This is a genomic window from Streptomyces sp. x-80, from assembly GCF_046549095.1.
Lineage (GTDB): Bacteria > Actinomycetota > Actinomycetes > Streptomycetales > Streptomycetaceae > Streptomyces > Streptomyces celluloflavus.
The window spans coordinates 223,904-454,589 of record NZ_JAJPWM010000007.1 but is presented as its reverse complement, the minus strand read 5'-3'; the positions used below and the strand labels follow the sequence as shown (position 1 = coordinate 454,589).

Here is a 230,686-nt window from a genome sequence, read left to right as displayed (position 1 = left end):
TGTTGGGCGGTTTCGGCGAGCGCGGTGAGGCGGGCGCCGGGAATGAGGCGCCCTGCTTCGAGGAGCGCGAGCAGTCCGTCCTCGGTGAGCGGGGTGGGCCGGGCGGAGCCGGCGGTCAGGGGAGTGGTGTCCAGGCGACCGGTCCGGGCGTGGAGGCGAACCCGCAGGGGGATGCCGTGCGGGCTGGTGGCGACCGCGAGCAGGGGGAACATGGGCTGCTGTTCCTGCCGGGCCCAGCCCTGGAGGGCGGGGAGCAGGCCGCCGGGGACCTGGGCGAGGGCGCCGGTGAGGATGTGGCGTACCGGGGATCGGGTGAGGCTGGTGAGCGTCAGCTCGGGCAGGGTAGGGACGACGGCGCGGTGCAGGGTGTCGGCGGCCTGCCACAGGGCCTCGCCCACCGTGAGGCGGTCACCGGTGCGGGTGCAGCGGGCGGTGAAGTCGTCGCGCAGGTGGGCCAGGACGGTGCGTTCCCGGCGGGTCGGGGCAGGGTGGTCCAGCGCCGTATCGTAGAGGCCGCGGATGGCCTGGACCGAGACGGTGTCCGAGGCGGGCAGCCACCATGGGGCGAAGGCCAGATGCTCCGGGCCGGCGAGCTGGAGGACGTGGAGACGGCCGTCGTGGATGCGGGGCAGACGGAGGGTGGTGCCACCCCGGCGGCGTGGGGTCTCGTTGAGGATGCCGTGTCCGTGGCCGAGCACGGCATGGTGCCGGTGGTGGTGGATGGGCATCCGGGCGGAAGGGTTGACCGTGGGGTGCCAGGCGTCCGTGTGGTCGAGAGGCATCAGGACTGCACCGCCCGGGTTCCGGCCGACTGCCAGGGCCGGCCGGCGGGTTCGGTGAGGCGGCGTGCGTAGTGGCCGAGGTTGGCGGCGAGTTCGGCGTCCCGCTGCTCGGCGCTGCCGGAGCGGGGCGGGTGTGCGCGGTGGAAGACGCCGGTGGACAGCACGGGGATGACGTAGGAGCCGCGGGCGATGGCCTTGGCGGCGAAGCACACGTCCTCGGGGCCCCAGCCGGTGAACTCCGGTGGGAAGCCGAGGGAGCGGGCGGTCGTGGCGGGCAGTGCCAGGTTGTTGCCCTTGACCATGAAGGGGAGGTCCACCGGGCCCAGGAGCCGGCCGTGGCCGAAGGTGCGGAAGCCGAGGGTCTGGTCGAGCGGCCGGACGGTGACCGGGGCCTGAACCGGGTGCAGGCCGAGGCGGCCGGGGACGTAGCGGGCGGTGGTCCGGGAATCCCGGCTGCCGTCCGGGGACCGCCCGGGAACCGGCAGATGGGCGGGGATCTGCTCACGGAGGGAAACGGTGATCAGGTTGGGGGCGAGGAGATGGCGGGCGATGTGCTGGTTGAGGTAGTCGGGGGCAAGGTGGGTGTCGGCGTCGCAGAAGACGATCAGTCCGTGGCGGGTGCGGGCCAAGCCGTGGTTGCGGGCGCCTCCGCAGTGCAGCCGGGTGTCGCTGCGGACCAGTCTGATCTGCGGCGGAAGGCCGGCCGGCAGGCGTAGCGGCGGGGTGCCGGAGTCGTCGACGACGATCGCCTCCCAGGGAGTGTCGGCGGTCAGCCGGGCGGTGGCGGCGGTGAGCGCGGAGAGCACGTCGGGCAGGACGTCGTGGACGTCGCGGGCCGGGATCACCACGCTGATGCCGGCCCGCCACGGGAGAGGCCGGGTGCGGAAGGCGTCCATCGGGCCGAGCCCCAGGGCGTGCGCGGCGTGGTCGAGCGCTCCGTAGTGGTTGCTGCGGGCCGCGAGTGCCTCGGCGGTTGTGGGTGGCGTGGAGTGGAACGGGCGGATGTCGGGCCAGCCGAGCCAGCCGGTCACCGTCCACGGATCGGCGACCTCGGCCTCCAGCAAGGTGGCGAACACCCGGGACCTGCCGCGCTCGGAGAGCAGTAGCCGGGCTGGGCCTACGGCCGCAGGGGTTCGGGCCAGGAGGGCGATAAGGGCCCGTGCCGGAGCGGGTTGCCAGCGGCCACCCCGGTGGACCCAGCCGGGACGACCGGGGGCGGCGAGCCGCACCCGCCGCGTGGCCAGGGGAACCTCGACCACCACCTCAAGGGGCGTGTACCCGGCCTGGGCCCATGAACCGGCCAGGGCTCCGGGCTCAACTTCAGCACGGTGGGGCTTCCTTGCCGCCTGCGGCCGTGTCATGACACACGCTCCGCACGGGTCGCCGCCACGGACTCGGACAGGTCCGGCAGGTCGTGCCCCATCCGGTCCCGCTTGGTGCGCAGATAGCCGAGACTGTGGATGGTGGGGGCGACGAGAAGCGGTACCCGCTCGGACACCTCGACGCCCAGCGCGGTGAGCGCGGCTGTCTTGTCAGGATTGTTGGACAGCAGCCGTACGGACCGGACACCGAGGTCGTTCAGGATCTGCGCGGCCACCCGGTAATCACGGGCATCGGCCGGAAGACCCATCGAGGAGTTCGCGTCGACGGTGTCGAACCCGGCGTCCTGCAAGGCGTACGCCCGCAGCTTCGCGAGCAGTCCGATCCCTCGTCCTTCGTGGCCGCGGAGGTAGAGGATGACCCCGGTGCCTACGGCGGCGATCTCGGCCATGGCGGTATCGAGTTGCGGCCCGCAGTCGCAGCGCAGGGAACCGAGAGCCTCGCCGGTCAGACATTCGGAATGCACCCGGACCAGCACTTGGTCGGCGTCGCGGACCCGCCCCAGAGTCAGCGCGAGGTGTTCGCCGCCCTCAAGGACGCTCCGGTACCCCCAGGCGGTGAACGTGCCGTGGGCCGTGGGGATGCTCGCCTGCGCGGCACACCCGATACTGCCGCTGACATCGGCAGAACCGCCCGGCGACGGCTGCTTCGCCTCCTCGGGATGCGCCTCCCGCCGGGCCTGCTCCCGTACCGCCATCAGGATCAGCCCCATGGTGTTCTGGCCGTGCCCGGCACAGACACCCCAGAACTCGTCACCCCACTCGTTGCCCTCGACCAGCTCAGCGCCGCCGGTGCCGAGGAGTAACGCACGCAGATGCGGATCACGGAACTTCTCCTCCACCAGGGCCCGCACCACCGAGACCTTGGACTCCTCCCAATCGGCGCGGTCCGCGTACCGACGGCCGAGCCGCTTGGCCTCGTCCGGGTCCACGGTTCCCGCGATCCGCGCGCGGATCGCGGTGTCGAGAGTCTTGGCGGCCTGATAGGCGTGCTCGACGGTGGGATAGCGCCGCTGGTCGAGATGGACTTCGGCGGGCGAGTAGTTCGACAGGAACTCCCATCGGCCGGCGAACCGGTCGATCACACGCGGTACGACGGACTCCGCCTGAGTGACCGGAATGGCGGGCTGAGCAGAGGGGTTCACGGGCTTCTCCTCGTCGTCGGGGATCGGGAGGTGCGTGGTGCCGTTGCGCTGGCCGTCCAGTAGGCCGAAGGCGGCCCAGCAGCGTTTGCCGGTCTCCGTGGGGTCGGCACCGTGCCGGTCGGAGAGGGCGTCGACCAGCAGCAGTCCGCGCCCGCACTCGGCGTCGTCCGCCGGTACGGAGCGAGCCGGCAACGCCGCTGCGCGGTCGTGTACTTCGACCACCAGGTCCCGGCCCGTCCAGGTGGCGACGGCCTCGGCCGGTCCCGGTCCGCCATGACGGACCGCGTTGGCCAGGAGCTCTCCCACGACGAGCTCGATGCCGGACAGCGTCTCCTCCTCCAGTGGCAGGGCCCAGGAGCGGACCTGTGCCAGGAGGCGGTGCCGCGCCTCGCAGGCCGAAGCGGGCGTGGAGACGACGGAGAGCGTGAACCGGTGGTGCGCTGCCATGGGAGGACTCCTTCGCCAGCCAGTCGGCCGGGATCTGCGCGGCCCTCGGCATCCGGGCGGATGGATGGGCTGTCCGGCACTCGCCAAGCGTCGGGGCGTCGGAGTAACTGCGGTATGACCAGCGGGTGTTACCGAGGTGGGAATGGACTCGCCCCCGGCTTCGTGCGAGGCTTGATCGTGCCTGAGACCGCATCGGAAGTTGGCCCCATGGACGCCACCACCCCCGGCCTGCTCGACCACGGCGTCCTCGAACGCGAGGACCTCCGCCGAGCCCTGGCGGAGCACGACTTCGCAGCCGCCTTCGCCCTGATCAAGAAGTACGGCGGCCTGTCCCAGAACCGCATCGCCTCGGCCTGTCACCTCACACCGGGCAAGGTCTCCACGATCATCGGCGGTCGGCAGCAGGTCACCAGCTTCGACGTCATCCGCCGGATCTCCGACGGACTGCGCATTCCCGGGCACCTCCTCGGTCTCGCGCCGCGTCCCTGGGAAACCCGGCAGTCGGAGCAAGGCCCGTCATGGCGGCCGACGGACCGGCGGTCGACGACCGAAGAGGTCCCCTGGCAGCCGGATGCCACCGTGGCCCTGGCCGCCGATCTGACGAGGAGCGATCTCGTGATGGACCGACGCGCGGTCACCCGCGCCCTCGCCGGAACCGCGATCTCCGGTGCCTCCCTGCTCGATCCTCTGGAGGGATGGCTTCGGCCCGCGGCATCGGCCACGCCGCCGCGCCGACGCGGACGCCTCGGCGTCCGCGAGGTCGACGAATTGGATGCCACTGCCCGTGCCTTCCGGGCATGGGATCACCGCTACGGCGGCGGTCTGCGCCGCAAGGCCGTCCTGGGCCAGCTGAGCGAGGTCGCCGCTCACCTTGACGAGCACCAGGCACCCACGGTGGAAGAGCGCCTCTACCAGGTCATGGCCCAGCTCGCGGGCACCGCTGCCACCATGGCCTGGGACTCCGGGCTGCAACAACGGGCCCAGGAGTACTACTTGCTGGCCTTGCGGGCCTGCCACGCCGGAGGGGACAAGATCTTCGGCGCCAACGTCCTGGCGGGCATGGCACGACAGATGCTCTACCGCGACAAACCACACGACGCCCTCGAACTCGTCCGGCTTGCCCAGGAGGGCTCACGCGGCGTCGCGGGCCCGCGGGTCCGCGCCATGCTGCACACCCGCGAGGCGTGGGCACTGTCCGCCATGGGCCGCACCGCCGCCTTCCAGCGCGCCACCGCCCAGGCCGCGGAGTCTCTCGCGGCGGCGGAGCCGGGGCATGAGCCGTACTGGATCGCCTACTTCGACGAGGCCGAGCTGGCAGGCGTCACCGGCGGCCGGCTCCTCGACCTCGCACGCCGGAGCCCTGAGCAGCACGCGGACACGGCGGCGGCCGAGATCCGGCAGGCCCTGTCCACGCGTGGCCCCGAGGCCGGTCGAAGTCACGCCCTGGACCGCATCGGCCTGGCCGAATGCCACTTCCTCCGCGGCGATCTGACCGGCGCGGTGAACGAAGTCCATCACGCGGTCGACGCGGCCCGCTCCACACGGTCCAGCCGCGTCCGCAGCCAGCTCAGCGCGCTGTACCCGTACACCGTGGGACACAGTGCGTCCAGGCCGGTCCGCGAGGCCCGCGATAAGATCCGCGACTTGCTGTCGAACTGACACCGGAGGGGAGAGCCCGTGACCACCATCGCGGTGACCGGACACATGGACCTGACCGAGGACAGCGTTCCGCTGGTCCGCCAGGCCCTGGAGCAGCTGCTCCAGCAGCGCGCCGACGACACGCTCGTCGGCGTCTCCTGCATTGCCAGGGGCTCCGACTCCCTGTTCGCCGAGGCGGTCCTGGCCGCCGGCGGTCGCCTGGTCGTTCTCATCCCGTCACGCGACTACCGCCAGAAGAAGGTCAAACCTGATCACGCTCCCCTCTTCGACCGGCTGGTCGAGGCCGCGGGTGAGGTCCTCGTCATGGACCACGAGACGGCGAACCGGCAGGCGTACGAGACGGCCAACGCCGCGCTCCTGGAGCGGGCTGACCGTCTCGTCGCTGTATGGAACGGGGAGCCGCCCACCGGCAAGGGCGGCACCGCCGACGTGGTCACCGAGGCCCGGGGCGCCGGAATTCCCGTGGATGTGGTGTGGCCCGTCGGTACGGCCCGCGCCGGCTGACCGTCGTGTTCTCGGACAGAGTCACCGCGGTGGTCACCGTCGGCGCGGTGGGGCCGCTTCGTTCCGGAGGACCACCGCAGGAGCAGGAGCCCACTTCGGCTTCACGCGCCGTGACGGCACGGTGATGTACCCGAGGTGATGCAGCCTCCAGACCAGGGTGTCGCCGACTGATTCGGCGCTGTCGAGTTCGCGTTGCCCGGTGGCTTTGGCCAGCAGGGCCGTGGTGTCGTGGCCGGCGCGTTCGGCTTGGTCGAGGACCGCTGCCAGTCGGCCCCAGCCGGGCTCTGCCAGCAGCCGGTCCGCGAGGTGCGGCAGGACGGTACGGATCGTGATGGTGTGCCGCTGCCGGTTCGCTGAGGGAAGACGCTCGCCCTGAGCGCGCAGTGCCGCGAGCGGGGCGGCCGCGGTGGCCTCATAGGCGGCACGCAGGTGGAGAGCGGCGCGCTGGGCCGCTTCGGCCTGCTGGGCGCGGCCTCGGGCGGTGTGCCAGTGCGCGGCGGCGACGGCGGCCAGCATCATCAGGTCGAGGAGGAGGGCGGTGCCGGCGCCGTCGACGCTGCTGGCAGGGCCGGAGTGGATGATCTGGCGGGCCGTGCGCCGCAGGGCGTACATCTGCTCGTTCTCGGCGCGGATACGGGACTGTGCGGCGCGTTCGAAGTGGCGTGCCGCCTCTTGCAGCTCGCTCCGCGCAGCGCCGTGTGTGGTCTGGGCGAGGGCGCCGATGACCTCACCGACTCCGATCAGGTGCGCCGCTGCCGTGCGGTCGTTGCCGGACTCCATGGCGGTGAGGGCCGAATCGGTAGCCTGGACGGCGCCGTAGCGGGCGCGTAGCGGAGCCGAAGCGCCACTGCGGTCCAGAGCCGTGGGCTGCGCTGGTATCTCTGCGTCGGCGGGAGCGGTGAACCGCTTCCGGATGCGGGGCAGGGACAGGTCGGGAGCGAGCTTGGAGCCGGAGTACCAGACCGGCTCACCGGTCTCGTTGTGATCGCCGTCGAGCGCGACGGCGTAGCCGAGAACATCCCCGGAAGGCGCGACGCGTTTCTTCACGAGGACGTCCTCGGCGGTGAGCCGGTCGAAGAACTCCGTCTCGTCGGCGGCGCCGGCCAGAGCACGGTGCACGTGCTCGCGCAGCAGCTCACGTGAGGCTGCCTTCTGGCCGAGACGCTCTGCCTTGTGGCGTTCGGCACTGGTGGGGCGTTTGGCGGCGGTGCCGTCGCCAGGGGTGATGCGGTGCAGGTCGTAGTCGGCTTCGATACGGCGGGCCTCTGCTTGGGCGCGTTTGCCGGAGCGGTGGTGGTCGGGGCGGCGGCCGTCTTCGCGTACGAGGGTGGCGATGATGTGGATGTGGTCGTCGGCGTGGCGGACGGCGGCCCAGCGGCAGCCGGCTCCGTCGCCGGGGTCGATGCCGGTGGCGGCGACGATGCGGCGGGCGATGTCGGCCCACTGTTCGTCGGTCAGTACCGGATCGTCGGGTGCGGCCCGTACCGAGCAGTGCCACACGTGCTGCTCGGGGCGCCGGTCCGCGGCCAGGAGGCGGAGGGGCTGGTCGAGGAGCTGCTGGAGGTCTCTCTTGGTGGCGGAGGCATCGCGGCCGGGGTCGGGTGCCATGCCATCGAAGGAGGCGACGAGGTGGGGATCGAGGTGTTCTTCGTGGGTGCCGGGGCCATAGAGGTAGGCGAGCAGACCGAGGGTCTTGCCGCCCTGCTTGTGGATGCGGGGGATCAAGCAGCCTCGCCCTCGGTGAGACGGATGACGCGCTCGGCGGCCGTCTGCGCTGTCCGGGCCGCACGCCGGATGTCGGTGATCGCCTCGTTGAGGTGGAGTGGTTCGCCGCCGGAGTTGAGGATCTTGGCGACCTGGTTGAGGTTGTTGCCGGCATAGCCGAGCTGGCGGCGGGCGGTGAACAGCTCGGTGAGCACATCGCGTTGGTCGGCGATGGCGGCGGCGGTGCGGGACTGGTCGCGGGCGGCGGCCAGAGCGGAGTGGGCGAGGAACCCGGCCATGCTCATACCGGAGGTATCGGCGCCCTTCTGGATGATCGCGCGCTCACGGTCGTTGAGGCGGACACTCAGCGCGGGGCGCTGTTTCTTGTCGCGCAGGCGTGCTCGTGCTCGGGGCTTGGCCTTGCCGTGGGCCTTGTCCGGCTGCGGTCCGCCCTCGGCCGCAGCCTCACCGTCCGGCACCCCCTGGTGCCGGACCGGTCCCGCCACCTCAGGGGCGGAGCCGGGTTCGAGTGCTCCCCCTGTGGGGGAGTGTCCGAACCTCCAACTTGCTCCGCCTGGGGCGGGGGTGGCGGTTTCCGCGTTGGGGTCGGTGGGGGTTCTGGGGTGCGGTTGGTGCATGGGGGTCCCTCTGGGGCGGTGGGTTGTGAGTGTGCGGTGGTTGTGTGCAGGCGGTCCCCTCCGGACTGGGGCGGGGCGCGGTCGTGTCCTGGTCCGGGGTGGGGACGGGGACCGGTCCCCGCGACTCATTGCATTTGGGGACCGCGCTTCGGGCGGTTGATTTCCTCGTCCCTCTAGAACGGGAAGTGGCGGTGCCGCGATGGTCCCCATCCTCGGTTTGTGTCTCCGGCTCCTGGTTTCGGGGACCGGGCTTGGGGGACCGTGCGAGGGGTGGCCTGCGTCCTTGCTGGGACCGGCCGCGGCATTCGCTGCGTCCGATGGGGACGGTCCCCGAGCTGACTGGGGGACCGGTCCCAACTTGACGGGGATGGTCCCCGCTTCTCGGCGGGACCGGTCCCCGACGGTGTGTCAGGGGGACGGTCCCCGGTGGGGACGGTGAGCGGGACCGGTCCCCTGGTGCATCCCCCGTCCCCGCTCGGTCCCGTGTGCCGGTGGCGCACGGGACCGAGCAGTCGGGGGGCCGGTGCCTTGTGCGGTGGGGACCGGTCCCGGGGACCGCTCAGGTTTGGGTGCGGTGACGCCTGCGGTCGGGGCCGGTGAGGATGACGCGTTGGGTCATTTCGGCGAGGCGGGAGGCGATGCGGTCGCCGAGGGCGGTGCGGAGGTCGGCGGTGGGGAGGTTGGTGGTGATCAGGGTGGGGCGCAGGTGCTCGTACCGGTGGTTGATGAGCCGGTAGGTGAGTTCCTCGGTCCATTCGCTGGTCTTGGCCGCGCCGAGGTCGTCCAGGAGCAGCAGGGGGCAGCGTGCCAGGGCCTGGAGGTCGCGTTCGGCGTCGTGGCCGGAGCGGGGGCGCAGGCGGGCGTACAGGTCGGCGGCGGTGACGGCTTCCCAGCGCAGCCGGACTCCGGCGGCGAGGAGGGTGCGGATGGCGCCGTACGCCTGGTGGGTCTTACCGGTGCCGGTGGGACCGGCGATCAGCAGAGACGGGCCCTCGGCGATGCCCGGTGCGCCACTGGGGCCGGGGCGTCCGGCGGCGGCTATCACCTCGGTCCAGGCGGTGACCTGCGGGTGGTCAGCCAGAGCGCTGCGATACCGAGCGGGGATACGGGCGTCGGCCAGCTCCAGCGCGGTGACCGGCTCGCTCGGCGGCTCTTGCGCGGTGGCTGCGTCGGGGTCGATGCCGCGAGCGGTGAGGATGGCGCCGAGCCGCTCGGCGAGCGGGCCGACACGGTGCGGGGCGTGGGTGAGGGTGGTGGTCACAGGTCACCCCCGTAGGCGGCGGCGACGTCGGTCGGATTGGTCCACGACCGGTGGGCGGTGCCGGATGCGGTCGGGGCGGCGTTCATGATCTCGTGGACGAGGCTGGGCAGGGTGCTGGGGTGCAGCCCCCTGGCCCGGTGACGGGCAAGACCGGCACGTATATGGTCGGGGCCGATGCCCTCGCCGAGGAGCTTCTTGACTTCGCTGCCGAGGTGCCCGAGCACGCTCGCAGGCGGCCGGTGGGCGCAGGCGGCGGCGTACTCGCCTATGAGGTCCTTCGCCGAGACGGTCGCCTGGGGCGCGGGGGCGCTCGCGCCGCCCAACGGAGTAGATCCTAGATCCCTGATCCTAGGTCCTAGATCCGGACCGTGAGCACTCACCGCGGGCTCCGTGCCGCCTCCCTGCGTCGGCGTTGAGGGCTCACTGAATCGGCCCTGACCTTCGGTTTCGTCACTCACTGTGCCCTCACTGAGTCCTCCGTGAGCAGGTGCGGAGGGCACCGTGAGTGTGCGCTGCGTCTGCGGTGAGGGCTCACGCGGAACACCGTGATCGTGGTGCGGGCAGACGGGGTGCCGCACCCCGCTGGGCCGGTTGACCTTCTGGTGCTGGGCGAAGGTGACGATATGCAGGTACCGCTTGCCGTCGGCGCCTTCGTAACGGCAGATCAGCTCGGCGGCGTGGAGCTGGGTGAGGTCGTCCTCGACGCCCATGGGTCCGTGCTCGGGGCGCAGGGACCACAGCAGACCGGCGATGACGGCGGCCTGATCGCGGAACCGGCCGTGGTCGTCGGCCTGGGTCAGCAGGCCGAAGAACGTCCGCTCGGCGGACAGGGACACCGCTGCGAGGGACTCGGAGTGGAATGCCTCGGGCTTGATGGTGCGGATACGGGCGATGTCGATCGACCACCTTCGTCGCGAATCGGGGCCAGGGAAATTCGGCGGGCCGGGGTGCGTGGACAAGACAGCCACACCCAGGGCGCGAAAGTCCAGAGTTGGTTCTGAAACTCCGTACAACTTCCGGCCCGGTCGGAAAACGGTAGACCCTGATCCCCGGTTGCTGAAATCACCCTCGCAAACTCCAGGCGACGGTGCATCGCTCACAGCAGACAGGAAAGGATTCCCATCGCCGGGGAACGCAAGCTACAACACATCCATGCCACCACGCCCCCTTGAAATCGGCCCCGCGGGAAAGGCCGTCGCCCGCGCCATCGTGCGCACCCGCACCGCCCGCGGCTACTCCCAGCGCCAGCTCGCCGCCCGCGTCACCGCCCTCGGCCGACCCATGACCGTCACCGCTCTCTCCCGCATCGAACGCACAGCCCGGCGCTGCGACATCGACGACTTCGTCGCCATCGCCACCGCACTCGGAACCTCCCCGCACACCCTCCTCACCACCTCTCCCAGAGACCGGGGCCAGACGGAGCGGGCGGAACATAGCCGACGATCACCGGTTAGCAAAACCGGCGATTCTCCGGACCATTGAATTTCTCGGCACGCCCGTCGTGCCGTAGCCGGCAATCCGCTCATTCCATGCGAGGAAATTCTTGACCCGATCACCGATAAGACCTTCCCGAAACCCCCTCTACGGCGAGGGGGTGGGACGCCGATGAACGGCTCCACCCGCTCGCGCGACAAACTGACCGTGGACGAACTCTGCGCCGAGCTTCAGGTATCCCGGTCGACTTTCTATGACTGGCGCCAGAAAGGCCGGGCGCCCCGGTGCGTAAAACTCCCGAACGGTAGCCTGCGCATCCGCCGTAGTGACCTGGAGAACTGGCTCACCGGCTGCGAGGGCGGCGCGTGACGAACCGGTCTTTCAAGGTCCGTTTCTACAAGACGGAGGTCTACAAGGGAAAGCGCGGCACCACCTACACCGTGCGCTGGTCGGTGAACGGGCGGAAGCAAGGCGAGACGTTCAAGACCAGCGCCTCGGCCGACTCCTTCCGCGCCGTGCTCCTCGTCGCTGCCAACAACGGAGAACCGTTCAACCAGGACACCGGAAGGCCGGCATCGCACGCGGCGCCGGCGGCCGAGGTCACCTGGTACGACTTCGCCCTGCGCTACGTCGATATGAAGTGGTCGCGCATCTCGGCCAACAACCGCATCAGCACAGCCAAGACCCTGACCAAGGCCACGCTCGCGCTCCTGCGCGCCGAACCGACCCAGTACGACCCCGTCGAGGTCCGCAAGGCCCTGCGCGAATACGCCTTCAACAAGAACCGCCGGGACGAGGCACCCTCCGAGCTGCGCGCCATCCTCGCCTGGATCCGGCGCAACTCGCTGCCGATGAGCGCCTGGGAGGACACCAAGCACGTCGACGCCGTACTCCACGCTCTCGACACCCGACTCGACGGCACACCCGCCGCCGCAAGCTCCGCCAAACGCTATCGCCGCGTCCTGAACGTCGTCCTGCGCTACGCCATCCGCCAGAACGTCCTGACGGACAACCCGCTGCCCAAGGGACGGGACGAGAACACCGCCCCGAAAACCTCCGGCGCTGTCGACAAGCGTTCCCTCCTCAACCCCGGACAGGTAGCTGTCCTGCTCGCCTGGATCGCCGCCCGCCCACGCACCGGCCACCGGCTCACGGCGTTCTTCGCGACGCTCTACTACGCCGGACTCCGACCCGAGGAAGCGGTCGCACTCCGCGTCGAGGACGCCGTCCTCCCCTCCACCGGTTGGGGTGAACTCCGGGTGCACACCGCAGCGCCCGAGGTCGGCAAGCATTGGACGGACGACGGCGAGATCCACGAAACCCGGGATCTGAAGGGGCGGGCGTCAGGGGACACCCGCCCCGTGCCGGTGCATCCCGCCCTCGCGTCGATCCTCCACACCCTCGTCACCCAGGACCAGCTGACCGCGGGATCCCTTCTCTTCCCCGGCGAGAAGGGCGGCCTGCTTGCCGGCTCCGTCTACCGACGAGCCTGGGACAAGGCCCGCAAGGCGGTCCTGACGGAGCGCGAGTACCGCTCGCCCGTCGGCAAGCGGGTGTACGACCTCCGCCACACGTGCCTGACGACCTGGCTCAACCACGGCATCCCGCCGGCGCAGGTCGCCGAATGGGCAGGCAACAGTGTCCCCGTCTTGCTCTCCACCTACGCGCGCTGCATCACCGGGCAGATCGTTGAACTACAGCAGCGCATCGAGGGGCCCCAGAAACTCCCGGGCGTGCCACTGGCATCAGGCCCCGGCGGCTTGCTCTCTCCGCCTCTTCCCAGGGCGCCGGGCCGCGCCCGCTGATTGCGACGGCGACAAGCGCCACACGGTAGGGCCCCTCTGCCCATGCCCGTATGCCGAGCGGGCGAGGAGACAAGGGAGGCAGCTGAGGCGTGCTCCCGATCCAAGGTTTGGTGGCGTGAGTGGGCCGCCTCGGTCCTCGGAAGCCGGGCGCCCCACGCCACCGGGCACACCAAAACTTCGGGAAGTTTTCGGGAAGAACAGCCGCCGAAACCCGCCCCGGACCGGCTCCAGCCGGACGAATCCGCCGCCTCAAAGCTCGTCGTCCGGCAGCGCACCGCCAGCACCAAACCGCCCCTGGCCAGCAAAAAGACCCTCCCAGCGGGAGGGTCTGACCTGGCGCCCCCGGCAGGACTCGAACCTGCGGCCAAGTGCTTAGAAGAGACACGGCCGCACCAGGTGGTACAGGCCGCTGACCTGCCGCTTCGCCCCCTTCCGGAGCATGGCTGACGATCTTTTCTCGCGTATTCACCGGAGGCTGCCATTCCGGCAGCCCATGAAACACGATTCCGTGAGGCCGCCGCCGCGACGCCGGGTGGTCTCCTGACTGGAGGCAGCATGGCCCTCTCCCACTACCCTGGTATGCACCACCTGAGAACGGAGAGTGCTCCACGGATGGGCCCGAAGACGACGAAGGCTTACGAGAAGATCCGCGCTCGGATCACCTCGGGCGAGTACGCCCCCGGCGAGAAGATCCCCTCGGAGCGGACGCTCGAACAGGATGAAGAGCTGGACATCCGCCGTACCGCACTTCGGCAAGTGTTGGCCCGACTCGTGTCGGAGGGCGCCTTGGAGGTCTACGGCCGGAGTTCGTACCGGGTGACGGGGGGCGTGAGCGTCGAGGCGCCGGCCGGGCTGGAGCCTTGGCGAATCCACGGTGAGCGCGACCTCTACGACAACCGATGGGTCAAACTCCAGCTCTGGGACGTGGAGCCACCCGGCGTAGAGCGCTTCGAGCATCACGTGGTGAAACTTCAGCACGTCGCGATCACCGCGGTTCTGGACGGCCAGGACCGAGTACTCATGATGTACCGATACCGTTTCGTCCCGCAGCAGTGGGGATGGGAACTCCCGGGTGGCATCGTGGACAAGGGCGAAGACCCGGCGGACACGGCGCTGCGGGAAGTCGTGGAAGAGACCGGGTGGCGGCCGAAGTCAGTAGAGCACGTCGTCACCTATCAGCCCATGGTCGGCATGGTCGACTCGCCCCACGAGATCTTCGTAGGACACGGGGCTGAGCAAGTTGGTCCGCCGACAGACCTCGAAGAAGCCGGCCATATCGAGTGGGTACCCCTGTCCGACGTCCCAGGGCTCATGGCGCGAGGTCAGTTGATGGGTTCCGGCACCCTCGTCGCCCTGCTGCACATCCTGGCGAACCGCGGCAAGCGAGGGACTACAACCGCACGCTAAGCAGGTCGACGCGACGGCGCTGCCGCACCGACCCGGTGCGGCTCGCCAGCAGCCGTGCCTGCCTCAAGTGGGTGGCCGCGTCGTCGTACTCGGCACGGGCAAGGTGGGCTTGCGCAAGGTCGGTGTGGAGTCCGGCCTGTGCACGGACGAAGGTCGGGTCGACCACGTCCAACGCTCCGTACAAGCTGGTAACCGCGGCGTCGTCGCCCAGTAGGCCAAGGATGTTGCCGCGCCACCTGGCGAGATGGCCGCCGTTCAGGAAGATGCTCAGCATGTCCGGGTCGCGGTCCTCAGGGCCCGGCGGGATGATCGCCACAGCCGCGTCGAGAGCGCGTCGGCAGTCGTCCGGCAGTCCGGCGTGGGCACACAATTCGGCTTCTGCCGCGTACAGCCACGCCCGGAGCCGGGGTGAGCCGCCCTCACCAAGAGTGCGTTGAGCATCGCGCACCAGGTCGAGACCGAGCGCCGGTCGGCCCGCCTCGCACAGCACGTACGCCTGCTCGCCCATCGCGTGGGCAAGGTACATCGGATCCTCAGCGTCGCGCGCCGCGCGCTTCGCTGTTTCGTAGTGGCGCCACGCCCTTTCGACCGCCCCCACGTCAATCGCCTGCCACGCAGCAAGGGTCGACGCCCCAGCGAGCGCAAGAGCCACGGGCCGGCGCGCGCTCGGGAGGACAGCGAAGTTCAGCGCATCTTCGAGGCGTCCGAGATGCCCGGTCATCTGGTCGACAAGTCCGGACGCACCCAACTGCCGGTCCATGGTGCGTAGCAGTTCGGTCTGGTCGTTGAACGTCTTCACCATGGACGCGCCGACGCTGCTGGCCGAGTCGATCCGGCTGAGCAGTTCGTCGTACCCGTCGGCCACCGGCGGCGCCGCGGTTGTCAGGCCGCCTCTCAACTCCGCGTCCGTGACGCCGAGGAGCTGCCGCAGGATCGCCGCGTAGCGGTCCGAGAGGACTCGCTTCCTGTTCTCCCACTCAGAGACGTACACCCGCAGGCTCGCGGTCGATGCGACATCGGTGACGTGCCGTCGGGCGTACTGCTCGATCTCGCGAACCAATCGTTCCTGAGACCAGCCGCGCGCCGAGCGCGCATTCCGAAGTCCTGTCACAGGCCACCGCCCGGCTATAGGTCCACTCACTGACCTAGCCAGGATGCCTCACATCGCCGCAGGTCAACAGGGGTTAACAGAGCCGGAGTTAAGCCCTGTTGGCTACCGGCTCCCCCACCTCAACCGGTCTTCTGGAGATGCACCGCAGCGGGCAACCGTCACTCGAATCGGCGAAGACCCTTGACTCTGGTGCGCACCAGATGCCAACCTTCTGGTGCGCACCAGACGAAGGAGTCGCCTCCGGATCGCGGTGCGCAGGACACACCCGCGAGTCCCGTGAAGACGGGAGCCCCGATTTGGGGTTACCGCGCTCGCTGGGGAGTGGCCGGTGCTTGAGAACTGAACAGAGATGCGAATCGATGGGGTGAGAGTCCCTGTCCCCGTAACGGCCCGGGTGATGGCCGCTGGTGGCCACTTCGTGGCAGGCGAACCTGTCCTGCCCCGCGTGCCAGCCCTGGAGAACGGTCGTGGGGATCAGCCCTTCATAACTGGAGGTCAACCCTTGATTGCCACCTGGTACGCGCCGCCCTGCTGGCGTCAGAGCAGTGACGATGACGCGCCCGATTCAGGCTCGGGACCGCCCGCCGTGGCAACGGCGGGCGGTGAAGCCTGCGCCCCTCCGCAGCTCCCGGATACGTCCGGGGCGCTGCGGCCGGTTGCCTCTCCCCGCCCGTCCGGTCTTTGGCCGTACGGGCGGGGCGGGGGGAGCCGCGAGGGCTTCACCCATCGTCGAGAGGACGATTCATGAACCGCCTGACCAGGGCCGCTGAGGAGAACCGCCGGGCCGCTGATGTTGCGCGTGCTCACGGACGTGAGGAGCGCGCGAGGCAGCTGGAAGACCGGGCCGACGAGCTGGAGTCCGGCCGCGTCCGGGACCTCACGGACGACGTGAGCGGCCTGATCAGCTCCCTGTTCCGCCGCTGACGATTGCCTGATCCGCCCGCCGCACTCGCCGGCGGGCGGTGAAGGGGAGTCTTCAGCGGCTCCGCACACGAAACGGCCCCGACCGGTGCTGGAACACCGGCCGGGGCCTGGACGCCTCACCTACGAAGGAGGAGGGCGATCCTGCATGGATCGTATCGAGAGCCCCGGCCGGCCGGGACGCGCCGGCCTGACCGACGCCGAGCGGGCCGAGCTGGCCCGCAAGGAGGCCGAGGCCACCAAGCGCAGCGAGGACAACGCCCGCGCCAAGCGCGGCTGACGACGCACGACGACACCGGGACGGCGCCTGAAGGCCGCCGTCCCGCACTTCGCCACTTCCTGACAGGAGTTCCGTTCGCATGTCCACTGCTGCTGCTGCCGTCTTCGCCGCTACCTTCGTCGCCCTGTACGTCGGTCACTCGGTCGGTGACCACTGGGTTCAGACGTCCGCCCAGTCGGCCACCAAGGGCCAGTCCGGTTGGGCCGGCCGGGCGGCCGATGCCCGCCACGTCGCCACCCTGACCGCCACCAAGCTCGCCCTTCTCCTGCCCGCCGCCGCGCTGTTGGGGCTGCACCTGTCGGTGCTGGGGCTGGTGGCCGGGATGGGGGTGGATGCCCTCACACACTGGTGGGCGGACCGCCGCAGCACCCTCGCGCGGCTCGCCAAGATCACCGGCAAGAGCGAGTTCTACAGCTTGGGCACCGCCGCTCACCCCGCCCACCCCGTCACCGCCGACGGCAAGCCGGCGGCGACCCTTGGGACGGGCGCCTACGCCCTTGACCAGAGCTGGCACCACCTGTGGCTCTTCGTCGCTGCACTCCTGATCGCGGCCGTCTGACGGTCCTGCGTGCTGCTGCGTCCGCCCGTCGGCCGCAGCGGTGCGCAGGACCGGACAGACCGGCCCTGCCTCAAGAGGAGATTCGCGATGGAGCGCACGTTCACGTCCCCGTCCACCGGCCCGGTTGTCCTGGGGCTGGCGCTGCCGATGGGCAGCATCCGGGTGCAGGTTCGCGACAACGTCACCACCGCCCGCATCGTGCTGCGGACGGACGACGCGTCCGGTCCGGCCGCCGACGCCCTCACCCGGGCCCGCAGCGGCCAGGACGGTCAGGCCATCACGGTGGAGGTCCCGGAGATCCCCGGCGACGTGATGATGCAGAGCATCCGCGGCACCCGGGTCACACAGTCCATGGGCACCGTCCATGGCTCCGTCACCGGCCTCACCATCATCAACGGCCGCGTCGTCTCCGGCGGCGGAACCGGCACCATCACCACGGTCAGCCCGATCGAGGCCACCGTCCTGCTGCCGGCCCGATCCTCCCTCGCCGTGGTCACCCGGTCCGCCGACACCGTCATCAGCGGTGGCCTGGACGGGATGGAGTTCCGCTCCGTCTCCGGAAACCTGCACCTCGTCAACGCCCGCCGCCTGAAGGCGATCACCACCTCCGGTGACGTGCTGGTCGGCTCTGTGACCGACCGTCTCAGCGCCCGGTCCGTTTCCGGTGATCTCACGGTGGACATGTACGCCGGCTCGGCCGCCGAGCTGGAGACCACCTCCGGTGACATCGACGTCCTGGCCAGCAGCCGGGCCTCCAACACCCTGTACGCCCGGACCATCTCCGGCGACATCCGAGTGGGCGGAAACCACGCCCTGCGGGTGAACGCCCACAGCCGCAGCGGCAACGTCCGCACCCGCTGACCTCCCTTTCCCCCCTTCAAGACGGCGCGGCCCCGGTGGTGACACACCGGGGCCGCTGAGGGCCGTCCCTTCGAGAGGACCACAACCCATGAAGATTCTCTCCCTGCATCTGCTCGCCGCGCTAGCACAGGCCGAGCAGACCCGCGGCCCGTCGGCTGCGGAGATGATCGCGATTGAGCGCGAAATGCCCGTCATCACAGCGGAGGTTGAGCTGCTGGACGCGCAGATCATGATTCTCGACCGCGTCCCCACGGATCTGGACGCGCAGCGCATCCGCCGGGCCCGCCGGCGTCTGCTGGCCGCCCGCCGCGACCTGGCCAACCAGCCCCCCACCCCCACCCCCACCGCTTTCGAGATGTTGGAGGTGGGGGCGTGAGCAAGGGAAATCTGGCCGCTCAGGCGCCGCTGCTGGCGTGCCTGGCCGACCTTGCGGTCAGCCACCCCGACCTGCCCGGCGCTTACTTCGTCTCCAGCAAGGTGGTCCCGAACGAGTTGACCGTGCAGCTCAAGAGCCCCCGCGAGGTGGAGGCGTGGCGTGAGGCGCTGGGCGTCCCCGTCGAGGAGATCTTCGTGGATTGGCTCGGCGGGCGGCCCTCGGTGGAGTTCGAGGCCACCGTCCACGGGGTGGACTTCCACGTGTACGCCGCGTACGAGGCCGCCACGGCGGAAGTGGCGGGTGCGTCATGACCCTCGCGCTGCGCTCCGCCGCCCGCCGCCTGCGCCTGCTGGCCGCCTTGGTCGGTGTGGCGTGGCTGGCCGCCTTCTCCCCGCCGGCCGGGACCGGCGTCACTGTGCTGGTTGTCCTGCACCACCCGGGATCGGGAGGTGCGCGATGACGGCGACCTTCTACGAGGAGCAGCGCGCGGACCGGGCGGCCAAGGGCGAGGAGAAGCGCCTGACCGCCCAGCACAGCGACCGCCTGCGGGCCGACCGGCAGCGGGAGGCGGACGATCGGAAAGGTCGGCTGCGGGAGCAGGCGCGGACCGATCGGCAGGCCGACCGGCAAGAGCGGCAGCAGCGGCGCCGGGAGCGGGCGGAGCGGCGGCGGGAGGTGCTGACACCGGCGGAGATCTACCGCCGCGGCACCCTCACCGTCGTCACCGCCTCCGGCCTCGCGTCGCTGCCCGCGCAGGTCCTGCACTTCGTCAGTATCAGCCCGCTGCTGCTGCCCCTCCCGCTCGCGTTGGAGGGGCTGGCGTGGGTGATGGCGGCGGGCGTCGCCTACGCCGACGCCCGCCACTTGCCCGGCTGGGTCCGGTGGCTTCTCCGAGCCCTGATCGCCGCGGCCGCTGGATTCGCCGCCTTCATCAACTACGGCTACGGCCTCACCCTCACCCACACCGGGCTGAGCCCGCAGGACGCGCGGACGGTCGGATTGGGTCTGGCCGCGGTCACGCTGCTGGGCCCGGTCGCCTTCGAGATCCGCCAGTGGGTATCGACCCTGGGCGCGGCGATCGAGGGCGCCGACGCCGATCGACGTGAGCACTCCCGACACCGCCGTCGCCACCACCGATCGGTGGTGCGAATCGCCGATCGGCTCATCTCCGCCGCACCGGCCGGGGACCTCGATCGGCAGGCCGCTTTCGAGCGCGCGTGGTCGATCGTGCACGGCTGCCCCGATCCAGGCATGACCCCCAAGCTCCACAAGCGCGCCGCCAAGTCCGCCCAGGACATGCATAAGGCCCGCGCCGAGCAACCCGACCAGCCCCCGCCGGAGACGACCCGCGAGGAGTCCGACAGCGGCGCGGAACGGTCTATGGCTGATCTCGAAGAATCGGCCCCCGCCCAGCCCGACCGATCGAGCGTCCTGGAGGCCGTTCCGGAGCCGATCCCGGTGCGGTCGAAGGTCGATCTGACCAAGCGGACCGACACCCCGCCCACACTCGTCGAGTCGATCCGATCGGCCCCGATCGAACCGGTACTGACGGCCGCGGCGGAGACGCCCCGGCCGCGGCGGGTGACGGGCAAGGTCCCGACCGTGGCCCGATCGGCCCAGCCTCGACGGACCCCCGAGGAGCTGCTCGCCGAGGCCCGATCGGTCACGGTCGATTGGCCGATCGGGGACCTGACCGCTGAGGCCATCCGTCGGGAGGTCCGCTGCGCGCCGGCCAAGGCGCGCGAACTGCGGGACACCCTGCGGGCCGAGCGGGCTGAGCAGGCCGGCCAGGCGTCGTACGAGGGGTCGGCGGCATGAGCGGGCCGCGGATCGGTTCGCTGTGCACCGGCTACGGCGGCCTCGACATGGCCGCCCAAGGCGTGTTCGGCGGGGAGCTGGCCTGGGTCGCCGACAACGACCCGGGCGCGTCCCGCATCCTCGCCCACCACCACCCCCGGGTCCCGAACCTCGGCGACCTCACCGCCGTCGACTGGCAGGACATGGAGCCGGTCGACATCGTGTGCGGCGGCTACCCCTGCCAGCCGTTCAGCACCGCCGGCAAACGGAAGGGAACCGAAGATGCCCGGCACATCTGGCCCCATATCGCCGCCGCCCTTCGCGCACTACGACCCGCACTCGCGGTCTTTGAGAACGTCGCAGGGCACCTTTCCCTGGGATTCGACACCGTCCTCGCCGACCTTGCCGCCGACGGGTTCGATGCGCAGTGGTGCACTCTTCGCGCGTCCGACATCGGCGCCGCCCACCAGCGCAACCGTCTCTTCCTCCTCGCCTGGCCTGCCGACTCCGGCGGCCAGGGACTGGCGCGGCGGTGGGCAGAGTGGACAGCTCCCCACGGCCGTCGCCTCGCTGCTGCCCACACCCTCGACCTCGGAAGCGAGGGGGGCCGGGCACGCGGCGCAGGGCGGGATGAACCTGCGGCACACCATCTCGCTGCTGCCGACTCCCAGGGCGACGGACGGGACGAAGGGCGGGCCGAATCAGCGCGGCAGCAAGGGGGATCTGACGCTCCCCTCGGCGGCGCACCGGATTGGGGCCCCTACAGTGCCGCGATCGACCGGTGGACGCAGATCACCGGCCGCCCCGCCCCCCGGCCAACTGACCATATGGGGCGACTGAGCCCGGCCCTGGTGGAGTGGCTGATGGGCCTGCCCGAAGGCCACGTCACCGCCGTGCCCGGCCTGTCCCGCACCGCCCAGCTCAAAGCCCTCGGCAACGGCGTCGTCCCCCAGCAAGCAGCCCATGCCCTCGGCCTGCTGCTGGCCGCCGCCACTGAAACCGCCCAGGAACGAGGGCGTGCGGCATGAGGTCCACGCCGATCACCGCCGTCAGCCTCTTCCGTGCCGTCATGACGGCCGCGGAGTGGCGGTGTCAGTGCACCGGGGCGTGCGGCCAGACGCACGCCAAGTCGGACGGGCGGTGCCCGCGCGAGCACGACGGCTACGTGGGCAAGAACAGCGGCCCCGTCCGCCTGACGGCCGCGCCCCCCGACCCGCTCACCAGCGACCTCCAAGCCGCCACCCTGCCCGCCGCGGAGCTGCGGGCCTGGTGCCCCACCTGCCTCACCACCGCCCGCACCCGCGCCCACAAGACACGGGGCGCCAACACGCCCAGCCCTGAAGGGCTGTTCGACCTGTAACTACGGATCCGAACGAAGGAGACATCGTCATGTCCCGCTACCTGGAAGAAGCCGCCAACCTGCTGCGGAAGTCCGCCGCGGCGAACGATCGGGACCGCTGGCCCGACCACGGCAAGCGTGTCCAGATCGCCCGGGAGTTCGCCATGCTCGCCGCGATCGACAAGGGCCTCCTGCCCGCCGACATCGTCCAGGACGTGCTCCGCGCCGTCGCCGACCGCAACGCCTGACGGCCCCGCGTGCCGCCCCGGCCACCTGTGGCGGGGGCGGTGCACAGGACCGGACAGTCCGGCCCGGCACCCAGTAGGAGGAGCAGTGAGCGCCACCATGAGCAACGAGCCTGAGCCTGAGCGGCCGTTCTACACGGCCGATGTGGTGTGCATCCGTGACGGCCACGTTCTGACGATCCGCCGCGGGTGGCCGCCCCACAAGGGTGCCCTTGCCCTTCCCGGCGGACACGTCGACCCGGGCGAGACGTCGCGCGCCGCCGCCGCGCGGGAGCTGGCCGAGGAGACCGGCGTCCAGGTCTCGGAGGAAGACCTGGCACTCCTCGGCGTGTGGGACACCCCCGACCGAGACCCTCGCGGCCGCTACATCACCGTCGCCTACACCGTCACCGTCCCGGCCGGCACCCACGCCCAGGCCGGGGACGACGCCGCCGCCGTGGAGTGGACCCCGCTCGACCACCCCGGCCCCCTGGCGTTCGACCACGCCGAGATCCTCGCCGCCGCGCAAGAGCACTGATGGCCCTGCGTGCCGCCCCGGCCACCTGTGGCGGGGGCGGTGCACAGGGCCGGCCAGTCCCGGCCGGCAGAGAGGGGAGTTACCGATGTTCCAGGCAGGCGACGAGGTACGGATTACCTCCTGCGAGGACGACCCCCGGGCCGCCGGACGGATGGGCCGGATCGTGGACGAGGTTCCGCCCGGCCCGCGCACCGCCGGCCGGTGGACCGTCCACGGCGTGGGCTTCCTGATCGGCTCCGTCCTGTGCCACACCCACGAACTCCGCGCCACCGGCAACCGCCGCTGACCGAGAGGCTGCCATGACCACCCCGCGCCGCTACCAGTTCGACAACCACCTGCCCGCCCAGCGGCAGGACCCTCCCCTGCCCCTCTACCAGCCCCAACCGATCCCCGGCCCGGCCGCCTACGACGACGGCCGGCCGATCGTCGTCCAGCACATCCATCAGGCTCCGCCGGATCGCACCGTCCAGCGCGTCGCGCTCGGCGCCGGCGTCGGTGGTGGCGCTGTGGCCGCGGGCGTGTACTTCGGTCCGCTGCTGGTGGCCGCCGTCTCCTCCATGGCCATCTCCCTCGGCGTCCTCGCCCTGGCGGTCACCGTCCTGGTGTGGGGCACGGTGACCGTCGTGCGGTCGGTCGGCGGACCCGACGGCAAGGCCGCCGCCCAGACCCTCGCCAAGGCCCGCCGCCGGCACTGACGGCTGCCCGATCCGCCCGACAACGTGCGGGCGGTGAGGGGAGCCGGGACAGCCCCGGCGCCGGAGAGGCACCCATGGCACAGACCCCGCCCCTGACCGTCGGCGAGAAGGCCCGCATCGCCGGGCTGACCGCCCGCATGTGCAAGCGCCACCTGGCCGGCGAAAACGTCGACCAGAGCGACCTGGAACGCCGCATCGACCGGATCCTCGACGGCGCCCGCAAGCGCGCCGAGACGACCCAGAAGAAGTAGCTCTGCCCCGGAGCAGCCGCTTCAGCCTGGCAGCGACCGGCTGCTCCGGGCCCGCACCTCACTGACGAGAGCAGGAGAGCCAGCATGACGGATACCACCCCCACTCTGACGAAACTGCACGCCGTACCGGCCCCCGACGAGACTCCGGCCGCCCTGGCGCCGGCCGATATCCCCGACGACGAGGAGACGCCTGCCGCGCCCCGGCTGGTCGACAACCCGGCGCTGGCGAAGCCTGGAGTCACCAGCGAGAAGCGCAAGCCGATCCTCGCCGGATGGCTCACCAACCGGCGGGACTTCGCCGCCACCACCCGCCACGCCGCCGCCAACGCCGGGTACGCCGCCCGCTACCACGGTGTCCGCGTCCCGGTCTACGCCGCGCGGCTGGCGTCCATGTCGCCGCGTGGGGCCTGCCGGTTCGTGGCCACCACCGGCCGGTGGGTCTGGGACCGCGAGGCCGCCCCCCTGCGGGCCGTCGCCGTCAAAAACGCGGACGTCGAGGAGTACATGCGCCTCTCGCGGCTGCGGTCCGGGCGGGTGCGGCTGCGGGGCCTGGTGGCCCTGATTGCCGCGGTGTTCGGCCTGGGGTTCGCCCTGTGGCTGTACGTCATGGCACCGGGCCTGCTGTACGCGTTCGGCGCCGGCGGGGTACTGCTGCTCGGCATGGCAGGCCAGCAACCCGACGCACCCGTCGTCGGACCCGCCGTCCTCAAGACCGAAGTGCAAAAGCTCACCGGCGCCATCGTGCTACGCGGCATGGACGCCATCGGCAACACCAAGATCACCGCTGCCATCAAGAAGGGCGGCGACATGAACGGCATGCGTTTCACCAGCGAAATCGTCCGCGACGGCCCCGGATACCGCGCCGACCTCGACCTGCCCTACGGCGTCACGCCCGAGGACATCATGGAGGCCCGCAAGCCGCTCGCCTCCGGCCTGCGCCGCAAGGTCGGCTGCGTATGGCCCGCCCCCGACCCCACCGAGCACGAAGGACGCCTGGTGCTGTGGGTCGGCGACAAGCCCATGAACGAGACCACCAAACCCGCCTGGCCACTGCTGAAGACCGGAACGGTGGACCTGTTCCGCCCGGTGGTGTTCGGCAACGACCAGCGCATGCGCGACGTGTCCGTGACCCTGATGTTCGCGTCCGTCGTCGTCGGCTCCATCCCCCGCATGGGCAAGACATTCCTCATGCGGCTCTTCCTCCTGATCGCCGCCCTCGACCCCCGGGCCGAGATCCACGCGTTCGACTTCAAGGGCACCGGCGACTTCGGCGCCCTGGAGCCCGTCTGCCACCGCTACCGCGCCGGAGAGGAATCCGAGGACATCACCTATGTCCTGGACGCCCTACGGGAGTTGAAGGACGAACTGCGGCGCCGGGCGAAAGTCATCAAGTCCCTGCCCCGCAGCCGCTGCCCCGAGTCGAAGGTCACCCCGGAACTCGCCGGGGACAAGAAGCTCGGGCTGCACCCGATCGTCGCCGGGTTCGACGAGTGCCAGGTGCCCTTCGAGCACGAGGAACACGGCAAGGAGATCGAGGCGATCTGCACCGACCTCGTCAAACGCGGCCCGGCGCTGGGCATCGTGGCCCTGTTCGGCACGCAGCGCCCCGACGCGAAGTCCCTGCCCACCGGCATCAGCGCCAACGCCGTCCTGCGGTTCTGCCTGAAGGTGATGGGGCAGCCCGCCAATGACATGGTGCTGGGCACCAGCATGTACAAGGCCGGCTACCGCGCCACGATGTTCTCCCGCTCCGACCGCGGCATCTGCTGGATGGCCGGTGAAGGCGACGACCCCCGCATCGTCGCCTCGGCGTTCGTGGACGCCGTCGCCGCCGAGCAGATCGCCGCCCGCGCCCGCCAGGCCCGCGAGGAATACGGCAACATCACCGGCCACGCCCTCGGCAAGGGCCCCGAGAAGAGCAACACCAGCGACATCCTCGCCGACGTCCTCGACGTCCTCGCGCCGACGGAGAAGGCCGTGTGGTGCGAGCGGATCGCCGCCCGCCTGACCGCCGCCCACCCCGACACCTACGCCGGGTGGAAAGCGGAGAACGTCACCGCCGCCCTCAGGCCGCACGGCATCAAGACCGGGCAGGTCTGGGGCACCACCGACGGCGAAGGCAAAAACCGCCGCGGCATCGACCGCGCCGACATCACCACCGCCATCACACACCGTAACGCGGAACGGGCCGCGGCCTGACCCAGCAGCGCCGCTAGACCTAGCACCCTCCGCTGCTAGGTCTAGCACCCCCGCTAGCACCCCAAACCGCCTGTGATCAGGCAACTAGCGCCTAGCGCCTGACCTGCGCCAACCCCCGAAAACCCTCCTGACAGGGAGATGACCCCTGCATGCTCACTGCTAGCGCCCTCATCGCGGCCGCCATCGCCGGTTACGCACTGTTGTGCATGGTGCGGCCGTTCGCCGTCTGCCGCCGCTGCTCCGGCACCGGCCTGCGCAACACCGCCAAGAAGGACATGAAGCTCTGCCGCCGCTGCCACGGCACCCGCTACCGCCTGCGCCTCGGCCGCCGCCTGCACCACCACGCCCGCCGCCTCCACGCCGACGGCACCACACCCACCCCCGCCACAGACAAGGAAGCCCCGCCATGGCAGTAACCCTCTCCCTCGTCCTGATACTCGGCCTGCTCCTGGCCCTGCTCATCCGCTACAAGTCCCTCGGCGCCGGCGCCGCGGCCGTGGCCGTCCTCTTCGGCTTCTACCTCGCCTCCACCGACGCCCGCCACACCATCAACGACCTCACCACCGCCCTCACCCGGGTCATCACCAACCACTAGTGAGCGAAAGCGAGGGCGGCCCGCTCTCGACAAAGTCCGGGCCGCCCTCATCCACCAGCACCCATTCAGAGAACTGGAGACCCCCAGCATGACCCAACCCACCCCCGTCCGGCGAGTAGCACTCGCCTTGGCCGCGCGTGAGATGCCGGCGCTGCCCCTGCGGGCGGGCAAGGTCCCGTTCGGCAACTGCCGTGTGTGCAAGGGGAACGCGTGCGGTGGCCGTCCGAACATGAAGAACGCCGGGCCCTGCGAGTGCCCGCGGCCGTGCCACGCCTGGGCCGCTGCCACCACCGACCCCAGCATCCTCACCTCGCCGGCATGGACTTCCGCGTGGCGTGAGGCGGCAGCCGTCGCCTACCACCCCGGCGGGGCCGGGCTGACCGTCGTCGACCTCGACAACCCCGACGCTGTCACCTGGGCCCGCCAGACGCTCCCCGCCACCCGCACCGTGCCGACAACGCGCGGCGAGCACTGGATCTACCGGGGTGCGATGCAGTCCGCGAACGCTGTGCGGCCTGACGTCGACATCAAGAGCCTGATGTCCTACGCCCGCTGGCTCGGTCCCGGAACCGGCACCATGACCGCCCTGCCCGACGCCGTACGTGCCCTGCCCGCGCAGAAGCCCTCCACGGCTCGGCCAGCCCGGCCGGTTGTCACCGTGCCCGCGCTCGCCGGCGGCGGGGAATGCCGCCATCGCACGCCCGCCTACCTGGAGCGCGGCATCGCCATGGCTGAGCAGCGCATCACCGAGGCCCGTAGCGCAGTTCACGCGACCGTGTACCGGACGTTCCTCGCTGTGCTGTCCACGCACGGCCGGTGCGGCTGCCTCACCGATGCCCACGTGGCGCGGTTGTTCGCCGCCGCGCACGCCCGGGGCGAGTCGCCCCGGCACTGCACCGACGCATGGTCCAACGCCCGCGCTGCGCTGGGGATGTGAGTCATGTCCGAGGATGAGAAGACACCGGCCCGTGAGGTCATCACCGAGTACGCGCAGGCGCACTTCCGGTACTTCCGCACCACCGAGGGCACCGTCTACGCCCAGCGGATCGGCCACCCCGTGGCCCGCCCGATCCGCTCCCAGGGAACGGCCGGCAGCCACCGGCAGGAACTCATGGTCGATCTCTTCAACGACGGGGTCGGCGTCTTCAACGGGACCTCGCTCAAGGAGGCGCTGGACTTGATCGAAGCGCTCGCACTGAGTCGGGACGTGCAGCCCACCCACATCCGTGTCGCCCCCGGGTACGACGGGGCGACGTGGCTGGACCTGGGCCGCGACGACGGGCAGTCCGTCCGCATCCACCCCAACGGCTGGACCATCGCCGTTCCCGACCCGCGTGAGGTGTGCTGGCGGCGCACCCAGCTCACCGGCGAACTCCCGATGCCTGTCCGGGACACCGAGGGCAAGGGCATCGACAGCCTGTTGCGGCTGACGAACTTCGCCAACGCCGAAACCGAGGCGCTGGCCCTGGCCTGGATTATCGGCTGTCTGGAGCCGGGTGTCCCGGTCCCGGCCCCGTTCCTCACCGGCCCCCAGGGCGCGGGGAAGTCGACGGCCGGCCGGATGCTGCTGCGGGTCGTAGAGGGCATGACCGGAGACCTACGCCGGGCCCCGAAGGACGAAGAGAGCCTGATCACCGCCGTGGCCGCCGGGTGGATCACCGCCCTGGACAATCTGAGTCACCTGCCCCCGGACCTCTCCGATCTCATGTGCTGCGTGGTGACCGGAGCCGAGAGCATCAAGCGGGCCCTGTTCAGCGACGGGGACGTCTACCGATCCCGCTACCGCCGCCCCCTCCTGCTCACCGGCATCGACGTCGGCGTCATCCGCCCCGACCTCGCCGAACGCCTCCTCACCCTGCGCCTGGAACGCCCCACGGTCCGGCGCACCGAGGCGGAGTTGTGGGCGGAGTACGAACCCGCGCTTCCCTTCATCCTGGGGTCTGTGCTGGACCTGGCCGTGAAGGTGCGGGCGACACGGGCGGACATCCCCGCTGATCTGCGGATGGCGGACTTTGCGCACCTGTGCGCGCAGGTCGACGCCGCCACCGGCTTCGGCACGCTCCCCGCCTACCGCAACAGCCTGGACGAACTGAACGACGACGTCATCGAAGGTGACCTCCTCGCACAGACCGTCCTCAAGCACGCCGCCACCCTCGACCCCGGCACCAAAACGCGGATGACGTCCTCGGAATGGCTGCACCGCCTCACCGACCTCTACACGGGCGACGACTACCGTCCCCTGCCTAAAGGGTGGCCCACGACCGGCAAGGTCCTCTCGGACCGCCTCAAGCGGCTTCAGCCCACCCTTGCCGCCCGGGGCGTCCTCATCGACTGGGGCCGCACCAAGGAAGGCCGGTACATCGAAATGACCCGACGACCGGCCCTGCCGCCCCACGAACAACAGTCATTCTGACCCGCACCGGCGACCGGCACGGACAAGCAAGAGGAGCACCCCCGGCCAGTGGCGGCGGGTGCTCCTCTTGCTGTTCGGCGGAACGCCGCCCGAGGGTCGCGCCGCGAAGCGGCTCCCCATTCACGCCCTGAGCCGCACCACACCACAACAGACACCCCTCTCTTTTTTCTTAAGAAAGAGAAAGCTGCGTCACCCGCGTCACTGCGGTGCCCGAAACCGCCCCTGAGCTGCGGCGATCAGGGTGACGCAGGACGGCTTCGTCTGCGTCACCCCGCGTCACCTGCGTCACCCCGCACCACCCCATGACGCACGTCTGCGTCACCGATGACGCACCCCAAACCCTCTGCGTCATCACGTAACCGCAGGTCAGCAGCCATGAGTGACGCGGATGACGTGGTGACGCAGAAAACACAGCCTCGGACACACGCAGCACATGGCTTCACCCTCACCCAACGCGAACCGCATCCGTCTGAGCCGCAACTCAGCGCGATGCCAATCCAACTCAACAGTGAGCCCGAGTCACTCCGCGAAGGAGGCACCACCGTGCCAAGCCCGAAGATGCTCACCGTCCCCGAGCTGTGCGAGGAGCTCGACATCACCCGCTCCACCTTCTACGACTGGCGCCAGAAGCAGCGGGCCCCCCGCTGCATCAAGCTGCCGAACGGCGGCATCCGCGTGCGCCGGGTCGACCTTGAGATCTGGCTGAACGAGCACGAGGACGCTGCTTGATGGACACGACGTACGACGTGAAGTTCTGGAAGACCTCCGTGTACGAGGGGAAGAAGAAAACCACGTACACGGTCCGCTGGGAGCTGGAGGGCAAGGAGTGGCGAAAGCCATTCGGAACCGTCACTCTCGCGGACTCCTTCCGCTCGGGGCTGGTGTCCGCCGCCAGGAAGGGGGAGGCGTTCAGCCTCTCCACCGGCCGGCCGGTCTCGCACATGTCCCGGGCGGCCAGCGTGTCTTGGTACGACTTCGCGACCCAGTTTGTTGACCAGCTCTGGGAGCGGACGTCCGGGAACAACCGGAAGACCGTGGCGAAGGCGCTCACGCCCGTCACCATCGCCCTGCTTCGGGCTCAGCCGACGGCGTTCAAGGGGGTCGACGTGCGCCGGGCCCTCCGTGAGTACGCCTTCAACACCCTCCGGCGGGACCAGGCCCCGCCGGAGGTCGCCGTGATCCTGCGCTGGGTGCAGCGGAATTCGCTTGCCATGGCCGTGTGGGAGGACGAGAACACCGTGGAGACGGCGCTCCGCGCAGCCGGGACGAAGCTGGACGGCACGCCCGTGGCCGCCAGCTCGGTTCGACGGACCAAGCGCGTCTTGAACGTGCTCTTCGAGCACGCCATCAAGAGGAAGGTTCTTAAGGAGAACCCGCTGCCGAAGGGCAAGGGCGCCACGGTGTCTAAGACCTCCTCCGCCGTCGACAAGCGGTCGTTGCTCAACAAGGAGCAGGCCACCAAGTTGCTCGGCTGCGTCTACGCGCGGCCGAGGGGCGGTCGGCGGCTGCACACCTTCTTCGCCACGATGTACTACGCCGGCGCCCGGCCCGAGGAAGTCGTGGCGATCGATGTCGGGGACGTACGCCTGCCCGACGCGGACGCCGCCGACCAGTGGGGCGAGCTGCTGCTCCACACCGCCCACCCCGAGGTCGGCAAGCAGTGGACGAACACAGGGGAAGTGCGCGAGAAGCGCGGACTCAAGGGGCGGGCCGCCGACGACACCCGCACGGTGCCCTGCCGACCCGGCTTGACAAGGGTCCTCCGCGCACACATCGAAAAGGAAGCGCTCAAGCCTGGCGATCTGCTGATACAGGGAGAGAAAGGAGGAGACCTGGCCGGGTCCGTGATCAGGCGGGCGTGGCGGCGGGCGCGGAAGGAAATGCTCACCTCCTACGAATTCGGGACCCCCCTCGGTCGCCGTGTGTACGACCTCCGGCACACCTGCCTGACCAACTGGCTCAACGCCGGCATTCCGGCTGCGACCGTGGCCGAGTGGGCGGGCAACAGCGTCCCCGTGCTGCTGGCCACGTACGCGCGCTGCATCGACGGACAGCTCGACGATCTGAAGCACAGGATCGAGCAGGCGGGGGAGCTGCCGGACCCGGCCGCGGCAGGGGCGTGAAAACTTCTCCGCGTATTCTCCGCCGCCACCCGCAGAAACCCGGTTCCAGCCGGACACCGTCGGACGTGCCCCACCCCGTCGAGGGGCGCGTCCGGCCCCTGCGCCGGTTAGTGGAAACCTGGCTTGACCAGCAAAAAGACCCTCCCGGTGGGAGGGTCTGACCTGGCGCCCCCGGCAGGACTCGAACCTGCGGCCAAGTGCTTAGAAGGCACCTGCTCTATCCACTGAGCTACGGGGGCCGGGTGGTGGACGTGGATCACGGACCGCGGACAAGGATAGGGGTCCGGGTGCCTCGTCCCGGTTGCTTCACCTCCGTGGCACGTTGTGGAGGTTCCGTGAAGCGGTCCTGATAATCGCAGGCGGGTGCGAATCACGCACCGCTTTTGGTGACTCACGCGGCGGGTGTTGTGTACTCGTTATGCCTGCGTCCCACATGTCGCGAACGTCCCATGTGTCACTGATCCCGATCTGTAGGGGTTCTTGCGGCGCGCACGAAGGGCTATACGCTTCAAAAACCCAACGAAATTGGGCATTCTGCACATGTGGCGACCTTGGACGTACGACCCCGGCTCATCGACGCGCTGTCCGTTCTGCGCGACCGCGTCGACGCCGCACGCTTTCCGCTGCCACTTCGGGGCGCCGCCCGCGCCCGGCTCAGCCGGGCCGAGCTGCTCGCCCAGCTCGACGACTATGTGATTCCCCGCCTGCGCTCCCCTCAGGCCCCGCTGCTGGCAGTCATCGGCGGATCCACCGGGGCGGGCAAGTCCACGCTGGTCAATTCGCTCGTGGGCCGGCGGGTCTCGGAGGCGGGCGTGCTCCGCCCCACGACGCGTACGCCGGTACTCGTCTGCCACCCCGACGACCGTCACTGGTTCGCCGGAACCCGCGTGCTCCCGCAGCTCACCCGGGTGTGGGTACCGGAACAGGACGGCGGCACCGGCCACGACGGCACCCATCCGGCGAACGGTTCGCCGTACGGCGGCGACCGGCCGTACGAGGGCGAGCGCGGCGGCGCGTACGACTGCGACTGCGAGCACGGATACGAGTACGGCGACGCCTACGCGTACGAGTACGGCCGTGATTCCCGGGGCTACGGCGCGTACGGCCGCGAGGGCGCCGGCGAGCCGGGGCTGCCGACGCTGCGGATCGAGACGGACGCCGCGCTGCCCAGCGGGCTGGCCCTCCTGGACGCCCCGGACATCGACTCCCTCGTCGCCCGCAACCGGGAACTGGCCGCCGAGCTGATCTGCGCGGCGGACGTATGGGTGCTGGTCACCACCGCCGCCCGGTACGCGGACGCGGTGCCCTGGCACCTGCTGCGCACGGCGAAGGAGTACGACGTCACCCTGGTGACCGTGCTGGACCGGGTGCCGCACCAGATCGCCCCCGACATCTCCGGCCGGTACGCCGAACTCCTCCAGCGCGCCGGCCTCGGCCATGTGCCGCGGTTCACCATCCCCGAACTGCCCGAATCGGCCGGCGGTGGCAGCGGACTGCTGCCCGCCACCGCCGTCGCGGCGCTGCGCGCCTGGCTGGAACGGCACGCCCAGGACCCCGTCGCCCGTACCGCCGCCGCGGACCGTACCGCGGCCGGCGTCATCGCCTCGCTGCGCAGCCGGCTGCCCGCGCTGGCCGGAGCGGCCGCGGCCCAGCACGCCGCGGCGCTGCGGCTGGCCGGCCGGGTCGAGGAGGCGTACGAGGAGGCCGCCGGCCGGGTACGGCGGGAGGTCGAGGCGGGCGAGGCGCTGTCCGGTGACGCGCGCGCCTACTGGCACCACTACGAACCCGGCGGCAGACCGGACGAGCTCCTGGACGCGCTGACCCATGGGCTGACGTCCCTGCTGGCCTGCGCCGTCGAGGCGGCCGACGCGCACGCCGCCGGCGCCTGGCGGGATGACCCGGCGGCGGCGGACGTCTCCCTGACGGCGGCGGGCGCCACGGGCGCGGCCGGGCGGCTCGGCGTGATCGTCCGGCGCTGGCGGCGCTGCCTGGAGGAACTGGCCGAGGAGGAGACGCGCGAGGCACGCGGCGGACGGGCCGGGGAGCGCGCGGGATCCGTCGAACCGGAGGAGACGGCGGCGCTGCTGGCCGCCGTGCTGCTCGGTGGGCGGCGGGCGCGCACGGCGGGCGAGACCCTCGCCGACCTGCTGGGCGCCCAGTGCGCGCTGCGGCTGTGCGACCGCGGCGACAGGCTGCTGGTCACCTGTCTGGAGCGTGCGCTGGACGGCGAGCGTGAGCGACGGCTGGCACCACTGGACCAGCTGACCGTGCCACCGGATCAGCAGGCCGAGTTGATCGCCGCACTCTCCCTGTTGCAGAAGGAGAAGGAGAAGGAGAAGGAGAAGGAGAAGGAGAAGGAGAAGGAGAAGGAGAAGGAGAAGGAGAAGGAGAAGGAGGGGGAGAGGGAGAAGCGGGAGCAGGAGCAGGGGCGGGAACGGCAGTACGGAAAGGGGCAGCAGAGCCAGCAGAGCCAGCAGAGCCAACAGGGACAGCAGGGACAGCAGGGACAGCAGGGACAGCAGGAACAGACGGAGAAGTGGCAGCGGGCGGAGATGGAGAAGGAGAAGGTGTCGCGGTGAGCGCTGCTATGGGGTACACGGACGCCGAGGCCGGCGCGGACCCGCCCATGGACCACGGTGGCCGTGCGTACCCCGTGGGGGACGCGGAGAACGGCCGGAACGCGAAGGAACCGAGGGACTCGAAGGGCTTGGCGGACGCGAAGAGCTTGGAGGACATGGTGCAGAGCCTGGGTTCGGAGGGCGGTCAGAGCCCGGTGGCGGGGGCGGCGGACGGGCGGCCCGGGGCCTGGGACGACGGGGTGATCGCGCGGCGGGCGCGGACGGGGGAGTTCCCGCGGCCGGCGGCGCGGCAGCGGGGCATGTCGTCACTCCTGGAGGCGGAACTGGAGGAGGCGGCCCGTTGGCTGGACCCCCTGGGAGCGGAGCCCCAGGGAACGGGCGCCCGGCGAGGGGACGCCCGGCGAGGGGGCGCCCAGGGGAGCGGGGCGGGCTTCGAGCCAGGGTGGCGGGGGGAGCGGCGGGCGACGGGGGAGACGGGCGGAGCCGGGGCGGTGGGGGAGGACGACGACGCAGCTCGGAGCACAGCTGCGGGTGGGGCTGGGACGTACGGGGCGCCGGCGGACGGGGGCCGGTGCGATGTGGGCGACGCGTTGTTGCCGCGGCTGGACGCGTTGCGCGAGCTGATCGAACTCTCCCGGACCCGGCTGGACGGCCGGACGCTGGCCGAGGCGGGCCGGGTGCTGGACGCGGCGGTCGAGCGGCACCGGCTGTCGGGTGAGTTCACCGTCGTCGCCATCGCCGGTGCGACCGGCAGCGGTAAGTCGTCGCTGTTCAACGCGTTGGCGGGGGCGAACCGTTCGTCGGTGGGGGTGCGCCGGCCGACCACCTGCGAACCGGTGGCCTGCGTCTGGCCGGGCGACCGGCCGGGTGACGGACCGGGCGCGGAGGGGCTGCTGAACCGGCTGGACGTGCCGCTGCGCCGTCGCCACCTCCCGGTGGACGCCGCCCCCGAACTGCGCGGGCTCCTTCTGCTCGACCTGCCCGACCACGACTCGGCGGCCACCGGGAACCGCGAGCAGGTGGACCGGATGCTGGCCCTGGTGGATGCCGTGATCTGGGTCGTGGACCCGGAGAAGTACGCGGACGCGGTGCTCCATGAGCGCTATCTGCGGCCGCTGGCGGGCCATGCCGAGGTCACGTTCGTGGTGCTCAACCAGGTGGACCGGCTGCCGGGCGAGGCCGCGGACCAGGTGGTGGACGATCTGCGCCGGCTGCTCGACGAGGACGGGCTGGCGCTGGGCGAGCACGGCGAGCCCGGGGCGACGGTGCTCGCGCTGTCCGCCGCCACCGGCAAGGGCGTCGGGGAACTGCGGGAGGCGCTCGGCCAGTTCGTCGCGGAACGGGGTGCGGCGGACCGGCGGCTGGCGGCCGATGTGGACGCGGCGACCGAACGGTTGCGGTCGGCGTATGTGGCGGCGCGCCGGGTCGGGCTGACGGAAGAGGCCCGCGCGGAGTTCGACGACCGGCTGGCCGAGGCGGTGGGCGCGGTGGCCACCGGGCGCGCGGCGGAACGTGACTGGCTGCGGCAGACGGCCTGGGTCTGCGGCTCATCGTGGACCCGGCTCAGCGGCGGACGGACGGGACGGTGGGCGTGGGAGGGCCCGGCCCGGGGCGCGCGGAAGCGCGGCGGGCGGCCGAACGGCGGGCGTACGGGCATCGGACGTACGGGTCTCGGGCGTACGGCCGGTGGGACTGCCGGCGTCGGGTACGAGGCGACGGGGGTGCCCGGCCGGGCGGCGGCGCGGCCGGTGGTGGAGCAGGCGGTGCGGACCGTGGCGGGCGAAGCGGCGTGCGGACTGCCGGAGCCCTGGGCCCAGGCGGTGCGCGAGGCGGCGGAACGGGGTGCGGAGGGGTTGCCCGAGGCGCTGGACAAGGTGGCGGCGGACGCCGAGACGTCCCTGCGGGGCGGGCCGGCGGTGAAGCCGCGCTGGTGGACGGTGGCCGCCGCGTTGCAGGGGCTGCTGTTCGTGCTCCAAGTGGCCGGTGTGCTGTGGCTGCTGGGCGTGGTCACGGGGGTGACGGACGCGACGGGGTGGCTCGCCGCGCTGCTGCCCGCGGTCATCGGCTCGGCGGGCGGCCCGGCGCTGGCGTGGCTGTGCCGGGTGGGGGCCCGCGGTCCGGCCCGGCGATACGGGCAGGAGGCGGAGCGGCGGCTGCGGGGCACGGCGGCGGGGTGCGGCCGGGCCCGGGTCCTGAAGCCGGTCGCCGCCGAACTGGAGCGCTACCAGGAGGTGCGAGAACGGTACGCGGTGGCGTCGGGCGCGTAACGGGACGGCGGCGGGGCGGGCGCGACGGATGTGACGGGGACGTCGGAGGTGACGGGGACATCGGAGATGACGGGGACCTCGTCACGCCGGTGGCGGACGCCCCGTCACGGGGTTGACCGGCTGCCGGTGACCGCCCGCCCGCGACGGGGTGCCCGGGACGGCCCGCCCGCGACGGGGTGTCCGGGACCGGGTGCCCGTGACGGGGCGACTGTGCCCTGGTGCCGGTGAGGGGGGCAGCGGTACGCCCGGCGGAGGGGGCTGCGGGGCGCTGCGGGACGGGTCCGCCCGGGTGGCGGAGTTGTCCACAGTCGGCCCGTCGTCCACAGCCGGCCGCGGCATTCGCGCACGCCGTGCAGCATGGGATCAACGCACGGCGATCAGCACACAGTGATCAGCACACGGCGATCAGCACACGTCGGTCCGCACACGTCGATCCGCGCACAGCGATCAGCGCATGCGATCACAGTGCGGCGACAACGTATGGCGACAGCGCATGGCGACAGCACACAGCGAGCAACGCGCAGCGAGCGATCAACGCGCGGCGACAGCGAACGGGGGCGGTTTCGGTGAACGAGACGATGGTGACGTTGGTGGGGAACGCCGCGACGGCGGTGGAGCACCGGCTGACGACGGCGGGTGTGCCGGTGGCGAGGTTCCGGCTGGCGGCGACCTCCCGGCGCTGGGACAAGGCGCGGGAGTGCTGGAGCGACGGGGAGACGAGTTTCTACACGGTCCGCTCCTGGCGCGCGCTCGCGGACAACGTCGCCGCGTCGGTCGCGGTCGGGGAACCTCTGGTGGTCCAGGGCAGGTTGAGGCTGCGGGAGGGGGAGCAGCCGCCGGAGCGGGGCGGGCAGCGCTGGTTCTCGGCGGAGATCGACGCGGTGGCGATCGGCCACGATCTCGCACGGGGCACCGCCGCGTTCCGCAGGGTGGTGCGGGCCCGTACGGATCCGCTGCCGCCGCAGCGGGGTTCGTCCGAACCGGCTCCGAACGCCGGGAAATCGGAGCAGGCGGATACCGCGAATTTCGTTGAATCAACAACTGCGGGGGAAGGGCCTATCGAGTCCAAAGCGCCGGCCATGGATGAAGCGAGGACTGCGCCCATCGCAACAACTATGACCGACGCAACAACTGCGACCGGTACGACAGCCATGCTCGAAGTGACAACCGCGCCCGACGCGACAACTTCAACGGAAGAAAGAACTGCTGCCGGAGTGTGAACTGCCGCGCATGAACCGCGGCTGGAGCGACAACGGCGTACGGGGCGACAGCGGCGGTGGAACGGCGGCAACAAGCGCCCTGGAAGCGGCAGTCGGCGCGGCCGGGGCAACAGCGGCGGCCGGGTCGCCAATTGCGAAAGCCGCACCCTGTGCCGCCGGTCACCGAGGTCGGGCGCCACTGCCCAGGAGGGGGCGAGGGCGATTCGCCTGAGAAGGTGTCAGTGCCCTGAAAAGTCCCGGAGATTTGTCGATAATGCCAGGTCAGCGGGGGCGTGCGTGGTAACGATTGCGATTCGGATCGCTTGCTGGACGTCATTCCTGGGGAACGGGTTGCGCCCGCTCCATAGGATCCGACAAGTGCTCACGGGGGCTGAACTATTCGGCTGTTGAGTTCTTTGCGATCTTTCCGGCGAGGCACCCTCCCCAATCGACGCTTCGCCTATGAGGAGAAATTCATGCTTTCGATGAAGAGGCGGGGCGCAGCCCGCCTTGCCGCTGTGGCCATGGCCTCGGGCCTGGTCGCGGCGGGTGCGATAGCCACCGCGGGGACCGCCGCGGCGGACGACGTCACACCCTCGCGCGGGGGTGCCATCGCCACGCTCGGTGGTCTGAAGACCTTCGACCAGGCGATCGTGCACGGCAACGGGCACGACCAGCGCATCGGTGCCGGTCTCTTCGAGATGTCGGTCGACAACGGCGGCACGCTTCAGACGTACTGCATCGACATCCACAACCCGACGCAGCGCCAGGCGAAGTACCAGGAAGTGCCCTGGAAGGAGTCCTCGCTCCACAACAACGCGGACGCGGGCAAGATCCGCTGGATCCTCCAGAACTCCTACCCCCAGGTGAACGACCTCGCCGCGCTCGCGGCCAAGGCCGGGTCCGGGACCCTGAGCGAGAAGACCGCCGCGGCCGCCACCCAGGTCGCGATCTGGCGCTTCTCCGACCACGTCAAGGTGGACGCGGTCGACCCGGCGGCCGAGAAGCTCGCCGACTACCTGGAGAAGAACGCGCAGAGCGTCGCCGAGCCCAAGGCGTCGCTGACCCTGGACCCGCCGGCCGTCTCCGGCAAGTCCGGCAACAAGCTCGGCCCGGTCACCGTCCACACCAACGCCGACAACGTCACGGTCGCCCCGGCGGCCAACGCGCCGGCCGGCGTCAAGATCGTCGGCAAGGACGGCAAGCCCGTCACCGGTGCCGCCGACGGTGCCCAGCTGTTCTTCGACGTGCCCGCGGGCGCGGCCGACGGCAGCGCCTCGCTCACCGCCCAGGCCGCCACCAAGGTCCCGGTCGGCCGTGCCTTCACCGGTATCGGTGAGCACGCCAAGAGCCAGACCCAGATCCTGGCCGGCTCCAGCGAGTCCACGGTCTCCGCGACCGCCACCGCCTCCTGGAAGAAGGAGGGTGCCATCCCGGCGATCACCGCCGAGAAGAACTGCACCAAGGGCGGTGTGGACGTCACGACCTCCAACAAGGGCGACCAGGCGTTCCACTTCCAGCTCTCCGGCAAGAACTACACGGTCGCGCCGGGCGCCTCGCAGACCGTGACCGTGCCGGTGGGCGAGGACCAGCCGTACCAGATCACGGTCAAGGGTGACGGCGGCATCTCGAAGTCCTTCTCCGGCGTCCTGGACTGCAAGACCGTCGGCAGCGGCGGCGGCACGCCCCCCGCGAAGCCGAGCCCGGCCACGGCCGGCGGCAGCAGCACCGGTGGCGGTAGCGCCACGGCCGGCGGCAGCACCGGCGCCACCAACGGCGGCGACCTCGCCGAGACCGGCTCCAGCAGCGCCACCCCGGTGATCGCGGGTGTCGCGGTCGCGCTGGTCCTGGCCGGCGGCGGCGCGGTGTTCTTCCTCCGCAAGAAGAAGGCCCCCACCGCATAGTGACCGACCGGTGACAGTCCGGTGACCGGCCGACGGCCGGCCACCGGCTGACCCGACACCCCGTGGCCCCGGAGCGCACCCGCGCCCCGGGGCCACGGGCGTCCGCCCCCGGCCCCGCCCACGCCTCCCGTGGGCCGTCCGTCCGGCGGATCCCGTTTCCATCCCGGTACGGGCGTACGGCAAGATGGGTGTATCTGCCCTCGCGCGGCCACGCCGCACCATGGCCCACGCGGCGGAGCCGCACACCCACCAGACAGATCCAGACTGCCGGACGGTTTCTCTTGGCTGAGTACATCTACACGATGCGCAAGACGCGCAAGGCGCACGGCGACAAGGTCATCCTCGATGACGTGACGCTGAGCTTCCTGCCAGGCGCGAAGATCGGTGTCGTGGGCCCCAACGGCGCCGGTAAGTCCACGGTGCTGAAGATCATGGCCGGTCTTGAGCAGCCTTCGAACGGTGACGCGTTCCTCTCCCCGGGCTACTCCGTCGGCATGCTCCTCCAGGAGCCGCCGCTGGACGAGTCCAAGACCGTGCTGGAGAACGTCCAGGACGGCGCCGCCGAGATCATGGGCAAGCTCAAGCGCTTCAACGAGGTCGCCGAACTGATGGCGACCGACTACTCCGACGCGCTGATGGAGGAGATGGGCAAGCTCCAGGAGGACCTCGACCACGCCAACGCGTGGGACCTGGACACCCAGCTCGAACAGGCCATGGACGCGCTCGGCTGCCCGCCCGGCGACTGGCCGGTCACCAACCTCTCCGGTGGTGAGCGCCGCCGCGTCGCGCTCTGCAAGCTCCTGCTGGAGGCGCCCGACCTGCTGCTCCTCGACGAGCCCACCAACCACCTGGACGCCGAGTCCGTGCAGTGGCTGGAGCAGCACCTCGCGAAGTACCCCGGCACCGTCGTCGCCGTCACCCACGACCGGTACTTCCTCGACAACGTCGCCGGCTGGATCCTGGAGCTCGACCGCGGCCGCGCCATCGGCTACGAGGGCAACTACTCCACGTACCTGGAGACCAAGCAGACCCGCCTCAAGGTCGAGGGCCAGAAGGACGCCAAGCGCGCCAAGCGGCTGAAGGAAGAGCTGGAGTGGGTCCGCTCCAACGCGAAGGGGCGGCAGGCCAAGTCCAAGGCCCGGCTCGCGCGTTACGAGGAGATGGCCGCCGAGGCCGACAAGATGCGGAAGCTGGACTTCGAGGAGATCCAGATCCCGCCGGGCCCGCGCCTGGGCAGTGTCGTCGTCGAGGTCGAGAAGCTGTCGAAGGCGTTCGGCGACAAGGTCCTCATCGACGACCTCTCCTTCACGCTGCCGCGTAACGGCATCGTCGGCGTCATCGGTCCGAACGGCGCGGGCAAGACCACGCTGTTCAAGATGATCCAGGGCCTGGAGACCCCCGACTCCGGTCAGATCAAGGTCGGCGAGACCGTCAAGATCTCCTACATCGACCAGAACCGCGAGAACATCGACCCCAAGAAGACCCTGTGGGCCGTGGTCTCCGACGAACTGGACTACATCAACGTCGGCCAGGTCGAGATGCCCTCGCGCGCCTACGTCTCGGCGTTCGGCTTCAAGGGCCCGGACCAGCAGAAGCCGGCCGGGGTCCTCTCCGGCGGTGAGCGCAACCGCCTCAACCTGGCGCTCACCCTCAAGCAGGGCGGCAACCTGCTGCTCCTCGACGAGCCGACCAACGACCTCGACGTCGAGACGCTCTCCTCCCTGGAGAACGCCCTGCTGGAGTTCCCGGGCGCCGCGGTGGTCGTCTCCCACGACCGCTGGTTCCTGGACCGCGTCGCCACGCACATCCTGGCGTACGAGGGCGACTCCAAGTGGTTCTGGTTCGAGGGCAACTTCGAGTCGTACGAGAAGAACAAGATCGAGCGGCTCGGCGCGGACGCGGCCCGCCCGCACCGTGCCACGTACAAGAAGCTGACCCGGGGCTGAGGGTCGTGCGACACCTCTACTCCTGCCCGCTGCGCTGGTCGGACATGGACGCGTTCGGCCATGTCAACAACGCGGTGTTCGTCCGCTACCTCGAAGAGGCGCGGATCGACTTCATGCGCCGGCTGGCGCCGGGGGACGGCAGCCCGTCGTTCACCGGCGGCTCGGTCGTCGCCCGGCACGAGATCGACTATGTGCGGCCGCTGGTGCACCGGCACGCCCCGGTGGCCATCGAGCTGTGGGTCACGAAGGTCAACGCCGCGTCGATGACCATCGGGTACGAGATCAAGGACGAGGACACCCTCTACCTCCGGGCCTCGACCGTCGTCGTCCCCTACGACTTCGCCGAAGGACGTCCCCGCCGCATCACCGCGGAGGAGAAGACCGTCCTGAAGGAGTACCTGGACGACGCCGCACAGCAGGAGGGGGCCGTCGCCGTATGACGGCGTTGCGCCTGGCCGGTGCCGGGGAGGCGGCCGATCTCGCCGCCTTCCTGGCCCGGCTGCTCCACTACGACCGCGCCGCCGCGGTACGGCTCCAGGCCACCGGCGGCGTGCTCGCCGTCTTCGGCCGCCCGCCGTCCTTCGAGGTGCTGGCGATCCGCACCGCCCGGCTGGCCGACGACCTCGCCCTGGACGTCACCGTCTCCGCGGGCGAACTCCTCGAAGGCGTCGCGGAACCGGCCGGCGTCCTGACCGTGCCCGCCGCGGTCACCGGCCCGCCCTGGGCCGGGGTCCTGCCGCCCCGCGGCGGCTGGCGCCGGGTGCCGGGACTGCCCGCGCCCGAGGCGCTGGTGCGCACGGTGGCCGCCGCGGTCGCCGAGTTCCGCGCCCGCGACGAGGCGCTGCCGCCGCAGCACCGCACCCGCGCCGAACGGGACCGGATCGGCCGGGAGATCTGGTCGCGCACCCTCGGCGACACCCACCTCCCGCTGCGCGCCGTGCACGCCGCCCAGTCCCTGGGCTTCCTGCGCCCCGCGCATGCCGGCGCCCTGGCCGGCGGCGGCACCTCGCCTGCCGCCCCCGCCCCCCAGCCGCTGTCCCTGCTCGCCGCCGGCGGCTGGCTGCGGCTGAGCACCCCCTACGGCTCGATCGCCGTACGGACGGGTGGCGCGGCAGGGCTCACGGGACTGTCGGGGCTGACGGTCACACCGAGCTGACGGTCGCACCGGCCTGAGGGGACCCGCCGGACCGGTGCTCACCCGGAGCTGAGCGTCCGGCCGCCGCGCGGACCGGCACCGTACCCCGGTCCGGTCCGGTCCTGGTACGGGGGCCGGTCCGCCCCGCCCGGCCGGCGACCGCCCCTCGGCTCCCCGGCCCCCGGCTAACCGGCCCCCGGCTCCCCGGCCGCAGCACCGGCCGGTCCCGCGCCACCACTGTCGCCGTTGCTCTGGGCGCCGCCGCCGCGGCCGTCGTCGCCGCTGCCCCTGTCGCCCCGCGTCCGCGCCGCGCCGTCCGCCGTATGGTCCGGCCACACCCCGATGTGATCGCTCTCCAGCTCCAGCAGGACGCGGTGCGCCATGCCCAGGCTTCGGGTGTACTCGGCGGGCAGCTGGAGGCGGCCCGCGCGGTCGAGCATCGCGTACTCGCGGGCGACCAGCGACTCCTGGCCGGTCGCGGCGTCCCGCTCGGTGCGCCGCAGCACTTCCGAGGACGTACGGCCGTCCCGGATCGCCACCGTGCGCCGGACCTCGTCCGCGACCGCCTGGTCATGGGTGACGATCACGATCGTCGTGCCCAGCTCCGCGTTGGCGGTGCGGAACGCGCCGAAGACCTGCTCGGCGGTGTGCGAGTCCAGCTCACCGGTCGGCTCGTCGGCCAGCAGTACGGACGGTGTGTTGGCCAGCGCCACCGCGATGGCGGTGCGCTGCTGTTCGCCGCCGGAGAGCTGGTGCGGGCGGCGGTCGCGGCAGTGGTCGAGGGAGAGCATCGACAGCAGTTCCCCGGCCGCCTTCGTGCGCTCGGCGCGGCGCCGCCCGCCGCGCAGCTGCATCGGCAGCGTCACGTTCTGCAACGCGGTCAGATACGGCAGGAGATTGCGGGCGGTCTGCTGCCAGACGAAGCCGACGACGTCCCGGCGGTAGCCGAGCCGGGCCTTGGCGTCCATCGTCAGCAGATCGCGCCCGGCGACCTTGGCGGCGCCGGCCGTCGGCACGTCCTGGCCCGCGAGGATGTTCATCAGGGTGGACTTGCCGCTGCCGGACGCCCCGACCAGCGCCATCAACTCGCCCTCGGCGACCAGCAGATCGAGTCCCTGGAGGGCCTGCACCTCCACCCCGTCGGTGCTGAAGACCCGCACCAGCCGGTCGCAGGAGATCAGCGCGTCGTGCCCGTACTCGGGCCGTCCGCGCCGGGCCGCCGCCCGGCGTTCCAGTTCGGCGAGGCCGGCGGGTTCGGCGGGCCGGGGCCGGGCGGACGCCGCACCGGACGCCGCACCGGCGGCCGGCTCCCGCGTCGGGCCGGGCGTGGCCGGCGGTGTGCCTTCGGGCCGGGTCATTGGGTGTCCCCCGCTCTCAACTCGGTGCTCTCACGCCGTCGTCCGCTCAGCCACGCCTGGACCAGGACCACGGCGAGAGCCAGTGCGACCACGCCCGCCGACGGCAGCAGGAGGGACGCGGAATCGGTGTACAGACGTACGGTGCCCAGGTCCGCGGCCGCGCCGGGCAGCGCGAGCGGTGTCAGATCCATACCGGGGCTCAGCAGCCGGATGGCGGCGGCACCGACGAGCGCACCGCCGAGGGCCGCCAGCAGGGCCTGCGGCAGGGCCTCCAGCACCATCAGACGGCGCCCCTGGGACGGCGTCAGCCCCATGGTGCGCAGCCGGGCCAGCAGCTGGGTGCGCTGCGGGGCGGCCTGGAGGAGGGAGAGGAGCAGGGCGAGCAGGGCGTAGCCCGCACCGGCCCCCACGGCGGCCGCGTAGAGCTGTTCGGCGCCCTGCTGGAGCGGCGAGTCGGCGTACTTCGCGCGCGCGTCGGAGCGCAGGACGAGGCGGGCGGGGCGGGCCGCGACGGGGTGGGCGCGGACGGCGGCGCGCAGCGCCCCGGCGTCCAGGGAACGGCCGGAGACCAGCAGGACGGTGGCGCCGGTGGCGGGATCGGCGAAGGTGTCCGGGTGGATCCGGGCCACACTTCTGGCGTCGATGACGACGAAGTCGCCGCCGGGCTGGGCCGGGGTGTCCGCGCGGATCACCCGGGGGCGGACGGTGAGCAGGCCGACCTCCGGTTGCAGGGTCATCGGGGCGGTGCCGAAGCGGGTGACGAAGCTGGGGGAGACCAGGGCGGGCAGCGGCCCGTCGCCGCCGGGATCGGCCAGCTCCCCGGCGTCGAAGGCGCCGAGGCCGGTGGCGCGGGACAGCCGGGCATAGGTCCCGGCGTCCGCGATCACCACCTGGAGCGGCGGGCCGTTGTCGTCGGCGGCCTGCACATTGATACGGACCGGCACCGCGTCCTGGACGCCCGGCACCTTCGTGACGGCCCCGGCCAGCTTCGCGGGCAGCGGCGCGTCGGAGGAGATCCGGGCATCGGCGCCGACCGCGGCCAGCGCCGCCCGCTCCCGCCCCCGGTCCACCCCGGCGAGTACCGAACCGCCGAAGGACGCCGTGGTCAGCGCCACCAGCAGGGCCAGCAGTGGCAGCCCCGCGGTGGCCGGGGCACGGCCCGCGCGGGCGAGCGAGAGGAAACCGATCAGCCCCCGGGTACGGGCGGCGGGGCGGGCCGCCAGCCGCAGCGGCAGGGGGTAGAGCCGCATCAGGACCAGTGCCGCGATCACCCCGATCAGCACCGGCGCGGCGCTGACCAGGGCATCGACACCGGCGCCGGACGCGGTGCTGCGGCGGCGCAGGGCGGCCACCGCGCCGACGGCCAGTACCAGCACGGTGAGTTCGGCGACCGTACGGCGCCGGGAGGGGCGGACCCGGGCCAGGTCCGCGCGGCCGGCGGGCCGCGGGCGGCGGTGCGTGGCGGCCGCCCGCAGCGGCAGGGCGAGCGTGCCCAGCAGACCGGTCACGGCCGCGGCGCACAGCGGGACGAACACCTGCTCGCCGGGCACCAGGAGCAGCGCCAGACCGCCGCCGGCCGCGGCCGCGGGCAGCGCCGCCGCCGCGGTCTCCGCCGTCAGCCGCCCGGTCAGCCCGGCCAGCGACGCGCCGCGGGCCCGCAGCAGCGCCAGTTCCGGGCGCCGCCGGGCGGCGGCCAGTTGGCCGGTCATCAGCAGCGCGACACCGGCGACGGTACCGATCCCGAAGGCGGCCACCGCGACGACCGGCGCGACCGTGTCCCGCATCCGCTCGAAGGCGTCCAGCAGACCGGTCACCGCACTGTCGGCGAACGCGCCGTTGCCCGCGACGGACCGCAACCGCACCAGCCCGGGGCCGTGTTCGAGGGAGCGCAGCCGGTCCCGCAGGACCGGCACGTCGTGGACGGTGAGCGCGTCCGTGTCGACGGGATAGCGCCAGTACTTCTCCGGAGCGCCGCCGGTGGACAGCAGCGCCGCGCCGTCGTCGGGGGACAGCAGCAGACCGGCGCTCCAGAACTTCTGGGGCGGCATGGCGGCGGTCGAATCCTGCCGGGCGGCGGCCATCAGCGGTTCGGCGGACCAGTACGCGCCCTGCGGCTCGCGCGGCGTGAGCAGCCCGCTGACCCGCACCGTCAGGCCGTTCAGGTGCAGTTCGCTGCCGACCCGCAGCCGCAGGGTCCGAGCGGTGGCGGTGGTGACGGCCGCTTCCAGGGTGCGCGACCCCGGGGCGGCGGCGCGCGGCAGCCGCCCCTGGGCGACGGCACTGTGCGCGTCGAGGCCGGACGCCGCCCAGAGGGAGAACGCGGGGGCGACCTCGTCGAGCCGGGGCAGCCAGGCGTCCCGCGCGGACATCGGCTTCGTGGTGCGGACGCCGTGCACGGACTGGCCGTCGACGATCCGCAGCGGAGCGGTGAACTGGCCCCGGACGGCCCGGTCCAGGCGGGCGATCTCCTGGCCGGAGTAAGCGGCGGCGGGGTCGGCCGTCGGGTCGGCGGCGAACGCGTCGGACTGCCCGACGGTGATCTGCACCGTCCGGTCGCCGGGCGTCGCCGAGGCCAGCGCGTACCGGGCGCCGCGGGACTCGTACGCCTCCACACCGCGCGGGAACGCCGCCGCCAGAAATGCAGTGACCAGTACCAGTACGGCCAGCCCGAGCGCCGCGCCGCGCGCGGTGCGCAGCCGGATCCGGAGCCAGCTCGTCCAGGTGAGCGCGTTCACCGGAGATCACCTCCCGGGACCGGCACGGGGGCCGGGGCGGAGCGGCCGGCGCTGCCCGGCGGCCGGTGGATGCCGGGCGGGCGCGGGCAGCCGTGCGGCGAAGTGGTCATCTCACAGGGCTCCTTGGCTGCGCAGGGCCTGGACGGGGTCGCCGCGGCGCAGCCCGACGGCGGCGACGACCACGAGCGGGACCGCCGCCACGGCGGCGAGCAGCACCGCCACCGGGCCGGCCGGGAGTTCCACCAGGACCGGCGGCACCGGGCGGCCGGCCTGTTCCGTCAGGACGACGAGGGGCACCACCGCCCGGGTCAGCACGGTGCCCAGGGCCAGGCCGACGGCGAGCGCCAGCGCGATCAGCACGCCCTGTTCCGCCGCGATCATCCGGGCCAGCTGCGGGCGGGGCGCGCCCAGCGCCCGCAGCACGGCGAATTCCCGGGCGCGTTCGCGGACCGAGCCGGCGGCGCTGACCGCGAAGCCGACCGCCGCCAGCGCCACCGCGACGGCCGCCGCGGCGGTCAGCGCGGTCTGCGGGCCCAGGCCCAGCGGATCGTCGCGCAGCTGCCGGGCGATTTCGTCCCGCACCAGCACCTGACCGGGGTCGGTGTCGGGACGGGCCCGCAGCGCGGCCACGGCCTCGGCCGCCGCGCCGGGGGCGGGGCGCAGCCACCACTCGCCGGCGGCCAGCGGCGCCGCACCCCGGTCGGCCAGCGCCTCGTTGACCGCACCGAAGTCGACCAGCAGCCCGCCGGTGGCGCCGGCCGGCGCGTCCGCCGGTCCCGGCAGCGCCCGGACGGCCCGCACGATCCTCGCCTTCAGCGGCTGCCCGCTCACCGGCACCTCGATGGTCGCGCCGACCGCGGAGCCGCTGTCGCGCAGAAAGGCGTCGGTGGCGACGGCCGCCAGCGGCGGACGCTCCGGGTGCGCGGCGGTGATGCGCAGCTCCGTCACCGCCGCCTCGAAGGCGTCCGGGGCGGCACCGCTCTCGTACGTCTGCGACAGCAGTGCGCCGGCCGGCCCCTCGGCCCGGTCCGCCTTCGGGCCGAACGGCTCGTCCCGGTAGCTGCTCTTGTCGGTCACCCCGGCCTGCCAGCGCAGGGACCCCGGCGCGGTGAGCGGACGGTCCGTGCCGTCCGCGGTGACGGCCTGCGCGGCGTCGAGGGTCAGCCGCTGTCGGTGCGAGACCTGCGTCTGGGCCAGGTCGACGAGGAGCCCGGTCAGCCGCAGCGGCCCGGCCGGGCGGCCCGCCGGGGCGCCCGCCGCGGCGGCGAGGTCCACGGTGAAGGTGTGCGGCCGGCCGTCGGCCGCGAGCCGGTCCAGCGGCATCGGGTACGGGACGCCGTAGCGGTCGGTGATCAGTGCGGTGAGGTCCGCCGGGACCGGCCCGGTGTCGTGCCGCGGCGCGTTCGGGTCGTACATCCCGGGCCGTTTCCCGGCCCGGGGCGGCAGCGCCGCCAGATCGCGCAGGGTCGCGGTCAGCCGCAGCCGGCCGGTGTCCGCGGGCAGTTCGAGACCGGCCGCCGCCCCGGTCTTCGGCGCCACCTCGGCCAGCATGCCGTCCGCGGCCGTGCCGCGCGGGGCGTCCGCGGCGCCGCCCAGCAGATCGCCGCGGAGCAGCAGCGCCCCCTGGGCCCGCCGGGTGTCCAGGGCGAGCAGCGTCGAGCTCCGGCCGCCCGACAGCGTCAGATCGGCCTGGCCCATGGGCAGCGCGGCGGCCACCCCCGGCACGTCCGCGAGCGCCCCGCCCTGCCCCAACTGCGGTGTCCGGCTCGCCAGTACGCGCACCGCCGCACCCGCCCGGAAGTCCGCCTGGTCGTCCTGCGAACGGTTCCAGGAGGCGCCCTGGCCGATCGACAGCATGCCCAGCGCGCCGGCCAGCACCAGCAGCACCGGGCCCGCACCGCGCAGCGGACGGCGGCTGATCTGCCAGCCCGCCAGCGCCGCGGCCAGCCCCCGGCCGCCGGCCGCCGCGCGCTCGGCGAGCCGGGCGGCGAGCGGCAGCAGCCGCAGCGTCAGCACCGTACCGGCGAGCAGGGCCAGCGCGGGGGCGGTCACCAGCACCGGGTCGATGCCCAGTCGGCCCCCCGTGTCGCCGGTCAGCACCCCGCCGCCGGCACCCCCGGCACCGTCCCCCGTCCGGCGTTGCAGCTGCCAGTACGCGACCCCGGCGATCACCAGCAGCCCGAGGTCCGCGCCCGCGCGCACCGCGCCGGGCAGCGCCCGCGCCCGTACCCGCGCCTCGTCCGCCCCGGCCCGCAGCAGCGCGGGCGCCGCCACCGCGGCGGCGCAGCCCAGCGCCACCGCACCGCCGGTCAGCCAGGTCGTGCCGGTCAGGCCGGAGTCCAGCGGCAGTCCGATCCGGGCCAACGCGCCATGGTCCGCGAGCAGTCGCAGCAGCGGCCCGGCCAGCAGCGGGGCCCCGACCGCGGCCGGCACCGCCAGCAGCAGCGACTCGGCGAAGGCCAGCCCCGCGATCTGCCGCCGCGCACCACCCCGGGCCCGCAGCAGCGCCGTCTCGCTCGTCCGCTCGGTGCTCAGCATCCGCGCCACCAGCAGCAGCGCATAGCCGGCGAGCAGGATCAGTTGCAGTGCGACGATCAGGATCGCCGACCGGTTGACCAGCAGCGCCCGCTGCAACGTCCCGAGCGCGTCCGGCAGTTCGGTGGTCGCCGAGACCTGCCCCGCGAACGCCGGATCGGCCATCAGCCGCCGCGGGGCCGGGCGGGCGGCGGCGCTCAGCGCGGGCAGCCGGTCCGCGGTCAGGGTGCGGAAGTCGGCGGTGGCGAGCCAGGCCGCGGAGTCCTGGACGAGCGGCCCGCCGCGGAACGCCGCCGGGTCGGTGAGCAGCGGCCCGTACGTGGTGAAGCCGAGCGTGCGCACCCCGCGCCCGCCGAGCTCGTCGAGCTGCCAGTACGGATCGGTGCGGTCCTTGGGCCGGTAGACCCCGGTGACCCGGACCGCCAGATGGGCGGGGCCCGACAGCCGGTTGTCGAGGGTGAGCGCGCGGCCGGGCCGGACACCGAGCCGGGCCGCCGCGGCCTCCGGCAGCGCCACCTGGAGCGGACCCCCGTCCCGGGACGGCGCCGCGGGCCAGCTGCCACCGGTGAGCGTGATGCGGGAGCGGTCCAGGGCCGCGAGGTGGGTGAGATCGGGCTCGCCCTTGCGCGCGGCCGGCGGCTGGAGCGCGCGGGGCAGTGCGTACGGCCCGGAGCGGACCAGTGTCCGTACGGTGAACGGCAGCCCGTCGAAGGCTTCCCGGGCGCCCTTGTCGACCGCCCGGCCCGCGGCTTCCCGTCTGTCGGCGGGCAGTTGGGCCTTCACCTGGAGGGCGGCGGACGCCGCGGCGCGGGTACCCAGGGCCTGGCGCAGCCCGGCGTCGCCGATGGCGTCGGAGAATGCGGAGAGGGTCGCCAGCACGGTGGTGGTCAGCAGCACCGACAGCAGGGCGGCGGACAACAGCAGACGGTGCGCGCGCACGCGAAGAAAGATGAAGCCGGACACGGTTCCCCCAGGCGCGGTCAGCACCGAAAGCTTGTCCGGATGCTGTCAGAGGGACGGTGCGAGGTCAGCGGGTGAAGGTCGGTCTTGACTGGATTGTGACGAGAGCAATTCGGCCGATGACCGGTGGAATCGCCGGAATGCCACCATCCCGCGCGCCCAGGGCCCGGACTCCGGTGCGGTACGTGCTCGGACGGTTACGGCCCCGCGGGGCGGGCGGCGGCCCGCGCGTCCGTCACTCCCCGGCGTTGATCATCGAAGCGGCCGCGTAGGTGAGGTAGTTCCACAGCTGCTCCTGGTGGTCCTCGGCGAGCCCGAGGGAGTCCACGGCCTCCCGCATGTGCCGCAGCCACGCGTCGTGCGCGGCGCGGTCCACGGTGAACGGGGCGTGCCGCATCCGCAGCCGGGGATGGCCGCGGCCCTCGCTGTACGTCCGGGGGCCGCCCCAGTACTGCATGAGGAAGAGCGTGAACCGCTCCTCGGCCGGACCCAGGTCCTCCTCCGGGTACATCGGCCGCAGCAGCGGGTCCTCGGCGACGCCCTGGTAGAAGCGGTGCACCAGGCGACGGAAGGTCTCCTCACCGCCGACCTGCTCGTAGAAGGTCTGCTCCTGAACCGTGCCGCGCGGAATCTTGTTCACCCGTCCATGGTGGCAGACGCGCCGGCCGAGGACTCCGGACGTAGGTCACCGTGGGCGGGCGCGGGCGCCGGGCGCGCCGCGGGCACCGGACGGAGGACAGTGGAGCTGAGGACGGTGGAGACATGGGCGGCGGTACGGATACGGACCGGGCGGCCGCGGCACGGGCCCGGCTCGTCCGGCTGATCACACGCGGCGGCGGCCTCGCCGACCCGCGCTGGCGGGCGGCGTTCGCGCAGGTGCCGCGCCATCTGTTCGTGCCGTACTACTACGAGAGCGTGGCCGGCGGCTACGAGCGGCTGGCCGCCGACGATCCCGACCCGCTGCGGCGGGCCCGCTGGCTGCGCGGCGCCTACCGCGACGTCCCGCTGGTCACCCGGGTACGCGACGCGGAGCTGCTCTCCTCCAGCAGCCAGCCGTCCCTGATGGCCCGGATGCTCGACGCGCTCGCCGTCACGGACGGCTGCCGGGCGCTGGAGATCGGCACGGGCAGCGGTTACAACGCGGCGCTGCTGTGCCACCGGCTCGGCGACCGGGCGGTGACCACCATCGACCTGGAGCCGGAGATCACCGCCACCGCCCGGACGCAGCTGGCGGCGGCCGGCCACCGGCCCGAGATCGTCACCGGTGACGGGGCGCGGGGCTGCCCGCGGCGCGCGCCGTTCGACCGGATCATCGCGACCTGCGCGCTCGCCTCCGTACCGGTGGCCTGGACGGGGCAGTGCGCGGACGGGGCGAGGATCGTGGCGCCGCTGGCCACCGGAGTGCTCGCGCTGACGGTGGCGCCCGGCGGCGAGCGGGCGGAGGGCCGGTTCCTGGCGACCCCGGCGTTCTTCGTCCCGCTGCGCGGTACGGACCCGGCGGCGGGGGAGGGCGCACCGGCCGCCGGCGCGGGCCACGGCCTGCCGCCGGAGGCGCTGTACGACGACCGGTTCCAGTTCCTGCTGGCACTCGGCGCGGGCAGCCTGCTGCCGCAGGAGGCGTACGCACTGTGGCGGCGCGAACACCGGCCGGGCCGCGAACGCTACGGCCTCACGGTGGAGGGGCACCGCCAGTGGGCGTGGCTGGACGCCCCCGGCGGCCCGTACGCATGGGAGCTGCGCTGAGCTGAGCGAACGGGCGGCCGGGGCGGGCACCGGCCGGAGCCGGGCCGGGGCGTGACCGGCGGGTCACACCCCGGCGGCGGCTCGGGCGACGGGACACACCCGGGGCGGGCGGACCGCTCTGATGCCGTGACCGGCAAGGTCTGCCCCGTGCGGAGCGCCGTCCGGTGCATGCGATCGCCAGGCGGCCGGAAGTCCTTGCAGCGGAGCTACCAGGACTTTTGGCCAACGCGGCGAGCGTGCGTGCGGGGCGGCGCTACGGGGCAGCGCCTGCCGGGAGGGGCACTAGCCGCGCCGGACCGTGAGGGTCGTCCAGGCGCCGACGTGCACCCGGTCGCCCTCATGGAGCGGCACCGGCACATACGGCTGGATCGGGTCCTCGGCGAGGTTGATCGTCGTGCCGTTGGTCGAGTTCTGGTCGACCACCGCCCAGCTGCCGTCCGGCTGATGCACCAGCAGCGCGTGCTGGTGCGAGACGCCCGGGTCCTCCGGCGGGCGGCCCAGATCGACGTCCGGGGCCTCGCCGGTGCTGGGCCGGCGGCGGCCGATCGCGAGCTGGTTGCCCGCGAGCTGGAGCACCTGCTCGGGGGAGTACGCGGGGAGGTTGAGCCCCGCCGCCTCCGGGCCGCTGCGGCCCATCATCGCCGTGAAGTACTCGCGGTCCGGCGCGATGGCCACCACCCAGCCCGCGCCGACGACGGGCACCGGGCCCTGCGGCGGCGCCGCGGGCCCCTGGCCGGTGCCGGGCCCACCGTGCCACTGCTGCTCCGGCTGCTGCCCCGGCGCCTGGTGCTGCTGGGGCGGCGGGGTCTGCTGCGGTGGCTCGAACGGGCCGGGCTGCTGCGGGGTCTGCTGCGGCGGGTCGTACGGGCCGGGCTGCTGCTGCGGCTCGAACGGAGCAGGCTGCTGGGGCGTCTGCTGCGGCGGGTCGTACGGGCCCGGCTGCTGCGGCGGGAACGGCGCGGGCGGCTGCTGCTCGAACGGGGCCTGCGGGCCGGGCGGCGGGCCCGGCTGCGGGGGCGCCATCGGCGGGGCAGCGGTCTGCGTGCTCGGCGGGTTCAGGGTCCAGTCGTCGTCGGGGCCGCGCCGCCCCGGACCGGACAGACCGGCCGGACCGGGGCCCTGGCCGGGAGCGGGCATACCGGGCGGCGGGCCGGGATGGCCGCCGGGGCCGGGCTGGCCGGACGGGGGGCTCTGCGGCGGCGGCGGGAAGCCGTAGCCGTCCTGGCCGCCCTGGGTGCCGGGGCCCGGCACGGGCGGCGGCGGGAAACCGTAACCGCCCGGACCGCCCTGCGTGCCGGGAGCGGAGCCGGGAACCGGGCCGGGGCCGGGCATCGGCGGCGGGAAGCCGTAACCCCCCTGACCGCCCTGGGGACCGGGCATACCGGGCGGCGGGCCGGGCTGTCCCGGCGGCTGGCTGCCCGGCGGGGCGTAGGACGTCGCGGAGTGCGTGAGGAAGTTGTAGCGGCACTCCTCACAGAACGGTGCCCCCGCCTCACGCGGCGTACGGCACTGCGGGCACTGCTCGGGCTGCCCCGGCTGACCCGGGCCGGGCATGGGCGGCGGGAAGCCGTAGCCACCCTGGGGACCGGGACCGGGACCCGGCGCGGGCGGCGGCGGGAAGCCGTAGCCGCCCGGACCGCCCGGACCGTTCTGACCGCCCTGGGGACCGGGTCCGGGTCCGCCGGGTGGCGGCCCCGGCTGGCCGGTCGGCTGGCCGGGCGGCGTGTTCAGGAATCCCGCAGGCAGGGGGGGCGGCGGGGGGACAGCGCCCGCCATCCGGTGGCCGCACACCTCGCACCAGTCTTCGGCCACCGACTGGTGGCCGTTCGGGCAGGTCGGCATGTCGGTTCTTCCCCCTCCGTACCATGTCTTCCGGTGGTACTTCTCGGTACTTCTCGATGGTTATTTCTTGACGCGAACGGTCTTCGTCGAGCGGGTTTCGAGGGTCATCTCGTCCGCCTCGGCGACCTTCGCCTTCAGTCGCACAGTACCGGTCGCCGCATCGACGACGTCCACCACCTTCGCCAGCAGTTTCGCGGTGTCCGCGTTTCCCGAGGCGTTCGCCAACTGCACGGCCCGCCCCAGTTTCGCGGTGGCAAAGCCCACATCACCCGACTTGCGGGCATCCATTCCCTGCTGGATGACCTGCGCCAGTTCCGCCTGCCCTGTGTAGTGCGCCACCTGCGGATCGATCGACGTCGAAGCGGCCGTGTCGTCCGTCCACACCGCCCGTACCAGCCCCTGGGCCAGGGTCTGCGGCGGTGCGCCGTCCGGCGCGGCGATGATCAACGAGACCCGGGCGGCCAGCATCTCCCGGCCGACACCGGCGTCCGGCACCCGCACGCAGAGGTGGTAGTCACGGGACTCGTCCCCCCACGAACCGGTCGGATAGTCCCCCGACCGGGGGCCCGACTCGACCCGCCGTCCGGTCAAGTCCTCGACAACGGGGGCCACTTGCTTCACGAACGCGACCTCCGCGCCCTGCGGTGTCCACAGCCGCAGCGCGACATCGGCGACCTCCTTGCCCATCGCCGTCTCCATCATCCGCGTGAAGTCGGCGGTCAGCCCGGCCGGATCGGCGACGATATCGGCGGTGCCGAGCAGCGCGGAGGCGATGCCGGTGACCTCCTTGACCTCCCAGTCCGTGCCGACGCCGCGGACATCGCAGGTGAACCGCCCGGAGCAGGCGGCCAGGGTGCCCCGGAGCTCCTCCGGCGTCTCGTGCTCGTTACGGCCGTCGGTGAGCAGGATGCCGTGCCGGATGGTGACGTCCGCGGACGACAGCAGCCGGTCGGCCAGCCGCAGCCAGCCGCCGATGGCCGTACCGCCGCCCGCGCTCAGCTTCTCCAGCGCGGCCTTGGCCTGGGCGCGGGTGGCCGGGGAGGCGACGGCCGGCCGGCCACCGCCGGGGTAGATCTCGGTGGCCCGGTGCGTACCGGCGACGACCGCGAGGGCCACACCGTCGCGGACGGTGTCGATCGCGGCGGCCGTCGCCCGGCGGGCGTGGCGCAGCTTCGTCGGCGGATGGTCCATCGACCCGGAACAGTCCACCATGATCACCACCCCGGCGTCCGGGCCGTCCGGGCCGTGCGGATTGTCCGGCCCGGCGGCCGGCTTCGGTCTGCCGCCGGTCGTGCCGCCCCCGGTCGCGGTGACCGTCACGATGGCGTGCACCTCACGCCCGCCCTCGGGGAGGTGGACGTTCTGGTACACCTCGGCGGAGAAATGCGGCACCTGCGATTTGGCGAAATTGGCCATCTTTCCGCTCCTCGGTACTCCGTGCGGCTCCTTGGATTCCGTACCGGCCGGGCGCTCAGGCCGGTCCCGTCCGCCCCGGCTGCGCGGGGAACGGCACCACCGCCACGGTGATGTTGTCGTGGCCGCCGCCGTCGAGGGCGTGCGCGACCAGCGTCCGGGCGCTGTGCAGCGGCCTGCGGGGCGCGTCGAGGGGCAGTACCCCGGCCATCCGGTCGGCGGTCTCGGCGTAGTTCCACAGCCCGTCCGTGCACACCAGCACGACACCCGGACCGTCCGGCTTGAAGGACGCGGTGTGCGGTTCGACCTCGTACGCGTCCGCGCCGAGCCAGCCGGTGATGGCGTGCGCGCGCACATCGGCGTACGCCTCGGCCTCGGACATCAGGTCGTTGGCGACCATCTGCGCGGCCCATGAGTCGTCCTCGGTGAGGCGGGCGGCGGGCGCCGAGCGGTCGTCGGGCACCCAGTACGCGCGGCTGTCGCCGACCCAGCCCACGGTCAGCAGCCCGCCGCCGACCACCGCGCCGACGAAGGTGCAGGCCGGGGCGTTCTGCTGGCGGTACCGGTCGTGCTGCTGGGCCCCGGCGGGCTCGGCGGCCAGGGCGTTGACGGCCGCGGAGGCCGCGATGATCGCCTCGTGCATGGCCTGCTGGGGGTGCGTGCCGCGCGGCACCGACGCCAGCAGCGCCGCGCCCGCGGCCTCGGACGCGGCCTGGGACGCCTCGTCCGGACGGGTCGCGGAGGAGACACCGTCGCAGACCACCGCGATCACGGCGGGCGTACCGTCCGGCAGGGCGGTGACGGAGACCGCGAAGTAGTCCTCGTTGCGGTGATGGCGGTGCCCGCGGTCGCTGACCGCCGCCACCCCCGTCAACTCGCGCTCCATATGGTCGCGTTGGCGTGGCCGGGCGTGGCCGCAGTGCTCGCAGTAGCCGTCGGCGGCCACGGACCCCGTCCGGCAGGCCGCACAGAGCGGGGCGGCCTGGGTGCCCGGAGTGCCTGTGGCGTCCGGGGTACTCGGGGTGTCCGGGGCAGGTGTGTTCCGCGGCCCGGGGGCGGCGGTGACGGGTGACGGGGGAGGCCCGGCCTCGGGGGCGGCCTCGGGAGCGGCGCCGGCGGTGGCGACCGCGGACTCGGCGGTTTCGGGGGCGGCGGATTCAGGAGCCCGGCCGGTTCCGGCGGTGCCGGTGGTTCCGGTGGGTCCAGCGATTCCGGCCGCCCCGGCTGCCGTGGCGGTTCCGGCGGCCTCGGCCGACGCGGCGTCAGGGGCGGTTGGGGAACCGCCGATCCGCGGATCGCCGGCCGGGGCGGGCGCGGCGACGGCCGGGCCGACAGGGCCGACAGGGCCGACCGGGCCAACTGGACCAGCCGGACCGGGAAACGCGGGCGGCGCGACGACGCCGGGCGGGGCCGGTGGCGCGGGCGGCCCGGCCGGCGCCGTCGGCCCGTACGCGGCGGGGCCGCCGGCCGCACCGCGCAGCGAGATCGTCGGATTCCCGTCCGGTGGCACGGCGGCCGGTACGAGGCCGACGCCGCACCGCCCGCAGAAGTTGTCCCCCACATCGAGCGGCTCGTCGCAGCTCGGACACCTGGACGGCCCAGTCACACCCATGTCACACCCACGTCCTGGGGCGGAAGCGGTTGGCCCGTTCCACCAGCTCGATCCTTTCCTCGCCACGCTGCGCCAGCCGCGCGAGCAGCCGGTACGACCGCTCCAGGCCGAACCGCAGGCCGCGCTCGTCCAGCGTGCTGCCGAGCAGCGCCGCCCGGCCGGCCGCGGCCTGCCCGCCGTCCGGCCCGGCACCGTGGCTCCCGGAGAGTACCCAGTCCAGGGCGCTGCCCAGTACCTCGGTGACCAGTTGTGCGCGGCGCCCGGGGTCCAGCCCGAACTCCGCCAGCGCCTCGATCTGTTCCGCGGCGGCGAGCAGGTCCGCCAGCAGCGCATCGTGCGCGCTGCGCTGCCGCAGCCGGGCGCGGACCGCCGCGATCCGCGCCGCCGTGTAGTGGATGGACGACTCCGGGACGGACTCCAGTGCCGCCACCGCCCCCGCCCGGTCGCCCGTCGCCAGCCGCACCCGGGCCAGCGCGAACGCGGCGCTGACGAAACCGTGGTCGGCCGTCCACACCAGACGGTAGTACTCCGCGGCGTTGTCCAGCTGCCCCAGCAGCTCCGCGCAGACGCCCAGCGCCAGCTTCGGCGCCGGCTCGCCGGGGAACGCGTCGTAGACCGCGTCGAAGGACAGCGCGGCGCTCGCGCGGTCCCCGGTCACCAGCGACACCAGGCCGCGGTTCCACACCACCCGCCAGTCGTCGTCCCACCCCCCGCCGGACGCCGACTCAAGGTCCGCGAGCACCGCTTCCGCCGCCGCACCGTCACCCAGCTCCAGCCGCGCCCGCAGTTCGCGCAGCCGGGTCTCCAGGGAATCGGCGGGCGCCGAACGCAGCGCGCCGACCAGTTCGGCCGGGGCGGCGGCCAGCAGCGTGGCCAGGAAACCGGCGTTGGGGTCGGCCGGATCGACCCGCGGCACCGGCAGCGCCAGCACGGCGGCCCCGATGTCCAGCGGCCGCAGCACCGGACCACCGGGCGCCCCGCCCTCCGGCACGGCCGCCCCGTCCGGCGCCTCCGCACCGCGTTCCCGTTCGCCTTCTTCTGCTCCCGCCGCCCGCAAGGCCCCGCGCCGCCCCCCGGACACCCCGCGCCCCGGTGCCACCGCCCGGCCGCCGAGCAGCGAACTGTCGCCCCGCGCGGCCGCCATCAACTCCACGTCCACCACACGCAGTTCAGGACCGAAAAGCTTGGACAGCGCCGGCCGCGGCTCACCCGACTGGAGCGCCACCACCTCCCGCAGCACGCCCGTCAGCTGCTCGGCCATCTCCTCCGCGGACGCGAACCGGCGCGCCCGGTCCGGGTCCGTGGCCCGCACCAGCAGCCGGTAGAAGGACTCGTAGGTACGGAACACCTCGATGTTGTCCGGATCCGGCAGGGAGTCCACGAAGATGTTCGTATAGCCCTGGAAGTCGAAGGTGAGGACGGCGAGGGTGCGCGCGACGGTGTACAGGTCGGAGGCGACCGACGGACCCAGCTCGGCGACCTCCGGCGCCTGATAGCCGATCGTGCCGTAGATCGCGCTCGCGCCGTCGTCCATCCGGCGCACCGCGCCCATGTCGATCAGCTTGAGCTGGTCGTTCTGCTGAATGGCGTTGTCGACCTTGAAATCGCAGTACAGGAGGTTGCGGCTGTGCAGATGACCGAGCGCCTCCAGCGCCTCTATGCCGTACGCGCACGCCTGCTCGACCGGCAGTGGATCGCGCCGTCCCTGGGCCGTACGCCGCTCGTTGGCGATCTCCTTGAGCGACCTGCCGCCGACGTACTCCATGACGATGTAGCCGTCCAGACTGCCCGTCGACGGATCGAGATGCTCCACGAAGTTGTAGATCCGCACGATGTTGGCGTGCTCGATCTCGGCGAGAAACCGCCGCTCGGACACCGCCACCGCCAGCGCCTCCTCGTCGCCGGTGTCCAGCAGACCCTTGAGCACCACCCAGCGGTCGGAGACGGCACGGTCGATCGCCAGATAGATCCAGCCGAGCCCACCGTGCGCCAGACAGCCCACCACCTCGTACTGACCGTGCACGATGTCACCGGCCCGCAGCTTCGGCACAAAGCTGTACGGATGGCCGCACTTGGTGCAGAACCCTTCCGTGCGCCCCGCCCGCCCACCGCGCGCCCGCCCGACCGGCGCCCCGCACTCCCCGCGGCTGCAGAACCGCTTCCGCTCGGGGACCTCCGGATTCTCCAGCACCGCCGTCCGCGGATCGGGCCGCGGCACCTGCGGCACCGTCACCAGCCCCGCGCCCAGCCGCCCGCGCCCCGAACCCGACCCGGAACCCGGCCCGCTGCCGCGCGCCGACACCGAAACCGATCCGTTGCTGCCGCTGCCGCTGCCGCTGCCGCGTGCCGACACCGAGACCGCCGACGCCTCACGCGTCGGCTCACCCCCGGACGACGAACCCGACAGCCACCCCGACGCCGAACGGCGCGAGGCCGGGGAACGCGCCCCGGCAGCGGACCGGCCCGCCGCCCCGGCGGACTGATGGGTGCCGGCCGTACCGCCGCCGGACCCCGCACCCGCCGGCGTCCGGCCGGTCAGCCCCGTGGGCGCCGCGGACAGCAGCCCATCGGGCGAGACGACCGGCGCGAGCCCGCACACACCGCAGTACAGCTCCCCGCCGCCGACATCCTCATAGGTCCCCTCACACCCCGGCCGCTGGCACGGCACATCCGCCCGGTCCGTCACGATTCCCCCCTGCCGTCCGCCTGTTCCGGCACCCACGCCTCCGCGGCCGCCCGCTGATAGCGCAGCACCGCCTGTTCGGCCACCCGCAGATCACACGGCGCGCTCCACAGCATCCGGCGGGCCACGTCGTACCGCTCGGCCAGCAGCGGATCCCCGGCCAGACCGTGCCGGGCGACCTTCGCCCGGTACGCGTCCAGCCGGCCCCGCAGCTCGGCACGGACCGCCAGCGGCGCGGTCACCGCCGTCAACGACTCGCGGGCCCGGTGCAGTTCGTCCTCCGCCCGCTCCTCCAGGCTGTCCAGCAGCGGCGACAGCCGGTGCCACTGCGCCCGCCTGCGGTAGTCGACGGCCGCCGCCAACTGCTCGTGCAACACCGTCGAAGGGCCGCTGACCGCGGGCACCTCGGTCGAGGCGATCTTCGCCAGCACCTCACCGCGCGCCTGCCGCGCCTCGGTCAGCGTACGGTCCGCCCGGGACAGGACGTCACGCAGCCGCATCAGCCGCTGCTCCGCGTCCTGCCGCACATCCAGCACCGCCTCGATCTCCCGCCGGACGTCCTCCAGCGCACGGGCCGCACGGTCATAGCGCTCGGTATCGGGCCGGCCCCCGCCGGGCGCCGAACTCCCCGTCGACGACGACACCCAGAACGCCAGCGGATCCGCCACCACCTGGCCGCGCAACCGCGACAGCTCGTCCGTGATCCGCTCCAGATCATCGCCCGCCGGATGCTCCCCGGGACGCACCCCCACCGAATGCGCCAGCGACCGTGTGCGCTGCAACTCGGCGGCGAGCAGATCGATCCGGGCCGGCAGCGCCGACCAGACCGCGTCGGCGGCCACGATGACATCCAGCGACCGCGCGTACAGCCCGTTCATCTGCTCGACCAGCTCCGCCAGACTGAACCGCTCGCTCAGCCGGGCCGGCCCGCCCTCCGCCGCCGCGGCCGCACCCGCGACCGTCACCGCACTGCCGTACAACAGCTCCGTCAGCTCCGCGAGATCCGCCGGGGACGGCCACCGCCGCCGCGCCCGCAGCTCACGCACCGCCGTCACGGCGGCCGTATAGGTGTCGAAATACGACCACAGGGCCGTGACCGACCGCTCGGCGGCGGCCCAGCGGTCCCTGGTCGTACCGGCCAGCTCGGCGCCCTCCAGAAGCCTGCGGCCCGCATGGTCCTGCAACGCGAGCAGCGACGTCTCGATCGCCTCGTGCTCGGCGTCGAGCCGCGCCAGGGCGCGATCCACCTCCTCCCGGCCCGGCACCGGGGCATCGGGCCGCCCCGCGGAGCCGGGGAAGGGTCCAGGGGCCCCCATCGATCACCTCTCCAATGTGCGTACGGCGCTTGGCGGTCGCGGCGGTGCGGCGGCAACCACTGCCGCGCCCCTCCGCTCCCTCGATTCCTTCAGATCCCGCAGCTCGCCCGGCTCGCCCGGCTCCGCCGGCTCTCTCGGCTCGCTCAGCTCCCCGGGCCTTCCCATACTGACGCCGACGGGCCGCTCCGTGGGCCGGTCAGTCGCTGTACTCCGGCGTCGGCGGCCCCGATATCCCCGGCAGATCGGCCTCCAACCACGTGTGATACGCCCGCATCCAGGGGCTGTCGGCACCGCCGCCGCCCCGGTAGTCGTCCAGCACCTTGTTGACCCGCCGCACCAGATCCACATCGTCCTTGTTCAGCGCCACGCCGTACGACTCGTCGGTGAACGGCTTGCCCTTCAACTGGACCGTCGGATCCTGCGCCGCCTGCGCCGCGGCCAGCGCACTGTCCGTGACGACCGCGTCCGCCGCACCGAGCTGCAACCGCACCAGACAGTCCAGCTGGTTGGGCACCGTCAGCACCTGCGCGCCGTGCCGCCGCGCCGACAGCTCCGACTCACCCGTCGAGCCCGCGGCCGTGCACACCCGCTGCCCCCGCAACGAATCGTCGAACCCCGTGATCTTCGACGTCCTGGGCGCCAGCACCTGCTGCCCGGCCTGGAAATACGCGGTCGAGAACGCCACCTGCTCCTTGCGTGCACAGTTGATCGTCATCGTCCGCACCACCATGTCGACCGTACGCTTCTGCAACGCCGTTATCCGCTGATTGGTCGGCACCGCCTGGAAGACCACCTTGGCGTCCGGCCCCAGGATGTCCTTGGCGATCGCCCGCGCCAGCTCGATGTCGAAACCCTCCAGCGTCCCGGTGTTCGGATCGCGATAGCCCCAGCGGTAGGTGTTCTGGTCGACGCCGACGACCAACTGCCCATGCCGCTTGATCCGGTCCACGGCCTCCCCGCCGCCCGGCGACGGCCGCAGGCTCTGCACGGCGTTCTGCGGCGTGCACCCCGCCGCGGTCCGCGTGGCCCGCGCCGCCCCGGGCCCGCCCGCGCCGCCCGGCCCCGCCGAACCCGACGCGCCCGAAGGGCCGTCACCGCTCAGCGCCGGCACCAGCACCGCGGCCGCCGCCACCATCACACACACCCCGGACGCGACCGGCGTCAGCGCGGCCCGCAGATTCAGCAGCCCTCGCCCGCGCTCCCTCATGTCCCCATCACCAGGCCCCCTCACCGGTACTCCGACAGCCTGCGCCCGATACCCAGCACCGCACCCACCGCCGCCAGCACCGCCAGCACCGCGGCACCCACCGCCAGCAGGCCGAACGCCGCCCGCCCGCCGTCCGCCGCCGACCGGAACTCCGCCTGCTCGTGCGCCAGCGCCTTCCGCAACTCGGTGTCCACCCGGTCGAACGACTCCCGGGTGGGCCGGTCCGTGCCGATCACCTTGGCCAGCGCCTGTTCGTAATCACCCTTGTCGTCGGCCGCCCGCGCCTGGGCGTGCCGCGCCTGCCACTGCCGCACCTGCGACAGCGCCTCCCGCACCGGCTGCCGCCCCGCCTCGTCGTCCGCCAGCGCCAGCGCCGCCCCCAGCCTGCTGTCCGCCGACGCGGCGCCGCTGCCCGTGCCCACCAGATCCGCCATCCCCGAGCGGAAACCGACCTCGTAGAAGTCCTTCTGGTCCTTGGTCAGCACCGCACCGCGCGCCACCAGCGTCAGATTCTCGTCACCACGCGCCTGGAGCGAATCGATCCGCGCCTCGTTGAGCACCCGCAGCGACCGGGCGCCCTGCTCGTACGAATCGCTCAGCCCCGAACGGGCCACCGCATGCGCCGCCCCCAGCCACACCAGCAGCGCCACCGAAGCGGCCGTCGCGGCCAGCAGCCCCTTGTTGAACACCCGGTTCGTCCGCAGGTAGTTGCGCCGCTGCGCCCAGAGCAGCGCACCCACCGCGACCAGCCCCGCGGCCAGCGCGTACCACGGCCACGCCTTCGCGGCGGCGTAGTCCCCGGCCAGCCGGTCCGTCTCGGCGTCGTACAACGCCCGTGCGGCCGGAAGCAGTTCGTTGCGCATCTGGTCGTTGGCATACCGCAGATACGCGCCGCCCAGCGGCAGGCCCTGCCGGTTGTTCGTACGCGCCGTCTCGATCAGGCCGGTGTACCGGGGGAGGCCGCTGTTGATCGTGGCTATCTGGCGGCCGGCGGTGTCCGACGTCCCGGTGTTCGCCGACGCCTGGACCAGCCGCTGCGACGCCATCGCGATATCGGCGGCATAGCGGTCGCGGGTGGCCTTGCTCTCCGCGCCGCCGGCCAGGAACCCTCCGGCGGCCGTGGTGTCGGCGTCCGCCAGCGAGCGGTAGATGTCCGCGGCGGCCGCGCTCAGCGGCTGACTGCGCTCGACGACATCGTCCGCGGCGGCCGTACGGTCGGTGACCTGCCAGGCCGTGACCGCGCCGAAGACCAGGACCAGCAGGGCGAGTACGGCACCGATCACCCGCAGCCTGCCCGGCTCGGTCGTCGCCGCGGCCCGCAGCTCGTCCAGCCCGTCGGCCCAGGCCGTACGGCGGCCCGGCGCGGGCGGTGTCGCGCTGCCGGCCGGCGCGGACGATGCGGGCGGCATGGGCGACACGGGCGGCGCGGATGGCGTGGCCGGCACGGAACCTCCCCCTACGTCGGTGACTGCGGGTCCGGCTCCGTCGCACGGACCGCTCACGAGAAACGGTGCACGGGCAGCAGTATGTCCGCACCCGCTGACAACCACACCGGTATTGGCCCGATCTTGTGCCGAACGCGATCGATGTCACGGCCCATGGAGCGGGCCACGGCTCACGGACCGCGCTGTGGTTCCGGAACTTGGTGTGGTTCAGGAACTTGGGTGTGGTTCGTGAACTTGGTGTGGTTCACGAACCTCGGCGCGGCGTACGAGCCGTGCCGCGCCCCTGCCGGTGTCCCCGATCCCCACCGTCACGGTCACTGTTCATCACGCGTTCGAGGCGGGTCCGGTTCCCGCCGGGCCGGGGCGGGCCGCATGGGGCGGTCGCCGGGTCGGGCCGGGCCGCCGGGGCGGACCTGCCGAGGCGGGCCGGGCTTCGCCACGGCCGTGTCGTCCACGGCCGGTGCGACCGCCGCCACCGGCGCGGACGGCACACCCCGCGCCCCCCGTCGTACTCCCGCACGCCGGTGACACCCCTCCCCTCGCCGATTACGCTGAGTAATCAGCAGCGAGCGCCACTTCAGCGACCGGCCCGGGTCCGCCCCGCGCCACGGCATATCGGAGGCAGTCAGCATGCGACGCCCGGCCCGGTTCCCGGGACCAGCCCGGATCCCCAGACTTCTCGGACCGCTCACCGCCGCCACGGCCAGGAGTGGTGCGGCCCCCGGCTGTGCCCTCGCGGCGAACGGGTTCCTGACCATCGGCGGCACGACATATGTGGACCCCAGCGGCAGTTACCCGATCGACCAGCTCACCGACAGACCCACGACGCTGATCATCAACGACACCGACCGCCACATCACCATCGTCACGGAACGCGACCGCGGCGGCTTCACCGACGGCGGTCAGCGCACCGAACCGGTCGAGGTGGTGCTGCCGCCCGGCGGCCGGACGGAGGTGACGCACGGCCACAGCGTCCAGATCGGGTGACGACCCGACACGGGGGGCGGGGAGGGAGGGGAGGGGGAGGGCCCCACCCCCCCGTAGGTCTCCCGCCCTCCCCTCCCCGCCCCTCCCGCATCCACTCCCTACCCCCAACTCCCCCGAAGCCGCCCGTAAGCCTCCGTCGTCGCCCCTGCCCGGTCGAGGGCGTGCAGGGCCGCGCCCAGTACCGGCGGGGCCGTGACCACCTGGGGTACCGCCTTCGGTGCGCGCTCGGCCAGGAGACGGGTCACCCCGTCGTGCAGCAGCGGGTGCTTGGCGGCGAGGACGCCGCCGCCGAGTATCACCGGGGTGGGTTCGCAGAGCAGGTCCAGGCGTTCCAGGGCGACCGCGGCCAGCAGGACGATCTCCTCGGCCTGGCGGTCGATGACCGCGCGGGCCACCGCGTCGCCGGCCGCCGCGACGTCGAAGAGCACCGGTGTCAGCTCGTGCCGCCGCTGCTCGGGGATGTCCCGCAGGTGCAGTGCCGCGATCAGTTCCGGCATGGTCGTCAGCCCGAAGTGCGCGGGCAGCGCGCGGGCCAGTTCGCTCGGCTCGCCCCGGCCGTCCTCGGCCCGCGCCGCGAACCACAGTGCCTCGTCGGCGAGGAACGCACCGCCGCCCCAGTCGCCGGAGATCCGGCCGATCGCCGGGAAGCGGGCGGTGGCTCCGCCGTGCCCGAGTCCCGCCGCGTTGATGCCCGCCCCGCACACCACGGCGACGCCCAACGGCTCGCCGCCGTCCGGCAGTCCGGCCCGCAGCAGCGCGAAGGTGTCGTTGCCGACGGTGACCGTCCGCGCCCAGCCCCGGCCCGTGATCTCCTCGGTCAGGCCCGCCTCCTCGACGGGCAGATCGGCGTTGGCGAGATACGCCGAGACCTGATCGACGGGGCCCTCGACCCCGGCCTGTGCCAGCACCGACGCCACCAGCGGCGCCAGTACGTCCACCGCCCGCCCGGCGCCCACCACCGGCGGCTGGAAGCCGCCGCCGCGGGCCGTGCCGAGCACCTTGCCGTCCGTGTCCACCAGGGCCACGTCCGTCTTGCTGTTGCCCGCGTCGATGGCGAGCGCCGTGCCGGTCAGGCCCACGTGAGGTGCTCCCGGTTGTGCGCGATCAGCTCGTCCGTGAGCCGGTCCGCGTAGTCGATCTGGCCGATGAGGGGGTGGGCGAGCAGCGCCTCGAAGACGCGGTCCCGGCTGCCCTTCAACGCCGCCTCCAGCGCCAGGTGTTCATATGCGGTGACGCCTGCGACCAGGCCCGCGAACAGTGGCTCCAGGGGCCGTACGGGCACCGGTACGGCACCCGCGGCGCCCACCGTCGCGGGCACCTCGATCACCGCGTCGTCCGGCAGGAACGGCAGCGTGCCGTTGTTGAGGGCGTTGACCACCTGGACGTCGCCGGTGTCGCGCAGCAGGGAGGACGTCAGCGCCACCGCGGCCTCGGAGTAGTAGGCGCCGCCGCGCTTGTTCAGCAGCTCCGGCTTGGTGTCCAGCTTCGGGTCGCCGTACAGGCCGAGCAGCTCCTGCTCGATGGCCGCGACCTCCGCCGCCCGGGACGGCTTGCTGCGCTGTTCCCGTACGACCTCGTCGTGCCGGTAGTAGTAGCGCAGGTAGTAGGAGGGGACGACGCCGAGGCGGTCGACGAGCGAGCGGGGCATGCGCAGGTCCTCGGCGACCGCGTCACCGTGCTCGGCGAGCAGCCTGGGCAGGACGTCCTCGCCGCCGACCCGGACGGCCCGCTCCCAGGTGAGGTGGTTGAGGCCGACGTGCTCCAGCTGCACCTCGTCCGGGGTCACCCCGAGCAGCGTGGCGAACTTCCGCTGGAAACCGATCGCGACGTTGCAGAGCCCGACGGCCTTGTGGCCATGGGTGAGCAGCGCCCGGGTGACGATGCCGACCGGGTTGGTGAAGTCGACGATCCAGGCGTCGGGGTTGCGGCGGCGTACCCGCTCGGCGATGTCGAGGACGACCGGGACGGTGCGCAGGGCCTTGGCGAGGCCGCCGGCGCCGGTGGTCTCCTGGCCGACGCAGCCGCACTCCAGCGGCCAGGTCTCGTCCTGGTTGCGGGCGGCCTGGCCGCCGATGCGCAGTTGCAGCAGCACCGCGTCGGCGCCGTCGACACCGGCGTCCAGGTCGTCGGTCCAGGAGATCTTGCCGGGGTGGCCCTGCTTGGCGAAGATCCGCTGGGCGAGCTTGCCGATCAGCTCCAGGCGGTCGGCCGCCGGGTCGATGAGGACGAGTTCTTCGAGGGGCAGGACATCCCGCAACCGGGCGAACCCGTCGATGAGTTCGGGGGTGTAGGTGGAGCCTCCGCCGACGACGGCGAGCTTGATGCGGTGGTGCGGGGTGCGTGCCCCGTCAGACTGCGGCATGGGAAATCAGCCCTTCACTCCGGTGAGCGTGACGCCTTCGACGAAGGCTTTCTGTGCGAAGAAGAAAACGATGAGGACGGGGGCCATGATCAGCAGCGTCGCTGCCATGGTGAGGTTCCAGTTGACGCTGTGCGCGCTCTTGAAGGACTCCAGGCCGTAGGAGAGGGTCCAGGCGGCGGGGTTCTGCGCGGCGTAGATCTGCGGGCCGAAGTAGTCGTTCCAGCAGTAGAAGAACTGGAAGAGGCCGACCGCGGCGATGCCCGGCTTGGCCATCGGCACGATGACCTTCAGCAGGGTACGGACCTCGCCGCAGCCGTCGACCTTGGACGATTCGATGTACTCCTGCGGGATGGTCAGCATGAACTGCCGCAGCAGGAAGATCGAGTACGCGTCGCCGAACGCCATCGGGATGATCAGCGGCCACAGCGAACCGGACAGGTGCAGCTGCTGCGCCCAGACCAGGTACATCGGGATGACGATGACCTGCGGCGGCAGCATCATCGTGGAGATGACCAGGATCATGGCGGTGCGGCGGCCGCGGAAGCGGAATCTGGCGAGCGCGTAGGAGACCGGGATCGCCGAACAGACGGTGAACAGGGTGCCCAGGCCCGCGTAGAGCAGTGAGTTCTTCCACCAGTCCAGGAATCCGGGGGTCCGGAAGACCGTGGCGTAGTTGGACCAGTTCCATTCGTGCGGCCACAGTTCGCCGCTCATCGCCTGGTCGTCGTTCATGACGGAGGTCAGGAAGACGAACACGAACGGCAGGACGAAGAAGAGCGCCGCGGCGATGGCGAGGGAGTGCACGGCGATCCAGTGCAGCAGCCGCTTGCGGCGGGCGCGGGCCGCCGGGTCGCCGGTGGTGCCCGTACGGGCCGGGGTGCGGCGCGCGGTCAGCGTGGTGGTGGTCATGTCGGATCAGTCCTCCGCCGGGAGCAGGCCGGCGCGCTTGCGCATCAGCAGGGTGGTGACGGCCATGGCGATGACGAAGAGCACGAGGGAGAGCACGCACGCCGCGCCGGTGTTGAAGTTCTGGAAGCCGAGGGAGTAGACGAGCTGCGGGACGGTGAGGGTGGAGTGGTCCGGGTAGCCGGGCTGGATCACCGTGCCGGGGCCGACGGTGATGCCGGACGCCAGCTTTCCGGCGACCAGGGCCTGGGTGTAGTACTGCATGGTCTGGACGACGCCGGTGACCACGGCGAACAGCACGATCGGGGTGATCGAGGGCCAGGTGACGTAGCGGAACTTGCCCCAGGCGCCGGCCCCGTCGAGTTCGGCGGCCTCGTACTGTTCCTTCGGTACGTCGAGCAGCGCCGCCATGAAGATCACCATGAGGTCGCCGATGCCCCACAGGGACAGCATGACCAGTGAGGGTTTGGCCCAGTTCGGGTCGTTGAACCAGGACGGCCCGTCGATGCCGATCGCGCCGAGGATCTCGTTGACCGGTCCGGTGCCGGGGTTGAGCAGGAAGACGAACGCGACGGTCGCGGCCACCGGGGGCGCCAGATACGGCAGGTAGAAGGCCGTACGGAAGAAGCCGACCCCCGACTTGATCTTCGTGATGAGCAGGCCGATGCCCAGCCCGAACACGACCCGCAGCGCGACCATCACCACGACCAGCCACAGGGTGTTCCACAGGGCGGGCCCGAACAGCGGCATCTGCGTCAGTACGTACTTCCAGTTCCGCAGCCCCACGAAGGAGGGCTCCTGGATCTGGTTGTAGTGCATGAACGAGAAATAGACGGTGGCGATCAGCGGATAGCCGAAGAAGACCGAGAAGCCGATCAGCCAGGGGGAGAGGAATCCCAGGGTGCGCAGTCGCGCGCGGCGGTGCTTGCGCCGCAGGGCGGGCGCGATGGTGGTGGTTGCCATGGGGTTCTCCGTCAGTTCTCGGACTGAAGGTTGTCGGCGTCGATCTGGGCGTCGAGTTCCCGCAGCCCCTTGTCGAGGTCGGGGACCTTGCCGGCTTCGACGTTGTACGAGAAGTCCTGCAACGTCGTGACGTACTGGCCGCCGTTGTTGGACGGCGGCAGTGCGGTGCTGTGCCGGTTCGCCGCGATGTCGAGGAAGGTGCGGAAGGCCGGATCGGCGTCCAGCTTCGGGGACTTGAGCGCCGCGTTCGTGGACGGGATGTTGTGGATGGCGTTGGCGAACCGCACGACCTGATCCGTGTCGACGGTCAGGAATTTCACCAGTTCCCAGGCCGCGTTCTGGTGCTTGCTGCTGTGCGAGATCCCCGCGACCGTACCGGTGAGATAGCCGCGGCCGTAGGTGTCCTCCTGGTCGTCGGGTACCGGCATCGGCGCGGTGTCCCAGTCGAATTTCGCCTTGTCCTTCCGGAGCATCAGTCCGCGCCATTCGCCGTCCATGTGCATGGCCACCTTCTGGGTCAGAAAGGCGTTCTGCGTGGACATCTCGTCACCGAAGGTCGTCCGGAACTTCTCCAGTGCCGCATAGCCGCCCTGTGCGTTGATGAGGCCGAGTGCGGTGGTGAAGAACTGTTTGGCGACCGGCTCCTCGGCGAGCTGTGCCTTGCCGTTCTTGTCGAAGTAGGTCGGCCCCCACTGCGCGAACAGCCGGTCCGGACTGTTCTGGTAGAGCCGGAAGTTGGGCATGAAGCCCAGCTGTTCGTACGAGCCTTTCGCGGTGCGCTTGGTGAGTTTCCCGGCGTCGCGCTTCAGCTCGGACATGGTGTGCGGCGGCCGTTCGATACCGGCTTTCCGGAAGGCGTCCTTGTTGTAGTACAGCCCGTAGGAGTCGGCGAGCAGCGGCAGCGCGCACTGTGTGCCCTGGTACCGGGTGTAGTCGAGCAGGGTCTTCGGGAAGACCTTCTCCTTCTCCACCCCGGTTTTCTTCATGAACGGATCGAGGTCCGCCCACATCCCCGACGAACAGAACTGTCCGACGTTGTTGGTGGTGAATGACGACACCACGTCCGGCGCGTCGTCCCCGCCGGCCCGCAGCGCCTGGTTCACCGTTTCGTCGGTGACGTTTCCGATGGCCTTCACCTTGATGTTGGGGTGAAGTTTCTCGAACCGGGCGATGCTGTCGTTGACAGCCTTCACCTCGCCCGGATCGGACCAGCCGTGCCAGAACTTGAGCGTGACCGGCTGGGTGGGATCGTCGCGGTCACTGCCGACGCTCGGATTGGCGCAGCCCGAAATGAGCAGTCCGGCGCCGGCCAGCGCCACTGACAGGCAGATGCGCATGCGCGGGAGCGGCATGGCGAACTTCCTTTACGGCAGGGGGAGTTGCGGGAATGGGCAAAGGGGAGCTGAACGGCTGAGGGGCGGATGGCGGGAGTGAGGGGTACTGCGGGGAATTCGGCGACGGGGCGCGCGAAAAGCGGCTGACGGCTCCGGCGGGATGCGGGGGATGCGGGGGATGGGGCGACGCGGCACGCGCCTGCGGTGAGCGGGGCGGCGCGGCGGGCGCCGGGCGTCAGGCCGGGGTGCCCGCTCAGGCCGTGTCGAAGACGGCATCGCGGGTCTCGGCCAGCGCCGTGCGCAGCGCGCCGATGAGAATCGGATTTCCGCCGATATGGCTGAGGCGCAGCTCCGGCCGGGGCAGTGCGAGCCCGGTGAGCTCCCGCTCGACCAGGGCCCGGAGCGGCTCGCCACCCGCCTGGGCGACCTCGCCGGAGAGCACGACCAGCCGCGGGTCGACGACCGCTACCACGGCGGCCAGTCCGGTCGCGAGCCGGCGCGCCACCTCGGCGCGGACGCCGTCGTGGCGCAGCGCCTCATCGACCGTACGGACTTCCGGCGCGCCGTACTCCCGCGCCAGTTCCACCACGCTCGGTGACCCGACGAGCCGCTGGAAGCCGCCGCCGGCGTCCGGCCGCGCGGCACTGCGCTCGCCATCCCGGGCCAACGGCGCGCCGGGCAGCGGCATATAGCCGATCTCGCCCGCGCCGCCGGTCGCCCCGCGGAGCAGCTGTCCGCCGAGCACGATGGCGGCGCCTACCCCCTCATCGGCCCACACCAGTACAAAGTCATCAAAATCCTGTGCGGCGCCATCATGCTGCTCGGCAACGGCCGCCAGATTCACATCGTTCTCGATCACGATCGGCGTGCCGAGCGCCTCGGCCAGCTCTGCCCGCAGCGCCCGCGAGCGCCAGCCCGGCAGATGCGGCGCATACCGCAGTTCACCGGTCTGCGGGTCCAGTGCGCCGGGCGTGCCGATCACTGCCCGGTGCAACTGCCCGCGCCGCAGCCCGGCCTTGGCCAGCGCCCCGTCCACGGCCCGCGCCACCAGCTGCGCGGTCCGGTTCGGTACGTCCTCGGCGATCGCCTCCGCGGTGGCGGCACCCGTGTCGACCCGGTCCTCCCCGAGCACCCGCCCGGTGATGTCGGCGACGGCCGCGGTGATCCCCACCGGCGTCACGGCGAGCGCGGCGACATGCGCGGCGACCGGATTGACCTCGTACAACTGCGCGTTGGGGCCCGGCCGCCCGGTCACGTTCCCGGTGCTGCGCACCAGCCCCGCGGCCTCCAGCCGGGCCAGCAACTGCGAGGCGGTCGGCTTCGACAGCCCGGTCAGCTCCCCGATCTGGGTACGGGTCAACGGCCCCTGCGAGACGAGCAGATCGAGCGCGGCCCGGTCGTTCATGGCCCGCAACACCCGCGGCGTTCCGGGTGTCGCCTGCGCACCGTGCCCACCTGCCATGACTGCCCCCGTCCCTCGACAGCCGCCCCCGACCATCTGTTAGGAAACCTTCCAATCGATGAACAGGAAGGTAGGTTGCGCGTCTGCGCTCCGTCAATGGGTTCAGCGGGGTGACTTTGCGTGCCCTCCCTGTTCCGCTGCCGCCGCCACGTCGCGGACACGGGCCCGGGGAGGGGAGGCGCGCGGCAGCGTCAGCGCGAACGGGGGCATCCCGGAAGCACGGGATCCGCCGTGGACCTCCGGGCGGGACGAATCCCTTACGGCGCGGCTCAGTTGGTCGAGTCGGCCGAGGGGCGCGGTGACCGCCGCTGCGGCACGTATCGGCGGCGGCCGGGGCGCCTCACTGCGCGGCGGCCGGCCCGCTGTACGGAGCGGGCGATCCGGGGCGGTGGCCGCTGAGGTCCTTGAGCCGGGCGAGCACCGTGTCCGCGCTGGGGGCCTGCATATCGTCGACCACACGTCCGTCCGCGAGGAAGACGACGCGGTGCGCGTACGCGGCGGCCACCGGGTCATGGGTGACCATCACGATGGTCTGGCCGAGGTGCCGGACACAGCTCTCCAGTAGCTTGAGCACTTCCGACCCGGCCTGGGAGTCGAGGTTGCCGGTGGGCTCGTCAGCGAAAATGATCTCTGGACGGCCGATGAGCGCACGGGCACAGGCCACGCGCTGCTGCTGCCCTCCGGAAAGCTGCGACGGGCGGTGGGACAGACGCTTTTCGAGGCCCAGGGCGGCAATGACCTGCGCGAGCCATCGCTGGTCCGGCCGGCGGCCGGTCAGTCCCATGCCGAGCGTGATGTTCTCCAGCGTGGTCAGCGTCGGCACCAGGTGAAAAGCCTGAAAGATGAAACCGATGCGGTCGCGGCGCAGCCGGGTGAGCCGGCGGTCGGACAGCCGGGAGATATCGATGTCTCCGATGTGCGCCGACCCGGCGGAGACCGGGTCGAGCCCCGCCAGACAGTGCATGAGCGTGGACTTGCCCGAACCCGACGGGCCCATGACGGCCGTGAACTCCCCGCGGCGGAAGGCGACGGAGACGTGGTCCAGTGCCATGACACGCGTCGGTCCCGTTCCGAAGGACTTGCAGAGTCCGCTGGTGACGGCTGCCCAGGGGCTCTGCGGCGGGGTGGGACGGTGTCCGGTCCGGGGGGAGCGGGGGGTCATACGGGCATCTCCGTTGCTGAGGGGGGCTGTTCGGGACGCGGGGGCCGGAGTCCGGTGGACGAGCCCAGCAGGCTCAGTGCGTGGCCGCTCAGGAGCCAGAACGGCCTGCCCGGTCCGGTCATGAAGCAGCCTGGGAGAACTGACGCTTGATGCCGCGCAGGGGGTGGGCCGTCAGCACGCCGGGGAGCACGAGAGCAGTGAGGACGACGGCCAGGATCGCGGCGGCCCAACGGCCCCCCAGCACCGGCCGGCCGAAGCCGAACGCCGAGGCGAGGGGCATCAGACAGGCCAGCGCGGTTGCCGCCGCCAGCACGAGCCCGACGGCGGCCGCGCCCAGGACCTCGTAGAGGACGCATCGCAGCAGCTGGAAGCGGCCGAGGCCGAGAGCCCGCAGATGGCTGCGGAGTGCGCGGCGGTCCCGTTGGGCGAGGGAGCAGGTGTTGGCTGCGGCGAGCAGCGCGTACCCGGTGACCACGCCGACGGTGAGACGGACCGAGATCTCATCGATGGCGCTGCGCGGCGCGAAGCTCGACAGATACGCGGAGCGGGGGTACACGTGCTCACCGTCGCGCACCGGCCAGGTGCTGGTCCTGCCGGTCAGCAGGATCTGCTCCGCAGCGGGGTGTGCGGTGTGTGCCAGCGCGAGGCGGGCCGGGATGACGAATTCGGGGAAGGCGAGGGCGCGGTCGAAAACGGCCGCCAGCCGCAAGGTCTGTGCGGTGCCGTCGGCGAGCGTCATACGGACGCGCCGGCCGACCTGCCAGCCCTGGGCATCGGCCTGGTTGGCGCTGACGGCGAAGGCCGAACCCTTGACGTCGGCCATCTGGCCTGCGCGTACGCCCAGGTCCAGGACGGTGCTGAGCCGGTCACCGTCCACGCCCCAGGCGCGGGTCCCGGCCGCGGGAGGCGTGAACCCGGCGAACGGCGCCGCGGTGTTCTTGGGCGCGGTGACCGTGGTGGCGATCAGCGCGGTACCGGCGCCGCCGGGGTAGGGGGCCGCGATGGCCGGCAGGAGCGTGCCCGGATCCGCGGTCACCACGCCATCGGCACGCAGACTCTGCTGGGTCTCCCGTTGGACCGCGGCATCGACGGTGCCCGCAGCGCCGAGCAGGGTGACGCTGATGCCGACGGCGATCAGCACGGGAACGGCGATTGCGGTGGTGCGTACCGGGGCCGCCCGGAGCCCGGCGGCGGCGATGCGGCCCACCCGGCGGTCGACGACACGCAAGAGGATCCCCACGGGCCAGGTCAGGGACGGGACGATCCAGGGGGCGAGCACCGCCAGGGCAGGGATGATCATCAGGGCCAGCGCGGGGGCCACGGCGGCGCGGGACGCGCTCGGCAGGCCGCCGACCAGCATGACGAGCACGATGGGCCCGCACAGCAGAATGACCATCGACAGCCCGGTGATCAGCCGTGCCCGGCTGCGCCGCGGAGCCAGGGCGGCTCCGTCGTCCTTGAGCAGGCCGATGGGGTCGGCCCGGCCGGCGGCGACGGCGGAGGACAAGGCCGCCAGGACACCGACGAGGCACAGGGACGCGCAGACACCGGCGGTCAGCGCCAGCCCGGTGGCGGCGTCGGGCAGGCCGAGCGTCGACGGGAACAGGCCGGCCCCGATGAGCAGGCGATGTCCGGCGGCGGCGAGTGGCAGGGCACCCAGAGCGGCGCCGACGGCAGAAGTGAGCAGGGCGAGACGCACGACGTCAGCAACGATCATGCGGCGGACTCGTCCGGCGGTCACGCCCAGCGCGCGGCAGACGGCGAACTGGCTCTGGCGCTGAGCGGTCCACAGTGACAGCGTGGAACCGATCACCATCACGGACGACATGAGCAACAGCCCCAGGAGCAGGGACAGAAGATTCCCGGCGGCCTCCGCCTGGGCGGCGACGGCCGCGTCCCGGGACGTGCTCGCGCCGATGCTGGCGGCGAGCAGCAGCACACCGGCGCTGACACACGCAGCGGTGATCGCAAATGCCGTGGCTGCCCCGGCGACTCTTCCCGGATACGCCCGTAGCTCGGACACGAACAAGCGGAAGGGGGTGATCCGGTGGGCTCGGGTGGCGATGAGCCCGGGTGCCGGTGTCATGGCGTCCTCTCTTGACCAGGGGTCCTGAGCTGGAAGAGCCCGGGAAGGCCACACGCCTCGTGGCCTTCCCGAACCCGTTATGCCGCCGCCCCAGGGGGCGTTGGCATCAGATGCAGACGATGAGGCTCACCGAGCTGCCGGGCGCGTCGAGGACGGTCTCCTCGTCGAGCTCCTGCAAGGCCAGGATGTTCTGCACAGTCGTTCGCCTCCTCGGACGGTTCGAGCCGGTGGGGCCGGCGGTGCGTCCGGCCGGTGGTCAGACCGAAGTCGGGGGACCACCAGGGAGCAAGGGCCGTCCGGGGTTTCGGAAGGCCGCCATGGCCAGCAGTACGCCTGCGGATACGGTAGTCAAATCGGTGGAGAGCCACATGAGTTGAGCGCCCTGGGCAATCCTGCCAGTCTCCTGCGGAGCCAGATGCAAAGTCAGCCGCCGAGGGTGCTGTTCCGCTTCCGCCTGCTCTTGCGGCTGCGGTACAGCGGCGCGCGACAGGAAGTGGGCCAGTCCGGCCCGGCCCTTGAACAGGCCGCTCTGGGCGATGAGCGGAACCGAGCCCGCCCGTGCCGCGGCGGCGAAGATCGCTGGGGCGTCGATGGCCGTGGCCTGCGCCTCGGGAAGGGCGAGGACCGCCAGCGCCACCCCGGCCGATCCTTCGGCGTGCTTCATCGGCTCGTTGAAGACGGATCTGGACGTTTGATCTGGTCGCCGTGCCGGCCCGTTCGTCCTGCCTGCGGAAATCCGCAGCGCGTATCGAAGCGCCCGCCCTGTCAAGGAGTACGGATGAGCCGCGACTGCCTCTCGTCCTCACCGAATCTCGCGGGCGCGATATGGCGCAAGAGTTCCTACAGCGGAGGCCAGGACAAGTGCGTCGAGGTGGCCGACGGCTGCCCCGGCCATCCCGGCCGGGTTCCCGTGCGTGACAGCAAGCGGCCGGATGCCGCCGTGCTGCTCTTTCCGGTGTCGGCGTGGGCGTCGTTCACCGGCGCGATCCAGGCCGGGCCGGACCGCTGGCCCGGACGTCGCACGGAGTGTCTTTACTCTCTCCTTAAATGGGATGATCGCCGCGGAGCGGGGCTTCCCCTGCCTCACATTGCCAGTCACCACGTCGGAAGGCGCCATGGATCCCGAGCACGACCCTGCCGGCCGGCAGGCCGGTCCCGCCGCTCAGCAGGACGCTCCCGCCCACGAGCAGGCCGGTCCCGCCGCTCAGCAGGACGCACCCGCTGTCGAGCAGCCCGGTCCCGCTGCCCGGCAGGACGACTCCGCCGCTCAGCAGGCCAATCCGTTCGCTCCGCCGTCCGGACCGCCGCAGCGGCCGGAGGACTGGGCGCAGCAGTGGCCGCAGGGTGGCGCGCAGCAGTGGGCGCAGGCCGGGCCGCTGCCGTATCCGTACGCGGCGCCGACCAATCACGCCGCGACGGCCGCGCTGGTCTGCGGCTGCGCCGGGCTTCTCGGCAGTTTCATCCCGTTCATCAACCTCGTTTCCGTGTGCGTGGCCATCGCGGCGGTCGTCTGCGGCTTCGTCGGTCTGTCGAAGTCCCGGCGCAACGGCGTCGGCAAGGGGTTGTCGATCGCGGGCCTCGTCACCGGTGTCCTCGGCATCGTCCTGACCCTGCTCATGAATTTCGTGGTCTTCAACGCGGCGCGCGACCTGGTGCGGGAATACGACAACAACGCGCGGGCCCGCCACGGCGCGAGTGCCCATGACGACGAGCGGGACGAGTCCGGGGACCGGCCCGAGGAGAAGGCCCGGCCCAAGGAGAAGGGCAAGGACGGTGGCGCGGCCGCCCTCCTCGGCAAGGACACCGTCAAGGCGGCGAACGGCCTGGAGATCACTCCGGCGGCTCCGCAGACGTACACCCCTGGCGAGTACGCCTCCGGCACCGGCAAGTTCAATTACAAGGTGAAGGTCGAGTTCGCCAACAAGGGCGGCACGACCATCGACTTGAACCTGGGGATATTCAAGGCGCTCAGCGACGGCGGTGAGACGGCCGAGATCACCGACGTGACCGGCAAGGTCGGCGCCTTCCACGGGGGCTCCCTGGCCCCCGGCCAGACGGCGTCCATGACCTACGGTTTCTCCACCGAGAAGGCCCCCACCTACGTCAACCTGGACGTCGGCGCGGACCCCCTGGACGAGGTTCACTTCACCCACAAGTTCTGACGCGTACGGCCTGCCGCGCGCGTGCTGATGCGCGAGTGCTGACGCGTCGTGCGCGGGACGGTGTACGAAGACGCCGCCCCCGGCTCGGATTCCGAGCCGGGGGCGGCGTCTTCACGTGGTGGGTGGCTACTTCCCCAGGTTCGGCGGCGGGATCGGGTTCGTGGCCAGGGACTGCGGGGAGGTGGGGCTGGCGAGGGCGGAGGGGGCGGCCATGGTGGCGGCCGGGTCCGGGGCCGCCGCGGCGGCTTCCTCGGCGGCGGTGCGCGGGGCGAGGTGGATACCGGCGGTGTCCAGGGCGCGCTTGATGCGCCAGCGCAGCTCGCGTTCCACGCCGGGGGCCTTACCGGGCATGGTCTTCGCCGAGACGCTGATGGTGACCGTGTCGAGGTGCACCTCGCTCAGGCCGAGCACCTCCACCGGCTCCCACAGCTGCTCGTTCCAGGGCTCGGCCTTGGCCATGTTCTCGCCGGCGGTCGTGATGAGGTCGCGGGCGCGGTCCAGGTCCTGGTCGGCGGCTATCTGCACATCGACGTTGGCCGTCGCCCAGCCCTGGCTGAGGTTGCCGATCCGCTTGACCTCGCCGTTGCGGATGTACCAGATGGCGCCGTTGGGGCCGCGCAGCTTGGTGACCCGCAGGCCGACCTCGACGACCGTGCCGGTGGCCACGCCCGCGTCGATCTCGTCACCGACGCCGTACTGGTCCTCAAGGATCATGAAGACGCCGGAGAGGAAGTCCGTCACCAGGTTGCGGGCACCGAAACCGATGGCGACGCCGGCCACACCGGCGCTGGCGAGCAGCGGCGCGAGATTGATCTTGAGGACGGAGAGCACCGTCAGTGCGGCGGTCCCCATGATCAAGAAGGACGCGACGCTGCGCAGCACCGAACCGATGGCCTCGGAGCGCTGGCGGCGCCGCTCGGCGTTGACCAGGAAGCCGCCCAGTGCGGTGCCCTGGGCGGCGGAGGCGGTGCGGTTCATCCGCTCGATGAGCTTGGTGATCGTGCGGCGTATCACATGGCGCAGGACCACCGCGATCACGATGATCAGCACGATTTGCAGGGCCGACGTGAGCCACGTCCCCCAGTTCTCCTCCACCCAGCCCGCGGCGTTGGTGGCCTTCTCCGTGGCCTCGTCGAGTGAGGACGGGCCGGTTGAGCCGGTGGGCGCGGCGCTCAGTGGCGCGAGCGCGGCCGGCGAAGCGGACCAGTGCACAGCGGAACCTTCCGTGAGGACAACAGCCCCGGGCCGTGGCGGGACGCCCCCGGGGCCGGGCAGACCCACCACACTAACGGGGCAACGGGACCGGTCCGCGCCCCTGTTCGAGGGGGATGGTCCTCGAACGGCCGGAATGAGCCGGGGGCCGACGGACGTGCCGGGATGTGGTGGAAAACACCTCCGGCCCGTTACTCGGTGATGGTGGCGCTCCGACCAGGCACCGGGGGACACTGTGGGGAGATCGTCCCGGCGCGAGCCACGCGCCGCCGGCGTACAAGGAGGCACCCGTGCCGCATGTCCTGGTCCTCAACGCGTCGTACGAGCCGCTCGGCGTCGTACCGCTCCGCCGCGCGCTCATCCTCGTCCTCAATGAGAAGGCCGTCAGCCTTGAGGAGTCCGGCGCCCTGATGCACAGCGCGACCCGTGTCATTCCCGCTCCGAGCGTGGTCCGCCTGAAGCGGTTTGTGCGGGTGCCCTTTCGTGGCCCCGTTCCCTTGACCCGTCGGGCGCTCTTCGCCCGCGACGGCGGGCGATGTATGTACTGCGGTGGCGTCGCAACCAGCGTCGACCACGTCATCCCGCGCAGTCGCGGAGGCCAGCACACGTGGGAGAACGTGGTCGCCGCATGCCGGAGCTGCAATCACGTCAAGGCCGACCGCCATGTCGCCGAGATCGGCTGGCGGCTGCGGCATCCGCCGGCCCCGCCGGCCGGTCTGGCATGGCGGATCATCGGTACGGGACACCGTGATCCGCGGTGGTTGCCGTATTTGCAACCGTATGGGGCGGATGACGCCTTGGCCCGGATCGATGCCGTATCGGCGTGAGATCCGGGTTTTTGCGTCCGAGGGCCGGGCGGGAGCCGCGGGACCGTTCCGCAGCTCCCGCCCGGCCCCCGGACGTGGACCGGCCCCCGGCGCGGGCCACACCCGGCGCGGGCTCCCGCGCGGGCCCCGGTGCGGGCCCCGGTGCGCCGCCGGCGTAGGTCACTCGCCGCCGTCGGCCGCCGGACGCTCCCGTGTGGCACCCGGTGCCTTACCGGGACCGGTTCCGGGCTCGGTCCCGGTGCCCGTGCCCGGCCCCTTCCCCGAATTCGTCCTCTTGCCGGCCGCCTTGTCGCCGTCCCCGCCGGGCCCGTCGCCACGGCCCCCGCTCCCGCCGCCCGCGGCCGCCCCGTCGGCCACCGCACCAGCCACCGGGTCTGCCACGGCGTAAGCCTCCACCGACCACAGGGAGTACCCGAACCGGGTCGCCCGCTCATCGCCCTGGACGCGGACGAAGCGGGTGTCCTTGGCGTCCATCCGGATCGCCTCCCGGCCGCCCTTGCCGTCCCGGACGGTGGCCGCCGTGCGCCAGCTGCGGCCGTCCGCCGAGACCTGGACGCGGTAGGCGGACGCGTAGGCGTCCTGCCAGCGCAGGACGACCTGGCCGAGGCGGGCCGGGCGGGGCAGCGCGAACTGGAGCCAGGCACCGTCCTCGGGACGGGAGGACCAGCGGGTCCGGGGGTCGCCGTCGGTGGCGGCGGACGCCGGGAACCGCGGGGTCTCGTCGCCGGACGAGGCGGCCGGCGCACCGCGCGCCAGATCCGGGCCGCCGGTGCGCGGGTAGGCCCGTACGGTCAGCGTCTGCTCCTGCCCGGCGAAGGAGACGGGGACCTCGTACGTACCGGAGGGGGTGTCCCGGGGGACCTCGACGGTGATACGGGCGGTGGCGGTGGCGCCGCGCGGGGCGGTGAGCCGCTCCGGCGCGTGGACGGTGAGGCCCTCGGGCGCCTTGACCGTCAGCTTCTCCCGGACGTCACCGGGGCGGCGGGAGACGATCCGGGCGTCCACCGTCGCCCGGCCGCCGGTCTCCGCGTCCACCTCCTCGCGGGAGAGGGTGAGCCCGGCCGCCGGGGTGTCGTCGAACCACGGGGTGAGCGCGTGCACGGACGGGGCCGGGGTGCCCGCGGCCCAGGACAGCCGGACCGCGTCGGCCCGCAGACCGCGGGTGCGGGACTCCGTCCAGCCGGTGCCGGAGAGGCGGCCCAGGCGGTGCCACCCCTCGCCGGGGACGTGCGCCTCCAGGGAGACGGCGCCCGCCGCCGGGCCGGGTTCGGTGAGCGCGGTGACCGCGGTGAGCGGGCGGGGCCGCCCGAAGGGGACGGTGCGCGAGGTGGGGTGCGCGGCCTCGGCGGGCGGCGGGGCGTCGCTCCGGGCGCCCGTCCAGGCGTCCGCCTCGGCCATCGCCCGGTCCAGGAACGGCGCGAGGACCCCCTTGCCGACCGTCACCGGGCTCCGCCCGAGCTCCGTGCGCAGGCCGCGCGCCGCACGCTGGGCGGACCAGGCGGCCGGGCCGTCGTCGCGCGCCTGCGCCGTCAGCGCCTCCACGGCGCGCTCGCCGGCGCTGCCGTAGCGGCCCAGCTGCTCGGCCCACGGGCGCACTTCGGCGGCGAGTTCCGCCGTCAGGTGCCGCGGTGCGGTGCTCATGGTGCGGAACGCGGCGCGCAGCTCCTTCGCGGCCCGGACGAAATCCGGATCGTCGCCCGGCCCGCCGCGTTCCGCCGCTGCCGCGCGGGTCCGCCAGAACTGGTCGATCAGCGGCCGCAGATACGCCGGCTCGCCGCCGGCCGCCGGCGCCCACCCGCCGAGGCCGGCGGCGGCGTCGTTGCCGGCCAGCGCGCGCAGCGCGGCACGGGCCCGCGGATCGCGGCCCGCCAGATCGTCGACGGCCGCGTCCCAGGACTCCGCCGGGCGGTAGTCGCGCGGGTTCCAGGCGTAGTCGGCGACCGTGAACAGCGCGATCCGGGAGGCCGCGGGCTGCGCCATGGCGTTGGCGAGCAGCGCCGCGGAACCGGTGGCGACGGCCGGTTCGCGGCCGGTGTACGGGCCGAGGAAGAGCCGGTCCTGCGCGTAGTCGTTGACCGGATAGTTGTCCATCGTGACCAGCGGATGGCCGAACACCTCGCGGGTGGCGGCCAGTTGGCTCCCGGTGATGGTCCGCGGGACCACCCCGACACCGGTCCAGGCGACCTCGACCCGGCCCGCCAGCGCCTTGGCCAGCGCACCGCGGTACGCCGTCGCACCGTCCTGGTAGTACTCGGTCGGCATCAGGGTCAGCGGTGCGGCGCCCGGATGCCGCTCGGCGAGATGCCCGGCGAGCGCGTTGGCGACCTTCGCCTGGGCCGTGGCGGCGGCCTCGGGGCCGGAGCCGAAGGCGTCCTCGTCGGCGTCGCAGTGCCACTCGCTGTAGCTGACGTCCTCGAACCGGAGCTGGAAGGAGCGCACCCCCAGCGCCCACATCGCGTCCACCTTGCGGCGCAGCGCCCGCAGGTCGTCGTCCGAGGACAGACACATCGCCTGGCCCGGGGAGAGCGCCCAGCCCAGCGTGACGTGGCGGGCGCGGGCCCGCTCGGCCAGCGCCCGGAACTCCGCGCGCCGCGCCGCCGGGTACGGGTCGCGCCACCGGGTCCGCCGGTACGGATCGTCGCCGGGCGCGTACAGATAGCGGTTCTGCTTCGTGCGCCCCATGAAGTCGAGCTGGGCGAGCCGCTGCGCCTGCGTCCAGGGCCGGCCGAAGAATCCCTCGGCGGTGCCGCGCACCGCCGTGCCCGGCCAGTCCCGTACGGCCACCGAGGCCAGCTCGCGGCCGCCGGCCGGCCGCTCGGCGACGAGCTGGCGCAGCGTCTGCGCGGCGTGGAAGAGGCCGTCCGGGCCGGTACCGGCCAGGGCGACCGTGTCCCGGCCCGCCACCTGGCCGACGGCGAGGCGGTAGCCGCCGTCCGGCAGGTCGCCGCGGGCCGGTGCGCGCAGCGCCCGCAGCGCCTCCTCGGCCTGCGGTCCGCCGACCCGGATCACCGGCCCGGCCGCGGGCGGCGCCGCGTCCGGCCGCACCTCGTGGACCGTGCGCACCCCCGCGTCGCGCAGCAGAGCGCGCAGCACGTCCAGGGTGTGCGGATCGGTGTCCGGCGCGGCCATCAGTACCGCCTCGCCGTCGAGCGGTACGGCGGCGGCGAGCTCCCGCATCGACTGGGGGCGCGGCCAGACTGCGGGCGGCTGCCCCGCGTCGGCCGGCCGGGCGGGCCGGTCCGGGGTGCCGAGAGCGGGCTCGGCGGGCGTCGCACGGGCGCCGGGCGCACCGCCGAGGAGCCCGCCGAGGACCGCCGCGGCCAGCGCGGTGGTGCCCGCCACCCGGGCGCGGGCACCCGTACGGCTCCGCCGGCTCCCACCGGTTCTTCGGACGCTCCACATGCCCCGGACTCGCACGGCCACTCCTCGTCCCGTCCACCTGCCTGCCGGTGCCCGCCACCGCGCCGCGGCACGCACCCGCCGGGGTACGCGGGCCGTACCACCGTCGTCGTCCCGCTCGCCGGTGCCCGCCCGGACGGGCCTCCGGCGGTGAGCCCACCACTGCCGCGGTGAGGGTGTCAACCGTGCCCCGGGGGAGCTCCGGGCGGTGGCCGGAGCGTGGGTACCGGCCCGGGTGGGTGAAGGGCCGCGGTGGCCCGGCCGCCCGGAGAACTTCCGCCCCGGTGTCCGGTACCTCCGGACGCTCTGCGTCCGTCGGCGGTCCGCACCGTGAAATCGCCCGCGAGAGGTATGGTGTGACGTGGGTCACGTTGGCGGCGCGGATGCGTCTGCGCTCGTGCCGAGTGGGTAGGGCAGACGTGTCCCACTACCGATGAACGGGAGGCCCGCGTGGCCGCATCCGCTCAGCTGCTGTTCGACGCCCTGTCTCGCACGGTGGACGGAGGTGCGCCGGTGGAGCCGGACGTGTACGACGGTGTCTCCGGCCCGGACTCGGGTCTGGCGGGCGCCGGATCGTTCAGCTTCGCCGAGCCGCCGCTCACCAGCGAGCCGCCGCTCGCCGACGCCGCGCCGCTGACCAGTGAGGTCCCGATCGCCGCGGAGCTGCCGCTGACCAGCGAGCCGACGGCCGCCGGTCTGGGTACGGAGTCCATGGAGGTCTGAGGGCCCATGGGTCGTGCGCGGCTCGCCCGGCTGTACGGCATCGCCACGTCCTACGAACCCGCGCCGGGCAGGACGGTCCCCATCGGTACGGAGACCGTCGTCGCCGTGCTCGCCGCACTGGGTGTCGACGCCTCGACCCCGGACGCCGTACGCACCGCCCTCGATGCCTACCGGGAGGGGCCGGGCCGCGCCCTGCTGCCCCGCACCGTCGTCGCCCGCCGGGACCGGCCGCCCGGCCTCCCCCGCCTCCCCGAGGGCACCGTCCTGCGGGTGGAGACCGAGGACGGGCGGACCGGGGAGGAATGGACCGGCGGCGGGCTGACCGGGGGCGGGCGGACCGGGGGCCGCGCGGCGCCGGACCCGGAGTCCGGGACCGCATCGGCGGCCGGGCTGCCCCTGGGGATCCACACGCTGCACGCACGGGCTCCCGACGGCCGCACCGCCCGCGCCCGGCTGATCGTCGCGCCCGACCGGGTGCCCGCACCGCCCGGCCGCACCCACGGATTCCTGGTGCAGCTCTACTCCCTGCTGTCCCGGCACTCCTGGGGCATGGGTGATCTGGGGGATCTCGCCGACCTCGCCGCCTGGTCGGGGCGGTCCCTGGGCACCGGCTTCGTCCAGCTCAACCCGCTGCACGCGGCCGTCCCCGGCCCGCCCACCGATCCGTCCCCCTATCGCCCCTCCTCGCGGCGCTTCCCCGACCCGGTCCATCTGCGGATCGAGCAGATCCCGGAGTACGCCCAGCTGGCGGGCGCCGCACGGGCGCACGCCGATGAGCTGGCCGGCCGGGCGCGGGCGCTGCGCGCGGCGGTCCTCGACCGGGGCGCGCCGATCGACCGGGACGCCGTCTGGGCGCTGAAGAGGGAAGCCCTCGAACTGCTGGCGGCGGTCCCGCTGACGCCGGGGCGGCGGGCCGCGTACGGCGAGTACCTGGCCGAGTGGGGCCAGGCCCTGGACGACCACGCCACCTGGTGCGCCCTCGCCGAACGGCACGGTCCCGACTGGCGCCGCTGGCCCGCCGCGCTGCGCGATCCGCGGTCGTCCGGGACGGCCCGGCTGCGCGCCCGGCTGCTGGACCGGATCGACTTCCACTGTCGCCTCGCCTGGCTGACCGACCAGCAGCTGGCCGCCGCGCAGCGGGCCGCGCGCGACGCCGGGATGGCGGTCGGGCTGGTGCACGACCTGGCCGTCGGCGTCCACCCCGCGGGTGCCGACACCTGGGCGCAGCAGGACGCGTACGCCGCCGGGATGTCCATCGGCGCACCGCCCGACGCCTTCAACTCCCGTGGCCAGGACTGGGGTCTGCCGCCCTGGCGGCCCGACGCGCTGGCCGCGGCGGGCTACGCCCCGTACCGCGCACTGCTGCGCGCGGTGCTGCGGCACGCCGGCGCGCTGCGGATCGACCATGTGATGGGGCTCTTCCGGCTGTGGTGGGTCCCCGAGGGCCGCCCGCCGACGGAGGGCGCGTACGTCCGCTACGACGCCGAGGCGATGCTCTCGGTGCTGGCCCTGGAGGCGCACCGGGCGGGCGCGGCGGTCATCGGCGAGGATCTGGGGACCGTGGCGCCGGGCGTCCGCGACGCGCTCGCCGAACGGGGCGTGCTGGGCACCTCGGTGCTGTGGTTCGAACGCGACTACGGAGGCCGGGCGCCGGACGCGGGCGCACCGCCGCCGGCGTCCGATGCCGGGCCGTCGGCCTCCGGTACGGATTCGCCGGCGCCCGGTGCCGAGGCGTCGTCCTCCGGTGCCGAGTCGTCGGCTTCCGGTACGGAGGTGGTGGCGGCCGCCGGGGCCGAGGCGCGGATTCTGGCCCCCGAGGAGTGGCGCGGCGGCTGTCTGGCCACCGTCACCACGCACGATCTGCCGCCCACCGCCGCCCGGCTGACCGGTGAGGACGTCGCGCTGCGCGAGCGGCTCGGGCTGCTGGCCGGTCCGCCGGCCCGGGAACGCTCCCGCGCGCGGTACGAACTCGCCGAGTGGCTGGGCGAGTTGACGCGCCGCGGCCTGCTGCCCGAAGGGCCGTACGACGAGGCGGCGGCGGTCCGGGCCGTGCACCGCTTCCTGCTGCGCACCCCGGCCCGGATGGTCGGGGTGTGGCTGCCGGACGCGGTGGGGGACCGCAGACCGCAGAATCTCCCCGGGACATGGGAGGAATACCCGAACTGGCGGCTGCCGATCGCCGGTCCCGACGGGCGGCCCCTGACGCTCGAAGAGCTGACCGCGTCGCCCCGACTGCACGCGCTGATGCGGGAGTTCTCCGCGGCGAATCTCTAGAGCGGTGCCGGCGGCGGACCCGACGCGCACTCTTCCGGTGTGGCCCGCCGTCCGGCACCATGCCGTGGACACCATCCAGACATCCGATCATTCCGGCCGTTCGCGGTCGCGGAGCTTGGAGGGAACCATGGCACGCCGCACGGACCGGCCCCACAGACCCCGCCTCCTTCCCGGCGCCCGCCGCATGCTCTGCGTGCTGGCGCTCACCGCCGCCGCCCTCCTGCCCGCCCAGGCGTCGCCGGCCGCCCCGGCCCCGGCCCCGGCCCCGTCCGCCGGGAGCCGCCCCGGCCCCTGCGCCGACCGGATCCGGCCCGCCTCCCAGATGGCGGTCGAGCCCTGCGACACCCCCGCGCGGATCATCGACAAGGCCGCCCACACCGTCCCCACCAAGGGCCAGCTCGCCTGGCAGCGCCGCGAGATCACCGCCTTCACGCACTTCGGTATGAACACCTTCACCGACCGCGAATGGGGCTCGGGCACCGAGGACGAGAAGCTCTTCGACGTGTCCGGTCCGGCCCGGCCCGACATCGACCAGTGGATGCGCGCCTACCGGGCGGCCGGCGCCCGGCAGGTGATGCTCACCGCCAAGCACCACGACGGGTTCGTGCTCTACCCCACCCGCTACAGCCCGCACTCGGTCGCGGCCTCCCCCGGCCGCCCCGATGTCGTCGGCGCGTACGTCAGGGCCGCCCGTAAGGCCGGACTGAAGGTCGGCATCTACCTCTCGCCCTCCGACGGCGCCGAACTCCCGCACGCCTGGCACGCCCGGTGGGTCGAGGAGATCCGCGCGAAGCAGGCCGAGGGGAAACCGCTGAGCCTGCCCGAGCGGGTCGCGCTGGAGGACGGCGACCGGGCGCCGCGCGGCCTGGGCCGCTTCGGCAACGGCAGCCCGGTCACCCCGCGCACCCTCCCCACCCTCGTCCCCGGCGACGACCGCGCCGCGGCCGTCCGCAGCGGCCGGCTGCCCGTCCTGCACGTCCGGGCGGACGACTACGACGCGTACTACCTCAACCAGGTGTACGAGCTGTTCACCCAGTACGGCCCGATCGACGAACTGTGGCTGGACGGCGCGAACCCCTGGTCGGACTCCGGGATCACGCAGCGGTACGGCGTCGCGCAGTGGTTCGAGGTGATCCACCGGCTCTCCCCGGACACCGTCGTCTTCGCCGGGCCGCAGGGTGCGCGCTGGGTCGGCAACGAGAACGGCATCGCGCGCGAGACGGAGTGGAGCGTCACCCCCTCCACCGCCGACCCGTGGACGGTGCCGGCCGGCGGTCTGCCCCATGACTCCACCGACCCCGACATCGGCTCCCGCGCCAAACTCCTCGCGCCCACCACCAAGTACCTCCAGTGGTATCCGGCGGAGGCCGATGTCTCGCTGCGCCCCGGCTGGTTCCACCACCCGGCCGAACGGCCCAAGTCCCCGGCGCAGCTGATGGCCCTGTACGAGCAGAGCGTGGGCCGCAACGCCGTGCTGCTGCTGAACGTCCCGCCCGCCCGGAACGGCCGGATCGACGCCGCGGACGTCGCCTCGCTCACCGCCTTCGGCGCCGCCGTGCACCGGATCTACGGCACGGACCTGCGCACCGCGGGCCCCGGGCCGTACACCTTCGACCGGATCGGCCTCGCCGAGGACATCCGGTACGGGCAGCGGGTGGAGCGCTTCGCGGTGCAGGCGCGGACCGGCGGGCGGTGGCGGACGGTCGCGACGGGCACCACCATCGGGTACCGGCGGATCCTCGCGCTGCCCGCCCCGGTGACCGCCGAGGCCGTACGGGTCGCGGTGCGCCAGGCCCGCGGCCGGCCGCGGCTGCTGCCGGTGACGCTGCACGCGACGGGGCGCTGAACCGCCGGCGGACCGGCGGGTACCCGTACCGGGGCGGCCCGCCGGACTGCCGTGCGCCCCGGTGCCGTACGGTCCGCGGCGCGGCGGCCCACCCCGCGCGCGCGGGCCGCCGGGGCGTCCGATACGTTGACCCCGTGAGCTACAAGGTCAAGAAGAACGCCCTGCGCGCCGGAACCATCACGGCCGGCACCGCGCTGATGCTGCTGATGTCGTCCCCCGCGTTTGCGCTCACCCGCGACGACGGTGACGACCCGGGTCCGGGCCTGAGCGTGCTGGAGACGCTCGGCCTCTATGTCGCTGCGCCGATCGTGCTCTTCCTGGTCATCGCCGGACTGGTCATGCTGGGTGACAAGTCCCGCAAGCAGGCCAGGACCAAGGGCTGACACCAGACTCCACGACGCCTTGAGGGCGCCCACCGGTTCCTCCGAACCGGTGGGCGCCCTTTTGTTGTCCCCGGACGCGTTTCCGCAGGTGGAAAAGGGGTTGCGGAGTGGCTATCGGGAGGTTTTGGGGTGATTCGTAGGGGTGGTGGGGTTTAACCGGGCACAACCTACGATGGCGTAACCTACGGGTCCGTAGGTCATCGTCGTCCCCAGGAGTTCCCGTGACCATCGCCCCCGCCCGCCACAACGGAGAGCGCGGCCAGACCGCATGGAGCGACGCGCAGCTGCTCTACGCGCTCGAAGAGGTCGTCGAGAAGGAACTCAACCGGCATCTGGGGGTCGCCAAGGAATGGATGCCCCACGAGTACGTGCCCTGGAGCGACGGGCGGAACTTCGACGGGGTGCTGGGCGGCGAAGCCTGGGCCCCCGAGCAGTCCAAGGTCACCGACATCGGCCGGATCGCCCTGGTGGTCAACCTCCTCACCGAGGACAACCTCCCCAGCTACCACCACGAGATCGCCAGCCTCTTCGGCCGGGACGGCGCCTGGGGCACCTGGGTGCACCGCTGGACCGCGGAGGAGGGCCGGCACGGCATCGTGATGCGCGACTACCTGCTCACCAGCCGCGCCGTCGACCCGGTGGAGCTGGAGCGGTTCCGGATGGCCCATATGTCGGAGGGCTTCGAGTCCGACAACGCGCACAGCATGCTGCACTCCGTCGCCTACGTCGCCTTCCAGGAGCTGGCCACCCGGATCTCGCACCGCAACACCGGTCACCACTCCGGCGACCCGGTCTGCGACCGGATGCTGGCCCGGATCGCCACCGACGAGAACCTCCACATGGTCTTCTACCGCAACCTCCTCGGTGCGGCCTTCGAACTGGCCCCGGACCAGACCATGTGCGCGGTGCGCGATGTGGTCACCGGCTTCCGGATGCCCGGCCACAGCATCCCCGGCTTCGAGCGGGCCGCCGCCCGGATGGCCATCGGCGGGATCTACAACCTGCGCATCCACCACGACGATGTGCTCCAGCCCGTGCTGCGCTACCTGAAGGTGCTGGACATCGGCGGCCTCGGCCCGGCCGGTCTGGCGGCGCAGGAGGAACTGGGGCTGTTCATGGGCGGCCTGGACGGCCAGGCGCGGAAGTTCGACGAGCGCCAGGCCGCCCTGCTCGCCCGCCGCGCGGCCCGCGCCTAGCGGCCCACGAGCGGGCGGCCGGGCCGCCCCGGCGCTGCGTACCCTGCCCGCATGGCCGACTGGGACATCAAGAAGCTGCGCATCCTGCGCACGCTCCACGAGCTGGGCACGGTCACCGCGACCGCCGAGGCGCTGCATCTGACGCCCTCGGCGGTCTCGCAGCAGCTGACGGGGCTGGCCAAGGCGCTCGGGGTCACGCTGCTGGAGGCCCACGGGCGGCGGGTGCGGCTGACCGGCGCCGCCCATCTGGTGCTGCGGCACGCCGAGGCGGTCTTCGCCCAGCTGGAGCGTGCGGACGCCGAACTCCTCGGCCATCTCCGGGGCGAGGCCGGTCAGGTGCGGATCGGCGCGTTCCCCACCGCCATCCCCGCGCTGGTCGTCCCCGCCGTCCGGGAACTGCGCCGTACCCACCCGGGCCTGGCGGTGACCGTCCGGGAGACGGAGGCGGCGGCCGCGTACGAACTGCTGGCGGCGGGCAGCGTCGAGCTGGCGCTCTCGCTCGCCGCGCACGCGCCGGCCCCGCGCGACCCGAAGTTCAGCCGGATACCGCTGCTCGCCGACCCGCTGGACGTGGCGCTGCCGGCCGGCCATCCACTGGCCGCCGAACCGGCCCTGCGGCTGGCCGATCTGGCCGGCGAGCCCTGGATCTTCGGCAGCAGCGGCCCCTGGTCGCAGATCACCGTCGCCGCGTGCGAGAGCGCCGGTTTCGTACCGGAGCAGGCGCACGCCGCCGCCGGCTGGAGCGCGATCCTGGCGATGGTGGCGGCGGGGATGGGCGTCGCGCTGGTGCCCCGGATGGCACTGGCCGGCGGCCGCGGCATCCCGGACCGGGGCGCGCCGGACGGTGCCGGGATCGCGCTGCGGGTGCTCCACGCCGACCAGCCGCGCCGGTATGTGGTGGCCGCCGTCCGGCGCGGCGGGGAGGGGGCGCCGGGACCGGCCCGGGTGCTGGCCGCGCTCCACCGGGCGGCCGCCGCCCAGGCGCGCGGCCGGAGCGCCGTCGGCCGCCGCCCGGCCGCCCCCGGAGGCGCCCGGTACCGTTCAGTCCCCCTGAACGTATCCCTCAGGAACTTTCGATGGACCACCGCGGTGCCCGCTGCGACGGTGGACGGGTCCGCAGCACCGGCCGACCCACGAAGGGCAGCGATGACCACCACTCCGGACGCCGGCTCCGCCGGTCCGTACAGCGACAGCCACGCTGGTCCACCTGCCGATCCACCCGCTGATCCGCACGTCAACGACGCCGCCCCGTACGGCGGCGGAGACCCCTACGCCGACTACCGCGGCGGGGACTTCCCCTTCACCTCGCTCGTCGATCTCGCCGACCGCCGCCTCGGCGCCGGAGTGATCGCCGCCAACGACGAGTTCTTCGCCGAGCGCGAGAACCTGCTGACGCCCGGCCCCGCGGTCTTCGACCCCGGGCGCTTCGGCCACAAGGGCAAGATCATGGACGGCTGGGAGACCCGGCGCCGCCGCGGCACCGACGGCGACCGTCCCTTCCCCGCCGACGGCGACCACGACTGGGCGCTGATCCGGCTCGCCGCCCCCGGCGTGATCCGCGGCATCGTCGTCGACACCGCCCACTTCCGCGGCAACTACCCCCAGCAGATCACCGTGGAGGCCACCGCCGTCGCCGGCACCCCCGGCCCCGAGCGGCTGCTCGCCGACGACGTGACGTGGACGGAGCTGGTCCCGCGCACCCCCGTCCGGGGCCACGCCGCCAACGGCTTCCCGGTCGCCGCCGAGCGCCGCTTCACCCATCTGCGCCTCAAGCAGCACCCCGACGGCGGCATCGCGCGGCTGCGGGTGCACGGCGAGGTCGTCCCCGACCCCGCGTGGCTGGACGCGCTCGGCACCCTCGACCTCGCCTCCGTACTGCACGGCGGCCGGGTCGAGGACGCCTCCGACCGCTTCTACTCCTCTCCTGCCCAGCTCATCCGGCCCGACCTCGCCCGCAAGATGGACGACGGCTGGGAGAACCGCCGCCGCCGGGTCCGGGGCACCCACGACTGGGTGCGGCTGCGCCTCGCGGCACAGGGCGAGATCCGCGCCGTCGAGATCGACACCGCCTACCTCAAGGGCAACTCCGCGGGCTGGGCCGCCCTCCACGGCTGCGACGCGACGGCCGGCGACCCGGCGGACGACGCCTCGTGGTCCGAGATCCTGCCGCGCACCGCGCTCCAGCCCGACACCCCGCACCGCTTCGTCCTGCCCGCGTCCGTCACCGCCACCCACCTCCGGCTGGACGTCTTCCCCGACGGCGGGCTGGCCCGCCTGCGGGTGCACGGCAGCCTCACCGCCGTCGGCCGCACCGCGCTCGTCCGCCGCTTCGACGCCCTCACCGGCTGAGCCGCCGCCCGCCGGACACCGCGGCCGGACACCGCGGCCGGGCCGCGCCCCGCGCCGCCGGAGGGGAGCGCCCGCCGGACAGCAGAAGGGGCGCCCGGGACCGACCGGCCCCGGGCACCCCTGTCACCCGCTGTGCGTCAGCTCGCCGCGGCGTCCGCCGCCTGCGCCTTCAGGGCGCGCTCGACGCCCGCCCGCGACTCGGTGACCAGGCGTCGCAGCGCCGCACTCGGCTCGGCCGCGGCCAGCCAGGCGTCGGTGGCGTCCAGGGTCTCCTGCGAGACCTGGAGGGCCGGGTAGAGACCGACCGCGATCTGCTGCGCCATCTCGTGGCTGCGGGCGTCCCAGACGGCCTTGACCGCGTCGAAGTACTTCGCGGTGTACGGGGCCAGCAGCTCCCGCTGGTCGGACTGGACGAAGCCGCCGATGACCGCTTCCTGCACCGAGTTGGGCAGTTCGTCCGACTCCACGACGGCGGCCCAGGTCCCGGCCTTCGCCTCGGCCGTCGGCCGCGCCGCGCGCGCCGTCGCCGCGTGCCGCTCGCCGGCCGCGGTCCTGTCGCGCGCCAGCTCCGCCGCGATGGCCGCCTCGTCGGCCCGGCCGGTGGCGGCCAGCCGCTGCACCAGCGACCAGCGCAGCTCGGTGTCCACGGCCAGCCCGTCCAGCACCTCCGTACCGTCCAGCAGGCCCTGCAACAGGTCCAGTTGGGCGTCGGTACGGGCCGTGGCGGCGAACGCGCGGGCCCAGGCCAGCTGGTGGTCGCTGCCCGGCCGCGCGGCCCGCAGGTGCTCCAGCGCCGCCTCCGTCCACGTCGCCAGGCCGCTCTCGCGCCGGTCCGGGGCCGCGTACAGGTCCAGCGCCAGCTTCACCTGGCGGTGCAGCGACTGGACGACGCCGATGTCCGTCTCCTTGCCGATGCCGGAGAGCACCAGCGCCAGGTAGTCGCGGGTGGCGAGTTCGCCGTCCCGGGTCATGTCCCAGGCCGAGGCCCACGACAGGGCGCGCGGCAGCGACTCGGTGAAGTCGCCCAGATGCGCGGTGACGGTCTTCAGCGACTCCTCGTCGAGCCGGACCTTGGCGTACGACAGGTCGTCGTCGTTGAGCAGGATCACGGCCGGGCGCGGGGTGCCCTTCGGGAACGGCACCTCGGTCAGCTCGCCGTCCACGTCCAGCTCGATCCGGCTGGTGCGGACGAGCTTGCCGTCCTTCAGGTCGTAGCAGCCGATCGCGATGCGGTGCGGGCGCAGCACCGGCTCGCCGGTCGCCCCGGCCGGCAGCGCGGGTGCCTCCTGGCGCACCGCGAACGAGGTGATCGCGCCGGTCGCGTCCACCTCGATCTCCGGGCGCAGGATGTTGATCCCGGCGGTCCGGAGCCACTTCTCGGCCCAGGTCGCGAGGTCCCGGCCGCTGGTCTTCTCCAGCGCGCCCAGCAGGTCGGACAGCCGGGTGTTGCCGTAGGCGTGCGCCTTGAAGTACGCCTGGACGCCCTTGAAGAACTCGTCCATGCCGACGTACGCGACCAGCTGCTTGAGCACCGAGGCGCCCTTGGCGTATGTGATGCCGTCGAAGTTGACCAGGACGTCGTCCAGATCACGGATCTCGGCCATGATCGGGTGCGTCGAGGGCAGCTGGTCCTGGCGGTAGGCCCAGGTCTTCATGGAGTTCGCGAACGTCGTCCAGGAGTGCGGCCACTTCGAGCCCGGCGCGTACGCCTGGCAGGCGATCGAGGTGTAGGTGGCGAACGACTCGTTCAGCCACAGGTCGTTCCACCACTCCATGGTGACCAGGTCGCCGAACCACATGTGCGCCAGCTCGTGCAGGATCGTCTCCGCGCGCACCTCGTACGCCGCGTCCGTCACCTTCGAGCGGAACACGTACTGGTCGCGGATGGTCACCGCACCGGCGTTCTCCATCGCGCCCGCGTTGAACTCCGGCACGAAGAGCTGGTCGTACTTCCCGAACGGGTAGGCGTAGTCGAACTTCTCCTCGAACCAGTCGAAGCCCTGCCGGGTGACCGCGAAGATCTCGTCCGCGTCCAGGTGCTCGGCGAGCGAGGGACGGCAGTAGATCCCCAGCGGCACCGACCGCCCGTCCGGACCCTCCCAGCTGCTGTGCACGCTGTGGTACGGGCCCACGATCAGCGCCGTGACGTACGTCGAGATGCGCGGGGTGGGCGCGAACCGCCACACCGTCCCACCGGGGCCGCTCGGCTCGGGGGTCGGCGAGTTGGAGATCACCGTCCAGCCCTCGGGCGCCGTCACGGTGAACCGGAACGTCGCCTTCAGGTCCGGCTGCTCGAAGCTGGCGAACACCCGGCGGGCGTCCGGCACCTCGAACTGCGTGTAGAGATAAGCCTGTTCGTCGACCGGATCGACGAAACGGTGCAGGCCCTCACCGGTGTTCGTGTACGCGCAGTCCGCGACGACCGTCAGCTCGTTGCGGCCGGCCGGCAGACCCGCCAGCGCGATCCGCGAGTCCTGGAACACCTCGGCCACATCCAGCGCCCGGCCGTTGAGCACGACCTCGTGCACGGCCGGCGCGACCAGGTCGATGAACGAGTCCGCGCCCGCCTCGGCGGCGTCGAACCGCACCGTCGTCACCGACCGGTACGTACCGCCCTCCTGGGCACCGGACAGGTCGAGATCGATCTCGTACGCGTCCACACTCAACAGCCGCGCCCGCCGCTGCGCCTCGTCGCGGGTCAGATTCGTGCCAGGCACCCGTTCACTCCTTCTTCGCATCCTTGACCGTCTCTTCCGGCCATCCTTCCACGCCGCCCGCGGCGGGGCCGGTGGGTATCCCGGCGCGGCCGCCGGGCCGCGCCGTCCGCCACCGCGAATGCCCCGTCCGAATCCCGCCAGCACGGGACGGGGGGAGCGCCGATGCTCGGGGCATGACCAGATATTCACCCCGTTCCATCGGGGCCAGGGCACACCGGGAACTCCGGGAGCGGGACGACGCCGGACGGCAGACGGTGCCGTTCACCGCACGCGAGGACGGGGTGCCGATGTCCTGTGTCGGCAGTCCGCTGCGCTGCTGTCTGCGGCCCGTCCGGGCCGGTGAGCGGATCGCGCTCGTCTCGTACGCGCCGCTGCGCCGCTGGGCCGCCGTGACCGGGGCCGCGCCGGGGGCGTACGACGAGCAGGGGCCGGTGTTCCTCCACGCCGGGGAGTGCGGCGGGCCGGCCGGCCCGGCGCCCGGGTACCCCTTCGCACGGGCGGGCGCGCTGCGCACGCTGCGCCGCTACAACAGCGAAGGGCAGATCGTCGGCGGCCGGCTCTTCGAGATCCCCGAGGACGCCGAGGCCGGTTTCGACCGGGCCTTCGACGAGGCGTTCACCGACCCGGAGGTGGCCCTGGTGCACGTACGGGCCCTGGAGTACGGCTGCTTCCAGTTCGAGGTGCGCCGCGAGGACGGAGCGGCCGGCGGGGACGGAGCGCCGGGGAGGGCCTGAGCGGGCCCCGGCCGGGGCCGGGATCCGACGGCGGCGGGGGCGCCGGCCCGGACATGACGGCGGGGGCCGTACGCACCGTACGGCCCCCGCCCCACCCGTCGTACGGATCAGCCGCGCAGCTCCGCGGCGACCAGCTCCGCGATCTGGACGGCGTTCAGCGCCGCGCCCTTGCGGAGGTTGTCGTTGGAGACGAACAGGGCCAGGCCGTTGTCGACGGTCTCGTCCGCGCGGATGCGGCCGACGAAGGAGGCGTCCTGGCCGGCGGCCTGGAGCGGCGTCGGGACGTCGGAGAGTGCGACGCCGGGGGCGCCGCCCAGCAGCTGCTGGGCGCGCGCCACGCTGATCGGGCGGGCGAAGCGCGCGTTGATCTGGAGCGAGTGACCGGTGAAGACCGGCACCCGCACACAGGTGCCCGACACCTTCAGCTCCGGGATCTCCAGGATCTTGCGGCTCTCGTTGCGGAGCTTCTGCTCCTCGTCGGTCTCGTGCAGACCGTCGTCGACGATCGAGCCCGCCATCGGCAGCACGTTGAAGGCGATCGGGCGGACGTAGGTGTCCGGCGCCGGGAAATCCACCGCCGCACCGTCGTGCGTCAGCTTCGTGGCGTCCTGCTCGACGGCCTTGCGGACCTGCCCGTCCAGCTCCGCCACCCCGGCGAGACCGCTGCCGGACACCGCCTGGTAGGTGGCGACGACCAGCGAGAGCAGCCCGGCCTCGTCGTGCAGCGGGCGCAGCACCGGCATCGCGGCCATGGTCGTGCAGTTCGGGTTGGCGATGATGCCCTTGGGCCGGTCCGTGATGGCCTGCGGGTTGACCTCGGAGACGACGAGCGGGACCTCGGGGTCGCGGCGCCAGGCCGAGGAGTTGTCGATCACGACGGGACCGGCGGCGGCGACCTTGGGCGCCAGCACCTTCGACGTCGCACCGCCCGCGGAGAAGAGCACGATGTCCAGGGCGGAGTAGTCGGCGGTGGCCGCGTCCTCGACGGTGATCTCGGTGTCCTGCCAGGGCAGTGTCCGTCCGGCAGACCGGGCCGAAGCGAACAGGCGCAGCTGCTCGACCGGGAAATTCCGCTCGGTCAGAATGCTCCGCATCACGCTGCCGACCTGGCCGGTGGCTCCGACGATTCCGATCCTCATGGGGCTCCTTCTTCCTCACCTGATATCGGTGTCTGCTGGGAACACCTGCTCAGTAGCGACCCCATCATGTGTGTGCACCCCGCCGCCTTGTCCAATCCGTTCCGCTCCGTGGCGCCGGACCCGCCACCGGCCGGCCGGCGGCGGGTACCGTCGTCCCGTACACCGGACGGCGGGGGACGGGGGAGACATGACGGCGGACGGGGACGGTCCGGTGGCGGGCACGCCGTACCACGCGGGGGAGCGGGCCGTACAGCGGCGGGCGGGGGAGACGGTGCGCGCCGAGCACATCGGGCGCACCATCGGCACCGGCCTCGGCGATATCGCGGCCGCCTTCCTCGGTCTGCAACCGATGCTGGTGATCGCCGCGGCGGACGGCGACGGGCGGCTGTGGAGCTCGCTGCTGACCGGCCCGCCCGGGTTCCTGCGCGCGACCGGCCCGCACACCCTGTCCGTCGCGGCCCGGCCGGCCGGGGACGATCCGCTCGCCGCGTTCCTCACCGCCGGGCCCGCACCGCTGGGCACCCTCGCGCTGGACCCGCGCACCCGGCGCCGGCTGCGGCTCAACGGCACGGCCCGCGCCACCCCGCGCGGTCTGGCGATCGACACCGGCCAGGTCTTCGCCAACTGCCCGAAACACCTCCAGCAGCGGACCCTGCGGGCGGTGGCGCCGGCCGGGGAGGGCGGTGACCGGACGGTCCGCGCTGCCGCGCTGACCGACGCCCAGCGGCGCATGGTCGAGGCCGCCGACACCTTCTTCATCGCCACCGCCGACCCGGCCGGCGCCGCCGACGCCGGGCACCGCGGCGGCCGGCCCGGCTTCGTCCGCGCCACCTCGCCGACCCGGCTCAGCTGGCCCGACTACCCGGGCAACGCGATGTTCGCCACGCTGGGGAATCTGGCCCTGCGCCCGGCGGCCGGGCTGCTCTTCGTCGACTGGACCACCGGCGATCTGCTGCGGATCGGCGGCCGGGCGCGGGTGGACTGGTCCGCCGGGCGCGCCGCGGCCCTCCCGGGCGCGCGCCGCGTCGTCGACTTCGACGTCGAGACGGTGCTGGCGACCCGCGGCGGCAGCCCGCTGCGGTGGTCCGAGCCGGTGCCGTCGCCCGCGAACCCGCCGGTCACGCCGGACTGCTGAGCCACTGCCGCGGCCCGGCGGCCGGCCGCGGACGAGCTTCCCCCGGGCCGCCGCCCGCCTACCGCGGCAGCACCACCACATAGGCGCCCGGCTCCCGCTCCAGCGCCGCCGTCAGCGCCGCGCGGACCACCTCCGCCTGCCGCTGCGGCGCCTCGCACAGGGCGCGCGGCACACACCGGACGAGCGTGATGCCCAGCCGCTCCAGGTGCGCGCGCTTGCCGTCGAACGGCCCGTGGGGCGAGTCCTCCTCCGGGTGCGGCGCCCGGCCGTCGATCTCCAGGGCCACCGAGTGCCCCGGCCAGAAGGCGTCCACGCCGCCCAGCTGCGGTCCGCCCGGCAGCCGCAGCTCGACGTTCCAGAGCGGTTCGGGCAGCCCGTGCGCCCGCACCATCGCGTACAGCCGCTGCTCGTCCAGCGCCCGGCCCGCGGCCAGCAGGGTGTCCACCGCGTCCGCCACCGGCGGCCGGGTCAGCAGCCGCGCGCGGCCCAGCTCCCGTACCACCGCGGCCGCCTCGCAGTCGCCGTCGCGTACCGCCTCGGTCAGCAGCCGGCGTACCACCGAGGCGTCGGCGAGCCCGCCGACGGCGTCCGCCAGCGCCCGTGCGACCGGTGCGGCCGGCACTCCGGTGACCTCCTGGGGTTCGGGCAGCTCCTGGGCCCGGACGATCCCCGCGAAGCCGGCCGGGCGCAGTCGCCGGGTGGGCCCGACCAGTACCTCGATCCGGTCCAGGGCGAGCAGCGGGGGAGCGGTCGTGAAGCCGTACAGGGCGAGCGCCGCGAGACCGGTGATCATCGCCTCCGGCGTGCCGGGCGCCGCGTCGCCCTGCCGGGGCACCGCCGGGCCGCGGTGGGCGGCGTACCGCAGGGCGGCGTGCAGCCGTTCCTCGCTGGTGGGCGGCCCCGTGTGCAGCAGATAGACGCCCGGCAGCACCTGTTGCCAGCCGCCGCCCGGCCGGCACCGTTCGGCGGTCTCCGCCGCCGGGACGCCGCGCTCGCGCAGCTGACGCGCGGTCAGCACCCGGTGCCGGACGTCGGAGAGGTGGCGGAGGGGGCGCGGCGAGAGCGGGGTGTCGTGGTTCATGCCACGGCCATTCCCGCCCCTGCGCCGCCCCCTAACCGCTGTTACCGACCCGTGCCACAAACAGGACAACACCGTTCTGAAGTACGGGCGTTCGGCTGCCGACGGGGGCGGCCGGTGCGGGTCAGCGCGGCGGCTCGGCCGCCTCGTCGCACGCCTGCGCGCGCAGTGCCCGCGCCAGATCGTCCCGCTCCTCGGCGACCAGCCGGCGCAGCGCGGGCGCCGCCTGCGGGTGCCCCGCCAGCCAGGCGTCCGCGGCGTCCAGCGTCTCCCGCGTCACCTGCCAGGACGGGAACAGCCCGCGCACCATGGCCATCGCGATCTCGATGGACCGCTCCTGCCACGCCTGTTCGAGGAAGGCGAAGTAGCGCGGTGCGTACGGGGCCAGCAGCTCGCGCTGCCCGAACTGCGCGAAGCCGCTGATCGTCGCCTCCACCAGGGCGTTGGAGAGCGCGTCGGACTCCACGACGTCCGCCCAGGCCCGCTCCTTGACCTCGGCCGACGGCCGGGCGGCCAGGCAGCGCACCTGGTGGCGCTTGCCGGACGCGGTGTCGTCGCGGGCCAGTTCGGCGTCGAGGACGGCCGCGTCCGCGACGCCGTGCGAGGCCAGCGGCTCCAGCAGCGTCCAGCGCAGCTCCTGGTCCACCTCCAGGCCGTCGATCTTCGCCGTACCGTCCAGCAGTCCCGTGAGCAGCTGGAAGTCGGCGTCGGTCGAGGCGACCGAGGCGAAGTGGCGGGCCCAGGCGAGCTGATGGCCGCTGCCCGGCCCGGACAGCCGCAGCTCGCGCAGCGCGCCCTCGGCCAGGGCGCGGGCGGCGCTTTCGCGGTGTGCCGGCGCGGCGTAGAGCTCCAGCGCCGTACGGGCCTGTGTGTGCACCGACTGGAGGACGCCGATGTCGGTCTCCCGCCCGGCGAACCGCAGCACCAGCTCCAGGTAGTCGCGGGCCGGCATCAGACCGTCGCGGGTCAGGCCCCACACCGCGGACCAGCACAGCGCGCGGGCCAGCGGGTCGGTGATCTCGCCGAGCCCGTCGCGCAGCGTGGCCAGCGAGCCCTCGTCGAAGCGGATCTTGCAGTACGTCAGGTCCTCGTCGTTGACCAGGATCAGGTCGGGCCGCTCGGCACCGGCCAGTTCGGTCACGGCCGTACGCGGCCCCGAGACGTCCACCTCCGCGCGCGCGTACCGCTCCAGCCCGCCGTCCGGGTGCGCGGCCGAGATCTCCTGGCGCCGGTAGAGCCCCACCGCGACCCGGTGCGGGCGCAGCTGCGGATGCGTGGGCGCGGCCTCCTGGAGGACGCTCAGCTCGGTGATCCGGTCCTGGGCGTCGTAAGTGGCCTGCGGGGTCAGGGTGTTGACACCGGCGGTCTCCAGCCAGGCGCGCGACCAGGCCGCCATGTCCCGCCCGGAGGTCTCCTCCAGCACCGACAGCAGGTCGGTGAGCCGGGTGTTGCCGTAGGCGTGCCGCTTGAAGTAGCGCCGCGCGCCCTCCAGGAACGCCTCCCGCCCCACGTACGCCACCAGCTGCTTGAGGACCGAGGCGCCCTTGGCGTACGTGATGCCGTCGAAGTTGAGCTTGGCGTCCTCCAGGTCACGGATGTCGGCGGTGACCGGGTGGGTGGAGGGCAGCTGGTCGGCGCGGTAGGCCCACGCCTTGCGGCGGTTGGCGAAGGTGATCCAGGCGTTGTCGAACCGGGTCGACTCCACCTGCGAGAAGGCGCCCATGAAGTCCGCGAACGACTCCTTGAGCCACAGGTCGTCCCACCACTCCATGGTGACCAGGTCGCCGAACCACATGTGTGCCATCTCGTGCAGGATGACGTTCGCCCGGGACTCGTACGACGCCTGGGTCACCTTGCCGCGGAAGACGAACTCCTCCCGGAAGGTGACACAGCCCGGGTTCTCCATCGCGCCGATGTTGTACTCCGGCACGAACGCCTGGTCGTACTTCCCGAAGGGGTAGGGGTAGTCGAAGTTGTCGTGGAAGAAGTCCAGGCCCTGCTTGGTGACGGTGAAGATGTCGTCCGGGTCGAAGTGCCTGGCCAGCCCCTTGCGGCAGAGCGCGCCCAGCGGGATCTCCAGCTCCGTCCCGTCCGCAAGGGTGCGGCGGTAGCTGTCGCGGACGTAGTGGTACGGACCGGCGACGACGGCCGTGATGTACGTCGAGATCGGCCGCGTCGTCGCGAACCGGTGCCGCCCGTCCTCGGCCGGCCCCTCCTGGGCGCCGTTGCTGAGCACCGTCCAGCCCTCGGGCGCGGTCACCTCGAAGGTGAACGGCGCCTTCAGATCGGGCTGCTCGAAATTGGCGAAGACCCGGCGGGCATCGGCGGGTTCGTACTGCGTGTAGAGATAGACCTCGCCGTCCTCGGGGTCGACGAACCGGTGCAGTCCCTCGCCCGTACGGCTGTAGGCGCACTGCGCGTCGACGACGAGGGTGTTGTCGGCGGCGAGCTGGTCCAGCGCGATCCGGGAGCCGTCGAAGACCGCACCGGGGTCCAGCTCACGGCCGTTGAGCGTGACGGCGGTGACGGCCGGTGCGAGCAGGTCCGCGAATGTCGTGGCGCCCGGCTCGGCGCAGCGGAAGCGGATGGTGGTCCGCGAGCGGAACGTCCCGGCGGCCTCGCCGCGCGCCACGGCCGAGCGGACGTCCAGCGCCACGTCGTACCCGTCAACGCTCAGCAGTCGGCCCCGCTCGCGGGCCTCGTCCCGGGACAGATTCTCACCTGGCACGCCGTGACTCCCTCGTCCTCGTCTCGAATATCGAACACGAGGAATCATGGCACGACGGCCGACTGTTGAAGGTTCCACCGAGCAGCTCTCACGAGGAGACCCCGTGTCCGAGACCGCGAAGACCCGCCCCGTGCCGTCGGCCGGGGCGACCCCGGCAGACTTCTGGTTCGACCCGCTGTGCCCCTGGGCCTGGATGACATCCCGCTGGATGCTGGAGGTGGAGAAGGTCCGCCCGGTGACGGTGCGCTGGCACGTCATGAGCCTGGCGGTGCTCAACGAGAACCGGCTGGACGAGCTGCCCGAGCGCTACCGCGAGCGGCAGCGGACCGCCTGGGGCGTGGTACGGGTGTGCATCGCCGCCGAACAGGAGCACGGCAGCGAGGTGCTCGGCCGCCTCTACACCGAGATCGGCACCCGCTTCCACAACCAGGGCCGCGACCGCGACCCCGCGACCGTCCGGGACGCCCTCGCGGCGGCCGGTCTCCCCGTGGAACTGGCCGACGCCTGGGACGCGGACACCTACGACAAGCAGCTGCGGGCCTCCCACAAGGAGGGCATCGACCTGGTCGGCGAGGAGGTCGGCACGCCCGTCATCGCCGTGCCCGGTGCCGACGGCGGACGGATCGCCTTCTTCGGCCCGGTCGTCACCCCCGCCCCCAAGGGCGAGGAGGCCGCCAAGCTCTGGGACGGCACCCTGATGGTCGCCTCCATCCCGGGCTTCTACGAGATCAAGCGGACGCGGACCGCCGAGCCGGTCTTCGACTGAGCCCCGCGGGCACCCGGCCCCGCCATGGGCAAGGCCCCACGAGTCACGTCCTCGTGGGGCCTTGCCGTTGTACCGCCTGCCAGGTGAAGGGTGAGAAGACGATCACGAGGCAGGACGTGCGGACGGCACCGTCACGGCGCCAGCAGCAGGGTGTTGGCGCGCTCCTTGGCGGACGTGTACCGCTTGGCGACGTCCTGCCAGTTGACGACCTGCCACATGGCCTCGATGAAGTCGACCTTCTGGTTCTTGTACTGGAGGTAGAACGCGTGCTCCCACGCGTCGAAGACCAGGATCGGCACGGAGCCCTGGCCGACGTTGCCCTGGTGGTCGTAGATCTGCTCGACGATCAGGCGGCCGGTGACCGGCTCGAAGGCCAGCACGCCCCAGCCGGAGCCCTGCGTGGTGGCGGCCGCCTTGGTCAGCTGGGTCTTGAACTTGGCGTACGAGCCGAAGCTCTCCGCGATCGCGTCCGCCAGCTCGCCGACGCCGTCCTTCTCCAGCGGCTCGCCGCCGCCGTCACCGGTCATGTTGTGCCAGTAGATGCTGTGCAGGATGTGGCCGGAGAGGTGGAACGCGAGGTTCTTCTCCAGGCCGTTGATGTTGCCCCACTGGTCCTTGTCGCGGGCCTCGGCGAGCTGCTCCAGGGTGTCGTTCGCGCCCTTCACATACGCCGCGTGGTGCTTGTCGTGGTGCAGCTCGATGATCTCGGGGCTGATGACCGGGGCCAGCGCCGAGTAGTCGTACGGAAGTTCCGGAAGTGTGTAGGTGGCCATGCCGAGCCTCTCCAACTGCTTACGACTTCTTATTGCAACTGATGTGCAAGAGAAAGCTACCAGCAGGACCCCGCACCGGCCGGTTGCGGGCACCCGACTGGTCCCAAAGAAGGAGGCGGGGCGGGACCTCGGTCGGAGGTCCCGCCCCGCCGTGTGCCGGGCGGTGTGGTCGTGCCGTACGGCTATGCCCCGGGCGGCTGCGGGGCCCGGTGCAGCGCCCGCTGCCGGACGAGCCCGATGACCGCCAGCACCGCCGTGAACCCGGCGGTGAAGAGCAGCTGGATGCGCTGGTTGTCGTCCCGCAGCATCAGCACCAGCACCACGCCGACACCGGCCAGCGCCACCCAGGTCAGGAACGGGAAGGCCCACATCTTGACGACGAGCTTCTCGGGCGCCTCGCGCTCCAGCTGCCGCCGCATCCGCAGCTGCGCCACGGCGATCAGCCCCCACACCACCAGGATGGCCGCGCCGACCATGTTCAGCAGGTACTGGAAGACCGTGGTGGGCCACCAGATGCTGAAGAGGACCGCGAGGAAGCCGAAGGCGGAGCAGAGCACCACCGCACGGCGCGGCACCCCGCCGCTGACCTTGGCGAGGAACCCCGGGCCCTGGCCGCGGGAGGTCAGCGAGAACGCCATCCGGGACGCGCCGTAGAGATTGGCGTTCAGCGCGGACAGCAGGGCCACCAGGATGACGACGTTCATGATCTGGCCGGCCGCCGGGATGCGGAGGTAGTCCAGGACCGCGACGTACGGGCCGCTCTTGGCGATCGAGGGGTTGTTCCAGGGGATGACGGTGACGATGACCGCCATCGAGCCGACGTAGAAGACGGCGATCCGCCACATCGCGGTGCGCACCGCACGGGCCACACCGCGGACCGGGTCCTTGGACTCGGCGGCCGCGATGGTCACCGTCTCCAGACCGCCGTACGCGAAGACCGAGGCCAGCAGACCGATCGTCAGGCCGTCGACCCCCTTGGGCAGGAAGCCGCCGTCACCGGTGAGATGCGTGGCACCCGGCGCCGCGGTGCCGGGGAGCAGACCGAAGATGGCGAGCACGCCCAGGACCAGGAAGATGCCGATGGCGGCGACCTTCAGCGCGGCGAACCAGAACTCGAACTCGCCGAAGTTGCCGACCGCCGCCAGGTTCACCCCGCAGAAGATCACCATGAACAGCAGGACCCACATCCAGGTCTCGGTGCCCGGGAACCAGCCGGCCACGATGCCCCCGGCGCCGAGCGCCTCGACGGCCACCGCCACACACAGCTGCGCGGTGAACATCCAGCCCGCGGTGAAACCGGCCCAGGAGCCGATCGAGCGCTCGGCGTGCACCGAGAAGGAGCCGGAGGACGGGTTGGCCGCGGCCATCTCGCCGAGCATCCGCATCACGAGCATGACGAGGCCGCCGGATACCGCGTACGCCAGCACGATCGAGGGGCCCGCGGCCGCGATGCCCTCGCGGGAGCCGACGAACAGGCCCGCGCCGATCACCCCGCCCAGCGCGATCATCGAAAGGTGGCGCTGCTTGAGGCCGTTGGACAGCGTGGGGCCGCCGTCCTGGCCGGCGCCCTGGACCGCGCCGGCCGGCCCGTGCTCGGGCGCGGCGGACGTGGGTATCCGTTTCATGTCGTACCTGTCCCAGTAGGTGAGAGCGGAGCGGGGCGATACAGCGTTCTCCCGGGGCCGCGACCGGCGCGACGGCGTGGTGCGGCCCCCCGGACCCCGGGCCGGGACAGCGGGTCGCGCAGGGGCTGCCGACGGCACAACTCCGGGCCTCCGTGAAGCGCGCTCAGTCTGGGTGCCACCGTCCGCTCAGGGCAACAGGCGTGCATCGAATGTTCGATATCCAGACGAGACCGTCACCGAGCGTGCCCGCTCCGTCATCGGCCGCGCCGCGCGGTGCGCCGTGCCTCAGCCGCGGGCCCGGCGCATCCGCAGCTCGCGGACGCCCGCGACCAGCAGCACCATGGCGGTGGCACCGGCCGACCACAGCAGCTGCGGGCGGGCCGTGGCGTCCGTCAGCATCAGCACCAGGACGGCGGCCATCGCGATCAGCGCCGCCCAGGTCAGATAGGGGTAGGCCCACATCCGCAGGGTCAGCGTCTGCGGTGCCTCGCGTTCGATACGCGGACGCAGCCGCAGCTGGGAGACGGCGATCAGGCCCCAGACGAACAGCAGCACCGCGCCGACCGCGTTGAGCAGATAGAGGAAGACCGAGTCCGGCCATTCGAGGTTCAGCAGCACCGAGACGAACCCGAAGGCGACCGAGGCCAGGACGGCCCGGCGCGGCACCCCGCCGCGGGACACCGTCAGCAGCGCGCGCGGCGCCTCGCCCCGTTCGGCCAGCGAGAACACCATCCGCGACGAGCCGTAGAGATTGGCGTTCAGCGCGGAGAGCAGTGCCACGAAGACCACGATGTTCATGATCTGCCCGGCGCCCGGCACCCCGATGCTGTCCAGCACGGCGACGTACGGGCTCTTGCCGGGCTCCATCGACGACCACGGCAGCAGCGTCACGATCACCAGCATCGAGCCGACGTAGAAGAAGAGGATGCGCCACACCGCGCTGCGCACCGCCCGGCCCACCGCGCGCACCGGATCGTCGGACTCGGCCGCGGCGATGGTGACGACCTCCAGGCCGCCGAACGCGAAGACCACCGCCAGCACACCGGAGACGACACCGGACCAGCCGTGCGGCAGCAGACCGCCCTGCCCGGTGAGGTTCGCCAGGCCCACCGGCTCGGTCTCCGGCAGCACCCCGAAGATGGCGAGCAGGCTCAGGACGAGGAACAGCACGATCGCGGTGACCTTCAGCGTCGCGAACCAGAACTCGAACTCACCGAAGTTCTTCACCGCGGCCAGGTTGGCGACCGTAAAGACGATCATGAAGATCAGCACCCAGCCCCACTGCGGGACCGCCGGCAGCCAGCCGTTCGCGATCTGGGCCGCGCCGGTGGCCTCCACGGCGAGCACCACGACCAGCAGGAACCAGTACAGCCAGCCGACGCTGAAGCCCGCCCAGCGGCCCAGCGCCCGCTCCGCGTGCACCGAGAACGCGCCGGACGCCGGCATCGCCGACGACATCTCGCCCAGCATCCGCATCACCAGCATGGCCAGCACGCCCGCGATCAGATACGACAGCACGATGCCCGGACCGGCCACCGCGATCCCCGCGCCGGAGCCCACGAACAGCCCCGCGCCGATCACCCCGCCCAGGCCGAGCATGGTCAGATGGCGCTGCTTGAGCCCCGCGGACAGCGGCTCTCGCTCGCCGGCGCCGGCACCGAGCGGGGACTGCCCGGCAGGGGGCGGTGCGTCATGCATGGGCTGGTAACTCTCCCAAGGGGTGGTGGGGACTCCACAGGTCTCCGCGGGGCCCCGACAGTTTCCCCGCAAGCCGTCGGCTACCACAAAACATGCTCCGCGCCCAGGTTTCCGGCGTGATGAGCGTCACGCGACCCGCGCGGGCGCCCGCCACCCCGGCGGGGCCCGGAACCCCGGCCGTTGTTCGGAAGTCTCCAAGCGGGCCGGTGCGGCTTTGTCACCGCCACACGATGATCGCCGGCGGCCCGCTGGACTAACGTCGACGCGTCCCGTCCTGTCCCGGACCCCTCTCTCACCTCGCGGAGTACCGATGAGCACTGCCGCCTTCCCCCGTCCCGGTGCGGTCCTCGCCGATCTGCTGCCGGCCGCCACCGCCTCCCGTGCCCGCGTCCGCGACGCCGCGCTGGTCCTCGGCGGTGCCGCGCTCACCGGCGTCTCGGCCCAGATCGCCGTCCCGGTCCCCGGCTCCCCGGTCCCGGTCACCGGCCAGACCTTCGCCGCCCTGCTGGTCGGCGCCTCGCTCGGCGCCGGCCGCGGTCTGCTCTCCCTCGCGCTGTACGCCCTGGTGGGCATGGCGGGTGTGCCGTGGTTCGCGGGCGGCGCCTCGGGCGCGGGCGGCGCCACCTTCGGCTACGTCCTGGGCATGCTGCTCGCCGCCACCGCCGTGGGCGCGCTGGCCCGCCGCGGCGGCGACCGCGGCGCCCTGCGCACGGCCGGCACGATGGCCGCGGGCACGACCCTGATCTACGCCGTCGGCGTCCCCTACCTCGCGCTGAGCACCGGGATGTCCTTCGGCCAGGCGCTCGCCGCCGGCCTCGTCCCGTTCCTGCTCGGCGACGCCCTCAAGGCGGCGCTGGCGATGGGCGCGCTGCCCACCGCCTGGAAGCTGGCCGGCCGCCGCGGCTGAGCACCCGGCAGCACAGAGGGCGGGGACCGCACCATTCCGGTGCGGTCCCCGCCCTCTGTACTGCCGTCCGGCGACTCTTCGAGCCGTCCGGCGTCACGCGTCCTTGACGGCCTCGGCCTCGGCCTCGCCCTCGGACCGCTCCCGCGGCCGCCGCCGGTCCAGGATCAGCCCGACCGCCAGCACCACCACGGCCGCGACCACCGACAGCACCATCTGCTCGCGCCCGTCCGGGTTGTAGAACATGTAGCCGACGACGAAGACGATCAGCGCGATCGTCGCGTACGTCAGCCACGGGTACAGCCACATCCGCACCGTCAGCCGCTCCGGCATCTCCCGCATGATGATCCGGCGCATCCGCAGCTGCGAGAAGCAGATCACCAGCCACACGAACAGCGCCACCGCACCGGAGGAGTTCAGCAGGAACTGGAAGACGGTGTCCTTCGAGGTGTAGCTGAAGATCGTCGCGATGAAGCCGAAGGCGACCGAGGCCCAGATCGCGACCGCCGGCACCCCGCCCTTGTTGAGCTTCGTGAACGACTTGGGCGCATCGCCGCGCTCGCCGAGCGAGAACGCCATCCGGGAGGCCGTGTAGAGCCCGGAGTTCAGACAGGACAGCACCGCGGTCAGCACCACGATGTCCATGACCGTGCCCGCGTACGGAATCTTCAGCGACTCCAGCACGGCCACGTACGGGCTCTTGACCACCGACGGGTCGTTCCACGGCAGCAGCGTCACGATCACCGCGATCGACCCGATGTAGAAGATCGCGATCCGCCAGATGACGCTGTTGACGGCCTTCCGCACCGCCTGCACCGGGTTCGCCGACTCGCTCGCCGCCAGCGTCACGATCTCGCTGCCCATGAACGAGAAGACCACCAGCAGCATGCCGGAGAGGATCGCGCCCGGCCCGTTCGGCAGGAACCCGCCCTGCCCGGTCAGATTCGTCAGCCCCACCGCCTCGTGCCCCGGCGGCAGCCCGAAGATCGCCAGTGCGCCGACCACGATGAAGACGACGATCGCGACGACCTTGATCCCGGCGAACCAGAACTCGAACTCGCCGAACGAGCCGACCGAGACGAGGTTGGTACCGGTCAGCACGATCATCACCAGCAGCGCCCAGGCCCACTGCGGGACGGCCGGGACCCAGCCGGTGAGGATCGAGGCGGCGGCGGTCGCCTCCACGGCCAGCACGACCGACCAGAAGAACCAGTACAGCCAGCCGATCGTGAAGCCCGCCCAGCGGCCCAGCGCCCGGTCCGCGTACGCGGAGAACGACCCGGAGGTGGGGGAGGCCGCGGCCATCTCGCCCAGCATCCGCATCACCAGGACGACCAGCAGCCCGGTCAGCGCGTAGGAGAGCAGAATGCCGGGCCCGGCGGCCGAGATACCGGCGCCGGAGCCGACGAAGAGACCGGCGCCGATCACCCCGCCGATGGCGATCATCGACAGATGACGGTTCTTGAGTCCTGCCTGGAGCCCGTCCTGCGGCTGGCCTCCGGTCGGTCCGCCGGCCGATGGCCCGGCGGCGGATGCGGCTGTCGTAGTAGGCGGGTGCGCGCCCATGAGCACCGTCCTTCTGGTGGTTCGCGGTGTACGGGTCCCCGCATTAGACGTTGTCGGCGGCCATTACGGAAGACCCGGATCCGGGTCGTATTCGTCACGCTGCGTTGCGTGCAGACCCAGCGGCGCCTACCCGTGAATCGTCGTGCCACACTCATGACCATGCGCGTGTATCTCGGCTCCGACCATGCAGGATTCGACCTCAAGAATCACCTCGTCGAGTGGCTCAAGGCCCACGGCCACGAGCCCGTCGACTGCGGTCCGCACCTCTACGACGCCCAGGACGACTACCCCCCGTTCTGCCTGCGCGCCGCGGAGAAGACCGCCGCCGACCCGGACAGCCTCGGCATCGTCATCGGCGGCTCCGGCAACGGCGAGCAGATCGCCGCCAACAAGGTCAAGGGCGTCCGGGCCGCGCTGGCCTGGAGCGAGGAGACCGCCAGGCTCGGCCGCGAGCACAACGACGCCAACGTCATCTCGGTCGGCGGCCGGATGCACACGCAGGAGGAGGCGACGAGGTTCGTCGAGATTTTCCTCACCACCCCGTACTCCGGTGAGGAGCGCCACACGCGCCGCATCGACATGCTCACCGCGTACGAGACCACCGGTGAGCTCCCCGCCGTCCCCGCCCACCACCCGCAGGGCTGATCCGCCCGCAGCCGTCGCCGCCCGCCCGCCCCGCCCGCCGGGGCGGGCGCGCCCACTGGAGGACACACCGTGCCCGAGGGGCATACCATCCACCGCCTCGCGCTGGACCACCGGGCCCGCTTCGAGGGCACACCGGTCCGGGCCGGCAGCCCGCAGGGGAAGTTCGCGGACGGCGCGGCGCTCATCGACGGCCAGGCCATGGACACCGCCGAGGCGCACGGCAAACACCTCTTCCTCGGCTTCGGACCGGGCCGCTGGGTCCATATCCACCTCGGCCTGTTCGGCAAGCTCGGCTTCGGTGACGCCCCCGCCCCGCCGCCCACCGACACCGTCCGGCTGCGCCTGGCCGGCCCCCGCGGCTACGCTGATCTGCGCGGCCCCACCACCTGCGCGCTGATCACCGACGCCGAGAAGCAGGCGATACACGACCGGCTCGGCCCCGACCCGCTGCGCCCCGGGGACGACGGCGAGCGCGCCTGGCGGCGCATCGCGCGCAGCCGTACGGCCATCGCGGCGCTGCTGCTCGACCAGAAGATCATCGCGGGTGTGGGCAACGTCTACCGCGCCGAGGTCCTCTTCCGGCACGGCATCGACCCCTACCGCGCCGGCCGCGACCTCACCCGCGCCGAATGGGACGCCGTCTGGGCCGACCTGGCCGCCCTGATGCGCGAGGGCGTCCGCCACAACCGCATCGACACCGTCCGCCCCGAGCACCTGCCGGAGGCGATGGGCCGCCCGCCGCGGGTCGACGACCACGGCGGCGAGGTGTACGTCTACCGCCGCGCCCGGCAGCGCTGCCACATCTGTGGCGACGAGATCCGCACCGCCGGTCTCGCCGCCCGCAACCTCTTCTGGTGCCCGGGGTGCCAGCCGGCGGCGGGCGGCGCCGGGACCTGAACCGGCGCGCGGCGGCGCCCGGACGTCCGGACGCCGCCCGGAACGGCTAGAAGCCGTGCGGCAGCCACGGCGCGGCGCCGGAGCCGAACGCCACCGACGCCGCGGTCGGCGCGCCGGGCCGCAGCTCCCGCACCCGGCCCGCCGCCGCCAGCGCGACGAGCGAGAACCCGCCCAGATAGACGCTGCCCAACTCCCGTACGGACAGCGCCAGATCGGCCGCGTCCGTGGTCCGCGAACAGACCGCGCCCTTCTCGTCGCCGGTCAGCCGCCAGCGCCCCTCGTTCCACGGACAGAACGGGTCCGTGACATCCAGCACCACGTCCACCGGCGTCTGGTACGTCCGCGCCGCCAGCGCCTCGCCCACGTCCACCAGCCGTACGAACAGCGACTCCCGGATCCCGATCCGGCAGCGCCGCATGTCCGCCACCAGGTGCAGCAGCGGATCGTCCACCGGCCGGTTGGGCACCGTCACCGACGACGTCAGGTCGATCCCGAACAGATAGCGCCACAGCGCCGCGTACACCACCGGGTCCAGCGCCTCGACGTGCCGGACCTGCACCGTCCCGCACGGCCCCGAGTGGTCCCACTCCGGCTTGACCGCGTAGCGCGCGTAACCCCGCACCTCGCCGTCCACCTCGGCCAGCACGCACTGCAACTCCCCGGCGCCGTTGCGTTCGCTCTTCGGGTCGAGTGTGGCCAGCCGCTCCCAGCCGGGCCGCCGCGCGAGCATCCCGGGACGGGCCGGCACCAGCCGGGCGTAGACCCGCTCGCACTCCGCCAGCCCGTCGGCCGGGTCCACCAGCCGCAGCCGTACGCCGTCCACGCCCGGCAGCTCCGGGGGCGCCAGCCGCAGTGTGTCGACCGTCACCCGCATGTCCTGGGTGGCCGCGCCGTAGCCGAACCGCCCGTAGATCGCCGGCTCCGAGGCGGTCAGCACCGCCAGCGCCTCGCCCCGCTCGCGGACGTCCGCCAGCTGGTGCCGCATCATCGACCGCAGCACCCCGCGCCTGCGGTGCGTCGGCTGCACGCTGACCATCGTGACGCCGGCCGCCGGCACCTCGGCGCCGCCCGGCACCGTCAGCCCGAAGGAGAAGGCCCCGGCCGTGCCGACGCAGTCCGCGCCGTCCCAGACCCCGAGCGAGCGCTCGGTCTCCGTGAGGTCCCGCCAGATGTCGCGTTCCTCGGGCGGTTCGCCGGGTCCGCCGAACGCCAGCTCAAGTTTTCCGTACCACATGTCCCATTCGGCGGGACGCAACTGTCGCAACTCTGTCGTCATGGGTCATCCCTAGCAAAGCGCTCTCCGGCCGCGCGACCGGATTTCGAACGGGATTTCCCGGCAATTGCGCCGGGGCGACGTGCGGCGAATCGACGCACCGCCGAACGGGTGGATAAGGTCCCAGAGCGATGGCAAGCGGTCCAGGAGCGGAACCCCTGACGGCCCGGCTGCACAAGGCTGCACACCGGGCCCGCATCGGTGTGCGCAAAGCCGGGGTCGACTACTTCCGCGGCGACGGCTCCGACTGGATCGCGCTGGCCGCTCTCCTGCTGTCCATTCCCGCCATCGCCGCCGGTACGCTCTGGCGCCCCGACTGGATCGCACCGACCGCCCTGGTCCTGCCGGTCGTCGCCGGCGGACTGCTGCTGCGGCCCGCCAACCTCCTCACTCTGTACGGCACCTCCGCGGGCGCGCTGATCGTCGAGGCCGCGCTGCTCGGCCCGTACGACGAGGGACCGGACCGGATCACCCCGGGCACGGTCCTGGTCGTCGCCGCGGTCGGGCTCTTCGGGCTGCTGATCGCGCAGTTCCGCAGCCGGGTCGGGGTGCCCTGGCGGCGCGGCGGCACCATGCTCTTCGACCTGCGCGAGCGGATCCGGGTGCAGAGCAAGCTGCCCAAACTGCCCGCGGGCTGGCACCACGAGATGGCGCTGCGGCCGGCCGGCGGACAGTCCTTCTCCGGCGACTTCGTGGTGGCCTCGCGCACCCAGGGCGGCAACATCCTCGAAGTCGTGCTGACCGATGTCTCCGGCAAGGGGATGGACGCGGCCTCCCGCGCCCTGCTGCTGTCCGGCGCGTTCGGCGGTCTGGTGGGCTCGTTGCCGCCGCACGGCTTCCTGCCCGCGGCCAACGGCTATCTGCTGCGCCAGGACTGGGACGAGGGGTTCGCGACCTCCATCCATCTCGTCCTCGACCTGGAGTCCGGCGACTACGAACTCCTCTCGGCCGGCCATCTGCCGGCCCTCCAGCTCAGCGCGGGCACCGGCCGCTGGGAGGAGAAGTCGGGGGAGGGGCCGCTGCTCGGGGTCTACGACGGCGCCCAGTTCGACCCGGTCAAGGGCACGCTGCGGTCCGGCGACGTCCTGATGCTGTTCACCGACGGTCTGGTGGAGGCCGCCGACCGCGATATCGCGGAGGGCATCGACCGGCTGACCGGTGAGGCCGACCGCTATGTCGCCGGCGGCTTCGCGGGCGCCGCCTGGCATCTGATCGAGGCCGTCGCCAAGGACGTCAACGACGACCGGGCGCTGCTGCTGATCTGCCGCGACGGGTGACGGCCGAGATCCCCGGAGAGCGCCGGCCGGGGCGGGCTTCCGGGCGGGACGGCACCGCGCCGCCCCGCCCGGCTCCCTGAGTCTCCGTCAGTGCCCCACCGCGAGCGGTGTGCGCCCCGACGTGCCCGTCGGACCGCCGTCCGGCCCGCCGCCGTCCGCGCCCCGGCCCGGCAGAACGCGCGCCAGCAGGCCCGAGCGGCCGGCGGCCAACGGGCCGAGCACGGCGAGAATCAGGACATAGCCCGCGATGAACGGGGAGAGCCGCTCGTCGAGTCCGGCGCTCGCCGCCATCGTCGCCAGGATCAGCGCGAACTCGCCACGGGCGAGCAGCGCGGTGGCGATATTCGCGGCCGGGCCCCGCCCGAAGGCGTAGATCCGGGCGGCGACCAGCCCCGCGAACACGTTCATCAGCAGCGTCAGCGCGACCGCGATCAGCACCGGCCACAGGACCGTGGGCAGGTCACCGGGGTCGATGGAGAGCCCGAAGGCGAAGAAGAAGATCGCCCCGAACGCGTCCCGCAGCGGGTGCACCAGTGCGCGGATCCGCTCACCGGAACTCGTACTGCCCAGCATCAGACCGACCATGAACGCGCCGATGGCATCCGCGACGCCGAACCATTCGGAGACCCCGGCGACCAGTACCGCGGCGCCGAGGAAGGAAATCACCAGGAGTTCGTTGTCCTTGGTGGCGATGAGCTTGCCGATGACCCTGGTGCCCCAGCGGGCGGCCGCCGCGAGCAGCAGCAGGAAGCCGAAGGCTTTGCCCGCGTCCAGCGCGGCCGAGCCGAGCGAGTCGGCACCGGAGATCACCGGTTGCAGCGCGGCCAGGTAGAGCGCCAGGAAGATGTCCTCGACGACGATGATGCCGAGGATCGGCTTGGTCTCGGGGTTGCCGAGCCGCCCCGTGTCCACCAGGACCTTGGTGACGATCGCGGACGACGAGATACCGAGCACCCCGGCGAGCACCAGCGCCTCGGACGTGCCCCAGCCGAGCAGGAAGCCGAAGCCGAGACCCGCGCCGACGTTCAGCGCCAGATACGCGCCGCCGGCCAGCGCCATCCGGCGGCCGCCTTCTTTGAGGTCGTCCACATGGAATTCGAGGCCGAGGTAGAAGAGCAGCAGGACCAGGCCCAGCAGGGAGAGCATTTCCAGGTCGTGCGGGTCGGCGACCAGCACGATGCCGGGGGTGTTCGGGCCGAGCAGGATCCCGGCCAGGATGAACAGGGGGATCGTCGGCAGCCCGATCCGGCCGCCGATCCGGGCGAGCACGGCGGCGGCCAGAAAGGCCCCGCCCATGGCGATGAGAGTCTGAGCGTGTCCGATAGCTCCTCCAACGGTGCGGCCGTACGGCAAAACAGATAGACGGTCAAGGGGGAGTCAAGAATGCGTCAGTAATTAGTTTACCAAACGACTTTCCGGGTGCACTGAAGGGTCCCCGCCGGGAGGGTGTCCGGTGTCGGGGGCCGGAGTTCGGGATGTCACGAAAGGCGCATTCGCCATCGCGCACTGCGCGGCGGGGCGCGCCCCGTACCGCATCACTTATCGGCCACTCGCAGCGAAATGATCCGGCCGAATTGCCGGCGCCGGACGGGTCGTGATGCTCCCGCGCTCAGGGTGCCGTCCGCCGCCCGCCCATCGTCAACGGCCCGGCCTCCGGGTGCCCCGCACAGCCTTCGCGGAGGCGAATCGAGCAAAGCCTTGGCCGATGATTCGTCACTCGCCTGCACTGGGCAGCGAGTTGGTGGCACGATGGGGACAGCGGGGGTGTGCACGGCTGCACGCTCCCAAGGCCGGTGAGGCGTTCCGACCAGGGGTGTGATCAGTTGTGGCTCTTTCGCTGTCAGTGGTGCTGCTGTTGGGAATCGTGCTGATCGTGCTGATCCGCGGGAAGTCGATCAAGGCGGGCCCCGCGCTGGTCGCCATTCTCTTCGGCTTCTTCCTCGCCTCCAGCGGAGTGGCGCCCTCGATCAATAAATTCCTCACCTCCATCGCGGACACCATCAACCACATCACCTTCTAGGCGGGCCCGGCGCCGTCCTCGCGGGCCATCGCCTCGCGTACGGCCTCCTCGCTGCGGGCCACCAGCGCCGATCCGTCATCAGCCGTGATGATCGGCCGCTGGATCAGCCGGGGATGTGCCGCCAGCGCCGCGATCCACCGCTCACGCGCGGCGCCGGTGCGCTCCCACTCCCCGAGCCCCAGCTCCGCCGCCTCGGCCTCCTGGAGCCGGGTGATGTCCCACGGCTCCAGCCCCAGCCGCGCCAGCACGTCCCGCAGCTCCGGCGCGGTCGGCGGGTCCTCCAGATATCTGCGCACGGTGTACTGCGCGTCCCCCGCGTCGAGGATCTGCACGGCCGAACGGCACTTGGAACACGCGGGATTGAGCCAGATCTCCATGACCGGACACCCTAGTGGCCCGCGCTTCGGGGTGGACGTGGGCCGAAGAAGCCCGGCCGCGGCCGGCGACACCCCCGCAACGCAGAAAACCCCAGGCCGTGACCTGGGGTTTTCCTTCGATGAGCGGGCGACGGGAATCGAACCCGCGTAGCCAGTTTGGAAGACTGGGGCTCTACCATTGAGCTACGCCCGCGAGCGCCACCGGTCACAGGACCTCGGCACGCAGTGCATCGTAGCGGGTCGTGGCGGTCCGCCGCACACCGGAGTCGCGGCCGGAACCGCACAGCACCGCCCGGCGGCCGCCGCGCCCGAGCGGTCGCGGAGTTCCCGCCGGAGCCCCGGCCGGCGGTGCCCGGACAGCTGGCAGTCGCACGGCCTGCGGCCATGTACCCTACGTGTCGCACCGACGGGGTGTGGCGCAGCTTGGTAGCGCGTCCGCTTTGGGAGCGGAAGGTCGTCGGTTCGAATCCGGCCACCCCGACCAGCAGTACCTCCGGCAGTGCCCCGGCAGTGTTCCGGCGGCAGCCATCTCATGCATCTCATGAACCCGTAGTCCCGCCCGGGGCGGCGACGGCCGCGTTCCGCCGTGGACGGCGGCAGCGGGGGAGCGGCAGGCCGAGGTCGCATTGTGGGCGTCCTCGTCCTTGCGGTTACTATGCAAGCTGCGTGCCCGTGTGTCTCTGTACCGGGCGCGATCGGCCGGGGCCTGAAACATCAGGTATCGGAAGATCTCAAGCAGAACCCCAGAAGTCAGCCCCAAGGAGACCGAACCGTGAAGAGCGCCGTGGAGACCCTGAACCCGACCCGGGTTCGGCTCACTGTCGAGGTGCCCTTCGAGGAGCTCAAGGACAGCCTCGACGCGGCGTACAAGAAGATCAACCAGCAGGTCACGGTGAAGGGCTTCCGCAAGGGCAAGATCCCGGCCCGCGTCATCGACCAGCGGTTCGGCCGTGGCGCCGTGCTGGAGGAGGCCGTCAACGACGCGCTCCCGAAGTTCTACACCGAGGCGGTCAACGAGGGTGAGCTGAACGTCCTCGGCCAGCCCGAGGTCGACATCACCGAGCTGAAGGACGGCGAGCTGCTGGCCTTCACCGCCGAGGTCGACATCCGCCCCGTCCTGGAGATCCCGGACTACTCCGGCATCGAGGTCGAGGTCGACGCCGTGACGGTGTCGGACGAGGACATCGACAAGTCCGTCGAGCAGCTGCGTGAGCGCTTCGCCTCGACCTCCCCGGTCGAGCGCGCCGCCCAGGACGGCGACGTCCTGACGCTGGACCTCGAGGCCAAGGTGGACGGCGAGGTCCTGCCGGACGGCGTCGCCCAGGGCGTCAGCTACACCATCGGCTCCGGTGAGCTCCTCGACGGCATCGACGAGGCCGTCAAGGGCCTGGAGGCCGGCGGCAGCGCCACCTTCACCTCCGAGCTCAAGGGCGGCTCCGCCCAGGGTAAGGAGGCCGAGGTCAAGGTCGACGTCACCGCCGTCGCGGCCCGTGAACTGCCCGCGCTGGACGACGACTTCGCGCAGCTGGCGAGCGAGTTCGACACCCTCGACGAGCTCAAGGCCGACAGCGCCAAGCGCCTTGAGCAGATGAAGAAGTACGACCAGGCCACCCAGGCGCAGGAGAAGGTCCTGGACGAGCTGCTCAAGCTCGTCGAGGTGCCGCTCCCCGAGAAGCTGCTCGCGGACGAGATCCAGACCCGCAAGCACAACCTGGAGCACCACCAGCTCGGCCAGATGGGCCTCGACCTCGCGAAGTACCTGGAGATCCAGGGCAAGTCCGAGGAAGAGTTCGACGCCGAGACCAAGGAGCAGGCCGAGAAGGGCATCAAGACCCAGTTCATCCTGGACGAGCTGGTCAACAAGGAGAAGCTGAACGTCAGCCAGGAGGAGCTCACCGAGCACCTCATGCGCCGCGCGCAGTCCTCCGGCATGTCCCCCGACCAGTTCGCGCAGGCCGTCGTCGAGGGCGGCCAGGTGCCGATGCTCGTCGGCGAGGTCGCCCGCGGCAAGGCGCTCGCGGTGGTCGTCGAGGCCGCCACGGTCAAGGACAGCAACGGTGAGCTCATCGAGCTGGACGACGAGGAGGAGGCGGAGGAGACCGCCGAGTCCGTGGTCGCCGCCGCCGAGGGCACCGACGAGGCCAAGGCCGAGGAGAAGACCGGCGCCTGAACCCAGGCCGCCGCACCCCTTCCCTGAGTACGGGCCCGAACGCGCACGTCCGCGTGTTCGGGCCCGTATCGCATCCCGGCCCGGTGAGCCTGCGCTCACAGCGAACAGTTCTCAATGCGGGATGGCGTTGTCCGACCTGCGCGTTAGGGTCCGTAGATACGAGGGCAGGGGAGTCCCTGAAACCGCGCCGGGGGCACTCGCACGGCGCGCTCCCCACGCCCCGGCAGACGACGCTGAGACGGTCTCGAACCGTCCGACAACGAGCAGGTGGACACGTGACGATCCCGATGCCTTCCGCCGCCGCTGAGCCGACCTCCGGTGGCCTCGGCGACCAGGTCTACAACCGGCTGCTCGGCGAGCGGATCATCTTCCTCGGCCAGCAGGTCGACGACGACATCGCCAACAAGATCACCGCGCAGCTGCTTCTCCTCGCCGCGGACCCGGACAAGGACATCTTCCTCTACATCAACTCCCCGGGCGGCTCGATCTCGGCCGGCTTGGCGATCTACGACACCATGCAGTACATCAAGAACGACGTGGTGACGATCGCCATGGGCCTCGCCGCCTCGATGGGGCAGTTCCTGCTGAGCGCCGGCACCCCGGGCAAGCGCTTCGCGCTGCCCAACGCGGAGATCCTCATCCACCAGCCCTCCGCCGGTCTGGCCGGCTCCGCGACGGACATCAAGATCCACGCCGAGCGGCTGCTGCACACCAAGAAGCGGATGGCCGAGCTGACCGCCTTCCACACCGGCCAGACCGTCGAGCGCATCACCCACGACTCCGACCGCGACCGCTGGTTCTCCGCCGACGAGGCGAAGGAGTACGGCCTCATCGACGACGTCATGACCTCCGCCGCAGGCGTTCCGGGCGGGGGCGGCACCGGGGCCTGAGCCCCGCACCAATCGCCCCACAGCCGAGCCCAGCCCACTTGATCGCCACCAGGACGGTGAACACCACGATGAACAACTTCCCCGGCAGCGGCCTGAACGCGGGCCCCGTGTCCGAGTTTTCCGGTCCTCGGGCCGAGTCCCGCTACATCGTTCCGCGCTTCGTCGAGCGCACCTCGCAGGGCGTCCGCGAGTACGACCCGTACGCGAAGCTCTTCGAGGAGCGGGTGATCTTCCTCGGCGTGCAGATCGACGACGCCTCGGCCAACGACGTCATGGCGCAGCTGCTGTGCCTGGAGTCGATGGACCCGGACCGGGACATCTCGATCTACATCAACTCGCCCGGTGGCTCCTTCACGGCGCTCACCGCGATCTACGACACGATGCAGTTCGTGAAGCCCGACATCCAGACGGTCTGCATGGGCCAGGCGGCCTCCGCCGCGGCCGTGCTGCTCGCGGCCGGCACCCCCGGCAAGCGGATGGCGCTGCCGAACGCCCGGGTACTGATCCACCAGCCGTACAGTGAGACCGGCCGCGGCCAGGTCTCCGACCTGGAGATCGCCGCGAACGAGATCCTGCGGATGCGTTCGCAGCTGGAGGACCTGCTGGCCAAGCACTCCTCCACGCCGATCGAGAAGATCCGGGACGACATCGAGCGCGACAAGATCCTGACCGCGGAGGAGTCCTTGGCGTACGGTCTGGTCGACCAGATCGTCTCGACGCGGAAGACGACCGCGTCGGTCTGATCGCGGTCTGCGCGAGTTGAGCCGGAGAGTCGCCCCCTTGGACCGAGTGAACCGAGTCGGTCCAAGGGGGGCCCGTACGGGGGGCCCGGCAAGGTACCGTCGATAGGCAAGCACCAGGGTCCGTGGAGCAATGCGGATCCCAGGCGAAGGGGAAGCACCTCGTGGCACGCATCGGTGACGGCGGCGACCTGCTCAAGTGCTCATTCTGCGGGAAGAGCCAGAAGCAGGTGAAGAAGCTCATCGCGGGACCTGGTGTGTACATCTGCGACGAGTGCATCGACCTCTGCAACGAAATCATCGAGGAGGAGCTCGCCGAGACCTCCGAGGTGCGGTGGGAGGAACTCCCCAAGCCCCGGGAGATCTACGAGTTCCTCGAGGGCTATGTCGTGGGCCAGGCGCCCGCCAAGAAGGCGCTCTCGGTGGCCGTCTACAACCACTACAAGCGGGTGCAGGCGGGCGAGAACGGCGGCGGCCGCGGCGACGAGGGCATCGAGCTCGGCAAGTCCAACATCCTGCTGCTCGGCCCGACCGGCTCCGGCAAGACGCTGCTCGCGCAGACGCTCGCCCGGATGCTGAACGTCCCCTTCGCGTTCGCCGACGCGACGGCGCTGACCGAGGCGGGCTATGTCGGCGAGGACGTCGAGAACATCCTCCTCAAGCTCATCCAGGCCGCGGACTTCGACATCAAGAAGGCCGAGACCGGCATCATCTACATCGACGAGATCGACAAGGTCGCCCGGAAGAGCGAAAACCCGTCGATCACGCGTGACGTCTCCGGTGAGGGCGTCCAGCAGGCGCTGCTGAAGATCCTGGAGGGCACCACCGCCTCCGTACCGCCGCAGGGCGGCCGCAAGCACCCGCACCAGGAGTTCATCCAGATCGACACGACGAACGTGCTGTTCATCGTGGGCGGCGCGTTCGCCGGACTGGAGAAGATCATCGAGGCCCGGTCCGGCACCAAGGGCATCGGCTTCGGCGCCACGATCCGCTCCAAGCGCGAGATCGAGTCCAAGGACCAGCTCCAGGAGGTCATGCCGGAGGACCTGGTGAAGTTCGGGATGATCCCGGAGTTCATCGGCCGTCTCCCGGTCCTCACCTCGGTGCACAACCTCGACCGCGAGGCCCTGCTCCAGATCCTGGTCGAGCCGCGCAACGCCCTCGTCAAGCAGTACCAGCGGCTCTTCGAACTCGACGGTGTGGAGCTGGACTTCGACCGCCCGGCGCTGGAGGCCATCGCGGACCAGGCCATCCTGCGCGGCACCGGCGCCCGGGGCCTGCGCGCCATCATGGAAGAGGTCCTGATGTCCATGATGTACGAGGTTCCCTCCCGCAAGGACGTCGCCCGCGTCGTCATCACCGAGGAGGTCGTCCACTCCAACGTGAACCCGACGCTGGTGCCGCGGAACCGCGGCGAGTCCGGCGAACCGCACGAGAAGAGCGCGTAGCGCGCGCACCTCGCGGGCACGTACGAACGGAGCCGCCCGGCAGCGATCACGCTGCCGGGCGGCTCCGTCATATGCGGTGTGGCCCGGACTACTTGATTTCCTGCCGGACCTCATTGCGGATCTTGGCGGTCTTCTCGGCGAGGTCCTTGGCGCCGGGCGCCTGGGTGGCGGTGCCACCCGTGGGCGAGGGCGCGGCCGGGACCGCCTGGACCACGCCGAGGGCGCTGCTGTCACCCCAGATGCAGACGGAGACGTCGGAGGACATCGTCATACCGCCCGCCGAGGCCGAGACCTTCAGCGTCTTGCACTTCAGCACCGTGCCGTCGAAGCCGCTCGGGGAGTACTTGGTCACCGGCGTGACCGTCTCCAGCTTGGCCTGACGGCTTCCCAGGGCCTCCTGCTGGCTTTTCTCGACCTGGGTGAACATCTGGTCCACGGCCGTCTCGGGGTTGGCGACCTTGCCGTAGGCGCCCGAGACATGGACCTTCAGCTTGGCGGTGTTCTCGTAGGCGCCGCTGACGCCCTTGGCCTCCGTGATGCCCAGTGCCTTGGTCGTCCTGTCGTTGCGGAGGTCCTCCTCGCCGCCGGAGCCGGCGCCGGCCGCCTTGTGGAACTCCCCGCTCAGCAGGCTCTCCGGCAGCGCGATCTTGTACGGCTTCACATCGCCGCCCGAGCCGAAGACGAAGTACGCGCCCACGCCGATCGCCGCGACGACGGCCACCGCGCCGACGATCAGGCCGATCTTCTTGCCCTTGCCGCCGCCCTCCGGCGGGCCCTGGGGGAGGGCGCCGTACGGGGTCTGCTGACCGTAGGGCGCCGGCTGCTGGGGCGGCTGGCCGTACGGCGGCTGCTGGCCGTAGGGGGGCTGCTGGGGGTAGCCGGGCTGCCCGCCCTGCTGGGGATAGCCGTAGCCCTGCTGCTCAGGCATCTGACCGCCCTGCTGAGGAGATACCGGACCGCCCTGCTGCGGGTAGCCGTATCCGGGCTGCGGGGCCGGCGGCTGCTGCGGCGGCTGGCCGTACGGACCCGGCTGCTGCGGCGGCTGGCCGTACGGACCCGGCTGCGGGGGCTGCTGGCCGTACGGGCCCGGAGGCGGCTGGTTGAAGCTCATGGAACGGTTCCCCTCGTGACAACTGATGGCAGCGGACGCTTCGTGCGTGCTGTCCGTGATGTTCATGCGCTGCCGACATCCTGTACGACGCCGCTGACAGCGGGCGCCCCGGGGGCGAAACCGATTCGAACCTGCGACATCCCCGCCCGTACACTGTGCGTCGTGACCGAGAACACTCAGCAGAGCAACCACAGCGCCCCCGAACTGCCGACTCAGTACACGCCGGCCGACGTAGAGGGGCCGCTGTACGAGCGCTGGGTAGAGCGGGGTTACTTCGACGCCGACGAGAAGAGCGAGAAGCCGCCGTACACCGTCGTCATCCCGCCGCCGAACGTCACGGGCTCCCTGCACCTGGGGCACGCCTTCGAGCACACGCTCATCGACGCGCTCACCCGCCGTAAGCGGATGCAGGGCTTCGAGACGCTGTGGCAGCCGGGCATGGACCACGCCGGTATCGCCACTCAGAACGTCGTCGAGCGCGAGCTGGCCAAGGAGGGCGTCTCCCGCGACGACCTGGGCCGCGAGGCGTTCGTCGAGCGGGTCTGGCAGTGGAAGAACGAGTCCGGCGGGCAGATCTCCGGGCAGATGCGCCGGCTCGGCGAGGGCGTCGCGTGGTCGCGCGAGCGCTTCACGATGGACGAGGGCCTCTCCCAGGCCGTCCAGACGATCTTCAAGCGGCTCTACGACGACGGCCTGATCTACCGCGCCGAGCGCATCATCAACTGGTGCCCGCGCTGTATGACCGCCATCTCGGACATCGAGGTCGAGTACCAGGACGACGACGGCGAGCTCGTCTCGATCCGGTACGGCGAGGGTGACACCGCCATCGTCGTCGCCACGACGCGGGCCGAGACGATGCTCGGTGACACCGCGGTCGCGGTCCACCCCGAGGACGCGCGGTACGCCCATCTCGTGGGCACCGAGATCGAGTTGCCGCTGACCGGCCGCCGTATCCCGGTCGTCGCGGACGAGCACGTCGACCCGGAGTTCGGCACCGGCGCGGTCAAGGTCACCCCGGCCCACGACCCGAACGACTTCGAGATCGGCCGCCGGCACGATCTGCCCCACATCTCCGTCCTCGACGAGCGCGGGGTCATCACCGCACACGGCCCGTTCCAGGGCCTGGACCGCTTCGAGGCCCGGTCGGCGATCGTCGCCGCGCTGCGCGCCGAGGGCCGGATCGTCGCCGAGAAGCGCCCGTACACGCACTCCGTCGGGCACTGCTCGCGCTGCAAGACCACCATCGAACCGCGGCTGTCCATGCAGTGGTGGGTCAAGGTCGGCCCGCTGGCGAAGGCCGCCGGTGACGCGGTCCGCAGCGGCGAGGTCACCATCCACCCCCAGGAGATGGAGTCCCGCTACTTCGGCTGGGTCGACAACCTCCACGACTGGTGCATCTCGCGGCAGCTGTGGTGGGGCCACCGCATCCCGGTCTGGTACGGGCCGGACGGCGAGACCGTCTGCGTCGGACCGGACGACGAGGTGCCGGCCGGCGAGGGCTGGACGCAGGAGACGGATGTCCTGGACACCTGGTTCTCGTCCGGGCTGTGGCCGTTCTCCACGCTCGGCTGGCCCGAGCGGACCCCGAGCCTGGAGAAGTTCTATCCGAACTCGGTCATCGTCACCGGCTACGACATCCTGTTCTTCTGGGTCACCCGGATGATGATGTTCGGCCTCTACGCGATGGACGGCACCCCGCCGTTCCGCACCATCGTGCTGCACGGCATGGTCCGCGACCAGTTCGGCAAGAAGATGTCCAAGTCCTTCGGGAACGCGGTCAACCCGCTGGACTGGATGGACGCCTACGGCTCCGACGCCCTCCGGTTCACCCTCGCCCGCGGCGCCAACCCGGGCATCGACGTCCCGATCGGCGAGGACTGGGTCCAGGGATCGCGCAACTTCGCCAACAAGATCTGGAACGCGACGCGCTTCGCGCTGATGAACGGCGCGACCGTCGAGGGCGCACTGCCGCCGGCCGAGCAGCTGTCGGCGACCGACCGGTGGATCCTCTCCCGGCTCAACTCGGTCGTCACCGAGGTGGACGCGTACTACGAGGACTACCAGTTCGCGAAGGTGTCGGACACCCTCTTCCACTTCGCGTGGGACGAGGTCTTCGACTGGTACGTCGAGCTGTCCAAGACCACCTTCATGGCGGGCGGACCGGCCGCCGACGCCTCGCGCCGGGTGCTGGGCGAGGTGCTGGACGTCACGCTGCGCCTGCTGCACCCGATCGTCCCGTTCGTCACCGAGACCCTGTGGACGACGCTGACCGGCGGCGAGTCGCTCGTCATCGCCGACTGGCCGGTGGACTCCGGCTTCCGGGACGCGGCGGCGGAGCGGGAGATCGGCACCGTCCAGCAGGTCGTCACGGAGGTCCGCCGGTTCCGCTCCGACCAGGGGCTCCAGCCGGGCCAGAAGGTCCCCGCGAAGCTGGACCTGTCCGGTACGGCGCTGGCGGCGCACGAGGCGGCGATGCGTGCGCTGCTGCGGCTCCAGCCGGCCGGTGACGACTTCAACGCCACCGCCTCCCTGCCGGTCGCGGGCGCCACGGTCGCCCTGGACCTGTCCGGCGCCATCGACGTCGACGCCGAGCGCAAGCGGCTGACGAAGGACCTGGCCGGCGCGGAGAAGGAACTGGCGCAGACGACGGCCAAGCTGGGCAACGAGGCGTTCCTCGCCAAGGCGCCGGAGCAGGTCAAGGACAAGATCCGTACGCGTCAGGCCGCCGCCGAGGCCGATATCGAGCGGCTCTCCGCGCAACTGGCGTCGTTGCCGCAGGGCTGAACCGGAACGGTTGAACCGCCGCTGTCAGTGGGGTCTGCTCCACTGGCAGCGGCGGTTTTTCCTTGCGTCAGCGGGGGTGTGCCGGACCCGGCCGCTGCGGGTAGGGACAAGGCGCGGCCGGCTCCGCGGGAGCTGAGGTGTCGTCCAGGCCCTCGTGCTCGGCGCGCGGGGGCCTGCGCCGTCCCCGTATCCCGCCGCGTCCGCCCCGCTCCCGTACCGGCCACAGCAGGACGTACGCCGTCGAGACGGCCACGAACGCCAGCCGGATGAAGCCGCGCACCGAATCGTCGGGGACGACGAAGACGCTGCCGTAGAGGATGAGCAGGGCCAGCCAGCTCCACCAGGGGACCAGCCGGCGCTGGCCGATGACGTCCCACAGCAGGGTGCCGAGCAGCACGGACGCGGTGTAGTACGTGTAGACGCTCGGGTCCAGCACGATGCGGGCGTTGGCGCCCAGCAGGACCACCGCGGCCCAGCGCCCGCGCCACACGGCCACGCAGCCCAGCGCCAGCCCCAGCGCGGCCTGCGCGGGCCGGTCCCAGCCGGGGGTTTCCGGGTCGCCGACGCCCAGCCAGCGCAGCGCGGACGCCGGATGGTTGGGGATGGCGAACTGCGCCGCGGCGAAGGACCGCGAGTCGCCGATGAAGAACGGCAGCCAGGCGACGGCGACCAGCCCCCCGCACCACAGGGCCGCGCGCAGCCACTTCTCCTTCGGGAGGGCGAGCAGCAGCGGGACGAACGCCAGCGCGGTCGGTTTGGAGTCCATGGCCAGCGCCAGGCAGGCGCCGGTGAGGACGGCGCTGCCACGGGTGACGGACCGTACGGCGAGGGCGGTGAAGAACAGCGCGAGGACGTCGTCGAGATGCCCGAAGCGGACCGCGACCTCGATCCACATGGGGATGAAGGCCAGTCCGGCGATCAGGACGCGCTGCCGCAGCCGCTGGTGGTTGGTGCCGGTGCCCAGGAAGTGGTGGGCGGCGCTGCGGCCCGCCAGTACCACGATGACCAGGCCGAGCAGCGACATCAGGGCCGCGGCCAGGAACTGCCCGGTGGCCTCGGGGAAGGGGTTGAACAGACCGGCCACCAGGAAGCTGATGGGGCCCATCTGGAGTTCGGGGTGGTGGGCGTAGAGGTTGAGCCCGCCGGTGCCGTCGCCGGCCGTGCCCTGGTAGATCAGCTCGCCGCCGGTGCGCAGATAGTGCCAGGAGAAGCCGCCGTGCGGTTCGACCACGGCGAACCACAGCACGGTCCACGCGGTGAGCAGTATGAGATGCATCCGCTGACTGATTGCCGGCACTCGTCTTCAGCTCCTGCTTCCCCGTGGGGTCCTGTCGTGTGAAAGGGCGGGGCGCGTACAGAGCCCGCCGTCGAAGAGGGCGGAACGCGGCAAAGAGTTGTCTCGGCGGCCCGGCCGGTCGCTCTCATCGCCCTCTCATGGGGCTCTCATGAAGGCGAGGCACGGTGGAGCGGATTGCCGATGTTTCCGGCAAAGCCGTACATCCGGTACCGCCGCACCCCGGCGGCGCCGTATCCCCGGCACCGCCGTCCGCCGAGCACCGAGGAGCCGCGCCGCTCATGAACAAACCCCTGCGACGGATCTCGGTCTGCTGTCTGATCCTGGTGCTCGCGCTCATGGGGTGGGTGACCTGGATCCAGGGCGCCAAGGCGAGCACGTACGAGGAGGATCCGCACAACCCGCGGGTGGCGATCGGCAGGTACGCCGCGCCGCTGGGGAACATCCTCGTCGACGGGCAGCCGGTCACCGGCTCCACCGCGACCTCCTCCGACCTCAGGTACAAGCGGACGTACCAGAACGGCCCGCTGTACGCACCGGTCACCGGCTTCGCCTCGCAGATCTACGGCAGCAACCAGCTGGAGAGCCTCTACGGCGACGTCCTGGACGGCTCCGACAGCCGGTTGCAGAACCCCGTCGACACGCTGACGCGCCAGCGGGCCAAGGGCGGTGACGTGGCGACCACCATCGACTCCGCGGTACAGGAGGCCGGCTACCGGGCGCTCGGCGGCAAGACGGGCGCGGCGGTCGCCCTGGACCCGGCGACCGGCCGGATCCTGGGGATGGTCAGCACCCCGTCGTACGACCCGGGGACGTTCGCCGGGTCGGGCGGCGCCGACCAGCGGGCGTGGCAGGCGCTGGCGGCGGACAAGAGCAAGCCCGATCTCAACCGCGCGCTGCGCCAGCCGCTGCCGCCCGGTTCGACGTTCAAGCTGGTGGTCGCCGCGGCCGCGCTGGAGAACGGCCTGTACTCCTCGGTGGACGAGCCCACCGACAGCCCCAACCCGTACGTCCTGCCGCACACCCGCACCACGCTCACCAACGAGAACGCCGCCGCGCCCTGTGAGAACGCGGACATCCGCACCGCGCTCCAGTACTCCTGCAACACCGTCTTCGCGAAGATGGCCGCCGACCTGGGCAAGGACAAGGTGGCCGCGCAGGCCGAGAAGTTCGGCTTCAACGACGGCAAGATGGACACCCCGGTCCGGGCCGCCAAGAGCGTCTACCCCACCGACATGGACGCGGCGCAGACCGCGCTGTCCGGTATCGGCCAGTTCGACGACCAGGCGACGCCGCTCCAGATGGCGATGGTCACCTCGGCCATCGCGAACGGCGGTGAGCTGATGTCCCCGCAGCTGGTCGACAAGGTGACGGACGGCGGCGGCAAGACGATCGAGCAGAGCGCTCCCCGGACGTACGGCAAGGCGATGTCGGCGCGGACCGCCGAGCAGCTGCGGTCGGCGATGCAGACCGTGGTCGACAAGGGCACCGGGTCGAACGCGAAGATCGGCGGGCTGACCGTCGGCGGCAAGACGGGCACCGCCCAGCACGGCGTGGACAACAGCGGCACGCCGTATGCCTGGTTCGTCTCGTACGCGCAGGACGCCAAGGGCCGCCAGGTGGCGGTGGCCGTGATGGTCGAGGACAGCAACGCCTCCCGCAACGAGATCTCCGGCAACGGGCTGGCCGCGCCGATCGCCCGCGCGATGATGAAGGCGGCGCTCGCGTAGCGGCGGGGCGTGGGAGCGGGGCGCGGGACGGCGGGGCCGCCGGGGCGGCGGCCGGGACCGGGGGCGGTACCCGAGGGCGCAACGCAGCGCGACCGCTGTCAGTGGTGCCTCGTAGACTGGTCGGTGTGAGCGAGCGCCCTCAGAACGACGATCCCGACCCGACCGACGCCTCCGACGAACAGGCCGAGGCGGCGACCGGCCTGCCCCGGGCTCCCGGCCCGGATCGCGCCGAGGACACCCCGAACCCCGACCTCGCGGTGATCGAGGCCGGCAGCCGGACCCTGCGCGCGCAGGCCGGACCGCCGCAGGGGGACGGGGTCCCCACCCGCCCCGCCGACCCCGAGGTCGACCGTGCGCTGCGCGCGGTCGAGGAGGAGCTGGCCGGCCGCTGGGGTGAGACCAAGCTCGACCCGTCGGTGCAGCGCATCGTGGCCCTGCTGGACATCCTGGGCGCCCCGCAGCGCGCCTACCCGGCGATCCACATCACGGGCACGAACGGCAAGACCAGCACCGCCCGCATGATCGAGGGCCTGCTGGCCGCCTTCGACCTGCGCACCGGCCGCTACACGAGCCCGCACGTCCAGTCCGTCACCGAGCGGATCAGCCTGGACGGCAGCCCGATCTCCGCCGAGCGCTTCATCGAGACGTACCGGGACATCGCGCCGTACGTGGAGATGGTCGACGCCCAGCAGGAGTACCGCCTGTCGTTCTTCGAGGTGCTGACGGCGATGGCCTTCGCCGCCTTCGCGGACGCGCCGGTGGACGTCGCGGTCGTCGAGGTCGGCATGGGCGGCACCTGGGACGCGACGAACGTCATCGACGGCGCCGTCGCCGTCGTCACCCCGATCGCGCTGGACCACACCGACCGGCTGGGGGAGACCCCCGAGCAGATCGCCGTCGAGAAGTCCGGAATCATCAAGAAGGACGCGACGGTCGTGCTGGCCCAGCAGCCGGTGGACGCCGCGTCCGTGCTGCTCAAGCGCGCCGTCGAGGTGGACGCCACGGTCGCCCGCGAGGGCATGGAGTTCGGGGTGCTGAGCCGTGAGGTGGCGGTCGGCGGCCAGATGCTGACGCTGCGCGGGCTGGGCGGCGAGTACCCGGAGATCTTCCTTCCGCTCTACGGCGCCCACCAGGCGCACAACGCCGCGGTGGCGCTCGCCGCGGTCGAGGCGTTCTTCGGCATCGGCTCCGAGCACGCCCGCACGCTGGACATCGAGACGATCCGCACCGCCTTCGCCGCGGTCGCCTCCCCGGGCCGGATGGAGGTCGTCCGGCGCAGCCCGACCGTGGTGCTGGACGCGGCGCACAACCCGGCGGGCGCGCGGGCCGCGGCCGAGGCGGTCACCGAGGCGTTCGGCTTCAGCCGGCTGGTGGGCGTCGTCGGCGCCAGTGCGGACAAGGACGTCCGGGGTTTCCTGGAGGCGTTCGAGCCGATCTTCGCCGAGGTGGTGGTGACCCGTAACTCCAGTCACCGCGCGATGGACGCCGACGCACTGGCTGCCGTCGCCGTCGAGGTCTTCGGCGCCGAACGGGTCCAGGTCGAGCCGCGGCTGGACGACGCCCTGGAGGCGGCGATCACCCTCGCCGAGGAAGAGGGCGAATTCTCCGGAGCGGGCGTACTCGTCACCGGCTCCGTGATCACGGTCGGCGAGGCCCGGCTGCTGTTGGGAAGGGGCTGACCATGCGCACCCTGTGTGCGAGCACGCTGATCGGCGAGGTCTTCGTGATCGGCTTCGCCGGACTGGTCGCGATGCAGCTCAGCGATCTGTCGGCGGCGACGATCTGGACGGTCAGCGGTATCGCGATGCTGCTGTGCGTGCTGCTGTGCGGGATGCTGACCCGGCCGGGCGGTATCCAGCTGGGCTGGGCGCTCCAGATAGCGCTGATCGCCAGCGGTCTGGTCGTCCCGACGATGTTCTTCCTCGGCGCGGTGTTCACGGCGTTGTGGTGGGCGTCGGTCCACTTCGGCCGCAAGATCGACGAGGCGAAGGCCCGCTGGGCGGCGCAGGCCGAGGCGGCGGCGGACCCGGCTTAGGGCCGCCGGCGGCCGGTCCGGCGCCGGGGCCGGGCGGCGGGGGCCGTACGGCCCGTGCCGGAGCCCGGGGCTGGGCCGCGGGCGGCCATGTCGCCCATGTAGCCTCAGGGCACCCGCTGACGGTCTTTCGTATACAAGGAGTCTTCTCGTGAGCCAGCGCACCCTCGTCCTCCTCAAGCCCGACGCGGTCCGGCGCGGTCTGGTCGGCGAGATCCTCGGCCGTATCGAGAAGAAGGCCGGCTGGACGATCGGCGCCCTGGAACTGCGCACCCTGGACCGCGAGATCCTGGAGCAGCACTACGCCGAGCACGTCGGCAAGGTTTTCTACGAGCCGCTGGTCGCCTTCATGTCCTCCGGCCCGGTCGTCTCGCTGGTCGTCGAGGGCGAGCGCGTGATCGAGGGCGTGCGGGCGCTCGCCGGTCCGACGGACCCGATCGCCGCGCCGAGTGGCTCCATTCGTGGGGACTTCGGCACGATCACCCGGGAGAATCTGATCCACGCCTCGGACTCCGAGGAGTCCGCGGAGCGCGAGATCAAGATTTTCTTTCCCGGAATTTCCTGACGCTTCGTCAGCCGCGCAACCTGTTGTGACCAGGGGCGACCGAGGGACACCTCGGTCGCCCTTCGGCGTCCGAGCCCTGAACGGGGGAACGTATCAGCGCGACACGACGTCCCCATTAAGAGGGGCGAAGGCGTGTACAGCTGACAATGGCGGAAGAGCCCACCGTGTTCGAGTGGGCAAGACGACACGACTACGATGGAAGCTTCCGCGCCGCATGGCGCATCACCTGCCGACCTCCGTAAGCATTCGCTCAAGTTGGGAAGGCCAGACGTATCCTCATGGGGAACAACATGTCGTTCATCGGCCGTGACATGGCTGTCGACCTCGGGACCGCCAACACGCTGGTGTACGTCAGGGGCCGCGGCATCGTCCTCAACGAACCGTCGGTCGTGGCCATCAACACCAACACCGGCGGCATCCTCGCGGTCGGTGCCGAGGCGAAGAAGATGATCGGGCGGACGCCGGGCAACATCGTCGCCGTGCGCCCCCTGAAGGACGGCGTGATCGCCGACTTCGAGATCACCGAGCGGATGCTCCGCTACTTCATCCTGAAGATCCACAAGCGCCGCTATCTGGCCCGCCCCCGGGTGGTCGTCTGCGTCCCCTCCGGTATCACCGGGGTCGAGCGCCGTGCCGTCATCGAGGCGTCGACCCAGGCCGGCGCGCGCCAGGTCCACATCATCGAGGAGCCGATGGCCGCCGCCATCGGTTCCGGCCTGCCGGTCCACGAGGCCACCGGCAACATGGTCGTGGACATCGGCGGCGGCACCACCGAGGTCGCGGTCATCTCGCTCGGCGGGATCGTCACGGCCCAGTCCATCCGCGTCGCCGGTGACGAGCTCGACAACGCGATCATCCAGCACATCAAGAAGGAGTACAGCCTTCTGCTGGGCGAGCGCACCGCCGAGAGCATCAAGATCACCATCGGCTCCGCGTACGACCTCGACCAGGACGAGCACACCGAGATCCGCGGCCGCGACCTGGTCTCCGGCCTGCCGAAGACCGTCGTCATCTCGGCGACCGAGGTCCGCAAGGCCATCGAGGAACCGGTCAACTCCATCGTCGACGCGGTCAAGACGACCCTCGACAAGTGCCCCCCGGAGCTGTCCGGCGACGTCATGGACCGCGGCATCGTGCTCACCGGCGGCGGCGCCCTGCTCCGCGGCCTCGACGAGCGTCTGCGCCGCGAGACCGGTATGCCCATCCACATCGCCGAGGACCCCCTCGACTCCGTCGCGCTCGGGTCCGGCAAGTGCGTCGAGGAGTTCGAGGCGCTCCAGCAGGTCCTCGACTCCCAGCCGCGCAGGTAGCAGCACTCCGGTCCCGGCCCCGCCCGCGGGCGTCACATGGCGCCCACGGGCGGGGCCGGGCACCCCGCGCACCGGCGGCTGCGCCCGGCGGATCGCTGATATACAGGCACAACACCCCTACCGACACGGTGCACTGACACTTCACCACCACGGCACCGCGCACACAGGCACAACGCTCAACTCCCGAACGAGACCGGTGCGGGCACGCAGCCGGCCGGTCCTACGAGGAAGGACACGGCCGCCGCACGTGAGGGACACACGAGAGAGCCGGCTGCTGCTGGTGCTGCTGGTCGCGATCGCGTTCGCGTTGATCACGGTGGACATCCGCGGCGGCGAGCAGTCCCCGCTCGACGGTGCCCGCCGAGCCGCTGCCGCCGCCTTCGGCCCGATCGAGAACGGCGTCGCCCGCGCCGTCAACCCGGTCGGCAACGCCGTCGGCGCCGTACGGGACTCCGGCGAGCGGCACACCCGGATCAGCGCGCTGGAGCACGAGAACGCCGCCCTGAAGGCCAGGCTCGGCTCGTCCGACCGCAACCGCAGCCGCGCCGCCGAGCTCGACAAGATGCTCAAGACCGCGGGCGCCGGCCAGTACGGCATCAAGGGCGCCGAGGTCATCGCCATCGGCGCGGCCCAGGGCTTCTCCTGGACCGTCACCATCGACGCCGGCAGCCGCGACGGCATCGCCCGCGACATGACCGTCGTCAACGGGGACGGCCTGGTCGGCCGGGTCACCACCGTCGGCGCGCACACCGCCACCGTACTGCTGGCCAACGACCCCGAGTTCACCGTCGGCACCCGCATGGAGACCACCAACGAGATCGGCTTCGGCAACGGCCAGGGCGGCCAGTCGCTGCGCGTCGAACTCCTCAACGGCAGGGCCGACGTCAAGAAGGGCGACCGGATGGTCACCTTCGGCTCCAGCGCCGACAAGCCGTTCGTGCCCGGCGTACCGGTCGGCCGGGTGGTCAAGGTCGAGCCCGCCAACGGTGACCTGACCCGCACCCTCCAGGTCCGGCCCTACGTCACCTTCTCCCAGCTCGACATCGTCGGCATCGTCGTCCAGCCGCCCCGTGAGGACCCCCGCGACACCGTCCTGCCGGCCCGGCCCGCCAAGCCCGCGCCGACGCCGACGATCACCGTCACGGCCACCCCCACCGCGAGCGATCCCACCAGGAGCTGACCGATGCGCATCAACCGGATTCTGCTCTCGACCCCGCTGATCGTCGTCGCCCTCGTCATCCAGGTCAGCATCCTCGGCCGGCTCCAACTGCCCGGCGCCGTACCGGACCTGCTGCTGCTCGTCGTGCTCGGCCTCGCGCTCGTCTACGGCCATGTCGGCGGCGCCCTCATCGGCTTCGGCGCCGGGCTGCTCGCCGACCTCGCGCCGCCCTCCGACCACGCCATCGGCCGCTTCGCCCTGGTGCTCTGCGTCATCGGCTACCTCGCGGGACTGACCAAACCGGACTCCGGGCAGCACCGCTCGGCGACGGTCCCCCTCATGGTCGTCATCGGCGCGGCCATCGGCTCCACCCTGCTCTACGCCGGCGTCGGCGCGCTCGTCGGCGACACCGCCGCCCGGCACGTCGGCGTCGGCGGGCTGCTGCTCAGCGCCACCCTCTACGACCTGCTGCTCGCCCCCTTCACCGTCCCGCTGGTGATGGCGCTGGCGCGCCGGACGGAGGGCGATCCGCTGACCGGCGACGGCACCGGCGGCCAGAGCGGGACCGCCAAGGGCCGCGAGGCGGGGTACAGCTGGCTCAGCACCGGCACCGGACTCAAGGCCAGCCGCGGCCGGATGCCCAAGGCGGCCCGGATGCCCAGGGAGGCCCGGATCGGCGGCCAGCGAGGCGGACTGCTCACCAGGTCGGCCCGTAACAAGGCAGGACGTATCAAGGGGGTCAAGCGCCTGTGAAATCCCACCCGTCTCCCGGCCACCACCCCTCACGGAGGCGCTGCGCGCCATGAGTAACATTCCGGAGACCGGCCGCACCTCCCGTGTCACGGTCCGTCTCATCGCGATTCAGATCCTGGTCTTCTCGCTTCTGCTCACGCTCGGCGGCCGGCTCTGGTACCTCCAGATCCGCAACGGCAAGGAGTACGCCAACCAGGCGCGGAGCAACCACGTACAGCAGGTCATCGACCCCGCCACCCGCGGCTCCATCCTCGACGCCCGGGGCGTGCCGCTGGCCGACAACCAGACCCGGCTGGTCGTCTCCGCCAGCCGCACCGACCTGCTGAAGATAAAGGACCACGGCAAGGCCGTCCTCGCCCGGCTCTCCCAGGTGCTCGGCATGCCCGAGGAGGAGATCCGCAACAAGGTCCGGCTCTGTGACGCCAAGACGCCGCAGCCCTGCTGGAACGGGTCGCCCTACCAGCCGATCCCGATCACGGACAAGGCCACCACCCAGCAGGCCCTCCAGATCCGCGAGCGCTCCGAGGACTTCCCCGGCATCAGCGCCGAGCCCACCGCCGTCCGCCGCTACGCCGCCCCGGGCGACGCCAACTCCGCCCAGGTCCTCGGCTACCTCTCGCCGGTCACCGACGACGAGATCACCAAGGCCAAGGACAGCCGCTCGCCGCTGCTGCGCTCCGACCAGATCGGCCGGTCGGGGCTGGAGCGGACGTACGACAGCGAGCTGCGCGGCAAGGCCGGCGTCACCCGCTACGAGGTCGACAACCTCGGCCGGGTCATCGGCAAGGCCAAGAGCGACCGCGCGGTGCCCGGCTCCCACGTCATCACCAGCATCGACGCCCGCGTCCAGGCCATAGCGGAGAAGGAGCTGGACCAGGCGCAGAAGGACGCCCGCAACGTGTTCGACAAGAACACCGGCACCAACTACAAGGCCGACGCGGGCGCCGTGGTCGTCATGGAGACGCAGACCGGCCGGGTGGTGGCGATGGCCTCCAGCCCCACCTACGACCCCAACGCCTGGGTCGGCGGGATCTCCGGCAAGGACTACGCCAAGCTCACCGGCAAGGACTCCAACTACCCGCTGCTGAACCGCGCGATCCAGGGGCAGGCGGCTCCCGGCTCGATCTTCAAGGTCATCTCGACCACCGCCGCGGTCAACGCCGGTTACGACTTCGACGGCCACTACCCCTGCACCAGCGCGTTCAACATCGGCGACCAGGTGTTCAAGAACTTCGAGTCCGAGAACTACGGCGCCATCAGCCTCGGCCGCGCGCTGGAGGTCTCCTGCGACACCGTCTTCTACGACCTCGCCTACAAGCAGTGGCAGAAGGACGGCGGCAACAACCCCACCCACCCCGCGGACTGGTTCTACAAGACCGCCCACCAGTTCGGCCTGGGCAAGGAGACCGGTATCGACCTGCCCAACGAGGTACGGGGCCGGGTTCCCGACCGCCAGTGGAAGAAGGACTACTGGCAGGCCAACAAGGACGGCTGGTGCGCGCAGGGCGAGCACGCCGACGACTATGTATCGAAGATCGCCAAGGAGAACTGCGAGTCCGGCATGAAGATGCGCGCCGGTGACTCCGTCAACTACTCCATCGGACAGGGCGACACCCTCGTCACCCCGATCCAGATGGCGACCATCTACTCCGCCATCGCCAACGGCGGCACCCTCTACAACCCGACCGTCGGCAAGGCCGTCGTCAGCCCCGACGGCAAGCACATCCGGGAGATCCGGCCCACCGCGCACGGCAAACTGCCGGACAGCCCCAAGACGCTCCGGCAGATCGGCGACGCGCTGGCGGGCGTGGCCACCCGCGGCACCGCCGCCTGGCGGTTCGGCGGCTGGCCGCAGGACAAGATCCCGATGCACGCCAAGACCGGTACGGCCGAGGTCTACGGCAAGCAGACGACGGGCTGGTTCGCGACGTACACCAAGGACTACACGGTCCTGATGACGATCTCCCAGGGCGGTACGGGCTCCGGCTCCGCGGGCCCGGCCGTACGCAAGATCTACAACGCGCTGTACGGCGTCGACGACAGCGGGCAGATCGACGAGAAGGCCGCGCTGCTCCCGAAGCCGCAAGCCTCGCTCCCCAAGATCGAGAGCGATGGCACGATCCAGGCCCAGCCCATCAAGCCGGTGTCGGAAACGCTGCCGGACGAAGAGGAGGGGCAGCAAGAGTGACGGCCAGTCACCACACCTCCCGGACGTTCTCCGTCCGGCGCTACGCCCCCGAACCCGGCGCCTGGGGGAAGATCACCGCGCGCGACTCGGTCGTCCGCAAGCTGGACTGGGTCCTGCTGCTGTCCTGCGCGGCGCTCTCGCTCATCGGCGCGGTGCTCGTCCACTCCGCCACCCGCAACCGCACCGAACTCAACCACGGCGAACCGTACTTCTTCTTCCTGCGCCATCTGCTCAACACCGGCATCGGGCTGGCGCTGGCCGCTCTCACGATCTGGCTCGGCCACCGGACGCTGCGCGGCGCCGTCCCGGTCCTGTTCGGTCTCGCGGTCGTCCTCGCGCTGCTCGTGCTGACGCCGCTGGGCTCCACCATCAACGGCTCGCGGTCCTGGCTGGCGATCCCGGGCGGTTTCTCGCTGCAGCCCGCCGAGTTCACCAAGATCACCATCACCCTCGGCATGGCGATGATCCTGGCGGCCCGGGTCGACGCGGGCGACCGCCCGCACCCCGACCACCGTACGGTCGTCCAGGCGCTCGGCCTCGCGGCCATCCCCGTCGCCGTCATCCTCCTGATGCCCGACCTCGGGTCGGTGATGGTGCTCGGCGCCATCGTCCTCGGTGTGCTGCTCGCGTCCGGCGCCTCCAACCGCTGGATCCTGGGGCTGCTGGGCACCGGCGTCGTGGGCTGCCTCGCCATCTGGCAGTTCGGCCTGCTCGACGAGTACCAGATCGCCCGCTTCGCCGCCTTCGCCAACCCGAGCCTCGATCCGGCCGGCGTCGGCTACAACACCAACCAGGCCCGTATCGCGATCGGCGGCGGCGGCCTGACCGGCTCCGGGCTCTTCCGCGGCAGCCAGACCACCGGCCAGTTCGTACCCGAACAGCAGACGGACTTCATCTTCACCGTCGCGGGCGAGGAACTCGGCTTCCTGGGCGCGGGCCTGATCATCGTCCTGCTCGGCGTCGTGCTGTGGCGCGCCTGCCGCATCGCCCGCGAGACCACCGAGCTCTACGGCACCATCGTCGCCGCCGGCATCATCGCCTGGTTCGCCTTCCAGGCGTTCGAGAACATCGGCATGACCCTCGGCATCATGCCCGTCACCGGCCTCCCTCTGCCGTTCGTCTCCTACGGCGGCACCTCCATGTTCGCCGTCTGGATCGCCATCGGCCTGTTGCAGTCGATCCGGGCGCAGCGGCCGGTGTCGGCCGCGCGGTGAGGGGCGCCCCGGGACCCGGGGCGGCGGTACGGCGGTATGCGGTGCGAACCACCGGAGTGCGGGGTGCGGCGGGCCTGCGCGGGGTGCGGTGCCCCGGCCGTCCGCGAGGCGGGCGACGCGGCGCGCGGCGCGGTCGGACGCCCGGCGGGGGCGCGGCCGGACGGGGGCGGGACGGCCGTCGGGGCCGCGGGGTGGACGCTGCTGCGCGCGGACCGTGCCCGGCGGTCAGGAAACCGGCGCGGGACGTGTGCGGAAGCGGGGCGCGCCGGGCGACGGCCGCGATGCGGGGGCGCAGGGGTGCCCGGGGCCCGGGTGCCCCTCCCCGGGCTGGTTGGCGTGCGCGCCGGAGGCCACCGTTCGTGGGCGGCTGGTCGCGCACCGTAAGTCGCCTCGTGTCACCTGTGCCACTCGGCCCCCGGACGCGTGATCTCCCGGGAGCCGCCCGCGGATTCCCCGTTGGCCGCCGCGCCGCGCCGCTCCACGCGCCGCGCCGCTCCACGCGCCGCGCCGCTCCACGCGCCGCGCCGCTCCACGCGCCGCGCCGCTCCACGCGCCGCGCCGCTCCACGCGCCGCGCCGCTCCACGCGCCGCGCCGCTCTCCGTACCGCTCGGCCAGGGGGCCAGGGGCCCGCCGGCCGGTCCCCGGCTGGCTGGGCGCGGGGCCTGCTTCCGTGCCCGCCCCGCGACTAGATTCGAGGTATGGCGGACATCGTGCGCGAGGTCGAGCGGAAATACGCGGCGACCGACGAGACCCAGCTGCCCGACCTGACCGGTGTGGACCGGGTCGCGGCCGTGGTGGCGCGGGGTGTCGAGCACCTGGACGCCGTGTACTACGACACCGCCGACCAGCGCCTCGCCGGCGCCGGGATCACGCTGCGGCGCCGCACCGGCGGCCGGGACGCGGGCTGGCATCTGAAACTGCCGGTCGCGCCTGAAGAGACCGCCGGGACGGAGCCGGGCCGGACGCGGGACGAGGTGCGGGCGCCGCTGTCCGACACGCCGCCCCAGGAGCTGACGGCCCTCGTCCGCGCGCGGGCGCTCGGCCGGGAGCTGGCGCCCGTCGTACGCCTGCGGACGCGGCGCACGGTCCGGGTGCTCCAGGATGCCGCCGGAGCACCGCTCGCCGAGGTGGCGGTGGACGCGGTACGGGCTCAGCGCGCCGCTCCGGCCGGTGCCGGGGCGGCCCCCGCGAAGCGGAGCGGGGGGCCCGCGCGGGCCCGGTGGTGCGAGATCGAGGTGGAGCTGACCGGGGCGGGCGAGGGGGGCGCGGCCCTCCTGGACGCGGTCGGCCGGGCGCTCGCCGCGGCGGGTATCCGGCCCGCCGGGGCGGCGTCGAAGCTGGCGCGGGCGCTGGCCGAGACCGGGACCGGGCCCGCGGGCGGATCCGGCGACGCCCGCGGCGGCGGAAAGGCCGGCCGTGCCGCCGCCGGCACCGCGGGCGACGTCGTCCTCCGGTACGTCCGCGAACAGGTCCGGGTGATCGTCGAGCTGGACCCGGCCGTGCGGCGCGAACTGCCCGACTCCGTACACCGGATGCGGGTCGCCACCCGTCGGCTGCGGAGCGCGTTCCGCTCGTACGCGAAGGTGCTCGACCGTACCGTCACCGACCCCCTAGGAGTCGAACTCCGTTGGCTGGCGGGGGAGTTGGGAGTGGCCCGGGATCGGGAGGTGCTGGCCGCGCGGCTGCGTGCCGGGCTGGCGGAGCTGCCCCGGCCGCTGCGGCTCGGCCCGGTGGCCGCCCGGCTGCGCGGCTGGTCGCGGCGCTCCCACCGCGGTGCGCGGCGGGAGGTGCTCGCCACGCTCGACGGCGCCCGGTATCTGGCGCTCCTGGAGGCACTCGACGCGCTGGTGGACGATCCGCCGCTGCTGACGGCCGCCGCCCGGCCCGCGCCCGAGACGCTGGCGCGGGCCGTGCGCAAGGACTACCGGCGGCTGGCCGGCCGGGTGACGGCCGCGCTGGCGGCGCCGGCCGGGCCGGAACGGGACCAGGCGCTGCACAACGCCCGTAAGGCGGCCAAGCGGACCCGGTATGCGGCGGAGGCCGCCGTCCCGGCCCTGGGCCGCCCGGCGGAGACGTTCGTCCGGCGCACCAAGCGGGTGCAGCAGGTGCTGGGTGACCACCAGGACAGCGTGGTGGCGCGCGCGGCGCTGCGTGAGCTGGCGGTCCAGGCGCACCGCGCGGGCGAGGCCGGCTTCACCTTCGGGCTGCTGTACGGCCGTGAGGAGGCCCGTGCGGCGGACCGGGAACGGGAGTTGCCGGACGTGTGGCGGCAGGTGTCCGTTTCCGGGCTGCGCGCCAGGTCCGGGGCGTGACCGTGCGGGTGGCCCGGCCACCCGCCGGCGGCGGCCCCACCGGTCCGGGGCCGCGGTGGCGTGCGACGCGGGCGAGGTGCGCCGGGAGCAGGGCGAGCGGCGGCCCGCCACCGGGTTACGCTGGGGAGTCGCCCCCTGCCAGCTCACGAAGGTCCGGAGATGTCTGCCGAGTCGGTCTTCCCGCAGCTCGAAGCTCTGCTCCCGCATGTGCAGAAGCCCATCCAGTACGTCGGCGGAGAGCTCAACTCCACGGTCAAGCCGTGGGAGAGCTGCGATGTCCGCTGGTCCCTCATGTACCCCGACGCGTACGAGGTCGGACTGCCCAACCAGGGCGTCATGATCCTTTACGAGGTGCTCAACGAACGCGAGGGCGTGCTCGCCGAGCGTACCTACAGCGTGTGGCCGGACCTCGAAGCGCTGATGCGCGAGCACCACGTACCGCAGTTCACCGTGGACGGCCACCGGCCCGTCCGCGCGTTCGACGTCTTCGGGCTGAGCTTCTCCACCGAGCTCGGCTACACCAACATGCTCACCGCCCTCGACCTGGCGGGTATCCCGCTCCTCGCGGCGGACCGCACCCTCGACGACCCGATCGTGCTCGCCGGCGGCCACGCCGCCTTCAACCCCGAGCCGATCGCGGACTTCCTGGACTGCGCGGTCGTCGGCGACGGTGAGCAGGCGGTGCTGGAGATCACCGACATCGTCCGCGCCTGGAAGGCCGAGGGCCGGCCCGGCGGACGCGATGAGCTGCTGTTCCGGCTCGCGAAGACCGGCGGGGTGTACGTCCCCAAGTTCTACGACGTCGAGTACCTGGCCGACGGGCGGATCGCCCGCGTCGTGCCGAACCGCTCCGGCGTCCCGTGGCGGGTGTCCAAGCACACCGTCATGGACCTGGACGAGTGGCCCTACCCCAAGCAGCCGCTCGTCCCCCTGGCCGAGACCGTCCATGAGCGGATGTCGGTCGAGATCTTCCGTGGCTGCACCCGCGGCTGCCGTTTCTGCCAGGCCGGCATGATCACGCGTCCCGTACGGGAGCGAAGCATCACCGGCATCGGCGAGATGGTGGAGAAGGGGCTGAAGGCCACGGGATTCGAGGAGGTCGGCCTGTTGTCGCTGTCCTCCGCGGACCACACCGAGATCGGCGACGTCGCGAAGGGGCTCGCCGACCGGTACGAGGAAGACAAGATCGGGCTGTCGCTGCCGTCGACCCGCGTCGACGCCTTCAACATCGATCTTGCCAACGAGCTGACGCGCAACGGCCGTCGCTCCGGCCTCACCTTCGCGCCCGAGGGCGGCAGTGAGCGGATCCGCAAGGTCATCAACAAGATGGTCTCCGAAGAGGACCTGATCAGGACCGTCTCCACCGCCTACGGCAACGGGTGGCGGCAGGTGAAGCTCTACTTCATGTGCGGGCTGCCGACCGAGACCGACGAGGACGTGCTCCAGATCGGCGACATGGCGGTCAACGTCATCGCCGAGGGCCGCAAGGTGTCCGGGCAGAACGACATCCGCTGCACGGTCTCCATCGGCGGTTTCGTGCCCAAACCGCACACCCCCTTCCAGTGGGCGCCGCAGCTCTCCGCCGAGGAGACCGACGCACGGCTGACGAAGCTGCGGGACAAGATCCGCGGCGACAAGAAGTACGGCCGCTCCATCGGCTTCCGCTACCACGACGGCAAGCCGGGCATCGTCGAGGGCCTGCTCTCGCGCGGTGACCGCCGCGTCGGCTCCGTCATCCGCGCGGTCTACGAGGGCGGCGGCCGGTTCGACGGCTGGCGCGAGCACTTCAGTTACGACCGCTGGATGAAGGCCGCCGAGGAGACGCTGCCCGCCCAGGGTGTTGACGTCGCCTGGTACACCACCCGCGAGCGCACCTACGAGGAGGTCCTGCCCTGGGACCACCTGGACTCCGGTCTCGACAAGGACTGGCTCTGGGAGGACTGGCAGGACGCTCTCGACGAGACCGAGGTCGAGGACTGCCGCTGGACCCCGTGCTTCGACTGCGGGGTCTGCCCCCAGCTCGACCTCGACATCCAGATCGGGCCGACGGGCAAGAAGCTCCTGCCGCTGACGGTCGTCAAGTAGCGCCACCCGCAAGCCCCGCCGGCCCGGCCCCGCGTACCCCGCGGTGGCCGGGCCGACGCGCGTGTGCCCCCGACCGAGCGGATGAGGTGGCGAGTCGGGCACGGGGCGGGCGGCGCGTACGGCGGCACAGGACCGTCCGGCCCGCGGGCGTGGGACCGCACCGGCCCTGCCTCGGCCCTGTGTTGCCGCCCCGTAGGCAGGGAAGCGGAGTGTCCCGCGGTCCGCGGTCCGCGGTCCGCGTTTCGCGTTGCCGGGCTCGGGTCAGCGGGCGGGGGCGATTCCCCAGGCGGCGGCTCGGGCGGCGGCGGCCGCGCGGTTGGGGAGGCCGAGCTTGGCGAGGATGTGCTCGATATGGGTCCCCACGGTGCGCGGCGTGATGTACAGCCGCTCGGCGATCTCCCGGTTGGTGCGGCCCGCGGTCAGTTCGGCCAGCACCTGGAGCTCCCGTGGCGAGAGTCCGCCGGGCCGCCACGCGTCCGGGTGCCACGCGTCCGCGGCGGGGCCGGCCGCGGCGATCTCCTCGGGCGGCGGGACCGCGCGGCGGTCGACGGCCGCGGCGAGGGCCTCGGTGAGCAGGGTGACCACGGCGCGCGCCGGATCGGGCGCGCGCCGTGGCCGGCGGGTGCTGACGTTCAGCATGCCGACGTACCGGCCGTCGGCGGCGAACAGACACTGGGCCACGCCGTCCTCGATGCCGAGGGGGGACAGCACCTCCTGGAAACCCGGGGACGCCGCCAGGAGCTGCCGGGGGACGTCCTGGAGCCAGAGACCGCCCAGGGCCTGGCCGCGGAGCAGGGGGAACACCGGGTCGTGGTGGAGGCGGGTCTCGATGTAGGCCGTGGCGTCGTCCGGATAGCTCCCGGCCAGGGTGGTGTGGCGCCGGCGCAGCGGATCCCACCGGGACAGGGAGGCGTGGTCGTACTCCACCACCTCCGACAGCGCCGCCAGGACCGTGTCGAGGCCGGCCGCGCCGCTCGTGGCACTCCTGGCGGCCGCACGGACGTGGACGGCCGCGTCCAGGATGTCCGCCCCGCTCCGTGCCGCTGCCATCCTCCAAGGATGATCAGGCGCCCGTCATGCGTCAATTACGAAGGTCGTCGTGCACGATCCGCCCGTCCACGACGGTGAGGACGACGGGCATCTCCGGTATGTCGTGGGGGTCGGCGGTGAGCAGGTCCCCGTCGAGCACGCAGAGGTCGGCGACCTTGCCCGGCTCCAGGGAGCCCTTCCAGTCGTCGGCGAAGTCCTGCCAGGCCGCGTCGATCGTGTACGTACGGATCGCCTCCGCCAGACCGATGCGCTGCTCGGGGCCGCTGACCCGGCCGGCGGCCTTCGACTCGCGCAGCACCATGGTGGCGACGCCCTGGCGCCAGTCCGGGGAGGTGACAGGGGCGTCGGACCCGCTCGCGACCCGCACACCGGCATCGAGGGCATCGCGGTAGGGCCAGGCGTACGCGGCCCGCTCGGCGCCGACGAATATCTCCTCCATGTCGGCGACGGTCCACTTGATGGTGGGGTTCATGTTGACGCCGAAGCCGTGCGCGGCCAGCACCTCCATGCTGTGCGCGGTGAGGAAGTCGCCGTGGATGACGTAGTGGCGGGCGTCGGGCCGGGGGTGCTCGGCCTGGGCCGCGGCGAAGGCGTCCGCGACGGTGTCGATGGCCCGGTCGCCGGTGACATGGACGCCCATCTGGTGTCCGGCGGCGTGGGCGTGCCGGATCATGGCGTCGATCTCGGCGGTCCGCTCGGTGTCGGTCGCGCCGCCGACGCACAGCGAGCCGCAGCCGCCGCCGACGTACGGCTCGTGCATCCAGGACGTCTTGTTGGGGACGATGCCGTCGGCGAAGATCTTGACCCCGTGGATCGCGAGGCGGCGCGGATCGGCGTCACCGGACTCGCCGAGGCCGGCGAGGGCGCGGGCGAACTCCTCGGGGGTGCTCGACAGGCCGGTGGGCAGGAGCAGGACGCCGAGGCGGGCGGTCAGTTCGCCGTCGGCCAGCAGCCGGCGGTAGACGTCGAGGGTCTCCGCGCCGAGCGCGCCCCGCATGATGCCGTCGCCGCCGGGGCCGAGTCCGGGCTCGGTGTAGCTGGTCACGCCGAGCCGGGCGAGCGTGGCGAGGGCCGACCTGATCGCGTCGGTCCGCTCCCGCCGGCTGAGCGGCGGCAGCGCGTTCTGGACGAGGGCCTGGGCCCCCTCGTGGAGCAGCCCGGTCGGCTCCCCGGCGCCGTCCGCGACGATGGCCCCGCCGGGCGGCGCGACGGTGTCCCGGTCGATCCCGATGAGCTCCAGTGCCTTGGAGTTGACCCAGGTGGCGTGCCCGGAGAAGGAGTACAGGACGACGGGGCGGTCCGGGCTCACGGCGTCGAGGTCGTGCCGCGAGGGCTGCCGCGACGGATCGGCGACGCATTCGTCGAGATAACCGGTGTCCCAGCCGTGCCCCGTGATCCACTGCCCGTCCGGAGCCCGCCCGACGGCCTCCCGTACCGCCTCGGTCACGTCCGCGAGGGAGGCCACGGCGGGATGGCTGAGGTCGAGGGAGAGCGGCGGCGTCGCCATGCCGAAGGCGCATCCGTGCAGATGGGAATCGTTGATACCGGGAAGCAGCGTCGCCCCCCGCAGGTCGACGACGCGGGTGCCGGGTCCGACGAGCGGCGTGACATCCGCCCGCCCGCCGACGGCGCTGATGACCCCACCGGTCACGGCCAGGGCCGAGGCGACGGAGAACTCCGCGTCGACCGTGACCACCTGGCCGCCGAGAAACACCAGATCCGCATACGTATCCACAGAATGTCCTTTCGAAACCGGGCGTCACCACGGCCACCCGCAAACGCCTTCCCGAGGACTATGGCGACGCCCCCGCCCTCCGCACATCGGTCATCCCACCGATACGCGCCCGCCGCCGCGGCCACGGCCCGGCCGGCGCGCCATCTGCTCAGGGCCCCGGCCGGGCGGCGGTACGCGCATGTGCTGACGCGGGCGCGGCATCGCGTGGGCGGTGCGCGGTACCGGCGCGGGGCTCGCGGCGCTCGTTCGGTGGACGCCGGTGGCGCCGGCCGTCGCCGGTCACCGGTACGTACTGCTGCCGGCCGGGCGCTGGTGGCCGTGGTGCCCGTCGTCGCCCGGGAGACCGGGGCCGCGTGCGGACTTTGCCGGCGGGCTGCCGGATACGTCTCCCGCGCCGTCGGCCGGTTCCACGGCCGGCTGCTGCGGGGGCTCGTCGTCGAGCCGTCGCGCCGGGCGTACCGGGCCGTCCGCACCCCGCTCGGGCACGGCATCCGGGACGGCGTCCGGCATCCGGCGCGGCGGGCCGCGGGCGATGCGGGCCGGACCGTCCGGCGGACGCCGCGCGCCGCCCGTGCGGGCGCGCGGCAGACCCGCCGGGAGATCCGGCACGCCCTCTTCGGCGCCCCGCGGGAGCCGGAGCCCGCTGTCGCCGCGCCGCCCCGCCGGGAACCGGGCGTGCCCGCGGCACGTACTCTAGGTAAGAAGTCCGGGCGCGACCCGTCCCCGCCCACGCGGGGACGATCAGGACCGGATGGCGTCGCAGCGGCGTCATCCGCGGCACTCCCCCGCGGGAGTGGTGTCCAGCAGCGCCCTCACACCAAGGAGAAGTAGCCCTGGGCAAGCGACAGCCCGAAGGCCCGCCGCCCGCACCGGCGGTGCAGCGCATCCGACTGCGCTACACCAAGCGCGGCCGCCTCCGGTTCACCAGCCACCGCGACTTCCAGCGCGCTTTCGAGCGGGCGCTGCGCCGCTCCGAGGTCCCCATGGCCTATTCGGCGGGCTTCACCCCGCACCCCAAGGTGTCGTACGCCAACGCCGCCCCGACGGGCACGGGCAGTGAGGCCGAATACCTGGAGATCCAGCTCACCGCCCGCCGTGACCCGGCGACGCTGCGCGAGCTGCTGGACGCGTCGCTGCCGGCCGGGCTCGATGTGACCGACGCCGTCGAGGCGCACACCAGTGGCCTCGCCGACCGGCTCCAGGCGTCGGTGTGGGAGATCCGGCTCGACGGGGTGGGGACCGAGACGGCGGAGCGCGCCGTCGCGGCGTTCCTCGCCGCGGAAGAGGTGCAGGTCGAGCGCCGGACGAAAAACGGTGTGCGGGCCTTCGACACGCGGGCCGCGGTGGCCCGCCTGGAGGCCGTCCGCCCCGAGAGCGATAGGCCCGACGGCAATGCCTGTGCGATACTGCGGCTGGTTGTTCGGCATCTGACACCTGCCGTTCGACCCGACGACGTCCTGTCCGGCCTCCGAGCTACGGCCGACCTGGCGCCGCCGGTCCCCGCAGCGGTGACCAGGCTGGCGCAGGGGCTGCTCGATGAGGAGTCCGGCACGGTGACCGACCCGTTGGCGCCCGACCGCGACGCTGCCACGGCCGCCCCATCCACGGCCGCCGGGCTGAGTGCCGCGAAGGTGCCGAGTGGGGCCTCCCCGGCAGTTTCCGGGGAAGGTACCGCGTAGGACCGCCGTCGCCGCGTCGCCGATCAGCCAGGGCACAATCCCCGGCCCGGCGGACGCACTGACCAGGAGACTTTCGCCGGTCCCCGACCTACGGCCCGGCGAGCGAGACGACAGCTCCCGTGCGGCGCCCACGCCCCGGACAGCGGAACCGCGCACATCACGCGGACCGCGGCCGGAATCAGGCGCGGCGCCCGGGAGCGTGACGGGAGAACCGCCCGCATGCTCGAATCAATTGAGCCCACCGAACCCATCCAGCCCGCGGAGCGCGGCGCCGACGACAGCGCGTCGCCCAGCGGCACCCTGCCGCCGCGCCGCAGGCGCCGTGCGGCATCCCGGCCGGCCGGTCCGCCGGCGGCCGGCAGCGCCGCCGCGTCCGCGGTGGTGAACGCCGAGAACGCTGACAACGCCGAGAACACCGAGAACGCAGCACGCGCTGCGCAGCCGGCCGCCACCGAGGAGAGCGCCGCGTCCCCGGTCACCACCGGCGAGGACGCCAAGCCCGCCCGTGGCCGTCGCCGCGTGACCCGCAAGGTCACCGCCCCGGCCGGCGCTCCGCTGAGCGCCGTCGAGGAGCCCGCCGCCGCACCGGCCGTCGCCGAGGCCCCGGCCCCCGAGACGCCCGCCGCCGAGGCCCCGCAGACCGATGACGAGGCGCCGCGCGGCCGTACCCGCCGCCGGGCGACCCGTAAGGCCACCGCCCCCGCCGGGGCCCCGCAGGCCGGCGTCCGCCCGGAGCCGGCCGCCGCCGAGGCGCCCGAGCCCGCCGCGGAGAGCGCCGCCGCCGAGGCCCCGGCCGCCCAGGAGGACGACGCCCGGCCCGCCCGTGGCCGTCGCCGTGCCACCCGTAAGGCCGCCGCCCCGGCCGGCGCTCCGCTGAGCGCCGTCGAGGAGTCCGCCGCCGTACCGGCCGAGAGCCCGGCCGTCCCGGCCGCCGCCGAGGACGAGGCCGCCGAGCCCGCTGAGCCCGTCAAGCCGGCCCGTGCGCGCCGCCGTGCCACCCGCAAGGTGACCGCCGCGGCTCTCGCGCCGCAGGCCGCCGACGAGGCACCGGCCGCCGAGGCCGAGTCCGAGACCGCCGAGGCGCCCAAGCGCCGGGGCCGCCGCCGGGCCGAGCGCGCCGCGGAGCCCGTCGCCGAGGCGTCGCGCGCCGAGGAGGAGCCCGCGGCCGAGGCGCCGGTACGCGGCCGCCGCCGGGCGCAGCGTCCGCCGTCCGCCGTCTTCCAGGCGCCGGTCTTCACCGAGCCGATGTTCCAGACCCCGGAGAGCGCGGCCGCGGCCGCCGCTGCCGCCGCCCGCCAGGAGACCGAGGTGGCGGCCGAGCCGGAGCAGGTCCAGGAGGAGCAGCCGGCGACCGGCGGCCCGCGCCGTCGGCGCCGCCGTGGCGCGCCCGTCGAGCCCGAGCCGGTGGCGGCCGCCCCGGTCGAGGAGATCGAAGCGGACGAGGAGCCCGAGTCCGAGGACGAGGCCGAGCAGATCGACGCCGGGCACGACGACGAGTCCGACCGTCCGTCGCGCCGCCGCCGCCGTGGTGGCCGTCGCCGCCGTCGCGGTGAGGCCGCCGACGGTTCGGACGAGCAGCCCGCCGAGGGCCGCCCGGCCGCCGAGCGGGAGCTAGCCGAGGCGGAGGAGGAGCCCGAGGAGGGCGACGAGCACGCCGTCGGCCGGCCGGAGCAGCACGAGGACGAGGCCGACGACCACGGCGGCGGCTCCAGCAGCAGCCGTCGGCGCCGCCGTCGCCGCCGTCGCAGCGGTGACTCCGGCGAGGCCGAGGGCCACCAGGGCGACGACCCGGAGCGCACCGTCGTCAAGGTCCGGGAGCCCCGTAAGAAGGACGAGGGCGGCACCGGCGCCGACGAGGTCCAGTCGATCAAGGGATCGACGCGCCTGGAGGCCAAGAAGCAGCGCCGCCGTGAGGGCCGCGAGCAGGGCCGCCGCCGGGTGCCGATCATCACCGAGGCGGAGTTCCTCGCGCGCCGCGAGGCCGTCGAGCGCGTGATGGTCGTGCGCCAGAGCGGTGAGCGCACCCAGATCGGTGTCCTTGAGGACAACGTGCTCGTGGAGCACTTCGTCAACAAGGAGCAGGCGACGTCGTACGTCGGCAACGTCTACCTCGGCAAGGTGCAGAACGTCCTGCCGTCGATGGAGGCCGCCTTCGTCGACATCGGCAAGGGCCGCAACGCCGTGCTGTACGCCGGCGAGGTCAACTTCGAGGCGCTGGGCATGGCCAACGGGCCGCGGCGCATCGAGACCGCACTGAAGTCCGGCCAGTCGGTGCTGGTGCAGGTCACCAAGGACCCGATCGGCCACAAGGGAGCCCGGCTCACCAGCCAGGTCTCGCTGCCCGGCCGCTACCTGGTCTACGTGCCCGAGGGCTCGATGACCGGTATCAGCCGCAAGCTCCCGGACACCGAGCGGGCGCGGCTGAAGCAGATCCTCAAGAAGATCGTTCCCGAGGACGCGGGCGTCATCGTGCGTACCGCCGCGGAGGGTGCGAGCGAGGACGAGCTGGCGCGTGACGTCCTGCGGCTCCAGGCCCAGTGGGAAGAGATCCAGAAGAAGGCCAAGAGCGGCGGCAGCTCCAACGCGCCGACCCTGCTCTACGGTGAGCCGGACATGACCGTGCGGGTCGTCCGCGACATCTTCAACGAGGACTTCTCCAAGGTCATCGTGAGCGGCGACGGCGCCTGGGAGACCATCCACGGCTATGTCGCGCATGTCGCGCCGGACCTCACCGACCGGCTCCAGAAGTGGACTTCGGACGTCGACGTCTTCGCGACGTACCGCATCGACGAGCAGCTGATGAAGGCGCTGGACCGCAAGGTCTGGCTGCCCAGCGGCGGTTCGCTGGTGATCGACAAGACCGAAGCGATGGTCGTGATCGACGTCAACACCGGGAAGTTCACCGGTCAGGGCGGCAACCTCGAAGAGACCGTCACCCGGAACAACCTGGAGGCGGCCGAGGAGATCGTGCGTCAGCTGCGGCTGCGCGACCTCGGCGGCATCGTGGTCATCGACTTCATCGACATGGTGCTGGAGTCCAACCGGGACCTCGTGCTGCGGCGGATGCTGGAGTGCCTGGGCCGGGACCGTACGAAGCACCAGGTGGCGGAGGTCACCTCGCTCGGCCTGGTCCAGATGACCCGTAAGCGGGTCGGCCAGGGCCTCCTGGAGTCCTTCTCCGAGTCCTGTGTGCACTGCAACGGCCGCGGCGTGATCGTCCACATGGACCAGCCGACGTCGGTCGGCGGTGGCGGCAAGCGCAAGAAGAAGGGCAAGGCCGGCAACGGTGCCCAGCCCGACCACCAGCACGAGGACGGTTTCGCTGCGGTCGAGGTCGCACCGGAGCTGGAGCCCGCCCCGGTGACCGAGGCCGAGCTCCAGCCCGCGGTGGCCGAGGCCGACGAATGGTTCAGCAGCCCGGCGGAGGCCGAGGCGGCCGCCGGACGCGGCCGTGGCCGGCGTCGCGCGAGCCGGAAGGTGTCCGCCCCGGCGGGCGCCCCCAAGGCCGCGGAGGCCGCCGCGATCGTGGTGCCGGCCGAACCGGTGGCCGCGCCGGCCCCCGAGCCGGAGCCCGTCGAGGCGCCGGCCGCGGAGCCCGCGCCGCCCCGTGCGCGCCGTCGGGCGACCCGCAAGGTGACCACTCCGGCGGGCTCGCCGCAGGTCTCCGACGACGGCGCGGTGACCGTGGTGGTCGAGACGCCGGCGGCTCAGCCGGTCGCGGAGCAGGCTGCCGAGCCGGTCGCCGAGGCGCCGGCCGAGGTCCCGGAGACCGTCGAGGTCCCCGAGCCGGCCGAGGCACCGGAGCCCGTCGAGGCTGCCGAGGCCGAGCCTGTGGCCAAGAAGACCGTGAAGAAGGCGGCGGCCCGTAAGACGGCCGCCAAGAAGACCGCGGCGAAGACCACGGCCACGGCCCCGGCCAAGAAGGCGGCGGCGAAGAAGACCGCCACCGCCAAGAAGACCGTGGCGAAGAAGGCCACCACCGCCAAGAAGGCCACCGCCAAGAAGACGACGGCCAAGAAGACCACCGCCAAGAAGACGGCGACGGCGGCCAAGAAGACCGCGGCCGCCGAGCAGTCCGCGCCGTCTTCGGTGTCGGCCCCGGCGGAGGACTGAGCAGTACCCGCGCCCCGGACCGTCCGCGGTCCGGGGCCGGTTTGACCCCCTGGTCAAGGCCCCGTAATCTTGACCGTCGGTGTCTGTGACACCAAACCCCTGAGCAAACACCTCTCGGTCCGCCGAGAGAGGCCGCTCGTCCCTCGGATTTCATGAGCCCTTCCCAAGCTCATGTGAGCGGCTGGCATCAGAGGATCCGAACCTAGCGAAAGAGAGTTCCGCGTGTACGCGATCGTGCGCACCGGCGGACGCCAGCAGAAGGTTGCTGTTGGCGACGTCATCGAGGTTGACCGCATTTCCACCAGCAAGGTCGGCGACACCGTCGAGCTCTCGACGCTGCTGGTCGTTGACGGCGACTCGGTCACCAGCGACCCGTGGGTCCTGGCCGGCGTGAAGGTCCAGACCGAGGTCGTGGACCACCACAAGGGCGACAAGATCCGGATCCAGAAGTACAAGAACAAGACCGGTTACAAGAAGCGGATCGGCCACCGCCAGCTCCACACGGCGCTGAAGATCACCGGCATCGACGCTCCGGCGAAGTAAGGGACTGAGGAGACATGGCACACAAGAAGGGCGCATCGTCCACTCGGAACGGTCGCGATTCCAATGCTCAGCGGCTCGGTGTGAAGCGCTTCGGCGGTCAGGCCGTCAACGCCGGTGAGATCCTGGTCCGCCAGCGCGGCACGCACTTCCACCCGGGCACGGGCGTCGGCCGCGGCGGCGACGACACCCTGTTCGCCCTGGCGGCGGGCGCGGTGCAGTTCGGCACCCACCGTGGTCGCAAGGTCGTGAACATCGTTCCGGTCGCCGAGTAATTCCGGCCCGGCCGTAACGGCTCTGCTGGAGGTCCGGGGGTTTACGCCCCGGTTCCACCCGGCACCACTCCGAGGGCGGACCGCCTTTTCTCGCGAGAGCGGGAAGGCCGGTCCGCCTTTGGCGTGTTAGTACAGAGACATTCCCGCAGTTATCTGGAGGCACCCCACCATGACCACCTTCGTGGACCGCGTCGAGCTGCACGTCGCCGCGGGTAACGGAGGCCACGGCTGCGCCTCCGTTCACCGGGAGAAGTTCAAGCCGCTCGGCGGCCCGGACGGCGGCAACGGCGGCCGTGGCGGCGATGTGATCCTGGTCGTCGACCAGGACGTCACCACCCTCATCGACTACCACCACCACCCGCACCGCAAGGCCACCAACGGTGTGCCGGGCGCGGGCGACAACCGCGAGGGCAAGAACGGCCAGGACCTGATCCTGCCGGTCCCGGACGGCACGGTCGTGCTCGGCAAGGACGGTGCGGTGCTCGCCGACCTGGTCGGCCAGGGCACCACCTTCGTCGCGGGCCAGGGCGGTCGCGGCGGCCTCGGCAACGCCGCGCTCTCCTCCGCCCGCCGCAAGGCCCCCGGCTTCGCGCTGCTCGGCGAGCCCGGCGAGGAGCGGGACATCGTGCTGGAGCTCAAGACCGTCGCGGACGTCGCGCTGGTCGGCTACCCGAGCGCCGGCAAGTCCTCGCTGATCTCGGTGCTCTCCGCGGCCAAGCCGAAGATCGCGGACTACCCCTTCACGACCCTGGTGCCCAACCTCGGCGTGGTGACGGCCGGTTCGACCGTCTACACCATCGCCGACGTCCCCGGGCTGATCCCCGGCGCCAGCCAGGGCAAGGGCCTGGGCCTGGAGTTCCTGCGGCACGTCGAGCGCTGCGAGGTCCTGGTGCACGTCCTGGACACCGCGACGCTGGAGTCCGACCGCGACCCGGTCTCCGACCTCGACATGATCGAGGCGGAGCTGGCCCAGTACGGCGGCCTGGAGAACCGGCCCCGGGTGGTCGTCCTCAACAAGACCGACATCCCGGACGGCAAGGACCTCGCCGAGATGATCCGCCCCGACCTGGAGGAGCGCGGCTACCGCGTCTTCGAGGTCTCGGCCGTCGCCCACCTGGGCCTGAAGGAACTCTCCTACGCGCTCGCCGACATCGTCGCGCAGGCCCGCGCCGCCCGGCCGGTCCAGGAGGCCACCCGTATCGTCATCCGTCCGAAGGCCGTGGACGAGACGGGCTTCACGGTCACCGAGGAAGGCGATCACTTCTACCGCGTGCGCGGTGAGAAGCCCGAGCGCTGGGTGCGCCAGACCGACTTCAGCAACGACGAGGCCGTCGGCTACCTCGCCGACCGGCTCAGCCGCCTCGGAGTCGAGAACGCGCTGCTCAAGGCGGGTGCGCGGGCCAACGACGGCGTCGCGATCGGCCCCGAGGACAACGCGGTCGTCTTCGACTGGGAGCCGACGATGGCGGCCGGTGCGGAGATGCTGGGCCGACGCGGCGAGGACCACCGTCTGGAGGCGCCCCGTCCGGCCGCACAGCGTCGCCGCGACCGCGACGCGGAGCGCGACGAGGCCGACGAGGAGTACGAGGGCTTCCGGCCCTTCTGAGGACGGCCTGTACGGCACGTCCACGACGGGCCGTACGGCGCTTCGGCACGGCATGGCACGGCCCCCGGGAAGAGAGATCCTCCCGGGGGCCGTTCGCGCAGTTCAGGGGCGGTTCAGCGGGCCGGGCTGCGGTCGGTGCGGCCGGTGTCCGCGGCCTCCTGGGAGCGCTGGCCGGGGATGCCGGACAGCCGGCGCTCCAGCCGGACGCGGCGCTCGTCGGCCTTCGCGCACAGGTCCAGCGCGGCCTGGCCGAAGCGGACCGCGGAGGGCGGTTCCGAGGGGCCGAGCAGCTGCTCCTTGAGCCGGGCGCGCTCCGCGGCGAGGGTGTCCCGCTCGGGGTGGCGGACCGTGTCGAGGAGCGCGGCCACACCGTCCGCCCCGGGCGTCAGGACCACCGCCGCCCGTACGGTCGGGAAGTTCGCCCGGAAGTCCGCCTCGGCCATCCCCGAGGTATTGGCGACCGCGTACGGCTTCCCGCTGGCCAGGTAGTCCGAGATGACGCTGGAGACATCGCTGATCAGCACGTCCGCCTGGTTGAAGCAGCTGAAGACACCGGGGCGGACGGTGGTGACGACGCGGTGCTCCCACTCCGGGAAGGAGTCCCAGTACGCGTGCTCCCAGGCGGTCACGGCGGCCGCGACGGCGGCCGCGCGGCCCGGCTCCGGGGTGCCCTGGAAGCGCATCCGCTCCAGCTCGTCCGCGCTCTTGCGGAAGGCGGCGGTGGTCAGCCGGTCCAGCTCCGCGGTGCGGCGGGCCAGCTCGGCGGCGGCCCGCGGGCCGGGCAGCGCGCCGCCGCGCCCGCTGTTGGCCGCCGCGATCATCGCCTGGATCCGGGCATCGGCGGCGCCCGCGCGCGGGTCCACCGAACCGGTCATCGGGTGCGGTTTGTACAGCAGCCGCACCGCGGGGTCGGCGAGCAGTTCGCGGACGATGTTCTCGCCCGCCAGGATCACCGAGGTGTTGCCCGGGTTGCCGTCCCAGCCCTCCCACGTCGGCGCGTACAGCACCGTCGTGAAGCGGCCGAGCGGGGCCCCCTCGTACGGCTCGACGGGGGCCAGCTGGGGGCGGCCGACCTCGACCACATCCTTGTCCTCGACGCCGATGTCGGCGAGCTGGTAGCGCTCCCGGGCCGCCGGACCCGCCACCCACACCTCGTCGTACGCCTTCGCGTACGGGTTGCAGGAGGACAGCTTGTCGCTCTCGCCGTGGTTGATGAAGGCGTGTTTGACGGAGGGGATGCGCAGGATCTGCGAGGTCTTGCCGGAGTTCGCCGGGTGCAGCAGCACCTTGAGCGTGGAGTGCTCCAGACGCATCAGATGGGCGACCTTCGGGATGCACAGGACCGGGATGTCGGTGGCCTCGATCTTCTGCACCATGAAGCGCTCGCGGAGCACGATGACCGGCTTGCCGTCCAGGCCGGCGAGGGTGCTCAGCCACATGTTGGCCTGGTAGGCGGAGGCGGAGCCGCCGGAGAAGTACATGCCGGCCGTCGGCCGGTACGCGGCCAGCCAGTCGTCCAGCCAGGCCAGGGCACGGCGTTCGCCCGCCGTCCGCTTCCCCGGCAGCAGCCAGCGGCTCAGGTGGAGCGTGCCGCCGACGGAGCAGGCCAGCGAGACGGCGATGCCGATACCGCCCCCGTAGACCTCCGTGGTGAGCGCGCTGACCATCATGCCCACTGTGGTGGGGACCGAGAAGCACAGCAGCCGCCGGCCGGTCTGGCGGTAGAGGATGCGCGGCGGGGCGTCGGACAGGTGCAGTGCGGACACGTCGATGTTCCGCGTCACGAACGGGAGGGTGCGGGTCCTGCGGACCAGCACCGCGACGGCCTGGCACGCGAAGTGCGAGCCGTAGAAGAGGAGCAGCGTGATGGCGAGCGGTGCCTGCTCCTCAAGGGGATCGATACCGTCGATGTTCAGCAGGCCGACCAGGATGAGCATGTCGCGCAGCAGCTGGCGGACCGTGACGTCGAAGCGGACGCGGCCGAGCAGCGAGAGCAGGCCGGGCTGGGTGTGCTGGAGGACCAGGTCGAGACCGAGATTGACCACGGACGCCGCGATGAACAGCGGAACGACGGGCAGCAGCGCGCCGACGAGCTGGGCGATGAACGCGGCCAGCATCGCGAACAGGGCCGCGAGCTGGACGGCTCGGCGGGGGACGATTCCGGCGGAAGGCACGGGGAAGGGCTCCTGGCAGCAAGGAAGGTCGGAGGAGGGCCTTGGGGGCGGCCGGATCCCCCGCCGCGACACCGCCCGGGGCGGCGAAACAGACCGAGGGACACCCGACCGTAAGACCTTGTTGGCCTTGGTGACAATCTGCTGTGGTGCTCATCACCGCGAAACCGGACCAATCGAACGCAACCTAAAGAGTGTTACCACCGTCTTAAGAAATTCTGAGAAAGACCTGAGGAAGCGGTGAAGGGCGCGCGGCACCCGGCGGGGGCGCGCCGGCGGGCCGTCCCGGGCGGCCCCGGGGAGTGTCCGCGACGGCGTCCGCCAGGCGATATGCCGACGCGGCGACCGGCCGCCCTGCCGTAGATTGCGTGCAGAGGGCCGTCGTACGGGATCGCCCGTACGGCAGCGGGACCGGCAAGCACAGGGGTACGCAGGTGGCAGGCGCAAGGCAGGACGTGACGGACGCCCGCAGGGTCGTGGTGAAGGTCGGCTCGTCCTCGCTGACCACGGCGGCCGGGGGGCTGGACGCGGACCGGGTGGACGCGCTGGTGGACGTGCTGGCCAAGTACCAGGACAAGGAGGTCGTGCTGGTCTCCTCCGGTGCCATCGCGGCCGGCCTGGCGCCCCTGGGACTGGACCGGCGCCCCCGCGACCTGGCCCGGCAGCAGGCCGCCGCCAGCGTCGGCCAGGGACTGCTGGTCGCCCGCTACACCGCCTCCTTCGCGCGCTACGGCCGCCGGGTCGGACAGGTGCTGCTGACCTCCGACGACACCAGCCGCCGGGCCCACTACCGCAACGCCTGCCGGACGCTGGACCAGCTGCTGGCCATGGGCGCGGTACCGATCGTGAACGAGAACGACACCGTCGCCACCGACGAGATCCGGTTCGGTGACAACGACCGGCTGGCGGCCCTGGTCGCCCACCTCGTCCGCGCCGATCTGCTGGTCCTGCTCTCCGATGTGGACGGCCTCTACGACGGTGACCCGGCCACCCCCGGCACCTCGCGGATAGCCCAGGTCAGCGGGCCGAAGGACCTGGAGGGCATCTCCATCGGCAGCGCGGGCCGGGCCGGCGTCGGCACCGGCGGCATGCTCACCAAGGTCGAGGCGGCCCGGATCGCGGCCGCGGCCGGTATCCCCGTCGTGCTCACCTCTGCCGTGCACGCCGCCGAGGCGCTGGCCGGCGGCCCGACCGGCACCCATTTCCTGCGCACCGGCCGGCGCTCGGCGGACCGGCTGCTGTGGCTCGCGCACGCCTCCACGCCGCGCGGTGCGCTCGTCCTGGACGACGGGGCGGTGCGGGCCGTCGTCGAGCGGCGCTCCTCGCTGCTGCCGGCCGGTATCGCCTCGGTCGAGGGCGAGTTCGCCGCCGGGGATCCGGTCGAGCTGCGGGACGTCACCGGCCGTGCGGTCGCCCGGGGGGTGGTCAATTTCGACGCCCGGGAGATCCCCCGCCTGATGGGGCGCTCGACCCGGGACCTCGCCCGCGAGCTGGGGCCGGCGTACGAGCGGGAGGTCGTGCACCGCGATGATCTGGTCGTCCTGCACCACTGAGGCCCGCGGGGCGCAAACACCGGGAGCGCCGGGAGTACCGGAGTACCGGAGTACCGAGAACACCCGGAAACACGGCGACGCTGAAGCGCTGAAGCGCGGGGAACTCCGGGAAACGCCGGTGAACCCGGGGGAGCGCCGGTAAACACTCTCCGCGCCGCGGTGCCAGGACCAGCCTTTCCACGGAGACCTTCTCGAAAACGCCCCCGCGAGGGCCCGCGGGCTGGTCAACTTTGAAGCGGGGCGCCGCAGGTGAGCGGCGCCCGCAGCGCGACAGCGCGCACGACGGAGAACGACCGTACCCATCGGCTCCGCACCCCCGAGGGCGGAACGATTCGCAGCACAGGAGGCCGCCGGTGAGACGAGGGCGCCCAGGGGCACTGCCCCGAGGGACGGCGGGGCCCACCCTGACCAGCGTCGGGACCGGCGAGGACGCCGACGGGCCGGACGACACCGAGCGCGCGGCGCGGAGCGGGGCGGCACGGGAGGCGCCGCAAGGTGAGCGCCGGGAGGTGTCCCGGCTCTGGCACGTCACGCTGAGCGTCTCGGGGGCGGAGGCTCCCCTGGCGGAGGTCCGGCGGGCGCTGGAACAACTCGCCCACGACCACCCCTTCCTGCTGACCAGCCGGTACGCCCACGACCACGCCGAAATCCGTTACTGGGAGGAGGCCCGGGACCTCCACGACGCCGCGGCGGTCGCGCTGCGGCTGTGGGGCGAGCACCGTTCGACGGCCCGGCTGCCGCCGTGGGAGATCGTCGGCCTGGAGGTCATCGACCGCGCGACCTACCACCAGCGCATCGCGGAGGGATACGGCCCGCCGCCCGCGTCACCGGTCGGAGTCCATCCGTACTGAGCGAGGATCGGGCCCGGCCGGGCCCGCGCGTGACCGGATCCGGGGCCGTACCCCTCCCGCCGGGCCTGGTCCCGCACGGTGAACCGGCCCCGGCCGCAGCCCCGCCGTCCGGCTAGGCTGCGGCCATGACCAGCAGCGCATCGCCCTCCTCGCCCGTCCTTGAGACCGCCCGCCGTGCCCAGGAGGCGGCCGCCCTTCTGGCGCCACTGCCGCGCACCGCCCGCGACGGAGCGCTGCTGGCCATCGCCGACGCTCTGGTGGCGCGGACCGGCGAGATCGTCGCCGCCAACGCCGAGGACGTCGCCAAGGCACGGGCCGCGGGCACCGCGGAGTCGATCGTGGACCGGCTCACCCTCACCCCCGAGCGGATCGCGGCGATCGCCGCAGACGTCCGCGATGTCGTGGCGCTGCCCGACCCGGTGGGTGAGGTGGTGCGTGGTTCGACCCTGCCCAACGGCCTCGACCTGCGCCAGGTCCGGGTGCCGCTCGGCGTGATCGGGATCATCTACGAGGCCCGGCCGAATGTGACGGTGGATGCCGCGGCGCTGTGCCTGAAGTCCGGCAATGCCGTACTGCTGCGCGGTTCGTCCTCCGCGTACGCCTCCAACAGCGCGCTGGTGGCGGTGTTGCGGGACGCCGTAGCGAGCGCCCAACTGCCTGCCGACGCCGTGCAGTTGGTGCCCGGTGAGAGCCGTGACTCGGTCCGCGAGCTGATGCGCGCCCGCGGCCTGGTCGATGTGCTGATCCCGCGCGGTGGCGCCGCCCTGATCCGTACGGTCGTCGAGGAGTCCACCGTCCCGGTGATCGAGACCGGCACCGGCAACTGCCATGTCTACGTCGACGAAGCCGCCGACCTCGACATGGCGATCGACATCCTCGTCAATTCCAAGGCACAGCGGCCCAGCGTGTGCAACGCCGCCGAGACGGTGCTGGTGCACGCCGGGATCGCGGAGCGGTTCCTGCCGCGGGCGCTGGAGGCGCTGACCCAGGCCGGGGTGATCGTGCACGGCGACGCGGCCTGGCAGCAGGTCGGCCCCGGCCTGGTCGCCCCCGCCACGGACGAGGACTGGGCGGCGGAGTACCTCTCGTACGACATCGCGGCGGCCGTGGTGCCCGACCTGGACGCGGCGGTGGCGCACATCCGGCGCTGGTCCTCCGGCCACACCGAGGCGATCGTCACCGCCTCGCAGGCCGCCGCCCGCCGGTTCACCCGACTGGTGGATGCCGCGACGGTCGCGGTGAACGCCTCCACTCGTTTCACGGACGGCGGCCAGTTCGGCTTCGGCGCGGAGATCGGTATCTCGACGCAGAAGCTGCACGCCCGCGGCCCCATGGGGCTGCCGGAGCTGACGTCCACGAAGTACATCGTCACCGGAGACGGCCACACCCGCTGAAGCCCCTGCGGATTCGCCGTTCTCCCTGCCCAAAACACCCCTCCGGGGCTACCCTGGACGGGTGCCGGACGACGTGGGGGGCAGGCCGTTCCCGGACGGCGAAGAGCCCAGCGAGCACCACCACGGGAGCCACGGAGAAGCGGACGAGGAGTTCGCCTCCGTGGTCTTCGACGAGGACTTCGTGCGGGCCGCACGGATCCATGAACCTTCCGCGGCCGAGCGGATGCTGGCCGCCGCGGAGGCGTGCGCCGAGGCCGAGGCGGCCCGCCCAGGGGTCGGCTTCGGCCCCGATGGCGTGGACGGCCCGGACGGTGCCGCCGGCCCGCGCGGTCGCGGCCGCCGCCGGGGCCCGGATGCCGACAACCCGGACGCGTACCGCGACCACGGCGAGTACGGGGACTACGCGCCGCACGGTCCGTACGGCCCCTACGGCGGGGCGCTGCGCCCCTATCGCGGCAGCGCCCGCTGGCACCGGCCGGTGGCCTGGGTGCTGGCCGTGGTGATGGGCATCGGACTGGTCGCGCTGGCCTTCAGCGCCGTCTACCGGGGGGCCTCCGGCCGGACGCAGGGCCCGGCGCCGTCGCCCGCCTCCAGCGGAGTGGACGCGTCCGCGGCCAGCGGCACGGACGGAGTCAGAACGGTGCGCCCCGGCCTGCCGCCGGCCGCGCCGGCCGGCTCCGCGCCGCCGTCGGCCTCCGCGGCCCCGCGGGCGCACTGATTTCCCGGCAAATTCCGTGGGGCATTACCCGGAAAACCGCCCGGGAAAACGGAGCTGCCCGGTGAATTTGTCGCACGACTGCGCGTTTACGACCGGCGTCGCAGACCTACTCTTGTTGTATGAGCGGGCCTGGTGACCCTCCCGAAGGGACGCCTGACGGCGCCCCGGGAGGCGGTGAGGACGAATACCGATCCGTTGTTTTCGACGAGTCGTTCGTGCGCGCTGCGCGGCTTCAGGAATTCTCCGCCGATGAGCGGCTGGGCGAGCACCACTCGCCGGCCGTGAAGACCCGCCACCGCTGGTTGCGGATCGGTGGCTCCCGGCAGGCACTGTTGCTGGTGATACTGATAGTGCTCGCCTTCGGCACGGCCGTCTACATGGGCGTGCGCCACCCCTACAAGGCCCCCGACGCGTCGCCCGTGCAACTGCTGCGGTCCTCGGTCGTACCGCTCGCGCCGGCCGGGGCCGTGCCCGGCGCGTCCCCTGACGATCTCTTCACGCACAGCCCGGCGGCGCATTTCAGGATCGGCGCCGCGGGCGTCAATCTGCCGACCGTCGAACGCACTCAGCACTTCTCCGACAGCCAGGTGGTCTCCGCGCTGACCATCGCGAAGGACTACCTCGTCCGCTCCTCGATCGACCCGGCCACCCTCACCGGCGGATCCGTCCGCCCGGTGCGGCTGCTGCTGGACACCGGCCAACTCGACCAGTTCGACCGGAGCTTGGCGCACCCCGCCGATGACGGGCGCTACGCGGCGACCGGCTGGCTGATCCGCTTCGATCCGGGACAGACCGAACTCGCCGACCGGAACGTACGGGTCGACGGCACACTCTCCGCGGCGGAGCTGAGCCCGGACGCGCTGGAGGTCTCCGCCGACTACACCTTCGTCTACGCCGTACGGGCCGCACCGGGCGCCGCGCAGCAGAACGCCCCCGTGGGCCACGGCATCGGCAGGGCCATACCGGGCGCCGCCTCGCTGCTGACCGTCCGGCGCGAGGTGCACTTCCGCATCAGCCGCGGCGACCTCAACGAGCATCGCCTGGAGGTCCTCCAGAGCAGTCTCCAGGCGGGGCCGGTGGCCTGCTCGTCGGACCCGGCCGATGTGCTGAGCCCGCTGCTGGCGGGGCAGCACGCCGGGACCGACCGGCCGACGGGCACCGATCCCTACGCCCATGGCCGGGTCGGCCCCTCGCTCTGCGGTGAGCTGGCGGCTACTTCTCAGCCGAACCCGAGCCATCCGATCCGTTAGCGCCGCCCGAGCCCTTGCCGCCTGCCGGGCCGGAGCCGCCGGACCGGGAGCCGCCGCGGAAGACCGAGTCGCGCAGCTTGCCGCCCAGGTCGCCGGCGCCGCCCGCGATATCGCGCACCAGGCCCATCAGCGGGTCCTTGCTGTTGCGCACGGTGTCGGCGTAATGCGTCGCGGAGTCCTTGAAGGAGTCGGAGACCGAGGCGTCCTTGTCCTCGTCACGGCGCGGGTAGTGGCCGTCCATGATGCGCTGGAAGTCGCGGCTGGCCGCCCACTTCTTCAGCTCGGCGGCGCGCACGGTGGTGAAGGGGTGGCTGCGCGGGAGGACATTGAGGATCTTCAGCACGGAGTCGCGCAGATCGCCGCCCGATTCGTACTCCTCGGCCTGCTTGAGGAACGCGTCCACATTCATCTGGTGCAGATGATTGCCGCCGGCCAGCTTCATCAGCCCGCGCATCGACGCCTCAAGGTCCTGCCCGACCAGCAGTCCGGCGCGGTCCGCGGACAGCTCCGACTTGCGGAACCACTCGCGCAGCGCGGTCACGATCGCCATGATCGCGACATTGCCCAGCGGGATCCAGGCGACCTTCAGGGCGAGATTCGTCAGGAAGAGCAGGACCGTGCGGTAGACGGCGTGTCCGGACAGGGCGTGGCCCACCTCATGGCCGATGACCGCCCGCATCTCCTCCTCGTCCAGGAGCTCGACCAGGCCCGTCGTCACCACGATGATCGGCTCGTCCAGGCCGATGCACATGGCGTTGGGCTGCGGATCCTGATTGACGTACATCGGCGGGACCTTCTCCAGGTCCAGGATGTGGCAGGCGTCGCGGAGCATGTCGTTGAGATGGGCGAACTGCTGCTCGCCGACCCGGACCGAATCCGACAGGAAGAGCAGCCGCAGGCTGCGCTCCGGCAACAAGCCGCTGAGCGTCTTGAAGACGGTGTCGAATCCGCTCAGCTTGCGCAGCGCCACCAGCGCAGAACGATCCGCCGGGTGCTCGTACGACCGGGACGAGATCCCGGGGAACCGCCTGCGGTCCCGGCTCGGTACCCGCTCGCTGCCGTCTGGGCTCTCCGTCATTGGGGCCTCCCCCTGCTCGACTGCGTGTGTTCAGCCTAGAGGACGCCACTGACAGGCGAATGGATGCTCGGGCGTACGCTGGCGATCGCACCACGGCCGCACCGGCCCCGTACACAAGGGAGCGCACCGTCATGCTGAATTCGAGCGTGCTGCTCGCGGCAGTCCAGGACACCAGCCGGGCCGACGGCCCCGGCTGGATCCTGCGCACCGTGATCATCGTCGGCGTCATCGGCGCCGCCCTCCTCGCGTGGTTCCTGCTCCGGGGCTACGGCGGCAACCAGGACTGACCCCGAGGCGGCCGCGGGTGCGGTCCCCTGACCGGCTGCCGGAAGGCGCGCCGGGCGCTCGTGGGCGCTCCAGGGTGGAGTCGCCGTGAGCCCGCGGTGAGCCCACGCTTACGATGTGGCGGAAGTCTCTGTCCGACCCCAGCCCGGATTGGTCCTGCCGACGATGAGCCTGTACAGCACCGCACAGCCCCTGGTTTCCCTCGCCGAGGCCGGGCAGGAGGGTGGCAACCACGCCAGCCTGAGCCCGTTCGTGACCGGCGGCGGCGCCCTGATTGCCCTGCTTCTCCTGCTCTGGATCGTGACCCGCTTCAACCGGGACCGCTGAGCCCGGCACCCGGCCTCCGGCATCGCGCGTCGCCCAGTAGGGTCTGCACGCATGGGAGAGCACACAGAGCCCGTGAAGCGGCGACTCGGAGTGATGGGCGGCACATTCGACCCGATCCATCACGGACACCTGGTCGCCGCCAGCGAGGTGGCCAGCCAGTTCCACCTCGACGAGGTCGTCTTCGTCCCCACTGGGCAGCCGTGGCAGAAGAGCCATAAGACGGTGTCCCCGGCCGAGGACCGGTATCTGATGACGGTTATCGCGACCGCGTCGAACCCGCAGTTCTCCGTCAGCCGCATCGACATCGACCGCGGCGGCAAGACGTACACCATCGACACCCTGCGTGATCTGCGCGCGGAGCACGTCGACGCGGACCTCTTCTTCATCACCGGTGCCGACGCCCTCGGTCAGATCCTGACCTGGCACGACGCCGACGAACTGGTGTCGCTGGCCCATTTCATCGGGGTGACCAGGCCCGGCCATGTCCTCGCGGACCCCGGGCTGCCCGAAGGCGCGGTGTCGCTCGTCGAGGTGCCCGCGCTGGCCATCTCCTCGACCGACTGCCGGGCCCGCGTCGCCCAGGGGGATCCGGTCTGGTACCTGGTGCCGGACGGTGTGGTGCGCTACATCGACAAAAAAGAGCTGTACCGCCACGACCGCTGACGGGGCCGACGGAATGCTGACGGAAAAGGGGCACCGGTGAGCGATCGGCAGGATCCGTACGGGCCGCACGACCCGTATGCCCATGACCCGTATGCCCCGCAGCAGCAGGGGCAGCCGAACCACACCTATGACGCCTACGGGCAGCCGGTGTACCGCGACACGTCGCAGCAGCCCTACGAGCAGCAGCACCACAACCAGTACGACCAGTACGGACAGCCGGTCGCCGCCGCGCCCTACGACCCGTACGACCCGTACGGGGGCCGTACGGGCGCGGACCCGCAGCAGTACCAGGGGCAGCAGCCGTATCCGGGCCGGCAGGAGTACGGCTACGACGCCTACGGCAGTGGGCAGGCACAGCAGCAGGGCTATCCCCAGCAGTACGACACATATGCCCAGCCCCAGCAGCAACAGACTTACCAGCAGCAGCAACAGCAACAACAGGAGTGGATCCCGCAGCAGGCGTCGCAGTCGCCGTACGAGCAGATCCCGTACGACGGGCAGCTCTACCAGGAGCCGGTGCCGCAGCCGTACGAGGAGCACCGGCCGCCGGCGCAGCGCGGCCCGTCGGACGGCACGGAGGCGACCGGCACCCCGTCCGGCTCCGCGGCCCCACCGGCCGCCACCTCGCCCCCCGCCCCTCCTTCCGCACCCGCTTCGCCTTCCGCACCCGCTGCGTCCGCTTCGGCCGCCTCCTCGGCTCCCGACTACCGCACCGAGCAGTTCTCGTTCATCGAGGAGCCGGACGAGGACTCCGAAGACGTCATCGACTGGCTGAAGTTCAGCGAGAGCCGCACCGAGCGGCGCGAGGAGGCCAAGCGGCGCGGCCGCAGCCGCATCGTCGTGCTGTCCGTCGTGCTGGCCCTGCTGGTCGTCGGCGGCGTGGGCTATCTGTGGTGGGCGGGCAAGCTGCCGGGCCTCTCCGGCGCGGACACCGGCCCGGCGGCGGCCGGCGGCGGGCAGAAGCGCGACGTACTCGTCGTGCACCTGCGGGACACCAAGACCGGCAACAGCTCGACGGCGCTGCTGGTGGACAACGAGACCACCCACAAGGGCACCACTGTCCTCCTGCCCAACAGCCTCATCGTCCCCAAGGACGACGGGACCACCACGACGCTCGGCAAGTCCGTCAAGGACGCGGGCACCGACCCGACCCGGGAGTCCCTCAACACCCTCCTGGGCGCCGACCTCAAGGCCAGCTGGCGGCTGGACACCCCGTATCTGGAGAACCTCGTCGAGACCGTCGGCGGTATCACCCTCGACACGGATGCCACCGTCCCCGACGCCAAGAAGGACGGCCCCCCGGTCGTCAAACAGGGCAGCGCGCAGGTCCTCAACGGGCAGGCGGCCGTCGCGTACGCCACCTACCAGGCGCCGGGCGAGGCGCAGCCCAAGCAGCTGGCGCGGTTCGGGCAGGTCATGCAGGCCACCCTGAAGAAGGTCTCCACCGACGCGGACGGTGCCACGGCCACCGTGAAGTCGCTGCTCCAGGTGCTGGACCCGCCGCTCACCGAGGGCCAGCTGGGCAGCTCGCTGGCGCAGCGGGCGGAGCTGGCCAAGGCCGGCGCGTACAGCACCACCGTGCTGTCCGTGCAGGCGGACGGCACGCTCAGCCAGACGGTCGCGGACACCGTCGTCAAGGAAGTGCTCGGCGGCACGGTCAAGAAGACGGACCCCGGAGCGACCGCCCGGGTCGCGGTCCGCAACGCCGGTGGCGGCAAGGGCACCGGCGCCAAGGCACAGGCCACGCTGGTCAACGGCGGCTACACCGTCGTCGACGACGGCACCGACGGGACGGCACGGTCCGCGTCCGAGGTCACCTACGCGGACGCCGGCCACCAGGCGCAGGCCGCGGAGATCGCCAAGACGCTGGGGCTGCCCCCGGGCGCCGTCAAGCAGGGCAAGGGCGCCCCGAACGCCGATGTCACCGTCGTGCTGGGCAAGGACTTCCGGGGCTGACCCGGCGCGCGCCCCGGGGCGGACCGTCGCCCCGGTCCGCGCGGCCGGCCTCAGCACCGCGCTGACCAGCCGGTTCGAAAAGGCATCCGGGAGTGTCGGCGGTCCGTGAGACCCTTGAGGGGTACCTGACCGCTGATCCGGCCGCCCATGCGGGCCCGCGGCGCGCCGCGGCTTTGCCGCGGGCCGCGTGCCCCGGCCGGAAAAGCTGCCCCCGACCCGGAAAGCCGCTTGTGACCGCCACGGACCGCTCCATCGAGCTCATCAACGCCGCCGCTCAGGCAGCGGCCGACAAGCTCGCGCACGACATCATCGCGTACGACGTCAGTGACGTCCTCTCGATCACCGACGCCTTCCTGCTGGCCTCGGCGCCCAACGACCGCCAGGTCAAGTCGATCGTCGACGAGATCGAGGAACGGCTCAGCAAGGACCTCGGCGTCAAGCCGGTGCGCCGCGAGGGCGACCGCGAGGCCCGCTGGGTGCTGCTCGACTACGTCGACATCGTGGTGCACGTCCAGCACAGCGAGGAGCGCGTGTTCTACGCGCTGGAGCGCCTGTGGAAGGACTGCCCCGAGATCGGTCTCCCCGAGGAGGCCAAGGCCACCCGCGGCAAGGCCGCGGCGCACGCCGAGGCGACGGCCGGCGAACGGGACGGAGAGCTGCACTGAACGGCACCGATGGCGGCCGGGGCCGCCGCATAGTCCTGTGGCGCCACGGCCAGACGGCGTGGAATCTGGAGCGCCGCTTCCAGGGCTCGACGGATATCGAGCTGACGGAGGCGGGTCTCGGGCAGGCGCGGCGCGCGGCCCGGCTGCTCACGGCCCTCAAACCGGACGCGATCGTCGCCTCCGACCTCCAGCGGGCCGGGGCGACGGCGCGCGAGCTGGCCGTGCTCACCCGTCTTGAGGTGACGTACGACGCGGCGCTGCGGGAGAGCTACGCGGGCGCCTGGCAGGGGCTGACGCACGAGGAGATCCTCGCGCGGCACGGCGAGCAGTACGCCGCCTGGAAACGCGGTGAGCCGGTGCGGCGCGGCGGCGGTGAGCTGGAGACCGAGGTCGCCGACCGGGCCGCCCCGGTCGTGCTCGACCACGCCGGCAAGCTGCCCGACGACGGCACTCTGGTCGTCGTCAGCCACGGCGGCACGATCCGTACCACCATCGGGCGGCTGCTCGGCCTGGACTCCCCGCACTGGGAGAGCCTGGGCGGCCTGTCGAACTGCTGCTGGTCCGTGCTGGGCGAGGGTGCGCGTGGCTGGCGCCTGCTGGAGCACAACGCCGGCACCCTGCCGGAGCCGGTGCTCGGCGACGACGTCTGAGCCCCGTGACCGGGGCCGGCCGACCGGATTTCACATCTGGGCAGGTCGCAGGCTAAAGTTCTTCTTGTTCGCGGCGCCGCCGGGGGAAACCCGGGGGAGCGGAACAAGACCCGGGGCTATAGCTCAGTTGGTAGAGCGCCTGCATGGCATGCAGGAGGTCAGGAGTTCAATTCTCCTTAGCTCCACAGCCCGGATGATCCCGTCTCCTCGCGGATCCAGTGCCCGACACTGGAACGTGAGGGGACGGGATCACTGCGTTATGGGGGCGCGCTCAGGGGGGACTGACCCGGTCGGCGGTCCGTGGCAGAATCGGACGGCGTCGGCAGGGGAGGAGAGACCGCGATGCCCACAAGCTCCCTTGAGGAGGTCGATGACCTGCTCGAAGCGGTCGAGCTGCCCGGCGCCGCCCGGCGGCCCGCAGCCGCCCTACGGCAGCCCCGCCCTGCCGACGGCCCCGCGTCCGGATGCCGCGGCAGTGACGGTTCGGCGCTGCGGTGCCCCTCCTGCGGTTCGCCCCATATCGCGCAGATGCTGGGCGACAACGGAGATATCTCCTTCGTCTGCACGGCCTGCGGCCACAGTTGGAGCTGACTGATGGGGGCTCACAGCAGGAAATGCGACTGGTGCGGCAGCGGTACGCCGATCGTCCGTGACATGGAACCGGTCAACACCGACTACCAGTACTGGTGCGAGGAATGCGCCCGCGCCCTGGTCATAAAGGGCGACCCGATCGAGACCTACCGCGAACTCGACGGGGAGCCGATCTACGGGCGGCTGCTGGACGAGCACTGCACGCTGAAGCGTTTCTACTCCTTCGCCACGGCCTGAACCGGGCCGCGAGGGGCGGTCCGGGCGCAGGCCGTGGCGCCCCGTAGGGCTGTGTGTCCGCCCACGGTGCCGGGCTCGTCACGGCTTCCGGGTCTCCCGTGCCGGGCATCCCGTGCCGGGATTCTCGTTCCATGAATTTTCCGTGGTTTTCGTACGGGGTGGAACTCCCGTGTGTCCGCGAGGCGTTGGAGAGCACAAGAGCTGCCGCCGGAAACGGCCGGCGGCAACGGGGGAAGCGACACGGGGGTCGCGACATGACAGAAACGAGTATCGAACCTGCCCGGACGGGAACGGCCGACGGCGCCGAGTGGAGCCGGAAGCGGGCGGCCGCGGCCGGACTGACGCCGTTCGTCGACGTACTGCGCGTACCGCCGGTCCTGCGGCCCGGCCGCAGGGGAGCCGGCCGCGGCATCGACATCGAGCTGAGAACCACCTGGGTGCGGCTGCACAGCCAGCTCCCGCCGACCAAGGTGTGGGCGTACGCGGGGCACTACCCGGGGCCGACCATCGAGGTGCGGCGCCGCGAACGGCTGCGCATCGCCTGGGTCAACCGCCTCACCGGCGGCTATCCGGTGACCGCGGCCGAGGCGCGGGCCGTACCGGGGGCACCGCTGCCCACCGACGTACCGGGCCGGGCAGGTGCCACCGTCGTCGAGGGGGTGGGCCGCCTGCCGGCCTGGGTCGTGACGCATCTGCACGGCGCCGTGACCGGCGGCGGCAACGACGGCTGGACGGAGAACGCCGTCGCGCAGGGTGACGCGCAGCTGTCGGAGTATCCCAACGACCATCGCGCGGCCACCTGGTGGTACCACGACCACGCCATGGACATCACCCGCTGGAACGTCTACGCGGGCCTGTGCGGGATGTATCTCGTCCGGGACGAGGAGGAGGACGCCCTCCAACTCCCCGCCGGGGAGCACGAGATCCCGCTCGTCATCCAGGACCGCAACCTCGACACCGACGAGGACGGCAGACTGACGGGCCGTCTGCTGCACAAGACGCTGATCACCGGTACCGACGCGCAGGGCAGGAACATCACCATCCCCTTCGCCGGCCCGTTCACCCTCGTCAACGGCACGATCTGGCCGCACGCGAAGGTCGACGCGCGCTGGTACCGCTTCCGCCTCCTCAACGGCGCCAACGCCCGTACCTTCACCCTCCGGCTGGTGGACGACGAGACGGGCGAGCAGGTCACCGGTGCGGTGCACCAGATCGGTTCGGACGGTGGGCTGCTGCCACGGCCGCTTGCGGTGGACGGCGCTCTCTCGGTGGCTCCGGCCGAGCGGATGGACCTGCTGATCGACTTCGGCCGGCTGCGCGGCCGTACGCTCCGGCTGGTCAACGACGCGCCGGGGGTGGCGTATCCGCAGGTGATGCAGTTCCGGGTGGGGTCGCAGAAGGCCGCCGACGGGTTCGTCCTGCCGGCGGTGCTCTCCTCGTCGTTCGAGCGGCTCACCCACGACACCGCGCCCAGGCATCAGCACCGGCTGGTCGTGCTCACCCCGCCGGGACCGGTCGGTGACGGTCATCCGGAGATCTGGGAGATGCGGCAGGCCGAGCCGGGCACGGTGTGCGTTCCCGGCGAGGGGGTCATCCAGGTCAAGGGCGCCGACGGGGTGGTGCGCACGTATCAGCGTGGCGGCCGGATGTTCGATGACACGCTGGGCTTCATGGTCCGCCATGGCGACTGGGAGCAGTGGAGCTTCCTGAACCTCGGCGGCGCCGGGACGCACCCGATGCACATCCACCTGATCGACTTCCAGGTCCTGAGCCGGGACATCTATCCGGCGGATCCGGAGAGCCCCTTCGACACGGAGCTCGGCGGCACCCGTGCACCACTGGAGTACGGCGGTGCGGCGGCGATAGCCCCCGGCGACCGGGGCTGGAAGGACGTCATCCAGGTCCCGCCGGGCCAGATGGTGAACGTGATCGGCCAGTTCCGCGGTGCGCGGGGCCGCTTCATGTACCACTGCCATCTGCTGGAGCACGAGGACATGGGGATGATGCGCCCCTTCGTGGTCATGCCGCCGGAGGCGCTGGAGTTCCACCACCACCATCAGCCGGACGGGAGCCACGGCCACCACGCCCGCTGAGCCGCCACAGCCGGGCCGCGGTCAGCGCGAGCAGCGCCAGACCGGCGATCGGGTAGCCGCCGGAGAGCAGCATCTGGACGCCGTTCTGGTGCAGTTCCTCGTGCTGGTGCCAGCGGTGCGGCACCCACCACAGCGCGAACGAGCAGAACAGGAGGCCCATCGCGGCGGTCGCCGTCCACCGGCGGCGGGCGGCGGTGCCGGTGGACGCGAGCGCCTCGGAGCCGAGCAGGATCAGCGCGGGTACGCACCACACCCAGTGGTGCGACCAGGAGATCGGGCTGACCAGCAGGGCGGTCGCCGCGCAGGCGACGGCCGCCCAGGCACGCTGCCCGCGCAGCAGCGCCCCGGCGGCCAGCGCCAGCCCGAGCACGGCGGTGAGACCGGCGGGCACGAGCCAGGCCAGGCCCGGGTCGTGGGTGTGCAGCAGCCGGGCGAGGACGCCGCGCAGCGACTGGTTCGCGGTGATCTCCACCTCACCGACCCGGTCGGCGGCGAACACGATCTCGGTCCAGAAGCGGAGCGCGTCGCGGGGCAGCACGAGGGCACCGAGGAGGGCGGTGCCGAGGAAGGTCAGGGTGGCGACGGCGGCCTGCCGCAGCCAGGGGTTCCAGGCGGCGCGCGCCCCGGCGCCCGAGCGCAGCAGCTGCCAGCCGCGGACGGCGCCGGCCACCGCCAGGAAGACGGCGAACAGGGCCGGGGTGAGCTTGATCCCGGCCGCGATGCCGATGCCGATGCCCGCCCAGCGGTTGGTGTCCTTGCGGGTCAGGTCCCACAGGACCAGTACGGCGACGAGGAGGTTGATCTGCCCGTAGCGCAGCGTCGTCCATACCGGCTCGCACCACACCAGCAGCGCGGAGAGCGCCAATGCCGCCGCGGGACGGGGCAGCCGCCGGGGCCGGCCGACGAGACGGAGGGAGAGCTGGACGACGGCGACGAGCAGCAGGAGGTTGCCGGCCGTGGCGAGGGTGCGCATTGTCGGGACGCCGAACAGCGTCAGCGGTGTGAACAGCAGCGCCGCGAAGGGCGGATAGGTGTTGGGCAGATGCGCCGAGGTCGCCACCATGTCGTAGAGGGCCGCGCCGTTGCGGGCGGTCCAGCCCTCGGCGCGGTAGACCATGAGGTCGATCATCGTCACGTGCGCCAGGCGCTGAGCGATCCAGAAAGCGGTGAAGGAGACGAGGCAGGCCAGGGCCGCCATCGCGGTCGGATGACGGTGGACGAAGCCCCTGCGGAGGCCGGGGCCGCGGGGGTCGGCGGACTGTTCCAGCTCCAGCGCGGTCACGGCGTACGGCTCCCCAGGACGAATCGGGCACGGACGGCCGAGCGTATCCCGCGTCGCGTCCCGGGGCCTGCGGCAGAACGATTTGGCAGAAGCCCGGGAGGGCCGTGTAATGTAGGCGATGCCGCCGAGGGAAACCGGGCGGAACAAAACAAGGGGCTATAGCTCAGTTGGTAGAGCGCCTGCATGGCATGCAGGAGGTCAGGAGTTCAATTCTCCTTAGCTCCACAGTGATCGAAGCGGGCCGTCCGAGTCGGGCGGCCCGCTTCGTCGTGTGCGGACCGGAATGCGCCGGAAGTCAGCGGCCCCCGCACAGCTCCCGATATGGGACTTTCTTTCAGGTTGTGCTGATATCCAGTCAATAGGCGCCGCCGTAAGGCGAGTTGTCTGACCTCTCGGTGATCGTTCATGGTCAATCCTTGTCATTCCTTGGGCGCTTCTTGGTGATCACATGCCCCTGACATGAACAGTTCACCGAAAGAGTGTCGAACCACGTGAGTGTTACATCCGTCGCATTCACCGCTCGCGAGACGCCGTGCACAGGCGCACCGCGGGGCACGGGCTGCGCGCCCGCAGCCCGTGCCGCACACCACCGCGGAGCCGGGCGCCGTGTCACCGCCACCGCATCGCCACAGCAGGGGGTTCCATGAGATCAAGCCGCTCCAGATCACTGCGCGCCCGTTCCGGTCTGGCCTGGGCAGCGGCGCTGCCGCTGGTCGCCGGCGCGCTCGCGCTCGGCGCACCCGCCGCCGACGCCGCGGGGCACGACGGCGGCCGGCACACGCTCCAGGGCACCAAGCCCGGGTGGGCCACCCAGCAGGCCGACCAGGGTGCCACCGCCGGTTCCGCGGACGTCAACGCCCGCGTCTACCTGGCCGGCCGCGACGCCAAGGGCCTCGCGGACTACGCCAAGGCCGTGTCCGACCCGCACTCCGCCGCGTACGGGAAGTACCTGAGCCCCGCCCAGGTGCGCTCCCGCTACGGCGCCACGCAGGACCAGATAGCCAGGGTGACCGCCTGGCTGAAAAAGTCCGGTCTGAGGGTCACCGGAACCACCAACCGCTACCTCACGGTCCAGGGTGACGCGGCCGCCGCCTCGCGGGCCTTCGCCACCGACCTGCACAACTACCGCAAGAGCGGCCACACCTACCACGCGCCGTCCACCACCGCCTCCGCGCCCGCCGCGCTCTCCGACGCGGTCCTGACGGTGACCGGTCTGGACAACGCGCCGCATTACGCGCAGCACCACTCCACCGAACTGCCGCCGCCGTCCGCGGTCTTCCGCAACGCCGGCCCGTTCTCGACGTCGTACGGCTCCAAGACGGACAAGAACCTGCCGTCGGCCTACGGGAGCAAGGCGCCGTACGCGATCAAGGGCTACACCGGTAAGCAGCTGCGCGCCGCCTACGGGGCGAAGAAGTGGACCGGCAAGGGCGTCACCGTCGCGATCACCGACGCCTACGCCTCGCCGACCATCGCCCAGGACGCGGACAAGTACGCCGCCCGCAACGGTGACCCGCGCTACCGCCGCGGCCAGCTCTCCCAGGTGCTGCCCAAGGACTACACGAACATCCAGGAGTGCGGCGCGGCCGGCTGGTACGGCGAGGAGACTCTCGACGTCGAGGCCGTACACGCGGTCGCCCCCGACGCCGACGTCGTCTACGTCGGCGGCGCCTCCTGCATGGACAACGACCTGCTCGACTCGCTCGGCAAGGTCGTCGACAGCCACCTCGCGGACATCGTCTCCAACTCGTGGGGCGACGTCGAGGCCAACGAGACCCCGGACGTGGCCGCCGCCTACGACCAGATCTTCCAGCAGGGCGCGGTGCAGGGCATCGGCTTCTACTTCTCCACCGGCGACAACGGTGACGAGCTCGCCCACACCGGTACCAAGCAGGTGGACACCCCGGCGAACTCCGCGTGGGTGACCGCGGTCGGCGGCACCGCGCTCGCCGTCGGCAAGCACGACACGTACCAGTGGGAGACCGGCTGGGGCACCCAGAAGTCGGTGCTCTCCAAGGACGGCAACAACTGGACCGGCTTCCCCGGCGAGTTCAACGGCGGCGCGGGCGGCGGCACCAGTAAGTCCGTCCCGCAGCCCTTCTACCAGCGCGGCGTCGTCCCGGACGCGCTCTCCAAGGCGGGCGGCAGCGCCCCGATGCGCACCATTCCGGACATCGCGGCGGTCGCCGACCCCAACACCGGATTCCTGGTCGGCCAGACCCAGTCCCTGCCGGGCGGCAAGCTCGGCTACGACGAGTACCGCATCGGCGGCACCTCCCTGGCGGCCCCGGTGATCGCGGGCGTCCAGGCGCTGGCACAGCAGGCCCGGCACGGCATCGCCATCGGCTTCGCCAACCCCGCCATCTACCAGCGCTACGGCACCGCCGCGTACCACGACGTCACCGACCACCCGCTGGGCGCCGGCCGTGACCTGGCGGTCGTCCGCGTCGACTACGTCAACGGCGTCGACGCCAGCCAGGGCACCACGACCACGCTGCGCAGCCTGGGCAAGGACAGCTCCCTGCACGCGGGCGTCGGCTACGACGACGTCACGGGCGTGGGCTCGCCGGGCGACGGCTATGTGAGCTCCTACCGCCCCTGACGCAGGACCGTTCCACCGCCCCGGGGCCACGGGCCGTCTTTCGGCCCACGGGCTCCCTCCCGATCTCCGGGGCCCTCTCCTGGCCCGGGGACAGCGGACCCGGCGCGGAGCGCGGAACGACGCAGGCGGGGCCCGTGCCGGGGAATCCACGGCGCGGGCCCCGTACGCCCTGCGGTACCCTGGCGCCATGCGTGCCGTACGCCTTCTGCTTAGCGGGCCGCGCTGATCAGTACCGACCGGGCCACTCTCCGTGGCCATCCGGGTCGGCATCGGCGCGGCGTCCCCTCCTGTGCGAGGGGCATTTTTGTTTCCGCAGAAACCGCAGTGTTCACAGCAGCCGCAGGCAGAGACGATCGATGGAGCTTTGAGGACGATGAGCGAGACGACTACCTCCCCCGCTGCCCATGGCGCGGGCGGTGCCCCCACCGAGGTCGCAGCGCCGCACCGCTACACAGCCGCCCTGGCCGCCGACATCGAGGCACGCTGGCAGGACTTCTGGGAGTCGGCGGGGACCTACGAGGCCCCGAACCCGAGCGGTGACCTGGCCGGCGACGCCGCGCTGGTGGCCCGCCCCAAGAAGTTCATCATGGACATGTTCCCCTACCCCTCGGGCGCCGGTCTGCACGTCGGCCACCCGCTGGGCTTCATCGCCACCGACGTCTACGCCCGCCACCAGCGCATGACGGGCCACAACGTCCTGCACACCCTCGGTTTCGACGCCTTCGGCCTGCCCGCCGAGCAGTACGCAGTCCAGACCGGCACCCACCCGCGGGTCTCCACCGAGGCCAACATCGTCAACATGCGGCGCCAGCTGCGCCGCCTGGGACTGGGCCACGACCTGCGCCGATCGGTCGAGACGATCGACCCGGCGTACTACAAGTGGACCCAGTGGATCTTCGTACAGATCTTCAACTCCTGGTACGACCCGGAGGCGGACGCGGCGCGGCCCATCGACACCCTGGTCGCCCAGTTCGAGGCCGGTACCCGGCCGACTCCCGACGGCCGGGCCTGGGCGGAGCTGAGCGCCGCCGAGCGCGCCTCCGTCCTGGGCGAGTACCGCCTGGCGTACGCCTCGGACGCGCCGGTCAACTGGTGCCCCGGGCTGGGCACCGTGCTGGCCAATGAGGAGGTCACCGCCGACGGCCGGTCCGAGCGCGGCAACTATCCGGTCTTCAAGGCCAAGCTGCGCCAGTGGAACATGCGCATCACCGCCTACGCCGACCGGCTGCTGAACGACCTGGACGCGCTGGACTGGCCCGAGGCCATCAAACTCCAGCAGCGCAACTGGATCGGCCGCTCCGAGGGCGCCCGCGTCGACTTCCCGGTGGGCGACGACGCGCACATCACGGTCTTCACCACCCGCCAGGACACCCTGTTCGGCGCGACGTACATGGTGCTGGCCCCCGAGCACGAGCTGGTCTCGGGTGCCAACGGCACCGGGTCCATCGTCCCGGCGGCCTGGCCCGAGGGCACCCACGACGTGTGGACCGGCGGCCATGCCACCCCCGGTGACGCCGTCGCCGCGTACCGCAAGCAGGCCGCCGCCAAGTCGGACGTCGAGCGGCAGGCCGAGGCCAAGGACAAGACCGGCGTCTTCACCGGCGTGTACGCGACCAACCCGGTCAGCGGCGAGCAGGTCCCGGTCTTCATCGCCGACTACGTCCTGATGGGCTACGGCACCGGCGCGATCATGGCAGTCCCGGCGCACGACAGCCGCGACTTCGCCTTCGCGCGCGCCTTCGAGCTGCCCATGCGCTGTGTGGTCGAGCCCGCCGACGACCGCGGCCAGGACCCCACGACCTGGGACGATGCCTTCGACTCGTACGACGCGAAGATCGTCAACTCGACCGGCGCGGAGATCTCGCTGGACGGCCTGGTCGTCACCGAAGCCAAGGCGAAGATCACCGACTGGCTGGCCGCCCGGGGCATCGGCGAGGGCACCGTCAACTTCCGGCTGCGCGACTGGCTGTTCAGCCGCCAGCGCTACTGGGGCGAGCCGTTCCCGATCGTCTACGACGAGGACGGTGTGGCGCACGCGCTGCCCGAGTCGATGCTGCCGCTGGAGCTGCCGGAGGTCGAGGACTACTCGCCGCGCACCTTCGACGCCGACGACGCCGACACCCGGCCGGAGACCCCGCTGTCCCGCAACGAGGACTGGGTCGACGTCGAGCTGGACCTGGGCGACGGCGCCGGCCTCAAGCGCTACCGCCGGGAGACCAACACCATGCCCAACTGGGCGGGTTCGTGCTGGTACGAGATGCGCTACCTGGACCCGCACAACGCCGACGCGCTGGTCGACCCGGGCATCGAGCAGTACTGGATGGGGCCGGGCGAGGGCCGGCCGGCCGGCGGCGTGGACCTGTACGTCGGCGGCGCGGAGCACGCCGTGCTCCACCTGCTGTACGCCCGCTTCTGGTCCAAGGTGCTGCACGACCTGGGGCACGTCTCGTCCTCCGAGCCGTTCCACAAGCTCTACAACCAGGGCATGATCCAGGCGTTCGTCTACCGGGACAGCCGAGGCATCGCGGTGCCGGCCGCCGAGGTCGAGGAGCGCGACGGCGCGTACTACCACCAGGGACAGAAGGTCAGCCGGGTCCTGGGCAAGATGGGCAAGTCCCTGAAGAACGCCGTCACCCCGGACGAGATCTGTGCCGAGTACGGCGCGGACACGCTGCGGCTGTACGAGATGGCGATGGGCCCGCTGGATGTCTCGCGCCCGTGGGACACCCGGGCGGTCGTCGGCCAGTACCGGCTGCTCCAGCGGCTGTGGCGCAACGTCGTGGACGAGGCGACCGGCGAGGTCACCGTCGTCGACGCGGAGCCCGACGAGGCCACCCTGCGGGCCCTGCACAAGGCGATCGACGGCGTCACCCAGGACCTGGCGAACCTGCGTTTCAACACCGCCATCGCCAAGATCACCGAGCTGAACAACCACCTGACCAAGGTGGGCGGCCCGGTGTCGCGCACGGTCGCGGAGCAGTTGGTGCTGCTGATCGCCCCGCTGGCGCCGCACGTCGCCGAGGAGCTGTGGCGCAAGCTGGGCCACACCGACACCATCGTGCACGCGGCCTTCCCGGTGGCCGACCCGGCGTATGTCGTGGACGAGACCGTGACCTGCGTCGTACAGATCAAGGGCAAGGTCAAGGCGCGGCTGGAGGTCGCGCCGTCGATCTCGGACGCGGACCTGGAGACGGCCGCACTGGCCGAGCCCGCCGTGGTCGCGGCGCTGGGCGGCGCCGGTATCCGCAAGGTGATCGTCCGGGCGCCGAAGCTGGTCAATATCGTGCCCGCGTAGCGCGGCGGTACGGCGGGAGTACCCGTCGGGCCGTGCCTTCCCCTACGGGGAAGTTCGGGGCAGGCTGGGGGTTCGTTCGGAACGCCCTGCCTGCCCCGGCCGTTTACCGTGGAACTACGCGGAAGTACCGCGCGCGGGGCATGGTTCCGGCGCCGCCGACACCCTGGGAGAGCCCATGGAAGTTGCCATCGCCATCTTCGGGCTGCTCTTCACCCTGTTCATCGCGGCCGGGGTGTTCCTGACGGTCAGGGCCGTACAGGCGGCCAAGCGCTCCGTGGACCGGACGGTCGCCCAGGCCCGCAGAACCGTCGAGGACACCGGCCTGCGGGCCCGCCAGTTCGCCCAGCCGGGTGTGGTCGGTGAGCTGGCCCAGCTGCGGCTCTCGCTGCGTACGTCGATGCGCGCCACCCAGGAGGTGCTGCGCACCGGTGCCCGGGACGACGCCTCGCTCAGCGAGTCGCTGGGCCTCTTCGAGCGGCTCAGCGCCCACGGCCATGAGCTGGACGAAGAGCTGAAGCGGCTGGAGCGGGAGCCCGACAAGGCCACCATCGCCGCGCGGCTGCCGGACCTCCGGGAGCGTACGCAGCGGATCGCGCACTCCGCGGAGTCGCTGCGCTGGGCGGCGCGCGACCGGGCGCGGAAATTCGCGGACGACGATCTGGAGGCGCTCAGCGACCAGATCGACATGGAGGCCGGCGCACTGCGGCACTGGACCCAGGAGCCGGTGGGCGACCAGGTGCCGGGGGCGGCTGCGGCAGGTGGGACGCCGGGAGCGGATGGTCCCGGTGCGGGGCGTGGTTCCGGTACCGCCGGCGGTGCGGGGGCCGATGGGCGCTCCGGTGCGGCGGCCGGTTCGTACTCCTGGGGGCCGGAGGCGGCGGAGCCGTCGGCGATCACTGCCCGGAATCCGCGGACAAAGCCGTCCTACCCGTGGCAGAAGGTCCCGCGGACCGAGGGGACCACCTGAGGGGGGTACCACGGCGGTGCGGGCGTACGGCGGCGGTCGGCGCCGTGATGTGACCGGCCGGGAGGCCGCTGGCGGGCCCGCGGCCAAAACCGGCGGATTCCGGGAAGCGAAGTTCCGGAAAACGGTCCTGCTGGATCCGGGAATGACCCTGAGAGATCCTGGAACGGGGCCCGCACTGTCGGGTGTGGGAATCCCCGGATAATCTCCCAGTCATGTCCCCCCATGTCGCTATCGTCACCGATTCCACGGCCTACCTGCCGCGGGCGGCACTTGAGCGCCATCAGATCACGGCCGTGCCGCTGACCGTCGTCCTGGGGGACCAGGCCCTGGAAGAGGGCACCGAGATCTCGGCGAGATCCGTCGCCCAGGCGCTCCAGAAGCGCCAGTCGGTGACCACCTCCCGGCCCAGCCCCGCGGCGTTCGCGGAGACCTATCGCACGGTCGCGGCGGCCGGCGCGAGCGGCATCGTCTCGCTCCATCTCTCCGCGGAAGTCTCCGGCACCTACGACGCGGCGGTGCTCGCGGCCAAGGAGGCCCCGGTACCCGTACGAGTCGTGGACACCGGGATGGTCGCGATGGCCCTCGGGTTCTGCGCCCTCGCGGCCGCGGAGACGGCGGAGGCCGGTGGGGACGTGGACGAGGCGGTGGCGGCGGCGGAGAAGCGCGCCGCGGGTACCGCCGCCTACTTCTACGTCGACACCCTGGACTATCTGCGGCGCGGTGGCCGGATCGGGGCGGCGCAGGCGCTGCTCGGCTCGGCGCTCGCCGTCAAACCGATCCTCCAGCTGGCCGACGGACGGATCGAACTGCTGGAAAAGGTCCGTACGGCGTCCAAGGCCATCGCCCGGCTGGAGGAGATCGCCGCGGAGCGGGCGGGCCTGGGAGAGGTCGATATCGCCGTGCACCATCTCGCGGCGGCGGAGCGCGCGGACGCGCTGGCCGAACGGTTGCGGGAACGGGTGCCGGGGCTGCGCGAACTGCATGTGAGCGAGGTCGGCGCGGTGATCGGCGCACATACCGGGCCGGGGCTGCTGGGGGCCGTGGTGTCGGCGCGATGAGCGGCGTGACCGACGGCGCCTGTGGGTGACCGGGTTATCCACAACTGGCCCGCTGTCCACGGTATTTGACGGCGGTCAGCGCGATCGGCGCGAGGTGCTTAGCGTCGGTTGTTATGAACTCTGGATCAGCATTTCCGTCAGCTCGGCCGGGCCTGTCGTCGTCTCGGTCTGTTTCGGTTCCTTCGGCTACATCGATTCCTTCGGCCACGTCCGCTACTTCGGTTTCTTCGGCTCCTTCGTCTGCCTTTCCTGCTTTGCCCGCTCCGACTGATCTGACTGATCTGACTGCTCAAGTTGATTCGTCGGCTTCGGTTGATCCGTCTGCTTCGCCCGAGGCGTTGGACCGGTCGGTGGCACGCGGTCCGTCGGCTCGGTCGGCCGGTGTGACTTCGGGGCCCGGCCGGGCTTCCGGATCCGATGGCCGCGCCCGTGACCGGCGGCGGGAGCGGGGTCGCGCCCGAGCTGCCGCGAGGCGTGGCGATCGGCACCGCGAGTCCGCGGAGATGGTGCGGGCACGGGCTGCGGCGCTCTTCGGTGACGTGGGCGCGCGTTCGGGGGCCGTCGGCCTGCTGGATCCGCGCCTGCCCGAATCGTCTGAGGCGTCTACCGGATCTACGGCATCTGCCCTGGGCGAGGCGCCTGCTACGGCCGAGAAACCTGGCCTGGCCGGTACGCCTGGCCTCGCTAAGACGTCCGTGCTGGACAAGGCGTCTGCCTTGGACAAAGGACCCGCCCTGGGGAAGACGCCTGCGGTGCCTGACATTTCTGAAGTTTCTGATGTTCCTGGTGTTTCTGGTGTTCCTGATGTGCCTGAGGCGCTGAGGCGGCGCGATCCGCCGAATCGCGAGGACGACGCGGGGTATCGACGTCGCGAGGCGTATCGGCCCGGCGAGGTGCCGCCGGGTGTACCGGGCCGCGCCATGGAGCGGATGCGGATCGCGGTGTGGGAACGGCTGCCGCTGTGGGTGCAGTTACGGTGCGGCACCGATCCGAAGGCGCTCGGCGCGCTGGCCCTGGTGCTCGGGGTGGCCGTGACGTTCGCCGTCCACCATTTCTGGGCCGGGAGCCCCGAGCCGGTGCGCGCCCCGGTGGCCGAGCAGGCTGTGGCGGCTCCTGGCCCCAACTCCCGGCCGCCATCGACGCATGGGCGTGGGCAGGCGCAGGCTTCCATGCCGTCAGGGGCGGGCGGTCCGCCGGGTGAGGCGGGGCGACGGCTGGTCGTCGATGTCACGGGCAAGGTGCGACACCCCGGGATTCACCGGCTGCCGCCGGGTTCGAGGGTGATCGATGCCCTACAGGCAGCGGGAGGCGTGCTGCCCGGTGCGAATACCGGTGGGCTGAATCAGGCGCGGCTGCTGGCCGACGGCGAACAGATCGTGGTCGGCACCGGGGCCGCCGGGGGCGGGCAGGCGGCTGGAGCCGGTGGTGCGGGAGCGAGTGGTGGTACGGGTCCGGGAGCAGGAGCCGGGAACGGGCCACCGGGTGTCGCGGGCCTAGCGGCCGGACCGGTGAGCCTCAATGCGGCGACCGAGCAGCAGCTCGATGCCCTTCCGGGGGTGGGTCCCGTGATGGCCCGGCGCATCATCGAGTTCCGTACCCGGCACGGCGGGTTCACGTCGGTGGACCAACTCCGTCAGGTGAAGGGAATCGGCGACCGCCGGTTCGCCGATCTGCGCCCCCTGGTGCAGCTGTGACCGCCGCCCGTGACGCGGTGCACGTCGCGGCGGATTCGCCGCGCGGTGCCTCGGATCCGCACCAGGACAGCCCGGTCGATCTGCGCCTCGTCGCGCCCGCACTGGCGGCCTGGGCGGCAGCGGCGATCTGCCTGGGCGCGCCGGGTGGGGGAGTGGCGGTCGCCTGCGCGGTGGCGGTCGTTCTCGCGGCGCTCGTGTTACGTGTGGCCGTGGTCCGGCGCAGGGCGGCGGATGCGCCGGCGGTGGGCGGTCCCACGGCAGGCGGGTCCGCGGTGGGCGAGCCCGGCGGGCCGATGGCGGGCGCGCCGGTAGTGGGGGATCCGGCGGCAGGCGAGCTGCCGGGGGAGCGGGCCGCTGCTGGTTCGACCGTGCGGGAACGAACCGTAGCCGTAGGGGTGCCGGTGACCATCGGGTCGCCTGTGGACGGCTCGATGGGGGACAGCCCGGTCGGGGAGGGGCCGGTCAGGGGCGGCCCGGTCGTGAGCGAGTCGGTCGCAGGTGAGCAGGGCGCGGGAGGGAGGGGGAGAGGGACGGGGACGGGGGAGGCTACGGTCTCCGACCGCCACCGGACCGTGCCCCCGTCTCCCCAGTCCCCCCGGTCGCCCCGTATCCGGTCGGCAGGTGCGCTGGTCGCCATGGCGGCGGTGTTGCTGTGCGCCGTCGCGGGGGCCGCGTCCGCGGCGCTGCACGCGGCGGATCTGCGGCGCGGGCCGCTGCCGGCCTGGGCGCAGCGGTATGCGCAGGTCACGGTCGAACTGGAGGTGACCGGCGACCCACGGGTGACCCGGCCCAAGGTGCGTGGGTCCCAACGGACGCCCCCGTCACTGGTGTTCACCGCCGACGCTGTCCGTTTCACCGCACCGGACGGTACGGTCACCGCCGTCCGTACGCCCGTCCTGGTCGTCGTACAGCAACACCGCGCGGGCGGAGCGGAAGACCGGGGCTCCCCGCAGGGCCGGGCGGCGGGCCCGCACGAATCGGGACGGGGTTCCGGCGGCGAGGCGGGCGGCGGACCGTCCCCGGCATGGCGTGGACTGCTGCCCTCGACCCGTATCCGCGTGACGGCACGCGCCGCCCCACCGATGTCGCCGGCCGACAAGGTCGCGGCCGTACTACGGGTCACCGACGGCGCGCCGCCACTCACGACCGGTGCGCCGTCCGCCCTTCAGCGGTTCGCCGGGGACCTGCGCGCCGGGCTCCGGGAGGCCACCGACGGTCTGCGTCCCGATGCCCGTGCGTTGTTGCCCGGCCTCGTCGTGGGGGACACCTCGCGGGTGCCGCCCGATCTGGACGACGCCTTCCGCGCCACCGACCTGACGCATCTGCTCGCGGTTTCCGGCAGCAACCTGACGATCGTGCTCGCCCTGCTCATCGGCCCGTCCCACCTCGCGGTGCGCGCCGAGCGCCGCGGGCTGGCACCGCTCCTGGGCCTGTCGCTGCGCGGCACCGCTCTCATCGGCGGCGCCCTCGCCCTCGCCTTCGTCGTCGTGTGCCGCCCGGACCCGAGCGTGCTGCGGGCCGCCGCCTGCGGGCTGATCACGCTGCTGGCGATCGCCACCGGCCGTCGCCGCTCCCTGCTCCCCGCGCTCGCCGCCGCGGTCCTGCTGCTGGTTCTCTACGATCCCTGGCTGGCCCGCAGCTACGGCTTCCTGCTCTCCGTCCTGGCGACCGGGGCGCTGCTGCTGCTCGCCCCGCGCTGGAGCGCCGCCCTTCAGCGGCGGCGAGTGCCGCCCCGGCTCGCCGAGGTGATCGCCGCGTCGGCCGCCGCGCAGGCCGTCTGCGCGCCTGTCATCGCCGTGCTCGCCGCCCGGGTCGGGCTGGTCGCCGTGCCCTGCAACCTGCTGGCCGAACTGGCCGTCGCCCCCGCGACCGTCCTCGGCTTCGCCACCCTCGCCGCCGCGCCGTTCGCCCTGCCTGTCGCGCAGGCTCTGGCGTGGTGCGCGGGGTGGCCCGCCGAGTGGATCGCCGGCATCGCGCGTACGGGCGCGGCGCTGCCCGGAGCGGAGTTCGGCTGGCCGGGCGGCTGGGCGGGCGGACTGCTGCTGGCGGCCGCCACCGTCGTCCTGGTGGCCGTCGGCCGCAGGGCGCTGCGCCGCCGCTGGCTGGGCGTGCTGTGTGCGCTGGCCCTGATCCTGGCGATCTGGCGTCCGGCCCCGCTCACCCGCGTACTCACCGGCTGGCCACCGCCCGGCTGGCGGGCCGTGGTCTGCGATGTGGGCCAGGGGGACGGCCTGGTTCTGGCGGCCGGGGACGGCACGGCACTGGTGGTGGACACCGGTCCCGAGCCCCGAGCCATGGACCGTTGTCTGACGGACCTGGGCATTCGCCGCATTCCCCTCCTCGTGCTGACACATTTTTTCTCTCCACGGTTCGAGACTGTCTCGCGCTGGACCCGATGGGGTGTGAGGGTGGCTTAGGCCCCTCCAGTCTCTTGTGTTACTTCTTATGATCATAACTGTCTCAGGGGGTTTCTCCGTGTACTTGTTCTTTGCCAGAGCTGATCTCGTTGACCGATGGCCGCCCGATGGGCCGGTCTCTCCGGAGGAGACGCGACGGCTGTTGGAGTATCGGGGCATCGTCGAGGGGACGCCGGTGTTCCTCGACAGCCAGATGCGACCCGTGGAATGGCTGTGTGCTTGGTTCCGGCAGTTGTCGTACGAGAACAGCGACCCGAAGACGATGAAGTCGTACGCGTACATCGTGCGGCGGCTGGTGGAGTTCTTGGCCAAGCGCGGTGCCGATCTGGGTACGGTGACGGAAGCAGACTTGGTGGCGTTTCGCCGTTCGAGGACCGAGCTGCAGAAGGTGCCGGTCGACGACGGCACCTGGGATCGCGACGCCGTCGTGATCAACCTGATGTACACGTTCTTCCAAGAGCAGGGGTACGTGCGGCGCAAGCCGGTGCGGATGAAGCGCAACGGCGGCAATGGGCTCAGCTCGGGCGTCCAGCGCGAGATGGACGTCCGCCACATGACGGTCGAGCAGTACTTGTACTTCCGGGATGTAGGGCTGGGCGGTCAGCTGCCCGGAGCGGAGATCAACGAGTCGTTCAGGGGCTGGGCTCCGCACCGGTCCAAAGCCGGCCTGGAGTTGGCGTTGCTGACGGGGATGCGCAAGCAGGAGTGGTCCACGCTGTTGCTGCCGGAGATCGGCGAAGGCTGGCGGAACCCGGGTGAACCGGTCGAATTCGACTTGCAGGAGTGCGCGAAGTACAAGCACCACCGCGAGGTCTACATCCCGACGGCCGCGCTGGAGACGGTGGGCAACTACTGCCTGCTGGAGCGGGCGGAGATGGTGGAGAGGTCGGCTCGGGCATTGGCCGGCAAGGCCAAGGACCTGTTCGTCGTCGAAACGGTCGATATCGAGCAGGGGAAGCTCAAGGGCGTCGATCGGGGCAGGCGGCGGACGTTCACGATCTCCGCGATGGGCCCGGACTTGCGTCGGCGGACGGTCCGGGAGTGTGAGGGCGGGCTGGAGGCGCTCGCGGTGTTCGTGGGACACGGCGGGCTGCTGCTGGGCCCCAGCTCCTGGGACCGCATCCGCAAGGATGCCTGGCGGCGGATGCGGGAGCACTCCGCGAACGAGCAGGCTCCGCCGCTGCCGCGCAAGGCATGGCGTTTCCACGACGCCCGGCACACGTTCGCCCTCCAGCTGCTCAAGTACCTGATGGGCCTGGTCGCCGAGCAGGACGCCGTGCGGGCGAAGGCGAACGGCTTGCCGACGGTCGGCGACCACATCGCCTTCAACCCGCTGCTGGTGCTCCAACGCAGGCTCGGACACAAGTGGTTGTCCTCCACCTACACCTACCTGCGGTATCTGGAGGACCCCATGAACTACATCGACGACGCATTCCGCGCGTGGTCGGAACACGACGGTGCCACCTACAGCGAGATCGCGCTGCGCGCCCTGGAAGGAGAGGGACCCGATGCCGCGTCGCGGTGAGTTCGAACCGGTCGCCGAGTCGGAGGAGCCCGAGGGGCCGGTGGCCGTGGAGCCCACCCGGATCGGACGGCGTGTGGCGGTGGCGGCCTACCGTGAGGGCACGGCCGAGCGGGTGCTGGATCCGGGAGCATACGCCTGCTCCACGCTGGTGGCCCAGCTGGCCGATGAGTGGGTCGACTACACGGCCTTGACCCGGCCGCAGATCGGCACGGTGGTCGGCTATCAGATCGCGGTGAAGTCGCTGGCCGCGTGGGCCGACAAGCATGCGGAAGCGCCGCAGGACCTGTCCTTGGACGGGGACGGTCTGGCCATGGTGAAACTGATCCTGGACTGGACGCGGAAGCTGCCGAGCGGCTATAAGGCGGGCTCGCAGCGCCCCTCGGAGATCGCGTCGCAGGTGCGGTCGCTGATGCAGCTGCGAGCCGAGCGGCTCGGCACGTCCGTCGCCGAACCCGTCCTGGCACTGCTGGGCGGGCCGCCGTGGATGCGGGTCGGGACGGGCAACGAGCTCGATGAGTTCTCCCGGAAGGAGAAGAAGGCCCTGATCCGGGCCGCCTGGGCGGACGTACGGGAGATGGACGTACGGCTGGAGCGCGGGCGGAAACTGCTGGCCGGGGCCGCCGGGCACCCGGCCGTACACGGCTGGCAGGACCCCGCCAACCTGCTGTGGGCGCTGGCTGAGGGTGCCATGAGCGGTCGGGAGATATGGAAGCTCCTGCCGTCCCCGGTGCTGTGGTCGAAGGCACTGAGTGACCTGGCCGCGATGCGGGGCCCGGTCCTGGCCGTCAACGCCCGGCATCAGCTGATCATCTCCCTGGCGAATCTGCTCTATCCGCGCAGGCGGGAACTGCATGCCTTCCGCGTCTTGCTGACGGCGGCCACCGGTGCGAGCCCGGAGGAGATCACGAAGTTGACGGAGGACGATGCGGAGTTCACCACCGGCGGCGTGAAGCTGAGGATGACCAAGCTGCGGGCCCGCCGGGTTCGCACCCGGATGTTCCGCGACGCCCAGGACGTCTCCTTCCCCAACCACGGCACGCTGAATGTCGCGGAGATCGTCACCAGGATGCTCGCGGTCACCGAACGGGCCCGCCAGGACTACGACGCCGACCCGGCCCCACTGTTCTTGCAGGTAGCGGTCTCGCCCGCCGGCGAGGTGTCCTTGTCGAAGTTCCACCACACCGGCCCCGAGGGCAGCATCCGCAAATGGGTCGGCCAGCACGGACTGAAGATTTCCGAGCCGATCAACATCCGCCGGATGCGCAAGTCGGTCAAGGTCGAGAAGGCGATCGCCTACCGGGGCGTCGTCTCCGACATCGCGGACGACCACACCGTGCAGACCTACCGCGGCCACTACGCGCACGGCACCACGCTGCACGTGATCTCCGGGGCCACCGTCAACCGGGCCCAGGAACGTTGGCTGGAGCGGGCACTGAGCGGACCGGTGGTCCTGGACGAGAAGAGCAGTGACGAGCTCAAGACGCCGCCCGCCCTTCAAGCATTGGGGCTGACCAGCAAGCAGGCCGAGGAGATCCGTACCGGGGAACTCGACATGGGGGTCACCAGCTGCCGCGATCCGTATGCCTCGCCGTACAACAAGGCGGGCGAGCTGTGTGCGGTCGCGCCGCTGCGGTGCCTGGAGTGCCGCAACGCCTTCATCCTGCCCTCCAACCTTCCCCAGCTGCTGCTGTTCGCCGACCACCTGAACACCCTGCGCAAGCGGCTGGCCCCGCCGCACTTCCACACCTTGTGGGGCCAGAGCGAGGCCAACTTGAAGGCCGTACTGGGCGAGCGCACACCGGCGGAGACCGACAAGGCCCGCCGGCAGATCGAGACACAAGGACTGCGGCTCCAGCTGCCGCTGTCCGCCTACACGGAGTTCGACAGATGACCGACACCGCTCACGCCCACGTTCTGCCGCTGCCCAGCGCGCTTTTCGGCGACGATGAACCCGTTCTGCAGTCCCATCCGCTGCTGGAGGGCGTCGAGGTGCCCCGGTTCGGGCAGGTCGATGTGTGGCGCTTCGACGCGGTCCGCAAACCCGCCAACGTCTCCGCCGCGATGTGGATGACCCGCTTCGCCGGGCTGGACCCTGTGTGGAATCTGCGGGCACGCGAGACGCTGATGGCCGTGCTCAACCCCGCCCACCCCAAGGTCGTGGAGGCCGGCGCCCATCTGCGGCAGAGGATCGCCGCACCGCAGACCGTCTACCACTACAACGAGCACCTCCGTCACCTCGCCCGCTGGGCCGGTGAACAGGGACTGCCCGCTGACCTGAGGCTGTGGCAGTTGGACGACGTGCGGGCCTGGATCACCAAGCGCCGGGGCGAGATCGCCCCCTCCACGCTCAGCAAATACGTCGGCCACGTGCGGCTGCTGATTTCTCTGGACGGGATGCTGACTGGGGGCGGGCTGCCCCGCGACCCCTGGCCCAACCTCTCGAACCGGGCGGTGGCGGAGTGCGCCTCCGCCGATCCGGTGACCACGAAGAACCTCACCCCCGAGGTCTGGTTCGCCGTAGTGAGGGCGGCCTGGAACTACATCCACGTCTTCGGCCCCGACATCCTGGCCGCCCGGGACCGCTACCGGAGCCTGCGCGATCAGTGCCTGCCCGGCGCGGCCGGCATCGAGGAGCGGGCGAACGCCTACTTCGACCGCCCCGACGCCATCATCCCACTGCACACCGAACGCTCGAACGCCCACGTCCACCAGCGCACCCGGCAAAACGAGCGGGGGGCGGCGATCAACTGGCAGATGCTCTCGCTCCTGCTGGGCGTGCATCCCTCGAAGAAGTCGGGCATCGCCTCTAACCAGCATGCCAGCGTCGAGCGGATCCGCCAGCGGGCCGCCCAGATGGTCGCCGAGGGCCGGGGGGTTCCCGGCGGCTTGTTCACCGAGCATGCCCAGATCACCCGCACGGACGGCACCATCGGCCCCTGGCACCCGGGCCTGTGCCCCCGGACCCTGGCCCACGAAAGCACCGCACTGCGAACAGCCACATACCTCTTCGTCGGGGCCCTGAGCATGATGAGAGACTCCGAATTGCGCGAGATCACCCGCGGTTCGGTGGTCGAGTACTACGGGGCCCCGGCGGTGGCCTCCACGAAACGCAAACTCGACGAGGACCTGCCCCGGGAACGCTGGTGGATCACCGAACCGGTCGCCGAGGCGATCGCGGTCGCCGAACAGCTCTCCTGGCACCCGGACCTGATCTTCGTCGGCGCCGACGGCGCCGGACTGGAGGAGGGCGAGGAACTGCCCGACAGCCCCTGGTTCTACAGCGGTTCGGCCCTGAACAGCTTCGTGGCCCGCGTCAACCGGCACACCGCCGACCACGGCCTGCACATCCCGCCCGGCCCGATAGCGCCCCACATGCTCCGCAAAACCATGTCGATGCTTACCGCCACCGAGCCGGGCGGCGAGATCGCGCTGGGCATCCAGCTCAAGCACGTCGCGGTGAGGGCCCTGGCCAACCGCACCACCGAGGGCTACGGGGCCCCCGACGCCAACTGGGCGAAACTGCTGGACACCTCCCTGGAACAGGTGCGCTTCAACCGCCTCAGCGAGTTCTACGCCACCTACAAGGCCGGCGGCGTCATCGGGTTCGGCCCCGGCGCCGAGGCGCTGACCGCCACCTTCGATGCCGTCAAGGAGACCGCCCAGCAGATGACGGCCAACGGCCTGGCCCGCCAGGGCGATGCCCGCGTGGAGTACGACCTGCTGCGCAAGGCGAAGATCTCGCTGCGGTTCGGCACGTTCAACCACTGCATGTTCGACGAGCACAACCCTGCGGGAGCCAAGTGCATGGAGAACACCAGCATCCCGCCGGGGCACCAGGGGCCGCTGATCGACCGGTGCCAGCCGGGCCGGTGCGCGAACAGCCTCATCGGAGTGGAGCACGTGAAGTTCTACCAGTCCGAAAAGGGCAGCCTGGAGCGGCAGTTGGAGACCAAGAAGATCGCGCCCTGCCACCGTGAATCCTTGCAGCAGCAGCTCTCCGAGGTCGAGAGCGTGATCGCGAAGGTGGAGGGATGAGCACGTCACCGGCGACCGAGAAGGCCCTGCGCGAGGCAATGGCCCGCCTGATCGCGGGCAAGCCGCAGACCACCGACGGCAAGCTGACCAAGGAAAACCTCTACCGCGAGGCCGGGATCAGCCGGGCCACCATGAACCGGGCCACCGAGATCATGGCCGAGTGGGACGCCTACGTCGAGACACACGGCCGCCGCACCCGGGGCGAGACCCAACGGGACGCCGAGATCGCCGAACTGACCCGCAAACTCAAGGCGAAGACCGCCGAGTGCACCGAGCTGAACCGCCGCCTGGACGCCGCCGCCACGGTGATCGCAGCCCTCCACCACGACAACGAAGCCCTGCACGAACACCTGGACGCCCGCGCCGGAGGCAACGTGCGGTCCCTGTCCGTCCGGCGCGGGGAAATCCATGACCCACCGTGATGGGCCGGAACCGTCCGTCTGACGAGGGCCACGGGTGAGCGGGAGGTTCCGTCATAGACGGGATCTCCCGCTTCGTTCCAGGGCCGTGGCCTGTTCGGGGCCGGGCGAGGGCGGGCACGTGGGAGGATTTTCAGGCGTGCTGTGACCCCACCGACCGAAAGATGAGCGTTCATGCGCGACGAGAAAATCAGTGATTTCCTGGCCCGGCTCGCCGACCGCCTTCCGGCCCCGGGCGGGGGTGCTTCGGCGGCCCTGCACGCCGCCCAGGCGGCGGCTCTGCTGGGCATGGTCGCCCGCTACAGCACCGGCGAGAAGTACGCCGCCCAACCGGGCGGACATTGAGCGGATCATCGACGAGACCGACGAGCTGCGGGCCGTTGCCCTGCAACTGGCGGAGGACGATGCGGCGGCGTTCACCTCGGTCACCGACGCCTACAAGCTGCCCAAGGACACCGACGAGGCGAAGGACGCCCGCTCAGCCGCGATCGCCAAGGCTCTCGGCGGGGCGGCGAAGCCGCCCACCGAGGTGATCGCCGCAGCCCTGGTCGCGGTCAAGTTCGCCGAAGAGCTGCTGCCGATTGGCAACCGCAACGTCATCACCGACGTCGCCGCCGCCGAGGCCGCGCGGGCGGCAGCCACCACCGCCCGGGTGAACGTCGAGATCAACCTGGGTGGCATCAAGGACGAGAAGATCCGTGCCGAACTGGTGGCCGAGGCCGCCAGGGTCGACGACATCGCGAACCGGGCCGAGCAGGTCACCGCCGCTGTCCGCAAGGAGATCACCAAGTGAGCGCCACCGTCCTGTCCGGCAAGGAGTTGGCCGCCGCGATCCGCGCCGAGACCACAGCGAAGGCCGCCGAACTCACCGCGGCCGGCACTCCGCCGAAACTCGCCGTCGTGGTCGCCACGGCGGACGAGTCCAGTGCCTGGTACGTCCGCTCGATCGCGAAGGCCGCCGCGAAGGCCGGCATCACCTGCGACATCGTCGACCTCGGCCCCGATGCGTCCGACACGGACATCCGCCACCAGCTCGCCTCCCTGAGCGTGGACGAAAGCGTGCACGGCGTCATCCTGCAGACCCCGCTGCCCGACGGCGTCAACGCCCAGGACGTGGCCCTGGCCATCGCGTTCGAGAAGGACATCGACGGCGCCAACCCGCTCTCGCTGGGCCGTCTGGCCGCCGGGCTGCCCGCGTTCGCCCCGGCCACCGCCGAGGCCGTCGTACGGATCCTGGACCATCACCAGGTCGAGCTGACCGGCCGCCACGTCGCGGTCGTCGGGCGCTCGACGGTAGTCGGCAAGCCCGCCGCCCACCTGCTGCTGGACAAGAACGCCACCGTCACCGTCTGCCATTCACGCACCAAAGACCTGGCCGCCGTCACCTCGGCCGCCGATGTGGTGGTGGCTGCGGTCGGCCGGGCGGGCCTGGTCACCGGCGAACATGTCGCCCCGGGGCGCTAAGCGTTGATCTTGGATCTCGGTTAGGTCACTGCCGGGCCCGGAGGCCAGCAGCCCTCTTGCAGGACCGCGAAGAACATAACTCGGGGGCCTGCCCTGCTGCAGTGGTGTCCTGCGGGCTGTCAGGTGCGCGCGGTCTCCTTGGCTGTCTGGTACCAGTCCGGGGAGCTGAGGAGCTTGCTGTCCGGCATGTAGTTGAGCGGGTCGAGACCGGTGACGGAGCCGAACTCCCCCGTTGCCCCGCTGGCGGTTGTGAAGTCCTGGTACTTGATGAGCTTGCGTGTGGTGCTGTCCGCGTACATCTTGGCCCAGTTCTTCTCGAGGTCGACGATGGGGCCGTCGAGCCCCCGCATGCCCTTGTTGCCGAATTGTCCGGCGGACAGGTCGAACGCCCAGCGTCTGCCGTCTCGCTTTCCCACGACGACGTAGTGGTTCGCGTACGTGCGTTGGTCGACGTTGTCCCAGATGCCCATGCCCCGGAACTTGATGTTGGTGTAACCGTTGTTGCGCATGTAGGAGGCGACAGGATTCATCAGTGCCTCGCACTTGCCGGCAGGATTCTCGATCAGCTTCCCGAGGGTCTTGCCGGCGAAGCCCGAGGGGTAATCCAGAGCTTCTGTGAGGGCGTGGTTCCGCAGGGCGGTCTCCTCGGCGTTCAGGGCGGTGGAGGAGATGCGCGAGCGCCCTGTCTCGATGCGGAATTCCGGCGCGCTCGTGTCTGCGTACACCTTCACACGCCGGCCGTCGGAAAGCCGGATGCGGTTGTCCGCGAAGTTCAAGATGTCATCGCCGAGCATGTTCACCTTGGTGAAGCCGGGTGACAGGGAGTTCTTGAGGCCCGCGTTGTTGATTCCCGCCATCTGTCCGTTGCCCATGCTCAGCATGGCGTGGATCATTTTCCGCTGCCCGCCCTCCCGCACGACGAAGCCGACACGGTGGCCGGGCCCGAGACGGGCCAGGCTCTCGGCGTTCTTGATCTCCTTCCCCGCGCCGCCGAGGAAGCCGCGGAAGTTCTGGGCCCGGGTCGCCCCGAGGGCCAGCCGCTCCTGCTTGGTGATGATCCCGGCCATCTCCTGCAGTTTGATGACGGCGTCCCAGCACACGGCACCGTTCTTGGTCATGGTGCGAGTGAACGCCGCGCTGTTGGTGCCGGCCGCGGCGATCCGGGCGGCCCGTGCGCGCGGCGGAAGATTCAGCAGCGCTACCTTGCTACGCGCCGCCCGCATGGTGTTCCGCACCGTGTGCGCCGCGGCTGAGGCGCTGTGTCGGGGAATGCGCACTCCCTTCAACGCTCTTCCGGCGAAGGCGAGATCGAGAACGGCGCCGCCCGCCGCCAGCATTCTGCCCAGCTCAGCGTCCTCCATCGCCTGGCGGTAGACGGCACCCCGATCGGCATTGTGCGCGATCGCCTCGTCGTAGTGTGCCGAGGCGAAGCCGAAGCCGGCCCCGGAGCCCAGAGACACCGCGGCACCGATGCCGCCCGCAGCCCCGATCGTCACGGGAAGGGTCACCAGGCTCAGAGCGATCATCAGGTCGCGCTTGAACATGGCGTCGTGGTCCCGCTCGTGCTCGGCCGACGTGTAGACCAGGCCATCAAGGTTGGACAGGGTCCGGGTCTTAGCGGCCTGCCACAGTTCGTGATGAGTGGCGTGGGACTGGCGGAAGGTGAGCCGGGGGACGGCTCCTTGGGGCTGGGTGTAGGTCCACGGGGCCTGGAGTGTCCGCGCCGGCTTCAGCGGTTTGAAGTCCGCCGGCCGTGCGGCATCGTTCTCGAATCTCGACAGATGCTTGCGGATGAAGTTCTCGTACGCACTCGACGCGTCGTCCGTCTTCCACAGGTAATGCTCACCCGTCTCGACCGACACGAGCAGCCGGTGGCCTGCGTGGCCGACGGCGACAACGCCGGGGACTACTTTGTCCCGGAACTCCACCAGGCTCTCCTGGTGGTCGCCGGCGAGCCACGCCGCCGCGAGCAGCCTGGCCAGATGTTGCGATTCGGCGAAGATCCGGGCCATCGCGCCCCTGAGCCGGTCCTGGGAGAACTCCGTGAACGACTTCTTGAAATCGTCGCTCCCCAGGAGGCGTTCGGCGTCCGCAGCCGCTCTCGTGGCGATCCCCGCCCGGACCTCCTTGCCCTGAAGCGCCTGTGCGATCGGCTGGGGAAGGCCCGCCGGAGGGATGAGTTCGACGGCGCCGCTCGTCCCCGTCACCTGGGGGTTCCTGCGCTGCGGCTCGCCGAGTGCGAGCTCCCCGGTGGTGACCGTCCACCGGATGTCGAACCGGCCGCCGTTCATCAGCAGGGTGTCGGGCCGTCTGGCGGGCCTGGCGACGGCGGTCCACAGGCCGTCGAGATCCACGCTCTTCGCGGCGGCCGAGCCACTCACCTCTTCCAGGACTTCCCTGGTGACCGTGTCGAGGTACTCCTGCCGCGCGGTCTCCCTCCGCTCCAGGGAGTCGGCGCCCCGCGCCAGCCCGGTGAAGACCCGGTCTGTGCCACCGGTCCAGTCCTCGGCCTGGGCATCGGTCAACGAGGCCAGGGGAGCGGGGCCGTGGCCGTCGGCTGTGGCCCGCCGCTGCCGGGAACGTACGGGTGCCGCGTCCGCGCCCGGCACCGTGAGGGGATCCCAGTCCGGCGTCCAGTTCCACACTGCCCCGGCGGCATCGGTGAGCCAGGCCGCCGGGCCCTGACCGGACGGACCGGGGGACGGCGGGAACTGCGAGTCCGTGCCCGGCATGACCACCCCGGGCACGACTGTCAGATTGGTGGCCGGTTCGGTGGGACCGGCCGGCGGGCTCTGGCCCTCGCGCGCCGAGAACACCGGACGCTCCGGCCGCCTCGGTGGCCGGGCGTCGGGGACCATCAGCTGGGCCGGGTCCCCGATGCCGTTGCCCTGCGCCCACAGGATGAGCAGCAACTGCTGCCCGTACGTCAGCCCGTGCCCGGGGGTGTGCCGGGCATTCCTCATCATCTGCTGAGTCAGACGCTGGTCCTGCTTGTGCCCGGTGCGCTTGCCGCCCCTCGGGCCCTCGGGATGTCCCTTCAAGTGCCGGTACTGATCCCGGTGGTCGTACTGCTGCGGCATGTCGTCCCTGCATGTGTGACGGATGACGGAAAACGGCCGCCGGCCAGGGCGGCCTCCGAGTCCGCATTGAGTGCGTCCCGGCCCAGGTGAGGCTACCGACGCCAAACGAGAACGACCCTTGCCGAAAGAAGACAACAGCCCGGCAAAGGTGACAGTCCGGCCAGGCCACTGAACCTCGCCCGAGCTACCGACCCGTAGGCGCACCCGGTAATCCTGACGACGGCATGGGCCCACCACGCACAACCCCACCCCGCTTGACACCAGACAAGATGAGATGTCTGCCATCAAATTTCCTCATGGGCGGCATCTCCACGCTACGAGGGGGAGGGCAGGGGTGGCCGTGAAACGGGCAGAGCCCCCGGACGGCTGAGCAAGTTGTCATGCTCAACTCTTCGGTCTGGGGGCTCTGTTGGTGGATGTCCCGCACGCACTCGTGGAGCGGGTGGCGATGCTGACCGCCACCCAGGACGGTGACTGCCGGTCCTTCCGGGCCGGCCCCGTGATCTGGCCGCGGCCGCCGGCACCGGATCACCGTCACCTGCGTCCGGCTCGACAGCCCCTGGCATCCCCGTACTCGCGGACAATGCCTACCAGGGCGCCGGCGGCATCGCCGCCGTAACCCACCGGCGACGGCCGGGCAAGGGCCTCACGGTCAAACGGAGGTGCGTCAACCGGGCCCACTCCCGCATGCGGTGGCCGGTCGAGAGGACGATCGCCCGGCTGAAGACCTGGCGACTCCTTCGCAAGGCACGCTGCAGTCCGAACGTACTCATGTCGATCACCAAAGCCCTCCTCGCCCTGGGGACTCACCGGTGAAGACGCTCAGTGGATCGGGACGACCAGGCCTGCGGACGCCTCCGCGCAGGCGGGGTTGGGGTACCGCTCGTTGAACACCGTGATTATGCCGTTCCACGTGCCCATGATCTCGACGTCCACGGGATCGGTCTCGGGAGCCTTGCAGGAGGGGTCGGCGCCGGGCCGGAGTGTCAGCAGGTTGCCGTCGGCCTTCCGCAACTGGTCGCAGGCTGCGGACGGGTCCGGGTGCTGACCGCCATCGGGGAGGCAAGTCAGGGAGTACTGACGAATATCGCTCCCGTGGAATACCAGGATCCCGAACCCGGTCGGCCCGTCATCATTCGAGGCGGCGTGAGCGGGTGCGGTTGCGGCCATCGCGAAAGCCGCGACTGTCATGGTGACGAGCGATATGACACGCCCTGCCATGGTATTGCGAATAGACATGGAGTCTCCTTGCGAGGCAGCGCAGGGCGTGCCCCGTTCGATATCATTACCCGGCCGGAAGGCCGCAGGCAGTCAAGATCAAACCACTCGTACAGTTTCCTGTCGAGAGCGTTCCGTGGCGAAGATTAAATGACCAGGTTCCTGGAATTTGGGATAGAGAAATCAGTCGAACAAGGTCTACGCGGAATCAACCTTTGGCTCATTGCGGTCCAGTTGTGTTGCCGGGTCTCGGTAAAGTCGTGTGGTGGGTGTGGTGCTTGACGTCCATGTGATTGAAGGAGAGCCTCATGCAGCCCGCCTGTGTCATATCGACTCATCCTGGGCTGGACCGGCTGAGCCAGGTTTGTGACAGGGGTACGGGGCCAGGGCCTCGGCAAAGTCGTTCAGGTGAGGCCGAGCATGGCCAAGGGGCGGGTGTAGCCGCGGGAGTTGTGGCGGAGGGCTGCGGCGGTGCTGGCGGCTCCTGCCAGACGGCAGGTGCTGATGGCGAGGTTGCGCAGGCATGCCATCGCTCGGGGGCCGTTGAGGTGCCGGATGGTGCGGCGGATCCGGAATGCCTGAGCCGCATAGGGGAAGTGAAGACCTGCCGGAACGGTGACCGCGAGGACGGCGCGGTGCCCGCGGCGGCCGTGGCCCCGGTTCCGCTCCCGGGCCCGGCCGGGGATGTCGGCCAGGGCAGTGCGCTGAGCTTGGCGAACAGCGTCGGCTGGTTCTCCTACCGTCAGCACGTTGTCGGCGTCCTTGTCTTCGACGCGGTAGCGGGCGTGGGCGCGCTGGGTATGCAGAGCGTCGGCGGTGACGACCTTCCCCGCCAGGCCAAGCGGGTCGAGCAGGGGCTGGAACCGGGTGATCTCGTTCGTTTTCCCGTCGATGTCGGTCTGTCCGAGAACGAGCCCGCTGTCATGGTCGAGGGCTGCCATCAGGTGGACCTGCCCGTTGTCGGTGCGGGCGCCGCGCAGGGTCTTGCCGTCCACCGCAACGGCCGGCCGCATCCCCGCCGCCGGCGTGCTCTCCTCGGCCTGTTCGGCGAGCCAGCCGCATACCGCCTCGTCAAACGCCTGACCGTCGATCAACTGCAGGGTCCGGCGGACCGTCGACTCACTCGGCACGCCCCTCGGCCCGCTCGACGGGTGACAGCGTGCATCAAGGGCCTCGAGGATGGCTGGGGCAGGTCCGCGGCCCACTCACCGTCGCGGCGAGCCGCCCGAACGCGCGCCGCGTCCGCTGACCCGGCCGGCCCCGGCAGCCAGGTGCTCGTCCATCTCGGCTTCCAGGGCGGCCTGCATCAGGTGCTGGGCCAGCTCCGGCAGCAGACCGCCCTCGCCCATCAGCCGCAGCCCCTCCCCGCGGACCTTCTCGGCCGCGAGCGCGGCCAGCTCCTCCAGCAACTCGCTGGACGGACCGTTGTGCGACACCGGCATCGACTTCACGTCGGCACCCTCAGCGCTCATGCTGACCTCGGCAAGCGACACGCTCTCCACGGTCTCGATCAGGTGACCTGTCGTCGTACTCATCAGGTGACTCCTTCGGGGAAGTCCACACCTGATTCATGACACTCCCCGACTTTGTCGAGGCCCTGGCCGGCAAGGGGCTTTGGTCCTGCTGGGACGAAGCGGGCAGCAGTAGGAGTTGACGCAGCTGCATTGTGTGGGGCGAGGTGGTGCGGCCGGAGAAGGGGGACGGGCAGCGGGTGCCTTCTGCCGGGCTGCGCTGACGCATCGCGCGGTCCGGCACGGGGCGTGGTGCGGGGGTTATGCCGCCTGGAGGGCAAGGGTGGGGGAGAGGCGGGCTGCTCGGATGGCGGGGTAGAGTCCGGCCACCGTGCCGATGGCGAGGGTGGCCGCGAAGCCGCTGGCCATGGCTTCGGGCGGTACCACCCAGGGCATTCCGGCGGTGGCGGTGTAGATCCAGGTGGCGAGCGAGCCCAGGACGATGCCTGCGAGTCCGCCGAGTCCGGAGAGCATGAGGGATTCGGTGACGAACTGGAGTCTGATCTGGCCGCGGGTGGCGCCCAGTGAGCGGCGCAGGCCGATCTCGTGGCGGCGTTCCAGCACTGAGATGATCATGGTGTTGGCGACTCCGACTCCGCCGACCAGCAGGGCGACCGCGCCCAGTCCCAGCAGCAGGTTGGTGAAGGCTCCTTCGGAGGCGGCCTTGGCTTCCAGGGCGTCGGAGGGCTTGGAGACGTTGACCTCGGTGGGGGCTTGCGGGTTCGCCGTGCGGGCCAGCAGGTCGCGTACGTATTCCACCTTGGCGTCGGCCGACTTCTCGTAGATCGTCGTCGGATGGCCGTCGAAGTCGAGGAGTGTGCGTGCCGCTTCCCAGCCGATGAGCGCGGAGGCGGCGATCTCCTCCGCGAGCGGGAGAGGGGCGAGGATGCCGACGACGGTGAAGTACCGGCCGCCGAGGTACACCTGGCCGCCTGGCTCGGTGACGCCGAGCCGGCTGGCGGCGTGGTCGCCGAGCACCACGGCCGGGTACAGGCCGTTGGCCGCGTTCAGCCAGGTGCCCGCGGCGACCTGGCCGCCCAGGGAGTCCAGCAGTCCCTCGGATGCTGCTTGGACGCTCAGGCCGCTGGTCCGGGTGCCGGGGATGTGCTCGGACCGGTAGACATTGGCCTCCAGCGAGCCGGTCGCGCCGACATGTTCCACGCCGTCGATCTGGCTGATCATCTGCGGTGCCTTCTGAGGGAGCTTGGCCTTGCCGCCGGTGGTCATGCTGCTGCCGGGAGTGACCTTGAGCATGTTGGTGCCCAGCTTGTCCAGTTCCTGGAGCAGCTGGGCCTTCGACGAGGAGGAGATGCCCACGACGGCGATCATCGTGGCGATGCCGAGTGCGATGCCCAGTGCGGAGAGGATCACCCGCATCGGGCGCCCGCGGAGCCCGGCGGAGCCGACCTGGGCCACGTCGCGGGCGCTGAGCCGGGCCGGTACCAGCTTTCCGGCCGGCTGGGTCGGGGTGTCCTCGCCACTGGGTACGTCTGTGGCGCCGTGACGTCGTCTGCGGCTCATCGTGTACCGCTTTCCACTGCTATGCGGTCCCAGTGGGTGTCGTCGACGACCTGGCCGTCGCGGATGCGGACCTGGCGGGGCAGGGAGGCGGCCAGCTCCATGTCGTGGGTGATGACGGCGATGGTGGCGCCGTCCGCGTTCAGCTCGTGCAGGAGGTCCATCACTGCCTCGCCGGAGGCCGAGTCGAGGGCGCCGGTGGGTTCGTCCGCGAGGAGGACGTCGGGCTCGCCCGCCACAGCCCGGGCGATGGCCACGCGCTGTTTCTGGCCGCCGGACAGTTCGTGGGGACGGTGGTGCATGCGGTCACCGAGTCCTACGCGTTCCAGCGCGTCGGCGGCGCGTCGGCGGCGCGCGGCGCGGGTGAGGCCGCAGTAGCGCAGTCCTTCGGCGACGTTGGCGAGTGCGCTGGCGCCCGGTACGAGGTGGAATGCCTGGAAGACGAACCCGACGTGCTGGGCTCGCAGAGCTGACAGGCGCCGGTCGGTCAGGGTGCCCACGTCGTGCCCGGCCAGGGTTACTGTGCCGGCGGTGGGCTGGTCGAGGGTGCCCACGATGTGCAGGAGCGTGGACTTGCCGGAGCCCGAGGGCCCGACGATGGCGAGCAGTTCCCGCTCGCCGATGGCGAGGTCCACCCCCCGCAGGGCGCAGACGCCTCCGGGGTACTCCTTGGTGACTCCGGTGAGGGTGACGACGGCCGTTGTGCCGGGCTGTGCTGCGGTGGTCACTTCGGCACCCCGACCTTCATTCCCTCGCGCAGCCCGCCACCGGAGACCTCGACCCTGCCGTCGGCGAACAGGCCCATGTCGACCCGGACTTCACGGGTGCGGCCGTTGTCGACCACCTGCACGCCGAATCCGCCGCCGGGCAGCGCGACCAGGGCCTCGACCGGCACCGACAGCACATTCTTACGGCTCTCGCCCGGCAGATGGACCGTGACGGGGGCCTGGTCGATTCCCTTGACCTGGTCTGGGTGGTCGAATTCCACCGTGACCGTGAATTTCGGGTCCTGTTCGCCGCCGTCCGGTCCTCCGTCCTTGTCCGGGCCCTTGGCGTCGCGGCCGATGTCGGCGATGCTGCCGCCGGCCTTGGTTCCGTCGGGCAGTGCGACAATCGCCTTGCCGTCGGCTTTGAGCCGGCCTGCCTCGGCCGGTGTCACCTCGAACTCGACGATGCGCCCGGCGCCGGTCGCGGACAGCACCGCGCTGCCGGGAGCGAGCCGGGTGCCGAGAGAGGCCTCGGATTTGTCTATCCGCAGGGCGCCGGACCCGAAAGCGATCTGTCCGGGGGTCGCCTTGCCGGTCTGGGTGACCCCCTTGGCCTTCTGCCATGCCTTGAGGCCCTTGGCGGTACCCGGGGTGAACTTGTCGTCGGCCGCGAGTCCACCGCCGTAGCCGAGCGCCCGCAGGTTCTGCTTCAGCTGCCGTACGTCCTCGCCCGTGTCGCCCTCCTTCAGCTCCCGGTACATCGGCCGCTCGCCGTACATCAAGAACACCGGCTGGCCGCTGACCTCGTAGAGCTTTCCGCCACGGGTGACCGTGGATCCGCCCTTGGGCAGCCAGGTCAGCACACCCTGCGCCCCCGCGCTGATCTTCTGCGGGGCGGCGAAGCCGAGCTTGCCGGGCTTGTGGACGGCTGCGTTGAGGTCTGCCCGGCGCACCTCGGCGGTGCTCTGCGGCAGGCGGCTGCCCGCCTGGGTGCCACTGTCCTTGCCGGAGGGTTCGTTCATGGCGTTCACGGCGAATCCGCCGCCGGTCACCGCCAGCGCCGCCGTAGCGGCGGCCAGGACCAGGGCTCGTCTCCTGGTCACTTGTCCTCCCGCGCGGCGTTGCACTTCTTGGTTGCCTTCTTGAACTCCTCGGAGTCGGCCACCTCGGGATCGATACGCCCCATCGACAGGCCACCTTCACCGAACTCGGGGTCAGCCATGTCGACACCCTCCTTGCGCATACACGCGGCGAAAGCGAGCGCCTTGTCCTTGTCCGCCTGGGAGATCTCTTCTCCCCCGCCCGCGCCGTCGGCCAGATCCTTGGCGCCGCACTCCTTCTGAAGTTTCTTGAATTCCTCAGGGCCCATACCGTCTGGCAGCACCATGCCGCCTGCCCTGCCGTCTCCCCCCTTGTCGATCTTGACTCCCTTGTCGCGCAGGCAGTCCTCCATTTTGGCCTGCTCGGCGCCGGTGTCCTGAGAGCTGCCCGTGGCCGTCTCGTCAGAGCCGCCGCTCGAGCAGGCGGCGGTGAACAGGGCGAGCGAGGACAGGCCAGCCACCATGGCCAGCTGCATCCGGTGTGTCTTCATGCGGTGCCTCCCAGTGGGTGTCGTTGCCGCAAGAGTGACCTCGACTGGCGTGACAGTTCTCTAACAGGCACTGTTATGCCGCTGAAATGCCCGGACGGGTACAAAGGGTGGATGCGCATACTGGTGGTGGAGGACGAGCCCCTGCTCGCCAAGCTGATCTCCGAAGGCCTGCGCCGCGACGCCCTGGCGGTGGACGTGGCTCCGGACGGCCTCGAGGCGATGGAAAGGCTCCGCTTCAGCGCCTACGACGTGATGATCCTCGACCGGGACCTGCCGGGCCTGCACGGCGACGAGGTATGCCGCCGGACCGTGGCCCAGGGCCTGCTCACCCGCATCCTCATGCTCACCGCCGCAGCCTCCCTGCACGAGAAGGTCACCGGCTTCGGCCTCGGCGCCGACGACTACCTCGGCAAGCCCTTCGCCTACGAAGAACTCCTGGCCCGCGTCCTGGCGCTGGGGCGGCGCGCCCGCCCCGCTCTACCGCCCGTCATGGAGGAGGCCGGGATCAGGCTGGACACCACCACCCGCAGAGCCTCCCGCGACGGCCGCCCGCTCCAGCTGTCCCGCAAAGAGTTCGCGGTCCTGGAGACCCTGATGCGCGCCGGGGGCGGCGTGGTCAGCGCCGAGGACCTCATCGAGGAGGTCTGGCCGGAGCACACCTCCTACGTCAGCAACACCGTCCGCGTCACCCTCAGCCGGCTGCGCAACCGGCTGGGCAACCCGCCAGTGATCGAAACCCTGCCCGGCCACGGCTACCGGCTCGCTGGCCCGGGCGCCGGAGCGGCACCGTGACCGCCGGTCGGCAGACCGGCGCGACAGGGCGGCGGCGACTGCCCTGGCCGCCCGCCGGCGAGCGGCTCCGCCTGACCACGCTGTACTCGGCCCTGACGCTGCTGGCCGGCGGCGGGCTCATCGCCCTGGTGTACCTGCTGCTGAAGGAAAACCTGTCTTCGAGCATCGAGAGAGCTGTCGTGCGCGGCTCCCTCGGCGGCGCGGCCTCCCCCTTCCCCACCGCCCCGCCCACTGCGGCCCCCGTGGAACCACCACCCGCCGAAGTCGAAAGGGCGTCCACCGACCTCATCACCCCCCTGGTCACCTCAGCCACCCTGCACAGCCTGCTGACCGTCTCCCTCATCGCCCTGGCCGTCTTCGCCGCCGTCACCGTGATGCTGGCCTGGTGGATGGCGGGCCGGGTACTGCACCCCGTCTCGGTGATCACCGAAACCGCCCGCAAGCTGTCAGGGAGCAACCTCCACGAACGGATCGCCCTGGACGCGCCCCCCGGACAGCTCAAGGAGCTGGCCGACACCTTCGACGGGATGCTCGGCCGGATCGAACGGCTCGTCGGCGCACAGCAGCGGTTCGCCGCCAACGCCGCCCACGAGCTGCGCACTCCCATCACGCTGCAACGCGCCGCCGCCGAGATCGGACTCGCCGGTACCCCCGACGCCGAGCAGGTCGCCTACATCCGTACCGAACTCATCAACCTCGCCAAGCACAGTGAACAGATGATCGAGGGACTGCTCCTGCTTGCACGGTCGGACCAGCACGTGGAACGCGAACCGGTGGCCCTCGACGCAGTTGCACAGACAGCTACCCTGGCACTCGCCGAGGAAGCTGCAGAACGCGGCATCACACTGGAGACACTCGCCCGGCCCGTGACGGTGGGCGGCGACAGCGTGCTCCTGGAGCGGCTGGTCCACAATCTGGTGAGCAATGCCCTGCGCTACAACCACCCCGGCGGCCGCGTCCACGTCAGCACCGGACCCAAGGGCCTGAAGGTGTCCAACACCGGACCGGTGATCCCCCCGGAAGCCGTCCCCCGCCTCTTCGAACCCTTCCACCGCATGACCGAACGCCACCGCGCCGCCGGAGAAGGCGTAGGACTCGGCCTGTCCATCGTCGCAGGCATCACCCGGGCACACGACGCAGAAATCAACACGGACGCACACCCCGGCGGGGGCCTCACCATGACCGTGCACTTCCCGCCACAGCAACCCGAAGAACGGTGACCTCAAGGGGGCACACAACGGCTGAGGGATGCTGCGCATCTGAGGGTGAGCCAAAACACGAAAACAGTCCCTACTTCCCACCTGGCACCACTTGAGGGCGTGGTGGGCCAGGTGCCAGCCCTGTACTCAGGCCGTGGCGGGCCGGGTGAGATGCCGCCCTGCTACCGCGGACGCCTTTGCCAGTAATCCAACGCGCCAGTATACGGGCGCCGCACATACTCCTCTATGGGAACCATGCCAACTTTCGCGATGCCGCCGGAAATGCTCCTAGCAGCACTTCGGCCAAGCGTTCCAATCTCAGCCTGCGCAATCGATTTCGTCCCGCCCTTCAGCGCCGCCTCGATCGAGCTACCACCTGAAACCATTCCCGGTGGGTTGAGGATGGTGGCCAGCCATGACAGAACCTTATCGGCCGTCGTTGGCTGAAATCTGTACCCTGGCCCTCTGGACTCCCAGGCCTCGATCTCCGCACGGGTATGCCGAGTATTCTGTCGCATTTTCGCCCCTTATTGCATTTAGGGTCCTTCTCTACTGGCATGTTCGCGGTAGCGTGTCCTGTTCCTGATCCGCCAGTGGAGAATTCGATGACCGTGCTGCTTGCCGCGATGCTGTATGCGCGGCCGCTCATCGGCCGCCGATGATGATGCTCCGCGGACTGGCGAGCCGGTTCCTTACGAACCCAACACACTTCTATAGATAGCGGAACATCGTTAAACCCAGTGTGTGCGGCTTCTTTCACATCTGCAACCTCAACCTCGATTCTTCCGTGGTGATCACTGCCGTGTGAGGTGACGGGTTCACCCTAGGGCCCGGCGTATGCCCGGCTCACCCGATCTTGAGTCGGCTGGTGCCGGTCCCCGGAAGCAGACGAACACGGCCCCTGGGATCATGGAGTTCTCTACGCTTCAAGATCCACGAGGGTGTCGTGTTCGTCCCGGGGCCCTGAACCGCTCCAGCCGGGCCTTGGACAGCTGCTACAGGAGTCCGCCCTCCCCGGCCAGCGGGGGCCGGCGGGGCACCGGCGGCATCCGCCGAGTCGCTCAGCTGCTCGACCAGGGCCTCGACCTGCCCGGCCAGAATGGCCCAGGCCCCGGCCCCGGCCGCCTCGGAAACCCGGGTCTCAGCGAGTCTCTCTCATCCTGAATTCTCGCAGGTCAGGAAGGTGCGGACGACGGTGACGATACGGCTGATGCGGTTGGTTGAACAGTGTGCCCGGCGGAGGATGCGCCAGGCACTCAGCCGGGCGAAGACGCGCTCGCCCAGGGCTCGCAGACGGGCATGGACACGGTTGAAACGTTGGCAGTGCCCGGAAGTCCACGGTGGCCGTGGTACGGGGTGCGGAAGGTGGCGCCAGCACCCTGGCAGGCGCGGTCGGCGAGGACGAGGATCTGCCGGGGAGGCAGGCATGACGATGCCGTGCGCGCGGGCAGCGGCCAGGTCGCGCGTCCGCCCGGGCAGCGCGCGAGAACCCCAGAGGATCCCCTCCGGATGGTCGATGACCTGCACGTTCATCCCGTGCTGCGTGCGCTCCTGCGAGGAGTGCGGCTCGGCCGCTGCGATGCGAGCGAGGAGTTCGAGCGTCCGCCGACGTACCGCCAAGCCGTGGACCCAGACACCCGAAACCGGCCCCGGCCTGCGCGAACGTCTCGTTCCTTTGCGGATGCGCCAGCACCAGGAGAGCCTGCCTGAAGCAACCCAGCTTCCGCCAGGGCGACTTCCGTTCACGCCGACGGGCGTGAACAGCCACCGGACGTGCTCGACGAGCTCGTCCGGGACATCCCCCCGAACGACCGGATCGAGTTGCAGGCGGTATCGCAGGGCATGACGATGAAACGGACGGCGCGCTGGTTGGTCTGCCCAGGAAGCTGGTGGCCGGCAGCGAGATCGTCGCAAGGAGCATTCCGGCACAGCCGCGAACCGTGCTCATGAAACGCCGGCACCAGCCTCGCGCAGGCGGCGGTGCGTGTGCGGTTTGTGCCCTCGTGAGCCGTGGCGGGTGTGCTCGCCCGACTGGCGGCGGCCGCAGGCCAAGGCCGCCGCAGGCACAGCCGTCAACACCTTGAGGTCGCATTCGGTGAATGGGATCCGAGCAGACAGCACGGCCCAACCTCGGGAGAAGGAGACACCGTGATCCCCGGCGAGATCATCTACGTCGACGACAACGAGAAAATCACTCTCAACGCGGGCCGCCCGACCCTCGGCCTCCTCGTTCACAACACCGGTGACCGGCCCATCACGGTCGGCTCCCACTGCCACTTCTTCGAAACCAACCCTAAATTGGACTTCTTCCGCGATGAGACGCGAGGTTATCGACTGCACATTCCGGCTGGCGACCTCCTCCGCTTCGAGCCCGGGCAAACGAAGCAAGTGATCTTCGTCAAGCTCGCTGGAGCCAGGGGGGTCGAGTAGTCGGATCGTCCCGCCGCGTCCCTCAGCCTCATCGTCTCCTCCATCCCCCTTCTGTCTGTGCCGTGTGGCGCGGAAAGGTATGGCCGCTGTGACAAGCAACCCGGCGGAAACGCCCGATGCCAGAGCCGAAAGAACGCTCACCCACCAGCAGTATGGCGACCGCTACGGTCCCACCACCGGCGATAGGATCCGCCTCGGCGACACCGACCTGATCATCGAAATCGAGAAAGACCTCGCCACCTACGGGGAGGAGCTGACGCTGGGTGTGGGTGGCGTCGTCCGCGACGGTCAGGGCCAGAGCCAGCACTCCCGCGAGAAGGGGGCGGTGGACACGGTCCTCTCGAACGTGGTGATCCTCGACCACTGGGGCATCGTCAAGGCCGACCTCGCTATCAAGGACGGGAGGATCGCCGCGATCGGCAAGGCCGGCAACCCCGGCATCCAGCCCGATGTGACCATCGTGGTCGGGCCTGGAACACAGGTCATCGACGCGGCCGGTGCCATCGTCACCGCCGGAACCATCGCCTCGAACGTCCATGTCCCCTCACAGCCGTTCCTGCGCGCACTGATCGAATCCGGTGTGACCACGCTCATCGGCGGAGGCAGCGGCCCGGGCACCGGATCAGGCCTGAGCAGCGCCGTTCCCGGCAGCTGGCACGCCCACAGGTTCCTGGACGCCATGGACGCCGCCCCCATCAACTTCCTCCTGCTGGGCTCCGGCAACACCTCGAAGCCAGAAGGGACGTTCACCGACCAGGCCAGGAACGGCGTAGGCGGATTCCTCAACCACGACGTACGCGGCGCCCACCCGGCCTCCATCGACTGCTTCCTGACCGAGGCCGACAGACTCGATGCCGCGGCCGTGCTCGTGCCCGACACGATGAACGAGACCGGCCACGTCGAAGACACCATCGCCGCCCTGAAAGGCCGCACCTGCATCGTGCCGGACCTGGACGGCTACGAAGGCGGCCACGCCCCCGACCTCCTGCGCATCCTGAACGCAAAGCCGAACGTCATCGGCGGCTCAAGCGTCACCGCCAGACCCTACTGCGCCAACACGGAAGTGGCGATGTTTGATCCGGTCCTCTCGCGTATCCAGCGCTACAAGAGCAACGCGGAGGCCGTCGCAATCGCGGAAAGCATCATCCGTAAGGAAACGATCGCGGCCATCGACATCCTGCACGACCTCGGTGCGATCTCCATGATGACCGGCAGCACCGTGCTCCCGTTCACCAACTTCGAGATCCCCCGCCGCACCTGGCGCAGCGCCGACAAAATGAAGAAGCAGCGCGGCCCGCTGGCGGAAGACTCCGACGGGAACGACAACTTCCGCGTCAAGCGGTACATCGCCAAGTACACGATCAACCCCGCCATCGCCTTCGGCATCGCCAAACACGTGGGTTCGGTCGAGAAGGGCAAGGTCGCTGACCTGGTGCTGTGGGCACCACAGTCCTTCGGTGTCGCCCCCGTCATGGTCCTCAAGGGCGGAGCAGCCGTCACCTTCGCCGGCGACACCCCCCTCAGCACCGACACAAGCTTCGTGTTCTGCAACAAGGCAACACTCGACAGCGGCGCACTCGACCCCCTCAAACTCCGCCACGACCCCCTGACCGCCGAGAATACCCGCGGCGGCATCTCCCGCGCGAGCATGATCCACAACAGTGCCACACCCACGATCACGGTCGACCCCGAGACGTACGAGGTGCGGGCCGACGGCCAACTGCTGACATGCGAACCGGCAAAGGACCACCTTGCGCTGGCTCAGCGCTACGACCCGCCCGCCGACGACAGCTATGCCGCGAACGCTCGCAGGCGTCTGGAGCGCGGCGTCCCGCTCAACGTCGCCGAAGCGTATGCACTCATCGAGGATTTCGTGATCGAGGGAGCCCGCGACGGCAAAACCGTCGCAACACTTATGCAGGAAGGGGCCACGCAGCTGACTCGCGCCCAGGTCATCGATGGTGTGGCGGACATGCTCACGGAAGTGGCCGTCGTAGGAGGATTCCCCGACGGCGCCCACGTGGTCACAGTCCATGAGCCCATCCGCTGAGACTCAGCGGCACCGCAGGACAGACCAGCCGACGCACCACACGCGCCAACCACCCACCCGCCACCACAGCACACCCCCGAATCACCCAACCCGGCCACCTGTCAGCGAACAGCCCACACCACAACAGCAACCACACCCCACATGCCCCGGCATACCCCTCCCCCGCGCAGAACGACACGTCCGGCCTCCGGGCCCGGGTGCGGAAGCGGTGTCCTCGGCAATGAACACTTGCCGAGGACACCACAGGCCCGCAGCCCTCGACACCGCGAGCCATGCGACATCAACCACGGGTCAGCCAGAACCGGGCAAGCAAATCCGGTAACGGCGGCCCGCTGGCTCCTCCGGCGAGCTACGGGGACAGCACCGAGCACTCCAGAGACGACCCGTCTGACCAGGTCGGAAAGGTCACTCTCCGCAGCACCGAGAGTCACGCGTCACCCCCAGATCTGAGCGACATCACAATCTCAAGCCTTCAAGGAGGGAACACCATGATCCCCGGTGAGATCGTCTACGCCGACGGCAAAATCACCCTCAACGCAGGCCGCGAGACCGTCACCCTCAACGCCGCCAACACCGGTGACCGGCCCATCACCATCGGATCACACTGCCACTTCCTCGAAACCAACATCAAACTGAACTTCTTCCGCCCCGACGCCCGGGGATATCGACTCCATATTCCAGCAGGCGACGCGATGCGCTTCGAGCCCGGAGAATTGAAGGAAATCACTCTCGTCAGACTCGCCGGGAGAGCCTCTTCAGAGCCACAACTGACAGCCGCATCCGACCCTCAGGACTCGTAACGCAACTTAGGGAGACATCATGACCCCAGGCGAAATCATCTACGCCGACGGCGACATCACCCTCAACACGGGCCGCGAGATCATCGAAGTCGGCGTCCAGAACACCGGCAACCGGTCCATCGCCATCGGATCGCACCTTCATATTTTCGAGGCCAGTCCTGCACTGCAGTTCGACCGCGCTAAGGCGCGAGGTTTCCGGCCGAACATCCCGGCCGGCGACCTGTACCTAATCGATCCTGGAAAGGCCTGGACCATCTCGCTCGTCGAGATTTCCCCCTGAGAACCATTGAGAGGCTCACCGGAAGACCCGCCAGGCATCGAAGGTGTGTGTCTGTCCAGGCTCGTCAACAGCCTCAAGGGCTCAGCTCCCGATACCTGCGACAGCCGTGGGGGGAGCCATGGGCAAGGCCGTCGGACGCTGTGCCGGGCTGGATGTCCACCGCGACACCGTGGTGGCCAACGTCCGTGTTCCGGAGGAGCCGCCGCGACAGAGTGACGACGAAGACGACACCGCGTGGCCACGACGACCCCGGCGGTCTGACGGCCGCCGGGGTCGGTTCACCTCGTCCCGTCGACAACCGGCACGTCGCCATCCTGCACATCTTCAGTGTCGCTCAACAGGCCACCAACGTCAGATCGATTGGCGAGGTCACCGCACAGCAACGCATCCGTGAGCCCGAAGAGCGCATCGCTCCGCACGGTCAGGCAGCCGTAGAAGATGTCCCGGATTCCTAATGATGTTTGTCAAGCTGCCAGAGGGATGGGGGGCACGGGCTGATAGCGCCGCCCGTCGCGCAGGAGGGCCCACAGAACGTTGACGCGGCGGCGCGCGAGGGCGAGGACCGCTTGGGTATGACTCTTGCCCTCGGCCCGCTTGCGATCGTAAAACCGTCGCGAGTCCGCGCAGTATCGGATGCTGAACATCGCTGAGGTGTAGAAGACTCGCTGGAGCCGGCGGTTGTATCGCTGGGGGCGCCGCAGATTGCCACTGATCTTGCCGGAGTCACGGGGGACGGGTGCGACACCGCCGAAGCCGGCGAGGCGGTCGGGGGTGCCGAAGAAGCTCATGTCACCACCGGTGGCGGCCAGGAACTCGGCACCGAGGATGATGCCCAGGCCGGGCATGCTGGTGACCACTTCGAGGGTGTGGTGGTCGCGAAACCGGGCCTCGATGAGCCTGTCGAGCTCGTCGATCTCCTGGTTGAGGTCCATCACCTCTTTCGCCAGTGTATGCAGCATCCGGGCAGTCAGCTTCTCCCCAGGGAGGCTGGTGTGCTGGCGCTCGGCAGCCTCAACGGCCTTCTCGGCGAGCCGGTCAGCACGGGTGACTTTGCGGTTCCGCAGCCAGGTCTCCAGCCGCTTGGCGCCGATCCGGCGGATGGCGCCCGGGGTCTGGTAGCCCGTCAACAAGATCAGCGGGCCGATATTGACCAGGCTCAGCACACGCTCCAGACCGGGGAAGATGCTGGTGAGCTGGGCTCGAAGCCGGTTGACGACGCGCGTGCGGTCGGCGACCAGGTCCATGCGCCGGTTAGTGAGGATCTTGAGGTCGGTGACGGTCTCGTCGCCGACGCGTAAGAGGTGAAGGTCGCGACGGACGCGGACCTGGTCCGCGATGACAGCCGCGTCTTTGGCATCGGTCTTGCCCTCGCCGCGGTAGCCCTCCGAGGCTCGGTGGATGGCCCGGCCGGAAATGTAGTGCACCGGCTGATCGTGATTGAGCAGGACGGCGATGGCCAGGGCGGCCCCGCCGTCGGCCAGATCGATCCCCCAGGTCACCTCTTCGCTCAGGGCGAGTACGTCGGCAAGGAGTTCGAGCAGTTCGGGCTCGTCGTTAGCGACGCGTCGTGACAGCAGCCGTCGGCCGCTCTCGTCAATCGCGACGCAGTGGTGGTGGGTCTTGCCTGCGTCGATGCCGGCCCAGATCGCGGCCATGTGATGCCTTCCGTGTGGTGTGCTGCTGGTGCCTCCCACGGACGACCTCGCTGTCGATTCCCTACGGAGCGATCATTCGCAATTCCTAATTGGCAGCCGAGTCGTCGTGGGGCGTCGGGTGGCCAATCCGGGGAAGCCACAAGCGGCAGAAGCGTGAAAGCCACACCCGACGCCCCTGGGCGGGTCAACCATACGAAGGGCTCACCACGTCCCGCAGAACAACGTAGGGAAGTGTGACGCCCGGGCGAACGCGTCCCGTTCGGCGTCTCGTTGCAGCACACTCATATCCACGGTCTTCGTGCTGGTCCTGTGTGTTTCTTGATTCGGAACACAGGATCAGGTGAAGGCCGCCCTGACATGCGGCGATTTCCCGCCCGGATGGACGCGTACGACAGTCATTTCGACACGCGGTAAAGGAAGAGCTCAGTGCGGTGACGGCAGAGCCTGCGCTTCGGGCAAGGCGGATGGATCAGCTGGCGTCGATGGGGGTGCAGACGGCGTAAGCATTCAGCTTGTACGGAACCGATTGCTCACCTTGCACGGATACTTCCCATGCCCAATGCTCGAGGCCGTCGACCGCCTCACAGACGGGTTCGTTCCTGATGACACGAACCGACCAGTTCGCTGGTGCACCCGTGATGGAGAACCCTCCGCCAGTGATGGCATGGCCCTCGGGTGCAACGACAGTTGCGTTGGCTGTCGGGTTGAGGGAGCCCTCACTATCAGCGAGCGCGTGCTGGATCTGGTATGACATCATTCCGCCTTCCGCCTTCCGCCTTCCGCCTTCCGCCTGGAGCTGGCATGGCTGACTCGGTAAACACTCCTGAAGAGCACCTCGTGTGTCAATCTCTGTTGCTCTAAATGGCCGACCTCAATGAACCGCACCAGACTTGTACCAGGCCACCCGGCCCTGCCGGAGCACTTCGCTGATACCCGCGCCCGCTGTACAGCGCTCGCTCTACCGTCCAGCCCGAATGCTGATCACGGGGGCGGAGGGAAAGGGCTGCGCAGCGGGACGGGATCTGGGTCTGGACGGGGTGATGGACCACTTCACCCTGTCCGGCGACGAGGCGGGCTGGTTACGGAACAAGACCGGGAGTACGAGGCTGGGCTTCGCCGTCCAGCTGAAGTATTTGACCTGGCGCGGCCGGTTTCCCAAGATGCGTCTGGCCCGTGGCCCGTGCTGGGCCCCCGTGACCGTCGGTCCACTCGTGCAAAGGCTGGGGAACCGCAAGCCCGAGCGTGATCTGCGTCACTCAATTGAAGCGATCGTGATGTCTCAGGGCGATATCGAAGGCCCTTGACGGGAAGATGAGGTTCCGTGGCCTCTCGCTCGCTGCACCACTGAGCACTGTGTCTCATGAGACATGCGGAATGTGGAGAATACTTCCACGCCGACCATGTGGACGGGCTCCCCGGCGTGCTGCGCGGCCGGTCGGTCGGCGCGATCGAGACCACCACCCTTCAAGATCCGCCGGGACAGGCCGAGTTCGTATACCGTCACGCCGCGGCCGCCCGGGTGCCGGTGATCCATGCGGTACCGGGGGAGCGCCGCCACCTGGGCCCGCTCACCTGGGAAGTCCTCTGGCCGCCCGCCCCGGCCACACCACCACCCCCCACCACTCCATCAGCCCCCATCCCGCCACCCCGTACCGCGCCGGCCCCCTCCGCACCATCCGACCCCACGACGCAGGGCTCACCCACCGACTCCTTCCCCTCGCCGTTCATCCGCGGCCCCAACGACGCCAGCGTGACGCTGCTCGTCCGGACGGCAGGGCTCACCCTCGCCCTGCTGGGCGACCTCGAACCGCCCTCACAGCAGGCCCTGTTGGCCGCTCACCCGGAGCTGGGCTCCGTCGACATCCTCAAGGTGGCGCACCACGGCTCCGCCCACCAGGACCCGCAGCTGATGCACCGGCTGGCACCGCGCCTGGCACTGATCTCCTGCGGAGCGGGCAACCCGTACGGCCATCCGGCACCCCGCACCATCGCGGCGCTGCGCGCCCAGGGCGCCAAGGTGCTGCGCACCGACACCGACGGCTCCATCGCACTGCTCGGCACTCCGGAGCGGCTGTCCACGACGGTCCGCGGCAGCCAGGACGGAGGCCACCGAGTCCGGGGCCGACGAACCAGTGGCAACCACACCAGCGGCGATGGCGCAGACGGGGGCGGGGCCGCGGCCCACCGGGCCGAGCTCCGCCGAGCCGGGGCCTGCCGAGCCGGGGCCTGCCGAGCCGGGGCCTGCCGAGCCGGGGCCCGCCGAGCCGGGGCCCGCCGAGCCGGGGCCCGCCGAGCCGGGGCCCGCCGCGCCGGCCGCCGTGGTCCGCGCGGCGCCGCGGGCCGCCGCGCCGGCAGCGGTCGCGTTGGCGGCCACCGCCACAGGGCCGCATACGGCGCCCGGCAAGCTCTGCCCGTCGGACGTCGGGCGTCGGGCGTCGGGCGTCGGAGGTAGAACGTAGAACGCGTGACGGCACATCCGCACGGTCTCCATGGCCGAGCGGGAGGGCTTGGGCGTCAGGAATCTGTCCGGGAATGCCAGAGCTTCGCCGGCGGTGCGTGCTTTCGGGGCGCGTATGCCTGCCGAGGTACGCCACCGTCCGGAAAGGGGAGTCGAGTTGTTCTCCGCCACGTTGCTTTCCCCGGCCGATGTCCGGATTTGTCCACCGCCCGGATGCGATGTACGTCGTGCTCGCCCACCGTCTCTCCGTTCACCGTCTTCGCTCTCCGAGCCTTGTAAAGGAACCTTTCTAAAGATATCTTTACACCATGTCCAAGCCCGTGGAGCGTCGCGATGTCGAATGTCCGGAACTGTCCAGGTGCCCTGCGCCGCCCGGAGGGCCCGGCGAACCGCCCACGGACCCGTTCGCCGACCGCACCCGGCTGTCCGACCCGCGGGCCCTGCGGGCCTACGCGCACCCGACCCGCATGGCGCTGGTCGGCCTGCTGCGGAACGAAGGTCCGCTCACTGCCACCCGCGCGGCCGCGCTGACCGGGGAGTCCGTCGCCAGTTGCTCGTACCACCTGCGGATGCTCGCCAAGTACGACCTGGTGCAGCAGGCCGAGGGCGGCCGGGGCCGGGAGAAGCCGTGGCGGGCGACCGCGCAGTTCACCGATTGGCCGAACCACTCCGACGACCCGGCCGTGGCCGACGCCTCCGCGGCCCTGAACATCGCGGTCGCCGAGAACTACTACGCCAAGATGACGCGCGCCCTGGAGCGGCGTCACGCCCTGCCCCGCGCCTGGCAGGAGGCCGAGCAGTTCGGCGATGTCTCGCTCTACCTCACGGCCGACGAACTCACCGAACTCGACGACCGGGTAACCGAGTTGCTCGCACCGTACCTGTCGCGCCTGTCGGACCCGGAGACCCGACCGGCCGACGCGCGGCTGGTCAGCTATCTGCGGGTCGCTTTCGTCCGTCATGGCGGCACCGCGGATGCCGCTTCTCCGGACCCGGGGGAGTGCTCATCTGCGGGACCCGGGGAGGCGGGCCGTCCGGGCTCCCAGGATGTGTTCCCTCCGGAACCTCGGGAGGTGTGCTCTTCCGGATCCGGGGAGGACGCCTCATGAGGCCCCCGGGCGCGCGGAGTTCACCTCCGGCGCCTCGCCCGCAGTCCATGCATTCCCCCCGGTCCGCACACCCGCCACGCCCCGCACGGCTCTTACGTTTCCCGGCCATCCCCGAGCTGCTGCGCGAGCGCGTGTTCCGCCGCTACTGGACCGCGCAAGCCGTCTCTCTCATGGGCGATCAGGTATCCCTGATCGCCATCCCGCTGGCCGCCGTCCTCGTTCTGCATGCGGACGCCGCCGACATGGGCCTGCTCAAGACCGCCGAACTGCTGCCCGCTCTGCTGTTCAGCCTCCCGGCGGGTGCGTGGGCCGACCGGCGGGCCCGCCGACGACGGGTCATGATCGTCAGCGATGTGCTGCGCGCCCTCCTGGTTGCCTCGCTGCCCGCCGCTTACGCCCTGAACGTCCTCACCTTCGCCCAGCTCTACGCGGTCGCCTTCACGGTCGGCACGCTCACCGTCCTCTTCGACGTCTGCAACGCCACCGTCTTCGTTTCGCTCGTCACCACGGACCGCTTGGTGGCAGGCAGCACCCTCCTCAACGGCAGCCGCGCGATGGCCTTCGTCGGCGGGCCGGGTGCGGGCGGCCTGCTCGTCCAACTGCTCTCCGCGCCGCTCGCGCTCCTCGCCGACGCGCTGACCTTCCTCTGCTCGGGGCTACTGCTGGCCCGAATAGCGCCCGCCGAGCCCCCACCCGCGCCGCCGGCCAAGGGCTATGCCACCGAGGGACTGCGCTGGGTGCTGCGGCATCCCGCGATGCGTGCGATGTTCGCCGCCTCCGGGACGGTGCAGTTCTTCAACTTCATGTTCCAGACCCTCTTCGTGCTCTACGCGACCACTGAACTCGGCCTCGGTGCGGGTCTGTTGGGTGCGGTTCTCGGTGCCGGGGCGATCGGCGGCCTCATGGGCGCGGCCCTCGCCGGCCGGGTCATCCGCGGCCTCGGTGTCGGTCCGGTCATCCTCGTCGGGTTCGCCGGTTTCACCGTCCCGTTGCTGCTCGTCCCGCTGGCCGCCGGGCCCACCTGGCTGGTCATCGCCCTGCTCTTCCTCGCCGAATTCCTCTCCGCCGTCGGGATGATGTTCGTCGACATCTCCTCCAACTCGCTGTCGGCCGCGCTGATGCCCGATGCGCTCCGCTCCCGGATCACCGGCGCCTCTCGCACCCTGAACCACGGGTTCCGTCCGCTCGGGGCCCTGGCCGGCGGCGCACTCGGCACGACCCTCGGCCTGCGTCCCACCCTCTGGACGGCCACCGCAGGCGCGATCCTCTGCCTCCTCTGGCTCCTGCCCTCGCCCGTGCCCCGCATCCGCACCCTCCCGAACCGGCCGACCACCTCACTCCCGGCCGTCATCCCACCCACACCCGCATCCCCATCCCCGCGCCCATCCGCAACCCCGACCACCGGCCTGACTCCGGCCGCCACGCCGGATGCCGCCACCGGCCGGGAAGCATCCCCCGAGCCGAACCGCATACCCGACGGCCGCCGGTGACACTTGCCGGCACCCGCCGGTATCCGCTGCCCGGTGCCTCCCGCCGGCGAACGGCGTCCCTGGGAGCCCCGACCTGGATACCCCACCCCGGACCAACTCTCACCAAACCGAACATTCGAACCTGGATATATAGACTCCAGAACATGAGGCTGAGTGACGGCGTCGAGTGGGGCCTGCACCGTTGTGTGATGCCGGCCCGGCTGGATGGGGAGGCGGCCATGCCGGCGGTGTGGCCTGCCGGGGCGTTCGGGCTGACGGCGCCGTATCTGACCAAGCGGTTCCGGGCACTCGTACGCACCGGAGTCCCGAGGTCCGCCCCTGGCACGCGTGGTGGCTTCCGGCTGGCGCGTCCGCCGGAGCGGAGCACGCTCGTGGATGTCGTCGCCGCGACCGAGGGCCCGGCCGACGCCTTCCGCTGCACCGGGATTCGCCGTCAGGGCGCCGGGGCCGAGGCGTACGGCCGGGAGTTCGGCGGCTCCGGCGGCATTGCGACGGCCATGCGCCAGGGCGAGCCGGTCTGGCGTCGTGAACTCGCCGCACGGACCGTCGCCGACATCATGGCCGCCACCCCTGTACCGGCGGCGGACCGCACCCGCCGTCGACTCGCTTCGGAAAGGACGCACGACTGATGGACACCGCCGACGCCTATCTCCGCCGAATAGGAGCCGCCCGTCCCGCGTCACCCGACGCCGACGCGTTGCGCACGCTGCATCTGAGCCATCTGCGGACCGTCCCCTTCGAGAACCTCTCCATCCACCTCGGTGAGGAGATCGTGCTCGCCGAACAGCCGCTGCTGGACAAGATCGTCGGTGCCCGTCGTGGCGGCTTCTGCTACGAACTCAACGGCGCTTTCGCCGCGTTGCTCGCCGCTCTCGGCTACGACGTGCAGCTGCTGTCCGCCCGTGTCTTCGGCCCCGACGGCCCCGGAATCCCGTACGACCACCTCGCGCTGCGCGTCCGTACGCCCACCGGGCCATGGCTGGCGGACGTCGGTTTCGGCAAGCACAGCCACTACCCGCTGCGCCTGGACAGCCGGGCCGACCAGCCCGACCCCGGCGGTGTCTTCCGCGTCGTGGAGACGTCCGAGGGCGACCTCGACATCCTCCGGGACGGCGCCCCGCAGTACCGCCTCGAACAACGCCCGCGCGCCCTCGCCGATTTCGAGGTCGGCTGCTGGTGGAACCGGACCTCGCCGGCGTCCCACTTCACCCGGTCCCTGGTCTGCTCCCTGCTGACCGACACGGGCCGGGTCACCCTCTCCGGCCGTACGCTCGTGATCACCGCGGATGACGGCACCCGCGACGAACGCGAGCTGGGCGAGGCCGAGGTTCTCCCCGCCTACCGCACCCGCTTCGGCATCACCCTGGACCGCGCACCCGAACTGGACGCGCACCCGAGCTGAACGCCAGGACGAGCGGGTCTCACGTCAGGACGAGCGAGCCCACTGTCCGGGCCCCGTCGTATCGAACCTGCTGTTCGGGCCCGACGTATCGAACCCACTGTCCGGGCCCGACGTATCGAGCCCGCCGTCCGGCCCCGACGTCAGCCGGTAGCCGAGGGCCGCCGCTCACTCGGCCTCCCGCCACCCCTCGTACTCCGCCGCCAGCCCGTCCAGTCCCGTCGGGTCGCAGGCACCGTCCGGGTCCTCGACCACCACCAGCCACTGTGCGTCCTCCGCGTCGTCCTCACCGGCCAGCGCGTCCCGTACGAGCTGGGGTTCCTCGGTGACGCCGAACTGCTCGGCCAGCGCCTCGGCCACCTCTTCCGCCGCGTCGCGGTCGGGCAGTACCAGTACATGTCGTACGTGCCGTACGTGTCGTGCTTCGCTCACCGGACCATTGTCCGGGACGGCGCCGACGGGTGTCCGGGAGGGCGTCGGCGGGCCGGGCACCATGGCGTACGCCGTCGCGGACGGCGGTGTCAGTGGGGCGTGGGATGCTGGACGCGATGGCCAGGAAGACAGCTAACGACGACCCGCTCGCCCCCGTCACGATCGCGGTGGGCCAGGAAGACCTGCTGCTGGACCGCGCGGTGCAGCAGGTGGTGGCGGCCGCCCGTGCGGCCGATGCGGACACCGATGTGCGCGACCTCACCTCCGATCAGTTGCAGCCCGGCACCCTCGCCGAGCTGACCAGCCCCTCGCTCTTCGCGGAGCGCAAGGTCGTGGTGGTGCGCAACTCCCAGGACCTGTCCGCGGACACCATCAAGGACGTGAAGGGATATCTCGGCGCGCCCGCCGAGGAGATCACGCTGGTGCTGCTGCACGCCGGCGGCGCCAAGGGCAAGGGCCTGCTGGACGCCGCCCGCAAGGCCGGTGCGCGCGAGGTGGCCTGCCCGAAGATGACCAAGCCGGCCGACCGGCTGGCCTTCGTACGGTCCGAGTTCCGTGCGGTGGGGCGCTCCGCGACCCCCGAAGCCTGCCAGTCACTGGTGGACGCGATCGGCAGCGATCTGCGCGAGCTGGCCTCGGCCTGTTCGCAGCTGACCGCCGATATCGAGGGCACGATCGACGAGGCCGTCGTCGCGCGCTACTACACGGGCCGGGCCGAGGCATCGAGTTTCACCGTCGCGGACCGCGCCGTCGAAGGCCGCGCGGCCGAGGCGCTGGAGGCGCTGCGCTGGGCGATGTCGACCGGCGTCGCACCCGTCATGATCACCAGCGCGCTCGCCCAGGGCGTCCGTGCCATCGGCAAACTGGCCTCCGCCCCGCGCGGCGCCCGGCCCGGCGACCTCGCCCGCGATCTGGGGATGCCGCCCTGGAAGATCGACCGGGTACGGCAGCAGATGCGCGGCTGGACGGCGGACGGTGTCGCGACGGCGCTGCTGGCGGTGGCCGCGGCCGACGCGGGCGTCAAGGGCGGTGGCGACGACCCCGAATACGCCCTGGAAAAGGCCGTGGTCGCCATCGCCCGCGCGGCCCGCTCCCGCTGACCTCGGCCGGACCGCCGGGAATCGGGGGCGAGGCCGGTGAACTCGCCTGTTCAGGCGCCGTGTCTGCGTTCACAGGTCGGGCACAGGCCGGTTGACCGGCTGTCCGTTACCCGTTTCACCCACCGGTCCCGCCGCCCGGGGCGCATGGTGCCGGCGTCCTCGGCTGCACACCTGAGGCAATCTCCAGAACGTGCGGTCCTCGCGGTCGCGGCCAGGGGACCGGGTGCGGATCGTCCCCCCAGTACGGCCGCCCCGCCCAGCCGTACGGGAGTCGCCCACGGCGTCGAGGTACCGGCATCCGGGGGCCCGGCCGAGTGGGGTGAACACGCCCTCGACCAGCGGCGACATATCCATGGGGGCATAGGGCGGGCCAGGACACGCCGAGCCCGGCCCCCATCCGCAACCCCGACCACCGGCCTGACCCCGGCCGCCACGTCGGACGTCGCCACTGGCCGGGAAGCACCCTCCACGCCGCACCGCATACCCGACGGCCGGTGACGCTCGTCGGCACCCTTCGAGCCCCGCTGTCCGACCGCCGCGACACCGTCCGCCGTACCGCACACCCGCCACCGGCGCCCTGCCGATACCGCTCCCCGCCGTTACCGCGCCCCGCCACCCCGCCGGAGGTGCTTGAGCGTCTCCGATGCGCTGGACTTCAGCATCTGCGCCACCTCGTCGCTGGTCGGCTGCTTGCCCGCGGTGGTGCTGGTGGCGTAACTCGACCACGTCGACTGATACGTCAGCCCGCCGGCCCGGACGGCGAGGATCACATACGAGCCGCTGGTGCTGCCCGCGTCGTTACGGGTCACCAGATACGCCTCGTCGCCGAGGCCCTCGACCTGATCGACCTTGTAGCCGACCGACATCCCCTGCTTCTCGTACGAGCGGTACAGGTCCGCGAACTCCGGTGCGGGGTCGGCCTTCTTGTGCAGGGTGACGGCGTTGTAGACCCAGGTCGAGGAGTAGCCGGTGGCGCTCGCGTTCTCCTGCGTCAGCCCGACGTTGCACCACATGGAGTCGATGGTCGTCTGCTGCGCACCGCTGTGCTGCGGATTGGGGTCCTTCGCGGCCGTACCGGTGTTCTGCGTCGGCTTGTAGTGCGCGTCGGTGAAGGGCGTCATGGAGGTGGCCGCGCACAGATCGTCCGTGTAGGCGTAGCCGGCGAGGTCGGGGCCGGACCCGGCGGAGAAGCTGCCGGTGGCGAACATCACGGAGGCCCAGATCGCCGAGGCGGCGACCACGCCGCCGATCGCCCACAACCACCCGGATACGCCCCGGCCCGTACCGCCCGTACCGCCCGTACCGCCCGTACCGCCCGGAGCTCCCATGGGCGGCAGGCCCGGCGCCGGATAGCCGTATCCGCCGGGGGGCTGGGGTGGGGCCGGCTGTCCGTACGGGTTCAGCGGTGCGGGTGCCAGGTGCTGGGGCGTGGGCACCGGGTTCGGCGGCACGGGCGGCATCTGGCCGTACGGATTGGGCTGTGGCTGTGGCTGTGGCTGTGCGTAAGGATTGTTCTGATCCCCCGGCTGATCCCCCGGTATTGACATGGACGCAGCGTAGCGGATCGTGCGGGGAACGGACCCTCGGCGGTGGCTGCCTGTCCGGCGACAACGCGACAACGCGAAGGCGCGGGCCGCCCGTCTACGAGGGCACTGTCCCGTGACGAAAGCACCGCCCCGTGACCGTAGGTCCCCGCCCCGCGAGCGGCCCGCCTCGCGACGGGGACCGAGCCCCGAGGAAGCTCCCGCCCCGAGTCCCCGGCGAGCGTCGCGCCGGTGCCCGTCCATGACAAAGGCCCCGCTCGCCCTGGGGAAGGGCGGAGGCGGGGCCTTCGTGTCAAGCGTTCGGGCTCCTTCGGCGGATTACGCCGGTCGAGCCGGGTGCGCCGCACCCGCGTGGCGAACGCAGGCCGTGTGCGGCGCGGTGGTGCACCGGTCAGGGAGCGGAGAGAGGGGCCGCTGAGTCCCTGGCGGCGGGGGTGGTGCGGTAGAAGAAGGTCGGATCAGCCCTGGAGGCCGGCAACCTTCTTGGCCAGCGCCGACTTCTTGTTGGCGGCGGCGTTCTTGTGGATGACACCCTTGCTGACGGCCTTGTCGAGCGACTTGGCAGCGATGGCCTGGGCGGCGGCGGCCTTCTGGACGTCACCGGCCTCCACAGCCTCGCGGGTGCGACGGATCGCGGTCTTCAGAGCCGACTTGACAGCCTTGTTGCGCTGCCGAGCCTTCTCGTTGGTCTTGATCCGCTTCATCTGGGACTTGATGTTCGCCACGAAAGAGCCTTTTCAGGTTCGTTGGAGTTTCGAGTTGCGCCGCGTACCCCTGAGGGTCACGAAGCGCAGTGGACCAGGCTACCAGCAGCGCCTCGGGCGTCCCAAACCGGACCAAGCCCGCCGCTCATGGGACCATGGGGGAGACGTCACACCCTTGTCCCGCCTACCCGCGTTCACTGAATGGACCCTGCGTGCCCGCGACCCCTACGAACGTGCCGGAGCCGAGCCGTACCGACCCGGCTCTCCTCCGTAACTTCTGCATCATCGCGCACATCGACCACGGCAAGTCGACGCTCGCCGACCGGATGCTCCAGCTCACCGGTGTCGTCGACCAGCGGCAGATGCGCGCGCAGTACCTCGACCGCATGGACATCGAGCGCGAGCGTGGCATCACGATCAAGTCCCAGGCGGTCCGGTTGCCCTGGGCGCCCTCCGAGGGCGAGGAGAAAAGTGGCACCACCCACATCCTCAACATGATCGACACCCCGGGCCACGTCGACTTCACCTACGAGGTCTCCCGCTCGCTCGCCGCGTGCGAGGGCTGCATCCTCCTCGTCGACGCCGCCCAGGGCATCGAGGCCCAGACCCTCGCCAACCTCTACCTGGCGATGGAGAACGACCTCACGATCATCCCCGTCCTCAACAAGATCGACCTGCCGGCCGCGCAGCCCGAGAAGTTCGCCGCCGAGCTGGCGAACCTGGTCGGCTGCGACCCGGCGGACGTTCTGAAGGTGTCCGCGAAGACCGGCGTCGGTGTGCCCGAGCTGCTGGACAAGGTGGTCCGCGAGGTCCCGGCCCCGGTCGGCGTCAAGGACGCGCCCGCCCGCGCGATGATCTTCGACTCCGTCTACGACGCGTACCGCGGTGTCGTGACGTACGTGAAGGTGGTCGACGGGACGCTGCGCAAGCGCGAGCGGATCCGGATGATGTCCACCGGCGCCGCGCACGAGCTGCTGGAGATCGGCACCAACTCGCCCGAGATGAAGTCCGCCGACGGTCTGTCCGTCGGTGAGGTGGGCTATCTGATCACGGGTGTGAAGGACGTCCGGCAGTCCAAGGTCGGCGACACGATCACCCAGCTCAACAATGGTGCGACCGAGGCGCTCGGCGGCTACAAGGACCCCAAGCCGATGGTGTTCTCGGGTCTGTATCCGCTGGACGGCTCGGACTACCCGGAGCTGCGCGAGGCGCTGGACAAGCTCCAGCTCAACGACGCCGCCCTGGTCTATGAGCCGGAGACCTCCGCCGCCCTCGGCTTCGGTTTCCGCGTCGGCTTCCTGGGCCTGCTGCACCTGGAGGTCATCCGCGAGCGCCTGGAGCGCGAGTTCGGCCTCGACCTGATCGCCACCGCGCCCAACGTGGTCTACCGCGTGGACATGGAGGACGGCGTCGAGCACATCGTCACCAACCCCAGCGAGTTCCCGACCGGCAAGATCGACCAGGTGCACGAGCCGGTCGTCCGGGGCACGATCCTGGCGCCGAGCGAGTTCATCGGCGCGATCATGGAGCTGTGCCAGAACCGCCGCGGTGCGCTGCTCGGCATGGACTATCTCTCCGAGGACCGCGTCGAGATCCGCTACACCCTGCCGCTCGCCGAGGTCGTCTTCGACTTCTTCGACCAGCTCAAGTCCAAGACCCGCGGCTACGCCTCGCTGGACTACGAGCCCACCGGTGAGCAGACGTCCGACCTGGTCAAGGTCGACATCCTGCTGCACGGCGACAAGGTCGACGCGTTCTCCGCGATCACCCACAAGGACAAGGCGTACGCCTACGGTGTCCGCCTCGTCGCCAAGCTGCGCGAGCTGATCCCGCGGCAGAACTTCGAGGTGCCGATCCAGGCCGCCATCGGCAGCCGGGTCATCGCCCGGGAAACGGTCCGCGCCATCCGCAAGGACGTCCTCGCCAAGTGCTACGGCGGTGACATCTCCCGTAAGCGGAAGCTGCTGGAGAAGCAGAAGGAAGGCAAGAAGCGGATGAAGATGGTGGGCAGCGTGGAGGTGCCGCAGGACGCATTCATCGCGGTGCTGTCCTCGGACTCCGACGGCGACTCCAAGGCGAAGAAGTAGTAAGGCAGAACGAGAGGCGACGGCGGAGGCACCGGGCAGGTGTTCCGCCGTGCCGCCGACGGGGCGCCGGTTCCCATGGGGCCGGCGCCCCGTCGGCTTCACCCGGCCCGGCCCGCTCTGCGGACACCGGCTGCCGCCCGGTCCGTGGCCACCGGCTGCGGTTCGCGGCTCGGGTGCGCCGGCCGACGGGTGCGGCGCTCCGGCGGATGAGGTGTATGGAGCGCACATCTATCGCCCCGGCCGCCTCGCGAACCCGTCGGCCACAGGCCCTTACGCGGTGGCGTGACGGGCTCTAGTCTGATCTCTGCGCATAGGTTACTCGCGAGTCACCAGCAACGAAGCGGGCCCCGGAGGATGCCGTGACGGACACCCACACGCTGATCGAAAGCCGGCCACCCTCGGTGGCGGCCATCTTCCTGGAGCGGGTCGAGGCCACGCCCGAGGGTGAGGCGTACCGCTATCCGGTCCCGGCCGCCGCCGGTGCGGGCCCGGACGACTGGCGGGTGCTGACCTGGGCGGCGGCGGCCGAGCGGGTCTTCGCCATCGCTGCCGGTCTGATCGCGCTGGGCGTACGGCCCGAGGAGCGGGTGGCACTGGCCTCCGGCACCCGCGTCGAATGGATCCTCGCCGACCTCGGCGTGCTCTGCTCCGGTGCCGCCACCACCACGGTCTACCCCAGCACCAACGCCGAGGAGACCGCCTACATCCTCGCCGACTCCGGCAGCCGGGTGCTGATCGCGGAGGACGCCGCACAGCTCGCCAAGGCCCGCGAACGGCGCGCGGAGCTGCCCGAGCTGACGCATGTGGTGGTCATCGCCGAGGCGGACGCCCGGCCCGCGGCGGACGACCCGGAGGACTGGGTGCTCTCGCTCGCCGAGCTGGAGAAGCGCGGCGCCGCCTACCTGGCGGAGCACCCGGACTGCGTCACCGAGCGGATCGCGGCGCTCCGGGCCGACCAGCTGGCGACGCTGATCTACACCTCCGGGACCACCGGCCGCCCCAAGGGCGTCCGGCTGCCGCACGACTGCTGGTCGTACATGGCGCGGGCGATCCAGGGGACCGGGTTGGTCACCGAGGAGGATGTGCAGTACCTCTGGCTGCCGCTGGCGCACGTCTTCGGCAAGGTGCTGACCGCCGGGCAGATCTCGGTCGGCCATGTGATCGCCGTGGACGGCCGGGTCGACAAGATCATCGAGAATCTGCCGGTCGTCCGGCCCACGTACATGGCGGCCGTGCCGCGGATCTTCGAGAAGGTCTACAACGGCGTCGTGGCCAAGGCCCGGGAGGGCGGCGGCGCGAAGTACAAGATCTTCCAGTGGGCGGCCGGGGTGGCCCGCGAGTACGCCAAGGTCTCGCAGGACAACTTCCGCCACACCGGCAACGCCTCGGTGCCGTTCGCGCTCGCCGCCCAGCACAAGGTCGCCGACGCGCTCGTCTACGCCAAGCTGCGGGCCGCCTTCGGTGGCCGGCTGCGGGCGGCGGTCTCCGGTTCGGCCGCCCTCGCACCGGAGATCGGCTACTTCTTCTCGGGCGCCGGGATCCACATCCTGGAGGGCTACGGCCTCACGGAGTCCAGCGCCGCCAGCTTCGTCAACCCCGGCGCGTCGTACCGCATCGGCACCGTCGGCAAACCGCTGCCGGGCACCGAGGTGCGGATCGCCGAGGACGGCGAGATCCTGCTGCGCGGCCCCGGCATCATGCAGGGCTACCACGGTCTGCCGGAGAAGACCGCCGAGGTGCTGGAGCCGGACGGCTGGTTCCACACCGGCGACATCGGCGAACTGTCCGCGGACGGCTTCCTGCGGATCACCGACCGCAAGAAGGACCTGATCAAGACCTCGGGCGGGAAGTACATCGCGCCGGCGGAGGTGGAGGGCCGGATCAAGGCGGTCTGTCCGTTCGTCTCCAATGTGCTGGTGCACGGCGCCAACCGGAATTTCTGCACCGCGCTGATCGCCCTCGACGAGCCGGCGATCCTGGGCTGGGCGAAGGAACACGGACTGGCGGGCCGGACGTACGCCGAGGTCGTCGCCGCCGAGCGGACCCGCGAGCTGATCGACGGCTATGTCGAGCAGGTCAACGAGGGGTTGCAGCGCTGGCAGCGGATCCGTAAGTTCCGGCTGCTGCCGCGCGACCTGGACATCGAGCACGGCGAGGTGACCCCCAGTCTCAAGATCAAGCGACCGGTGGTGGAGCGGTCGTTCAAGGGCCTGCTCGACGAGATGTACGCGGGGGCGCGGGAGGCGTAGCGGCCACCCGGGACGCTGGCGGCGCGGCGGCGCGCCGCCGCGCACTGTTGTGCGCCGCCGCGTACCGCCGCGCGCCGCTCCGAACCGCGGTCCGCCCGCCGCCATGCGTCCGTACGGTCTCCCGTACGCATGGCGGTCCCCACGCCGCCTTGACGGCCGCCGCGGGTGAGGCGATCCCGGCCGGTTTCACCGGGCACGGGCCCCAGCCCTGGGGGTGCCGCCGCCGAATCCACCCGTTCCGACCACCGACTTCGGTGACTCGTCGCTTATGGCCGCGTTCAGTCTGTCACTCTGTTGTCGGCGCATCCGGCGCTGTAGCGGAGCTGCTCGGGAGCTGCTCAATGAGGACGACGACTTCGTCACAACGGCACGACATCGCAGCACTGCGGCCGACGGCCGGCGGGGGACCCGGTGCCGTGGCCGCGCGGTCCGGTGTCCCCGCCACCGCCGCCGACGGCCCGGCCCCCGGCGCCCCGGCCGGTGCGCGGCGGATCAGCCTGCCCGGGGACCCGCGGGCCGCCGCCACCGCCCGGGAGTTCGTCCGGGGCGCGCTCGCCGACTGGGCCGCCCAGGATCTGCCCGGCACCGAGGGCCTCGCCGGCCGGCTCGCGGACGAAGCGGTGCTGCTGGTCAGCGAGTTGGTCACGAACGCCGTGGTGCACGCAGGCACCGCCGTCGAGCTGCGCTGCCGGCTGGACCCCGGGGCGGACCCGGAACCGGACGCGGACCCCGACGGCGGCGGCCCGGACGGCGCCGACGGGAGAGGCCGCCCCGGCGTCGTCATCGAGGTCTCCGACCACCACCCGGCGCGCCCGGTGCGCGGCCGCGAGGGCGCCTCGCTGTCCGAAAGCGGCGGCCTGGGGCTGCTGTTGGTCGGCGCGGTCGCCGAATCCTGGGGCATCACCTACCGCCGCGCCGTGAAGACCGTGTGGTTCCGGCTGGCCGTGGCGGCCCCCGGCGGCGGTGGCCGGCCGGAGCTGGAGGTCTCCTTCGACGACCAGATGCTGCAACGCGGTCTGCGCGCCGCCGAGTTGCTCGCCCCGGCGGTGCGCAGGACCACCCCGCAGCGGCACGCCGCCGCCGACTGGATCAACCCGGGCGCCCTGTCCTTCCTCGCCGAGGCGTCCGATCTGCTCTCCGGCCAGCTCGACGCCGACCAGGTCGCCGCGCTCGCCGCCCAGCTGATCGTGCCCCGGCTCGCCGACTGGTGCGCGGTCTGGCTCTACGACGGCAGCGGCGGCCACGGCGAGGCGCAGCGGCTGGCCGGTGTCTGGCACTCCTGCGAGAGCCGGATCGACTCGCTGCGGACGGCCCTGGAGCGGGAGCCACCGGTGATGGCGGGCCGCGGCGCCCAGGTGACCGGCTCGGCCAACAACGGCTCCGCGGTCTCCTGGCCCTGGCCGCAGGAACCGAGCGGGTACGGACCCGGTGGCGCCGCGCTGGCCTGCCCCCTGGTGGCCGGCGGCCGCCGGCTCGGCATGCTGATGCTGGGCCGGGCCGGTCTGATGTGGTTCCCCGACGAGGCGGTCGGCCTGATCGAGGACCTCTGCCGCCGCGTCGCCCGCGCCATCGCTACCGCCCGCGCCTACCGACGGCAGGAGCGCATCAGCCAGGTTCTCCAGCGCCGGCTGCTGCCCCGGGGCCGTGCGCGGGTGCCCGGGGTGGAGTCGGCGGTGGTCTACGAACCGCGCGAGGGCGCCTGGGCGGGCGGCGACTTCTGGGATCTGTTCGACGCCGGCGACGGCCGCTGGTGCTTCGCCCTCGGCGACGTCTGCGGCAGCGGCCCCGAGGCGGCCGCGGTGACCGGCCTGGCCCGTCCCGTGCTGCGGCTGCTGGCGCGCGACGGCTTCGGTGTCGCGGAGGTGCTCGACCGGCTGAACAAGACCATGGCGCGGGAGGCCGCCGACTCCGTCGCGGCGGTCGCGGCGGCGGTGGCGGCGGCCGGCGCGGGGGCGGAGGCGCCGGTCGAGATCCGTGACGAGGGCGAACAGGCCCGTTTCCTGTCCCTCCTCTACGGCGAGATCGTGCCCTACCGCGGCGGCTCGGGCGGCGCCCGCTGCACCCTCGCCAGTGCCGGCCACCCGCTGCCGCTGGTGCTCGGCACGGACGGCGCGGTCCGGATCGTGGCGGCGCCGCAGATGCTGCTGGGCGTGGTCGAGGACGCGACGTATGTGAGCGAGTCCTTCGACCTCCTGCCCGGCGAGACGCTGCTGTGCGTGACCGACGGGGTCACCGAGCGCCGCTCGGGACGCCGGCAGTTCGACGACGAGGACGGCCTGGCCACCGCCCTCGCCGCCTGCACCGGCCTGGCCGCCGACGCCACCGCGGACCGCATCCACCGCGCCGTCCACGCCTTCGGCCCGACACCGCCGGACGACGATCTGGCGATGCTGGTGCTCCAGGCGGCGCTGCGGGAGGGGTGAGGGGGCCGGGCAGGGGGGACGGGCCGGGCGGTCCCGAGCAATCGCGCCCATGACGGACAATGGTCCTCATGCCTTCCGCACTGCCTGATGGTGAGCCGATGCCCGAGGACGGGGCGCTGCCCGGTCATGCGCTGGCGGGGGCGGCCGGGCGGCCCCTCGGCTTCTACCTGCACGTGCCGTACTGCGCGACCCGCTGCGGCTACTGCGATTTCAACACCTACACCGCGAGCGAGCTGCGCGGCTCCGGCGGCGCCCTGGCCTCCCGGGACAACTACGCCGACACCGTCGCGGCGGAGATCCGGCTGGCCCGCGAGGTGCTGGGTGCCGACCCCCGTCCGGTCGAGACGGTCTTCGTCGGCGGCGGCACCCCGACCCTGCTGCCCGCCGCCGATCTCGGCCGGATGCTGGCGGCCGTCCGTGAGGAATTCGGCCTCGCGCCGGGCGCCGAGATCACCACCGAGGCCAATCCGGAGTCCGTCGGTCCGCGCTACCTCGCCGAGCTGCGGGAGGCCGGCTTCAACCGGATCTCCTTCGGCATGCAGAGCGCCCGGCAGCACGTACTGAAGATCCTGGACCGTACGCACACCCCGGGCCGCCCCGAGGCGTGCGTCGCCGAGGCGCGGGCGGCCGGTTTCGACCACGTCAACCTGGATCTGATCTACGGCACGCCGGGCGAGACCGACGACGACTGGCGCGCGTCCCTGGACGCGGCGATCGGCGCCGGGCCCGACCATGTCTCCGCCTACGCGCTGATCGTCGAGGAGGGCACCCAGCTGGCCCGCCGGATCCGCCGCGGCGAGGTCCCGATGACCGACGACGATGTGCACGCCGACCGCTACCTCATCGCCGAGGAGCGCCTCTCGGCGGCCGGATTCCGCTGGTACGAGGTCTCCAACTGGGCCACCTCGGCCCCCGGACGGTGCCGCCACAACGAGCTGTACTGGACCGGCGCCGACTGGTGGGGCGCGGGCCCCGGCGCGCACAGTCACGTCGGCGGTGTGCGCTGGTGGAACGCCAAGCACCCCGGCGCGTACGCCCAGGCCCTCGCCGAGGGCCGCTCCCCGGGCGCCGGCCGGGAGATCCTCGCCGACGAGGACCGCCGGGTCGAGCGCATCCTGCTCGAACTCCGGCTCGCCGACGGCTGCCCGCTGGACCTGCTCGCCCCGGCGGGCGCCCGCGCGGCCGCCCGCGCGCTGGCCGACGGTCTCCTGGAGCGCGGCCCCTACGACCGCGGCCGCGCCGTACTGACACTGCGCGGACGGCTGTTGGCGGACGCCGTGGTCAGGGACCTGGTGGACTGAGACCCGGCGGACCGGGGCGGGCCCGCCGTGGCTCCGCCCGGCCCGGCGCCCGGCCCCTCAGCCCGCCGGCGCCGTGACGAAGTCGATCAGTTCTTCCACCCGGCCCAGCAGCGCCGGTTCGACGTCCTTGTACGAGTGGACGCAGGACAGGATCCGCTGCCAGGCGGCGCCGGTGTTCGGGGGCCAGCCCAGGGCGTGGCAGACGCCGGTCTTCCAGTCCTGGCCGCGCGGCACCACCGGCCAGCCGGGGATGCCGACGGAGGACGGTTTCACGGCCTCCCAGACATCGATGTAGGGATGGCCCACGACGAGGGTGTCGGCGTCGGTGACCTCGGCGGCGAGCCGGGACTCCTTCGAGCCAGGGACCAGGTGGTCGACGAGGACCCCCAGGCGGGCGTCGGGGCCGGGTGAGAAATCGCGCACGATGGCCGGCAGGTCGTCGATGCCCTCCAGGTACTCCACGACGACGCCCTCGATGCGGAGGTCATCGCCCCAGACGCGCTCCACCAGCTCGGCGTCGTGGCGGCCCTCCACATAGATGCGGCTGGCCCGCGCGACGCGGGCGCGGGCCCCGGGGACGGCGACGGAACCGGACGCCGTACGGGCCGGGGCGCTCGCCGCGGGCCGGGCCTGCGGGCGTACGAGGGTGACGACCCGGCCCTCCAGCAGGAAGCCGCGCGGCTCCATGGGGAAGACCCGGTGTTTGCCGAACCGGTCCTCCAGGGTGACCGTCGGCCCCTGGGCCGTCTTCTCGCAGCGGATGACGGCTCCGCAGAAGCCCGAGGTGACCTCCTCGACCACCAGATCGGGCTCGGCCGGCACCTCGGGCGCGGGCCGCTGCTTCTTCCAGGACGGGGTGAGATCGGTGCTGTAGCGCTTGCTCTGCATGGGGACCTGTTCTGTGACAAACGGCCGGGTGACGGAAGACAGGGGACAGGGGCGGCGGTCAGCCGGGGGAGGCGCCGAAACGGGCGGCGAGCGCGGCGCGCTGATCGCGGACGAAGCGGGCGTCGACCACGGCGCCGTGCCCCGGTACGTACCGCGCGTCCTCGCCGCCCAGGGCCAGCAGCCGGTCCAGCGCCGCGGGCCACTGGTGGGGGAGCGCGTCCGGGCCCACGGACGGTGCGCCGGATTCCTCGACGAGGTCGCCGCAGAAGACGATCCCGGGGGAGCCGGGCCGGCCGGGCACCAGGACCGCCAGGTCGTGGGCGGTGTGGCCGGGGCCGACGTTGGCGAGCAGCACCTGCCGGTCGCCGAGATCGAGGGTCAGCTCGCCGTGCACGAGGTGATGCGGGCGCACCAGGACGTCGGCGGCCTCCGCGGCGGCCACCGGATCGACACCGTGCCCGACCGCGTCCCGCCGCAGCTCGTCCTGCTCGCGCCGCAGCAGTTCGTCCAGACCGGCCGCGCCGAACACCTGCACGCCCGAGAAGGCGGCGGTGCCCATCACATGGTCGAAATGCGGGTGGGTGAGCGCGACATGTGTCACGTCCCGGCCCAGTACGCCGCGGATCGCGCGGCGCAGATCGGCGCCGTCGCGGAGGGTGGCACCGGTGTCGATGATCAGTACCCCGGCCGATCCGGTGACCACGCCGATCGTCTCGTCCCAGCCGGGCATCCGGCGCCTGGCGACACCGTCACCGAGCCGTTCCCACCCAGCCTCTTCCCAAGCAGTGTGCATACCGAGACGCTAGCGGTATCGCGATAGCGTTGTGCGACGGATCGGCCGGGCACGGCCCTCGGGGCGGCGACCGGGACGGCTGCCCTTGCCGTGACCGGGTTGCCCGGCCGTACACTGGCTCAGAGATTGGCACTCGGCTCAGGTGAGTGCCAGGCAGTTGACCAGGTGGACGAAGCGGCGGGACAGCCGGACTGGAGGTGCGCGGGATGCTCAGCGAACGCAGGCTCGAAGTGCTGCGCGCCATCGTCCAGGACTACGTCGGGACGGAGGAGCCGGTCGGCTCCAAGGCGCTGACCGAGCGCCATCAGCTCGGCGTCTCCCCGGCCACGGTCCGCAACGACATGGCGGTCCTGGAGGACGAGGGGTTCATCGCCCAGCCGCACACCAGCGCGGGGCGGATCCCGACCGACAAGGGCTATCGCCTGTTCGTCGACAAGCTGGCCGGCGTCAAGCCGCTGTCCAGCCCGGAGCGGCGGGCGATCCAGAACTTCCTGGACGGCGCCGTCGATCTCGACGACGTGGTGGGGCGCACGGTACGGCTGCTGGCGCAGCTGACCCGGCAGGTCGCGGTCGTGCAGTACCCGTCCCTGACGCGGTCCACGGTCCGGCACGTCGAGCTGCTGTCGCTGGCCCCGGCCCGGCTGATGCTCGTACTGATCACGGACACCGGACGGGTCGAGCAGCGCTTGGTCGACTGCCCGTCGCCGTTCGGTGAGACGTCGCTCGCGGATCTGCGGGCGCGGCTCAACAGCTGTGTCGTGGGGCGCCGGTTCGCGGATGTGCCGCAGCTGGTGCAGGAACTGCCGGACTCCTTCGAGCAGGAGGACCGCGGCACGGTCTCGACAGTGCTGTCGGTGTTGCTGGAGACTCTGGTGGAGGAGACCGAGGAGCGGCTGGTGATCGGCGGAACCGCCAATCTCACGCGCTTCGGGCACGATTTCCCACTGACCATCCGGCCGGTGCTGGAAGCCCTTGAGGAGCATGTGGTGCTGCTCAAGCTGCTCGGGGAGGCCAAGGACTCGGGCATGACCGTAAGAATCGGGCATGAGAATGCTCATGAGGGTCTGACGTCCACCTCGGTCGTCGCCGTCGGTTACGGTTCGGGCGACGAGGCAGTCGCCAAACTCGGCGTGGTCGGACCGACCCGCATGGACTATCCAGGAACGATGGGAGCGGTACGCGCAGTGGCACGTTACGTCGGACAGATCCTCGCGGAGTCGTAAGTGGCCACGGATTACTACGCGGTCCTGGGCGTTCGGCGCGATGCCTCGCAGGACGAGATCAAGAAGGCATTCCGTCGGCTGGCGCGCGAGCTGCACCCGGATGTGAACCCGGATCCCAAGACCCAGGAGCGGTTCAAGGAGATCAACGCCGCCTACGAGGTGCTGTCGGATCCGCAGAAGAAGCAGGTCTACGACCTCGGCGGCGACCCGCTCTCGCAGTCGGGCGGCGGTGCGGGCGCGGGCGGCTTCGGCGCGGGCTTCGGCAACTTCTCCGACATCATGGACGCGTTCTTCGGCACGGCCTCGCAGCGCGGACCGCGCTCGCGGACCCGCCGCGGCCAGGACGCCATGATCCGGCTCGACATCGAGCTGAACGAAGCGGCCTTCGGGACGACCAAGGACATCCAGGTCGACACCGCCGTCGTCTGCACGACGTGCAGCGGTGAGGGCGCGGCGCCCGGGACCTCGGCGCAGACCTGTGACATGTGCCGCGGCCGCGGTGAGGTCTCGCAGGTCACCCGGTCCTTCCTGGGCCAGGTCATGACCTCCCGGCCGTGTCCTCAGTGCCAGGGCTTCGGGACCGTCGTGCCGACGCCGTGCCCGGAGTGCGCGGGCGACGGGCGGATCCGCTCCCGCCGCACCCTCACCGTCAAGATCCCGGCCGGTGTCGACAACGGCACCCGGATCCAGCTCGCGGGCGAGGGCGAGGTCGGCCCCGGCGGCGGCCCCGCCGGTGACCTCTACGTCGAGATCCACGAGCTGCCGCACTCGGTCTTCCAGCGGCGCGGCGACGATCTGCACTGCACGGTCACGATCCCGATGACGGCGGCGGCGCTGGGCACCAAGTGCCCGCTGGAGACGCTGGACGGGGTCGAGGAGATCGATGTGCGGCCCGGTACCCAGTCCGGTCAGTCGATCCCGCTGCACCAGCGCGGTGTGACCCATCTGCGCGGCGGCGGCCGTGGCGATCTCATCGTCCACGTCGAGGTGCTGACACCCGCCAAGCTCGATCCCGAGCAGGAAGAGCTGCTCCGCCGGCTGGCCAAGCTCCGCGGCGAAGAGCGCCCCACGGGCCAGTTCCAGCCGGGACAGCAAGGGCTCTTCTCGCGCCTCAAGGACGCGTTCAACGGGCGGTAGGCAGGTGGGGGTGGTGCCGGAGGTCCGGGGGTTGCTCCCCCGGGCGGGCACTGTCAGTCGGGACAGCAGGGGCTGTTCTCGTGCCTGAAGGATGTGTTCAACGGGCGGTGGCCCGCGGCGGGATGTGACCGCGCCGGTTTCCGGGGAAGTGCCCCGGAAATCGGCGCGAACCCGTTTCGGGACGGGGTCGCGGGCGTGACACGATGTGGCCATGTCCACCGCGCTGACCGATTTCTGCCGCTATCCGATCGTGCAGGCCCCGATGGCGGGCGGCGTTGCCCGTCCGGAGCTGGCCGCCGCTGTCAGCGAAGCCGGCGGCCTCGGCTTCCTCGCCGCCGGTTACAAGACCGCCGACGGCATGTACCAGGAGATCAAACAGCTGCGCGGGCTGACCGACCGGCCCTTCGGCGTGAACCTCTTCATGCCGCAGCCCGCGCTCGCCGACATCGCGGCCGTCGAGGTCTACCGCGAGCAGCTCGCCGGGGAAGCGGCCTGGTACGAGACGCCGCTCGGCGAGATCGACCCGAGCGGCTGCGGCGACGACGGATACGAGGCCAAGCTGGCGATCCTGCGCGAGGATCCGGTGCCGGTGGTCTCCTTCCACTTCGGCTGTCCCTCCCGTGCCGTCCTCGACGCGTTCGACAGAGTCGGCACGTACACCATCGTCTCCGCCACCACCGTGGCCGAGGCACAGGACGTACAGCGGTCCGGCGCGGACGCGGTCTGCGTCCAGGGCGTCGAGGCCGGCGGCCACCAGGGCACCCACCGCGACGATCCGCAGGCCGACGGCACCGGCGCCGGTATCGGACTGCTCTCGCTGATCACGCAGGTCCGCGAGGCCGTGCAGATCCCGGTCATCGCGGCGGGCGGGCTGATGCGCGGTGCGCAGATCGCCGCCGCGCTGGCGGCCGGTGCCACCATGGCGCAGCTCGGCACGGCCTTCCTGGCCACCCCCGAGTCGGGTGCCCACGCCCTGCACAAGGAGGCGCTGACCAACCCGCTGTTCACCCGCACCGAGCTGACCCGGGCGTTCTCCGGGCGCCCGGCCCGCGGCCTGGTCAACCGCTTCCTGCGCGAGCACGGCCCGTACGCGCCCGCCGCCTACCCCGCCGTCCACCACCTCACCTCCGGTCTGCGCAAGGCCGCGGCGAAGACGGGTGACGCGCAGGGCATGGCGCTGTGGGCCGGGCAGGGCCACCGGATGGCGCGGGAGCTGCCCGCCGGGCAGCTGGTGGAGGTGCTCGCGGCCGAACTGGACGCGGCGCGCACCGCGTTGAGCAGCGGCGCCGCGGCCGGTGACGCCGGGGACGCGTCGTGACGGCGCCGGTCTTCCTCGTCGGCTCGCTCGCCGGTGTGCGGCCCGGTGACACGCTGACCCTGGACGGGCCGGAGGGCCGGCACGCGGTGTCGGTGCGGCGGCTGCGGGCCGGCGAGGAGGTCGTGCTGACGGACGGCGGCGGCGCGGGCGCCTACGGCACCGTCGCGGATGTCGAGGGCAAGGACCGGCTGACGGTCGCGGTCACGGACGTCCGCAGCGAGGCGCCTCAGACGCCCCGGATCACCGTGGTGCAGGCGCTCCCCAAGGGCGACCGGGGCGAGCTGGCCGTCGAGACGATGACCGAGACCGGTGTGGACGCCGTCGTCCCGTGGGCGGCGGCGCGCTGCGTCACCCAGTGGAAGGGCGAGCGGGCCGCCAAGTCCCTTGCCAAATGGCGGGCGACGGCCCGCGAGGCGGGCAAGCAGTCGCGCCGGCTGACCTTCCCCGAGGTCGCGGACCCGATGACGACCAAGCAGGTCGCCGCGCTGCTCGCGGAGGCCGACTTCGCCGCGGTCCTGCACGAGGAGGGCAGCACCCCGCTGGCCACCGCCGAACTCCCGGAGAGCGGCTCCATCGTGCTCGTCGTCGGCCCCGAGGGCGGCGTCTCCCCGGAGGAACTGGCCGCCTTCGACGCGGCCGGGGCCCGGCCCTACCGCCTCGGCCGGACCGTGCTGCGCACCTCCACCGCCGGTACGGCCGCGACGGCGCTGCTGCTGGGGCGCACCGGACGGTGGAGCTGACCGCCCCGCCGTTCGCTGCCGGGCCGGCTCACCCGGGCGCCGGATCAGACCAGCTTGGCGTCGAGCGTGATGTTCTTGACGCCCGCCAGCGCCTGGCTCACCGGGCAGTTGGCCTTGGCGTCCTG

At 71.7% G+C, this 230,686-nt stretch carries 189 protein-coding genes, 5 tRNA genes and 5 pseudogenes (2 of these 199 cut by a window edge); 130 read left to right on the top strand and 69 right to left on the bottom strand.

Annotated features, from left to right (window positions below; all coding sequences use genetic code 11):
• From ACLJWH_RS17270 to ribA, 3 genes are all read right to left on the bottom strand, one after another.
• Positions 1 to 782, bottom strand: partial view of a hypothetical protein gene (locus ACLJWH_RS17270; RefSeq protein ID WP_411142584.1) — the 5' portion only. Its footprint begins 325 nt before the window's first position; only the first 782 of its 1,107 coding nucleotides appear in the window; its start codon is at positions 780 to 782; its stop codon lies beyond the left edge, outside the window.
• Positions 782 to 1,858: a glycosyltransferase gene (locus ACLJWH_RS17265; RefSeq protein WP_411142583.1), complete on the bottom strand. Its 1,077-nt coding sequence runs from the start codon at positions 1,856 to 1,858 to the stop codon at positions 782 to 784. The genes ACLJWH_RS17270 and ACLJWH_RS17265 overlap by 1 nt, the downstream gene beginning before the upstream one ends.
• Before the next feature lie 281 nt (positions 1,859 to 2,139).
• A complete protein-coding gene (gene ribA / locus ACLJWH_RS17260; protein WP_411142582.1) occupies positions 2,140 to 3,753 on the bottom strand; it encodes a GTP cyclohydrolase II in 1,614 nt (537 codons plus the stop codon).
• Between the two features lie 207 nt (positions 3,754 to 3,960).
• On the opposite strand from ribA, the gene ACLJWH_RS17255 reads away from it, so the two are divergent.
• Together ACLJWH_RS17255 and ACLJWH_RS17250 are read left to right on the top strand one after the other, a co-directional pair.
• Entirely contained in the window at positions 3,961 to 5,412 is a 1,452-nt protein-coding gene (locus ACLJWH_RS17255) for a helix-turn-helix domain-containing protein (RefSeq protein WP_411142581.1), read from the top strand.
• A gap of 18 nt (positions 5,413 to 5,430) precedes the next feature.
• On the top strand, positions 5,431 to 5,916 hold the full coding sequence (locus ACLJWH_RS17250) for a hypothetical protein (protein ID WP_411142580.1): 486 nt from the start codon (positions 5,431 to 5,433) through the stop codon (positions 5,914 to 5,916).
• Positions 5,917 to 5,949: 33 nt separating this feature from the next.
• Here ACLJWH_RS17250 and ACLJWH_RS17245 read toward each other — a convergent pair whose 3' ends face one another.
• From ACLJWH_RS17245 to ACLJWH_RS17230, 4 genes are all read right to left on the bottom strand, one after another.
• Complete coding sequence (locus ACLJWH_RS17245; RefSeq protein ID WP_411142579.1) at positions 5,950 to 7,641, bottom strand: relaxase/mobilization nuclease domain-containing protein; 1,692 nt, start codon at positions 7,639 to 7,641, stop codon at positions 5,950 to 5,952.
• Positions 7,638 to 8,126: a plasmid mobilization protein gene (locus tag ACLJWH_RS17240; protein ID WP_411142578.1), complete on the bottom strand. Its 489-nt coding sequence runs from the start codon at positions 8,124 to 8,126 to the stop codon at positions 7,638 to 7,640. The genes ACLJWH_RS17245 and ACLJWH_RS17240 overlap by 4 nt, the downstream gene beginning before the upstream one ends.
• A gap of 691 nt (positions 8,127 to 8,817) precedes the next feature.
• On the bottom strand, positions 8,818 to 9,519 hold the full coding sequence (locus ACLJWH_RS17235) for an ATP-binding protein (protein ID WP_411142577.1): 702 nt from the start codon (positions 9,517 to 9,519) through the stop codon (positions 8,818 to 8,820).
• Positions 9,516 to 10,412 (bottom strand): hypothetical protein, encoded by an 897-nt coding sequence (locus tag ACLJWH_RS17230; protein ID WP_411142611.1) that lies wholly within the window; start codon positions 10,410 to 10,412, stop codon positions 9,516 to 9,518. Before ACLJWH_RS17230 ends, ACLJWH_RS17235 begins: the two co-directional genes overlap by 4 nt.
• A gap of 259 nt (positions 10,413 to 10,671) precedes the next feature.
• Between ACLJWH_RS17230 and ACLJWH_RS17225 the strand changes: the two genes are divergently transcribed.
• The 4 genes from ACLJWH_RS17225 to ACLJWH_RS17210 all read left to right on the top strand — a co-directional run bounded on the left by ACLJWH_RS17225 (position 10,672) and on the right by ACLJWH_RS17210 (position 14,165).
• A complete protein-coding gene (locus ACLJWH_RS17225) occupies positions 10,672 to 11,001 on the top strand; it encodes a helix-turn-helix domain-containing protein (protein ID WP_411142576.1) in 330 nt (109 codons plus the stop codon).
• A gap of 123 nt (positions 11,002 to 11,124) precedes the next feature.
• Positions 11,125 to 11,322 carry a helix-turn-helix transcriptional regulator gene (locus ACLJWH_RS17220; protein WP_411142574.1) on the top strand — a complete coding sequence of 66 codons (198 nt, stop codon included), beginning with the start codon at positions 11,125 to 11,127 and terminating at the stop codon, positions 11,320 to 11,322.
• The gene (locus tag ACLJWH_RS17215) at positions 11,319 to 12,758 is read left to right on the top strand and encodes a tyrosine-type recombinase/integrase (RefSeq protein WP_411142572.1); all 1,440 of its coding nucleotides are present in this window, start codon (positions 11,319 to 11,321) and stop codon (positions 12,756 to 12,758) included. Before ACLJWH_RS17220 ends, ACLJWH_RS17215 begins: the two co-directional genes overlap by 4 nt.
• Before the next feature lie 612 nt (positions 12,759 to 13,370).
• Positions 13,371 to 14,165, top strand: coding sequence for an NUDIX domain-containing protein (locus tag ACLJWH_RS17210; RefSeq protein ID WP_411142570.1), 795 nt, complete (start codon positions 13,371 to 13,373; stop codon positions 14,163 to 14,165).
• Here the strand turns inward: ACLJWH_RS17210 and ACLJWH_RS17205 are convergent.
• A complete protein-coding gene (locus tag ACLJWH_RS17205; protein ID WP_411142610.1) occupies positions 14,149 to 15,156 on the bottom strand; it encodes an XRE family transcriptional regulator in 1,008 nt (335 codons plus the stop codon). The two genes, ACLJWH_RS17210 and ACLJWH_RS17205, sit on opposite strands and share 17 nt — an antisense overlap.
• An 864-nt stretch (positions 15,157 to 16,020) precedes the next feature.
• On the opposite strand from ACLJWH_RS17205, the gene ACLJWH_RS17200 reads away from it, so the two are divergent.
• From ACLJWH_RS17200 to ACLJWH_RS17095, 22 genes are all read left to right on the top strand, one after another.
• The gene (locus ACLJWH_RS17200) at positions 16,021 to 16,200 is read left to right on the top strand and encodes a hypothetical protein (protein WP_411142569.1); all 180 of its coding nucleotides are present in this window, start codon (positions 16,021 to 16,023) and stop codon (positions 16,198 to 16,200) included.
• 145 nt (positions 16,201 to 16,345) lie between these two features.
• The gene (locus tag ACLJWH_RS17195; RefSeq protein ID WP_411142568.1) at positions 16,346 to 16,477 is read left to right on the top strand and encodes a hypothetical protein; all 132 of its coding nucleotides are present in this window, start codon (positions 16,346 to 16,348) and stop codon (positions 16,475 to 16,477) included.
• 79 nt (positions 16,478 to 16,556) lie between these two features.
• Positions 16,557 to 17,036 (top strand): transcriptional regulator, encoded by a 480-nt coding sequence (locus ACLJWH_RS17190; protein ID WP_411142567.1) that lies wholly within the window; start codon positions 16,557 to 16,559, stop codon positions 17,034 to 17,036.
• An 87-nt stretch (positions 17,037 to 17,123) separates the two neighbouring features.
• Positions 17,124 to 17,897 (top strand): DUF4097 family beta strand repeat-containing protein, encoded by a 774-nt coding sequence (locus ACLJWH_RS17185; protein ID WP_411142566.1) that lies wholly within the window; start codon positions 17,124 to 17,126, stop codon positions 17,895 to 17,897.
• Positions 17,898 to 17,985: 88 nt separating this feature from the next.
• Positions 17,986 to 18,273 (top strand): DUF6284 family protein, encoded by a 288-nt coding sequence (locus ACLJWH_RS17180; protein WP_411142565.1) that lies wholly within the window; start codon positions 17,986 to 17,988, stop codon positions 18,271 to 18,273.
• Positions 18,270 to 18,584: a hypothetical protein gene (locus ACLJWH_RS17175; RefSeq protein ID WP_411142564.1), complete on the top strand. Its 315-nt coding sequence runs from the start codon at positions 18,270 to 18,272 to the stop codon at positions 18,582 to 18,584. Before ACLJWH_RS17180 ends, ACLJWH_RS17175 begins: the two co-directional genes overlap by 4 nt.
• Positions 18,581 to 18,733, top strand: coding sequence for a hypothetical protein (locus ACLJWH_RS17170; RefSeq protein ID WP_411142562.1), 153 nt, complete (start codon positions 18,581 to 18,583; stop codon positions 18,731 to 18,733). Before ACLJWH_RS17175 ends, ACLJWH_RS17170 begins: the two co-directional genes overlap by 4 nt.
• Positions 18,730 to 20,091: a hypothetical protein gene (locus ACLJWH_RS17165; RefSeq protein ID WP_411142561.1), complete on the top strand. Its 1,362-nt coding sequence runs from the start codon at positions 18,730 to 18,732 to the stop codon at positions 20,089 to 20,091. Before ACLJWH_RS17170 ends, ACLJWH_RS17165 begins: the two co-directional genes overlap by 4 nt.
• Positions 20,088 to 21,098: a DNA cytosine methyltransferase gene (locus ACLJWH_RS17160; RefSeq protein ID WP_411142560.1), complete on the top strand. Its 1,011-nt coding sequence runs from the start codon at positions 20,088 to 20,090 to the stop codon at positions 21,096 to 21,098. The genes ACLJWH_RS17165 and ACLJWH_RS17160 overlap by 4 nt, the downstream gene beginning before the upstream one ends.
• The gene (locus ACLJWH_RS17155; RefSeq protein ID WP_411142559.1) at positions 21,095 to 21,430 is read left to right on the top strand and encodes a hypothetical protein; all 336 of its coding nucleotides are present in this window, start codon (positions 21,095 to 21,097) and stop codon (positions 21,428 to 21,430) included. The genes ACLJWH_RS17160 and ACLJWH_RS17155 overlap by 4 nt, the downstream gene beginning before the upstream one ends.
• Before the next feature lie 29 nt (positions 21,431 to 21,459).
• A complete protein-coding gene (locus ACLJWH_RS17150; RefSeq protein WP_411142558.1) occupies positions 21,460 to 21,657 on the top strand; it encodes a hypothetical protein in 198 nt (65 codons plus the stop codon).
• 97 nt (positions 21,658 to 21,754) lie between these two features.
• Positions 21,755 to 22,171 (top strand): NUDIX domain-containing protein, encoded by a 417-nt coding sequence (locus tag ACLJWH_RS17145; protein ID WP_411142557.1) that lies wholly within the window; start codon positions 21,755 to 21,757, stop codon positions 22,169 to 22,171.
• Between the two features lie 85 nt (positions 22,172 to 22,256).
• Complete coding sequence (locus ACLJWH_RS17140; RefSeq protein WP_411142556.1) at positions 22,257 to 22,457, top strand: hypothetical protein; 201 nt, start codon at positions 22,257 to 22,259, stop codon at positions 22,455 to 22,457.
• A gap of 13 nt (positions 22,458 to 22,470) precedes the next feature.
• A complete protein-coding gene (locus tag ACLJWH_RS17135) occupies positions 22,471 to 22,866 on the top strand; it encodes a DUF6251 family protein (RefSeq protein WP_411142554.1) in 396 nt (131 codons plus the stop codon).
• 74 nt (positions 22,867 to 22,940) lie between these two features.
• Positions 22,941 to 23,117 (top strand): DUF6257 family protein, encoded by a 177-nt coding sequence (locus ACLJWH_RS17130; RefSeq protein ID WP_411142553.1) that lies wholly within the window; start codon positions 22,941 to 22,943, stop codon positions 23,115 to 23,117.
• Positions 23,118 to 23,201: 84 nt separating this feature from the next.
• A complete protein-coding gene (locus tag ACLJWH_RS17125) occupies positions 23,202 to 25,316 on the top strand; it encodes a cell division protein FtsK (RefSeq protein WP_411142552.1) in 2,115 nt (704 codons plus the stop codon).
• A gap of 149 nt (positions 25,317 to 25,465) precedes the next feature.
• Positions 25,466 to 25,732, top strand: coding sequence for a hypothetical protein (locus ACLJWH_RS17120; RefSeq protein ID WP_411142551.1), 267 nt, complete (start codon positions 25,466 to 25,468; stop codon positions 25,730 to 25,732).
• Positions 25,723 to 25,911, top strand: coding sequence for a hypothetical protein (locus tag ACLJWH_RS17115; RefSeq protein ID WP_411142550.1), 189 nt, complete (start codon positions 25,723 to 25,725; stop codon positions 25,909 to 25,911). Before ACLJWH_RS17120 ends, ACLJWH_RS17115 begins: the two co-directional genes overlap by 10 nt.
• Positions 25,912 to 25,999: 88 nt before the next feature.
• Positions 26,000 to 26,848: a bifunctional DNA primase/polymerase gene (locus tag ACLJWH_RS17110; protein ID WP_411142549.1), complete on the top strand. Its 849-nt coding sequence runs from the start codon at positions 26,000 to 26,002 to the stop codon at positions 26,846 to 26,848.
• A gap of 3 nt (positions 26,849 to 26,851) precedes the next feature.
• Positions 26,852 to 28,324, top strand: a complete 1,473-nt coding sequence (locus ACLJWH_RS17105) for an ATP-binding protein (protein WP_411142548.1) — start codon at positions 26,852 to 26,854, stop codon at positions 28,322 to 28,324.
• A gap of 558 nt (positions 28,325 to 28,882) precedes the next feature.
• Positions 28,883 to 29,053, top strand: coding sequence for a helix-turn-helix transcriptional regulator (locus ACLJWH_RS17100; RefSeq protein ID WP_411142609.1), 171 nt, complete (start codon positions 28,883 to 28,885; stop codon positions 29,051 to 29,053).
• Positions 29,053 to 30,447 (top strand): tyrosine-type recombinase/integrase, encoded by a 1,395-nt coding sequence (locus ACLJWH_RS17095; RefSeq protein ID WP_411142547.1) that lies wholly within the window; start codon positions 29,053 to 29,055, stop codon positions 30,445 to 30,447. The genes ACLJWH_RS17100 and ACLJWH_RS17095 overlap by 1 nt, the downstream gene beginning before the upstream one ends.
• A 163-nt stretch (positions 30,448 to 30,610) precedes the next feature.
• Here ACLJWH_RS17095 and ACLJWH_RS17090 read toward each other — a convergent pair.
• A tRNA-Arg gene (locus ACLJWH_RS17090) sits at positions 30,611 to 30,686 on the bottom strand.
• A 303-nt stretch (positions 30,687 to 30,989) separates the two neighbouring features.
• Here ACLJWH_RS17090 and ACLJWH_RS17085 point away from each other — a divergent pair.
• The 7 genes from ACLJWH_RS17085 to ACLJWH_RS17055 all read left to right on the top strand — a co-directional run bounded on the left by ACLJWH_RS17085 (position 30,990) and on the right by ACLJWH_RS17055 (position 41,498).
• A complete protein-coding gene (locus tag ACLJWH_RS17085; RefSeq protein ID WP_411142546.1) occupies positions 30,990 to 33,026 on the top strand; it encodes a dynamin family protein in 2,037 nt (678 codons plus the stop codon).
• Positions 33,023 to 35,293, top strand: coding sequence for a GTPase (locus tag ACLJWH_RS17080; protein ID WP_411142545.1), 2,271 nt, complete (start codon positions 33,023 to 33,025; stop codon positions 35,291 to 35,293). Before ACLJWH_RS17085 ends, ACLJWH_RS17080 begins: the two co-directional genes overlap by 4 nt.
• 566 nt (positions 35,294 to 35,859) lie before the next feature.
• Positions 35,860 to 36,513, top strand: a complete 654-nt coding sequence (locus ACLJWH_RS17075; protein ID WP_411142544.1) for a single-stranded DNA-binding protein — start codon at positions 35,860 to 35,862, stop codon at positions 36,511 to 36,513.
• Between the two features lie 455 nt (positions 36,514 to 36,968).
• On the top strand, positions 36,969 to 38,396 hold the full coding sequence (locus ACLJWH_RS17070) for a Cys-Gln thioester bond-forming surface protein (RefSeq protein WP_411142543.1): 1,428 nt from the start codon (positions 36,969 to 36,971) through the stop codon (positions 38,394 to 38,396).
• Between the two features lie 281 nt (positions 38,397 to 38,677).
• Entirely contained in the window at positions 38,678 to 40,342 is a 1,665-nt protein-coding gene (ettA, locus tag ACLJWH_RS17065; RefSeq protein WP_094794986.1) for an energy-dependent translational throttle protein EttA, read from the top strand.
• Positions 40,343 to 40,347: 5 nt separating this feature from the next.
• Positions 40,348 to 40,782, top strand: coding sequence for an acyl-CoA thioesterase (locus ACLJWH_RS17060; protein ID WP_411142542.1), 435 nt, complete (start codon positions 40,348 to 40,350; stop codon positions 40,780 to 40,782).
• On the top strand, positions 40,779 to 41,498 hold the full coding sequence (locus ACLJWH_RS17055) for a hypothetical protein (protein WP_411142541.1): 720 nt from the start codon (positions 40,779 to 40,781) through the stop codon (positions 41,496 to 41,498). Before ACLJWH_RS17060 ends, ACLJWH_RS17055 begins: the two co-directional genes overlap by 4 nt.
• A 164-nt stretch (positions 41,499 to 41,662) precedes the next feature.
• On the opposite strand, the gene ACLJWH_RS17050 is transcribed toward ACLJWH_RS17055, so the two are convergent.
• The 4 genes from ACLJWH_RS17050 to ACLJWH_RS17035 form a co-directional block, all read right to left on the bottom strand.
• A complete protein-coding gene (locus ACLJWH_RS17050) occupies positions 41,663 to 42,835 on the bottom strand; it encodes an ABC transporter ATP-binding protein (protein ID WP_411142540.1) in 1,173 nt (390 codons plus the stop codon).
• The gene (locus tag ACLJWH_RS17045; protein WP_411142539.1) at positions 42,832 to 45,570 is read right to left on the bottom strand and encodes an FtsX-like permease family protein; all 2,739 of its coding nucleotides are present in this window, start codon (positions 45,568 to 45,570) and stop codon (positions 42,832 to 42,834) included. Before ACLJWH_RS17045 ends, ACLJWH_RS17050 begins: the two co-directional genes overlap by 4 nt.
• A 111-nt stretch (positions 45,571 to 45,681) precedes the next feature.
• The gene (locus ACLJWH_RS17040) at positions 45,682 to 49,068 is read right to left on the bottom strand and encodes an FtsX-like permease family protein (RefSeq protein ID WP_411142538.1); all 3,387 of its coding nucleotides are present in this window, start codon (positions 49,066 to 49,068) and stop codon (positions 45,682 to 45,684) included.
• A gap of 232 nt (positions 49,069 to 49,300) precedes the next feature.
• Entirely contained in the window at positions 49,301 to 49,705 is a 405-nt protein-coding gene (locus tag ACLJWH_RS17035) for a globin (protein WP_411142537.1), read from the bottom strand.
• A gap of 122 nt (positions 49,706 to 49,827) precedes the next feature.
• On the opposite strand from ACLJWH_RS17035, the gene ACLJWH_RS17030 reads away from it, so the two are divergent.
• On the top strand, positions 49,828 to 50,808 hold the full coding sequence (locus ACLJWH_RS17030) for a methyltransferase domain-containing protein (RefSeq protein WP_411142536.1): 981 nt from the start codon (positions 49,828 to 49,830) through the stop codon (positions 50,806 to 50,808).
• 282 nt (positions 50,809 to 51,090) lie between these two features.
• Here ACLJWH_RS17030 and ACLJWH_RS17025 read toward each other — a convergent pair whose 3' ends face one another.
• The 7 genes from ACLJWH_RS17025 to ACLJWH_RS16995 form a co-directional block, all read right to left on the bottom strand.
• A complete protein-coding gene (locus ACLJWH_RS17025) occupies positions 51,091 to 52,650 on the bottom strand; it encodes an FHA domain-containing protein (RefSeq protein WP_411142535.1) in 1,560 nt (519 codons plus the stop codon).
• 60 nt (positions 52,651 to 52,710) lie between these two features.
• Positions 52,711 to 54,066 (bottom strand): VWA domain-containing protein, encoded by a 1,356-nt coding sequence (locus ACLJWH_RS17020; protein ID WP_411142534.1) that lies wholly within the window; start codon positions 54,064 to 54,066, stop codon positions 52,711 to 52,713.
• A 55-nt stretch (positions 54,067 to 54,121) separates the two neighbouring features.
• A complete protein-coding gene (locus tag ACLJWH_RS17015; protein WP_411142533.1) occupies positions 54,122 to 55,624 on the bottom strand; it encodes a PP2C family protein-serine/threonine phosphatase in 1,503 nt (500 codons plus the stop codon).
• Between the two features lie 52 nt (positions 55,625 to 55,676).
• Positions 55,677 to 58,361 (bottom strand): tetratricopeptide repeat protein, encoded by a 2,685-nt coding sequence (locus ACLJWH_RS17010; RefSeq protein ID WP_411142532.1) that lies wholly within the window; start codon positions 58,359 to 58,361, stop codon positions 55,677 to 55,679.
• Entirely contained in the window at positions 58,358 to 59,674 is a 1,317-nt protein-coding gene (locus tag ACLJWH_RS17005) for a hypothetical protein (RefSeq protein WP_411142531.1), read from the bottom strand. The genes ACLJWH_RS17010 and ACLJWH_RS17005 overlap by 4 nt, the downstream gene beginning before the upstream one ends.
• 196 nt (positions 59,675 to 59,870) lie before the next feature.
• Positions 59,871 to 60,881 carry a glutamate ABC transporter substrate-binding protein gene (locus ACLJWH_RS17000; protein WP_411142530.1) on the bottom strand — a complete coding sequence of 337 codons (1,011 nt, stop codon included), beginning with the start codon at positions 60,879 to 60,881 and terminating at the stop codon, positions 59,871 to 59,873.
• Between the two features lie 20 nt (positions 60,882 to 60,901).
• Positions 60,902 to 62,290: a hypothetical protein gene (locus ACLJWH_RS16995; RefSeq protein WP_411142529.1), complete on the bottom strand. Its 1,389-nt coding sequence runs from the start codon at positions 62,288 to 62,290 to the stop codon at positions 60,902 to 60,904.
• 666 nt (positions 62,291 to 62,956) lie between these two features.
• On the opposite strand from ACLJWH_RS16995, the gene ACLJWH_RS16990 reads away from it, so the two are divergent.
• Complete coding sequence (locus ACLJWH_RS16990) at positions 62,957 to 63,313, top strand: hypothetical protein (RefSeq protein ID WP_411142528.1); 357 nt, start codon at positions 62,957 to 62,959, stop codon at positions 63,311 to 63,313.
• Between the two features lie 98 nt (positions 63,314 to 63,411).
• Here ACLJWH_RS16990 and ACLJWH_RS16985 read toward each other — a convergent pair whose 3' ends face one another.
• From ACLJWH_RS16985 to ACLJWH_RS16940, 10 genes are all read right to left on the bottom strand, one after another.
• Positions 63,412 to 64,392 (bottom strand): N-acetylglucosamine kinase, encoded by a 981-nt coding sequence (locus ACLJWH_RS16985; RefSeq protein WP_411142527.1) that lies wholly within the window; start codon positions 64,390 to 64,392, stop codon positions 63,412 to 63,414.
• Entirely contained in the window at positions 64,383 to 65,636 is a 1,254-nt protein-coding gene (locus tag ACLJWH_RS16980; RefSeq protein WP_411142608.1) for a 6-phospho-beta-glucosidase, read from the bottom strand. Before ACLJWH_RS16980 ends, ACLJWH_RS16985 begins: the two co-directional genes overlap by 10 nt.
• A gap of 45 nt (positions 65,637 to 65,681) precedes the next feature.
• On the bottom strand, positions 65,682 to 66,584 hold the full coding sequence (locus ACLJWH_RS16975) for a carbohydrate ABC transporter permease (protein ID WP_411142526.1): 903 nt from the start codon (positions 66,582 to 66,584) through the stop codon (positions 65,682 to 65,684).
• Between the two features lie 6 nt (positions 66,585 to 66,590).
• Positions 66,591 to 67,544, bottom strand: a complete 954-nt coding sequence (locus ACLJWH_RS16970) for a carbohydrate ABC transporter permease (RefSeq protein WP_411142525.1) — start codon at positions 67,542 to 67,544, stop codon at positions 66,591 to 66,593.
• A gap of 11 nt (positions 67,545 to 67,555) precedes the next feature.
• Complete coding sequence (locus ACLJWH_RS16965) at positions 67,556 to 68,896, bottom strand: ABC transporter substrate-binding protein (RefSeq protein ID WP_411142524.1); 1,341 nt, start codon at positions 68,894 to 68,896, stop codon at positions 67,556 to 67,558.
• A gap of 235 nt (positions 68,897 to 69,131) precedes the next feature.
• Positions 69,132 to 70,340 carry an ROK family transcriptional regulator gene (locus ACLJWH_RS16960; RefSeq protein WP_411142523.1) on the bottom strand — a complete coding sequence of 403 codons (1,209 nt, stop codon included), beginning with the start codon at positions 70,338 to 70,340 and terminating at the stop codon, positions 69,132 to 69,134.
• Between the two features lie 340 nt (positions 70,341 to 70,680).
• On the bottom strand, positions 70,681 to 71,502 hold the full coding sequence (locus tag ACLJWH_RS16955) for an ABC transporter ATP-binding protein (RefSeq protein ID WP_411142522.1): 822 nt from the start codon (positions 71,500 to 71,502) through the stop codon (positions 70,681 to 70,683).
• A gap of 118 nt (positions 71,503 to 71,620) precedes the next feature.
• Positions 71,621 to 73,588, bottom strand: coding sequence for an FtsX-like permease family protein (locus ACLJWH_RS16950; protein ID WP_411142521.1), 1,968 nt, complete (start codon positions 73,586 to 73,588; stop codon positions 71,621 to 71,623).
• Between the two features lie 106 nt (positions 73,589 to 73,694).
• Positions 73,695 to 73,784 (bottom strand): class III lanthipeptide, encoded by a 90-nt coding sequence (locus ACLJWH_RS16945; RefSeq protein WP_367431201.1) that lies wholly within the window; start codon positions 73,782 to 73,784, stop codon positions 73,695 to 73,697.
• 60 nt (positions 73,785 to 73,844) lie between these two features.
• A complete protein-coding gene (locus tag ACLJWH_RS16940; RefSeq protein ID WP_411142520.1) occupies positions 73,845 to 74,252 on the bottom strand; it encodes a hypothetical protein in 408 nt (135 codons plus the stop codon).
• A gap of 114 nt (positions 74,253 to 74,366) precedes the next feature.
• On the opposite strand from ACLJWH_RS16940, the pseudogene ACLJWH_RS16935 reads away from it, so the two are divergent.
• Both ACLJWH_RS16935 and ACLJWH_RS16930 read left to right on the top strand, forming a co-directional pair.
• Positions 74,367 to 74,564 (top strand): annotated as a pseudogene (locus ACLJWH_RS16935) (DUF397 domain-containing protein); the annotation flags it as partial.
• A gap of 139 nt (positions 74,565 to 74,703) precedes the next feature.
• Complete coding sequence (locus ACLJWH_RS16930) at positions 74,704 to 75,750, top strand: DUF4190 domain-containing protein (RefSeq protein ID WP_411142519.1); 1,047 nt, start codon at positions 74,704 to 74,706, stop codon at positions 75,748 to 75,750.
• 126 nt (positions 75,751 to 75,876) lie between these two features.
• On the opposite strand, the gene ACLJWH_RS16925 is transcribed toward ACLJWH_RS16930, so the two are convergent.
• Complete coding sequence (locus ACLJWH_RS16925; protein ID WP_411142518.1) at positions 75,877 to 76,962, bottom strand: mechanosensitive ion channel family protein; 1,086 nt, start codon at positions 76,960 to 76,962, stop codon at positions 75,877 to 75,879.
• Positions 76,963 to 77,252: 290 nt separating this feature from the next.
• On the opposite strand from ACLJWH_RS16925, the gene ACLJWH_RS16920 reads away from it, so the two are divergent.
• Positions 77,253 to 77,789 (top strand): HNH endonuclease, encoded by a 537-nt coding sequence (locus tag ACLJWH_RS16920; RefSeq protein ID WP_052855783.1) that lies wholly within the window; start codon positions 77,253 to 77,255, stop codon positions 77,787 to 77,789.
• Positions 77,790 to 77,948: 159 nt separating this feature from the next.
• On the opposite strand, the gene ACLJWH_RS16915 is transcribed toward ACLJWH_RS16920, so the two are convergent.
• Positions 77,949 to 81,131 (bottom strand): beta-N-acetylglucosaminidase domain-containing protein, encoded by a 3,183-nt coding sequence (locus ACLJWH_RS16915; RefSeq protein ID WP_411142517.1) that lies wholly within the window; start codon positions 81,129 to 81,131, stop codon positions 77,949 to 77,951.
• 507 nt (positions 81,132 to 81,638) lie between these two features.
• Between ACLJWH_RS16915 and ACLJWH_RS16910 the strand changes: the two genes are divergently transcribed.
• The 7 genes and pseudogenes from ACLJWH_RS16910 to alc all read left to right on the top strand — a co-directional run bounded on the left by ACLJWH_RS16910 (position 81,639) and on the right by alc (position 89,959).
• The gene (locus ACLJWH_RS16910; protein ID WP_094795008.1) at positions 81,639 to 81,911 is read left to right on the top strand and encodes a hypothetical protein; all 273 of its coding nucleotides are present in this window, start codon (positions 81,639 to 81,641) and stop codon (positions 81,909 to 81,911) included.
• A gap of 6 nt (positions 81,912 to 81,917) precedes the next feature.
• Positions 81,918 to 84,185, top strand: a complete 2,268-nt coding sequence (gene malQ / locus ACLJWH_RS16905; protein ID WP_411142516.1) for a 4-alpha-glucanotransferase — start codon at positions 81,918 to 81,920, stop codon at positions 84,183 to 84,185.
• A 184-nt stretch (positions 84,186 to 84,369) separates the two neighbouring features.
• Positions 84,370 to 86,031, top strand: coding sequence for an alpha-L-fucosidase (locus ACLJWH_RS16900; RefSeq protein ID WP_411142607.1), 1,662 nt, complete (start codon positions 84,370 to 84,372; stop codon positions 86,029 to 86,031).
• 134 nt (positions 86,032 to 86,165) lie between these two features.
• Entirely contained in the window at positions 86,166 to 86,414 is a 249-nt protein-coding gene (locus ACLJWH_RS16895; RefSeq protein WP_411142515.1) for a hypothetical protein, read from the top strand.
• Between the two features lie 221 nt (positions 86,415 to 86,635).
• Entirely contained in the window at positions 86,636 to 87,610 is a 975-nt protein-coding gene (locus ACLJWH_RS16890; protein WP_411142514.1) for an acyl-ACP desaturase, read from the top strand.
• A gap of 51 nt (positions 87,611 to 87,661) precedes the next feature.
• Positions 87,662 to 88,552, top strand: a pseudogene (locus ACLJWH_RS16885) (LysR family transcriptional regulator); the annotation flags it as partial.
• Positions 88,553 to 88,756: 204 nt separating this feature from the next.
• Positions 88,757 to 89,959, top strand: coding sequence for an allantoicase (alc, locus tag ACLJWH_RS16880; RefSeq protein ID WP_411142606.1), 1,203 nt, complete (start codon positions 88,757 to 88,759; stop codon positions 89,957 to 89,959).
• Between the two features lie 137 nt (positions 89,960 to 90,096).
• On the opposite strand, the gene pepN (ACLJWH_RS16875) is transcribed toward alc, so the two are convergent.
• Complete coding sequence (gene pepN / locus ACLJWH_RS16875) at positions 90,097 to 92,676, bottom strand: aminopeptidase N (RefSeq protein ID WP_411142513.1); 2,580 nt, start codon at positions 92,674 to 92,676, stop codon at positions 90,097 to 90,099.
• A 173-nt stretch (positions 92,677 to 92,849) separates the two neighbouring features.
• Between pepN (ACLJWH_RS16875) and ACLJWH_RS16870 the strand changes: the two genes are divergently transcribed.
• The gene (locus tag ACLJWH_RS16870; RefSeq protein ID WP_411142512.1) at positions 92,850 to 93,410 is read left to right on the top strand and encodes a DUF1203 domain-containing protein; all 561 of its coding nucleotides are present in this window, start codon (positions 92,850 to 92,852) and stop codon (positions 93,408 to 93,410) included.
• Between the two features lie 107 nt (positions 93,411 to 93,517).
• Here ACLJWH_RS16870 and ACLJWH_RS16865 read toward each other — a convergent pair whose 3' ends face one another.
• Complete coding sequence (locus tag ACLJWH_RS16865; RefSeq protein WP_411142511.1) at positions 93,518 to 94,549, bottom strand: aspartate-semialdehyde dehydrogenase; 1,032 nt, start codon at positions 94,547 to 94,549, stop codon at positions 93,518 to 93,520.
• 187 nt (positions 94,550 to 94,736) lie between these two features.
• On the opposite strand from ACLJWH_RS16865, the gene ACLJWH_RS16860 reads away from it, so the two are divergent.
• Positions 94,737 to 95,684: a pyridoxamine 5'-phosphate oxidase family protein gene (locus tag ACLJWH_RS16860; protein ID WP_411142510.1), complete on the top strand. Its 948-nt coding sequence runs from the start codon at positions 94,737 to 94,739 to the stop codon at positions 95,682 to 95,684.
• 58 nt (positions 95,685 to 95,742) lie between these two features.
• On the opposite strand, the gene ACLJWH_RS16855 is transcribed toward ACLJWH_RS16860, so the two are convergent.
• Positions 95,743 to 96,765, bottom strand: coding sequence for a hypothetical protein (locus ACLJWH_RS16855; protein WP_411142509.1), 1,023 nt, complete (start codon positions 96,763 to 96,765; stop codon positions 95,743 to 95,745).
• Between the two features lie 121 nt (positions 96,766 to 96,886).
• Complete coding sequence (gene pepN / locus ACLJWH_RS16850; protein WP_411142508.1) at positions 96,887 to 99,490, bottom strand: aminopeptidase N; 2,604 nt, start codon at positions 99,488 to 99,490, stop codon at positions 96,887 to 96,889.
• Positions 99,491 to 99,593: 103 nt separating this feature from the next.
• Here pepN (ACLJWH_RS16850) and ACLJWH_RS16845 point away from each other — a divergent pair, with 103 nt between their 5' ends.
• Positions 99,594 to 100,256 carry a DsbA family protein gene (locus ACLJWH_RS16845; RefSeq protein ID WP_411142507.1) on the top strand — a complete coding sequence of 221 codons (663 nt, stop codon included), beginning with the start codon at positions 99,594 to 99,596 and terminating at the stop codon, positions 100,254 to 100,256.
• A gap of 131 nt (positions 100,257 to 100,387) precedes the next feature.
• Here ACLJWH_RS16845 and ACLJWH_RS16840 read toward each other — a convergent pair whose 3' ends face one another.
• From ACLJWH_RS16840 to ACLJWH_RS16830, 3 genes are all read right to left on the bottom strand, one after another.
• Entirely contained in the window at positions 100,388 to 101,029 is a 642-nt protein-coding gene (locus ACLJWH_RS16840; protein ID WP_094795015.1) for a superoxide dismutase, read from the bottom strand.
• 182 nt (positions 101,030 to 101,211) lie between these two features.
• Complete coding sequence (locus ACLJWH_RS16835; RefSeq protein ID WP_411142506.1) at positions 101,212 to 102,654, bottom strand: amino acid permease; 1,443 nt, start codon at positions 102,652 to 102,654, stop codon at positions 101,212 to 101,214.
• A gap of 285 nt (positions 102,655 to 102,939) precedes the next feature.
• Positions 102,940 to 104,352, bottom strand: a complete 1,413-nt coding sequence (locus tag ACLJWH_RS16830) for an amino acid permease (RefSeq protein ID WP_411142505.1) — start codon at positions 104,350 to 104,352, stop codon at positions 102,940 to 102,942.
• Positions 104,353 to 104,662: 310 nt separating this feature from the next.
• Between ACLJWH_RS16830 and ACLJWH_RS16825 the strand changes: the two genes are divergently transcribed.
• Positions 104,663 to 105,259 carry a biotin transporter BioY gene (locus ACLJWH_RS16825; protein WP_411142504.1) on the top strand — a complete coding sequence of 199 codons (597 nt, stop codon included), beginning with the start codon at positions 104,663 to 104,665 and terminating at the stop codon, positions 105,257 to 105,259.
• Between the two features lie 93 nt (positions 105,260 to 105,352).
• Here the strand turns inward: ACLJWH_RS16825 and ACLJWH_RS16820 are convergent, their stop codons facing one another.
• The gene (locus ACLJWH_RS16820; RefSeq protein ID WP_411142503.1) at positions 105,353 to 106,822 is read right to left on the bottom strand and encodes an amino acid permease; all 1,470 of its coding nucleotides are present in this window, start codon (positions 106,820 to 106,822) and stop codon (positions 105,353 to 105,355) included.
• Between the two features lie 159 nt (positions 106,823 to 106,981).
• On the opposite strand from ACLJWH_RS16820, the gene ACLJWH_RS16815 reads away from it, so the two are divergent.
• Entirely contained in the window at positions 106,982 to 107,467 is a 486-nt protein-coding gene (locus tag ACLJWH_RS16815) for a ribose-5-phosphate isomerase (protein WP_411142502.1), read from the top strand.
• Between the two features lie 69 nt (positions 107,468 to 107,536).
• Positions 107,537 to 108,364: an Fpg/Nei family DNA glycosylase gene (locus ACLJWH_RS16810; protein ID WP_411142501.1), complete on the top strand. Its 828-nt coding sequence runs from the start codon at positions 107,537 to 107,539 to the stop codon at positions 108,362 to 108,364.
• A 46-nt stretch (positions 108,365 to 108,410) separates the two neighbouring features.
• Here ACLJWH_RS16810 and ACLJWH_RS16805 read toward each other — a convergent pair whose 3' ends face one another.
• Entirely contained in the window at positions 108,411 to 109,640 is a 1,230-nt protein-coding gene (locus tag ACLJWH_RS16805) for a GNAT family N-acetyltransferase (protein ID WP_411142500.1), read from the bottom strand.
• Between the two features lie 128 nt (positions 109,641 to 109,768).
• Here ACLJWH_RS16805 and ACLJWH_RS16800 point away from each other — a divergent pair, with 128 nt between their 5' ends.
• Positions 109,769 to 110,914: a PP2C family protein-serine/threonine phosphatase gene (locus ACLJWH_RS16800; RefSeq protein ID WP_052855762.1), complete on the top strand. Its 1,146-nt coding sequence runs from the start codon at positions 109,769 to 109,771 to the stop codon at positions 110,912 to 110,914.
• Positions 110,915 to 111,001: 87 nt separating this feature from the next.
• Here ACLJWH_RS16800 and ACLJWH_RS16795 read toward each other — a convergent pair whose 3' ends face one another.
• Positions 111,002 to 112,210, bottom strand: a complete 1,209-nt coding sequence (locus ACLJWH_RS16795; protein ID WP_411142499.1) for a cation:proton antiporter — start codon at positions 112,208 to 112,210, stop codon at positions 111,002 to 111,004.
• Positions 112,211 to 112,739: 529 nt separating this feature from the next.
• Here ACLJWH_RS16795 and ACLJWH_RS16790 point away from each other — a divergent pair.
• Positions 112,740 to 112,934, top strand: a complete 195-nt coding sequence (locus ACLJWH_RS16790; protein ID WP_052855760.1) for a hypothetical protein — start codon at positions 112,740 to 112,742, stop codon at positions 112,932 to 112,934.
• Here ACLJWH_RS16790 and ACLJWH_RS16785 read toward each other — a convergent pair.
• Positions 112,931 to 113,311, bottom strand: a complete 381-nt coding sequence (locus ACLJWH_RS16785) for an arsenate reductase family protein (RefSeq protein WP_411142498.1) — start codon at positions 113,309 to 113,311, stop codon at positions 112,931 to 112,933. The two genes, ACLJWH_RS16790 and ACLJWH_RS16785, sit on opposite strands and share 4 nt — an antisense overlap.
• Positions 113,312 to 113,433: 122 nt before the next feature.
• Positions 113,434 to 113,504: transfer RNA gene (locus tag ACLJWH_RS16780), tRNA-Gly, on the bottom strand.
• A 214-nt stretch (positions 113,505 to 113,718) separates the two neighbouring features.
• Between ACLJWH_RS16780 and ACLJWH_RS16775 the strand changes: the two genes are divergently transcribed.
• From ACLJWH_RS16775 to clpX, 5 genes are all read left to right on the top strand, one after another.
• Positions 113,719 to 113,795 (top strand) — tRNA-Pro (locus ACLJWH_RS16775).
• A gap of 288 nt (positions 113,796 to 114,083) precedes the next feature.
• Positions 114,084 to 115,481: a trigger factor gene (gene tig / locus ACLJWH_RS16770; protein WP_411142497.1), complete on the top strand. Its 1,398-nt coding sequence runs from the start codon at positions 114,084 to 114,086 to the stop codon at positions 115,479 to 115,481.
• A gap of 287 nt (positions 115,482 to 115,768) precedes the next feature.
• Complete coding sequence (locus tag ACLJWH_RS16765) at positions 115,769 to 116,371, top strand: ATP-dependent Clp protease proteolytic subunit (protein ID WP_411142605.1); 603 nt, start codon at positions 115,769 to 115,771, stop codon at positions 116,369 to 116,371.
• 68 nt (positions 116,372 to 116,439) lie between these two features.
• Entirely contained in the window at positions 116,440 to 117,114 is a 675-nt protein-coding gene (locus ACLJWH_RS16760; protein ID WP_052855756.1) for an ATP-dependent Clp protease proteolytic subunit, read from the top strand.
• Between the two features lie 161 nt (positions 117,115 to 117,275).
• Complete coding sequence (clpX, locus tag ACLJWH_RS16755) at positions 117,276 to 118,559, top strand: ATP-dependent Clp protease ATP-binding subunit ClpX (protein WP_052855755.1); 1,284 nt, start codon at positions 117,276 to 117,278, stop codon at positions 118,557 to 118,559.
• Between the two features lie 88 nt (positions 118,560 to 118,647).
• Here the strand turns inward: clpX and ACLJWH_RS16750 are convergent, their stop codons facing one another.
• Entirely contained in the window at positions 118,648 to 119,670 is a 1,023-nt protein-coding gene (locus ACLJWH_RS16750; RefSeq protein ID WP_411142496.1) for a hypothetical protein, read from the bottom strand.
• Between the two features lie 162 nt (positions 119,671 to 119,832).
• Between ACLJWH_RS16750 and ACLJWH_RS16745 the strand changes: the two genes are divergently transcribed.
• On the top strand, positions 119,833 to 122,454 hold the full coding sequence (locus ACLJWH_RS16745; protein WP_411142495.1) for a valine--tRNA ligase: 2,622 nt from the start codon (positions 119,833 to 119,835) through the stop codon (positions 122,452 to 122,454).
• Between the two features lie 67 nt (positions 122,455 to 122,521).
• On the opposite strand, the gene ACLJWH_RS16740 is transcribed toward ACLJWH_RS16745, so the two are convergent.
• A complete protein-coding gene (locus tag ACLJWH_RS16740; protein ID WP_411142494.1) occupies positions 122,522 to 123,730 on the bottom strand; it encodes a hypothetical protein in 1,209 nt (402 codons plus the stop codon).
• A gap of 299 nt (positions 123,731 to 124,029) precedes the next feature.
• Between ACLJWH_RS16740 and ACLJWH_RS16735 the strand changes: the two genes are divergently transcribed.
• The 11 genes from ACLJWH_RS16735 (at position 124,030) to ACLJWH_RS16685 (ending at position 139,097) form a co-directional block, all read left to right on the top strand.
• Positions 124,030 to 125,478 (top strand): peptidoglycan D,D-transpeptidase FtsI family protein, encoded by a 1,449-nt coding sequence (locus ACLJWH_RS16735; protein WP_411142493.1) that lies wholly within the window; start codon positions 124,030 to 124,032, stop codon positions 125,476 to 125,478.
• 125 nt (positions 125,479 to 125,603) lie between these two features.
• The gene (gene folC / locus ACLJWH_RS16730) at positions 125,604 to 127,157 is read left to right on the top strand and encodes a bifunctional tetrahydrofolate synthase/dihydrofolate synthase (RefSeq protein WP_411142492.1); all 1,554 of its coding nucleotides are present in this window, start codon (positions 125,604 to 125,606) and stop codon (positions 127,155 to 127,157) included.
• A gap of 2 nt (positions 127,158 to 127,159) precedes the next feature.
• Positions 127,160 to 127,513 carry a DUF4233 domain-containing protein gene (locus ACLJWH_RS16725; RefSeq protein ID WP_411142491.1) on the top strand — a complete coding sequence of 118 codons (354 nt, stop codon included), beginning with the start codon at positions 127,160 to 127,162 and terminating at the stop codon, positions 127,511 to 127,513.
• A 148-nt stretch (positions 127,514 to 127,661) separates the two neighbouring features.
• Positions 127,662 to 128,075, top strand: coding sequence for a nucleoside-diphosphate kinase (ndk, locus tag ACLJWH_RS16720; RefSeq protein ID WP_367431181.1), 414 nt, complete (start codon positions 127,662 to 127,664; stop codon positions 128,073 to 128,075).
• A gap of 290 nt (positions 128,076 to 128,365) precedes the next feature.
• Positions 128,366 to 129,385, top strand: coding sequence for a rod shape-determining protein (locus ACLJWH_RS16715; protein ID WP_052855747.1), 1,020 nt, complete (start codon positions 128,366 to 128,368; stop codon positions 129,383 to 129,385).
• Positions 129,386 to 129,632: 247 nt separating this feature from the next.
• A complete protein-coding gene (gene mreC, locus ACLJWH_RS16710; protein WP_411142490.1) occupies positions 129,633 to 130,565 on the top strand; it encodes a rod shape-determining protein MreC in 933 nt (310 codons plus the stop codon).
• Positions 130,566 to 130,568: 3 nt separating this feature from the next.
• Entirely contained in the window at positions 130,569 to 131,297 is a 729-nt protein-coding gene (gene mreD / locus ACLJWH_RS16705) for a rod shape-determining protein MreD (RefSeq protein ID WP_052855745.1), read from the top strand.
• A gap of 49 nt (positions 131,298 to 131,346) precedes the next feature.
• Positions 131,347 to 133,485: a penicillin-binding protein 2 gene (mrdA, locus tag ACLJWH_RS16700; RefSeq protein WP_411142489.1), complete on the top strand. Its 2,139-nt coding sequence runs from the start codon at positions 131,347 to 131,349 to the stop codon at positions 133,483 to 133,485.
• On the top strand, positions 133,482 to 134,699 hold the full coding sequence (rodA, locus tag ACLJWH_RS16695; protein WP_411142488.1) for a rod shape-determining protein RodA: 1,218 nt from the start codon (positions 133,482 to 133,484) through the stop codon (positions 134,697 to 134,699). Before mrdA ends, rodA begins: the two co-directional genes overlap by 4 nt.
• Positions 134,700 to 135,398: 699 nt before the next feature.
• Positions 135,399 to 137,012, top strand: coding sequence for a CHAD domain-containing protein (locus tag ACLJWH_RS16690; protein ID WP_411142487.1), 1,614 nt, complete (start codon positions 135,399 to 135,401; stop codon positions 137,010 to 137,012).
• 159 nt (positions 137,013 to 137,171) lie between these two features.
• The gene (locus tag ACLJWH_RS16685; protein ID WP_411142486.1) at positions 137,172 to 139,097 is read left to right on the top strand and encodes a TIGR03960 family B12-binding radical SAM protein; all 1,926 of its coding nucleotides are present in this window, start codon (positions 137,172 to 137,174) and stop codon (positions 139,095 to 139,097) included.
• 261 nt (positions 139,098 to 139,358) lie between these two features.
• Here the strand turns inward: ACLJWH_RS16685 and ACLJWH_RS16680 are convergent, their stop codons facing one another.
• From ACLJWH_RS16680 to ACLJWH_RS16670, 3 genes are all read right to left on the bottom strand, one after another.
• Positions 139,359 to 140,147, bottom strand: coding sequence for a LuxR C-terminal-related transcriptional regulator (locus tag ACLJWH_RS16680; RefSeq protein WP_411142485.1), 789 nt, complete (start codon positions 140,145 to 140,147; stop codon positions 139,359 to 139,361).
• 31 nt (positions 140,148 to 140,178) lie between these two features.
• Positions 140,179 to 141,882, bottom strand: coding sequence for an amidohydrolase (locus tag ACLJWH_RS16675; protein WP_411142484.1), 1,704 nt, complete (start codon positions 141,880 to 141,882; stop codon positions 140,179 to 140,181).
• A 279-nt stretch (positions 141,883 to 142,161) separates the two neighbouring features.
• Positions 142,162 to 142,491: a hypothetical protein gene (locus ACLJWH_RS16670; protein WP_411142483.1), complete on the bottom strand. Its 330-nt coding sequence runs from the start codon at positions 142,489 to 142,491 to the stop codon at positions 142,162 to 142,164.
• 266 nt (positions 142,492 to 142,757) lie between these two features.
• Between ACLJWH_RS16670 and ACLJWH_RS16665 the strand changes: the two genes are divergently transcribed.
• The 5 genes from ACLJWH_RS16665 (at position 142,758) to obgE (ending at position 150,095) form a co-directional block, all read left to right on the top strand.
• Positions 142,758 to 143,561 carry a TIGR03936 family radical SAM-associated protein gene (locus ACLJWH_RS16665; protein WP_411142482.1) on the top strand — a complete coding sequence of 268 codons (804 nt, stop codon included), beginning with the start codon at positions 142,758 to 142,760 and terminating at the stop codon, positions 143,559 to 143,561.
• A 219-nt stretch (positions 143,562 to 143,780) separates the two neighbouring features.
• Positions 143,781 to 147,674 (top strand): Rne/Rng family ribonuclease, encoded by a 3,894-nt coding sequence (locus ACLJWH_RS16660; protein ID WP_411142481.1) that lies wholly within the window; start codon positions 143,781 to 143,783, stop codon positions 147,672 to 147,674.
• A 222-nt stretch (positions 147,675 to 147,896) separates the two neighbouring features.
• The gene (gene rplU, locus ACLJWH_RS16655; RefSeq protein WP_052855736.1) at positions 147,897 to 148,217 is read left to right on the top strand and encodes a 50S ribosomal protein L21; all 321 of its coding nucleotides are present in this window, start codon (positions 147,897 to 147,899) and stop codon (positions 148,215 to 148,217) included.
• 14 nt (positions 148,218 to 148,231) lie between these two features.
• Positions 148,232 to 148,489, top strand: a complete 258-nt coding sequence (gene rpmA / locus ACLJWH_RS16650; RefSeq protein ID WP_009717948.1) for a 50S ribosomal protein L27 — start codon at positions 148,232 to 148,234, stop codon at positions 148,487 to 148,489.
• Positions 148,490 to 148,658: 169 nt separating this feature from the next.
• Entirely contained in the window at positions 148,659 to 150,095 is a 1,437-nt protein-coding gene (obgE, locus tag ACLJWH_RS16645) for a GTPase ObgE (RefSeq protein ID WP_411142480.1), read from the top strand.
• Between the two features lie 113 nt (positions 150,096 to 150,208).
• On the opposite strand, the gene ACLJWH_RS16640 is transcribed toward obgE, so the two are convergent.
• Positions 150,209 to 152,269, bottom strand: a complete 2,061-nt coding sequence (locus ACLJWH_RS16640; RefSeq protein ID WP_411142479.1) for a hypothetical protein — start codon at positions 152,267 to 152,269, stop codon at positions 150,209 to 150,211.
• A 431-nt stretch (positions 152,270 to 152,700) separates the two neighbouring features.
• Between ACLJWH_RS16640 and proB the strand changes: the two genes are divergently transcribed.
• The 5 genes from proB (at position 152,701) to ACLJWH_RS16615 (ending at position 158,032) form a co-directional block, all read left to right on the top strand.
• On the top strand, positions 152,701 to 153,819 hold the full coding sequence (proB, locus tag ACLJWH_RS16635; RefSeq protein WP_411142478.1) for a glutamate 5-kinase: 1,119 nt from the start codon (positions 152,701 to 152,703) through the stop codon (positions 153,817 to 153,819).
• 353 nt (positions 153,820 to 154,172) lie between these two features.
• A complete protein-coding gene (locus ACLJWH_RS16630) occupies positions 154,173 to 154,670 on the top strand; it encodes a hypothetical protein (RefSeq protein WP_411142477.1) in 498 nt (165 codons plus the stop codon).
• A 125-nt stretch (positions 154,671 to 154,795) separates the two neighbouring features.
• Complete coding sequence (locus ACLJWH_RS16625) at positions 154,796 to 156,064, top strand: glutamate-5-semialdehyde dehydrogenase (protein WP_411142476.1); 1,269 nt, start codon at positions 154,796 to 154,798, stop codon at positions 156,062 to 156,064.
• A 61-nt stretch (positions 156,065 to 156,125) separates the two neighbouring features.
• On the top strand, positions 156,126 to 156,782 hold the full coding sequence (locus ACLJWH_RS16620; protein WP_411142475.1) for a hypothetical protein: 657 nt from the start codon (positions 156,126 to 156,128) through the stop codon (positions 156,780 to 156,782).
• 119 nt (positions 156,783 to 156,901) lie between these two features.
• Complete coding sequence (locus ACLJWH_RS16615; RefSeq protein WP_411142474.1) at positions 156,902 to 158,032, top strand: hypothetical protein; 1,131 nt, start codon at positions 156,902 to 156,904, stop codon at positions 158,030 to 158,032.
• Here ACLJWH_RS16615 and ACLJWH_RS16610 read toward each other — a convergent pair.
• Positions 157,995 to 159,110: a M48 family metallopeptidase gene (locus ACLJWH_RS16610; RefSeq protein WP_411142473.1), complete on the bottom strand. Its 1,116-nt coding sequence runs from the start codon at positions 159,108 to 159,110 to the stop codon at positions 157,995 to 157,997. The two genes, ACLJWH_RS16615 and ACLJWH_RS16610, sit on opposite strands and share 38 nt — an antisense overlap.
• Positions 159,111 to 159,241: 131 nt before the next feature.
• Between ACLJWH_RS16610 and ACLJWH_RS16605 the strand changes: the two genes are divergently transcribed.
• The 10 genes from ACLJWH_RS16605 (at position 159,242) to phsA (ending at position 166,577) form a co-directional block, all read left to right on the top strand.
• Positions 159,242 to 159,397 (top strand): hypothetical protein, encoded by a 156-nt coding sequence (locus ACLJWH_RS16605; RefSeq protein WP_411142472.1) that lies wholly within the window; start codon positions 159,242 to 159,244, stop codon positions 159,395 to 159,397.
• A gap of 163 nt (positions 159,398 to 159,560) precedes the next feature.
• Positions 159,561 to 159,722 (top strand): hypothetical protein, encoded by a 162-nt coding sequence (locus tag ACLJWH_RS16600; protein ID WP_411142471.1) that lies wholly within the window; start codon positions 159,561 to 159,563, stop codon positions 159,720 to 159,722.
• A gap of 51 nt (positions 159,723 to 159,773) precedes the next feature.
• Positions 159,774 to 160,385 carry a nicotinate-nucleotide adenylyltransferase gene (gene nadD / locus ACLJWH_RS16595; RefSeq protein ID WP_411142470.1) on the top strand — a complete coding sequence of 204 codons (612 nt, stop codon included), beginning with the start codon at positions 159,774 to 159,776 and terminating at the stop codon, positions 160,383 to 160,385.
• 36 nt (positions 160,386 to 160,421) lie between these two features.
• Positions 160,422 to 162,341, top strand: a complete 1,920-nt coding sequence (locus ACLJWH_RS16590; protein WP_411142469.1) for an LCP family protein — start codon at positions 160,422 to 160,424, stop codon at positions 162,339 to 162,341.
• 230 nt (positions 162,342 to 162,571) lie between these two features.
• On the top strand, positions 162,572 to 163,006 hold the full coding sequence (gene rsfS / locus ACLJWH_RS16585) for a ribosome silencing factor (RefSeq protein ID WP_411142468.1): 435 nt from the start codon (positions 162,572 to 162,574) through the stop codon (positions 163,004 to 163,006).
• Entirely contained in the window at positions 163,003 to 163,656 is a 654-nt protein-coding gene (locus tag ACLJWH_RS16580; protein WP_411142604.1) for a histidine phosphatase family protein, read from the top strand. Before rsfS ends, ACLJWH_RS16580 begins: the two co-directional genes overlap by 4 nt.
• Positions 163,657 to 163,768: 112 nt before the next feature.
• A tRNA-Ala gene (locus ACLJWH_RS16575) sits at positions 163,769 to 163,841 on the top strand.
• A gap of 157 nt (positions 163,842 to 163,998) precedes the next feature.
• Entirely contained in the window at positions 163,999 to 164,247 is a 249-nt protein-coding gene (locus tag ACLJWH_RS16570; protein WP_411142613.1) for a hypothetical protein, read from the top strand.
• A 3-nt stretch (positions 164,248 to 164,250) separates the two neighbouring features.
• Entirely contained in the window at positions 164,251 to 164,484 is a 234-nt protein-coding gene (locus tag ACLJWH_RS16565) for a hypothetical protein (protein WP_030413843.1), read from the top strand.
• Between the two features lie 254 nt (positions 164,485 to 164,738).
• Positions 164,739 to 166,577 (top strand): O-aminophenol oxidase PhsA, encoded by a 1,839-nt coding sequence (gene phsA / locus ACLJWH_RS16560; RefSeq protein ID WP_411142467.1) that lies wholly within the window; start codon positions 164,739 to 164,741, stop codon positions 166,575 to 166,577.
• Here the strand turns inward: phsA and ACLJWH_RS16555 are convergent.
• Positions 166,504 to 167,859 (bottom strand): glycosyltransferase 87 family protein, encoded by a 1,356-nt coding sequence (locus ACLJWH_RS16555; RefSeq protein WP_411142466.1) that lies wholly within the window; start codon positions 167,857 to 167,859, stop codon positions 166,504 to 166,506. The two genes, phsA and ACLJWH_RS16555, sit on opposite strands and share 74 nt — an antisense overlap.
• Before the next feature lie 152 nt (positions 167,860 to 168,011).
• On the opposite strand from ACLJWH_RS16555, the gene ACLJWH_RS16550 reads away from it, so the two are divergent.
• The 15 genes and pseudogenes from ACLJWH_RS16550 (at position 168,012) to ACLJWH_RS16480 (ending at position 187,335) form a co-directional block, all read left to right on the top strand.
• Positions 168,012 to 168,084 (top strand) — tRNA-Ala (locus ACLJWH_RS16550).
• A gap of 418 nt (positions 168,085 to 168,502) precedes the next feature.
• The gene (locus ACLJWH_RS16545; protein ID WP_411142465.1) at positions 168,503 to 170,461 is read left to right on the top strand and encodes a protease pro-enzyme activation domain-containing protein; all 1,959 of its coding nucleotides are present in this window, start codon (positions 168,503 to 168,505) and stop codon (positions 170,459 to 170,461) included.
• A 373-nt stretch (positions 170,462 to 170,834) separates the two neighbouring features.
• Positions 170,835 to 173,756 carry a leucine--tRNA ligase gene (locus tag ACLJWH_RS16540; protein WP_411142464.1) on the top strand — a complete coding sequence of 974 codons (2,922 nt, stop codon included), beginning with the start codon at positions 170,835 to 170,837 and terminating at the stop codon, positions 173,754 to 173,756.
• A 175-nt stretch (positions 173,757 to 173,931) separates the two neighbouring features.
• Positions 173,932 to 174,723, top strand: coding sequence for a hypothetical protein (locus ACLJWH_RS16535; protein ID WP_411142463.1), 792 nt, complete (start codon positions 173,932 to 173,934; stop codon positions 174,721 to 174,723).
• A gap of 212 nt (positions 174,724 to 174,935) precedes the next feature.
• On the top strand, positions 174,936 to 175,781 hold the full coding sequence (locus tag ACLJWH_RS16530) for a DegV family protein (RefSeq protein WP_411142462.1): 846 nt from the start codon (positions 174,936 to 174,938) through the stop codon (positions 175,779 to 175,781).
• Between the two features lie 25 nt (positions 175,782 to 175,806).
• The gene (locus tag ACLJWH_RS16525; RefSeq protein ID WP_411142461.1) at positions 175,807 to 176,052 is read left to right on the top strand and encodes a hypothetical protein; all 246 of its coding nucleotides are present in this window, start codon (positions 175,807 to 175,809) and stop codon (positions 176,050 to 176,052) included.
• Between the two features lie 535 nt (positions 176,053 to 176,587).
• Positions 176,588 to 177,475, top strand: coding sequence for a helix-hairpin-helix domain-containing protein (locus tag ACLJWH_RS16520; protein ID WP_411142460.1), 888 nt, complete (start codon positions 176,588 to 176,590; stop codon positions 177,473 to 177,475).
• Between the two features lie 635 nt (positions 177,476 to 178,110).
• Positions 178,111 to 179,832, top strand: a pseudogene (locus tag ACLJWH_RS16515) (ComEC/Rec2 family competence protein); the annotation flags it as partial.
• 202 nt (positions 179,833 to 180,034) lie between these two features.
• Entirely contained in the window at positions 180,035 to 181,417 is a 1,383-nt protein-coding gene (locus ACLJWH_RS16510) for a hypothetical protein (RefSeq protein ID WP_411142459.1), read from the top strand.
• Positions 181,401 to 183,308 carry a hypothetical protein gene (locus ACLJWH_RS16505; RefSeq protein ID WP_411142458.1) on the top strand — a complete coding sequence of 636 codons (1,908 nt, stop codon included), beginning with the start codon at positions 181,401 to 181,403 and terminating at the stop codon, positions 183,306 to 183,308. The genes ACLJWH_RS16510 and ACLJWH_RS16505 overlap by 17 nt, the downstream gene beginning before the upstream one ends.
• Positions 183,305 to 185,452: an integrase gene (locus tag ACLJWH_RS16500; protein ID WP_411142457.1), complete on the top strand. Its 2,148-nt coding sequence runs from the start codon at positions 183,305 to 183,307 to the stop codon at positions 185,450 to 185,452. Before ACLJWH_RS16505 ends, ACLJWH_RS16500 begins: the two co-directional genes overlap by 4 nt.
• Complete coding sequence (locus tag ACLJWH_RS16495) at positions 185,449 to 185,874, top strand: hypothetical protein (RefSeq protein ID WP_411142456.1); 426 nt, start codon at positions 185,449 to 185,451, stop codon at positions 185,872 to 185,874. Before ACLJWH_RS16500 ends, ACLJWH_RS16495 begins: the two co-directional genes overlap by 4 nt.
• Positions 185,875 to 186,045: 171 nt before the next feature.
• A complete protein-coding gene (locus tag ACLJWH_RS16490) occupies positions 186,046 to 186,216 on the top strand; it encodes a cyclodeaminase/cyclohydrolase family protein (RefSeq protein WP_411142455.1) in 171 nt (56 codons plus the stop codon).
• Positions 186,212 to 186,664 carry a cyclodeaminase/cyclohydrolase family protein gene (locus ACLJWH_RS16485; protein ID WP_411142603.1) on the top strand — a complete coding sequence of 151 codons (453 nt, stop codon included), beginning with the start codon at positions 186,212 to 186,214 and terminating at the stop codon, positions 186,662 to 186,664. The genes ACLJWH_RS16490 and ACLJWH_RS16485 overlap by 5 nt, the downstream gene beginning before the upstream one ends.
• Positions 186,661 to 187,335: a tetrahydrofolate dehydrogenase/cyclohydrolase catalytic domain-containing protein gene (locus ACLJWH_RS16480; protein WP_411142454.1), complete on the top strand. Its 675-nt coding sequence runs from the start codon at positions 186,661 to 186,663 to the stop codon at positions 187,333 to 187,335. The genes ACLJWH_RS16485 and ACLJWH_RS16480 overlap by 4 nt, the downstream gene beginning before the upstream one ends.
• 119 nt (positions 187,336 to 187,454) lie before the next feature.
• Here ACLJWH_RS16480 and ACLJWH_RS16475 read toward each other — a convergent pair whose 3' ends face one another.
• Complete coding sequence (locus tag ACLJWH_RS16475; RefSeq protein WP_411142453.1) at positions 187,455 to 190,415, bottom strand: hypothetical protein; 2,961 nt, start codon at positions 190,413 to 190,415, stop codon at positions 187,455 to 187,457.
• 474 nt (positions 190,416 to 190,889) lie between these two features.
• Between ACLJWH_RS16475 and ACLJWH_RS16470 the strand changes: the two genes are divergently transcribed.
• On the top strand, positions 190,890 to 191,231 hold the full coding sequence (locus ACLJWH_RS16470; RefSeq protein WP_411142602.1) for a transposase family protein: 342 nt from the start codon (positions 190,890 to 190,892) through the stop codon (positions 191,229 to 191,231).
• 6 nt (positions 191,232 to 191,237) lie between these two features.
• Here the strand turns inward: ACLJWH_RS16470 and ACLJWH_RS16465 are convergent, their stop codons facing one another.
• From ACLJWH_RS16465 to ACLJWH_RS16435, 7 genes are all read right to left on the bottom strand, one after another.
• Positions 191,238 to 191,654 carry an SSI family serine proteinase inhibitor gene (locus ACLJWH_RS16465; RefSeq protein ID WP_411142452.1) on the bottom strand — a complete coding sequence of 139 codons (417 nt, stop codon included), beginning with the start codon at positions 191,652 to 191,654 and terminating at the stop codon, positions 191,238 to 191,240.
• 383 nt (positions 191,655 to 192,037) lie between these two features.
• Positions 192,038 to 192,763 carry an ISAs1 family transposase gene (locus tag ACLJWH_RS16460; RefSeq protein ID WP_411142451.1) on the bottom strand — a complete coding sequence of 242 codons (726 nt, stop codon included), beginning with the start codon at positions 192,761 to 192,763 and terminating at the stop codon, positions 192,038 to 192,040.
• A 75-nt stretch (positions 192,764 to 192,838) separates the two neighbouring features.
• Positions 192,839 to 193,168, bottom strand: coding sequence for a hypothetical protein (locus ACLJWH_RS16455; RefSeq protein WP_411142450.1), 330 nt, complete (start codon positions 193,166 to 193,168; stop codon positions 192,839 to 192,841).
• Between the two features lie 237 nt (positions 193,169 to 193,405).
• Entirely contained in the window at positions 193,406 to 194,665 is a 1,260-nt protein-coding gene (locus ACLJWH_RS16450; protein WP_411142449.1) for an ABC transporter permease, read from the bottom strand.
• The gene (locus ACLJWH_RS16445; RefSeq protein ID WP_411142448.1) at positions 194,662 to 195,390 is read right to left on the bottom strand and encodes an ABC transporter ATP-binding protein; all 729 of its coding nucleotides are present in this window, start codon (positions 195,388 to 195,390) and stop codon (positions 194,662 to 194,664) included. Before ACLJWH_RS16445 ends, ACLJWH_RS16450 begins: the two co-directional genes overlap by 4 nt.
• Complete coding sequence (locus tag ACLJWH_RS16440) at positions 195,387 to 196,472, bottom strand: peptidoglycan-binding protein (protein ID WP_411142447.1); 1,086 nt, start codon at positions 196,470 to 196,472, stop codon at positions 195,387 to 195,389. Before ACLJWH_RS16440 ends, ACLJWH_RS16445 begins: the two co-directional genes overlap by 4 nt.
• Complete coding sequence (locus tag ACLJWH_RS16435; RefSeq protein WP_411142446.1) at positions 196,469 to 196,960, bottom strand: hypothetical protein; 492 nt, start codon at positions 196,958 to 196,960, stop codon at positions 196,469 to 196,471. The genes ACLJWH_RS16440 and ACLJWH_RS16435 overlap by 4 nt, the downstream gene beginning before the upstream one ends.
• Positions 196,961 to 197,071: 111 nt before the next feature.
• Here ACLJWH_RS16435 and ACLJWH_RS16430 point away from each other — a divergent pair, with 111 nt between their 5' ends.
• Both ACLJWH_RS16430 and ACLJWH_RS16425 read left to right on the top strand, forming a co-directional pair.
• Complete coding sequence (locus ACLJWH_RS16430; RefSeq protein WP_411142445.1) at positions 197,072 to 197,752, top strand: response regulator transcription factor; 681 nt, start codon at positions 197,072 to 197,074, stop codon at positions 197,750 to 197,752.
• A complete protein-coding gene (locus ACLJWH_RS16425) occupies positions 197,749 to 198,972 on the top strand; it encodes a sensor histidine kinase (protein WP_411142444.1) in 1,224 nt (407 codons plus the stop codon). The genes ACLJWH_RS16430 and ACLJWH_RS16425 overlap by 4 nt, the downstream gene beginning before the upstream one ends.
• Before the next feature lie 1,134 nt (positions 198,973 to 200,106).
• On the opposite strand, the pseudogene ACLJWH_RS16420 reads toward ACLJWH_RS16425, so the two are convergent.
• Positions 200,107 to 200,790: pseudogene (locus tag ACLJWH_RS16420) on the bottom strand (transposase family protein).
• A gap of 309 nt (positions 200,791 to 201,099) precedes the next feature.
• Here ACLJWH_RS16420 and ureB (ACLJWH_RS16415) point away from each other — a divergent pair.
• The 5 genes from ureB (ACLJWH_RS16415) (at position 201,100) to ACLJWH_RS16395 (ending at position 204,966) form a co-directional block, all read left to right on the top strand.
• Positions 201,100 to 201,381 carry an urease subunit beta gene (gene ureB / locus ACLJWH_RS16415; protein WP_411142443.1) on the top strand — a complete coding sequence of 94 codons (282 nt, stop codon included), beginning with the start codon at positions 201,100 to 201,102 and terminating at the stop codon, positions 201,379 to 201,381.
• A gap of 88 nt (positions 201,382 to 201,469) precedes the next feature.
• Positions 201,470 to 203,431 (top strand): urease subunit gamma, encoded by a 1,962-nt coding sequence (gene ureA / locus ACLJWH_RS16410; protein WP_411142442.1) that lies wholly within the window; start codon positions 201,470 to 201,472, stop codon positions 203,429 to 203,431.
• 488 nt (positions 203,432 to 203,919) lie between these two features.
• Positions 203,920 to 204,231, top strand: coding sequence for an urease subunit beta (ureB, locus tag ACLJWH_RS16405; RefSeq protein ID WP_411142441.1), 312 nt, complete (start codon positions 203,920 to 203,922; stop codon positions 204,229 to 204,231).
• Positions 204,232 to 204,250: 19 nt separating this feature from the next.
• Complete coding sequence (ureB, locus tag ACLJWH_RS16400) at positions 204,251 to 204,511, top strand: urease subunit beta (RefSeq protein WP_411142440.1); 261 nt, start codon at positions 204,251 to 204,253, stop codon at positions 204,509 to 204,511.
• Positions 204,512 to 204,723: 212 nt separating this feature from the next.
• The gene (locus tag ACLJWH_RS16395) at positions 204,724 to 204,966 is read left to right on the top strand and encodes a hypothetical protein (protein WP_411142439.1); all 243 of its coding nucleotides are present in this window, start codon (positions 204,724 to 204,726) and stop codon (positions 204,964 to 204,966) included.
• A gap of 9 nt (positions 204,967 to 204,975) precedes the next feature.
• Here the strand turns inward: ACLJWH_RS16395 and ACLJWH_RS16390 are convergent, their stop codons facing one another.
• Both ACLJWH_RS16390 and ACLJWH_RS16385 read right to left on the bottom strand, forming a co-directional pair.
• Positions 204,976 to 206,166, bottom strand: coding sequence for an IS110 family transposase (locus tag ACLJWH_RS16390; RefSeq protein WP_411142438.1), 1,191 nt, complete (start codon positions 206,164 to 206,166; stop codon positions 204,976 to 204,978).
• Between the two features lie 469 nt (positions 206,167 to 206,635).
• A complete protein-coding gene (locus ACLJWH_RS16385) occupies positions 206,636 to 206,920 on the bottom strand; it encodes a hypothetical protein (RefSeq protein ID WP_411142437.1) in 285 nt (94 codons plus the stop codon).
• 220 nt (positions 206,921 to 207,140) lie between these two features.
• On the opposite strand from ACLJWH_RS16385, the gene ACLJWH_RS16380 reads away from it, so the two are divergent.
• From ACLJWH_RS16380 to ACLJWH_RS16355, 6 genes and pseudogenes are all read left to right on the top strand, one after another.
• The gene (locus ACLJWH_RS16380; RefSeq protein WP_411142436.1) at positions 207,141 to 207,470 is read left to right on the top strand and encodes a DUF4158 domain-containing protein; all 330 of its coding nucleotides are present in this window, start codon (positions 207,141 to 207,143) and stop codon (positions 207,468 to 207,470) included.
• A gap of 80 nt (positions 207,471 to 207,550) precedes the next feature.
• Positions 207,551 to 208,237 (top strand): annotated as a pseudogene (locus tag ACLJWH_RS16375) (ComEC/Rec2 family competence protein); the annotation flags it as partial.
• 695 nt (positions 208,238 to 208,932) lie between these two features.
• On the top strand, positions 208,933 to 209,733 hold the full coding sequence (locus ACLJWH_RS16370; protein ID WP_411142435.1) for a winged helix-turn-helix domain-containing protein: 801 nt from the start codon (positions 208,933 to 208,935) through the stop codon (positions 209,731 to 209,733).
• A 47-nt stretch (positions 209,734 to 209,780) separates the two neighbouring features.
• Positions 209,781 to 211,223, top strand: coding sequence for an MFS transporter (locus ACLJWH_RS16365; protein ID WP_411142434.1), 1,443 nt, complete (start codon positions 209,781 to 209,783; stop codon positions 211,221 to 211,223).
• Between the two features lie 143 nt (positions 211,224 to 211,366).
• Positions 211,367 to 211,852: an Rrf2 family transcriptional regulator gene (locus ACLJWH_RS16360; RefSeq protein WP_411142433.1), complete on the top strand. Its 486-nt coding sequence runs from the start codon at positions 211,367 to 211,369 to the stop codon at positions 211,850 to 211,852.
• Positions 211,852 to 212,625 carry an arylamine N-acetyltransferase family protein gene (locus ACLJWH_RS16355; RefSeq protein WP_411142432.1) on the top strand — a complete coding sequence of 258 codons (774 nt, stop codon included), beginning with the start codon at positions 211,852 to 211,854 and terminating at the stop codon, positions 212,623 to 212,625. Before ACLJWH_RS16360 ends, ACLJWH_RS16355 begins: the two co-directional genes overlap by 1 nt.
• Before the next feature lie 165 nt (positions 212,626 to 212,790).
• Here ACLJWH_RS16355 and ACLJWH_RS16350 read toward each other — a convergent pair whose 3' ends face one another.
• Positions 212,791 to 213,054, bottom strand: a complete 264-nt coding sequence (locus ACLJWH_RS16350) for a hypothetical protein (RefSeq protein ID WP_411142431.1) — start codon at positions 213,052 to 213,054, stop codon at positions 212,791 to 212,793.
• A 116-nt stretch (positions 213,055 to 213,170) separates the two neighbouring features.
• Here ACLJWH_RS16350 and holA point away from each other — a divergent pair, with 116 nt between their 5' ends.
• Positions 213,171 to 214,154, top strand: coding sequence for a DNA polymerase III subunit delta (gene holA / locus ACLJWH_RS16345; protein ID WP_381679482.1), 984 nt, complete (start codon positions 213,171 to 213,173; stop codon positions 214,152 to 214,154).
• Positions 214,155 to 214,753: 599 nt separating this feature from the next.
• On the opposite strand, the gene ACLJWH_RS16340 is transcribed toward holA, so the two are convergent.
• Together ACLJWH_RS16340 and rpsT are read right to left on the bottom strand one after the other, a co-directional pair.
• Positions 214,754 to 215,614 (bottom strand): hypothetical protein, encoded by an 861-nt coding sequence (locus ACLJWH_RS16340; RefSeq protein WP_411142601.1) that lies wholly within the window; start codon positions 215,612 to 215,614, stop codon positions 214,754 to 214,756.
• Positions 215,615 to 216,156: 542 nt separating this feature from the next.
• On the bottom strand, positions 216,157 to 216,423 hold the full coding sequence (gene rpsT, locus ACLJWH_RS16335; RefSeq protein WP_411142430.1) for a 30S ribosomal protein S20: 267 nt from the start codon (positions 216,421 to 216,423) through the stop codon (positions 216,157 to 216,159).
• 191 nt (positions 216,424 to 216,614) lie between these two features.
• On the opposite strand from rpsT, the gene lepA reads away from it, so the two are divergent.
• From lepA to hemW, 4 genes are all read left to right on the top strand, one after another.
• The gene (gene lepA / locus ACLJWH_RS16330) at positions 216,615 to 218,489 is read left to right on the top strand and encodes a translation elongation factor 4 (RefSeq protein WP_411142429.1); all 1,875 of its coding nucleotides are present in this window, start codon (positions 216,615 to 216,617) and stop codon (positions 218,487 to 218,489) included.
• Between the two features lie 359 nt (positions 218,490 to 218,848).
• Complete coding sequence (locus tag ACLJWH_RS16325; protein WP_411142428.1) at positions 218,849 to 220,738, top strand: AMP-dependent synthetase/ligase; 1,890 nt, start codon at positions 218,849 to 218,851, stop codon at positions 220,736 to 220,738.
• Positions 220,739 to 221,079: 341 nt separating this feature from the next.
• Entirely contained in the window at positions 221,080 to 223,161 is a 2,082-nt protein-coding gene (locus ACLJWH_RS16320; protein WP_411142427.1) for a SpoIIE family protein phosphatase, read from the top strand.
• A 68-nt stretch (positions 223,162 to 223,229) separates the two neighbouring features.
• Entirely contained in the window at positions 223,230 to 224,462 is a 1,233-nt protein-coding gene (gene hemW, locus ACLJWH_RS16315) for a radical SAM family heme chaperone HemW (RefSeq protein WP_411142426.1), read from the top strand.
• 57 nt (positions 224,463 to 224,519) lie between these two features.
• Here hemW and ACLJWH_RS16310 read toward each other — a convergent pair whose 3' ends face one another.
• Complete coding sequence (locus ACLJWH_RS16310; protein WP_411142425.1) at positions 224,520 to 225,350, bottom strand: DUF3097 domain-containing protein; 831 nt, start codon at positions 225,348 to 225,350, stop codon at positions 224,520 to 224,522.
• Between the two features lie 58 nt (positions 225,351 to 225,408).
• Positions 225,409 to 226,143: an MBL fold metallo-hydrolase gene (locus tag ACLJWH_RS16305; protein WP_411142424.1), complete on the bottom strand. Its 735-nt coding sequence runs from the start codon at positions 226,141 to 226,143 to the stop codon at positions 225,409 to 225,411.
• A gap of 206 nt (positions 226,144 to 226,349) precedes the next feature.
• Between ACLJWH_RS16305 and hrcA the strand changes: the two genes are divergently transcribed.
• The 4 genes from hrcA to ACLJWH_RS16285 all read left to right on the top strand — a co-directional run bounded on the left by hrcA (position 226,350) and on the right by ACLJWH_RS16285 (position 230,561).
• Positions 226,350 to 227,366 carry a heat-inducible transcriptional repressor HrcA gene (gene hrcA / locus ACLJWH_RS16300; RefSeq protein ID WP_411142423.1) on the top strand — a complete coding sequence of 339 codons (1,017 nt, stop codon included), beginning with the start codon at positions 226,350 to 226,352 and terminating at the stop codon, positions 227,364 to 227,366.
• Positions 227,367 to 228,503: a molecular chaperone DnaJ gene (gene dnaJ / locus ACLJWH_RS16295; RefSeq protein ID WP_411142422.1), complete on the top strand. Its 1,137-nt coding sequence runs from the start codon at positions 227,367 to 227,369 to the stop codon at positions 228,501 to 228,503.
• 211 nt (positions 228,504 to 228,714) lie between these two features.
• A complete protein-coding gene (locus tag ACLJWH_RS16290) occupies positions 228,715 to 229,821 on the top strand; it encodes a nitronate monooxygenase (protein ID WP_411142421.1) in 1,107 nt (368 codons plus the stop codon).
• A complete protein-coding gene (locus ACLJWH_RS16285; RefSeq protein ID WP_411142420.1) occupies positions 229,818 to 230,561 on the top strand; it encodes a 16S rRNA (uracil(1498)-N(3))-methyltransferase in 744 nt (247 codons plus the stop codon). The genes ACLJWH_RS16290 and ACLJWH_RS16285 overlap by 4 nt, the downstream gene beginning before the upstream one ends.
• Positions 230,562 to 230,605: 44 nt before the next feature.
• On the opposite strand, the gene ACLJWH_RS16280 is transcribed toward ACLJWH_RS16285, so the two are convergent.
• A protein-coding gene (locus ACLJWH_RS16280) for an OsmC family peroxiredoxin (protein ID WP_052855706.1) crosses the window boundary here: on the bottom strand, positions 230,606 to 230,686 show its final stretch. Its footprint extends 348 nt past the window's final position; the window shows 81 of its 429 coding nt (coding positions 349-429); its start codon lies beyond the right edge, outside the window — the gene reads right to left on this strand; the stop codon is at positions 230,606 to 230,608.

Coding starts and splice junctions, on each gene's coding strand:
- ACLJWH_RS16760 (WP_052855756.1), top strand. CDS start 116,440: ATGAACAACTTCCCCGGCAGCGGCCTGAACGCGGGCCCCGTGTCCGAG.
- ACLJWH_RS17145 (WP_411142557.1), top strand. CDS start 21,755: ATGAGCAACGAGCCTGAGCCTGAGCGGCCGTTCTACACGGCCGATGTG.
- ACLJWH_RS17155 (WP_411142559.1), top strand. CDS start 21,095: ATGAGGTCCACGCCGATCACCGCCGTCAGCCTCTTCCGTGCCGTCATG.
- ACLJWH_RS16370 (WP_411142435.1), top strand. CDS start 208,933: ATGTCCAAGCCCGTGGAGCGTCGCGATGTCGAATGTCCGGAACTGTCC.
- ACLJWH_RS17165 (WP_411142561.1), top strand. CDS start 18,730: ATGACGGCGACCTTCTACGAGGAGCAGCGCGCGGACCGGGCGGCCAAG.
- ACLJWH_RS17110 (WP_411142549.1), top strand. CDS start 26,000: ATGACCCAACCCACCCCCGTCCGGCGAGTAGCACTCGCCTTGGCCGCG.
- ACLJWH_RS16495 (WP_411142456.1), top strand. CDS start 185,449: ATGAGCACGTCACCGGCGACCGAGAAGGCCCTGCGCGAGGCAATGGCC.
- ACLJWH_RS16995 (WP_411142529.1), bottom strand. CDS start 62,290: ATGCCGCCCGCATCGTCCGCGCCGGCCGGCAGCGCGACACCGCCCGCG.
- mrdA (WP_411142489.1), top strand. CDS start 131,347: ATGAGTAACATTCCGGAGACCGGCCGCACCTCCCGTGTCACGGTCCGT.
- ACLJWH_RS17160 (WP_411142560.1), top strand. CDS start 20,088: ATGAGCGGGCCGCGGATCGGTTCGCTGTGCACCGGCTACGGCGGCCTC.
- ACLJWH_RS16750 (WP_411142496.1), bottom strand. CDS start 119,670: ATGAGCTTCAACCAGCCGCCTCCGGGCCCGTACGGCCAGCAGCCCCCG.
- holA (WP_381679482.1), top strand. CDS start 213,171: ATGGCCAGGAAGACAGCTAACGACGACCCGCTCGCCCCCGTCACGATC.
- ACLJWH_RS16835 (WP_411142506.1), bottom strand. CDS start 102,654: ATGAAACGGATACCCACGTCCGCCGCGCCCGAGCACGGGCCGGCCGGC.
- ACLJWH_RS16340 (WP_411142601.1), bottom strand. CDS start 215,614: ATGCCGCCCGTGCCGCCGAACCCGGTGCCCACGCCCCAGCACCTGGCA.
- ACLJWH_RS16535 (WP_411142463.1), top strand. CDS start 173,932: ATGGAAGTTGCCATCGCCATCTTCGGGCTGCTCTTCACCCTGTTCATC.
- ACLJWH_RS17185 (WP_411142566.1), top strand. CDS start 17,124: ATGGAGCGCACGTTCACGTCCCCGTCCACCGGCCCGGTTGTCCTGGGG.
- ureB (WP_411142441.1), top strand. CDS start 203,920: ATGATCCCCGGTGAGATCGTCTACGCCGACGGCAAAATCACCCTCAAC.
- ACLJWH_RS16735 (WP_411142493.1), top strand. CDS start 124,030: ATGAACAAACCCCTGCGACGGATCTCGGTCTGCTGTCTGATCCTGGTG.
- ACLJWH_RS16625 (WP_411142476.1), top strand. CDS start 154,796: ATGACCAGCAGCGCATCGCCCTCCTCGCCCGTCCTTGAGACCGCCCGC.
- ACLJWH_RS17150 (WP_411142558.1), top strand. CDS start 21,460: ATGTCCCGCTACCTGGAAGAAGCCGCCAACCTGCTGCGGAAGTCCGCC.
- ACLJWH_RS16465 (WP_411142452.1), bottom strand. CDS start 191,654: ATGTCTATTCGCAATACCATGGCAGGGCGTGTCATATCGCTCGTCACC.
- ACLJWH_RS17115 (WP_411142550.1), top strand. CDS start 25,723: ATGGCAGTAACCCTCTCCCTCGTCCTGATACTCGGCCTGCTCCTGGCC.
- ACLJWH_RS17095 (WP_411142547.1), top strand. CDS start 29,053: ATGGACACGACGTACGACGTGAAGTTCTGGAAGACCTCCGTGTACGAG.
- ACLJWH_RS16825 (WP_411142504.1), top strand. CDS start 104,663: ATGAGCACTGCCGCCTTCCCCCGTCCCGGTGCGGTCCTCGCCGATCTG.
- ACLJWH_RS17005 (WP_411142531.1), bottom strand. CDS start 59,674: ATGGGGGCCCCTGGACCCTTCCCCGGCTCCGCGGGGCGGCCCGATGCC.
- ACLJWH_RS16290 (WP_411142421.1), top strand. CDS start 228,715: ATGTCCACCGCGCTGACCGATTTCTGCCGCTATCCGATCGTGCAGGCC.
- hemW (WP_411142426.1), top strand. CDS start 223,230: ATGCCTTCCGCACTGCCTGATGGTGAGCCGATGCCCGAGGACGGGGCG.
- ACLJWH_RS16545 (WP_411142465.1), top strand. CDS start 168,503: ATGAGATCAAGCCGCTCCAGATCACTGCGCGCCCGTTCCGGTCTGGCC.
- ACLJWH_RS16805 (WP_411142500.1), bottom strand. CDS start 109,640: ATGACGACAGAGTTGCGACAGTTGCGTCCCGCCGAATGGGACATGTGG.
- ACLJWH_RS16390 (WP_411142438.1), bottom strand. CDS start 206,166: ATGGCCGCGATCTGGGCCGGCATCGACGCAGGCAAGACCCACCACCAC.
- ACLJWH_RS16570 (WP_411142613.1), top strand. CDS start 163,999: ATGCCCACAAGCTCCCTTGAGGAGGTCGATGACCTGCTCGAAGCGGTC.
- hrcA (WP_411142423.1), top strand. CDS start 226,350: ATGCTCAGCGAACGCAGGCTCGAAGTGCTGCGCGCCATCGTCCAGGAC.
- ACLJWH_RS16360 (WP_411142433.1), top strand. CDS start 211,367: ATGAGGCTGAGTGACGGCGTCGAGTGGGGCCTGCACCGTTGTGTGATG.
- ACLJWH_RS16500 (WP_411142457.1), top strand. CDS start 183,305: ATGACCGACACCGCTCACGCCCACGTTCTGCCGCTGCCCAGCGCGCTT.
- ACLJWH_RS17050 (WP_411142540.1), bottom strand. CDS start 42,835: ATGACCCGGCCCGAAGGCACACCGCCGGCCACGCCCGGCCCGACGCGG.
- ACLJWH_RS16725 (WP_411142491.1), top strand. CDS start 127,160: ATGCGCACCCTGTGTGCGAGCACGCTGATCGGCGAGGTCTTCGTGATC.
- ACLJWH_RS16610 (WP_411142473.1), bottom strand. CDS start 159,110: ATGACGGAGAGCCCAGACGGCAGCGAGCGGGTACCGAGCCGGGACCGC.
- ACLJWH_RS16970 (WP_411142525.1), bottom strand. CDS start 67,544: ATGGCAACCACCACCATCGCGCCCGCCCTGCGGCGCAAGCACCGCCGC.
- ACLJWH_RS16830 (WP_411142505.1), bottom strand. CDS start 104,352: ATGCATGACGCACCGCCCCCTGCCGGGCAGTCCCCGCTCGGTGCCGGC.
- ACLJWH_RS17120 (WP_411142551.1), top strand. CDS start 25,466: ATGCTCACTGCTAGCGCCCTCATCGCGGCCGCCATCGCCGGTTACGCA.
- ribA (WP_411142582.1), bottom strand. CDS start 3,753: ATGGCAGCGCACCACCGGTTCACGCTCTCCGTCGTCTCCACGCCCGCT.
- ACLJWH_RS16975 (WP_411142526.1), bottom strand. CDS start 66,584: ATGACCACCACCACGCTGACCGCGCGCCGCACCCCGGCCCGTACGGGC.
- ACLJWH_RS17130 (WP_411142553.1), top strand. CDS start 22,941: ATGGCACAGACCCCGCCCCTGACCGTCGGCGAGAAGGCCCGCATCGCC.
- ACLJWH_RS16660 (WP_411142481.1), top strand. CDS start 143,781: ATGCTCGAATCAATTGAGCCCACCGAACCCATCCAGCCCGCGGAGCGC.
- ACLJWH_RS16785 (WP_411142498.1), bottom strand. CDS start 113,311: ATGGAGATCTGGCTCAATCCCGCGTGTTCCAAGTGCCGTTCGGCCGTG.
- ACLJWH_RS16870 (WP_411142512.1), top strand. CDS start 92,850: ATGACCAGATATTCACCCCGTTCCATCGGGGCCAGGGCACACCGGGAA.
- ACLJWH_RS16475 (WP_411142453.1), bottom strand. CDS start 190,415: ATGCCGCAGCAGTACGACCACCGGGATCAGTACCGGCACTTGAAGGGA.
- ACLJWH_RS16800 (WP_052855762.1), top strand. CDS start 109,769: ATGGCAAGCGGTCCAGGAGCGGAACCCCTGACGGCCCGGCTGCACAAG.
- ACLJWH_RS16940 (WP_411142520.1), bottom strand. CDS start 74,252: ATGAAGCACGCCGAAGGATCGGCCGGGGTGGCGCTGGCGGTCCTCGCC.
- ACLJWH_RS17190 (WP_411142567.1), top strand. CDS start 16,557: ATGTCCACTGCTGCTGCTGCCGTCTTCGCCGCTACCTTCGTCGCCCTG.
- ACLJWH_RS16960 (WP_411142523.1), bottom strand. CDS start 70,340: ATGGCAGGTGGGCACGGTGCGCAGGCGACACCCGGAACGCCGCGGGTG.
- alc (WP_411142606.1), top strand. CDS start 88,757: ATGACCACCACTCCGGACGCCGGCTCCGCCGGTCCGTACAGCGACAGC.
- ACLJWH_RS16320 (WP_411142427.1), top strand. CDS start 221,080: ATGAGGACGACGACTTCGTCACAACGGCACGACATCGCAGCACTGCGG.
- ACLJWH_RS17125 (WP_411142552.1), top strand. CDS start 23,202: ATGACGGATACCACCCCCACTCTGACGAAACTGCACGCCGTACCGGCC.
- ACLJWH_RS16355 (WP_411142432.1), top strand. CDS start 211,852: ATGGACACCGCCGACGCCTATCTCCGCCGAATAGGAGCCGCCCGTCCC.
- ACLJWH_RS17220 (WP_411142574.1), top strand. CDS start 11,125: ATGAACGGCTCCACCCGCTCGCGCGACAAACTGACCGTGGACGAACTC.
- ACLJWH_RS17200 (WP_411142569.1), top strand. CDS start 16,021: ATGAACCGCCTGACCAGGGCCGCTGAGGAGAACCGCCGGGCCGCTGAT.
- ACLJWH_RS16435 (WP_411142446.1), bottom strand. CDS start 196,960: ATGAAGACACACCGGATGCAGCTGGCCATGGTGGCTGGCCTGTCCTCG.
- ACLJWH_RS17020 (WP_411142534.1), bottom strand. CDS start 54,066: ATGGCCAATTTCGCCAAATCGCAGGTGCCGCATTTCTCCGCCGAGGTG.
- ACLJWH_RS17070 (WP_411142543.1), top strand. CDS start 36,969: ATGCTTTCGATGAAGAGGCGGGGCGCAGCCCGCCTTGCCGCTGTGGCC.
- ACLJWH_RS16840 (WP_094795015.1), bottom strand. CDS start 101,029: ATGGCCACCTACACACTTCCGGAACTTCCGTACGACTACTCGGCGCTG.
- ACLJWH_RS16820 (WP_411142503.1), bottom strand. CDS start 106,822: ATGGGCGCGCACCCGCCTACTACGACAGCCGCATCCGCCGCCGGGCCA.
- ACLJWH_RS16740 (WP_411142494.1), bottom strand. CDS start 123,730: ATGCATCTCATACTGCTCACCGCGTGGACCGTGCTGTGGTTCGCCGTG.
- phsA (WP_411142467.1), top strand. CDS start 164,739: ATGACAGAAACGAGTATCGAACCTGCCCGGACGGGAACGGCCGACGGC.
- ACLJWH_RS16305 (WP_411142424.1), bottom strand. CDS start 226,143: ATGCACACTGCTTGGGAAGAGGCTGGGTGGGAACGGCTCGGTGACGGT.
- rpmA (WP_009717948.1), top strand. CDS start 148,232: ATGGCACACAAGAAGGGCGCATCGTCCACTCGGAACGGTCGCGATTCC.
- ACLJWH_RS16600 (WP_411142471.1), top strand. CDS start 159,561: ATGAGCCTGTACAGCACCGCACAGCCCCTGGTTTCCCTCGCCGAGGCC.
- ACLJWH_RS16690 (WP_411142487.1), top strand. CDS start 135,399: ATGGCGGACATCGTGCGCGAGGTCGAGCGGAAATACGCGGCGACCGAC.
- ACLJWH_RS16430 (WP_411142445.1), top strand. CDS start 197,072: ATGCGCATACTGGTGGTGGAGGACGAGCCCCTGCTCGCCAAGCTGATC.
- ACLJWH_RS17140 (WP_411142556.1), top strand. CDS start 22,257: ATGTTCCAGGCAGGCGACGAGGTACGGATTACCTCCTGCGAGGACGAC.
- mreD (WP_052855745.1), top strand. CDS start 130,569: ATGCGCATCAACCGGATTCTGCTCTCGACCCCGCTGATCGTCGTCGCC.
- ACLJWH_RS16990 (WP_411142528.1), top strand. CDS start 62,957: ATGCGACGCCCGGCCCGGTTCCCGGGACCAGCCCGGATCCCCAGACTT.
- ACLJWH_RS16615 (WP_411142474.1), top strand. CDS start 156,902: ATGAGCGGGCCTGGTGACCCTCCCGAAGGGACGCCTGACGGCGCCCCG.
- ACLJWH_RS16815 (WP_411142502.1), top strand. CDS start 106,982: ATGCGCGTGTATCTCGGCTCCGACCATGCAGGATTCGACCTCAAGAAT.
- ACLJWH_RS16380 (WP_411142436.1), top strand. CDS start 207,141: ATGCTGATCACGGGGGCGGAGGGAAAGGGCTGCGCAGCGGGACGGGAT.
- nadD (WP_411142470.1), top strand. CDS start 159,774: ATGGGAGAGCACACAGAGCCCGTGAAGCGGCGACTCGGAGTGATGGGC.
- ACLJWH_RS16540 (WP_411142464.1), top strand. CDS start 170,835: ATGAGCGAGACGACTACCTCCCCCGCTGCCCATGGCGCGGGCGGTGCC.
- ACLJWH_RS17225 (WP_411142576.1), top strand. CDS start 10,672: ATGCCACCACGCCCCCTTGAAATCGGCCCCGCGGGAAAGGCCGTCGCC.
- ACLJWH_RS16715 (WP_052855747.1), top strand. CDS start 128,366: ATGTCGTTCATCGGCCGTGACATGGCTGTCGACCTCGGGACCGCCAAC.
- ACLJWH_RS16455 (WP_411142450.1), bottom strand. CDS start 193,168: ATGAGTACGACGACAGGTCACCTGATCGAGACCGTGGAGAGCGTGTCG.
- ACLJWH_RS17135 (WP_411142554.1), top strand. CDS start 22,471: ATGACCACCCCGCGCCGCTACCAGTTCGACAACCACCTGCCCGCCCAG.
- ACLJWH_RS16605 (WP_411142472.1), top strand. CDS start 159,242: ATGCTGAATTCGAGCGTGCTGCTCGCGGCAGTCCAGGACACCAGCCGG.
- ACLJWH_RS17030 (WP_411142536.1), top strand. CDS start 49,828: ATGGGCGGCGGTACGGATACGGACCGGGCGGCCGCGGCACGGGCCCGG.
- ACLJWH_RS16490 (WP_411142455.1), top strand. CDS start 186,046: ATGCGCGACGAGAAAATCAGTGATTTCCTGGCCCGGCTCGCCGACCGC.
- ACLJWH_RS16565 (WP_030413843.1), top strand. CDS start 164,251: ATGGGGGCTCACAGCAGGAAATGCGACTGGTGCGGCAGCGGTACGCCG.
- ACLJWH_RS16950 (WP_411142521.1), bottom strand. CDS start 73,588: ATGACACCGGCACCCGGGCTCATCGCCACCCGAGCCCACCGGATCACC.
- ACLJWH_RS16955 (WP_411142522.1), bottom strand. CDS start 71,502: ATGACCCCCCGCTCCCCCCGGACCGGACACCGTCCCACCCCGCCGCAG.
- ACLJWH_RS17180 (WP_411142565.1), top strand. CDS start 17,986: ATGAAGATTCTCTCCCTGCATCTGCTCGCCGCGCTAGCACAGGCCGAG.
- ACLJWH_RS16965 (WP_411142524.1), bottom strand. CDS start 68,896: ATGCCGCTCCCGCGCATGCGCATCTGCCTGTCAGTGGCGCTGGCCGGC.
- malQ (WP_411142516.1), top strand. CDS start 81,918: ATGGGTCGTGCGCGGCTCGCCCGGCTGTACGGCATCGCCACGTCCTAC.
- ACLJWH_RS16450 (WP_411142449.1), bottom strand. CDS start 194,665: ATGAGCCGCAGACGACGTCACGGCGCCACAGACGTACCCAGTGGCGAG.
- ACLJWH_RS16930 (WP_411142519.1), top strand. CDS start 74,704: ATGGATCCCGAGCACGACCCTGCCGGCCGGCAGGCCGGTCCCGCCGCT.
- obgE (WP_411142480.1), top strand. CDS start 148,659: ATGACCACCTTCGTGGACCGCGTCGAGCTGCACGTCGCCGCGGGTAAC.
- ACLJWH_RS16855 (WP_411142509.1), bottom strand. CDS start 96,765: ATGAACCACGACACCCCGCTCTCGCCGCGCCCCCTCCGCCACCTCTCC.
- ureB (WP_411142440.1), top strand. CDS start 204,251: ATGACCCCAGGCGAAATCATCTACGCCGACGGCGACATCACCCTCAAC.
- ACLJWH_RS17210 (WP_411142570.1), top strand. CDS start 13,371: ATGGGCCCGAAGACGACGAAGGCTTACGAGAAGATCCGCGCTCGGATC.
- ACLJWH_RS16685 (WP_411142486.1), top strand. CDS start 137,172: ATGTCTGCCGAGTCGGTCTTCCCGCAGCTCGAAGCTCTGCTCCCGCAT.
- ACLJWH_RS16680 (WP_411142485.1), bottom strand. CDS start 140,147: ATGGCAGCGGCACGGAGCGGGGCGGACATCCTGGACGCGGCCGTCCAC.
- ACLJWH_RS16900 (WP_411142607.1), top strand. CDS start 84,370: ATGCTCTGCGTGCTGGCGCTCACCGCCGCCGCCCTCCTGCCCGCCCAG.
- ACLJWH_RS16765 (WP_411142605.1), top strand. CDS start 115,769: ATGCCTTCCGCCGCCGCTGAGCCGACCTCCGGTGGCCTCGGCGACCAG.
- ACLJWH_RS16310 (WP_411142425.1), bottom strand. CDS start 225,350: ATGCAGAGCAAGCGCTACAGCACCGATCTCACCCCGTCCTGGAAGAAG.
- ACLJWH_RS16530 (WP_411142462.1), top strand. CDS start 174,936: ATGTCCCCCCATGTCGCTATCGTCACCGATTCCACGGCCTACCTGCCG.
- ACLJWH_RS17055 (WP_411142541.1), top strand. CDS start 40,779: ATGACGGCGTTGCGCCTGGCCGGTGCCGGGGAGGCGGCCGATCTCGCC.
- ACLJWH_RS17195 (WP_411142568.1), top strand. CDS start 16,346: ATGGATCGTATCGAGAGCCCCGGCCGGCCGGGACGCGCCGGCCTGACC.
- ACLJWH_RS17100 (WP_411142609.1), top strand. CDS start 28,883: ATGCTCACCGTCCCCGAGCTGTGCGAGGAGCTCGACATCACCCGCTCC.
- ACLJWH_RS16505 (WP_411142458.1), top strand. CDS start 181,401: ATGCCGCGTCGCGGTGAGTTCGAACCGGTCGCCGAGTCGGAGGAGCCC.
- ACLJWH_RS16795 (WP_411142499.1), bottom strand. CDS start 112,210: ATGGGCGGGGCCTTTCTGGCCGCCGCCGTGCTCGCCCGGATCGGCGGC.
- ACLJWH_RS17170 (WP_411142562.1), top strand. CDS start 18,581: ATGACCCTCGCGCTGCGCTCCGCCGCCCGCCGCCTGCGCCTGCTGGCC.
- ACLJWH_RS16365 (WP_411142434.1), top strand. CDS start 209,781: ATGCATTCCCCCCGGTCCGCACACCCGCCACGCCCCGCACGGCTCTTA.
- ACLJWH_RS17105 (WP_411142548.1), top strand. CDS start 26,852: ATGTCCGAGGATGAGAAGACACCGGCCCGTGAGGTCATCACCGAGTAC.
- ACLJWH_RS17000 (WP_411142530.1), bottom strand. CDS start 60,881: ATGAGGGAGCGCGGGCGAGGGCTGCTGAATCTGCGGGCCGCGCTGACG.
- ACLJWH_RS17025 (WP_411142535.1), bottom strand. CDS start 52,650: ATGCCGACCTGCCCGAACGGCCACCAGTCGGTGGCCGAAGACTGGTGC.
- ACLJWH_RS16860 (WP_411142510.1), top strand. CDS start 94,737: ATGACGGCGGACGGGGACGGTCCGGTGGCGGGCACGCCGTACCACGCG.
- ACLJWH_RS16385 (WP_411142437.1), bottom strand. CDS start 206,920: ATGTCATACCAGATCCAGCACGCGCTCGCTGATAGTGAGGGCTCCCTC.
- ACLJWH_RS17255 (WP_411142581.1), top strand. CDS start 3,961: ATGGACGCCACCACCCCCGGCCTGCTCGACCACGGCGTCCTCGAACGC.
- ACLJWH_RS16865 (WP_411142511.1), bottom strand. CDS start 94,549: ATGAGGATCGGAATCGTCGGAGCCACCGGCCAGGTCGGCAGCGTGATG.